We start from the raw sequence: 230,686 nt of genomic DNA on the forward strand, positions 1-230,686 counted from the left end.
TAGAGTAAGGCACCGTGTAACGTTGTTGGCTACCGTCTTTTTCATCTACCGTCACCTCAAGGTCGCCGCTGGAAGAGGTAGGATTAAGATCGGTAATCGCAAACGCGCCCGGCGACACATAGCTTTGGTAGATAACATACCCGTTCTGTCGTATCGTCAGCTTTGCCGCCGTCCGGGCGATCCCTCTGACCGTGGGGGCGTAGCCTTGCAGGCTATCGGGATACATATTGTCAGAAGAGTACAGCCGCGCTCCGCGAAAGCCGACGCTATCGAAAACATCGTTCCCGGTATTGCTGTCCCCCATGACCAGTTCGCTTTTTAGCGGAATGATGGCGCGCTGTACCCAGGTGCCAATGTTGTTCCAGCGTTGCGAATGATAGCCGTCCCCCTTCGAATAGTTCCAGGCTCCGTTATTACGCAGCCGCCAGGGGCCATAGTTCAAACCACTCAACAGACTCAAAAAATAGCTATCGCTGTCTGTTCCGCGGCTACCGGTAAAACTGTAATTAATGAGTGCGGCGGGTATCCCTTCATCCCACTCTTCCGGCGGGATATAGCCACGCGCGCTGTTGAGCAATGACGCCTGCGGCAAGCTAATATTTAAGCGCATCGACGCGAAATCGAACGCGACCTCCGCGCCCGGGATTTTCTCAGGAAGGTGAATACACGTGGTATCGACGCCTTTATCTGAGACAGGGAACGCCGCGGTATTCACGCCCAGCCGTTTAATCCACTCCGGTGTAAAACAAGGCATCAGGCCGCCGGATTTATCGCCGGCGCCCACGGCGCCCGCCTCAAAACGGATATCCTGCGTCGCTACGAATTCGTCGTTACGCCAGATATCCACCCGGTAAATACCGGGAGGCTGATGATTACCTTTTTCAAAGCGAGATAAATCCGCCACAGACGCGGTATCCGCCGACAAAAACGCAGGGTTGAAATAACTTTCGCCGCGGCTCGTCAGCGGACACAGCGCCGCCAACACCGACAGCGCCACGCCGCTTAACGGTGATACATAGCCGGGAAATCGCCCTGCAAACCAGGTTGTCTTCTTCATCGTGTTCTCGTGTGGCTTCACGCTCTCTGCTTAACCGAGACTGGCCGTTGTCGCCGACGTCAATGCGCCGTAATCATTGACGGTCTGAAATGTCACGCTGCCCTGCGCGCCAGTCGGTAAGGGAATTTGCATGTCGCTTTTTGGCGCGATCATCACGTTATCAATCTTTTTCGCGCCCACGCTGATATTGACCAGCGTGAGGTAATAAGCAGATGGGTTGGTTATCTTGAGATGGTTGCCGACACGGGAAAATTTCAGCAAGGTCGGCGCATCTTCCGGCGTCTGCGGCAAATTCGCCGGACGCACGAACAGTTTGATGCGCGACAGAATCGCCAGTTGCAGAACGTTTTTTCCTTCAATATGACTTTTATCGACCGACGGGATGGCTTTCACGTTCATCCAGAACAACGACTCCCGATCCCCGGGTAGCGGTTGCCCGGCGTAGATAATACGCAGCGTGTTTTCGCTTTTGGGTTCGCTGACGAATAAAGGCGGCGTAACGATAAACGTTTTTTCTTTCTGCCCGGCGCTATTTTCGATCCATGAATTGACGAGGTAACGTTCTTGAGTATCGCTATTACTGATTGCCAGAGAAGTCTGTTTCGCCGCCGAGGGATAAATAACGCGCGTGGCGCCTAATGCAATCCCCCCCGCCGCCTGTACGTTCAGCGAAGTAAATAACGTGAGAAGAACAATAAAGCCTAATTTTATACTATTCAGCATGGTAAAAAATACCTTTTGCATTGAGTCACGTCGGCAAGAAAATTCATGGGTAAACCAGCGTAAACCACACTTCTGAATGAATTCGTCCCGGCGTCATATTTTCTGAAATTGCCCGATAGCGGGCAGTAAAATGCAAAGTCATTTCTGACGTTAAAATGGGCGTATAATGAAGCGGTAACGTGTTAGGTATGATTTGCCGCTGCTGGTCATCAAATAATGCCAGGCCGATTCCGGCATTACCGATACCCTCGCCGCTGGCCAGAAAAACATGGGGATCTTCCGCAGGCGTAACGCCGGCAAACGCAATGCCGACATGACGCCAGACCTCCGCGCTACAGGAGATTAACCGTAACGAAAATGGAACGCTGACGGGAGCGAAGCTGCCAGGACCGGTAAACGCATTCGTGCGGTACTGTCCCATCAGTACGCGCAAATCCTGGCTTTCAGTGGCGACAGCGCAGCCGCCATTGACCAGTTGTCCGCGCAGGTGAATACGCCCACTCTCTACCATTACCGGCTGCGCAATGACGGGCGACATCAAAATAAGCCCCACTAGCGCCGCGCCTTTCCTTATCATCTGCTATGTTCTCTTTTATCCCCGATAGCCTCTTCCGTTGAGGCGCCTCCCTTCCCTGGCGTTCCCAGACGGGATTATTCGTATTTCATGATAAAGGTGGCGTCGGCATTAGCCTGGCCTGGCGTCGTGGCGGTGGCGGTTGCCTTATAGCGTGCGGTAAAACGCAGCGTATTGGTGCCTTCAACCAGCGCCTGCTTCGCCGAGAAGGTCGCGCCGTCCGGTTTCAACGGTGAGGAGGTGTTATCAAGAATCTCAATCCCGACGCCGGTTGCGGTAGTGCTATTGTCCGCAGAGGAGACAGCCAGCAAATTAGGGTTGGTGTTATCTGCCTGACCAGAGAAAGCCACGGCAGCGGTAGCCGCCACTTTCGGATCGCAGTCATTCAGGACGATGGAGAAAGGCACCTGCGCGGTCGTATCATCAATCGCCGTAAAGCTGGCGGTACGGTATTGACCCAGCGTCACCGTTTGATCGGCGGATTTAGTGCTAACGGCACAGGCTGCATTAACCAGTTTACCTTCGAAATGAATAGTACCGCCACTCACGCTCACCGGAGTAGGATCAGCCGCAACCGCTGCGCCAGCGACAAACATCAGACTCGCAATAGTAGAGGTCATTAATTTATGTTTCATGGATTTCCCTTGAATTACACACACCCGGTTTCGGCATCCTGTCGGCTCCGTTTGAATTATTATCGACATAGCATGTCAGAAAAGTTATCTCTTCATCCTGTAAAGATAGATATCGCGGATTAATTAGTTTTCTGTTTCTCCCCTGAGTATCAGACGCAGTAATTAATCTTTGCGAATATGACATTTCGTCACGGTAATAAATTAAACATTTCGCTAAATAAAAAATAGCCGCAAACTCTTTTAATGACCTAAGCTAATTCTTATTGGGATATAAGAAGGGTCTAATCTTATTTTGTATAAAATGTCGCATTATGCCGCCCGATGCTATTAACGGCGAGGGATTACGGTAACCATAACCAGGGTGATGAATTGTTTCTTTTTGGTTAATCATGGCTCGCTTACTGGTCACGTCTCAGTATCGTCAACAGACGGGGGAGACGTCGCGTTTGCATCGGAAACACAAACGTTAACTGACAGCGAGGCCCGCTTCTGACAAAATAGCGTCATCCCCTTTGACTTGAAGTAACAGATGGAATCTTCTCTCTGATGGCAGCAAAGATTATTGACGGTAAAACGATTGCGCAGCAGGTGCGATCTGAGGTTGCTCAAAAAGTTCAGGCACGCGTCGCAGCAGGTCTTCGCGCTCCCGGCCTGGCTGTGGTGCTGGTCGGCAGCAATCCGGCCTCACAGATTTATGTCGCAAGCAAACGTAAAGCGTGCGACGAAGTGGGATTCGTCTCCCGCTCCTATGACCTGCCAGAAACCACCAGCGAAGCCGAACTGCTGGCGCTTATCGATACTCTGAATGCAGATAACACGATCGACGGTATTCTGGTGCAGTTGCCTTTACCGGCAGGCATCGACAACGTTAAAGTGCTGGAGCGTATCGCGCCAGATAAAGACGTAGACGGTTTTCATCCTTATAATGTCGGTCGTCTGTGCCAGCGTGCGCCGCGCCTGCGTCCCTGTACGCCCCGCGGTATTGTGACCCTGCTTGAGCGTTACAACATTGATACCTACGGCCTGAATGCGGTGGTCATTGGCGCGTCCAATATCGTTGGACGCCCAATGAGCATGGAGCTGCTGCTGGCTGGCTGTACGACTACCGTTACGCACCGCTTTACCAAAGATCTGCGTCACCATGTCGAGCATGCTGATTTGCTCATTGTCGCCGTAGGTAAACCGGGCTTTATTCCCGGCGAATGGATTAAAGAAGGCGCAATTGTGATTGATGTCGGTATTAACCGTCTGGAAAATGGCAAGGTCGTTGGCGACGTCGTGTTTGACGAAGCCGCGGCGCGCGCGTCATACATCACGCCAGTTCCGGGCGGCGTCGGCCCGATGACGGTCGCTACGCTTATCGAAAACACGCTGCAGGCGTGCATTGAATATCACGATCCACAAGGAAAATAACATGGCGACATTCTCTTTAGGCAAGCACCCGCACGTCGAGCTGTGCGATCTGCTCAAGCTGGAAGGCTGGAGCGAAAGCGGCGCACAGGCGAAAATCGCCATTGCCGACGGGTTGGTGAAGGTTGATGGCGCGGTTGAAACGCGTAAACGCTGCAAAATTGTCGCCGGGCAAACCGTTAGCTTTGAAGGCCAAAGTGTGAACGTCGTGGCCTGATACAGAGTGCCGGATAGCGACGCAAAGCGTCTTATCCGGCCTGATTACGCTGTCTTTTCAGATAATCATCCACTTAATCCTCTGCGTTCCAACTGCTAGCATGGCTATTTCCCTGTGAACCATCGCTATGCCTACCGTTATCACCCACGCCGCCGTTCCCCTGTGTTTTGGCGCAGGCTTAGGCCTGAAAGTTATCCCTCCTCGCCTGCTGTTTGCCGGTGTTGTGCTGGCGATGCTCCCCGATGCCGACGTGCTGGCCTTTAAATTTGGCATCGCCTACGGCAACGTTTTCGGCCATCGCGGATTTACCCACTCTTTACTTTTCGCATTCGTCCTCCCCCTGTTGTGCGTACTCGCGGGACGACGATGGTTTCGAGCGGGGCAGGTGCGCTGCTGGCTGTTTTTAACCGTTTCATTGTTGTCGCACAGCCTGCTGGATTCGATAACCACGGGTGGTAAAGGCGTCGGCTGGCTGTGGCCGTGGTCAGATGAACGTTTCTTTGCCCCATGGCAGGTGATTAAAGTCGCGCCGTTCGCGCTTTCAAGCTACATCACGCCGTATGGACATCAGGTCATTCTCTCAGAATTGCTGTGGGTGTGGTTGCCGGGAAGTATTTTAGTGTTATTTCTATGGGTACTTAAAACGCATATTAAAAGGAATCAATATGAATAAAATGACATTCGCCGCCGCGGTCGTCTGTTTCTCATTTTCCCACGCCAGCTATAGCGAAGAAATGTCTGCCACTGGCTGGTATGCGGCATCGTCTGCGGTTGTCAGCGTGGGCAGTTCCGCACTGGTTAGCGGAATTATACTCTCCCCCGTACTGCTGCCGCTCAACCTGATCATTGGATCTGTTGTCGAAAATAAAAAGCAAAAAACCGCGCTGATAACCACTAAGTCTCCCGATAACAAAGACATTAAAATGCAAGTTCCGCTAAATGTCGTCAAAGAAGGCAACCTCAAAGCAGGTGATAAAGTCACTCTGGAAAAAACGCAGGAAGGCACCGGCGCTTATTTGAAAAAAGAGGGCAAAGTCCTTGCCCATATGGTAAATCAGGACGACGCAGGACTTTCCAGCAACCAGACGGTACCGGCCAAATGAAGCGATTCGCGTTTGCCCTGTGGCTCAGCGCAATCTCGCTCAACGCTTATGCAGACAGTGCTAACTGTCACCAAAAAGCAAACACGCCGGAGAGCATCGCAGCGACAATGGATCAGGCGTTACAACTCAAACAGCAGCTTAACAGTCAACCCGATCCGGTCGTCATTCTGGTTCGCCAGGGGCAAGATATGTCGAGCCGACATTTAATCTGGTCACATGCTGGCTATGCCATGCGCCAGCCAAACGGAGACTGGCGGGTTTACCATAATCTGAATACTTGCGGAACCGCTGAATCAGCGCTCTATATACAAGGTCTGTATGAGTTTCTGGCTGATGACCTGGTGAATCAGAGCATTGCCGTTTTGCGCCCGCGTTCAGATATCGCGACGGCATTACAAACGCTCTTACATAGCGCTATCAAACTCAATCTCTTCCACAGTCCCCGCTATAACCTGATTGCGTGGCCTTTTTCCGGCCCTTATCAGAATTCGAATGGCTGGCTTCTCGAAGTGTTTGCGCGAGCAAACGATGCGCAGGTTTGGTCACGTAATGATGCCCGCCGCTGGCTGCAGCTTCAGGGTTATCAACCCTCTATCGTTAGTGCTGGCACTTTTGAACGATTAGGCGCAAAACTGTTCACCCCTAACGTTTTCACCGACGATCAGCCAGCAGAATTGCTGCGAAAAGGAGATGTGGGGCTAAACAGCGGCGACAGCGTCATCCGCTTTATTGCCCGTTACAGTCGGGCAATATCCGGATGTGAACATCAGAATCTGGGGGAGTCGGTGTGCGTTTATCTTTCGCCCGGCGCGAAAAAATAAAAAACAGGCCGTTCTATGCCAAATAGAGCGGCCTGTAAAAGCGCTTACTTACGTCGCCAGGTGGTGCCCTGCGGGCCATCTTCCAGAATAATGCCCATTTCAGTGAGACGATCGCGCGCCGCGTCCGCCGCCGCCCAGTCTTTCGCTTTACGGGCATCCAGACGCTGTTGAATCAAGGCTTCAATTTCCGCAACTTCACCGTCATCCGCCTGCGCACCGCTTTGCAGGAAAACATCCGGCTCCTGCTCCAGCAGTCCCAGCACGCCGGAAATCTTCCGCAGATGAGACGCCATCGCATTCGCGGCGGTCATATCTTCGCCCTTCAGACGGTTGACTTCACGCGCCATATCAAACAGGACGGAGTAGGCTTCCGGCGTATTGAAATCGTCATTCATCGCCTCGACGAAACGCGCTTCAAACGCCTCGCCGCCCGCCGGGGCCGCTGATTTATCCGTTCCACGCAATGCAGTGTATAGCCGCTCCAGCGAGGCGCGCGCCTGCTTGAGGTTCTCTTCGCTGTAGTTCAGTTGGCTACGGTAATGCCCGGACATCAGGAAGTAGCGCACGGTTTCCGCATCGTAGTATTTCAGCACGTCGCGCACGGTAAAGAAGTTGCCCAGCGATTTGGACATCTTCTCGCGATCCACCATCACCATACCGGAGTGCATCCAGTAGTTGACGTATTCGCCGTCGTGGGCGCAGGTAGACTGGGCAATCTCGTTTTCATGGTGCGGGAACATCAGATCGGAACCGCCGCCGTGAATATCAAAATGGTTGCCCAACTGCTTACAGTTCATTGCCGAACATTCAATGTGCCAGCCCGGACGCCCTTCGCCCCACGGCGACGGCCAGCTCGGCTCGCCCTCTTTCGACATTTTCCACAGCACGAAGTCCATCGGGTTACGCTTCACGTCAACGACATCCACGCGCGCGCCCGCCTGAAGCTGCTCAAGATCCTGACGGGAAAGCTGCCCATAAGTCGGATCGGTCGGTACATCGAACATCACATCGCCGTTATCCGCCACATAGGCGTGCCCTTTCTCGATTAAGGTGCGGGTGAGCTCGATAATTTCCTGAATATGGTGCGTCGCACGCGGCTCGCTGTCCGGACGCAGAATATTCAGCGCGTCAAAGTCCTGATGCATTTCCGCAATCATTCTGTCGACCAGCGCGACAAAACTTTCGCCGTTTTCATTGGCGCGTTTAATAATTTTATCGTCGATATCGGTAATGTTACGCACATACTTCAGCTTATAACCGAGAAAACGCAAATAGCGCGCGACAACGTCAAAAGCGACAAACGTGCGTCCGTGGCCAATGTGGCAGAGATCGTAAACGGTGATACCACACACGTACATGCCGACTTCCCCGGCATGAATGGGTTTGAATTCCTCTTTTTGGCGCGTCAGTGTATTAAAAATTTTTAACATCGAAGATTCCGTATAGACGTGTGTGGGTAATAATCTCCGTATGATACATATTATTCGTAATCGAAGCAGCACACTTTGCAAGGTGATCGCAGCTTACGGTTATGCTATAACAAGCCCCTATATGTGCCCCATTGCGGGCTAAAGCACCACTCTCTTGGAACAGGATGCAAAAATGGTTACTTTCCACACTAATCACGGCGATATCGTAATCAAAACCTTTGATGATAAAGCGCCTGAAACAGTTAAAAACTTCCTGGACTACTGCCGCGAAGGTTTTTACAACAACACCATTTTCCACCGTGTGATTAACGGTTTTATGATTCAGGGCGGCGGCTTTGAGCCGGGCATGAAACAGAAAGCCACCAAAGAGGCGATCAAAAACGAAGCCAACAATGGTCTGAAAAATACCCGTGGTACGCTGGCGATGGCGCGTACTCAGGCACCACACTCGGCTACCGCGCAATTCTTCATCAACGTGGCAGACAACGACTTCCTGAACTTCTCCGGCGAAAGTCTGCAGGGCTGGGGCTACTGCGTCTTTGCGGAAGTCGTAGAAGGTATGGACGTAGTAGATAAAATCAAAGGCGTCGCCACTGGGCGTAGCGGTATGCACCAGGACGTACCAAAAGAAGACGTCATCATTGAAAACGTGACCGTCAGCGAGTAATCGTGGCGACACTGTTTATTGCAGACTTGCATCTGCAAACGGAAGAACCGGCGATCGTCGCCGGTTTTCTGCGTTTTTTAGCCGTAGAAGCCCGTCAGGCCGACGCGCTGTATATTCTTGGCGATCTCTTCGAAGCCTGGATTGGCGACGACGACCCCAACCCGCTACATCGTGAAATGGCCGTTGCCATTAAATCGCTGGTTGATTCCGGCGTCCCCTGCTTCTTTATTCACGGTAACCGTGATTTCCTGATTGGCAAGCGATTTGCCCGCGAAAGCGGCATGATTCTACTGCCGCAGGAAAAGGTGCTCGACCTGTATGGCCGCAACGTGTTGATTATGCACGGCGATACGCTTTGTACCGATGATGCCGGATATCAGGCGTTTCGCGCCAAAGTCCATAATCCGTGGGTTCAACGACTATTCCTTACCCTGCCGCTGTTTATCCGCCGCCGTATCGCCGCCAGAATGCGCGCCGGCAGTAAAGCCGCCAACAGCAGCAAATCGCTGGATATTATGGACGTCAATGCGCAGACCGTCGTCGCCGAAATGGAAAAACACCGCGTACAGTGGCTGATTCACGGTCACACCCACCGCCCGGCAGTGCATGAACTTTCCGCCAACGACCAGCCCGCATTCCGCGTGGTGTTAGGCGCATGGCATCATGAAGGTTCAATGGTAAAAGTCACGCCGGACAACGTGGAGTTAATCGCCTTCCCCCTGTAAATGTTCGTCGAATCGTCCGTTACGGCGCACACGCAACCGTTTTCCTTGCCTGATTATCATGCTATTCTCTGACACCTCAAAAGCAGCGTGTCCCGCACCACAGGAGTTTTAAGACGCATGTCTTCCCGCAATAATCCGGCGCGTGTCGCCATCGTGATGGGGTCCAAAAGCGACTGGGCTACCATGCAATTCACCGCCGAAATTTTTGAAATTCTGGATGTCCCGCACCATGTAGAAGTGGTTTCCGCTCATCGCACCCCCGATAAGCTGTTCAGCTTCGCCGAAACGGCGGAAGAGAACGGATATCAAGTGATTATTGCCGGCGCGGGCGGCGCGGCGCACCTGCCGGGAATGATTGCGGCAAAAACGCTGGTCCCGGTACTCGGCGTGCCGGTACAAAGCGCTGCGCTAAGCGGCGTGGATAGCCTTTACTCCATTGTGCAGATGCCGCGCGGCATTCCGGTGGGTACACTGGCGATCGGTAAAGCCGGTGCCGCTAACGCCGCCCTGCTCGCCGCGCAGATTCTGGCGCAACACGACGCGGAACTGCATCAGCGCATCGCTGACTGGCGCAAAGCGCAAACCGATGAAGTTCTGGAAAACCCCGATCCGCGGGGGACGCTATGAAGCAAGTTTGCGTTCTCGGCAACGGACAACTGGGCCGAATGCTGCGCCAGGCGGGCGAACCGCTGGGTATCGCCGTCTGGCCGGTTGGTCTGGATGCAGAGCCTACTGCTGTTCCGGTACAGCAGAGCGTCATTACCGCAGAGATTGAGCGCTGGCCGGAAACCGCGCTTACCCGCGAGCTGGCACGCCACCCGGCATTCGTCAATCGCGATGTATTTCCGATCATCGCCGACCGTCTGACACAAAAACAGCTTTTCGATAAACTGGGACTCGCGACCGCGCCGTGGCAGCTGCTGACCAGCGCCGACGAGTGGTCCGGCATCTTTGACCGTCTGGGCGAACTGGCGATTATTAAGCGTCGCGTTGGCGGCTACGACGGTCGCGGGCAGTGGCGTCTACGCGCGGACGAAACCGGGCAACTGCCGGATGACTGCTATGGCGAATGTATTGTTGAGCGCGGCATCCATTTTTCCGGCGAAGTGTCGTTAGTCGGCGCGCGCGCTCATGACGGCAGTACCGTGTTTTACCCGCTGACGCACAATTTGCATCAGGACGGCATCTTGCGGACCAGCGTCGCGTTCCCACAGGCGAACGCCGAACAGCAGGAGCAGGCGGAATTAATGCTGTCAGCAATTATGCAGGCGCTGAACTACGTCGGCGTAATGGCGATGGAATGTTTTATCACGCCGGAAGGCCTGTTAATCAATGAACTGGCGCCGCGCGTGCATAACAGCGGACACTGGACGCAAAATGGCGCCAGCATCAGTCAGTTTGAATTGCATTTGCGCGCGATTACCGGCCTGCCGTTGCCCGCGCCAGTGATTAACGCCCCGTCGGTGATGATCAATCTGATCGGCAGCGAGCTGAATTACGACTGGCTGAAGCTGCCGCTGGTACATCTGCACTGGTATGATAAAGCGGTACGCCCGGGGCGAAAAGTCGGCCATCTGAATCTGACCGACAGCGATACGTCACGTCTTAGCGCCACCCTGGAAGCGCTCTCTCCGCTCCTGCCGGGCGAATACGCCAGCGGCATTATCTGGGCGCAAAGTAAGCTTAAATAACACATAAAATGCCGGGAGAATGATCTTCCCCTTTCCCGGCTCCTCCCTCAGCGCGTAAAATCTCGCTATTGCTGTTTTGTTTTTCGGGATTACACATGAACGATGGAACGGACTATCGCGCGCTCCTCCTTGCCGATACGCCTTTAATTGATGTACGCGCGCCGATTGAGTTTGAACAGGGCGCCATGCCGGGCGCCATCAACCTGCCATTGATGATGGACGACGAGCGAGCCGCCGTCGGCACCTGCTACAAACGTCAGGGCGCGGATGCGGCGTTAGCGTTGGGGCATCGGCTGGTTTGCGGCGACATTCGCCAGCAGCGGCTTGAGGCCTGGAAAGCCGCGTATCAACGTTTCCCCAATGGGTATCTGTGCTGCGCGCGCGGCGGTCAGCGGTCCCATATCGTACAACGTTGGCTGCAAGAAACAGGGATTGACTGCCCGCTTATTGAAGGCGGCTATAAAGCGCTGCGTCAGACAGCAATTCAGGCGACCTGGCAACTGGCGCAAAAACCGATACTTTTAATTGGCGGCTGTACGGGCAGCGGCAAAACGCAACTGGTGCGACAACAGCCCAACGGCGTGGATCTGGAAGGTCTCGCGCGTCATCGCGGCTCCTCTTTTGGCCGCACGCTGAAACCCCAGCTCAGCCAGGCCAGTTTTGAAAACAAACTTGCCGTTGAATTGCTGAAAATTAACGCGCGTCAGACGCTAAAAAGGTGGGTACTGGAAGATGAAGGGCGAACGATCGGCGCCAACCATCTGCCTGAGTGTTTACGCGAAAGAATGGTGCAGGCCCCTATTGCGGTAGTGGAAGATCCGTTTTCGCTTCGTCTGGAACGACTGCGTGAAGAGTATTTCATCCGTATGCATCACGACTTCACCCACGCCTACGGCGATGAAGCCGGTTGGCAGGCGTATAGTGAATATCTTCATCATGGACTGTTCGCTATTCGCCGCCGTCTGGGGTTGCAACGCTTTGCCGAACTGACGGACACGCTGGATAGGGCGCTGGCGGAGCAATTATCCAGCGGCAGCACCGGCGGCCATATGGCATGGCTGGTTCCGCTACTTAACGAATATTACGACCCAATGTATCGCTATCAACTGGAGAAAAAAGCCGCGAATATCGTTTTTCGCGGCACATGGCAAGACGTTGCCAACTGGCTAAAAGCGCAATAGCTTATTTTTATTGCCGGCTGACGCTACATTGAGCCGGCTTAGTGTCTGTCGCGCTTGTCGGCACGTTTTGCCAGCCAGTCGCCCAGCATCTGAACGACCTGAACCAGCACAATCAGCGCCACTACGGTAACAACCATCACTTCGGTTTCGTAACGGTAGTAGCCATAGCGAATCGCCAGGTCGCCTACCCCGCCGCCGCCGACAATCCCGGCCATCGCCGAGTAGCCGATTAAGCTTACCAATGTAATCGTCAGGCCGCGCAGCAGCCCTGCGCTGGCTTCCGGCAACAGTACGGTACAGATAATACGCATCGGACTAGCGCCGAATGCCAGCGCCGCCTCAATAATCCCTTTATCAACTTCACGGAGCGCGCTATCTACCAGGCGTGCATAAAACGCGATTGCGGCCACCGACAGCGGGACGGAGGCTGCAATCGGGCCAATCGTATTACCCAGCAAAAGCTGCGTTAGCGGCAGTAACAGCACCAGTAAAATAACAAATGGCACCGAGCGGATAATATTCACCAGAACCGAGGCGACGAGATAAATAAAACGGTTCTGCCAGAACAGATGACGATCGGTGACAAAAATCAGAAAACCGAGCGGTAGACCGCCAAGAATCGCCAGCACCGTTGAAATACTCAACATCTGGAAAGTTTCATTGAACGCCAGCGTTAAATCCGGCAATAAATCATCCACGGATCACCTCCACCTGTGCGGTACGTTGACGGATATGCTCCACGGCGGCGGCCACCGCCGTTGGATTATGCGGCGCGGTTAATTGCACCACCAGAATGCCCAACGCGCGTTCGCCGATATATTCAATCTTGCCATGCAGGATATTGACCGCGACGCCAAACGTGATCGCCACCTCCGACAGTACCGGCTGCTCCGCCGAATCGCCGATAAACAAAATTTTCAGCAACTGCCCGGGCAGGTGTTCCCGTAAACGTTCCGGCAGGGTCAAATTAAGGGTATGAGACACCAGTTGCTGTGTGAAAGCGTGTTGCGGGTGGGCAAACACATCAAACACCTCGCCCGATTCCACAACCTTACCGCCCGACATCACCGCCACGCGATCGCAAATAGATTTGATCACGTTCATTTCATGGGTGATCAGCACAATAGTAATCCCGAGCTGTGCGTTGATCTGTCTGAGCAGGGCCAGAATCGTGGCGGAAGTTTCCAGATCCAGAGCGGAAGTCGGTTCGTCACATAGCAACACATCCGGATGGTTAGCGATGGCGCGGGCTATCCCCACCCGCTGTTTTTGCCCGCCGCTGAGCTGTACCGGAAAACGGTTCGCTTTATCGGCAAGGCCCACCAGCGTTAAAATTTCCGCCACCCGCGGCGCGATTTTGCTGCGTTCCCAGCCAGCCGCTTTCAGGCTAAACGCAACGTTTTGCGCCACTGTCCGGGTATGCATTAAGTTAAAATGCTGGAAAATCATACCAATACGCTGCCGCGCCTGGCGTAACGCTTTTCCGTCCAGCGCCGAGATTTCCACGCCGTTGACGTTGACGCGCCCCTGGCTGGGACGCGTTAAGGCGTTCAGGGTACGCAGCAGAGTGCTTTTTCCTGCGCCGCTGGTACCAACAATGCCAAAAATCTCGCCCGCGGCGATATGCAGGCTCACATCATCCACCGCGCGCGTGGGGGTACCGCGACCGGCGGTAAAATCGACGCAGACTTTTTCTATTTCAATCATATTCACCTCAGAAATTGGGGATGGCCACCGCTGCGATCAGGGTGTCGCGGTCATCCATTCCGGTTTCTGGAAGGCGCTATAAATATTCTTTGGATCGTCGATGACCGCGCGATAAGCCGGCGATTTCACCGCCTCGACAATATCTTTGGCAAACGGCTTATCGGCATCTTCACTGCGTACCGCAATGATATTTTTCAGATTCTCATCCAGGTGTTCCTGCTTAATCGCGCTGGAGAGATCGAGTCCTGCCGCCACCGCAAAGTTCCCGTTAACCAGCGCGCCGGTCACGCCATCCAGCGTGCGCGGTAGCTGTGCGGCTTCCAGCGGTTTGAAAACCAGTCCTTTTGGATTGCTGGCGATATCTCGTTCAGAGGCTTTGGTCGGATCGATATTGTCCTTAATCGTGATCAGCCCCAACGATTGCAGGAAGCGAAGGCCGCGCGCCAGGTTGGTCGGATCGTTGGAGAGGGTAATAATGTCCCCTTTTTTAAGCGCATCCAGACTGTTGATTTTACGTGAATAGAAGCCCATCCCGGCGGTCGGTACCACAATAAGTTTGCTGAGCTTCAACCCTTTGTCAGCGGTGAATTTGTCAAAATAGAGGGTATGTTGAAAGAGGTTGGCGTCAATGCTGCCGTTAGCTAACGCCATATTGGGCTGGACATAGTCGCTAAACTCGCGCACCACGACCTTATACCCTTTTTCTTTTAATGTCGGCGCAATCGCCTGCTTCACCATGTCGCCATACGGCCCTGGCGCGACGCCAAATACGATCGTTTGCGGGGAACTATCGGCATGGGCAAACTGTAATCCGCAGGCCAGTAATAGCGTGCTGGCCGCAATGCGTAAACTCTGACGCAATCCCATAATTTCTCCATTTTAAATAGTGTGATGCTGTGCCGGATGCCGTTCATGCGGCATCGTCTGTTTTGGCCCAAACGAAAGGCTATTTCTTAACATGACACAGATCACAGCCTGCTGTCCTTGAAATTATTTCATGATGTTTCCTGGTGTGTCGTTAAATGTACGAGGCAGGCGCTCAGGCGTGTGTCAGGCGGGAATGGCGTAAAGGGAAATGCCGGATAAGAGGTCTTAACGCCAACATCCGGCAGAGGAAAACGCTTTAGAAATCGTAACGCAGACGCACCAGGTTCATATCGCCCAGATTGTCAGTGCTGGAGGTGAAAACATGTTCATAATCAACGCGGAAACCATAATCTAGTTGGAAGGTGATCCCCACGCCGTTATCGGTGCGCAGATAGTCGCGGCCATTCACATATTCAATGCGGTCGCCCATAAAGTACGGTTGAATAGCTTTCACGGCATACTGACCAATCGGGAAAGCGTAACCGACAAAATATTCCAGACCCCACGCATCGCCGGCAAAGTAATCATTCACAGACACTTTTTTGGTCGTCATAAAGTTCTGATACCAACCGCCGCCTGCGGCGATAGTCCAGTTTTCCGGCGTCCAGCTTAACGCGGTACCGACAATATTTTGATCGTAAGTTTTATTGCCGTTGCCGCGCATCTCCGCACGGGTATAGTTCCATGCCGTCCCCCAGGTCAGATCGTCGGTGAGATGGTAATCCGCGCCTAAAGAACCGCCGCCTTTACGTTTGTAATTCAGGCCGTTATTGGCATTATAATCGTCGCTGAACAGATAAGACGCGTAGAGATCGACATTACCAATGCTTTTCTTATACTTCAATGATTTACGCGTGCGATAAGAACCATCGTAGTCGCCGTTAATCCCGTTGCCCGGCGCCTGACCTATCATGTCGTAATCCCAGATATCGGTTTTTGCGCCCACCACATCGTAATAAATGCTGTTCTGTTGACCGAAGGTCAGCGTTCCCCACGTCGCGCTCTTGAAGCCGGTATACAGCATACGGCGAGTGGTATCAGTCGCGCCCTTCGCATAATGGTTATCCCAGTCAAATACCGCAGGGATATTGACGCCCAGCTCGTAATAGCTAATCCAACTGATATCATCAAACAGATAGTAATCCGCGGCGAAGCGGAAACGCGTCCCGCCATCAAAACCATTACGTTTATAACCGTTCGCGCCGTCATTGCCGGTCATATTCTGGAACTGCGGACGAATACTCCCGCCAACGGTGAAATTGAGTCGGCTGAGTGGATTACCCGCCTGGGGATCTTGTTTTAAAACGGTGATTTCCGCCTGAGTAGCGAAAGGCATGAAAGCCACTGCCGCGCCGATCGATGCCGCCAACGCTGTTATTTTAATTGTCATTATATTTTCCTTGATAGATAGCCAATCCAAATCATTTAGCAGGCAAATAATAACTGTTATAAAACCTTACGTGTTGTGTATTTTTTAATGATTTGTGCTACTAAAAATCAAGGAGTTATCAATTTGTGCGACTAAAAAAGTACGCGCCGTTTTAAAAACCGGCGCGAAATTATTCACATCATGAATCATCCGCTAAACTGGCGGAATAGCGCTTTGCCTTTCAGCAAACGAACGCCAAGCCAGCCGCCGCATACGGAAAGCAGCAGCGCGCCGCAAAACGGCAGTACGCCCCATAAACGCCAGTCCGGCTCCCAGGGGAAATCAAAAACGTTGATTTGTAAGATCGCCAGCGCCGTTTCCGCGCCAATCGCGGCGACCAGCCCGGCAACTAATCCCAGCATGGCGAATTCGCACCAGAGTGTGGTACGCAACAGTTTCTTTCCGGCTCCTAACGTGCGCCACACCACCAGCTCCTGATGACGCTGACGCATCCCGACCTGCACCTGAGCCAGTAATAGCAACATGCCGCAGAGGGTGACTAGCACAACCATCACCTCCAGCGCCCGGCTGACCTGCTCCAGCACCTGTCCCACCTGTTTCAGGATCGCCCCGATATCTAACAGGCTGACGGTAGGAAACTCGCGGTTAAGCTGCGTTAACATGCCGTTGCCATTCTCCCAGCGAAAACTGGTCAACCAGCTTTGTGGTTGCCCGTCCAGCGCCCCGGAAGGAAAAATGAAGAAAAAGTTGGGACGCAGGCTTTCCCAGTCCACTTGACGCAGGCTGGTGACTTTAGCGCTAAATGCCTGGGTATCGCCCATAAAGGTTACGCTATCGCCGAGTTTGACGTTCAACCGCTTCGCCAGCCCCTCTTCCATAGAGACTTCGCCCGGTTTTGGCGGCCAGTGACCGGCGACCAGCGGATTATGCGCCGGGCGCGTATCCTGCCAGGTCAAATTCAGTTCACGGTTGAGCGACTCATCCTGCTGACCTTCCGTCGGATTACCATTTATCCTGGTTAACCGCGCCCGCACAATCGGATAAAACGTCTGCGGAATCACCTGATGTTCCGCCAAAAAGGCTTTCAGCGGCGCGACCTGCTCTGAAGCAATATTGATAAGGAAATAGTTCGGGCTTTCCGGCGGGAGCTGCTGTTGCCAGCGATCAAGGAGGTCGCCGCGCAGCACCAGCAAGAGCGCCAGCAGCATAAACGAAAGCGAAAACGCCGAAAGCTGACTCAACGTTGACCACGGCTGACGCAGAAGTCGGCTGACGGCCAGACGCAGCGGTAGCGACGTCAACGTCATGCCGCGCAGCACGTTAAGCAGCATCCAGCCCACCAGACCGCACAGCAGCGCCAGTATCACTGCACCCGCCAGAACCGCCCACAACAGCATACTTCCGCCCATCAATCCGGCGAGCAGCGCCACCACGACGGCGCAGGCGACAGGCAAATAAATTTTTAACGGCCAGACGCGAGCGACAACATCGCGGCGCAGCACCCGTAGCGGCTGGGTCGCCAGCAACAATCGATAAGGTCGTAAACCGACCAGCAGAGAGATGACCGTCATCGCACCCAGCGCCCACAGCCAGGGCCACAGGCTGGCGGGCGGCAAATCGGCGGGCAATACCGGTTTTAGCAGCACCAGCAATATGTTTTCAAACAGTAACCCAATCGCGCCTCCCGTGACGGCGGAAAGCCCCAGCACCATCAACCACTGTCCGATGATAAGTTTACGCAACTGGGCCCGGCCCGCGCCCAACGTTTTTAAAATCGCTACCAGATCGTAGCGGCTACGGCAGTAATGGCTCATCGCCACCGCGACGGCAGCTACCGCCAGCAGTAGCGTTAATAACGCCGAAAGCAGCAAAAACTGCTGCGAACGTTCGAGCGATTTCCCCAATGCCCCGTCATCCTGCTCCAGTCCGTACCAGCGATGTTCCGGTTTAAGCTGCGGTAACAGCCAGCTTTCATAGCCAGCAAGCTGTTGCGGCGTTCCGCCGAATTTATACCTCCACATCACGCGACTCCCCGGCTGTATCGCACCGGTTTTTGCCACATCGGCCATATTCATCATCAGACGCGGCGCCATCTGAAAAGGGTTAAACCCGGAATCCGGCTCCTGCACCACTTCACCGGCAATACGCAAGGTCACGTCGCCGACATCAATGGTATCGCCCGTTTTCAAATTAAGCAGCGCCATCAGACGCGGCGCCAGCAGTACGCTACCCGGCTGCGGTTTCACTCCGTCAGGACGGGTTTGCAATTCGCCGTACATCGGATAAACGCTATCTACCGCCTTCACGCTGGCCAGTTGCGGCGTATCGCCGGCAAACGTCATGGTCGCAAAGGTTAACTGCTCGCCCACGTTAAGACCGCGTTTACGCGCCTCTTCAAGCCAGGCTTTCGGTACCTCCCGCGAACTTTGCAGCGTCCGATCGCCTGCCATAAACTCGCGGCTTTGCTGACTTAACCCTTTTTCCATCCGGTCGCTGATACTGCCGAGCGCCAGTACGCAGGCCACCGCCAGGCTCAACGCCAGCCAGACAATAATCAGCGACGGCGAGCGCCATTCGCGCCAGAACCAGCGAGCTATCATGCCTCCTCCTGTAACTGACCGTTGACCAACCGCAGCCGCCGGTCGCAGCGCGCCGCCAGCGCCGGGTCGTGCGTCACCAGAATCAGCGTGGTGCCGTGTTCGCGGTTAAGCGAAAATAGCAGGTCGGCGATTTTATCTCCGGTCTGACGGTCAAGGTTGCCCGTCGGCTCATCGGCAAACAGCACATCAGGACGCCCGTTAAACGCGCGCGCCAGCGCTACGCGCTGCTGTTCGCCGCCAGAAAGCTGTGCCGGAAGGTGGTCAAGCCGTTTTCCCAGTCCCAGTTGTTCGAGCAGCGCTTTCGCCCCCGCCTTACTCTGACCGCTGTTTTCACCGCGTAGCAGGGCCGGTAGCTCAACGTTTTCCAGCGCGTTAAGCGTAGGAATAAGCATGAAGGATTGAAAAACAAAACCGACATGCTGAGCGCGAAGCTGCGCCCGCGCCTCTTCGTCCATCTGGTGAAGCGGTTTCCCGACCAGACTGACCTCTCCGCTACTGCCGTCATCCAGTCCGGCGAGAATCGCCAGCAGCGTAGATTTTCCCGATCCTGATTCGCCAATCAGCGCAATGGTTTCGCCGCGTTTGACAACCAGTTCAACTCCGGTAAGGATGGAAAGCTCATGCTCACCCTGACCGACGGACTTCCTGAGACGATGAACTTCAACACTGTTTTCCGCTGGCATTTGCCCTTCCTGTTTTTGATCCTGTTAACTTTCCGTGCCGCCGCCGCAGACACCTTATTAATTCTGGGCGATAGCCTCAGCGCCGGTTACCGTATGGCCGCCAGCGCGGCATGGCCGTCGCTCCTTAATGATAAATGGCAAAACAAAACGTCGGTCGTTAATGCCAGTATAAGCGGAGATACCTCGCAGCAGGGACTGGCGCGTTTGCCGGCACTGTTGCAACAGCATCACCCGCGCTGGGTAGTGGTGGAGCTTGGCGGCAACGATGGCCTACGCGGTTTTGCGCCTGCGCAAACCGAACAGACGCTACGTAAAATCATTCAGACGGTGAAAGCCGCCGATGCCCAACCGTTACTGATGCAAATTCATCTGCCCGCTAACTACGGTCGCCGTTATAATGAATCCTTTAGCGCCATTTATCCTAAGCTCGCCAAAGAGTTCGATATTCCTCTGTTACCGTTTTTTATGGAAGAGGTATATCTGAAACCGCAGTGGATGCAGGATGACGGCATTCATCCCAACCGCGACGCCCAGCCGTTTATTGCCGACTGGATGGCGAAGCAGTTGACCCCTTTTCTCTCCTGAATAATTCGAGTTGCATGAAGGCGGCACGTAAGAGAATGTCCAGGAGCATAGATACCTATGTGACTGGAGTAAACGAACGCACAGGCAACTTGAAGTATGACGGATATAGTTAACCACGACTCTTAAATCAACGGAGATCCTGACAGGTAAAGTTATGCAAAAATCGGTCTTAATAACAGGATGTTCCAGCGGAATCGGTCTGGACAGCGCGCTTGAACTTAAACGCCAGGGCTTTCAAATCCTGGCGGGCTGCCGCAAACCTGATGATGTCGCCCGGATGAACAGTATGGGATTTACCGGCGTGTTGATCGATCTCGACTCCCCTGAAAGCGTGGATCGTGCCGCCGATGAAGTGATCGCCCTGACCGATAATCGTCTGTATGGGATCTTTAACAATGCCGGCTACGGCGTGTATGGCCCCCTTTCCACCATCAGCCGTGAGCAGATGGAGCAACAGTTTTCCAGTAATTTCTTCGGCGCGCATCAGCTTACTATGCGCTTACTTCCCGCCATGTTGCCGCATGGCGAAGGACGCATTGTGATGACCTCATCGGTGATGGGGCTGATTTCCACCCCAGGGCGCGGCGCTTACGCCGCCAGCAAATATGCGCTCGAAGCCTGGTCTGACGCGCTACGTATGGAGCTACGGCACACAGGCATTAAAGTGAGTCTGATAGAACCGGGACCAATTCGTACCCGTTTTACGGATAACGTTAACCAGACGCAGCGTGATAAACCGGTAGAAAATCCCGGCATCGCCGCACGTTTCACCCGCGATCCTGACGCGGTAGTAGCGAAAGTGCGTCATGCTTTTGCAAGCGATAAACCCAGGCTGCGCTATCCCGTTACGCTGGTCACCTGGGCAGTGATGGCGCTGAAACGCCTATTGCCGGGCCGGATGCTGGATAAAATTTTACAAAGCTGAGTTGAAGCGCGCCCGTCAGCCCCCATGTAAACGTGACACAGACAAAAGAGAGCGACGCCATGTCCGTACAGAACATTGTCAATATTAATGAATCCAACCTGCAGCAGACCTTAGAGCAGTCCATGACCACGCCGGTACTGTTCTATTTCTGGTCTGAACGCAGCCAACACTGTCTGCAATTAACGCCAGTGCTGGAAAGTCTGGCTGCCCAGTACCACGGTCAGTTTATTCTGGCAAAGCTGGACTGCGACGCCGAACAGATGATCGCCGCTCAGTTTGGTCTGCGCGCCATCCCGACAGTCTATCTGTTCCAGAATGGCCAACCGGTCGATGGTTTCCAGGGACCGCAGCCGGAAGAGGCGATCCGCGCTCTGCTGGATAAAGTACTGCCGCGTGAAGAAGAGCTAAAAGCGCAACAAGCGATGCAGTTAATGCAGGAGGGCAACTATGTTGACGCGCTGCCGTTGCTCAAAGACGCCTGGCAGCTCTCTTCGCAGAACAGTGAGATTGGCCTGTTACTGGCGGAAGCGCAAATTGCGCTGAACCGCTCTGAAGAGGCCGAAGCGGTGTTAAAAACTATCCCGCTACAGGATCAGGATACCCGTTATCAGGGGCTGGTTGCGCAGATCGAACTGCTTAAACAGGCGGCGGATACGCCGGAAATTCAGCAACTTCAGCAGCAAGTCGCGGAGAATCCGCAGGATGCGGCTTTGGCAACGCAACTGGCGTTGCAGTTGCACCAGGTCGGACGTAATGAAGAAGCGCTGGAATTGCTGTTCAGCCATCTGAGAAAAGATCTTGCCGCCGCCGAGGGACAAACGCGCAAAACCTTCCAGGAGATCCTTGCCGCGCTCGGCACCGGCGACGCGCTGGCGTCGAAATACCGCCGCCAGTTGTACGCGCTACTGTATTAATCCTCTCTTGCCTGATGGCGCGCTTATCTGGCCTACCTGTCGTCCTCAGGCCGGATAAGGCGCTTGCGCCATCATCCGGCCACTATCATGATTTCTTGAGCGGCATCACTACCAACTGATGACGCGAATTATAGAACTTCCGGTAGGTTAAATAGCAGGCAATGATGGTAGACAGGCTGGCTGTCGACAACAGCATAAACGTTACCATAATTTGATATTTAATCGCTTTTACCGGATCGATCCCGGCAAAAATCAGCCCGGACATCATCCCCGGCAGGCTCACCAGCCCAACGGTCTTTGCCGAGTCGATCGTCGGGATAAGCGATGCGCGGATACTATCGCGGATAAGCCCGGCGGAGGCCATTTTCGGCGTTGCGCCCAAACTTAACTTTTCCTGGATTTGCTGCTGCTCGCTGTGAAAACGCAGCCCCAGTTGGTTGTAGCACAGTCCTACCGCCACCATCGCATTGCCGGCGACCATGCCAGCGATGGGAATCACCTGCATCGGCGCAAATTCAATCGAACCGGTAAGCATCAGTACCGTCAGCGTTAGTCCGGCGCCGACGGTGATGGCGATAAACGAGGAGAGAAATGCCTTATCGATATATTTACTGCGCTTTTGCGCGTTCCATGCGGCGTTAAAACAGATGAACAGCACCATCAGTAGCGTCAGGGCGGCATGATTAACGCCAAAGATGTATTTCAGTACATAGCCGACAATAATGAGCTGTATCACCGCCCGGCATACGCTCCACAGAATATCTTTTTCCAGCGCCAGCTTTTCCTTGTGACTGATGAGCATCGCGACCACCACCAGCAGCATCGATAACGCCAGCGAGGTATTGGTAATATTATGCTCGTTCATAACGCGCCTCCTGCATCTCTCCGGCAGATGGCGTTAACGTTATCACCTTATCCGCGTGTTGAATTTCATCTTTATCATGCGTTACCCACAAGACAGCGACCTGCTTATCGCGAACATAGCGATGAATAATATCATTCACATTCCGTTTGTTATGTTCATCCAGCGCGCTGGTTATTTCGTCGAGTAACAGTATTTTCGGCAGAAACTGTAGATTACGAATTAGAGCAATACGCTGTTTTTCCCCGCCGGAAAGTGCGGCAATCGGTTTTTGCAGAATCGTCTCCGGCAGTTCAAAACGCGCCAGATCGTCTGCGAAGGCTGTCGGCTGCGGGCGCTGATGGCGAATTTGCCAGGGAAAAATCAGGTTATCGTAAACCGTATCGCCAAATAGCGCTGGCGTCTGAGCGCAATAAGAAACCTGCTGGCGATAGGCTTCCGGACTCAGAGTAGTAATATCCTGCCCCTCAAAAAGAATCACGCCGATATCAGGGCTTATTAACGAGGCCACCATTTTCAACAACGTACTTTTTCCGCAGCCAGAAGGACCGGTAATTAACTTAAATTCGCCGCGTTGCAGCGTAAAACTGATGTTATTCACTATTTTTGTCGTCGCAGTCCGGTAACCGACCTGCTTTAACTCAAGCAACATGCTACGTTCTGTCATTTATTGCGCATCCGTTGTTCATATTTTTATAGCGATAGTGTATCCCTGTAATTAATAAGGGGGGAACATGCTTTACTGAATCAGGTATAATTCGCTTAATTCGTCAGCAAAATCGGTTTATGGACAACGCAACAGGAGGTTTAGCTATGCTCATTCTTATCCCTATTCTCATTTTCGTCGCGCTGGTGATCGTCGGCGCGGGCGTCAAAATCGTTCCGCAGGGATACCAGTGGACGGTGGAGCGCTTTGGACGTTACACCAAAACCCTGCAGCCGGGATTAAGCCTTGTTGTACCGTTTATGGACAGAATTGGCCGCAAGATCAATATGATGGAGCAAGTGCTGGATATTCCGTCGCAGGAGGTGATCTCAAAAGATAACGCCAACGTCACTATCGATGCGGTCTGTTTTATTCAGGTTATCGATGCGCCGCGCGCCGCTTATGAAGTCAGTAACCTGGAACTGGCGATCATTAACCTGACCATGACCAATATCCGTACGGTGCTCGGTTCGATGGAGCTGGATGAAATGCTCTCCCAGCGCGACAGCATCAACACGCGGCTGCTGCATATTGTCGATGAAGCCACCAACCCGTGGGGAATTAAAGTTACCCGTATCGAAATTCGCGATGTCCGCCCTCCGGCGGAATTGATCTCCTCGATGAACGCCCAGATGAAAGCGGAACGTACCAAACGCGCCTATATCCTTGAGGCCGAAGGGGTACGTCAGGCGGAAATCCTGAAAGCCGAGGGGGAAAAACAGTCGCAGATTCTGAAAGCCGAAGGCGAACGTCAGTCCGCTTTCCTGCAGGCGGAAGCGCGCGAACGTTCCGCCGAAGCGGAAGCCCGCGCTACGCAGATGGTGTCTGAAGCCATCGCCGCCGGGGATATTCAGGCGATAAACTACTTCGTGGCGCAGAAATACACCGAAGCGTTACAGCAAATCGGCTCGGCGAATAACAGCAAAGTGGTCATGATGCCGCTGGATGCCAGCAGTCTGATGGGCGCTATCGCCGGGATCAGCGAGCTGGTTAAGGACAGCGCCAGCGAACGGAAAAAAGCATGATAGCGATGATTCTGGTACATCCGCATATCTTCTGGCTTAGCCTCGGCGGCCTGTTGTTGGCTGCGGAAATGCTCGGCGGTAACGGCTATTTGCTGTGGAGCGGCGTGGCGGCAGTGATTACCGGCTTAACCGTCTGGCTCTTACCGCTCGGCTGGGAATGGCAGGGCGTGCTGTTTGCGGCCTTAACGTTGCTGGCGGCCTGGCTTTGGTGGCGCTGGCTGGCGCGTCGCGTGCGGGAACAGAAGCCGACCGACAGCCGCCTTAACCAACGCGGACAACAACTGGTAGGCCGCCGGTTTATGCTTGATGCCGCGTTAGTGAACGGACGGGGTCATATGCGTGTCGGCGACAGCTCGTGGCCGGTATGCGCTGACGAAGACCTGCGCGCAGGTACGCATGTCGAAGTGATCGCCGTGGAAGGCATCACCTTACGCATTCGCGCCGTTTAATCAACGTGGCTTTTGCGCCTTGTGATGACAGCAGCCGGAAAGATTATCAATAATCGGGCAGTCGGCGCTGTCATCGCCGGGACAACTCTCCGCCAGCGCCAGCAATTGATCGCGCATTGATTGCAGCTCGCTGATATGGCGCTCGATCTCCGCGACCTTTTCCAGCGTCCGCTTTTTCACATCTGCGCTATGGCGTCGCGGATCGTTAAACAGATTGACCAGTTCGCCACACTCTTCCAGATTAAACCCCACCTGCCTCGCCTGTCGCAGCAACGTCAGCTCGTTTAAATGCTTCTGCGTGTAGGTGCGATAACCATTTTCGCTACGTAATGGCGGCGTCACCAGACCTTTCTCTTCATAAAACCGAATGGCTTTGCTGGTTAAACCGGTTTTTTTCGCCACATCGCTAATATTCATATTTCCCCCTTGACCTTAACCTTGCTGGAAGGTTTAACCTTTATCACAGTGAGTCACTACGATTACTAAGGTCAATGAATTGATGACCAATCATAAAGGAGTTTTTACTATGTCTCAAACTATCGACCTGACCCTGGACGGTTTGTCCTGCGGTCATTGCGTTAAACGCGTGAAAGAAAGTCTTGAACAACGTCCGGATGTTGAGCTGGCGGACGTCACCGTAACCGAAGCGCACGTTACCGGTACCGCCAGTGCGGACGCGTTAATTGAAACCATCAAACAAGCCGGGTATGGCGCGACGTTAAGCCACCCAAAGGCTAAACCGCTGACGGAGTCATCAATCCCGTCGGAAGCACTGGCAGCGGTTCCTCATGAGCTTCCGGTAGCGACGGCCGATGAAGAAAGCCAACAGTTGCTGTTAAGCGGCATGAGCTGCGCCAGTTGTGTCACCCGCGTACAACATGCGCTACAAAGCGTACCGGGCGTCACGCAGGCACGGGTAAACCTGGCGGAACGCACTGCGCTGGTGATGGGCAGCGCGTCCGCCGCTGATTTAGTGCAGGCGGTGGAAAAAGCCGGCTACGGCGCAGAGGCGATTGAAGATGACATCAAACGCCGCGAGCGCCAGCAGGAAACCGCCATCGCCACCATGAAACGTTTTCGCTGGCAGGCCATCGTCGCTCTGGCGGTCGGTATACCGGTCATGGTCTGGGGGATGATCGGCGATAACATGATGGTGACCGGCGACAACCGCAGCCTGTGGCTGGCTATTGGCCTGATCACGCTTGCGGTGATGGTCTTTGCGGGCGGTCATTTTTACCGTAACGCGTGGAAAAGCCTGCTGAACGGCACGGCGACGATGGATACGCTGGTGGCGCTCGGCACCGGGGTCGCCTGGCTCTACTCCATGAGCGTCAACCTGTGGCCGCAGTGGTTCCCGATGGAAGCGCGGCACCTTTATTACGAAGCCAGCGCGATGATTATCGGTCTGATTAATCTCGGACACATGCTGGAAGCGCGCGCCCGTCAGCGTTCCTCAAAAGCGCTGGAAAAATTACTCGATCTCACCCCGCCCACCGCACGCGTCGTGACAGAAGACGGCGAAAAAAGCGTCCCGTTGGCGGACGTTCAGCCAGGGATGCTGTTGCGGCTCACTACCGGCGATCGCGTGCCGGTGGATGGCGAAATTACCCAGGGCGAAGCGTGGCTTGATGAAGCCATGCTGACCGGCGAACCCATTCCACAGCAAAAAGGCGAAGGCGATAGCGTTCATGCCGGCACCGTCGTCCAGGACGGCAGCGTCCTGTTCCGCGCCAGCGCGGTGGGCAGTCATACCACGCTGTCACGCATTATTCGCATGGTACGCCAGGCGCAAAGCAGTAAACCGGAAATTGGCCAACTGGCCGATAAAATCTCCGCGGTGTTCGTTCCCGTCGTCGTGGCCATTGCGCTGTTCAGCGCCGCTATCTGGTATTTCTTCGGACCGGCGCCGCAAATTGTTTATACGCTGGTCATCGCCACCACCGTACTGATTATCGCCTGCCCTTGCGCATTAGGCCTGGCGACGCCAATGTCGATTATTTCCGGCGTAGGCCGCGCTGCCGAATTCGGCGTGCTGGTACGCGACGCCGATGCCCTGCAACGCGCCAGTACGTTGGATACCCTCGTTTTTGATAAAACCGGGACGCTGACGGAAGGCAAGCCGCAAGTGGTGGCGGTAAAAACCTTTAACGGCGTTGAGGAAGCTCAGGCATTACGTCTGGCAGCCGCGCTCGAACAAGGCTCCAGCCACCCGCTGGCCCATGCGATTCTGGAAAAAGCCGGCGACGATAAACTGCCTCAGGTGAACGGTTTCAGAACGCTGCGCGGACTGGGCGTCAGCGGTGAAGCGGAAGGTCATCAACTGCTTCTGGGGAACCAGGCGTTGCTGAACGAACAGCACGTCGCCACGGATGATATGACGGCGGAAATCACCGCGCAGGCCTCGCAAGGCTCTACTCCGGTCCTGCTGGCGATTGACGGTAAAGCGGCGGCGTTACTGGCGGTACGCGATCCATTGCGCAGCGATAGTATTGCCGCGCTTGAACGCCTGCACAACGCCGGATACCGTCTGGTGATGCTCACCGGGGATAACCCAACGACGGCTAACGCGATTGCCAAAGAAGCGGGTATTGATGAAGTGATTGCGGGCGTTCTGCCGGATGGCAAAGCCGATGCGATTAAACGTCTGCAAAGCCAGGGTCGTCAGGTTGCGATGGTCGGCGATGGTATCAACGATGCGCCCGCGCTGGCGCAGGCGGACGTCGGTATCGCGATGGGCGGCGGCAGTGATGTGGCGATTGAAACCGCGGCGATTACGCTGATGCGCCATAGTCTGATGGGCGTGGCGGATGCGCTGGCCATTTCGCGCGCGACGTTGCGCAATATGAAGCAAAACCTGCTTGGCGCATTTATCTACAACAGCATTGGTATCCCGGTGGCCGCCGGTATTCTGTGGCCGTTTACCGGTACCTTGTTAAACCCGGTAGTAGCGGGTGCGGCAATGGCGCTGTCTTCCATTACCGTCGTGAGCAATGCCAACCGGCTATTGCGCTTTAAACCGAAAGCGTAAAAAGTCCTATCAGGCAGCATTAGCTGCCTGATATATTATTAAGCCATCAGTAATTTACCGTATCAATATATAAAAATTTAACCGCACATCCTGTAGAAAAATAAAAAACAACATTTTATAATGTTTTTTTGAATCATAAGGATGTGTTATTTATGTTTAGAAAAGCAGTTACTCTTCTTTTCCTGCTTTCTCCCGCAGTTAGTTATGCAGGATTATTTGATTCCAGTCCAGAGTTAAAATGCGGCAACGATAATGCAGTCACGGCGGCAAAAGAGTGGATCTATAATGAAGCATTAGGTCGTTTACAGCAAGACTATATTAAAGCGCCTTCCACGCTTTTCTTCGATATCCCCCAGACTCAGTACGAGCAGCAACTCCGGGCTATTCCTGTTCAATTCAGTGATGTAATAACGCAAAATCCTCAATCAGAAAATGCCAACCTACGAATTTGCTCGGCTACCGTCGCCATGGGTATTCCTCAGTCATTGTTTAAAGTAATTAAATACTTACCAGATACTCTATTCTATATTTCACAAGGGAATGGACAGGTAATAAACAATACGGTGACCTGGAAAGAGGTTAACTACAATATCCAGCTTGCTGACAACAACAAAGATATTGTCGTCACCCCGGTGAAAAAAACCGATAAATTGGCGTGGTCTATTTATGTAATGGCAAGAATGACGGTATCTGGTGATAATCTCATAAAGAAAAAAAATAGCTCACTGATTGAAATCGCAGCAAAGAAATTTGAGAGTAGAGATCGCGAGCTTAATCAGGTCTGGAATTCACTACCCGCCTCTGCCCGAACGGCATTAAAACAAGAGCAGCGAGTCTGGGTGACAAAAAAAGAGCAGCAGTGCGGCAAACTTAGCGATGCAAAATCCGAGGCCATACCTGCTGAAAAGCGCATCAGTATTTATAAATGCCAGCTTGAAATGACCATCGCCAGAACGGCCTATCTCGACGGCAGCGAATAACCCGACCGATCGTTGACGTCCCGTCAGGGCGCATTGCGCTCTTTTCTCCAACGCGCTAGCATGAGCTTTTTCAAAGGGAGCGCGTATGGAGCTATTAAATCAACTTAAACGTTTATGGCGCGCGCTGCGTGGTACCCCAAATAGTTGGCCTGCTATCGATCTCTCCCTGCCCGGCGGTCGTCATCTGCATCTGGTTGGCAGTATTCATATGGGGACGCGCGATATGGCTCCTCTTCCAGCAAAGCTGGTGAAAAAGCTACGCCAGGCCGACGCGCTGGTCGTTGAAGCGGATATTTCTGGTAACGAAACGCCATTCAGCAATCTCCCCAAATACCCGCCGTTGGTCGAACGTCTCAGCGCCGGGCAGCTAAGCGCACTGGAAAAACGGGTCAGCGAGTTGGGTATGCCGCTGATCCATTTTGATAATCAACCTTTATGGCAGATAGCTATGGTGCTACAGGCCACGCAGGCGCAACGGCTGGGATTGCGCCCGGACTATGGCATTGATTATCAGCTATTACAGGCTGCCCGCGAAATGTCGCTGCCGGTGCAAGAGCTGGAAGGGGCGAAACACCAGCTCGAACTACTCTGCGATCTGCCCGATGGCGGGATGGCGCTGCTCGACGACACGCTGACGCACTGGCACACCAACGCACGGCTTTTGCAGGTGATGATCGGCTGGTGGCTTGAACAGCCGCCGACCAGCGTCGGCGCTTCGCTCCCCAGAACGTTTAGCCAACCGCTGTATGATGTACTGATGGTAAAACGCAATGAAGCCTGGCGCGACGCGCTGCTGGCACTGCCGCCGGGACGCTACGTGGTAGCCGTAGGGGCGCTACATCTGTACGGCGAAGGCAACCTACCGCAAATATTGAAATAAAAAAATGGCCAATATCGCTATTGGCCCGTCAAAGAGGAATTTCATCGTTATTATTATCCCGACGCTTTCGCTTCGGATCTTCAGATTGTCGCTCAAAGTTGCCGCAACTGCCAAGACCTAATGCACAAGATTATACTATTTTTTAGTCCGCTTTCGGGCGTATGCTGATGGCAAATCACGTCTGTAGTAAGAAGGAACGTTATGACACCCGCAGTTAAGTTACTCGAAAAAAACAAGATTCCGTTTAACATTCACACCTACGATCACGATCCGAATGAAACTAACTTTGGCGATGAAGTGGTGCGTAAGCTCGGGCTAAACGCCGATCAGGTGTATAAAACGCTTTTGGTTGCCGTGAATGGCGATATGAAGCAACTGGCCGTCGCCGTAACGCCTGTAGCCGGGCAGCTGGATTTGAAAAAAGTCGCCAAAGCTCTGGGCGCGAAAAAGGTCGATATGGCCGACCCGATGGTGGCGCAACGCACCACGGGATATCTGGTCGGCGGGATCAGTCCGCTGGGACAGAAGAAACGGCTGCCCACGCTGATTGACGCGCCTGCCCGCACGTTTGCCACTATTTATGTTTCCGGTGGTAAACGCGGGCTGGATATTGAACTGGCGGCTGACGATTTGGCCGCCATACTGGGTGCTAAATTCGCTGATATCGCGCGTCGGGATTAAGCCTGCGTAAAATACATTGCCGGATAGCGGCGCAAACGCCTTATCCGGCCTACAGCAGACATAATCCGTAGGCCTTAAGGCTGCGCGCCATCAGGCAGAAATGGCTATCCGTACCGCTACAGCCAGCTCACCTCACCCTTTGGCGTAAACGCCGCCGCATCCAGCGGTGAATTCTGCTGAATAAACTCTTTCAGCACTTCCGCGTCAATAAACCCGGTATTCACGTATCCCGGTTTGTTATCGATGCGCGGATAACCATCGCCGCCCGTGGCGTTGAAACTCAGCGTCGCCATGCGATAGGTTTTGGCCGGATCAACAGGCTCGCCTTTGATTTTCAGATCGGTGAGCTTGCCCTCTTTGGCGACAAAGCTCACATTGGCGAACTGTGGATAGGCGCCGGAGTCCGGCTTCATCTGCGCTACGGCGGTGAGATAATCAACCACCTCTTTGCCACTCATATCGGCATACACCACAATGTTGCCGAACGGCTGTACCTTGAGCACGCTTTTATAGGTAATATCTCCCGCCTCAATCGAGTCGCGAATACCGCCGCCGCTCATCACGCCAAAATCGGCGCCGGTGCGCGCGATCTGCGCAGCCAGAATCACCCGTCCCATATTGGTCTGGACAAATCTGACCTTACTGCGATCGCCTTCAAGAAGGCCATTCACGCTACCAATTTTCACCTCCAGTTGCGCTTTACCTTTATTCTGGAACGGCGTTAATAACGAGAGCATTTGCGGATTTTCGGCGATTTCCGGCGTGTAAAGTACACGCTCGCTTTTCCCGTTATCCCAGGTCACTTTTTTCTTGAGATTTACCGGAATAAGCTGGTAGTTAACCATTTTCATCTCGCCGTTACGGAATTCGAAATCCGCGCGGCCCACATATTTACCCCACTCATGCGCCTGCACGATCCAGATACCATTTTGCTTATCCGGCGCGCAGGGCGTTCCCGGTACGTAATTCACCTGTTTTTTATTTTCCGACGCCATGCATACCGGGTCTTGTGAGTGACCGCCCACAATCATCGCCAACGAACCGGCAGGCAGGCTACGCGCCATCTCAACGTCGCCCGGCGCGTTCGAACCGTGATCGCCGTTGTCATAATGTCCCATATGCGTGGTCGCGATAATCACGTCCGGTTTTTCATTCATATTAAGTTCCTGAATCACCACGTTTGCTTCTTCAGCAGGTTTACGAAACTCAATATCGGTGAAATATTCCGGGTTGCCTATTTTCGCCGTGTCATCGGTGGTTAAGCCAATTACCGCGATTTTTATATCCTGGCGTGTAAAAATAGCCCACGGCTTAAACAGACGCTCGCCGGTACTTTTTTGATAAATATTGGCGGAAAGAAAGGGAAACTTCGCCCACTTTTCCTGCTGGCGCAATACGGTGAGCGGGTTATCAAACTCATGATTACCGACGGCCATAGCGTCGTAGCCAATCAGATTCATCCCGCGGAAATCGGGCTCCGCATCCTGGAGATCGGATTCCGGCACCCCGGTATTAATGTCGCCGCCGGATAACAACAGGACGCTTCCCCCCTCTTGCGCCACCTCTTTACGGATACTGTCCACCAGCGTTTTTTGCGCCGCCAGACCATATTCGCCATATTCGCTGCGCCAGAAGTGACCGTGGTGATCGTTGGTATGCAGGATAGTAATTTTATAGGTTTTATCTTTTTCGTAAGCCTGTGCAGGCTGAGTCGTCAGCGCGAACGCCGCCAGTAACGCCAGCGCCACACCCCGTTTCAAAAATTTCATCTTTCTCTCCCTGACTCAATATCAACCGCAGAAATTACCTTTCCTTGCAATAATAGACAAATATGTTTTCAGAATTGAGACTTCCTTCAAACACATTTCACAGGTATGTTAGGCAAGTAATAATTACACATCCTACTATCTCCAACATCGCATAAAATTTAAGTGACTTTCTATGGCCATGAGTGAACCAACCCAGCCGTTAGCCGGCGCGCCCGCAGCGGCCGCTAAAGCACGTACTTCGTTTGGTATTTTGGGCGCGATCAGTCTTTCCCATCTGCTGAACGATATGATCCAGTCGCTAATCTTAGCCATTTATCCCCTGTTGCAGGCGGAGTTCTCGCTGACCTTCGTCCAGATAGGTTTGATCACCCTGACGTTCCAGCTCGCCTCATCGCTGCTGCAACCGGTCGTCGGCTACTGGACGGATAAGTATCCCATGCCGTGGTCGCTGCCTGTCGGCATGTGTTTTACCCTGAGCGGGTTGGTACTGCTGGCAATGGCGGGAAGTTTTGGCGGCGTATTGCTCGCTGCGGCGCTGGTGGGTACCGGCTCGTCCGTTTTTCACCCGGAATCGTCCCGCGTGGCGCGCATGGCCTCCGGCGGACGTCATGGTCTGGCGCAGTCTATCTTCCAGGTCGGCGGAAACTTCGGCAGTTCATTGGGCCCGCTGCTGGCCGCCGTGATTATCGCGCCCTATGGCAAAGGGAATGTCGCCTGGTTTGTGCTGGCCGCACTGCTGGCGATCGTGGTGCTGGCGCAGATCAGCCGCTGGTATGCAGCCCAGCACCGGATAGCGAAAGGCAAGCCAAAAGCGATAATCGCTAACCCGCTGCCGCGCAATAAAGTCGTGCTGGCGGTCAGCGTGTTATTGCTACTCATTTTCTCGAAATATTTTTATATGGCGAGCATCAGTAGCTATTACACCTTTTATCTGATGCAAAAATTCGGATTATCAATACAAAACGCGCAGCTCCATCTGTTTGCCTTCCTGTTTGCGGTGGCTGCCGGGACGGTAATCGGCGGGCCGGTGGGCGATAAAATCGGCAGAAAATATGTGATATGGGGCTCTATTCTCGGCGTCGCGCCGTTTACCCTTGTTTTACCCTACGCCACGCTGTACTGGACGGGGATTTTAACGGTGATTATCGGCTTTATTCTCGCGTCGGCGTTTTCCGCCATTCTGGTGTATGCCCAGGAGCTGCTGCCAGGACGCATCGGTATGGTTTCCGGCCTGTTTTTCGGGTTTGCCTTCGGAATGGGAGGCCTGGGCGCAGCGGTGTTGGGGCTGATTGCCGACCATACCAGTATCTATTTAGTTTATAAAATCTGTGCTTTCCTGCCGCTTCTGGGGATACTGACCATATTCTTACCTGATAATCGACATAAAGCGTGATTTTATGGCGGTTAAAGGTACGCTTTAACCGCCTGTACATCCTGATGCCATCTTGCTTTGTCCATCCCATACTTATCACTTTTACGTTCCGTGCTCTTTTTGCCTTCAGATCGTATCTTTTTATAAAACACAACCATTTTTTATAAACATCCTGATTGAAATTGTCATAAACTATTACCCGGAGTTTTGGAGTCCAGCAACCAAAGGAGACGGAATGCATCACGCTACCCCGCTTATCACCACCATTGTCGGCGGCCTTGTGCTCGCTTTTATTCTCGGCATGATTGCCAACAAATTGCGTATTTCTCCACTGGTGGGATATCTGTTAGCGGGCGTTCTGGCGGGACCTTTTACCCCTGGTTTTGTTGCGGATACCAAACTGGCGCCGGAGCTGGCGGAGCTCGGCGTGATTCTATTGATGTTCGGCGTCGGGCTGCATTTTTCGCTGAAGGATTTGATGGCGGTAAAGTCTATCGCCATTCCCGGCGCTGTCGCTCAGATAGCGGTGGCGACGCTGCTGGGTATGGCGCTTTCCGCCGTGCTGGGATGGTCATTAATGACCGGCATCGTTTTTGGGCTCTGTCTGTCTACCGCCAGTACCGTCGTCCTGCTGCGCGCGCTTGAGGAGCGACAACTCCTTGATAGCCAGCGCGGACAAATCGCCATCGGCTGGCTGATTGTCGAAGATCTGGTGATGGTGCTGACGCTGGTCTTGCTGCCCGCCGTTGCCGGCATGGTGGAAAAAGGCGATGTCGGCATAGCCTCGCTGACGGTCGATATGGGGATAACCATTGGTAAAGTGGTAGCGTTTATCGCCATCATGATGCTGGTCGGACGCCGCCTGGTGCCGTGGATTATGGCCCGCAGCGCCGCCACCGGTTCGCGCGAATTATTTACCCTTTCCGTACTGGCGCTGGCGTTAGGCATTGCGTTTGGCGCGGTAGAACTGTTTGACGTCTCTTTTGCGCTGGGTGCGTTCTTCGCTGGAATGGTGCTTAATGAGTCGGAACTGAGTCACCGGGCGGCGCACGATACTTTGCCGCTGCGCGACGCCTTTGCCGTCCTGTTTTTTGTTTCCGTCGGCATGTTGTTCGATCCGTTAGTCTTGATTCAACAGCCGCTGGCGGTGCTGGCGACGCTTGCTATTATCGTCTTTGGCAAATCGATCGCTGCATTTTTCCTGGTGCGTATGTTCGGCCACTCGCCGCGAACCGCGCTGACCATTGCCGCCAGCCTGGCGCAAATCGGCGAGTTCGCCTTTATTCTCGCCGGACTCGGCATGGCGCTCAACCTGCTGCCGCAAGCGGGACAGAACCTGGTGCTGGCAGGCGCTATTTTGTCGATTATGCTTAATCCCGTACTGTTTACCCTGCTGGAGAAGTATCTGGCGAAAACCGAAACGCTGGAAGAGCAAACTCTGGAAGAGGCTATCGAAGAAGAGAAGCAAATTCCGGTGGATATCTGTAATCATGCCCTGCTGGTGGGTTTTGGCCGCGTAGGCAGTCTGCTGGGAGAAAAATTACTGGCGGCGGGGATTCCGCTGGTGGTTATCGAAACGTCCCGTACCCGCGTGGATGAGCTGCGCGAACGCGGGATTCGCGCCGTGCTGGGCAACGCCGCTAACGAAGAAATCATGAATCTGGCGCATCTGGACTGCGCCCGCTGGCTGTTGTTGACCATCCCCAACGGTTACGAAGCCGGCGAGATTGTCGCCTCAGCGCGGGAAAAAAGTCCTGATATCGAGATAATCGCCCGCGCGCACTATGATGATGAAGTGAAATATATTACCGAGCGGGGAGCCAATCAGGTAGTGATGGGCGAGCGAGAAATTGCCCGGGCGATGTTGGAACTGCTTGAAACGCCGCCCGCAGGTGAAGTCGTCGCCAGTTAAGGGTTTGCCGGACGGCCCGATGCGCGCAGCGCTATCGGGCAAGCCAGATTAGCGATCCCAGTACGACTCTTCCAGGCTGTCCTCACGCTCCGGCAGCCCGCGTGTCAGACGCGGAGAATGCTGGTTCAGTACCTGATAACTGACACGGTTAGCATATTTACACACCTGCGCCAGCGACGAATAGGTCAGCCAGGTGAATTTGTGCTTACTGGAGTTCGGTACGTTGCTACGATGGTAACTGTTCGCCGTAATATCGTGCAGCAGCGCCGCCAGCGCGCCATCGCCCGCGCCGTTGGTGTTCATGATTTTTTCCGGCCCGCCCATATACGGCGCAATATGCGAATAAACGCGCAGCGGATTAGTACAATCTTTATGGCGCATTGCCCGGCTAAATTCATACTGGTTAAATTCAGCAATAGCCCCCGGCAGCAGAGGATGCTGGGTTTTACGTTTTGCTTCCTCTTCGGTGAAGCCTGCCATATATAACCCTATCGGCCCGGCGGTGCATAACACCAGGTCGACCCAGTCCAGCGCCTTATCCGCCGCCAGCAGCGGGTCGTTTTCGCCGGTCAGCGCTTCCGCTTCTTCTTCATTCATTGCCAGAATCGAGACATTCTCTTTGAGAAACGCCTGCCACCACTGCGGATTATCGGCGATCACAAATTTGGTGCCCAGCGTCATGACAACCGGCACGTTATGCTTTTTCGCGTATTCGATCGCTTTCATCGTCGCGTCAGGCATCGGTTCGCCAGGCTTACAGCGCACCAGATATGAGGTCAACACCAGCGCGGAAGCGCCAGCGATCACCGCTTCCGGAATACTTTCCGCCCGTAGCTGATTCATATGGCCGGGGCTGATAGCGAAGGTACGCTCGCCGGATTCGCCAATCAGCGTGAAACAGCGGCCAATCGGGCCATCTACCGCTTGCAGATAATTCAGGTCGGTACGGCTGGAAGTATTACACAGGTAGCGATAAGCGTAGCTGCCAATCTCAATATTGCTGCACATCACGCCCAGTAACACCGAACGGTCATCCGCCAGTACCGAGTAATTATGCATCGTATTGCCTATGGTGCCGCCAGCAAACTGATGGGTGATCAGATTTTCCCGCGTCAGTTCCTGATACAGCTTCTCCGCCACCTCGTCTTCTATCACCAGAGAATGCCCGGCGCTTAATCCATAGCGTGTAATAAAATCGTCATCCACTTTCGCCTCAATATCCACCAACGTCTGGTCGATACCGACGACCCAGGAGGCGTTGGTTTCCTGTTCTGGCTGAATTTGTTGCAACAACGGGTCACGCGCATTGACGGGAAAATAGTGTTTGGATTTACGTTTACCGGGAAATTTCATGATTGTGCTTACGGATGAATAACGGAGCGCTGCATGGTAGCACATTCCCCCCGCTGCGCGCGACGGACGATGGCGTTTCAATATCGGACGACGAGATCGCAGTTTCTCCGGCCGCGTTTTTTACAATGGTTCACTTTCACAAGGAGCGTTTTATGAAGCCGGAAAATAAAATTCCCGTACTCACCCGACTGTCAGACGAAATGACAGCCGTCGTAAACTTCCAGCAACCAGGCCTTCCCCCCTGGCCTGCCGATGGCGATATTGAGACTCAGCGTCAGTATTATCTTCTTGAGCGCCGTTTCTGGAATGCCGACGCACCGTCCATGACCACCCGCACCTGCGCCGTCCCTACGCCTTATGGCGATGTAACAACCCGGCTCTACTCGCCGCAGCCGACCAGTCAGGCCACCTTATACTATCTGCACGGCGGCGGATTTATCCTCGGTAATCTGGATACGCATGACCGGATAATGCGTCTGCTGGCGCGTTATACCGGCTGCACCGTGATCGGTATTGATTATTCGCTGTCGCCGCAAGCGCGTTATCCGCAGGCCATCGAAGAAACCGTCGCGGTATGCAGCTACTTCTCTCAACATGCCGATGAATACTCGCTCAACGTGGAGAAAATCGGTTTCGCCGGGGATTCCGCAGGCGCCATGCTGGCGCTTGCCAGCGCGCTCTGGCTACGTGATAAGCACATTCGCTGCGGTAACGTTATCGCGATTCTGTTGTGGTATGGGCTGTATGGGTTGCAGGATTCGGTAAGCCGCCGTCTGTTCGGCGGCGCGTGGGACGGCCTGACGCGTGAAGATCTGGACATGTACGAAAAGGCCTATCTGCGTAACGAAGACGATCGGGAATCGCCCTGGTATTGTCTGTTTAATAACGATCTCACGCGCGATGTGCCGCCCTGCTTTATTGCCAGCGCGGAGTTTGATCCGCTCATTGATGACAGCCGCTTGCTGCACCAGACATTACAGGCGCACCAGCAGCCCTGCGAATACAAAATGTATCCCGGCACGCTGCACGCCTTTCTGCACTATTCGCGAATGATGACAATCGCCGACGATGCCTTGCAGGACGGCGCGCGATTCTTTATGGCGAGGATGAAGACGCCGCGTTAACGGTACGGCGCCGTGAGTTTCAGCATCATATCAATATGTTCCGGCGTCGCGTTCAGCGCCGAAATGTACGCATATTTTTTACCGCCCGCTTCAAGGAAAATCTCGCGGTTCTGTTCCGCTATCTCTTCCAGCGTCTCCAGACAATCCGCGGCAAATCCCGGACACATGACCTGAATATGGCCAGTCCCCTTTTCACCCAACATTTTTAGCGTTTCATCGGTGTACGGCGTCAGCCACGGTTCACGGCCAAAGCGCGACTGGAACGTCATCATTACCTTTTCCGGCGGCAGTCCCAATGCGGAAACCAGTTCACGCGTGGTATCGCGACAGCGCTGCGGGTAGTCATCGCCTTCATCCGCATAACGTTGTGGAATGCCGTGATAGGAGAGCAGAAGCACATCCGGCTCGCCGTGTCTGGCGAACGACTCACGCGCGCTTTTCGCCAGCGCATCGATATAAGCGCCGTCATCCGCGTAATCGCGAATAAATGAGATACCGGGAATACGACGTTTATGCGCCAGTATTCGCCCCAGTTCGTCCCAGACTGCGCCCACCGTTGAGCAAGAGTATTGCGGGTACAACGGCAGCACGACGATATGGTCGACGTCGCTTGCTAACAGTTCATCGACAGCGCTTTCCAGCGAGGGCGAACCGTAGCTCATCCCCAGCGCGACGGGCGTGTCTGGCAACCGCGCGGCCAGCGCCTGTTGCTGTTCGCGGCTATATACCATGAGCGGCGAACCGCCATCCATCCAGATAGATTGATAGAGTTTCGCGACGCGCGGCGAACGCAGCGGTAAAATAACGCCACGCAGCAACGGCCACCACAGCAGACGAGGAGTATCCACCACGCGTCTGTCGCTTAAAAATTGTTTCAGGTAGCGCTTTACCGCTTCGGGAGTTGGGGCATCTGGCGTGCCAAGGTTAGCCAGCAGGATACCGGTTTTCGTCTGACGCATTGCCGCCTCTTATCTATTCAAATTGTTGATAATTGTAGCGGAAAAGTGATAAAGAAGAACTAATTGCTGCGAGAGGTAAGACGAGAATTTGCCGAATGGCGCTAACGATGCCAGTAGGCCGGATAAGGCGTTCAGGCCTGCGGGATAATGGCAGGCCTGATAAGCGGTTCACTACGCGAAAAAATTAACCGAGGATTTTTTCCAGCGCTGCGCGCACGTCGGCAACGGCCTGCGTACCGTCAACTTTAGCGTATTTGGTGTTGCCCGCTTCCGCTTCTTTCTGGTAGTAGCCAATCAGCGGCGCGGTCATCTGATGATATTCCACCAGACGTTTGCGAACGGTCTCTTCCTGATCGTCTTTACGGGTGGTCAGATCTTCGCCGGTGACGTCATCTTTGCCTTCCACTTTCGGCGGATTAAACTTTACGTGGTAAACGCGGCCAGAGGCGGCGTGTACGCGGCGACCCACAATACGGTCAACGATCAGTTCGTCCGGTACGTCGAATTCCAGCACGTAATCCACGACAATACCCGCTTCTTTCATCGCGTCAGCCTGCGGGATCGTGCGCGGGAAACCGTCCAGCAGAAAACCGTTACGGCAGTCTTCCTGGGCGATACGCTCTTTAACCAGCGCAATCACCAGTTCATCGGTCACCAGTTTACCGGCGTCCATGATATCTTTCGCCTGTTTGCCCAACTCGGAGCCTGATTTCACTGCGGCGCGCAGCATATCGCCAGTGGAGATTTGCGGAATACCATATTTCTCCATGATGAACTGAGCCTGAGTTCCTTTACCCGCGCCCGGAGCGCCAAGCAGAATAATACGCATTACGAAAATCCCCTCAAAGGTTGTCGATATTTTTTAAAAAGCGCTAAACGATACCACCATCACGCATTTCGCTCAAGGAAGCCGCCTGATGCTGAAACGGTTAACGAAGAGAAATCGAGAAAAGAGAAGGTATTATAAAAAATGCCGGATGGCGCTGGCGCTTATCCGGTCTACAAACAGTACTCGCCCGTAGGCCGGATAAGATGCTTCGCGTCGCTATCCGGCAGTCACAAAACAGTACTCGTCCGTAGGCCGGATAAGACGCTTCGCGTCGCCATCCGGCAGTCACAACACAGTACCCGTCCGTAGGCCGGATAAGATGCTTCGCGTCGCTATCCGGCAATCAGATGAGCGTTATCAGGACACCAGCAACTGGTTCATACGGCGGATAAACTGGTTCGGATCTTCCAGCGTACCGCGTTCAGCGAACAGCGCCTGATCCAGCAGCAGCTCGACCCACTCTTTAAACTGCGCTTCATCCTCGGTATCGGCAGTGCGTTTGACCAGCACATGATCCGGGTTGAGCTCAAAGATGTATTTCACTTCCGGCACGGACTGACCGGCCGCAGCGAACAGTTTCGCCATCTGGGTGCTCATTTCATCCGCATCGGTGGTGACAATCGCCGGCGTGTCGGTTAAACGATGCGTCAGACGCACCTCTTTCACGCGATCGCCCAGCAGGGTTTTGACACGCTCCACGAACGGCTCAAGCGCCTTTTCCGCTTCTTTCGCGTTTTCGTCGACTTCATCCGCCAGTTTTTCGATGGACTCATCGGCTTTAGCGACCGACTGGAATGCTTTACCGTCAAACTCGGTCAGGTAGTTCATCATCCACTCGTCGATGCGATCGGAGAGCAGCAGCACTTCGATGCCTTTCTTACGCAGCAGTTCCAGGTGCGGGCTGTTTTTCGCCGCCGCATAGCTGTCTGCGGTGATGTAGTAAATTTTTTCCTGCCCTTCTTTCATCCGGGAGACGTAATCTTCCAGCGACACGGTCTGGGCGGAAGAGTCGGTATGGGTGGAGGCAAAGCGCAACAGTTTGGCGATCGCTTCCTGGTTGGCGTGATCTTCCGCCGGGCCTTCTTTCAGCACCAGACCGAACTGTTTCCAGAAGGTTTGATATTTTTCCGCGTCGTCTTTCGCCAGTTTTTCCAGCATTTGCAGAACGCGTTTGGTCAGGGCGCTGCGCAGATTACGCGTTACCGTGCTGTCCTGCAGGATTTCACGGGAGACGTTCAACGGCAGGTCGTTAGAATCAATCAGGCCGCGCACGAAGCGCAGATAGTTCGGCATGAACTGCTCGGCATCGTCCATAATGAACACGCGCTGTACGTACAGCTTCAGACCATGTTTGTGATCGCGGTTCCACAGATCCCACGGCGCCTGCGACGGGATATACAGCAGGCTGGTGTACTCCTGCTTCCCTTCCACGCGGTTGTGGCTCCAGGTCAGCGGATCGGTGAAATCATGCGCGATGTGCTTGTAAAACTCGTTGTACTCGTCGTCTTTAATTTCCGACTTGTTGCGGGTCCACAACGCCTGGGCCTTGTTAATTTTCTCCCAGGAAATCACGGTTTCGCCGTCTTTTTCTTCCCGTTTTTCAATCTCTACCGGCAATGCGATGTGATCGGAATATTTGCTGATAATCGAGCGTACGCGCCAGTCATCGAGGAATTCATCTTCGCCTTCACGCAGGTGTAAGGTGATTTCCGTACCACGGTCATTTTTGGTGATATCGGCAACGGTGTATTCGCCTTCGCCTGCCGATTCCCAGAATACGCCATTTTCCGGCTTGTCGCCTGCCGCACGGGTACGTACGGTCACTTTATCGGCCACAATAAACGCGGAATAGAAGCCTACGCCAAACTGACCGATGAGCTGGCTATCTTTCGCCTGATCGGACCCCATTGATTCGAGGAAAGATTTGGTGCCGGACTTGGCAATGGTGCCTAAGTGGTCAATCACCTCATCACGATTCATCCCCACGCCGTTATCGGCAATGGTCAACGTACGCTTATCTTTATCGAAAGAGACGCGCACACGCAGCTCGCCATCTCCTTCATACAGGTCCGGGTTTGACAGAGCGCGGAAACGCAGCTTGTCCGCCGCATCTGAGGCGTTAGAGATGAGTTCACGCAGGAAGATTTCTTTATTGGAATAAAGAGAATGGATCATCAGGTGCAGAAGCTGTTTAACTTCTGACTGAAAACCACGCGTTTCTTGTCCTTTCATGTGGATAGACCTCAACAATGCCATTTTTAATGGTAAAAATACGTTGAGGGTGAGATGGGGACAAGCGGGTGTGATTTCAAGCGGAGGCCGCGAATGCCGCCTCCGTTTGTTCAGAAAATAATCTTATGGCGTCCCGCCAGCGAGTGGGACAGCGTCGTACCGTCGACCATCTCCAGTTCGCCGCCAACCGGCACGCCGTGGGCGATACGACTGGCTTCGACGCCGGCCTCCGCGCACAGCTCGGCAATATAGTTCGCGGTAGCCTCCCCTTCAACCGTCGGGTTGGTCGCGAGGATCAGCTCGCTGATTTTTTCTGACGCCAGCCGCTGTTCCAGACGATCGAGACCGATATCATCCGGCCCGATGCCGTCCAGCGGCGACAGGTGGCCCATCAGCACGAAATACCGCCCGGAAAATTGCCCGGTCTGCTCAATGGCGTAGATATCCGCAGGACTCTCCACCACGCAAATCTGGCCGTTTTCCTGACGCCGCGGGTTCGAACAGATATTACAAACATCCTGCTCGGTAAAGGTGCGGCAGTCGGCGCAGTGGCCGATTTCCGACATCGCCCGGGTCAGCGCCTGCGCCAGGCGCATTCCGCCGCTGCGATCGCGCTGCAACAGGGTAAACGCCATCCGCTGCGCCGACTTAGGGCCGACGCCCGGAAGGCAGCGCAACGCTTCCATAAGCTGAGTTAACAGCGGACTGGTTTGCATCAGAATGGCATCTTAAAGCCTGGCGGCAGTTGCATACCGGAAGAGACGGAGGCCATCTTCTCTTTTTGCGTCTCTTCAATGCGGCGCGCCGCATCGTTGAAGGCCGCAGCGACCAGATCTTCCAGCATCTCTTTGTCATCTTCCAGCAGGCTTGGGTCTATTTCCACGCGGCGGCAGTTATGCGCGCCGTTGATGGTAACCTTCACCAGACCCGCGCCGGATTCGCCGGTCACTTCCAGCTGCGCAATCTCTTCCTGCATTTTCTGCATTTTTTCCTGCATCTGCTGGGCCTGTTTCATCAGATTGCCCAGACCGCCTTTTCCAAACATAAGCTCTCTCTCTTGATGGTTCACAATCGCAAGCCAGGCTTACGATCAAATGGGGCGGATACTCTCTTCATCCAGCTCGGCGTCGAAGAATCGACGCAGCGTCTGAATGTTATTATCCGCGATAATTGACTCACGCGCTTGCGCGAGTTTCTCTTCATAAATAGCCTGACGCCATTCCAGCGGCGTACGCACCGCGGGATTATCATCTTCAACGATGGTCAGTTCAACCGTCGTTCCCGTCAGATCGCTGAGCGCTTGCGCCAGCTTTTGCTGCGCGCCGCTGGAATTGAGGTGCCGCTGCGTCGAGCGCAGATGCAGACAAACCGCGTTGCCGTTCTGCTCCTTCCAGGCATTAAGCGCCACCTGCTCCACCAGCTTAGGCAAAGAAAGCTGGCTTACCTGCGCCGCCCACGGATCGCGCTCAATCGCTTCCGCCGCCAGTTTAGCCGCCAGCTCCGGCGTTTTTTCATGCTCCAGAGCTTTCTTAAGCGCTTTTGGCGTAGCCACCACTTCTTTGGTTTGTACTACCGGCGTGGTGGCCTTCCAGCGATAAGCCTCTTTCTTTACTGGCGCCGTTTCCAGCGCAGACGGCGCCGGGCGCGCCTGTACGCGCTCCGAAACCGAGGCCAGCCGCTCCAGCGCAGAGTTATTCACCGGCCGCGCGCGGGATGCGGCTGCCGGTTCACTCTTTTTTGTTTTGGTTACTCCCTGCGCGCGCTGTAGCTGATTGCGCGCCGCCAGCACCTGACTGGTAGACGCTGGCAGCGGCGCTGGCGATGTCTGCGGCGCGGGCGCCGACGGCTGCTGCACCTGCGGCGGCGTCATTACCGCCGTTGAGGCCACGGGCGCAAAAGACTGCCGCGGCGTTTCAGGCTCCGGCAAGGGCATACGCGGGTGAAACGCCAGCGCACGCAGTAACGTCATTTCAACGCCCATCCGCCGGTCCGGCGCCCAGGGCAATTCTTTGCGACCAATCAACAACGTCTGATAGTAGAGCTGAAGATCGCCGGGAGGCACCGTCCGGGCAAGTTCGCGCATCCGTTGCTCGATAGCCGCCATATCGCTGCCTAACGCGGCAGGCGAAAGTTGCACCATCGCAATACGGTGCAGCAGGCTAAGCATTTCGACCAGCAGCGCTTCCCATTCAATACCGCGCGCCGCCGCCTCGTTGATAAGCGACATGACGCGTTCGCCGTTAGCGTCAACCACCGCCTCGACTAATGACAAAGCCTGGTCGTCGTCCAGCGTACCGAGCATGGCGCTTACCGCCTGCGTCGAAACCTGCCCGTCGCCGCTGGCGATCGCCTGGTCAGTCAGACTTAATGCATCGCGCAGGCTGCCGTCAGCCGCACGTGATAACAACTGCAACGCGCGGGGTTCGTGAGCGATATGTTCCTCATTGAGAATATGCTCAAGCTGATGGCGAATCTGTTCAACATCCAGAGCTTTGAGATGAAACTGTAGGCAGCGCGACAAAATGGTCACCGGCAGCTTCTGCGGATCGGTGGTCGCCAGTAAAAATTTCACATGCGCTGGCGGCTCTTCAAGCGTTTTAAGTAACGCATTAAAGCTGTGGCGCGACAGCATGTGGACTTCATCGATCAGATAGACTTTAAAGCGACCGCGCGCAGGCGCGTACTGGACGTTATCCAGCAGGTCGCGGGTGTCTTCGACTTTGGTACGCGATGCGGCGTCAATCTCAATGAGATCGACAAAACGCCCCTGCTCAATTTCCCGACAATTATCGCAAACGCCGCACGGCGTCGCGGTAATACCGGTTTCGCAGTTCAGCCCCTTCGCCAGCAGTCGGGCGATAGAGGTTTTACCGACGCCGCGCGTGCCGGAAAAAAGATATGCGTGATGAATGCGCCCTAACGACAAGCCGTTCGCCAGTGCGGTCAGCACATGTTCCTGGCCGACGACGTCAGCAAAGGTTTGTGGGCGCCATTTTCTGGCTAAGACCTGATAACTCATTGGCAGGCTCTGAAACGCTGGAAGGTGGATTCATAGAAGGGTAATGCTAACACAACCTCGCCGATACAGCGAGGTTGTCTCTCTGGCTAAAATAGCAGTGCGGATAGCCTGAATCAATGCCCTGGAAACGGCACCAGGCTATAACAGGTAATCCCCTGCTTTTCCAGACGCTGCTCGCCGCCCAGATCGAACAAATTGATGATGAACGCCGCATCGGTGACTTTCCCGCCCAGACGACGGATCAGCTTCACGGTCGCCTCAATGGTGCCGCCAGTCGCCAGCAGATCATCCACGACCAGCACGTTGTCGCCAGGTTTAATCGCGTCGACATGGATTTCCAGCTGATCGGTGCCGTACTCTAATTCATAGGTCTCGGCAATAGTTTCACGCGGTAATTTGCGCGGTTTACGTACCGGAACAAAACCAACGCCCAGCCCAAGCGCAACCGGCGCGCCAAACAGGAAGCCACGCGCTTCGGTGCCGACCACTTTGGTGATACCCGCATTTTTATAACGCTCAACCAACAGTTCAATACTGAGCGCGTAGGCTTTCGGGTCTTCCAGTAAGCTGGTGACATCACGGAAAAGAATGCCCGGTTTCGGGTAATCCTGAATGCTTTTGATGCTGTTTTTGAGAAACTCAAGCTGCTGTGCAGTCGCGGTCATGGATATATGCCTGCTAAGTACGGTGTTACTCACGGCGCAATACTTTTCAGTCAGGGGTAACGCTCGGTTACTCTTTGACCGCCTGCGCCTGTGCTCGAAAACGGTCGAATTTACTGGCTGTGAACGACAATTGCAACAGCGATTCGTGTGCTTCAGCGCTTTTGTTGCTTTTCATCAATCACCGGTATCCGCCACATAAAAATCAGCAGGCAGGCCAAAATAACCAACAGCAGCACCCGCACCCACATCATATTCACCAGCCACAGCGATATACCAAAGGTCAGCAATATCAACGCGATCGCTCGCGGTTTCGCTCCCGGCGGCATGGCCCGATAGCGCTGCCAGTGGCGCAGATAACCGCCAAACCATGAGCGGTATAACAACCAGGCATGGAAACGCGGCGACGAGCGGGCGAAACACCAGGCCGCCAGTAAAATGAACGGCGTAGTCGGCAACAGGGGCAAAACCACGCCCAATGTCCCTAATACTACCGCCAGCCAGCCAATGATGATTAAAATAGTACGTTGCATAATGCGAATCGTTATCAAACAGAAGGCTACTGTAGCACAGCCTGTCTTATTTTCATCGGGGTGTTGAATTGAAAACCGCTATGCTGTTACAGACGCTGGAAGAGAGGCTGGCGACGCTACGCCAACGCTGCGCGCCGCTGGCGCAACATGCGACGTTAAGTGCGCGCTTTGACCGACACCTTTTCCGTACCCGCAGTACTCTGTTGCAGGGATATCTGGAAGAGGCAGACGCCAATCTCGCCGCGTTGCGTCAGGCGGTAAAACATGAGCAACTGCCGCAAGTCGCCTGGCTGGCGGAACATCTGGCTTCGCAACTGGAGGCGATATCGCGTGAAACCGCCGCCTGGTCGCTGCGCCAGTGGGACGCCGCCGCGCCAGGGCTTGGCCGTTGGCAGCGCAGACGAATACAGCATCAGGAGTTTGAACGTCGACTACTGGCGATGACACAGGAGCGCAAAATTCGTCTGGCGCAGGCGACCGGCCTTGTCGAACAACAAACGCTGCAAAAGGAAGTCGAGATCTATGAAGGACGGCTGGCGCGCTGCCGACATGCGCTGGAGAAAATAGAAAACGTACTGGCGCGTTTAACCCGTTAACCCTGGAGAAAGTATGTCGCTTGAAAATGCCCCTGATGAAGTCAAACTGGCCGTGGATTTAATTGTGCTGCTTGAAGAGAATCGCTTACCGGCACGAACGGTGCTACGCGCGCTGGAAATAGTTATGCGAGATTATGAAAACAAGTTAAAAAGTACGGAAGACGACTCGCAAACAGAGTAATTGCCCCCTGGTTTGTCCTCGTTGTCGCTGACAAAGTGGTCGCTACAGTCAGGCAACAAGGGACGGGTCATGGAACGTCTACCCACCACGCCGCACGATGCGGTATTTCGACAGATGCTGATGCAAAAAGAGGTCGCCCGCGACTTTCTGGCTATCCACTTGCCAGAAGACTTTCTTGCAATCTGCGATCTGGATTCACTGAAGCTGGAGTCAGGGAGTTTTGTTGAAGACAATTTACGCAGCCGCTATTCAGATATTCTCTACTCTCTGCATACCCAACACGGCCCCGGGTATGTTTACGCGCTCATTGAACATCAGAGCAAATCAGACCGGCTGATGGCTTTTCGCCTGATGCGGTACGCCATTGCCGCCATGCAGCGTCATCTGGATGCCGGTCATGATACCTTGCCGCTGGTGGTGCCAATCCTCTTTTATCACGGTTCGGAAAGCCCGTGGCCCTATAGCCTTAACTGGCATAATATGTTTGTGAAACCGGATATGGCGAAGGCCTTATACAGCCGCGATTTTGCGCTGGTCGACCTGACGATAATGCCGGATAATCAGCTTTTGCAGCATCGGCGGATAGCGATGTTAGAGCTCCTGCAAAAACATATTCGTCAACGCGATTTAAGCGAACTGCTCGACCCCCTTATCACGCTTTTAACGCAGGATCATTTGACGGACACGCAGCTCAGTGTGCTGATCAACTATATGTTGAAAGCAGGAAACGCCGCAGAACCCGGGGCGCTAATTCGTCAACTGGCGCAGGGCGCGCCGCAGTATAAGGAACAACTGATGACAATAGCGGAATGGCTGGAAGAAAAAGGCCGAACGGAAGGGTTGCAAAAAGGCCTTGAGCAAGGGTTAGCACAAGGCCGTGAGGCCGAAGCGCGCGCTATTGCCCGCAAAATGCTTGCCAACGGGCTGGAACCCGGGCTCATCGCCAGCGTCACCGGCATTACGCCGGAAGAGCTTTCTACGCTTTCTCATTAGCGGCGCCGCGCGCACTCATAAAGCGCGCAGCCCACCGCCTTTTAGCTTGCCGTAGGCGCCAGATCGCCGCCGTTGAGATCGCGCTTCACTTCAGTGACTTCGTCGCCCTTCGCGTTATGCAGATGCACCTCAAGCTGGTTAAAGGCGATATTGATATCATTTTCACGGCACAGTCGATCGATCGCGCGGTTCAGTTCATCCACCGTATGGCTACGATCGCGCAATTCACGCACGTATAAACGCAGTTCATGATCCAGAGTGCTGGCGCCAAAGGTGGTGAAGAATACGGCAGGTTCCGGATCGTGCATCACCTTCGGATGCTCCATCGCCGCCTGTAGCAGGACTCTTTTCACTTTCTCCAGATCCGAGCCATAAGCCACGCCAAGCCGGATCACCAGACGGGTCGTGGTATCGGAGAGGGACCAGTTAATCAGCCGCTCCGTCACGAACGCTTTGTTCGGAATGATCACTTCTTTACGATCAAAATCGGTAATAGTGGTAGCGCGAATACGAATCTTACTGACCGTGCCGGAGTAGGTGCCGATCGTTACCGTATCGCCAATGCGTACCGGACGTTCGAAGAGGATGATTAAACCCGAGACAAAGTTACCGAAGATCTCCTGTAGCCCAAAACCGAGACCTACCGACAACGCCGCCGCCAGCCACTGGAGTTTATCCCACGAGACGCCGAGCGATCCGAATACTGTCATCGCGCCAACAGCGATAATGACGTAGTTAAGGATCGTGGTGATCGCATACGAAGCCCCCTGGCGCATATTGAGGCGTGAAAGCACCAGCACTTCCAGCAGGCCGGGTAAGTTGCGGATGAGCGCCCAGGCCACCATCGCGGCAATAATGGCGAATAGCAAGCTACCCATCGTCACGCTTTTCACCACCGCAGCGCCAGCTTCGGAGCCGTTGTAGTGCCACAGCGTGATGCTATCAAGATAGCTGAATACGGTGATCAAATCGGACCAAATCGCCCAGAACATAACGCCGAACAGGGCAAGCATTAGCAGCATCGTGATACGTAATGTTTGCTGGTTAATTTGCTCCAGCGCGATGGCGGGTTCCTCCTGTGGCTCCGCGCCTTCCGCTCCCTCTTTTACCAGGTTCTGACGACGAGCCAGCGCGCGTCGCCAGGCAATCCGGCGTGCCGCTACGCTTAACCCGCGCAGCACCGTTTGATAAAGCAGGTTCCAGATAATGACCAGATAGACGGTTTCAATCCAGCGCCCCGCCAGGCGCAGGGTGGTATAGAAATAGCCGGTCGCCGTTAATACCATTAACGCCACCGGAATGATGGAAAGAATCGTCACGGTCACCAGTCGAATGCCGTGAGATTCTTTATCGCGCCAGCTTTCCCGGCACAGTGGCCACACCAGCAATGTTATGACCAGCAGATTGAGGAAAATAACCGCCTGCCCCAGCACGTCATCCATCAGATTCAGCGGCGACAACTCCGCCACCACAGACCAAAAGTGCAGCGGCAGCAATGCGAGGCTAATGCGTACAATCTGGCGACGCCAGTGGCTGGTCAACTGCGCCGGCATACCAAAATGGCGTATCGCCACGCCCTCTTTTTCCAGCACCTTCCAGCACAGTCCAAAGACCAGCCAGAACATCGCGAGCTTTTTACTAAAGGCCCAGAGCAGATCGCTGATATTTAGCTGCATGGTCAGCAAGATCAGTCCAAGCGCGAGGATAATCAGGCACACCGGCAGCGCGCGGATCAGATCGATCAGAATAGCTTTTGGCGTATTGAGCTGACTATCGTTACGCAGCGATCCCACGGCGGCGGCCAGCTTCTGTTGATACGCTTTTAACCATTTCAGACGCCAGCGGATTAAACCGGCGATGAGCAAGAGCGGCAACCCGGCCAAAAAAGCAATAAATACCGCGGGCCAGGCTTTTTGCCAATTCACCGTGATTTTCATGGCGCTGAATTGCTCTTTTAACGTTTGGGGGAACGCTTTAAGCCAGTCCCAGTCCATAGGGCGGTTACTGTTCACCCAAAAAATCTGCTGCGTCAGAATGGCTTTCAGATTTTTCGAGACGCTCATCAACTGCTGCTGGTTAACTTGCAGGTTAATCGCCATCATCAGCTGGTTACCCAACTGTTTATTTAGCTGATCCAATAGCTCACGGCGCATCTCCACCACCTGAAGCAACGCATCATGAACTTCATCATTCACCTCGCTGGTATGCCCCTCCTCCAGCTTGTCGACAAAGGCATCGCTTTGGAATAAGGCATCACGCTGCTGGTTGATTTCAAACTGCTCCAGACGCAAATCCGCAATGCGGTTGGTCATATCTTCGAGTTCGTCGGCGGAGGGCAGGGTTTGCTGCTGTTGATAAAGAATACGCGACAGCAACAGGCTGCCTTTTAAGACGGCAATCTGTTCTTTGATATTTCTTTCCGACTGCAGCGCGCGATCGAGCCAGTTTTTTACTTTAATGTTTTGCTGCATCAACATATTGCCGTTTTCGGTCGCGACAATCAGACGCTGGCTGAGTTGATGGTTAATATCCAGTTCCTGTTTTACCAGTGGGTTCGCCTGGATACGCGCCGTTTCGTCCGGCGAAATGGCCTCCTGGGCCGTTTTTTCCGTTAGCGTAAGTCGTTTACTGTTGACCGCCTCCTGTAAAAGTTGAAGCTGATGTTCAAGGCGATTACTGTTGGCCGTCACGTAATCCCGCTGTTTTTGCAGGGTGTCCTGCAAAACGGTATTCCCTTCAAGACTCTTACGTTGCTGGTCGATCTGCGCATTAAGCAGCGCCTGTTTTGCCTGTAATAACACCTGTTGGCTGGGGCGAAGCGCGGCTTCCCCGACGTTATTGCCGTCCAGACGGTTACGGATTTGCTGTATTTGCTGCGAGGCGGTATACATGGCGTTTTGCACGCGCTCAGGCTGGGTCTGTAGCGAAACAAGCTGGCTGTTATAAGCGGCAAGATCGTTTTGCGAATTTTGCAAATCATCCAGTACCTGCGCCACACGCAGCTCAAGCTGACGTAACGAAAGCGCACTCAGCGTTTTTCGCATTTCATCATCATTATCGACATCGCTCAGCGCATTCAACGCAGCCGTCGCCTGGCGCATTTTTTCAGGCGCCTGCGCCACCTTCTGCCGTAGCTGTACGGTCTCCTCTTTCACCCGCTCGATTTTCTCCAGCGTAGCTAACGTATCAATAAGGTCTTGCTGGACGAGCTTATCCTGGGCGGAGAGATCTTTTTGCTTATTCAGCGTATCCAGCTGGTTTTGCACATCCGCTTTTGACGGCAGGTCGCCATTCGTTTGCCCCCGGGCAAATGCCAGAGACTGACAGGACAGCAGGATAATAAGGACGCTAATTGTAATAAAAACAAAATGCTGTGAACGTTTATAAAGCTGCAACATAGTCATGAGAATGAAGTGTCTGAACCGGCAAGCAGACCGGAAATAATTGAGTCGCAAGAATATCACGCCTGTAACAAACAGAATAGCGACACAGAAAATGTCCAGGAGTTTTCCTGGAATATTATCAGGGGGAGCCGGTGACCGTCGACGCGCGCAGCGTCGGACACAATTGATACATCTCCAGCAGGATCGTGACGTAGGCGCGAGCTTCTTTTTTTAAATCAAACGATTGCGGAGCAAATAACCAGTTTTCCATGAGCCCTGAAATAAAGCTGCGCATCAGTACCGCCGCACGACGGGTCAGCAGATTTTCAGGCAGCATTTTAGCATTAATACAATGTTTTAACGTTTGTTCAATCCGATCGTAACTTTCCAGACAAAGGCTACGTTGCGCCTGTTGAACCACAACCATTTCTCCGACAAACTCACATTTATGGAATATAATCTCCATCAATAAGCGGCGTCGTTCTTCTGTTACAGTAGCTTCAAGAATATGAACTAAAATTTCTCTTAATACAGATAGTGGATCGTCGGGGAATTTTGCCTGATACTCAATCTCAAGCTCACCAATATTGGATTCTGATAGCTCCCAGATCTCACTGAATAAATCCGACTTATTTTTGAAATGCCAATAGATTGCGCCGCGCGTCACGCCAGCAGCGTTCGCAATCTCCGCCAGCGAGGTTGCCGATACGCCTTGCTGCGAGAACAAACGCAGGGCCACATCCAGGATGTGTTGTCGTGTCTCCAGCGCTTGTTGTTTGGTTTTTCGTGCCATATGTCGGTGAATTTACAGGCGTTAGATTTACATACATTTATGGATGTATGTACCATAGCACGACGATAATATAAACGCAGCAATGGGTTTAAGGACCTTTGACCATTGACCAATTTGAAATCGGACACTCGAGGTTTACATATGAACAAAAACAGAGGGTTAACGCCTCTGGCGGTCGTTCTGATGCTCTCAGGCAGCTTAGCGCTAACAGGATGTGACGACAAACAGGACCAGCAAGGCGGCCAGCAGATGCCAGAAGTTGGAGTTGTCACACTAAAAACGGAACCACTGCAAATCACAACTGAACTTCCGGGTCGTACCGTTGCTTACCGTATCGCCGAAGTTCGCCCGCAGGTAAGCGGCATTATCCTGAAGCGTAATTTCGTTGAGGGAAGTGATATCGAAGCGGGAGTCTCTCTCTATCAGATTGATCCTGCGACCTACCAGGCGACTTACGACAGCGCTAAGGGCGATCTGGCAAAAGCGCAGGCCGCCGCGAATATCGCTGAACTGACGGTGAAGCGTTATCAAAAGCTGCTGGGTACGCAGTACATCAGTAAGCAGGAATACGATCAGGCGCTGGCTGACGCGCAACAAGCGACTGCCGCCGTTGTCGCAGCAAAAGCCGCCGTTGAAACCGCACGTATCAACCTGGCGTATACCAAAGTCACCTCACCGATTAGCGGTCGTATTGGTAAGTCATCCGTAACGGAAGGCGCGCTGGTACAGAACGGTCAGGCGTCGGCGCTGGCGACAGTGCAGCAGCTGGACCCTATTTATGTCGATGTGACCCAGTCCAGCAATGATTTCCTGCGCCTGAAGCAGGAGCTGGCAAATGGTTCGCTGAAGCAGGAAAACGGCAAAGCGAAGGTCGATCTGGTGACCAGCGACGGTATCAAATTCCCGCAATCCGGTACGCTTGAGTTCTCCGACGTGACCGTTGACCAAACCACCGGATCTATTACTTTGCGCGCCATCTTCCCTAACCCGGATCACACCTTATTGCCAGGAATGTTCGTTCGCGCACGTCTGCAGGAAGGGACAAAACCGACGGCATTACTGGTTCCACAACAGGGCGTTACCCGTACTCCACGCGGCGATGCCACGGTGCTGGTGGTTGGCGCTGATAACAAAGTGGAAACCCGCCAAATCGTCGCAAGCCAGGCGATCGGCGATAAGTGGCTGGTGACTGACGGGTTGAAAGCGGGCGACCGCGTAGTCGTCAGCGGGCTGCAAAAAGTACGTCCTGGCGCACAGGTTAAAGTGCAGGAAATTACCGCGGATAACAAACAGCAAGCCGCAAGCGGTGATCAACCTGCTCAGCCCAGGTCTTAACTTAAACAGGAGCCGTTAAGACATGCCTAATTTCTTTATCGATCGCCCTATATTTGCGTGGGTGATCGCCATCATCATCATGTTGGCAGGGGGGCTCGCGATCCTCAAATTGCCGGTAGCGCAATATCCGACGATTGCGCCACCAGCAGTGACGATCTCCGCAACCTACCCTGGCGCTGATGCGAAAACGGTACAGGATACCGTCACGCAGGTTATCGAACAGAATATGAACGGTATCGATAACCTGATGTATATGTCCTCCAACAGTGACTCCACGGGGACCGTGCAGATCACGCTGACCTTTGAATCCGGCACCGATGCGGATATCGCGCAGGTTCAGGTTCAGAACAAGTTGCAACTGGCAATGCCGTTACTTCCCCAGGAAGTACAGCAACAGGGCGTAAGCGTTGAGAAGTCCTCAAGTAGCTTCCTGATGGTAGTGGGCGTCATTAACACCGACGGCACCATGACCCAGGAGGATATTTCGGATTACGTTGCCGCCAATATGAAAGATCCGATCAGCCGTACCTCTGGGGTGGGCGACGTCCAGCTGTTTGGTTCGCAATATGCGATGCGTATCTGGATGAATCCGACAGAGCTGACCAAATACCAACTGACGCCGGTCGACGTGATTAACGCGATCAAAGCGCAGAACGCCCAGGTCGCAGCAGGTCAGCTCGGTGGTACGCCGCCGGTAAAAGGCCAGCAGCTTAACGCATCGATTATTGCCCAAACGCGTCTGACCTCAACGGATGAGTTTGGCAAAATCCTGCTGAAGGTGAATCAGGATGGCTCCCAGGTTCGTCTGCGGGATGTAGCGAAAATTGAGCTTGGCGGCGAAAACTACGACGTCATCGCGAAATTTAACGGTCAGCCAGCGTCAGGTCTTGGCATCAAACTGGCTACCGGCGCCAACGCGCTGGATACCGCTACCGCTATTCGCGCCGAACTGAAAAAAATGGAACCGTTCTTCCCGCCAGGGATGAAAATCGTCTACCCGTATGACACCACGCCGTTCGTGAAGATCTCTATTCATGAAGTGGTAAAAACGCTGGTCGAAGCGATTATCCTCGTGTTCCTGGTGATGTACCTGTTCCTGCAGAACTTCCGCGCGACGTTGATTCCGACTATTGCGGTTCCGGTGGTGTTGTTGGGAACCTTTGCCGTGCTTGCGGCATTCGGTTTCTCGATAAACACGCTGACGATGTTCGGGATGGTGCTCGCCATCGGCTTGCTGGTGGATGACGCCATCGTGGTGGTCGAGAACGTCGAACGTGTTATGACGGAAGAAGGCCTTCCGCCGAAGGAAGCGACGCGCAAATCCATGGGCCAGATTCAGGGCGCATTGGTGGGTATCGCGATGGTACTGTCGGCGGTATTTATTCCGATGGCCTTCTTTGGCGGCTCAACCGGGGCAATTTATCGTCAGTTCTCTATCACCATCGTATCGGCGATGGCGCTGTCGGTGCTGGTCGCGCTGATCCTGACGCCCGCGCTGTGCGCGACGATGCTCAAACCCGTCGCCAAAGGCGATCATGGCGAAGGGAAAAAAGGCTTTTTCGGCTGGTTTAACCGCCTGTTCGATAAGAGCACGCATCACTACACCGATAGCGTAGGTAATATTCTGCGCAGCACCGGGCGTTATCTGCTGCTCTATCTCATTATCGTCGTCGGTATGGCTTATCTGTTCGTTCGTCTGCCAAGCTCTTTCTTGCCGGATGAAGACCAGGGCGTATTCCTGACAATGGTCCAGCTCCCCGCCGGCGCGACGCAAGAGCGCACGCAAAAAGTGCTGGATGAGGTCACGGATTACTATCTGAACAAAGAGAAAGCCAACGTTGAATCGGTATTCGCCGTCAACGGCTTCGGTTTTGCAGGGCGCGGTCAGAATACCGGTATTGCATTCGTGTCGTTGAAAGACTGGGCCGATCGTCCAGGCGAAAAAAACAAGGTTGAAGCGATTACCCAGCGGGCAACCGCAGCGTTTTCACAAATTAAAGATGCGATGGTCTTCGCCTTTAACCTGCCGGCGATTGTTGAACTGGGCACCGCAACCGGGTTTGACTTCGAGTTGATTGACCAGGCGGGACTTGGTCATGAAAAACTCACCCAGGCACGTAATCAGTTGTTCGGCGAGGTGGCGAAATATCCTGATCTGCTGGTCGGCGTTCGACCTAACGGTCTGGAAGATACGCCGCAGTTTAAAATCGATATCGACCAGGAAAAAGCTCAGGCGCTGGGCGTGTCTATTAGCGACATTAATACCACGCTGGGCGCAGCATGGGGCGGCAGCTATGTAAACGACTTTATCGATCGCGGTCGTGTGAAGAAAGTTTACGTGATGTCCGAAGCGAAATACCGCATGTTGCCGGATGATATTAACGACTGGTACGTTCGTGGTAGCGATGGTCAGATGGTGCCATTCTCCGCATTCTCCTCTTCCCGCTGGGAATATGGTTCGCCGCGTCTGGAACGCTATAACGGTCTGCCTTCGATGGAAATTCTGGGTCAGGCGGCGCCAGGCAAGAGTACCGGTGAAGCGATGGCGATGATGGAAGAACTGGCCAGCAAGCTGCCGTCAGGCATTGGGTATGACTGGACCGGGATGTCCTACCAGGAACGGTTGTCCGGCAACCAGGCCCCTGCCCTGTATGCTATCTCGCTGATCGTCGTCTTCCTGTGTCTGGCGGCATTGTATGAGAGCTGGTCTATCCCGTTCTCCGTAATGCTGGTTGTTCCGCTTGGGGTTATCGGCGCGCTGCTGGCCGCCACCTTCCGCGGACTGACTAACGACGTTTACTTCCAGGTGGGCCTGCTCACAACCATTGGGTTGTCGGCGAAGAACGCGATACTTATCGTCGAATTCGCCAAAGACTTAATGGATAAAGAAGGGAAAGGTCTGGTAGAAGCGACGCTGGAGGCCGTCCGGATGCGTTTGCGCCCGATTCTGATGACCTCGTTAGCGTTCATGCTGGGGGTTATGCCGCTGGTTATCAGTTCCGGCGCGGGTTCCGGCGCGCAGAATGCGGTAGGTACTGGCGTACTGGGCGGGATGGTAACGGCAACCGTACTGGCTATTTTCTTCGTACCGGTCTTCTTTGTGGTGGTACGCCGCCGCTTTAGCCGTAAAAGCGAAGATATTGAGCATAGTCATTCGACAGAACATCGCTGATTTGCTCACTGTTGATAAGGCCGCGCAAGCGGCCTTTTTTACGCAAAAATCATAAAATACGCTTATTGTTAGATTGATTATTTTTTGCCATATTAATAAAAGGTATAATCCTTACTGCGTTAAAGGCTTTTCTTAGGAAAGTTGGCCATTTCTTAATTCAGCCATTAATTAAGAAATATTAAGAATATTCCTGGCTATTTTCTCCTGTCAGAGTCTATTGTTTTAGCCTGAAAAGCTAAAAAACGTTAACCCAATGATTACATAAACAATAAAACTGGTTCCTTTTTAGGCGACCGACGATCACTGTTAAAATTCGAAAAAGTATGGCAACACGCGGCTTTCACGCAATTGTAATTTTTCGTAATATGACGATGAAAAGTTTTTTAGAGTAGATTATAGTTAAATCATAAGGTGACGTGGGAAGTACCAGGTTAGTTAGTTGTATCCATCCCGAAGGTGTTCGGTTAGTTTAAGCCACTAAAAAGGGGATGCATTATGGACGAATACTCACCCAAAAGACATGATATAGCACAGCTTAAATTTCTTTGCGAAACCCTGTATCATGACTGTCTTGCAAACCTTGAAGAAAGCAACCATGGCTGGGTTAATGACCCGACCTCAGCAGTCAACCTGCAGCTCAATGAGCTGATAGAGCATATTGCAACTTTCGCTCTTAATTATAAAATTAAGTACAATGAAGACAATAAATTGATTGCGCAGATAGATGAATACCTGGACGACACCTTTATGTTGTTCAGCAGCTATGGTATTAATACGCAGGATTTGCAAAAATGGCGTAAATCGGGCAACCGCCTGTTCCGTTGTTTCGTCAACGCCACCAGGGCTAATCCTGTTAGTTTGTCTTGTTAAAAATTATTACAATCATAGGTAGAATTTATGTCTGATAAACCATTAACTAAAACTGATTATTTGATGCGTTTACGGCGCTGTCAGACAATTGACACTCTGGAGCGCGTCATTGAGAAAAATAAATATGAATTGTCCGACAATGAGCTGGCTGTATTTTACTCAGCTGCGGATCACCGTCTTGCAGAATTGACGATGAACAAACTCTACGACAAGATCCCCTCTTCAGTATGGAAATTCATTCGTTAATCACGCTACATTACTTTTTAGAGAACACGCAGGTGTTATCTGCCTCCTCGTTCTGGCTAATAACACAACGGGCTATTATAGAACAGTGATATAGATCACATACCAATAGCAGGGAACGTTCCCTCTAATACTTTATTATTGCTTCTATTGCGATAATATCCACCAAGGGGAGCGCGCGATGAGTGACGAAAAACAAAAAATGATCGCTGGGGCACTGTATTGCCCGACCGATGAAACTTTATGCCAGGATCGACTGCGGGCGCGTCAACTCATCCATCAATACAATTATACTACGCCTGATGAAATAAATAAGCGTCAGGCGATTTTACGCGACCTGTTGGGTCGATGCGAAGACGCCTATATTGAACCTTCCTTTCGTTGCGACTACGGCTATAATATTTTTCTTGGTCACTCCTTTTACGCTAACTTCGACTGCGTCATGCTTGATGTTTGCCCAATTCATATTGGCGATAATTGTATGCTCGCGCCAGGGGTACATATCTATACCGCCACGCACCCGCTGGACGCCGTCGAACGCAACAGCGGCAGAGAATTCGGTAAACCCGTCACTATCGGAAATAACGTCTGGATAGGCGGACGAGCCGTCGTTAATCCTGGCGTAACCATCGGCGATAACGTCGTCGTCGCTTCAGGCGCTGTGGTGACAAAAAACGTACCGCCAGACGTCGTGGTAGGCGGAAATCCGGCGCGAATCATTAAAAAATTGTAGTCAAAATGATAACTGTTATGCTAATTCGTGGTTAATCTGTTACTTTTTTCACGTTACACCTCCCTTTAAAATGGGCTGTTACTACCCCTATGTCGCAGAAATCATGAAGGCAAAAGATGACAGAGATACAGCGCCTGCTTAGCGAAACTATTGATGACTTAAACGTCCGTGAAAAACGCGATAACAGGCCGCGTTTTAGTATCAGTTTTATCCGCAAGCATCCTGGGTTATTTATCGCGATGTATGCGGCCTGGTTTGCGACGCTGGCGGTCATGCTGCAATCAGAAACGCTGGTGGGGTCAGTGTGGCTGTTAGTGGTGTTATTTATCGCATTTAATGGCTTCTTCTTTTTCGACATCGCCCCGCGTTATCACTATAACGACATCGATGTGCTGGACCTCCGGGTCTGTTACAACGGCGAATGGTACAACACCCGCTTTGTTCCCCCCACGCTCATTGAGACGATTCTTCAGTCTCCACAGGTGGATAATGAACATAAAGTCCAGCTGCAAAAAATGGTTGCCCGTAAGGGCGAACTTTCCTTCTACGATATTTTTACGCTGGCCCGCGCAGAAGCCAGCCGGTAATAAAAAAGTGCGCACCCTCCCTGGTACGCACTGCTTTCCCTGAACTGTTGGTTTTTTAACGTCTTTTTTTACGCCCCTGAACCGCCTTAAAACGCGGATTTGTTTTACAAATCACGTATAAGCGTCCTTTGCGTTTGACTATCTGGCAATCCGGATGCCGTTGTTTTGCATTGCGAAGTGAGTTTAACACCTGCATTTCATTTACCCCTTTTAGCGCCGATAAAATGACCAAAACGTTTCTGGAAGCGTGCGGCGCTACTTTCGCTATCAAACGTTTTCTGTCTACCGGTATAAAAAGGATGCGATTTTGATGACACATCAATAGTGACATACGGATATGTCACGCCGTCCAGTTCGATTTCACGTTCAGTTTTGATAGTTGATCCCACTTTCACATATTCATTTGCGCTGGTGTCGTGAAATACGACGGTGCGGTATACAGGATGAATATCAGGTTTCATTGCGCCCTCTCAATTATGTTATAACATAACAATAAAATACGCTATCAACGCTCCTTTTTCAACCGGTAAACATTCACGATCTCTTCCTGGCGGCAAAAGCAATGTGGCGTAACGCGTTAGTCTGGCCCCTATATCTGTAAAATCGATAAAATAGCTTTATCATTCGAGGGCGCGATTTACGATCGGATATACTTTCTCTACGCTGTGTTTATAAGGACATCACTGTGACAACACGACATCTGGTCAGCCTGGTAACGGGAGTGCTTATCCTGTCTGTCCTTTTCCCGATAGGATTGAGTCTGTGGCTGGCGCACCGTCAAGTTGAAAAAAGGTTTAACGAAGAGCTGGATATCTTCTCGTCCCGGGTGGCGCTACGTACAGAAAGGGTCAGTGACCAGGCAAAAGCCGCGTTAACGCATATTGCCTCCTTTAAAGGCGAGCCCTGCAGCAGCGCCCATTTACTCGCCATGCGCCGCGTGTCTTATAGCTTTCGGTATGTCCAGGAAGTTCTGTATCTTAAAAATTCGATTCCCGTTTGCTCCTCACTTGAAAAAGAGAGCCATATTCCCGCTTTCCCTCCGCCCATGAAAATCACTCGCGACGGTTATCGCGCCTGGTTTACGGCGCAAAACGATCTGGGTATAAAACGCTATATGGCGGCACTCGGGAGCGACAGCTATATCGTGATGATCGACCCGGCGTCCTTTATCGATGTGATTCCGTTTGGCGCATGGCCGATTGACGTCGCTATTATTGGCCGGGAACGCAATACTGTGGTTGCCAGCAGCGGTAACCTTGACCTCGCTATTCTTCCGCTCATTCACCATGAGACGCCCCTGCGGCTGGAAAACCGAGGCATTCAGTATGCTATTCACCCCTTTCCGGAAATGGGCATTACTATCGTAAGCTGGGCACCGACCGCTCCGCTGGAAAGGAGCTGGTATCGACAGGCATTTATCTGGCTACCGGCGGGCATCGTAACGGGTCTGCTGGCTGCGGCCTTTATTCTGCGTATTTTGCGTCGGCTACAGTCGCCCCGCCACCGTCTCCAGGATGCGATAGACAATCGCGAAATTAACGTACACTATCAGCCTATTGTCTCCCTGAGCAGCGGAAAAATTGTCGGTGCCGAAGCTTTAGCTCGCTGGCAACAGGCGGACGGCACCTTCCTTTCGCCGGAAATTTTTATCGCGCTGGCTGAACAAACCGGGCTCACGGAGCCGCTAACCCGGCTAATCATCGAAACCGTTTTTGAAGACATGGGGAGTTGGTTAAAGTCCCATCCCGAACAACATATTTCAATCAATCTTGAGGCATCCGATCTGGCGTCAGAAACGCTGCCGGCGCTGTTAAGCACGCTGCTGAACCGTAGCCAAATTTCTCCGTCGCAAATCGCGCTTGAATTAACAGAACGCGAGTTCGCCGATCCGAAAACCAGCGCGCCAATTGTCGCCAGATACCGTAACGCGGGACATTCAATTTATATTGATGACTTTGGCACCGGCTATTCCAGCCTCAGCTACTTACAAAATCTGGATGTAGATGTCCTTAAAATTGATAAATCTTTTGTCGATGCGCTGGAATATAAAAACGTCACGCCGCATATTATTGAAATGGCGAAAACGCTCAAACTTAAGATGGTCGCAGAAGGCATCGAAACGACCAGGCAAGAACAGTGGCTACGCCAGCATGGCGTACATTATGGTCAGGGCTGGTTATACAGTAAGCCCCTACCCGCTACGGCATTTATTCTTTGGGCGGAACAGCGGCTATAACGTCGCACAGCAGAAAAAAACAGTGTGGAGAGGCACAAATGGGTGGGGGCCCTGCCAGCTACATCCCGGCACACGCGTCATCTGCCTTGGCTGCTTCCTTCCGGACCTGACCTGGTAAACAGAGTAGCGTTGCGGGAGAACCAACAGAGCCCCCATTGAGAGCGTTGTGAACCAACGCGCAGGCGCATTATCACTGCTATATCGTGCAATTGCAACCCATCAGGCATCGGATGCTGGTTTCTTGCGCATCCGGGCTTTCCTCCCCCCTTATTCCAGATTATCCTGAAGCATTAACGCAGGATTCTATTATGGATATTCAGGACACTTTTCCTCAACGCGTCTGGCAAATCGTCGCCTCGATCCCGGAAGGATTTGTCACGACCTACGGTGATGTCGCCCGGCTTGCCGGTTCCCCTCGGGCGGCGCGTCAGGTCGGCGGAGTGTTAAAACGTCTGCCGGAAGGCAGCACTTTACCATGGCATCGGGTGGTGAACCGCCACGGCGCAATATCACTTACCGGGCCGGATCTACAGCGGCAACGTCAGGCATTACTGGCGGAAGGCGTGGTGGTGTCGGGAAGCGGACAAATCGATTTACAACGCTATCGCTGGGTGTATTAACCCTCTCCGTAACGGAGAGGGTTGGCGCAGGATTAATACTGGGTAGGCGCAGGAACGGCAGAAGACGGATTGACCTGGGTCGGCGAAGTCGATGGAACCGTCGTCGTCGCACCACCGCTGGCCTGCACAGGCACCGCCGTTTGCTGTACCGGTACCAGCGTAAGATCCGCTTTAGTACCGCCATTATTAATCACCGGTTTCACGCTATCGGTAATAAATACCAGCTTATTATCAACGGTGATGGCCGCGCTCAGGAGAATACGCGCGTTAGGTTGAATATCTGATGGGTTAAACGGCAACACAAAACTGAAAGGCGCCTGTTTACCTTCGGTACGTACCACTTTTTGCGACAGCACCTTAGACGGCGCATCAGCCAGCGAAGCATCTGAAAGCGTCACGGTCAGCACCGCATCTGGCGGCAGAGCGACCTTCTGGCGGATCCAGACGGTACCGGAAACATTGGGCTGCTGAATAGTAGACTGGTTAGCTGTAATCGACATGTTAGGGTTTGGCGCAGGCGTCTGGATATCAGCGCTTTTATCAGCGCAGGCCGCCAGAGATATCGCAACCGCTAAACCACTTACGATGTGCACGAGTTTCATTCAATTCTCCTTATCATCAATGCACCAGCAGGCCTTTCCCCCCGCCGGAAGAGTGGTTAACAGAAACATAACGTGATTAAGTGTGGCACATGTCACTCATTTTTGCCTGGAATTGGTCTGTTATTCAGACTTTTGTACCCATCGGACCACTTGCAAAATTGCGTTATACTCTGCCCTACCTCGCTTCGGCATCGTTGTCACCTGGAGAGTATGTATGAGTCAGACACTGAATAATTTGCTGACATTATTGAATCTGGAAAAAATTGAAGAAGGACTCTTTCGGGGCCAAAGTGAAGACTTAGGGCTGCGCCAGGTATTTGGTGGTCAGGTGGTGGGCCAGGCACTCTATGCCGCCAAAGAAACTGTGCCGGAAGCACGACTGGTGCATTCATTCCACAGCTATTTTCTGCGGCCGGGCGATAGCCAAAAACCCATTATCTATGACGTAGAAGTGCTGCGCGATGGGAATAGCTTCAGCGCCCGCCGCGTTGCCGCTATTCAGAACGGGAAACCCATCTTTTACATGACCGCCTCATTCCAGGCGCCGGAACCGGGTTTCGAACATCAAAAAACCATGCCGACGGCAGTCGGGCCGGAAGGACTACCGTCAGAAACGGAAATCGCGCAATCGCTGGCGCATTTACTGCCGCCGATTCTGAAAGAAAAGTTTCTCTGCGATCGCCCGCTGGAAATTCGTCCCGTCGAATTTCACAATCCGTTGAAAGGTCACGTCGCCGCGCCTGTGCGTCAGGTATGGATTCGCGCCAATGGCACCGTTCCGGATGACATTCGCGTCCATCAATATTTACTGGGATACGCCTCGGATCTGAATTTCCTTCCCGTCGCGCTTCAGCCTCACGGCATCGGTTTTCTGGAAAAGGGCATTCAGATCGCCACTATCGATCACTCTATGTGGTTCCATCGCCCGTTCAATTTTAATGAATGGCTACTTTATAGCGTAGAGAGCACTTCCGCCTCCAGCGCCCGGGGCTTTGTTCGCGGCGAGTTTTATACTCAGGATGGCGCGCTGGTCGCTTCAACCGTGCAGGAAGGGGTAATGCGTAATCACAATTAAAAAAACATGCCGCTATGTGGCGTTAATGGCCTGATGACGCTGCGCTTATCCGGCCTACGGTAAACTGGATAAGCGCAGCGCCATCAGGCATGTTGCGCAATCACGCGTTATACGCATTCTCGCCGTGACTGTTCACATCCAGCCCCTCGCGCTCCTGCTCTTCCGGTACACGCAGTCCAACAAGGATATCCGCCAGTTTGTAACCAACAAACGCGACAACGCCGGACCAGACGACCGTAATAGCAATACTTTCCAGCTGTACCATCACCTGATGTCCCATCGTAACGCCGTCGACAAAGCCAACGCCGCCCAGCGAACTGGCGGCAAAAACGCCGGTCAGGATACAGCCGACTATTCCGCAAACGCCGTGAACGCCAAATACGTCGCACGGATCATCTACCCGTAACAGACGTTTAAGCATGGTGACTCCCCACAATCCCGCCAGACCCGCAATAACGCCGATAACCAGCGCGCCGCCAACGCCAACATAGCCACAGGCTGGCGTCACGCCGACCAGACCGGCAATCGCGCCGGAACACGCCCCTAGCAGGGAAGGCTTACCGCGTAGCGTCCACTCGCCGATAATCCACCCCAGAATCGCGGCGGCGGTCGCCACCACGGTGTTCACAAAGGCCAGCGCTGCTATCTCGTTTGCGCTCCCCGCAGAACCCGCGTTAAATCCAAACCAGCCGATATACAGAATCGCAGTACCGGTAAAGACCATCGGCAGGTTATGGGGTTTAAATGCTTCTTTCCCAAAGCCGACGCGTTTGCCAATTAAATAAGCCCCTACCAGCCCGGCGATAGCGGCGTTAATATGCACCACCGTACCACCGGCAAAATCCAGCGCGCCGTGAGCAGCCAGCAGGCCGCCGCCCCACACCATGTGCGCAATCGGGATATAAGAGAGCGTGAACCACACCACGACAAAAATCAGTACCGCCGAAAAACGAATACGCTCCGCCAGCGCGCCGACAATCAGCCCGACGGTAATGCAGGCGAAAGATCCCTGAAACGCGACATGAATATACTGATAAATCGTCCCCGTTACCGCCGTCAACGCGATATTCTTCAACATCGCCCCATCGGCATTACCGAAGAAATGATTCCCTTCGCCAAAAGCCAGCGAATAGCCGTACACCACCCATAAAATACAGACCAGCGCAAAGGTGACGGTCACTTGCGTTAACATTGACAACACGTTCTTAGCGCGAATTAATCCGCCGTAAAACAGCGCGATACCCGGTATCGTCATGAACAGCACCAGCGCGGTGCAAATCATCATAAAAGCACTATCCGCTTTATCGGCAACCGCCGGCGCGGCTATCGTTAGCCCAGGCAGCAGCGCCAGTGAAGCCAGTGTGGTTTTTATCATCGCTATCTTCATTTTTTCATTTCCTGTTGCTGTGTGGCGGGTCTTACAGCGCTGCTTCGTCAGCTTCGCCGGTACGAATCCGAATAACGCGCATGAGCTCCGCGACGAAAATTTTGCCGTCGCCAATTTTTCCGGTGTAAGCCGCTTTACTGATGATATCGATCACCTCTTCCAGTTGGTCGTCGGCGATAGCAACATCAATTTTGACCTTCGGCAGGAAATTTACGCTGTACTCCGCGCCGCGATACAGTTCGGCGTGTCCTTTCTGACGGCCAAACCCTTTCACTTCGGTGACGGTCAGTCCCTGAATGCCAATGGAAGAAAGCGCCTCCCGCACATCCTCCAGCTTGAACGGTTTGATAATCACGGTAACCAGCTTCATAGAACCCTCCAGTCAGAATTAGGTAACGGCTGCCGCCGCGCATGGACTCTTCAGAATGGATATTGCAAAGGATGTGCCAGAAGCTGGCGAGCGAGGAAAAGCGCGGCTAGCGGCGCGTCTTTATATTGACGCGCCCCAACATTGAAGCAGGGAAAGAAAAACGCACCACGACGGTGCATGATGGGCGAGGCTTTGCCCTGTGGCGCCAAACCTTATGCCGCAGGGCCGGGTTCTTCGTGTACGCTGGCGGCTAACTCCTCGCCAACTAACTGTAATTGATACATTTGCCAGTAGCGCCCTTGCGCCGCCAGCAATTGTTGATGCGTCCCGCGCTCCACCGCCTGGCCGCGATGGAGAACCAGAATGGTATCCGCCTCCACGATTGTCGATAGCCGATGGGCAATAACCACCAACGTGGTGCGCTCGCGAATCGCCGCCAGCGCCTGCTGTATCGCCTGTTCAGTGCCGGAATCGATGCTGGCCGTCGCCTCATCAAGAATTAATATTTGCGGGGCGTCAACCAGCACGCGCGCCAGCGCCAATAGCTGTTTTTGCCCGACGGACAGCGTATTTCCCTGCTCGCCGAGATGCGTATGCAGCCCGTCGCTCAGGCCGCGCGCCAGGTCTGCCAGTTGTACTGTTTCCAGCGCCTGCCACACCTGCGCCTCGGAGACATCGCGCCCCAGCGTCACATTAGCCAGAAAGGTATCCGCCATCACTACCGGGTCCTGTTGAACCATCGCCACGCCCTGGCGTAAAACGCGATGATTAAGAGAGGCGATTTCTCGCCCATCCAGCCGAATTTTGCCTTGCGTCAGAGGGTAGTACCCCATTAATAAGCTGGCGAGCGTGCTCTTCCCGCTGCCGGTGTGCCCCACCAGCGCCACAAAGCTACGGGACGGTACTGATAGCGTAATGTCCTGTAAAACAAGATTATCGTCGCGGTAAGCAAACGACAGATGATCAATATCAATCGCCCCGCTTTGTAACGGCCTGTCGTCGCTGCCATAGCGCTGGCGCGGGCGATCCATCAGTTCAAAAACACGCTCTCCCGCCACAACCGCCTGCTGTAGCATGGATTGCTGGGTGGTCAGTTCAATGAGCGGCTCGTTCAGACGTGACAAATAGCTAATGAACGCATACAGCACCCCGACCTCAATCGTGCCGGCAGACGTAAAGCTGAAAAGCATCAACAAACCACACAAAATGAGCGCAGAAAAGAGGCTAAGCAGCGGACGCAATAAAAAGCCGTCTAAGCGTAGCGTCTGCATCCGCGCCATGTAGTGCGAGCGGCTGGCCTCGCCCATGCGTTCGCCGAAGCGCGCCTGCTGGCGAAACTGCTGAATTACGCTCATCCCGTTGATGATTTCGTTAAAGCCGTCGTTAATATCCGCCAGATATGCCCGCACGCGGCGTACAATCGGCGTGCTGTAGCGCTGATAAATGATCATCACGGTCAATACCGCCGGAAAAATCAAAATCGCCACCAGCGCCATCCGCCAGTCAAGGCTGAACATGGCGACCAGCATGGCGCCGATCAACGCCGCGCTACGTAATACCGTCGCGACGACCGTGACGTACAGATCGCGGATGACTTCCGTATCGTTGGTCACGCGTGAAATTAATTGTCCGACAGGCTGCGTGTCGAAGGCGCTTAGCGGCTGACGCAAGGCGGCATCCATGACGTCCGTGCGCAAGGACTGAACCACGCCAACGGCCGCCCGGTTAAATAATAAAGACTGGGCGTAATGCAGACCCGCCGCCAGAAATTGTAGCCCCACATAGGCGGCCGCCAGCCCCGCGACCTTGCCCAACGGTAAATGGTGGCGGGCCACCATGTTATCAATGAAATAGCTGATCAGCAGCGGACCGCTAACTTCCGCCGCCGCCGCAATCCACAGCATCATCACCGCGACAGAGAGCGTTTTTCGCCATGGCGAGCCATACGCCAGTAACCGTTTCAGCGTCGGCCATAGCTGTCCAAAACTACGCATTCGCCGCCTCCTCGCCGCGTTCCGGCGCGTCATCCAGCGCGGCCTCCAGTTGCTGATAGCGATACATATCGCGATACCAGCCAATCTGCTGCGCCAGTTGATCGTGATCGCCGCGCTGAACAACATGACCATGTTGCATAACGATAATTTCATTGGCGTCGGTCAGCGCGGATAAACGATGCGCGCTGATGATGACCGTACGCCCTTCGCCCCACTGGCGCAAATTATGCAAAATCTGATGCTCCGTGCGACCATCTACTGCTGAGAGCGCATCATCAAGAAGCAGAATTTCCGCATTCAACAGCAGCGCTCTGGCAATCGAGATACGCTGTTTTTGCCCTCCCGATAACATGACGCCACGTTCACCTACCTGCGTGTCGTAGCCCTGAGGCAAACGGAGAATATCCTCATGTACGCTGGCTAAACGCGCCACCTGTTCAATCTCTTCCTGGGTCGCCTCCGGGCGTCCGAGCGCAATATTATTGGCAATAGAGTCCGAGAACAAAAACGGCGTCTGGCTGACGACCGCCAGTCGGCTACGCCAGCTATCCAGTTGCAGATGCGTCAACGGCATGTCATGGAATCGGATTTCTCCCTGCGTCACATCAAAATGGCGCTGGATAAGCGACAAGATTGTGCTTTTCCCCGCGCCGGTCGGACCGCATATCCCCAGCATCTGACCCGGTTTAAGGCGAAAGTTCACATTCTCCAGCGCCGGATGCGTCGTTTGCGGATAGCAAAACTCACGAATGGCCGCCGTCAGTTCGCCGCGCCCCGCCGGGACCGGCTCTTCACCATCCTTAACTACCGGCGCTTCCGCCAGCATGGCGCGGATGCGGCTGTAAGCGGCGCTACCCCGCTCCACGATATTAAACATCCAGGCCAGCGCCAGCATCGGCCAAATCATCAACCCCAGATACATCATAAAGCTGGTGAGTTCGCCCAGCGTCAGGCTGCCGTTAACCACCATCCAGCTTCCGCCGCTAATCGCGAGCAGGTTCGCCATGCCAATGGCGATGTAAATGGTTGGATCAAAACGCGCGTCAATACGCGCCACGCGCATATTTTTCTTGCCGGTATCTTCGGCATCCGCCGCAAACAGCGAAGACTGGCGATCCTCCAGACCAAACGCTTTGATCATGCGGATGCTGGTCAGACTCTCCTGCGTGCGGTCGTTCAGGCTGGAGAAGGCGGCCTGCGCCAGTTTGAAATAGTCATGCAGCCGATCGCCGTAACGTTTGATCATCAGCGCCATAATCGGCATCGGCAACAGCGCTAATAGCGTTAGCTGCCAGCTAATTTGCGTCGACATGACAATCAGTACCGCGCAGCCCATTACCAGCGAGTCAACCAGCGTCAGAACGCCCTCGCCCGCCGCAAATACGACGCGATCCACATCATTCGTCGCACGCGCGATAAGATCGCCCGTCCGATGGCGCTGATAAAATTCAGGATGCTGACGGCTCAGCTGGCGATAATAATCTTCACGCAGTTCGACGGCTAATTGATAAGAAGCGCCAAATAGCAGCACGCGCCAGACATAGCGCAACAAATAGACCACTACGGCGATCAGGGCAATGGTGCCAATCCACATCGCTATTCGGCCTGGAGTAAAATGCTGTGCGGTTACGCCATCCACGACAATCCCCACCACTTTGGGCGGGATCAGCTGAAGCATCGCAATAAGCATAAGCAGGGCCACCGCGCCAAGATAGCGACGCCATTCCCGGCGAAAGTACCAGCTTAATTGAGCAAATAATCGCACGCGTTATTTCCTGATATGATTTCCGGCAATACCGGGAGAATTATTCAATGGGCAGAGATGTGGTGTACTTAATCTGTTCCATCGCAAAACTGGAGGTGACGTCTGACAGTCCTGGGACGCTATTGACCAGACGTTTATAGAAGTCGTCATACCGCTTCATGTCGGCCACCTGAACTCGCATCAGATAGTCGTATTCCCCCGCCATCCGCCAGAAGCCAAGCACTTCCGGCATCTCAGAGACGACGGTCACGAACCGACAGTACCATTCACTGCTGTGGTGCTGCGTTTTTATCAACACAAAAGCGGTTAACCCCAGCCCCAGTTTTTCCGGGTCCAGCAGCGCGACCCTGCCAAGCAGGATACCGTCATCTTCCAGGCGTTTAAGCCGCTTCCAGCAAGGCGTTGTCGTCAGATTAACGGCATCCGCCAGCGCCTGCAAAGAGAGGGTACAGTCCTGCTGCAATAAGCAAAGCAGTTTACGGTCAATTTTATCTAACATACCCACTCCATAGAGAATATTTTTCTCCTTACATTGTAATTTAAAGGCCAAATAGCAACAATTTTTTCCGTACTTTTCGCTACTCTTGGCACAAAATGATAAATGGATATTAATGATGAGTAGCAATTGGGTTAAAAATGCCATTAATGAAATTAACGCTGACCACCAGCGCTCGGCGGATACGCATCTTATTCGTTTGCCCCTGTCGGCATTTCCGGGTATCCAGCTTTACCTGAAAGACGAAAGCACGCATCCCACCGGTAGCCTTAAGCATCGTCTGGCGCGCTCGCTGTTCCTTTATGGGCTGTGCAATGGCTGGATTAAAGAAGGCACTCCGATTATTGAAGCGTCATCAGGCTCAACGGCGATTTCCGAAGCCTGGTTCGCGCGTTTACTGGGACTGCCGTTCATCGCCGTCATGCCCGCCTGTACCGCAAAACGTAAAATCGAACAGATTCAATTTTACGGCGGCCACTGTCATTTTGTGGAGAGCGCCTGCGAAATTTATGCCGCCTCCGAGCGGCTGGCGCATGAACTGAACGGTCACTATATGGACCAGTTTACCTACGCAGAACGAGCTACCGACTGGCGGGGCAACAATAATATTGCCGACAGTATTTTCCGCCAGATGCGCAACGAACCCCATCCGGTACCGCGATTTATCGTCATGAGCGCCGGAACGGGCGGAACCTCTGCGACGATTGGGCGCTATATTCGCTGCCAGGGCTATGATACTCAGCTCATGGTGGTGGATCCGGAAAATTCCGTCTTTTTACCTTACTGGCAGGATCGCGACGCTTCATTACGCAGCCCGGTGGGCAGTAAAATTGAAGGAATTGGTCGTCCGCGAGTAGAGCCTTCTTTTATTCCGGATGTCGTAGATGAGATGCTGCGCGTGCCGGACGCCGCCAGCGTTGCCACCGCACACTGGCTGGAAACGCAGCTGGGCCGTAAAGTCGGCGCCTCTACCGGCACGAATATGTGGGGAGCACTGCAGCTTGCGGCCCGGATGCGCGAGGCTGGAGAAACCGGCGCTATCGTGACGTTATTGTGCGATAGCGGCGATCGCTATCTGGATACCTATTACCATCCGTCCTGGGTTAGCGACCATATCGGCGATTTGGCGCCGTGGTCAGCGGCCATCGCAAAATTACTTACCGGCGACTAGAAACAAAAAAAAGCCAGACTGAATGTCTGGCTTGCTGGGAGAGATCTCTCATTCGGGGGAATAAGGTAGATGCGGATTGTCCAGCCAATGCGTCAAAAAGTGTGATACCGCTTGATTACCACAATGTCCGATAACCGAAAGGTGTGGCAGCGCGGCGATAAGCTGCGGCATGGCATTGCCCATAATGAGCCCCCGCCCGACGCTGCCCAGCATTTCCCGATCGTTCATCGCGTCGCCAAACGCCATGCAATCTGCCAGTGAAAGCCCTAAATGATTGCTCAATACCGCCAGCGCCGATCCTTTATTGCACCCCAGCGGTAGCACTTCCAGGCAGTCGACGGCAGAGAAACAGAGGTGCGCGCGTTCTTCCAGCGCCTCATTGAGCTGAATGCGCAAACGGATCAGATCGTCATGATCGCCGCAAAAACAGATCTTCGTCACCTGATGGGCCGGAATGCTTTTTATATCGATAACCTGATAACGAAAGCCGCTGTAGACGTGCGCCTGGAGTAGCGCGGGGATCTCCTGGCCTGTAAACCAGCCGTTGTCATTAAACACATGCATACTGGCTCGGGTATCCCAGGCATGATGCATCACCGTATCGGCAACCTGAGGATCGAGATCCTGACGATGCAGCACGTCGCCTTCCAGCGAGTGAATTCGCGTCCCGTTACCGGTAATAAGATAAGCATCCAGTGAAAGCGTCCCCAGAATATGCCGCATCTCCAGCACATGACGACCCGTAGCGAATGTCAGAGTGATATCGCGTTCGCGCAGACGCGCCAGCGTGGCGATCGTTTCTCTACCCAAATGGTGATCGGGCATTAATAACGTGCCATCCATATCAAATGCTGCCAGACGGGCCATCTCTTTCTCCACACTGTGACGCGGTTAACTTGTTGTTCAGTATTACCTGAGATATACGGAAGTAATAGTGAACAGATAAAAGGAAGTGTTCCGGGTTTTATGAGGCTACTGAATCGGCTTAATCAATATCAACGCCTCTGGCAGCCTTCCGCCGGGGAAACGCAACATGTCACCGTTAGCGAACTGGCCGAACGCTGTTTTTGTAGCGAGCGCCATCTGCGAACGCTGCTGCGTCAGGCCCAGCAGGCTGGTTGGCTAAGATGGGAGGCGCAGTCCGGGCGCGGGAAACGTGGACGGCTCCAGTTTCTGGTCACGCCGGAATCGCTCCGCACCGCCATGATGGAACAGGCGCTGGAAAAAGGGCAGCAGCTCAACGTACTGGAACTGGCGCAGCTGGCGCCTGGCGAGTTACGGGCGATGCTCCAGCCTTTTATGGGCGGCCAATGGCAAAACGATACGCCGACATTGCGTATTCCCTACTATCGTCCGCTTGATCCGCTGCAGCCGGGTTTCCTGCCAGGACGCGCGGAACAGCATCTCACAGGGCAAGTTTTTTCCGGGTTAACGCGCTTCGACCGCGATAGCCAATATCCTTGCGGGGATCTGGCGCATCACTGGAAGGTTTCCGCCGACGGTTTACGCTGGGATTTTTATATTCGCTCCACGCTGCACTGGCATAATGGCGATGCGGTGGATACCGCGCAGCTACACGAACGCCTGGAAAGGCTGCTTACCCTACCCGCGCTAAGCAAATTGTTTATTAGCGTCGCACGGATCGAAGTAACGCATCCTCAGTGCCTGACCTTTCTCCTTCACCGACCTGATTACTGGCTGGCGCATCGTCTGGCGAGCTATTGTAGCGGTCTGGCGCATCCTGACCTGCCGCTTATCGGCACCGGTCCTTTTCGCCTGGCGTTGTTCACGCCGGAACTGGTGCGTCTGGAAAGTCATGACCATTATCACCTCAGCCATCCGCTGCTGAAAGCGATTGAATTCTGGATCACCCCGCAACTGTTTGCCCAAGATCTGGGCACCAGTTGCCGCCATCCGGTGCAGATTGCCATCGGCAAACCGGAAGAGCTGGCGACGCTGAGTCAGGTAAGTAGTGGTATTAGTCTGGGTTTTTGCTATTTAACCCTCAAAAAGGGCTCACGGCTCAACGTACAGCAGGCGCGGCGTCTGATACATATTATCCATCATACTTCGCTGCTGAAAACCTTGCCGGTAGATGAGAACTTGATTATGCCAAGTCAGGGGCTGCTACCCGGCTGGACAATCCCGCAATGGCAGGACGTTGATGAAACGCCATTGCCGAAAAAACTTACCCTGGCGTACCACCTTCCCGTAGAGCTGCATACGATGGCGGAACAGCTTCGACATTACCTGGCGACGCTCGGCTGTGAGTTAACATTGATTTTTCATAATGCCAAAAACTGGGATAACTGCCCTGCGTTGGCGCAAGCGGATCTGATGATGGGCGACAGGCTGATCGGCGAAGCGCCGGAATATACGCTGGAGCAGTGGCTACGTTGCGATCAGATCTGGTCACATGTCCTGGACGCGCCTGCGTTTTCCCATCTGCAGGCTACGCTTGACGCTCTGCAAATTCAGCCCAATGAAAAAGATCGCCGCGCCGCGCTACAACAAGTTTTTGCCAACCTGATGGATGACGCCACACTTACGCCGCTGTTTAATTATCACTATCGCATCAGCGCCCCACCGGGCGTTAACGGCGTTCGACTCACCCCTCGCGGCTGGTTTGAATTTAGCGAAGCCTGGCTTCCGCCGCCTTAGCCGTGAAGAAGCTGGTCGGGATTATCCGTACGCGTTACCATATTGGCTTTCGTCATTGATCAGGATAACTATGAAACGCGCCGTTGTTGTATTTAGTGGAGGTCAGGACTCCACCACTTGTCTGGCGCAAGCGCGGCATCAGTATGATGAAGTGCATTGTGTCACGTTTGATTATGGTCAGCGCCACCGCGCAGAGATTGATGTCGCGCGCGCGCTGGCGTTAAAACTTGGCGCACGCGCGCATAAAGTGCTGGATGTCATTTTGCTGAACGAACTGGCGGTCAGCAGCCTGACGCGGGATAGCATTCCGGTGCCGGACTATGAACCGAACGCTGACGGTATCCCCAATACTTTCGTACCGGGACGCAATATTCTCTTTCTGACGCTGGCGGCGATTTACGCTTATCAGGTCAAAGCCGAGGCGGTGATCACCGGCGTTTGCGAGACCGATTTTTCCGGCTATCCAGACTGTCGCGATGAGTTCGTCAAAGCGCTGAATCACGCGGTGAATCTGGGCATGGCGAAAGATATCCGTTTCGAAACGCCCTTAATGTGGATTGATAAAGCTGAGACCTGGGCGCTGGCCGATTATTGGGGCCAACTGGATTTGGTTCGCGAAGACACGCTGACCTGCTATAACGGCATTAGAGGCGATGGCTGTGGTCATTGCGCGGCCTGTAATCTGCGCGCTAACGGCCTGAATCATTATCTGTCGAATAAAGCGGCGGTGATGGCGGCAATGAAGCAAAAAACCGGGTTAAGGTGATTGTTTTGCCGGATGGCGGCGCACGTGCCTTATCCGGCCTGGCGATATTCACCATGGTCAATATCGCCAGGCCGGACAAGTTCAACGCCATCAGACAGCGAGGCGTTATTGCACCATCTGTTCCAGCTTTTCACGCAATTCGCCTTCCAGCGGCAGCGCTTTTTGCGTTTTTAAATCAATACAAACAAACGTGATGAGCGCATCAGCCACCACCTGACCTTCTGGTTCCAGCGTAATCGTCTGGCTTAATACGCCGCTTTTACCGTTAAGCTGTTGTACCTGGCTGGTCACGGTCAGTAGATCGCTCAATACCGCCGGGCGACGGTAATTTATGTTGATGTTTACCACCACAAAAGCAATATTGCGGGCCGTCATCCACTGAAAGCTGTCGCTGTTTTCCAGCCCATCCCAACGGGCCTCTTCCAGAAACTCCAGATAGCGGGCATTATTAACATGTTGATAAACATCAAGATGATATCCACGGACTTTGATTTGTGTTTGCATAGCGCAATAACCTTACGTTGTTGTTATAAGTAAACGACAAGTACAGAGGTCATAACTGGTATGACCTCTACAGTCTGGCAAATTTTTGCCACTGTGCAAGTGATTACAATGTTAAAACTGCCAGATTACGCTCCACCAGCGCGCTTCCCATTCCCGGCACCTGCTTTAAATCATCCACCGTTTTAAAAGGACCATACTCCTCCCGATAGCTCACAATAGCCTGCGCTTTTTTCAGCCCAACGCCGTTCATCACCCGCGCCAGATCCTCCGCAGACGCGGTATTAATGCTCACCCTGGTACCTTCATCATCGCTGGCTTTAGCAGGTAATGCCGCTTTGGCGGAGGATGAAGAAGGCGTATCCGCTTTTGTTTCCACCGCTGCATTTTTTGCGACAGGCGTCGCCGCCAGTGCGCTATGGGCCATGCCCGCGCAGGTTAAAGAAAGTGTAATAAGCAGTGCTTTAATTCCGTGTTTCATACTGTTTTCTCCTTGTTTGTTAACAGTGCAGCCACGATAGCGGGACGGAGAAAAACGAACAAACGGCAATTTTCAGAAATGGAAAAGGCCGCGAAAGCGGCCTTTGTGGGATACAACATTTTGCAATTTTTTGCGAAGCGCCTCGACGATTACTGCTGTTCCAGAGCATCGCCGATTTTGATTTTCGCCTCTTTACGCAGATTGCTCATCAGCGCCTCAAAGACAATTTGCGCATTGTTCTGCGTGATGCCCTGCACCATCGCTTTTTTCTGCGCTTCCGGCATGGCGCCCGCTTTCACCTCGTCAAACGCCAGCAGAACGACGTTACCCTGCATATCGTTCGCCACGCCATAAACTGGCTTATCTTTCGTCGGAAGGCTTAACGCAAAGGCCGCCTGACTCACCGGATCCTGACTGGTACGACTTAACGTTTTAGGCTCGCCAAAACTCAGACCCGCCGCTTTCATTGCTTCCGCGCCTTTGCCCGCTTTCAGCTCGACCAGCAGTTTTTCCGCATCCAGCTTCGCCTGTTGTTCCGCTTTGTTATGCTTCACCAGGGCAGTGACCTGTTCTTTCACTTCTGCCAACGGTTTCACGGCTTCAGGTTTATGTTCACTCACGCGCACGACAAAAGCCCGGTCGCCATCTACGGTGATAATGTCTGAATTCGGCCCCGGCGTACCATTTTCGCCCACCAGACCGCCATTAAAGATAGCATCGGCTACCGGTTTGAAGTTCAGCTCTTCCGGTAAGGTGTCACGGCTAAACCAGCCGGTTTCAACGGCTTTTACGCCAGCGACCTGTTCAGCGCCTGCTAACGACTCATTGTCGTTGCTTGCCGCATCGCTCACCTTCTGCTGCAACGCATAGTAAGCATCCAGCGCTTTTTCTTGTTTCACTTTCGCGGCAATGTCGTCGCGAACCTCGCTTAACGGTTTCACTTTGGCAGGCTGAATATCATCCAGACGCGCCACCAGAAAACCGACAGACGACTTAATCACGCCAGATATCTGGCCTTTTTCTTTTAATCCGGCGTTTTTCAGTTCCGGCACCGTGGCAGACTCTTCCAGCCAGCCCATATCGCCACCATTACGCGCAGAGATGATATCGGTAGATTTCTCTTTCGCCAGCGTGGCGAAATCTTCGCCCTTGTTCAGCGCATCCAGTACCGCTTTCGCATCATCTTCCGTTTTGGTCTGAATAATGCTGTAACGAATGCGCTCCGGCTGAGTAAACTGATCTACATGCTGGTCATAATAGGCCTGAATATCCGCATCGCTGACCGGTGCCTGCATCGTCGCGGCATCCAGTTTGATATAGCTTACGCGGAACTGTTCCGGCGTCATAAAGCGGGCTTTATTCTGATCGTAGTAGCTGGACACTTCCTGATCGGTCACCTGCTGCTTCGCCGCCAGCGCGTTGACATCAATAACGGCTTCACGCACCACGCGCTGTTGAGAGACTAATGCCGCCAGTTCGTCGGTTTCCCCTTTCAGCATAAAATCAGTACCGGCCACGCCGTTGATCAGTTGCTGAGTGGTAAGCTGGTTACGCAGCGCCTGAGCATACTGATCGGCCGTCATTCCCATCTGATTCACAATCGCGTTATAGCGGTTGTTGTCAAACTTACCGTCCACCTGAAAAGCGGGAGTGGCGAAAATCGCCTGCTTTACCTGCTCATCGCTGATGCCCAGTTTCAGTTCGCGGGAATATTGATCCAACAGCGCTTCATCTATCAGACGATTCAGCACCTGCTGGCGCAGGCTTTTCATATAACCTTCGTTGGCCGCCAGTTCAGAATACCTGTCGCCCAACTGCTGCTGCATACGGTTACGTTCGTTATTAAACGCATTCTCAAACTGTGCCCGGCTGATTTCCTGGCCATTCACTTTTGCGGCGTAGTTATTGCTTCCGCCAATCAGGTAACCACTAACGCCGGTCAAAATGAACGATACGATAATGAGAACGAAAATAATCTTGAGCACGAGACTGTTTGCAGCCGTGCGTAAGCTGTCCATCATGGTGTAACCACACTCCGCTGTAGGTGACTTTACACTTTATCTTTCAGGCGGCTTCTCTGCTGGCTACCGAGTGATTCGCTCAGTTGCCGCGTCGACGCAACCTGAATGATTTGCGTATATAGACTTCACGCGCATCGCATTTTCTGAACGCGGCGCGCAAAAGCCTATTGTGACAAGAAACGAGGGCAATTGTCAGCCCGCAACGCGCAGAAAGTCCCGAATCGTCAATAAAAAAGGCACATCAGTTGATGCGCCCTTGTACTTTGTCACATCCCCCGAGGGGATCACGCTTAGTTTACCGCGTCTTTCAGCGCTTTACCTGCACGGAAACTCGGCACTTTGGCTGCGGCGATGGTGATCTCTTTACCTGTTTGCGGGTTGCGACCAGTACGGGCAGCACGCTCTTTAACAGCAAAAGTACCAAAGCCTACCAGTGCAACGTCATCCCCTTCTTTCAGAGATTCGGTAACAGAAGCAATAATCGCGTCTAACGCACGTCCAGCCGCAGCCTTAGAGATATCAGCCCCTGCAGCAATTTTTTCGATCAGTTGAGATTTATTCACTCTTCTCTTCCTCTTTATAATTTATATCGCACCTGAATCCTTCGAAGTACGACCGCGCAGCAGTTATATCAGGCCTGCCACGCCCTTACAACACCCGTTAATGGTGGCAGACCCAATCAACCATCTAAATTAGCTATACAAAAAAAGGCTGGCAAGTCCGAAATAGCCTGCCAGCCCTGTTTTTATTAGCGCTATTTGCGCGAGGTCACTATTTTGCGGTTACAACCTGCATTCCAGACGGTTCGTTTTGCAGAGCAAGCGTCAGAACTTCCTCAATACGCTTAACCGGGTGAATATCCAGATCGGCAATCACGTTGTCCGGAATTTCCTCCAGGTCACGTTTATTTTCGAATGGAATTAAGACCGTTTTAATCCCGCCGCGATGCGCCGCCAACAGTTTTTCTTTCAGGCCGCCGATCGGCAACACCTGACCGCGCAGCGTGATCTCACCGGTCATTGCCACATCTGCGCGCACCGGATTACCGGTCAGGCAGGAAACCAGCGCGGTACACATCGCGATACCGGCACTTGGACCGTCTTTCGGCGTTGCGCCTTCCGGCACGTGAACGTGGATATCGCGTTTTTCGTAAAAGTCCGGATTAATACCCAGTTTTTCCGCGCGCGCGCGCACCACGGTCAGCGCCGCCTGAATGGATTCCTGCATCACTTCACCGAGCGAACCGGTGTAGGTCAGCTTGCCTTTGCCCGGTACGCAGGCGGTTTCGATGGTCAACAGATCGCCGCCCACTTCCGTCCACGCCAACCCCGTCACCTGACCTACGCGGTTTTCGCTATCCGCGCGGCCATAATCAAAGCGCTGCACACCGAGGTAGTCGTGCAGATTATCGCCGTTAATTTCGATATGTTTTAACGACTTATCGAGCAACAGTTGTTTAACCGCTTTGCGGCACAGTTTGGAGATTTCACGCTCCAGACTACGCACGCCCGCTTCACGCGTGTAATAGCGAATAATACCGATAATCGCGCTATCGTCGACCGTCAGTTCGCCTTTCTTCAGCGCGTTACGCTCGATCTGCTTCGGCAGCAGGTGACGTTTAGCAATATTCAGCTTCTCGTCTTCGGTATAACCGGACAGACGGATCACTTCCATACGATCCAGCAGCGGCGCCGGAATGTTCATGGAGTTGGAGGTGGCGACGAACATCACATCGCTGAGATCGTAATCCACTTCCAGGTAATGATCGCTGAACGCCACGTTCTGCTCTGGATCCAGCACTTCCAGCAGTGCGGAAGCCGGATCGCCGCGCATGTCCGAGGACATTTTGTCGATCTCATCGAGCAGGAACAGTGGGTTTTTAACCCCCACTTTGGCCATTTTTTGGATCAGTTTGCCCGGCATAGAGCCAATGTAAGTCCGGCGATGACCGCGGATTTCCGCTTCATCACGCACGCCGCCCAGCGCCATACGGATGTATTTACGCCCTGTTGCTTTAGCGATGGACTGGCCCAACGAGGTTTTACCTACCCCCGGCGGCCCCACCAGACACAGGATCGGCCCCTTGATTTTATTTACACGGCTTTGAACCGCGAGATACTCAAGGATGCGGTCTTTCACGCGCTCCAGACCATAATGGTCAGTATCGAGGATTTCCTGCGCCTGACGCAGGTCTTTTTTGACCTTGCTACGCGCATTCCACGGCACCTGCACCATCCAGTCGATGTAGCCGCGCACCACGGTCGCTTCCGCCGACATCGGAGACATCATTTTCAGCTTCTGCAGTTCCGCTTCCGCTTTCTCTTTCGCCTCTTTCGGCATTTTCGCCGCGTCGATCTTACGCTTCAGCGCTTCGTTTTCGTCCGGCGCGTCGTCCATCTCGCCAAGTTCTTTCTGAATCGCTTTCATTTGCTCGTTCAGATAGTACTCGCGCTGGGATTTCTCCATCTGCTTTTTCACGCGGTTGCGAATGCGTTTCTCAACCTGCAGCAGATCGATTTCAGATTCCATCATCGCCATCAGATATTCCAGACGTTCGTTAACGTCGGACATCTCCAGTACGGACTGTTTATCCGCCAGTTTCAGCGGCATATGCGCGGCGATGGTGTCAGCCAGACGTGCAGGGTCGTCAATGCTATTGAGTGACGTCAGCACTTCCGGCGGAATTTTTTTGTTCAGCTTGATGTAGCCTTCGAACTGGCTGATAGCGGTACGCACCAGCACTTCTTGTTCTCGCTCATCAATGGCTGGCGAATCAAGGTACTCCGCCTTCGCGGAGAAATGTTCGCCGTTGTCAGACAGCGCGGAAATACGCGCGCGCTGTAACCCCTCGACCAGCACTTTTACGGTGCCGTCAGGCAGTTTCAACATCTGCAAAATAGAGGCCACGGTCCCGACGGTGAAAAGATCGTTTACACCCGGCTCATCCGTTGATGCTTCCTTCTGGGCGACCAGCATGATTTTTTTATCATGGTCCATAGCCGCTTCCAGACAACGGATAGATTTTTCCCGCCCTACAAATAAGGGTATGACCATGTGCGGATAAACCACCACATCGCGCAAGGGCAATACGGGGATTTCAATGCGTTCAGAACGCTCAGGATTCATAGAGCTCTCTCTTAGTTTAGTGTCCGCCAGGTAATCAGATAGTATAGCTGTGCTCCATACCACCTATAACATGTACGTCAGTATATGGGGATGTTTCCCACACATTCAACGGCGTGTTTACAGGAAAAACGAAAGGGGAGATAAAATCCCCCCTTTTTTGGCTAACTGATTGTATGAATGTTTAATTATTCGCCAGAAGCCTGCGCTTCCGGTTTGCCGTAAATCAGCAACGGCTTACTCTGACCGGCAATAACGGACTCGTCGATCACCACTTTTTCGACGTCTTCCATAGATGGCAAATCGTACATGGTATCCAGCAGCGCCGCTTCGACGATAGAACGCAGGCCACGGGCGCCGGTTTTACGCGCCATTGCTTTCCTGGCGATAGCGTCCAGCGCTTCGTCACGGAATTCCAGATCGACGCCTTCCAGGTTAAACAGCGCCTGATACTGCTTGGTCAGCGCATTTTTCGGCTCTTTCAGGATTTGAATCAGCGCTTCTTCGCTGAGTTCGTTCAGCGTCGCCACCACTGGCAGACGACCGATAAACTCAGGAATCAGACCAAATTTGATCAAATCTTCCGGTTCAACCTGCGACAACAGCTCGCCTTCGCTGGCTTTGTCGGACTTCGCTTTCACCGTCGCGCCAAAACCAATGCCGGAGCCGGTTTCAACACGGTTAGCGATCACTTTATCCAGACCGGCAAACGCGCCGCCGCAGATAAACAGAATCTTAGAGGTATCTACCTGTAAGAATTCCTGCTGCGGATGTTTGCGACCGCCCTGCGGTGGAACCGCGGCGACGGTGCCTTCGATCAGTTTCAGCAACGCCTGCTGTACGCCTTCGCCGGAAACGTCGCGGGTAATGGACGGATTGTCTGATTTACGCGAAATCTTATCGATTTCATCAATGTAGACAATCCCACGCTGCGCTTTTTGCACGTCGTAGTCGCATTTCTGCAACAGTTTCTGAATGATATTCTCGACGTCTTCACCCACGTAACCCGCTTCGGTCAGCGTGGTCGCATCCGCCATAGTGAACGGCACATCCAGCAAGCGCGCCAGCGTTTCCGCCAGCAGCGTTTTACCGGAACCGGTCGGTCCAATCAGCAGAATGTTGCTTTTGCCTAACTCGACGCCATTGCTGGTATCGCCGTTACGCAGACGCTTGTAGTGGTTATAGACCGCCACCGCCAGCACTTTTTTCGCCTGCTCCTGGCCGATAACGTAATCGTCCAGGTGAGTACGAATTTCATGCGGCGTCGGCAGCGCACTACGTTCACGGTGCGGAGCAACTTCTTTAATTTCTTCGCGAATAATGTCGTTACATAAATCGACGCATTCGTCGCAGATATACACGGATGGACCGGCAATCAGCTTGCGCACTTCATGCTGGCTTTTGCCGCAAAAAGAGCAGTACAACAATTTGCCCGAGCCATCTTTGCGTTTATCTGTCATGAGTCAAAACCTCTTCTTTGTTCTTTGTGCCGCACACGACGACGCAAATGCCATTCTCAGGCGCAAGCCGCTAATCAGCGTTGTGCCGCCCTTCATTAGTATATACACAAAATCATTCGAGCTACATCAAGGCGGCAACTCAGCGACTCCCCACGCGCTTACATAAGTAAGTCACCGGGAGGCGCGCTGGCAGCCAACACCGAGGTAGCGTGAAGGATGAAGTGTATAGCGGCACACTTGCGTCCAGGGCATCAATTACGATGGGTCAAAATTGAGTCAACCAAACCGTACTCTACCGCTTCAGGCGCGGAGAGGAAGCGATCGCGCTCAGTATCACGTTCAATCTGCTCAAGAGATTGACCCGTATGATGCGCCATAAGTTCATTCATGCGCCCTTTTACTTTCAAAATTTCGCGGGCGTGAATTTCAATATCCGTCGCCTGGCCCTGGTAGCCGCCCAGCGGCTGGTGGATCATGACGCGAGAGTTCGGCAAGCAGAAACGTTTGCCTTTCGCCCCGGCAGTCAGCAAAAACGCCCCCATAGAGGCCGCCTGTCCCATACAAATGGTGCTGACGTCTGGCTTAATAAACTGCATGGTGTCATAGATGGACATCCCCGCAGTAATTACGCCGCCAGGAGAATTAATGTACAGATAGATATCTTTTTCCGGGTTTTCCGCTTCCAGGAACAGCATCTGCGCCACGATCAAGTTAGCCATATGGTCTTCGACCTGGCCGGTCAGAAATATGACGCGTTCCTTAAGTAGACGAGAATAGATATCAAAAGAGCGCTCACCGCGTGAGGTCTGTTCAATGACCATCGGCACCAGCGCCATATGAGGGGCCAAATTATCTCGTTCTCCGCTGTATGACATTTCCGTCTCCTGGATAAAAATTGAAAAAACCTGCTGTACTGATTGTAACCTGATGGACGGATTATCAGCCAGTCCCTCTGTAATGGGTACGGCATCGCCATAATTCAAGCATAACAATCTTTTGCTCTAACGCTAACACTGAAACGCGGTTTTCGCACCCTTACCATGCAAAATGCGTGACAAAAAAAACCCGTCACTGAAAGGTGACGGGTTTTTGTGCAAATTTCGTGCTTTTAACGCGAAAAATTACGCTTGCTGGTTCATCAGCTCATTGAAGGAAGTGGCTTTTTCAGACACTTTCGCTTTTGCCAGAACCGCTTCAACAGCCTGTTCTTCCAGAGCGACGTTACGCATATTGTCCATCAGCTCTTTATTTTTGCTGTAGAACTCAATCACTTCTTTCGGATCTTCGTAAGCAGACGCCATCTCTTCGATCAGGCCTTTAACGCGTTCTTCGTCCGCTTTCAGCTCGTTGGTACGAATGACTTCGCCGAGCAGCAGACCGACAACTACACGACGCTTAGCCTGTTCTTCGAACAGTTCGCGCGGCAGCTCCAGAGCCTGTTTCTCGTTACCACCAAAACGCTGCGCAGCCTGACGACGCAGAACGTCGATTTCGCTGTCGATCAGCGCAGCCGGTACGTCGATGTCGTTAGCTTTTACCAGACCTTCGATCGCCTGAGACTTAACGCGGTTACGTACCGCGCCTTTCAGCTCGCGTTCCATGTTTTTACGTACTTCAGCGCGCAGACCGGCTACGGAACCATCTTCAACGCCGAAACGTTTGATGAATTCTTCGGTCAGTTCCGGCAGTTCACGTTCTTCAACTTTCTTCAGGTTGATAACGAACTTAGCCGCTTTACCTTTCAGGTTTTCAGCGTGGTACTCTTCCGGGAAGGTCACATCGATAGTGAACTCTTCGCCAGCTTTGTGGCCTTTAACGCCGTCTTCAAAGCCCGGAATCATACGACCCTGGCCCATCGCCAGAACGAAATCGGTCGCTTTGCCGCCTTCGAACTCTTCGCCGTCTACAGAGCCGGTGAAGTCGATGGTCACGCGGTCTTCCGCATCAGCAGCGCCGTCTTTTTCTTTCCAGGTCGCCTGCTGCTTACGCAGGGTGTCCAGCATCACATCAACGTCAGCGTCGGTGACTTCAACAACCGGTTTTTCAACTTCGATGGACTCGAGGCCAGTCAGCTCAACTTCCGGATAGACTTCAAACTCGACGGAGTAAGTGAAGTCTTCACCCACTTTGTATTCGCCCGGAACATAGTTCGGCGCGCCTGCCGGGTTAATTTTTTCTTTGATGATCGCGTCAACGAAGTTGCGGCTCATCAGATCGCCCAGCACGTCCTGGCGAACAGAAGCGCCATAACGCTGAGCGACGATATTCATCGGTACTTTGCCTTTACGGAAGCCGTCAATACGTACTTTTTTCGCTACGTTGACCAGCTCGCTTTTTACAGCGGTCTCGATGCTGTCAGCAGCGATTGTAATCGTTACACGGCGGCCAAGGCCCTGAGTGGTTTCAACTGAAACTTGCATCTTGTTACCTCAAAAAATCACAGTGCTCGGTCAACTCTACTCCGCAAGCACGTGCTATTTGCTTCGCGGAACCGGGATGTTCTCATAATCAATCACATTCCCTGTCGTCAGAATCATCCCGAAGACGTTCATATATAAGACGGCGCATTATAGCGGCATCACTTTTGTGAGTCGAGAACGGTGATTGTGCGATGCTGCGGCGGTTTTCACAATTCTCGGCTAATTTTTGTCTGAATACTGTACGACACGCTCAAAATTCAGACAAAACAAAACGGCCCGCAGGCCGTTTTCACATAATTCTGTAGCAACATACTGGAAAAGCGGAGGTAGTTGCAAATCCGTTTTGCTACGCGATGCTTCCCGCGCCGCGACAAGGAGGCGACGCGAAGATAGTATCCTGCAACCCTTCCCACTCTTTGAGGGTATAAGTATGCAGTGCCAGCGCATGTACGGTTGTGGAAAGTTCCGCCGTTAACGTACCGTAAATCATCCGATGACGATTAAGAAAACGTTCGCCTGTAAAGCGATCGCTCACCAGCACGACCTTAAAATGGCTTTCCGATCCTGCTGGAACATTGTGACGATAGCTTTCATCCACAACTTCGAGAAACACGGGGTCGAACGCTGTCCTTAATTTTTCTTCTATTTGCTCACGTATCATCATGAAAATCTCCTCCGACAACGCTGTGATGTCACCCATCCCTTTAAATACTAGCCGCTTTTACCGTTTCCATTACAGCATGACAACAAAAATTTAGCTTTCGTCTGATTATTTCAGCCAAACGTATGAAGTTTACTGCCTTAATCATTCTTTTAGCGCTCAAAATCCCCGCTCGCGCCGTTATCAATACCAAATCGGACATTACGACGAATTTACCTGCGTTGACCACTTCCCCTCGCCGTTAGCGGTGTTATGATGGCGGGAATTTTTACCTATCACGTTTTAAGCGTCATTGAGAGCCTGAATATGTTAAAAAAACTTCTCTTTCCGTTAGTCGCTCTGTTTATGCTGGCAGGATGCGCCACACCGCCGACGACCATTGACGTCGCGCCGAAGATCACCTTGCCACAGCAGGATCCGAGCCTGATGGGCGTCACCGTTAGCATTACCGGCGCGGACCAGCGCCAGGATCAAGCGTTAGCGAAAGTCACGCGTAACAACCAGCTGGTAACGTTAACCGCCTCCCGCGATTTACGCTTCCTGTTACAAGAAGTCCTGGAAAAACAGATGACGGCGCGGGGCTATATGATCGGGCCTAACGGCGCGGTTAATCTGCAGATAATTGTTAACCAACTGTATGCTGATGTTTCTCAGGGCAGCGTGCGCTACAACATCGCGACCAAAGCGGATATCGCGATTATTGCGACCGCGGCAAATGGCAACAAGATGACCAAAAACTATCGCGCCAACTACTCTATTGAAGGGGCATTCCAGGCCTCTAACCAGAATATTGCCGACGCGGTGAACAGTGTTCTGACCGATACTATCGCTGATATGTCTCAGGACACCAGTATTCACGATTTTATCAAGCAAAACGCCCGTTAATAGCAACAACAAGACCCGGCAGAAGCCGGGTCTGTAGATGCCTATGTCAAGTCAATATTTACGTATTTTCCAGCAACCGCGTTCAGCCATTCTGCTGATATTGGGTTTTGCCTCCGGCCTCCCGCTGGCGCTCACCTCCGGTACGCTACAGGCGTGGATGACCGTCGAGAATATCGATCTTAAAACGATTGGCTTCTTCTCGCTGGTTGGTCAGGCCTATGTGTTTAAGTTTCTCTGGTCCCCGCTGATGGACCGCTACACGCCGCCTTTTTTAGGTCGTCGTCGCGGTTGGTTACTCGCCACCCAACTGTTGTTACTGGCGGCGATTGCGGCGATGGGCTTTCTTGAACCCGGCACGCAGCTACGCTGGATGGCGGCGCTGGCGGTGGTGATTGCTTTTTGCTCCGCCTCGCAGGATATCGTGTTCGACGCCTGGAAAACCGATATTTTACCCGCAGAAGAACGCGGCGCTGGCGCGGCAATCAGCGTGCTTGGCTACCGGTTGGGGATGCTGGTTTCCGGCGGACTGGCGCTATGGCTGGCCGATCGCTGGCTCGGCTGGCAGGGCATGTACTGGCTGATGGCGGCATTGCTGATCCCCTGCATTATCGCCACCTTACTGGCGCCGGAACCGACCGATACCATCCCGTCCCCGAAATCGCTGGAACAGGCCGTCGTCGCGCCGCTACGCGATTTCTTTGGCCGTAATAACGCCTGGCTGATTTTACTGCTCATTGTGCTTTATAAACTGGGTGACGCCTTCGCCATGAGCCTGACCACCACCTTTTTGATTCGCGGCGTCGGCTTTGACGCCGGCGAAGTCGGCGTGGTCAATAAAACGCTGGGCCTGCTGGCAACGATCGTCGGTGCGTTATACGGCGGCATATTAATGCAGCGTCTTTCGCTGTTTCGCGCGCTGCTGATTTTCGGCATTTTGCAAGGCGCGTCCAACGCCGGTTACTGGTTGCTCTCCATTACCGATAAAAACATGTTCAGCATGGGCGCGGCGGTCTTTTTCGAAAATCTGTGCGGCGGGATGGGGACTGCCGCCTTTGTCGCCTTATTAATGACGCTATGTAATAAGTCGTTTTCCGCAACACAGTTTGCCCTACTGTCGGCCCTCTCCGCAGTAGGCCGCGTTTATGTTGGTCCCGTAGCGGGCTGGTTCGTTGAAGCGCACGGCTGGCCGACATTCTACCTCTTCTCGGTTGTCGCCGCCGTTCCCGGGCTGTTACTGTTGCTGGTCTGTCGGCAAACGCTGGAATATAGCTGGCAGAGCGAGCGTTTCATTCCCCGCACGCAATACCGTGGCGCCTACAATTTCGCGCTTTCAATCCTGCTCGCGGGCGTCGCTTTGCTGGCGGTATGGGTACTCCTGCTGACCATGAACGCGGTGGATTACACCAACTTCTCATTCCTGCCCGGATTGCTTGAGACCGCGGTAGTGGTTGCCGTGTGCGGCATTGTCTTTGGCGGGTTGCTGGACTACCTGGCGCTACGAAAAACACGCCTGCTCTAAAACATTATTTGCCGTTGTAATAACGACCCGGAATTATAACGGCTAAATAACCATCAATTGATAAAAAATATATTTGTCTTTTTGTGCGCAACAGAATTTTGGAAATTATTGGTAATTTCTACGCTACCTATTTTCTTTACACGATTCAGCCGATTAAATTTAAATTTCCGCCGTTGATTGTCCTTTTATTGATAATAAATTGTTAAGTAATTGTTTTATTTTTACATTGGTTATACCAATTATCCCTCAACATCCCACTTACAGACCTCATCCGTTATAACGCAAAGTTTCAACAGTGTCTTAAAGTTATTTCGACATACTTGGCAACATATGTGACATACGCGGCAGAACTTGGTAACACAGAACCAATCATGTTTACAGTAATGTAACCTTACCGTAAAATGCCCCTACACTTTAAACGCCACCAGGTCCCGTGGAATTGAGGTCGTTAAATGAGACTCAGGAAATACAATAAAAGTTTGGGATGGTTGTCATTAATTGCAGGCACTGCATTACTCAGTGGCTGTAATTCTGCGCTGCTGGATCCCAAAGGACAGATTGGACTGGAGCAACGTTCGCTGATACTGACGGCATTTGGCCTGATGTTGATCGTCGTTATTCCCGCCATCTTGATGGCTGTTGGTTTCGCCTGGAAGTATCGTGCGAGTAATAAGGATGCGAAGTATAGCCCGAACTGGTCACACTCCAATAAAGTGGAAGCCGTGGTCTGGACGGTGCCTATCTTGATCATCATTTTCCTTGCCGTACTGACCTGGAAAACCACGCACGCGCTTGAACCAAGCAAGCCGCTGGCGCATGACGAAAAACCGATCACCATCGAAGTGGTTTCCATGGACTGGAAATGGTTCTTCATCTATCCGGAGCAGGGTATCGCCACCGTCAACGAGATCGCCTTCCCGGCGAACACGCCGGTTTATTTCAAAGTGACCTCCAACTCCGTGATGAACTCCTTCTTTATCCCGCGTCTGGGTAGCCAGATTTATGCCATGGCCGGTATGCAAACACGTTTGCATCTGATCGCCAACGAACCCGGAACCTACGATGGCATCTCCGCCAGCTATAGCGGCCCGGGCTTCTCTGGTATGAAGTTTAAAGCTATCGCCACCAAAGACCGCGCAGAATTCGACCAATGGGTCGCAAAAGCGAAGCAGTCTCCGAACACCATGAATGATATGGCGGCGTTCGAGAAAGTGGCTATGCCAAGCGAGTACAACAAGGTGGAATATTTCTCCAGCGTGAAACCAGATTTGTTCAAGGACGTTATTAACAAATTCATGGACCACGGTAAGAGCATGGACATGACCCAACCTGAAGGTGAGCACAGCTCGCATGAAGGAATGGAAGGTATGGACATGAGCCACGCGGAATCCGCCAACTCCAAGGGTTGAGGAAGATAAGATGTTCGGAAAATTATCACTGGATGCAGTACCGTTCCATGAACCTATCGTCATGGTAACGATCGCTGCAATTATCGTCGGGGGACTGGCGATACTGGCAGCGATTACTTACTTCGGTAAGTGGACCTACCTATGGAAAGAGTGGTTAACGTCGGTTGACCATAAACGCCTCGGCATCATGTATATCATCGTCGCGATTGTGATGCTGTTACGTGGTTTCGCCGATGCCATCATGATGCGTAGCCAGCAGGCGCTTGCCTCCGCAGGCGAAGCGGGTTTTCTACCGCCGCACCACTACGATCAGATCTTTACCGCTCACGGCGTAATCATGATCTTCTTCGTGGCGATGCCCTTCGTTATCGGTCTGATGAACCTGGTGGTTCCGCTGCAGATCGGCGCGCGCGACGTTGCGTTCCCTTTCCTGAACAACCTGAGCTTCTGGTTCACCGTTGTCGGCGTTATCCTGGTTAACCTCTCGCTGGGCGTGGGTGAATTCGCGCAGACAGGGTGGCTGGCTTATCCGCCGCTATCGGGAATAGAGTACAGTCCCAGCGTCGGGGTCGATTACTGGATATGGGCGTTGCAACTCTCGGGTATTGGTACGACGTTAACCGGTATCAACTTCTTCGTGACGATCCTGAAGATGCGTGCGCCGGGTATGACAATGTTCAAGATGCCGGTCTTTACCTGGGCCTCTTTGTGCGCCAACGTACTGATCATCGCCTCTTTCCCGATTCTGACGGTTACCGTCGCGTTGCTGACCCTGGATCGCTATCTGGGCACCCATTTCTTTACCAACGATATGGGCGGCAACATGATGATGTACATCAACCTGATTTGGGCCTGGGGCCATCCGGAAGTGTACATTCTGATTCTGCCGGTCTTCGGGGTATTCTCCGAAATCGCAGCGACCTTCTCGCGTAAACGTCTGTTCGGCTATACCTCGCTGGTTTGGGCGACCGTCTGTATTACCGTACTGTCGTTTATCGTTTGGCTGCACCACTTCTTCACGATGGGCGCGGGCGCGAACGTTAACGCCTTCTTCGGTATCACCACCATGATTATCGCCATCCCGACCGGGGTGAAGATCTTCAACTGGTTGTTCACCATGTATCAGGGCCGTATTGTCTTCCATTCCGCAATGATGTGGACCATCGGCTTTATCGTGACCTTCTCGGTCGGCGGTATGACCGGCGTTCTGCTGGCGGTACCGGGCGCGGACTTCGTCCTGCACAACAGTCTGTTCCTGATTGCGCACTTCCATAACGTGATCATCGGCGGCGTGGTGTTTGGCTGCTTCGCGGGTATGACCTACTGGTGGCCGAAGGCGTTTGGCTTCAAGCTGAACGAAACCTGGGGTAAACGCGCCTTCTGGTTCTGGATTATCGGTTTCTTTGTAGCCTTTATGCCGCTGTACGTACTGGGCTTCATGGGCATGACCCGTCGCCTCAGCCAGCAAATTGATCCGCAGTTCCATACGATGCTGATGGTTGCCGCCGCCGGCGCCGCGCTGATTGCGCTGGGTATCCTGTGCCAACTGACTCAGATCTTCGTTTCTATTCGCGACCGCGATCAGAACCGCGATCTGACCGGCGACCCATGGGGTGGCCGTACGCTGGAGTGGTCAACCTCTTCTCCGCCGCCGTTCTATAACTTTGCCGTTGTGCCGCACGTTCACGAACGTGACGCCTTCTGGGAAATGAAAGAAAAAGGCGAAGCGTACCAACAGCCTGGACAGTATGAAGAGATTCATATGCCGAAAAATAGCGGTGCCGGTATTGTTATCGCCGCCTTCGCGACGGTATTTGGCTTCGCCATGATCTGGCATATCTGGTGGCTGGCGATAGTGGGTTTCGCAGGCATGATCATCAGCTGGATTGTAAAAAGCTTTGATGAAGATGTGGATTACTACGTGCCGGTCCCGGAAGTCGAAAAACTGGAAAACCAGCATTTCGATGAGATTACTAAGGCAGGGCTGAAAAATGGCAACTGATACTTTAACGCACGCGACTGCCCACGCGCACGAACACGGGCACCATGACGCAGGCCAGAACAAAATCTTCGGATTTTGGGTCTACCTGATGAGCGACTGCATTCTGTTCTCTATTCTGTTTGCTACCTATGCCGTTCTGGTGAACGGCACCGCTGGCGGCCCGACAGGTAAGGACATTTTCGAACTGCCGTTCGTTCTGGTTGAAACCTTCCTGCTGTTATTTAGCTCCATTACCTACGGCATGGCGGCGATCGCCATGCACAAGAACAACAAGAGCCAGGTTATCTCCTGGCTGGCGTTGACCTTCTTGTTCGGTGCCGGATTTATCGGGATGGAACTCTATGAATTCCATCACCTGATTGTTAACGGTATGGGCCCGGATCGCAGCGGCTTCCTGTCTGCGTTCTTCGCGCTGGTCGGCACGCACGGTCTGCACGTCACTTCCGGTTTGATCTGGATGGCAGTGCTGATGGTGCAAGTTGCCCGTCGCGGTCTGACCAGCACTAACCGTACCCGCATCATGTGCCTGAGCCTGTTCTGGCACTTCCTGGATGTGATTTGGATTTGCGTATTCACTGTTGTTTATCTGATGGGGGCGATGTAATGAGTCATTCTACCGAGAGCGGCGGCGCATCCCACGGCAGCGTAAAAACGTACATGACCGGCTTTATCCTGTCGGTCATCCTGACGGTTATTCCATTCTGGATGGTGATGACCGGCGCTGCCTCTCCGGCCGTTATTCTGGGATCTATCCTGGCAATGGCAGTGGTGCAGATTTTGGTGCATCTGGTGTGTTTCCTGCACATGAACACCAAATCTGATGAAGGCTGGAACATGACGGCCTTCATCTTTACCGTGCTGATCATCGCCATCCTGGTTGTGGGCTCCATCTGGATTATGTGGAACCTCAACTACAACATGATGATGCACTAAGAGCGGCGAGTATGATGTTTAAGCAATACCTGCAAGTAACGAAACCAGGCATCATCTTTGGCAACCTGATCTCGGTGATCGGGGGATTTCTGCTGGCCTCAAAGGGCAGCATTGACTATCCCCTGTTCATTTATACGCTGGTCGGGGTGTCACTGGTTGTGGCGTCGGGTTGTGTATTTAACAACTACATCGACAGGGATATCGACAGGAAGATGGAAAGGACCAAGAATCGGGTGCTGGTCAAAGGCCTGATTTCTCCTGGCGTCTCGCTGGTATACGCCACCCTGCTGGGTATTGCTGGCTTTATGCTGCTGTGGTTTGGCGCTAATCCTCTGGCCTGCTGGCTGGGGGTGATGGGCTTTGTGGTCTACGTTGGCGTGTACAGCTTGTACATGAAGCGTCACTCCGTCTACGGAACGCTGATTGGTTCTCTCTCCGGCGCAGCGCCGCCGGTGATTGGCTACTGCGCCGTAACGGGCGACTTTGACAGCGGCGCGGCGATCCTGTTGGCTATTTTCAGCCTCTGGCAGATGCCGCACTCTTACGCCATCGCCATTTTCCGCTTTAAGGACTATCAGGCGGCCAATATCCCGGTTCTGCCGGTGGTAAAAGGAATCTCAGTCGCTAAAAACCACATCACGCTGTACATCATTGCGTTTGCCGTTGCAACGCTAATGCTAACGTTGGGCGGTTATGCCGGTTACAAATACCTGGTGGTCGCCGCGGCGGTCAGCGTTTGGTGGCTCGGCATGGCGCTACGCGGTTACAAAGTGGAAGATGATAAGGTCTGGGCGCGCAAGCTGTTCGGCTTCTCTATCATTGCGATTACCGCGCTGAGTATCATGATGTCCGTTGATTTTATGGTGCCGAATTCGCAGAATCTGCTGACTTACGTCTGGTAAGTTCATCGTCACCTCTTCTATGCCGGATGGCGGCTTATGCCTTATCCGGCCTACAAAAGCACGTTACCTGTAGGCCGGATAAGCGACGTGAGTATCGCCATCCGGCATTTTTCGTCTCTCGTGGCCTACCCTCACCACCACAACATTTGTTAATAAAGCGCATATTTACCCAACCAACCTGGCGCTTTACACTAGGTGCGAATTTCATACAGAGGTGGCAATGAACGATTATAAAATGACGCCAGGGGAGCTGCGTGCCACATGGGGTTTAGGGACCGTCTTTTCGTTGCGTATGCTGGGCATGTTTATGGTTCTACCGGTACTGACCACATACGGTATGGCGCTACAGGGCGCCAGCGAAGCATTAATCGGCATTGCGATCGGCATTTACGGGCTGGCGCAGGCTATCTTTCAAATTCCCTTTGGGCTGCTGTCCGACCGCATTGGCCGTAAACCACTGATTGTCGGCGGACTGGCGGTATTTGTCGCGGGCAGCGTCATTGCCGCGCTCTCCCACTCAATCTGGGGCATTATTCTGGGGCGAGCGCTACAGGGGTCCGGCGCTATTGCCGCCGCCGTCATGGCGCTCCTGTCTGACCTGACCCGAGAGCAAAACCGCACCAAAGCGATGGCGTTTATCGGCGTCAGCTTTGGTATCACCTTCGCGATTGCGATGGTATTAGGGCCAATTGTTACCCATAGTCTGGGATTGAACGCGTTGTTCTGGATGATCGCCGCCCTCGCCACCCTGGGCATTCTTCTGACGATCTGGGTGGTTCCCAACAGTACCAACCATGTGCTGAATCGCGAATCCGGGATGGTCAAAGGCAGCTTCAGTAAAGTGCTGGCGGAGCCGAGGCTGCTCAAGCTTAATTTCGGCATTATGTGTCTGCATATTTTATTGATGTCCACCTTTGTCGCCCTGCCCGGCCAGCTTGCCGATGCCGGTTTTCCTGCCGCCGAACACTGGAAGGTGTATCTGGCAACCATGGTGATCGCCTTTGCCGCCGTCGTGCCTTTTATTATCTATGCTGAAGTCAAACGGCGGATGAAGCAGGTATTCCTGTTCTGCGTGGGGCTCATTATCGTCGCAGAAATCGTGTTATGGGGAGCGGGCCAGCATTTCTGGGAGCTGGTGATTGGCGTACAACTCTTTTTCCTCGCCTTTAATCTGATGGAGGCGCTGCTGCCTTCGCTGATTAGCAAAGAGTCGCCCGCGGGGTATAAAGGAACGGCGATGGGCGTCTATTCTACCAGTCAGTTTCTTGGCGTGGCGCTTGGCGGCTCGCTGGGCGGCTGGATAGACGGCACGTTTGATGGGCAAACCGTTTTTCTTGCCGGGGCCGTACTGGCGATGGTATGGCTGGCGGTGGCAAGTACTATGAAAGAGCCGCCCTATGTCAGCAGCCTGCGTGTGGAAATTCCAGCGGATATCGTTGCTGACGACAGGCTAAAACAGCGACTGTTGGCAATGAAAGGCGTAAGCGAAGCGCTGATCGTGGCGGAAGAGCATTCCGCTTACGTCAAAATCGACAGCAAAGTGACCAATCGCTTTGAAGTTGAACAGCTTATCAGCAAAGGATGAATGCAGCATTGCCGGATGGCGACGAAGCTCTATCCGGCATAACAACTTAATCGCGGAAGTTTTTGAACTGGAACGGCTGGCCCAAATCGCCGCCGCGAACCAGCGCCATTACCGATTGCAGATCGTCACGTGATTTGCCCGTCACGCGAATCTCTTCCCCCTGAATTTGCGCCTGCACCTTCAGTTTGCTGTCTTTAATCAGCTTGACGATTTTCTTCTGCACGGCGCTTTCAATGCCCTGCTTCAGCTTCGCTTCCACATACCAGGTTTTACCGCTATGCACGAACTCGTCCGGTACATCCAGCGAAGCGCCTTCAATACCGCGTTTAAGCAGCTTGGCGCGCAGAATATCGAGCAACTGATTGACCTGGAAATCGGACTCGCTCAGCACCTTGATGGTTTTATTGGCATCGTTCAGTTCAATAGTCGCCTCTACGCCACGAAAGTCAAAACGAGACTCAACCTCGCGAACCGCGTTATCCACGCCGTTACGCGCTTCCTGCAGATCAACTTCAGAAACAATATCGAAAGATGGCATCTTTTCTTCTCCCTTCATTTTCGTTGCGTTGCATAATACCTGCAACGAGGCTTAACGAGAAGCTTAGCTGATGACGCTATAATTAGCGCCATAACACCTGGCGCTGTTGCAGGTGAGGAGGAACAATGAAAATTACTGTACTGGGATGCGGAGCCTTAGGACAACTTTGGCTTTCGGCACTGTGCAAACACGGACATGACGTACAGGGCTGGCTACGGGTGCCACAACCTTATTGCAGCGTAAATTTGATCGATACCGATGGTTCCTTTTTCAACGAATCACTGACGGCAAACGATCCGGATTTTTTGGCGAAGAGCGAACTGTTATTAGTCACGCTGAAAGCGTGGCAGGTTTCCGACGCAGTACGAACTCTGGCGTCAACCTTACCGGTGACGTCGCCTATCCTGCTCATTCATAATGGAATGGGAACCATAGAAGAACTGCAAAATATCCAGCAGCCGATGTTGATGGGGACTATCACCCATGCTGCGCGCCGCGACGGTAATATCATTATTCATGTCGCTAACGGTACTACGCATATTGGCCCGGCGCGCGAGCAAGACGGCGATTACAGTTATCTCGCCGATATCCTGCAGGGGGTACTGCCCGATGTCGCCTGGCATAACAATATCCGCGCAGAGATGTGGCGCAAACTGGCGGTCAACTGTGTTATCAACCCGCTCACCGCGCTTTGGAACTGCCCGAACGGCGAGCTGCGCCATCATACTGATGAAATCAACGCGATTTGCGAAGAGGTCGCCGCCGTGATTGAACGTGAAGGCTACCACACATCGGCAGACGATTTACGCTATTATGTTGAGCAAGTGATTGACAGTACGGCAGAAAACATCTCATCCATGTTGCAGGACGTGCGCGCCATGCGCCATACCGAAATTGACTACATCACCGGTTATTTACTCAAGCGCGCCCGCGTGCACGGTCTCGCCGTTCCGGAAAATAGCCGCCTGTTTGAAATGGTAAAGCGAAAGGAGAGTGAGTATGAGCGCTCAGGCACTGGTATGCCTCGCCCCTGGTAGTGAAGAGACCGAAGCGGTCACCACTATCGATCTGCTGGTTCGCGGCGGAATCCACGTCACTACCGCCAGCGTCGCCAGCGATGGCAACCTGACGATTGTCTGCTCGCGCGGTGTAAAGCTGCTGGCGGATGCGCCGCTGGTTGAAGTTGCCGACGGCGATTATGACATCATCGTGTTGCCCGGCGGAATTAAAGGCGCCGAGTGCTTTCGCGACAGCCCGCTGCTGGTCGAAACCGTAAAACAGTTTCACCGCTCCGGGCGCATTGTCGCAGCCATTTGCGCCGCAGCCGCCACAGTGCTCGTGCCGCACGATATCTTCCCTATCGGCAATATGACCGGTTTTCCGGCGCTGAAAGATAAGATCCCCGCTGAACAGTGGCAGGATAAGCGTGTGGTGTGGGATGCGCGGGTAAAATTATTAACCAGCCAGGGACCGGGTACCGCTATCGATTTTGGCTTGAAAATCATCGACCTGTTGGCTGGTCGTGAAAAAGCGCATGAAGTGGCTTCGCAACTGGTGATGGCGGCGGGGATTTATAACTACTACGAATAAGAATGATTGCCGGATGGCGGCGTAAACACCTTATCCGGCCTACAAAACGGTACAGTCTGTAGGCCGAATAAGCGGCAGCGCCATCCGGCAGTTATTTTACGGGCGTTCGCCCTGCGCCAGACGCGCATTAATATGCGCAATCACCCCAGGTAAATCCGCCAGTGAATCCACCACGTAATGCGCCCCGGCGGCGTACAGCTTGCTGGCCGCGTGCTCGCGGCGGACCGCAACGTCCTCTTTCGACATTGTTTGATAGGCGTCCCATGTTGCGCCGAATTCGTTACCCGATACCGCCAGCCCCACCGTCCACATACCCGCGTTAAGCCCCTCGCTAATGCCCGGCGCGGCATCATCTACCTTCACACAGTGCGCGACCGCATCAATGCCCAGCGCAATCACGTTTTGCAGCGCCATCCACGGCCCCGGGCGACCACCCGCGACCAGGTCGTCCGTTGCCACCCAATGATCCGGACGATAACCATGCTCAGCGGCGGCGGGGACCAGGCGCTCCATCACCGCTCGTGGGTAACCGGAGCAGGAGCCTATCTTAATGCCCTCGGCTCTTAGCGCCGCGATCGTGTCGATAACTCCGGCAATAGGAGAAGAAAAATCGACAACTTTAGCAATCTGTAACGGCATGAAGGCGGCATAGATGGCATCAATATCTGCTGCACTCATGGAGCGGCCAAACTTTGCCTGCCAGCGCGCGTCAACAGCAGGTAATTTTCCCAGCGCTTCAATGTGTTGCCATTTACCCAGCCCCATTGGCACGCGTGCTTCGGCGAGGGTGATCTCCACATCAAATGCCTGACGGAACGCCTCGACGAAAATTTGCGTCGGCGCGAAGGAGCCAAAATCGACGGTGGTGCCCGCCCAGTCGAGAATAACAGCGTGAATACGGTTCATCATGGTTCCTTATTTCGTCCAGTACATGGCGGTACGAATGGCGGTCAGCAGGGCTGTGATATCGGCGGCATATACTTCACCAATGTTGCCGATGCGAAAGCAGTCGCTTTGCGACACTTTGCCTGGATAGATAACAAAGCCCTGCTCTTTGAGGCGGCGATAAAATTCGCTAAAGCGATACTGCGGGTCTTCCGGTGAATAAAAGGCGGTGATAATGGGCGAATGAAGTTCGTCATCCAGCAGCGTGTTAAAGCCCAGCGCCCGCATTCCGGCCACCAGGCTGCGCTGATTTTGCTGATAGCGTTGATGACGTGCCGCCACGCCACCTTCTTCCGCCAGCTCTTTCAACGCCTGGGCAAACGCCAGGACGGTATGAGTGGGCGAAGTAAAACGCCATTTGCCGTGGTTATCCTCCATGCAGCGCCACTGGGCGTAGAGATCTAACGACAGCGAGCGGGAACGCCCTTTGCACGCGGCCAGTTTTTGCTCGCGGGCAATCACGAAAGCAAAACCCGGCACGCCCTGAATGCATTTATTGGCGGAGCTGATCAGATAATCGATGTGTAATGCTGCAATATCCATGGGGATGCCGCCGAAGCTGCTCATGGCGTCAACGATGTAGGTTTTGCCATAGCGATGCGCCAGAGCGCCCACCTCATCAATGGGGTTGAGCATCCCGGTGGTCGTTTCGCTATGCACCATGGCGATATGGCTGATCGTCGGGTCGGCGTTGAGGATCGCGTCGATCGCCTGCACGTCCGGGCGCGCAACTTCGCCGCAGTCGTAAGCGTGATGGGCGATACCCATAAGGCCGGCCATCTCGACCATTCGTGCGCCGTATGCACCGTTGCTGACGATCAGCACCTTATCCTGCGGCCCCAATGCGCTGCCCAGTACGGCTTCCACAGCATAGCTGCCGCTGCCTTGCAGCAGTACGGAGGTGTAGCCTTCGGAGGCCGTTGCCAGTGCGGTCAACTGCTGGCGGATCTGTTCTACCACGCCGATATTGTAATCATCATCCCAGGTACAGCTATCGAACAACATCGCTTCTTTCACGGTGCGAGAGGTGGTGAGCGGGCCAGGAGTCAGCAGCAGATAGTTACGCGAAGTCATGTTATTTACCTTTGGTCTATACCAGATTGCATTTATCATGACGATCTTTGCCGCGACGGGTCAAAGAGAAAATCGCGCTGCAACAAAAAATTCATCTCTGCTTGTATAATGGCGGCAGGTAAAACGGAAGCGAGTAAGCATGAAATCTATCCCGGGCGATATCCCGCAGTACCTGTTGATCAAGGCGCAGCTTCAGGCGCGTATTCAGAGCGGTGCGTTGAAAAGCGGTGATAAACTGCCGTCTGAACGCGAACTGTGCGCGATCTTCAACACCACGCGCATTACTATTCGCGAAAGCCTGGCGCAGCTGGAGTCCAGTGGGCTTATCTGGCGCGCCGATCGTCGCGGTTGGTTCGTTACGCCGGAACGCCTGTGGCTGGATCCGACCCAGAACACCAACTTCCATAAGCTTTGCCGCGAGCAGGGGCGGGAGCCAAAAACCGCGCTACTGAGCGGCGTGTTAACCACAGTGCCTGTCGAGGTCATGGAGCCCCTCCAGCTCCAGCCGTTTGATCAAATCTATCTGCTGACCCGTCTGCGTTACGCCGATGGCCGCGCCGTGTGCTACTGCGAAAACCATTGTTTGCCCGCCCGCGTGCCTGAGCTGCTGCAGTACGATCTCAACGGCAGCCTGACCGAGGTATACGAGTCGCACTACAACCTCGTCTATACCAGCATGCATCTGTCATTCTACCCCACCGCCATGCCTGCGCAGGCCGCACAGGCGCTGGGAGTTATGGAAGGGCGCCCGGCGCTGTTGCTGCGCCGTCTGAACTACGATCAACACGGGCGAGTGCTGGATCTGGATATCGAATACTGGCGTCACGACAGCCTGCGCATTGAGGTAGATACCCACTAGCGGATGCGCCGGATGTTGGCTGCGAGCCTTATCCGGCCTGTCAATCGTATCGTCTCACGGCTATCCGGATAAGCGCAGCATCATCCAGCGTGGACTGATTTATTTCTTTTTCATCGTTTTGTCACATAAGCCGTTTAGCGTAAAAAGCAAACCTGGTATAGGCCAGAAAATGCAATGTACGCTATGAGGCTATTACGATGAAACTTTCCCGACTTGCTCTGCTGTCTGTCTTCGCTCTCGCCAGCGCCCCGTCATGGGCGGAATCAGTGGTCACGGTGTACTCCATCGACGGGCTGCACGATGGCGATAACAGCTGGTACCAGGTGCAGTTTGACGCATTCACTAAAGCGACCGGCATTACCGTACGCTATGTTGAAGGCGGTGGTGGCGTGGTAGTGGAACGTCTGGCAAAAGAGCGTACGAATCCGCAAGCCGACGTGCTGGTAACCGCGCCGCCATTCATTCAGCGCGCCGCCGCCGAAAAGCTGCTGGCGAACTTTAACACCGACGCCGCATCGGCTATCCCCGATGCCAACAACCTTTATTCGCCGCTGGTAAAGAACTATCTGAGCTTTATCTACAACAGCAAACTGCTGAAAACTGCCCCGGCGAGCTGGCAGGATCTGCTTGACGGTAAATTCAAAAATAAACTCCAGTATTCCACGCCAGGTCAGGCCGCTGACGGCACGGCGGTAATGCTGCAGGCTTTCCACAGCTTCGGCAGTAAAGATGCCGGTTTTGCGTATCTCGGCAAGCTGCAGGCCAATAACGTCGGGCCATCTGCCTCTACCGGCAAGCTAACCGCGCTGGTTAATAAAGGTGAAATCTACGTCGCTAACGGCGACCTGCAAATGAACCTCGCGCAGATGGAACGTAACCCGAACGTGAAAATCTTCTGGCCGGCCAACGACAAAGGCGAGCGCAGCGCGCTGGCCATCCCTTATGTCATTGGCCTGGTCCAGGGGGCACCGCAGAGTGAAAACGGTAAAAAGCTGATTAACTTCCTGCTGAGTAAAGAAGCGCAGACTCGCGTCAGCGAACTCTCCTGGGGAATGCCGGTACGCAGCGACGTGACGCCGAGCGACGAACATTACAAGGCCGCCACTGCCGCGTTAGAAGGCGTGCAGAGCTGGCAGCCAAATTGGGATGACGTAGCCGTTTCGCTGTCGGCAGATATTAGCCGTTGGCACAAAGTGACCGAAAGCGAGTAAGCCTGATGCTGATGAAAACGACCGCCGTTCACGCCCCTGCATCGCAGGGGACATCGGGGATAGTCCTCGACTCACTGCGCGTTGCGTATCACGGCAACGTGGTGCTTAAACCGCTCTCTTTGACGATTGAACCTGGCGAAGTGCTGGCGCTGATTGGCCCATCAGGATCTGGAAAAACGACGGTGCTGCGTGCGGTTGCGGGCTTTGTGCAACCTGCAGGCGGCCGTATTCTGATTGGCGATACGGACGTCACCCATCTGCCACCCTATAAACGCGGGTTGGCGATGGTGGTGCAGAACTACGCCTTGTTCCCGCATCTGAAAGTGGAAGACAACGTCGCTTTTGGCCTGCGTGCGCAGAAGCAGCCAAAGGCGCTAATTAATGAGCGTGTAACGCAGGCGCTGAAAACGGTTGGCATGAGTGATTACGCCACCCGTTATCCGCATCAACTTTCCGGCGGCCAGCAGCAACGCGTGGCCATCGCCCGCGCGATTGCCGTGCGCCCGCGCGTGCTGTTGCTGGATGAACCACTGTCAGCGCTGGACGCACAGATTCGTCATAATATGGTGGAAGAAATCGCCCGTCTTCACCGTGAGCTGCCGGAACTCACTATTCTCTACGTCACCCACGATCAAACGGAAGCGCTCACCCTGGCCGATAAAATCGGCATTATGAAGGATGGCTCGCTGATTGCTCACGGCGAAACCCGCGCGCTATATCAGCATCCGCCCAATCGTTTTGCCGCCGAATTCTTAGGTCGCGCCAATATTCTCTCCGCCATTGCGCTGGGGATAACGGAGATTCCGGGGTTGGTGGACGTCAGCTGCGGCGGTGCGGTGATTCGCGCGTTCAGCCGGGGCAGCCACCACGGTTACAACAAACTGCTGTGCATTCGTCCTCAGCACCTCAGCCTGACGCCGCGTTCGGCCTACAGCAACCGCTTCAACGCCACACTGCAATCGGTGCACTGGCAGGGCGATTTAACCCATCTGTTGTGTGACGTTGCTGGCGAAACGGTGCGGATGGTGTTGACGCATGTCAATCCGCTGCCGCGCGTGGGCGACAAGCTGGCGCTGTGGTTCGAACCGGATGATGCGGTCCTGATTGAGGTATAACCATGTCACTCATTTTACCTCTGGAAAAACCGGCGCTTAACCTACGCCCGCTGCTGTGGCTGCTGCTCCCGTTGCTGGTGCTGGCGACACTGTTTTTCTGGCCTCTGTCGCTCATCGTTGAACAGGCGCTACGCGGTGCCAATGGCGAGATCGGGCTCGAGACCTTCCGCCAGGTGGTCGACTCGAAACGCTTTGTCGGCGCGTTGCTGAACACGTTGCAAATCGCCTTTTTCGCCACCGCCGGTTGCCTGCTGCTGGGCAGCGTGATGTCGCTGATTCTGGTGTTTATTCCTTTCCCCGGAAGCGAGTTGATTGGTCGGGTCGTCGATACTTTTATTGCGCTGCCGACCTTCCTGATTACGCTGGCGTTCACCTTTATTTATGGGTCAGCGGGTCTGCTCAACGGTACGCTGATGAGCCTGTTTGCCTTTGAGCTACCGCCGGTGGATTTTCTCTACTCGATGCAGGGCGTCATTCTGGCGGAGATCACGGTGTTCACTCCGCTGGTGATGCGGCCACTGATGGCCGCGCTGCGGCAAATTGATAAAAGCCAGCTAGAGGCAGCCAGCATTCTGGGGGCGCACCCATTACGGGTGATTGGGCAGGTGATTTTCCCGGCGGCGCTACCGGCGCTGATGGCTGGTGGCAGCCTGTGCCTGCTGTTGACCACTAACGAGTTTGGCATCGTACTGTTTATTGGCGCGAAGGGAGTTAACACCCTGCCGATGATGGTTTACAGCAAAGCGATTCTGGAGTCCGACTATACGGTCGCCTGCATGATTGCGTTGATTAACATTGTCTTGTCGCTGGGGCTGTTCTCCCTCTATCGCCTGGCGGCATCGCGTACCAGCGTAAGGAGCTAGCCATGCTAATTTGGTCACCTAAAGGACGCGCAGCGGCGGGCGTTGTGGCTAGCGTACTGTTTATCGTGTTCTTTTTCCTGCCGCTGGCAGTGATTCTGATGTCCAGCCTTAGCCAGCAGTGGAACGGTATTCTGCCGAGTGGCTTCACACTGAACCACTTTGTTAACGCTCTGCACGGTGCGGCATGGGACGCCCTACTTGCCAGCCTCACGATTGGCTTTTGCGCCAGCCTGTTTGCGCTGCTTTGCGGCGTTTGGGCGGCGCTGGCGCTGCGTCAATATGGGGTGAAAACGCAGAAATGGTTAAGTATGGTGTTCTATCTGCCGAGTGCGATTCCGTCAGTATCCGTGGGCCTGGGCATTCTGGTTGCTTTCAGCCAGGGGCCATTGCAAATGAACGGCACCCTATGGATTGTGCTGACAGCGCACTTTGTGCTGATTTCCGCCTTTACCTTCAGTAACGTGTCGACCGGACTGGCGCGAATTTCCGCCGATATTGAAAACGTCGCGTCGAGTCTGGGGGCATCGCCCTGGTATCGTCTGCGTCACGTGACGTTGCCGTTATTGATGCCGTGGATGATGTCAGCGCTGGCGCTGAGTTTATCGCTCTCCATGGGGGAGTTGGGCGCGACGATGATGATTTATCCGCCGGGCTGGACGACGCTACCGGTGGCTATCTTTAGCCTGACCGACCGTGGAAATATCGCCGACGGCGCGGCGCTGACCATTGTGCTGGTGGCCATTACGCTGCTGCTGATGATGAAGCTGGAGCGCATTGCAAAACGGTTGGGGCACAAATAAAACGGTAGGCCGGGTAGGACATAGCCGCCACCCGGCAAAGGAATTACGGACGATACACCTTCACATTGGCAAACCCCTGCTCGCGCAGATAGAGCGCCTGCAGGCGACTCATTACGCCGCGTTCGCACCATAGCAGCCAGGTTTTGCTCTGATCGAGGTCGCCAAATTTAGTGCTCAGCTTGTAGAAAGGCAGCGAAACGACGTCGACGCCTTCCACTTTCAGCGGCTTGTCATCCTGCTCATCGACAGAACGGATATCCAGAATCACATCGTTGGCGCCAAAACCGCTCACGGTTTCTACTTCCACCACCTCCTGCTGGGTCTGCTGGGCGATTTCACGAATATCGACGTTGTTCGCTTCTTCTACCACCTTATCGAGAATACTGAAGTCGAAATTTTCTTCTTCGGCTTCAATTTTCGCTTTAATGGCTTTCACCGTCGGACTTTTGGAAATCACGCCACAGTATTCCGGCATCGTACGGGCAAAATCTTCCGTACCAATCTGGCGCGCCAGGTTGATAATGTGCTCTTTATCGTAAGAGATCAGCGGGCGCAAGATCAGCGTGTCAGACACGTTATCGATCAAGCGCAAGTTGGTTAGCGTCTGGCTGGACACCTGGCCCAGCGCTTCGCCGGTCACCAGCGCCTGTACGCCGTAACGTTCCGCCACTTTCGACGCCGCGCGTACCATCATACGTTTGAGCACCACGCCCATCTGGCCGTCGTCAACTTTCTCCAGAATCTCGCCGACCACCGGTTCGAAGTTAATCGCTACAAAACGCACGCGATGGGAGCTGCCAAAGCGGTTCCACAGGTAATGCGCCACCTGGCGAACGCCGATTTCATGCGCCGCGCCGCCGAGGTTAAAGAAGCAGTAGTGTACGCGGCAGCCGCGACGCATCAGCATATAGCTGGAGACGCCGGAGTCAAAACCGCCGGAGATCAGCGACAGCACATCTTCCTGGGTGCCAATCGGGAAACCGCCAATACCTTCATAACGCCCTTTGATCAACAGCAGGCGATCATCTTCCACTTCCAGATGCACCGTCACATCCGGGTTAGTGAGCTTCACGCGCGCCGATTCAATATGCTGATTTAATCCGCCGCCGACATAGCGCTCCACCTCAATGGAGCTAAACTCATGCTTACCGCGACGTTTTACGCGCACGCAGAAGGTTTTGCCTTCAAGCTGCTCGCGATACTGCGCCAACGCTTTCTCGAAAATGTCGTGCATATCGGTGAACGGCACATCTTCGACTTCAAGAATATGGTGAATCCCCGGAATGCGGGTCAGCGCGTCGCGAATCGCCAGACGCTGGTTTTCATCTTTGGCGCGAACTTCAATGTTATCCCAGTGACGGACAACCGCGAGGGTCTCATCGTAGTGCTTTAAAACGTTACGGATGTTCCCGGTTAAAATTTTTATAAAGCGCAAACGCACAGATTGGCTTTTGATAGTGATTTCCGGGAACAATTTAATGATAAACTTCATGGCGGCAATGGTTCTTTAGCAAGCTATCTAAGGCTTGTCGTGGAGAAATAGTACAGCAGCCCATACCTACGGCTGCATCCAGGCGCGGAAGTATATCACTATCACGGACATCTTGCGCATTTCCCCTTACCATTGCGCGTTATTTGCTTATCAGTGTGAGTCCGTTACCATAGACTTGTGCTGCCATTACAGAGAGTCAAACAGTCATCATGCCGAAGAAAAATGAGGCGCCCGCCAGCTTTGAAACTGCGCTGAGCGAGCTGGAACATATTGTTACCCGCCTGGAAAGCGGCGATTTGCCGCTGGAAGACGCGCTGAATGAATTCGAGCGCGGCGTACAACTGGCGCGTCAGGGGCAGGCAAAACTGCAGCAGGCGGAACAGCGCGTGCAAATTTTGCTGTCTGATAATGAAGAGGCTTCACCTGAGCCTTTTATCGCGGATAATGAGTAAATGGACTTTACGCAGCAGCTACAGGCTTGCGTAACGCAAGCGAATCAGGCGCTGAGCCGTTTTATCGCGCCACTGCCCTTTCAGAACACTCCCGTGGTCGAAGCCATGCAGTATGGCGCATTATTAGGCGGTAAACGCCTGCGGCCATTTCTGGTTTACGCCACCGGTCAAATGTTTGGCGTCAGTACGGCAACGCTGGATGCGCCAGCTGCGGCGGTCGAATGCATTCATGCCTATTCGCTGATCCATGACGACCTGCCAGCAATGGACGATGACGATTTGCGTCGCGGCCTGCCGACTTGCCATATTAAATTTGGCGAAGCCAACGCAATCCTGGCGGGAGACGCGTTGCAAACGCTGGCGTTTGCCATTATCAGCGACGCGCCGATGCCGGAAGTCGCCGATCGCGATCGTATCGCGATGATCGCCGAACTGGCGAACGCCAGCGGCATCGCCGGTATGTGCGGCGGTCAGGCATTGGATCTGGCGGCAGAAGGCCAGCGGATCACTCTGGACGCGCTGGAACGCATTCATCGCCATAAGACCGGCGCGCTCATTCGCGCCGCCGTTAGACTTGGCGCGTTGAGCGCGGGCGATAAAGGACGGAATACTCTGCCGATACTTGACCGCTATGCAGAGAGTATCGGCCTTGCCTTCCAGGTTCAGGATGACATTCTGGATGTGGTGGGCGATACTGCAACGTTAGGTAAACGTCAGGGCGCAGACCAGCAGCTTGGCAAAAGTACCTACCCTGCACTTCTGGGTCTTGAGCAAGCCCGGAATAAAGCCCGGGACCTGATAGAGGACGCCCGTCAGTCGTTACATCAGCTGGCCGCGCAATCACTGGACACCTCGGCACTGGAAGCGCTAGCGAACTACATAATCCAGCGTGATAAATAAACCCCATATCCAATGAGCTTGCGATGAGTTTTGATATAGCCAAATACCCTACCCTGGCATTGGTCGACTCCACCCAGGAGTTACGACTGTTACCGAAAGAGAGTCTGCCGAAACTCTGCGACGAGCTACGCCGCTACTTACTCGACAGCGTAAGCCGTTCCAGCGGGCACTTCGCTTCCGGGCTGGGCACGGTAGAACTTACCGTGGCGCTGCATTATGTCTACAACACCCCGTTTGACCAGCTAATCTGGGATGTTGGGCACCAGGCTTATCCACATAAAATCCTTACCGGTCGTCGCGACAAAATCGGCACCATTCGCCAGAAAGGCGGTCTGCACCCGTTCCCGTGGCGCGGAGAAAGCGAATACGATGTGCTGAGCGTTGGGCATTCCTCCACCTCCATCAGCGCCGGTATCGGTATTGCCGTAGCGGCGGAGAAAGAAGGCAAAGATCGCCGCACCGTCTGTGTGATTGGCGACGGTGCCATCACCGCCGGTATGGCGTTTGAAGCAATGAATCACGCAGGCGATATCCGGCCCGACATGCTGGTCATTCTGAACGACAATGAGATGTCGATTTCGGAAAACGTCGGCGCGCTCAACAACCATCTGGCGCAGCTACTTTCCGGTAAGCTTTACTCTTCTCTGCGCGAAGGCGGAAAAAAGGTCTTCTCCGGCGTACCGCCAATTAAAGAACTGCTCAAGCGTACCGAAGAACATATTAAAGGCATGGTTGTGCCGGGCACACTGTTCGAAGAGCTGGGCTTTAACTACATCGGGCCGGTCGATGGTCACGATGTCATGGGGCTTATCAGCACATTGAAGAACATGCGCGACCTGAAAGGCCCGCAGTTCCTGCATATCATGACCAAGAAAGGCCGCGGCTATGAGCCCGCGGAAAAAGATCCGATCACTTTCCATGCGGTGCCTAAATTTGATCCTTCCAGCGGATGTTTGCCGAAAAGCAGCGGCGGTCTGCCAGGTTATTCAAAAATCTTCGGTGACTGGCTGTGTGAAACCGCCGCCAAAGACAGCAAGCTGATGGCGATCACCCCGGCAATGCGCGAAGGTTCCGGCATGGTGGAATTTTCACGTAAATTCCCGGATCGCTATTTTGACGTCGCCATCGCCGAGCAGCATGCCGTCACCTTCGCCGCAGGCCTGGCGATTGGCGGCTATAAGCCCGTCGTGGCGATCTACTCTACTTTCCTGCAACGCGCCTACGATCAGGTCATCCATGACGTCGCTATCCAGAAACTGCCGGTCATGTTCGCCATCGATCGCGCCGGTATCGTTGGCGCGGATGGACAAACACACCAGGGCGCGTTCGATCTCTCCTATCTGCGCTGCATCCCGGATATGGTGATCATGACGCCAAGCGACGAAAACGAATGTCGCCAGATGTTATTTACCGGGTATCACTATAACGACGGCCCGACGGCAGTACGTTATCCACGCGGTAATGCGCAGGGCGTGGCGCTAACCCCGCTGGAAAAACTGCCTATTGGTAAAGGCCTTGTGAAGCGTCATGGCGAAAAACTGGCGATTCTGAACTTTGGCACCTTAATGCCTGAGGCGGCGAAAGTCGCCGAAGCGCTGAACGCCACGCTGGTCGACATGCGCTTTGTTAAGCCGCTGGACGACACGTTAATTCTGGAGATGGCCGCGCAGCATGACGCGCTGGTGACGCTGGAAGAAAACGCCATTATGGGCGGCGCTGGCAGCGGCGTAAACGAAGTGCTAATGGCCCATCGTAAACCTGTACCTGTGCTGAATATCGGCCTTCCGGATTTCTTTATCCCGCAAGGAACGCAGGAAGAAGCCCGCGCGGAACTGGGGCTCGACGCCGCAGGCATTGAAGCCAAAATCAAGGCCTGGCTGGCATAATCCCCTCTTTGCTCCTGCTATGCTTGAAGAGTGACGGGTATAACAGGAGCGGAGTCATGCAATACAACACGTTAGGAAATACAGATCTTCGGGTATCCCGCCTTTGTCTGGGCTGCATGACATTCGGCGAGCCGAGTCGCGGCAATCACGCCTGGACGCTTCCCGAAGAGAGCAGCCGTCCCATCATCAAGCGCGCCCTTGAGGGCGGCATTAACTTTTTTGATACCGCCAACAGCTACTCCGACGGCAGCAGCGAAGAGATTGTCGGTCGCGCGCTGCGTGATTTCGCCCGGCGCGACGAGGTGGTGGTAGCGACGAAAGTCTTCCATCGCGTCGGCGATCTGCCGGAAGGATTGTCCCGCGCGCAAATCCTGCGCTCTATTGACGATAGCCTCGCCCGTCTGGGAATGGAGTATGTCGATATCCTGCAAATCCACCGCTGGGATTACACCACACCAATAGAAGAAACTCTGGAAGCGCTAAACGACGTGGTGAAGGCGGGTAAAGCCCGCTATATCGGCGCTTCCTCAATGCACGCCTCACAATTTGCCCAGGCGCTGGCGCTACAAAAACAACACGGCTGGGCGCCGTTTGTCACCATGCAGGATCACTATAACCTGATCTACCGCGAGGAAGAGCGAGAGATGCTACCGCTGTGCTGGCAGGAAGGCGTTGCCGTGATTCCGTGGAGTCCGCTGGCGCGCGGACGCTTAACTCGCCCTTGGGGAGAAACCACGGCCCGGCTGGTCTCGGATGACGTGGGTAAAAATTTATACGCTGAAAGCGATAAAAATGATGCGCAAATAGCGGAACGGCTGGCTGGCGTCAGCGAGGCGCTTGGCGCAACGCGAGCGCAGGTCGCGCTGGCCTGGCTACTCAGCAAACGAGGCGTCGCCGCGCCGATTATCGGCACTTCGCGTGAAGAGCAGTTAGATGAGTTGCTGAATGCCGTTGATTTAACGCTCAAACCGGAGCAGATTGCCGAACTCGAAACGCCGTACAAACAGCATCCGGTGGTGGGATTTAAATAATGTGCCATTGCCCGATGGCGCGGCGCTTATCGGGCCTGCGAAATCGACATATTGTTCGGGGGTAGGCCGGATAAGGCATTTACGCCGCCATCCGGCAAACCCTTTAAATAATACCGAGCGGCCAGTGATGACCGATAAAATACAGTATGCCGGCGGATATCACCCCGGCGACGATATCATCGATCATAATCCCCATGCCGCCGTGCACGTTGCGATCAAACCAACGGATCGGCCAGGGTTTCCACATATCCAGAATGCGGAAAATAACGAACCCGGCAGCCACCCACTGCCAGTCCGTCGTCGGCAACGCCATCAGCGTTATCCACATACCGATAAATTCATCCCAGACAATACTGCCGTGGTCGTGTACGCCCATATCTTTCGCCGTCTGATGGCAAAGATAAACGCCAATGCAGATCCCAAACATCACGACCAGCGAATAAAGCTGCCACGGCAGAAACGTCATCAAATACCAGAAGGGGATCGCCGCCAGCGAGCCCATCGTGCCCGGCACCACGGGGCTCAGCCCGCTGCCAAAGCCGGTAGCGAGCAGGTGCCACGGATTGCGCAAATTCAGGCGGCTTTTCGCAACATCTTTATGGCGTGGCAAAATGGTCATATCCTTTCCAGTCAAAGGTGACAGGCATTCCGTCACGTACAAAATTCAGCCCTTCAATATCTGCGCTCATTTGACCTACGCAGGTAAAGGGAACACCCAGTTGACCAATGGCGACATCCAGCGCGCCACGGTTCAGTTCCGGCACCGTAAAGCACAGCTCATAGTCTTCGCCGCCGGAAAGCGCCCAACGCAGCGCCTGCCCGTCATCAACATGGCGCATCATCGCATCGGATTTTGGCAGCGCATCAACATCTACTCTTGCCCCACAGCCGCTGGCCTTGACGATATGCCCCAGATCGGAAATCAAACCATCGGAAAGATCGATAGCCGCGCTGGCGATATCACGCAGCGCCTGGCCGTGTAAAATACGCGGCGTCGGGCGTAAATGCCGTTGAATTAAATAGTGAGCGTCTGTCTCCTCCGACACCTGTAGCCGGTTTTGCAAAACCGCCAGCCCGGCAGCGCTGTCGCCCGGCGTACCGGTGATATAAATCCAGTCGCCCGGCTTCGCGCCAGATCGCTTGAGTGCGCGCCCTGCCGGGATATAACCGTGGATACCCAGCGTCATCGACAGCGGTCCACGCGTGGTGTCCCCGCCAATCAGCTGCATATCGTAGTAATTCAATAGCGCAAACAGACTGTCGCTAAAAGCCTCCAGCCACGGCTCATCCACTTCCGGCAACGTTAACGCCAGCGTTAACCAGGCCGGGTCGGCCCCCATCGCGGCCAGATCGCTTAAATTCACCGCCAACGCTTTATAAGCCAGATCGGCAGGATCGATATCAGGGAGGAAGTGGTTGCCCGCCACCAGCGTATCGGTACTGATCGCCAGGGTCTGCTTTTCAGGAATATTCAGGAGCGCACAATCGTCGCCAATACCGGTTTCAACATCAAGACGAGAGCTTCTTACACGGTCAAAATAACGGGCAATCAGGGAAAACTCGCCACATGCCATACGTTATGCCTCAGCAGAAAAAAAGAAAAGGCCGGAGACGGCGGGTATCCATCGCCCGCTATCTTTCCGGCCTGTGAATCACTTTTTGTTGGGACGAATCACCGGAGCTGCTTTATCCAGTACGCCGTTGACGAATTTGTGGCTGTCTTCAGCGCCAAAGGTTTTCGCCAGTTCAATCGCTTCGTTGATGGCCACTTTATAAGGCACATCGCTGCGTTTTGACAGCTCAAACAACGCAATACGCAGCACGGCTTTTTCAACCTGTCCCAGCTCTTCAAGCAGGCGGGACAGATACGGTTTCATTAAACCATCCAGGTACGCGCTGTTAGTCGCCACCCCGGATAGCAGTTCACGGAAATAGAGAACGTCGACGTCTTTTACGTCCTGTTCCGCCAGGAACTGGTATTCAACATCAGCGATGTCGTTCTGGGACAACTGCCAGGAGTAAAGCGCCTGGACGGCACACTCACGGGCGCGGCGACGAGCAGCAGGTTTCACGGAATTCCCCTTACAAAAAATCAGGCCTTAATGGCTTTCAATACATTAATCATTTCAAGCGCGGTCAGCGCAGCTTCTGCGCCTTTATTACCGGCTTTTGTACCAGCACGTTCGATGGCTTGTTCAATACTCTCGGTGGTCAGAACACCAAAGGCTACCGGCACGCCACTGTCCTGGGCAACGCTTGCCAGGCCATTGCTGGCGCCGCCTGCCACATATTCAAAGTGCGCAGTCCCCCCGCGAATCACGGTTCCCAGCGCAACCACGGCGTCATATTTACCGCTTTTCGCCAGCGCATCGGTCGCCAGCGGCAGTTCATAGGCGCCAGGCACCCACACTACGGTAATATTATCATCTTTTACCTGACCAATACGCGTCAGGGCATCAACCGCGCCATCCAGCAGGCTGTCGTTGATAAACTGATTGAAACGCGCAATAGTGATGGCGACGCGAGCGTCAGGGGCTGCAACGTTAGCTTTAATAATGTTCATATTCTCTCTTCCAGGGTTCATTTGGCCCCGCAGGGGGGCGGATTTTATCATAATAATTTGAGCGCTGCTCCCCTTTCGACGGGAGAACTCATACGCTCACCATATGCAGGCAAACATCCGGGCCGACATGTCGTATTTCGCTGAAGGTAAATTGCGGCGCGTCGGCGAGCTTCTCAAGCCCTGGCAATTCGCATAATCCCCGCGCCTGGGTTCCCAACAATTTAGGCGCGACATAGACAATCAGTTCATCCACCAGCCCGGCTTGCAGCAACGCGCCCGCCAGTCCCGGTCCGGCTTCAACCCATATGCTATTAATCTGCTGCCTGCCTAACTGCATCATCAGCACAACCAGATCCAAATGTCCGTTGTGCGCTGGTACGCTGATAGTACGAACCGAATCGGGCCACGTGCGGCTATCTTCCTGGGTACGCGCAATCCACGTTTCGCCAGGCTGCTGCACAATACGATGCGCAGGCGTTACCCGGTTTTGGCTGTCGATAACAATTCGCACCGGCTGGCGCAGATTTTCCTGCGGGTAAGACGCCTGCGTAGAGGCGTCTAACTCCGCCCAACGCACCGTCAAGGCCGGATCGTCAGCCAATACCGTCGCGCTACTGGTTAAGATAGCGTGGCTTTGCGCACGCAAGCGCTGAACGTCGCGCCGGGCCTGCGGCGAGGTGATCCACTGGCTTTCGCCGCTGGCCATCGCCGTCCGTCCATCCACGGAGGCGCCCAGTTTAAGCTGAAGATAAGGGAATCCGGTACGCATCCGCTTGAGGAAGCCTTTATTGAGCGCCTCCGCTTCACTCATCATTAACCCGTGGCTGACCGCAATACCCGCCTGTTGCAAGCGATACAGCCCGCGCCCGGCGACCTGTGGATTTGGGTCCTGCATCGCGGCGACCACGCGCGCGACGCCGGCCGCAATCAGCGCATCGCAACATGGCGGCGTTCGCCCATGATGGCTACAGGGTTCAAGCGTGACATAGGCGGTTGCGCCTTTGGCTTTTGCGCCCGCCATCCGCAGAGCATGGACCTCGGCGTGCGGCTCTCCGGCGCGATGGTGATAACCTTCGCCGACGATGTCGCCATTGTTAACAATGACACAGCCGACATTAGGGTTCGGGTGAGTGGTGAAACGTCCACGCTGCGCCAGTTTGAGCGCTCGCGCCATGTAAAACTCATCCTGCATGGCTTAGTCCTGTAGGCGAGCGATTTCTTCGCCAAAGTCTTTGATATCTTCGAAACTGCGATAGACGGAGGCAAAGCGAATATACGCGACTTTATCGAGTTTTTTCAGCTGCTCCATGACCAGGTTGCCAATCATCTTGCTGGGAACTTCACGCTCCCCAGTGGCACGTAATTGTGACTTAATATGGTTCAATGCCATTTCAACATCATCTGCGCTGACGGGTCTTTTTTCCAGCGCTCTCAACATGCCGCTACGCAGCTTATCCTCATTAAAGGGTTCGCGCACATCGTTGCTTTTTATCACGCGCGGCATGACCAGTTCAGCCACTTCAAAGGTCGTAAAGCGTTCATTACACACCAGACACTGCCGACGGCGGCGCACGGACGAGCCCTCGCCTACAAGACGAGAGTCAATGACTTTGGTATCTACGGCGAAACAAAATGGGCAATGCATACGGCGTCCTGACCAGATGATTTAGAAAACGCTATTTTACCCTGAACTGGCGCGACAACAAAGGCGGAGCGCTTTTGAGATAAAGGATCGGTGCCTTTGTGTGTATAGCGCACTACCATTACGCTATCGGACCACGAAGGAAATGATCGACATGACAAGACGTTACCTAAGAATTCTCCTGGTGGGAAGTCTCTTGAGCCTGACCGCCTGCGCGCCGCAGAGCGAAGTTCGCCAGATGCATCAAAGCATTAGCACCCTGAATAAAGAGATGACCCAACTGAATCAGGAAACGGTAAAAATTACCCAACAAAATAAGCTGAATGCGGAGTCAACCCGCGGCGTCTATTTGTTGCCTGGCGCCAATACGCCTGCCCGGCTGGAGAGTCAGATCGGTACGCTACGTATGACATTGCTGGAGATTACGCCTGTCGCAGACGGCGCTCACGCAACGTTACGCATTCAGGGCGAGTCCCGCGATCCGCTGCCGGCATTCAGCGCTACCGTAGAGTACGGGCAAATTCAGGGCACTACGGAGAACTATCAGGAGGTGAATGCACAGAGCCTTCTGGTAAATGCCCCTGCCAGTTTGCTGGCGCCCAGTGATGTCAATATTTCGTTACCGTTGAAGGGGATCACACCGGCGCAGTTAGGCTTCATTCGCATCCATGATATTCAGCCTGTTAATCAATAAACGTTCTGGCGGAGCGTTTTGTGCGTTCCGCAACATCCCCCGCGCGACTTTTGTTGCCCTACTGACATTTCCGTCATTTATGACATGGATTGGTAATATTCATGAAAGATAGTACTGTCGCCGCGCCTAAAGTGCGCAAACGTGAACGCAATCGATTACGTAAATGATAGATATGTGAAACAAGACATATTTTTGTGAGCAATGATTTTTATAATAGGCTCCGCAGAAACACGAAATATTTAGAAACGCAAATTGCGTTCTTTTCACTCCCGTAAGGGATTTCAAACAGTGGCATACATATGAAAAAAACTTTACTCGCAGTCAGCGCAGCGCTGGCGCTCACCTCATCTTTTACTGCTAACGCAGCAGAAAATGATCAGCCGCAGTATTTGTCCGACTGGTGGCACCAGAGCGTAAACGTGGTAGGCAGCTACCATACCCGTTTCTCGCCGAAATTGAACAACGACGTCTATCTGGAATATGAAGCATTTGCCAAAAAAGACTGGTTTGATTTCTACGGCTATATCGATATTCCCAAAACCTTTGATTGGGGTAACGGCAACGATAAAGGTATCTGGTCCGACGGTTCTCCGCTGTTCATGGAAATCGAACCGCGTTTCTCGATTGATAAGCTGACCGGCGCAGACCTGAGCTTCGGCCCGTTTAAAGAGTGGTATTTCGCCAACAACTACATCTACGATATGGGCGATAACAAAGCCAGCCGCCAGAGCACGTGGTATATGGGTCTGGGGACCGATATCAACACCGGCCTGCCGATGGGCCTGTCGCTGAACGTGTATGCGAAATATCAGTGGCAAAACTACGGCGCGTCCAATGAAAACGAATGGGACGGCTACCGTTTCAAAGTAAAATACTTCGTCCCCATCACCGATCTGTGGGGCGGTAAACTGAGCTATATCGGCTTTACCAACTTTGACTGGGGATCTGATTTAGGCGACGATCCGAACCGTACCAGCAACTCCATCGCTTCCAGCCATATCCTGGCGCTGAACTACGATCACTGGCACTACTCGGTCGTTGCACGTTACTTCCATAACGGCGGACAGTGGCAGAATGGCGCAAAACTGAACTGGGGCGACGGCGATTTCAGCGCGAAATCTACCGGCTGGGGCGGCTACCTGGTCGTGGGTTACAACTTCTAAACCTGCAAAAAAGGCCAGAGGTCGCCCTCTGGCCCGTTTCGGGCGCATGCTGCCATCCGGCGGCGAGTCGCGCCCACTTCACATTACTTCCGGCGATGCCACCAGCCTAAAAACAGACCTGTCGCAATCCCGACCAGCGTTGGTGCCGCCAGATCGTGCCAGATAGTAATGCTCAACTCTGTGAGCGTCATATTGCCGCCTTTGTTGCAATGGCAACGGTTCGCGGCTATCCTCAACTTGTCTAGGGTCAAGTTAGCCCCCGTAATGTTGCCGGTGAATACCGAACAATGTGCGGGGGTTTTCTCTTTCCAGCGACAAGGCCACCGGGGATCAAGCCCCCGCAACATTGCGCCTCACCGGGTTGCCCCGGCTTACCGCTGATTCTACTCTGCTCGCTAGTATCGGCATGAATTAAAAACAAAAAAATCCCAACCTTGCGATCGGGATTCCAGTGACAATGTATGCGTTACAGGACGTTTGGGGCTGGCGACAAACTCCGGGGCTGAAAAAATGTCGGATTGCATCCGACCTACGAAAACCAATAATTCATTTATATTGCGGATTCCGTTGGGTGGAGCGAAGCGTAACCTAACATTCAACAGCACCAACAGCTTTGTCAGCAGTCTGCTTATTTCTTTTTATTCATCATCGCTTTCAGATCGGCAAACGGGTTATAAGTCGCCTCGCCGACATCTTTTTGCGCATCTTCCCCGGCAATGACCGTCGAACCATACTGATCGGCTTCGGTATATTTGGAATGCTCGTGATCGTGGCAGTAGAGGCACAATAGCTCCCAGTTGCTGCCGTCTTCCGGATTATTGGTGTGGTCATGATCGATATGATGCACCGTCAGCTCACGCAGATTTGAATACACAAACTCACGGGAACAACGTCCGCACACCCACGGAAACAGCTTCAGCGCTTTTTCACGATAGCCGCTTTCCAGGCGCGCGTAGTTTTTTGGGATGATAGCCATGATAGTTCCTCATGCAATCGAGTTTATTCTGGATAATAAAAAGCCGCAGCACCCTGCGATGTTGCGGCTTTTTTCAGTCATGTTAACGCCAGCTTACGGCAGAATGGACGGCTGATCCGCCCCTTCTTTTTCGACTTTCTGCTGCAGCATATGCTCGCGCTTCATACCGAGTTTCAGCGCCAGCGCCGATGCGACATAGATAGAAGATGCCGTACCAATAGAGACACCGATCAGCATCGTCAGCGAGAAGCCTTCCAGTACCGGACCGCCGAAGAGGTACAGCATCAGAATTACCACTAACGTCGTACCGGAGGTAATCAACGTGCGGTGTAGCGTCTGGGTCAGCGACACGTTAAAGATTTCGTAAGGCGTCCCGCGACGGATTTTGCGGAAGTTTTCACGAATACGGTCAGAGACCACGATACTGTCGTTCAGCGAGTAACCGATCACCGACATCAACGATGCCACAATGGTCAGGTCAATCTCGATATGGAAAAGCGACAATATCCCCAGCGTAATGATCACGTCGTGCGCCAGCGCGATGACCACCCCTGCCGCCAGTCGCCACTCAAAGCGGAAACCGACATAAACGAGGATAGAGATCAACGCCACCAGCAGCGCCATAGCGCCGGTTTGCGCCAGATCGGCGCCCACGCTTGGCCCCACGAATTCAATACGCTTCACGGCCGCGTTCTGGTTGGTGGCTTCATTAATGATCGTCACCACTTTGCTACCCAGCACCTGACCACCGGTTTCACCTTCGGTTGGCGGCATACGCACCATAATGTCGTGACTGCTGCCAAAGTTCTGCAACTGCGGCTCTTCATAGCCCGCTTTTTGCAGCGCTTCGCGCATCACGTCCATTTCAGCCGGTTTTTCCAGCGTGATTTCAATTACCGTGCCACCGGTGAAATCCAGCCCCCAGTTAAACCCGCGTACGCCCATAATGACAATGGCCGCGATCAGCAACAGCCCGGAGATGCCGAATGCCCAGAAGTCCCAGCGCATAAAGTCATAGACTTTACGGCCGTGGTTTAGTTGTTCAACAGTGTATTCCTGTGCCACATCGCACTCCTCAGATTGACAGCTTAGTGACGCGCTTGCCGCCATATAGCAGGTTTACGATAGCACGCGTACCGATAATCGCGGTAAACATCGACGTCGCCACACCGATACCGGTCGTAATCGCGAACCCTTTAATTGCCCCGGTACCGACAGCATACAGAATGATGACTTTAATCAGCGTCGTGATGTTCGCATCGAAGATGGAACTGAACGCGCCGGCATAGCCTTCGTTTATCGCCTGCTGTACCGTGCGGCCATTACTCAACTCTTCTTTGATACGTTCGTTAATCAGAACGTTGGCGTCGACCGCCACCGCAAGGGTTAACACGATACCCGCAATCCCCGGCATACTGAGCGTTGCCCCCGGCAACAGCGACATGATACCGACAATCAACACCAGGTTAGCCACTAACGCGCTGGTCGCAATCAGACCAAACTTCTTATAGAAGAAGATCATGAACAGGATGGAGACCACCAGACCGGCCAGACAGGCTTCCAGGCCCTGCTTGATGTTCTGCATACCCAAAGTCGGGCCAATGGTGCGCTCTTCAACGATCTGAATCGGCGCGATCAGGGCGCCCGCACGCAGCAACAACGAGAGCTGACGCGCTTCGTTCGGGTTGCTGATACCGGTAATACGGAAGCTGTTACCCAGCCGAGACTGGATGTTGGCAATGTTAATCACCTCTTCCTGTTTCACCAGTACGGCGCGACCGTTAGCGTCTTTCTTACCGCTGTCTTTATACTCCACAAACAGGGTCGCCATCGGTTTGCCGATATTGTCCTTAGTGAAGTTAGACATGATATTGCCGCCTGCGCTATCCAGCGAGATGTTAACCTGCGGTTGGTTATATTCATCCTGGCTGGACGTCGAGTCGGTGATATGGTCGCCGGTGAGGATCACGCGTTTGTACAATACCACCGGCTGACCTTCGCGGGTCTGTTTCACTTCGGAATCACCCGGTACGCGCCCGGCAGCAGCAGCGGCCTGGTCAACGTTGGTATTCACCAGACGGAATTCCAGCGTCGCGGTCGCGCCGAGAATTTCTTTCGCACGAGCGGTATCCTGGATACCCGGCAGCTCAACCACAATACGGTCTGCGCCCTGACGCTGTACGACAGGCTCCGCGACGCCCAGTTGGTTAACACGGTTACGCAGAATATTAATGTTCTGCTGAACGGCGTATTCACGCGCTTCGCTCAGGCGCGCATCGGTCATTACCGCGCGAAGTTGATTGCCGCTCTGGCTGGAAATCACCAGGTCACGATGACGCGGCGTCAGATAGGCGATCGCCTCATCACGCGCTTTGCTGTCACGGAACGTGATGCTCAGCCCATAATTATTTTCTTTACGAACGGTGGTATAAGGAATGCCTTTTTCACGCAGATCGCTGCGCAGGCTATCGATATTTTGTTCCTGGAGTTTACCTAACGCGGTATCCATATCCACTTCCATCAGGAAGTGAACGCCGCCGCGCAGATCAAGACCGAGCTTCATCGGATCGGCGTGAATAGCCGCCAACCAGCGCGGCGTAGCCGGCGCAAGGTTAAGCGCCACGACATATTTATCCCCCAGCACGCTCATCAGCGCTTCACGGGCGCGTAGCTGGGTATCGGTGGTGTCGAAGCGCGCAAGAATAGCGCCCTCTTCCAGTGCCACAGACTTAGCGGGAATTTTTTCTTCTTGTAACGTTTTCTGGACCTGGATCAGCGTTTGCTCACTGGCGGCGACGCCGCGCACGCCAGTGATTTGAACAGCCGGATCCTCACCATACAGGTTGGGAAGTGCGTAAAGCAGGCCGACGATAATCACGACGACCAGCATGATGTACTTCCACAAAGGATAACGGTTTAACACGGCAGTTCCCTTTGGGAAAACGAAATATTACAGCGCCTTCATGGTGCCTTTCGGCAGAACGGCAGCTACGAAGTCACGTTTGATAACCACTTCCGTGGTGTCATTCAGCGCGATGGCAATGTAGCCGGCTTCCGCTACTTTGGTCACTCGACCGACCAGACCGCCATTCGTCAGAACTTCATCACCTTTCGCAATGGAGTCCATCAGCTTTTTGTGCTCTTTGGTGCGCTTCTGCTGCGGGCGCAGGATCATGAAATAGAAAATCAGACCAAACACCACCAGCATTAAAATCAGAGACATCGGGCTGCCCTGCGCCGGAGCACCTGTTGCCGCTACCGCATCAGAAATAAAAAAGCTCATTCAAATTCCCTCATTATTAAAATTAATCAACGTTCAAAGGTGGAACGGGTCGCCCCTGACGTTGGTAAAACTCGGTTACGAAGCTCTCTAATTTACCCTCTTCAATAGCCTTGCGTAAACCCGCCATCAAACGCTGGTAGTAACGCAAGTTATGAATGGTATTGAGACGCGCACCTAATATTTCGTTGCAACGGTCGAGATGATGCAAGTAAGCGCGTGAATAATTGCGACAGGTGTAGCAATCGCACTCGGCGTCAAGCGGGCTGGTGTCGCTTTTATGCTTTGCATTACGAATCTTCACCACGCCGTCGGTCACAAACAGATGACCATTACGGGCATTTCGCGTTGGCATGACACAGTCAAACATATCAATACCGCGACGCACCCCTTCCACCAGATCTTCCGGTTTACCCACGCCCATCAGGTAACGCGGTTTGTCAGCCGGGATCTGCGGGCAAACGTGCTCCAGAATGCGGTGCATATCTGCTTTCGGCTCACCGACAGCCAAACCGCCGACAGCGTAGCCATCAAAGCCAATCTCTACCAGACCTTTCACCGAGATATCGCGTAAATCTTCGTAAACGCTGCCCTGAATGATGCCAAAAAGCGCATTCTTATTGCCAAGGCTATCAAAACGGTCGCGGCTACGCTTTGCCCAACGCAATGACATCTCCATCGAGCGTTTAGCATAGTCCCAGTCTGCCGGGTACGGCGTACATTCATCAAAGATCATCACGATATCGGAACCGAGATCGTACTGGATCTCCATCGACTTTTCCGGATCGAGGAAAATCGGATCGCCGTTGATCGGGTTACGGAAGTGCACACCTTGCTCGGTAATCTTACGAATATCGCCGAGGCTGAAAACCTGGAAGCCGCCGGAATCGGTGAGAATCGGCCCTTTCCACTGCATAAAATCGTGCAGATCGCCATGCAGCTTCATGATTTCCTGACCCGGGCGCAGCCACAGGTGGAAAGTGTTGCCGAGAATAATCTGCGCGCCGGTCGCTTCCACTTCTTCCGGCGTCATGCCTTTCACGGTACCGTAAGTACCCACAGGCATAAAAGCAGGCGTTTCCACTACGCCACGATCAAACACCAGACGACCGCGACGCGCGCGACCATCGGTGGTATCTAACTCAAATTTCATTATCACTCCTGCGTCAGAAAAACAGTCCGACGTTTAACGACTCGCTACGGAATGATTCCATAGCTAATAAATTCCCGAAGGCGTCATCGGCGCAGCCAGTTTGGGGTCGGCCAGCGCACAGCCACCGGAGCGTACACGCAGTACGTGAGGATGGCGAGCACTGCCCGGCGTCAAAATGGCATTCTTACGGACGCTCAAAAATAGCCTGCGGATTGTACGTGATAAACATCGCGTCCCCGTAGCTAAAAAAGCGATATTTTTGTTCTACCGCAGTCTTATAGGCATTCATGGTGTGTTGATAACCGGCAAATGCGGAAACCAGCATAATCAACGTCGATTCCGGCAGATGGAAGTTGGTGATCAGCGCATCAATCACTTTGTATTGATAACCTGGATAAATAAAGATTTGCGTATCGCCGAAGAACGGCTCTATCAAATCGCTTTTTGCCGCCTGCGCCGCGCTTTCCAGCGAGCGTACCGAGGTGGTGCCGACGGCGATAACCCGGTTGCCGCGCGCTTTCGCCGCCAGCACCGCGTCGACCACCTCTTGCGGCACCTCAGCATATTCGGAGTGCATGATATGATCTTCAATGGTATCGACACGCACCGGCTGGAAAGTGCCCGCGCCTACGTGTAGCGTAACAAACGCCATTTCGATACCTTTCTCACGAAGCGCCGCCAGCAGCGGCTCATCAAAGTGCAGCCCGGCGGTCGGCGCGGCGACGGCGCCCGGTTTTTCACTGTAGACCGTCTGGTACAGTTCGCGGTCGGCGTCCTCGTCCGGACGGTCGATATACGGCGGCAACGGCATATGGCCGATGGCGTTAAGAATATCCAGCACCGGACGCGGGTCATTAAACTCAACTTCAAACAGAGCGCCGTGACGCGCGGTCATGGTCGCGTGAATACTTTCGTCGTCGCCCAGCAGCAGTTCCGTACCCGGTTTTGGCGCTTTAGAAGCGCGAATATGCGCCAGGATGCGTTTATCATCGAGCATACGTTCGACCAGCACTTCTATCTTGCCGCCGCTGGCTTTACGGCCAAAGAGCCGCGCCGGGATCACGCGGGTATTATTGAAGACCAACAAATCGCCAGGGTTGAGCTTATCGAGCAGATCGGTGAAAGTACCGTGCGTCAGCGCGCCCGTCGGCCCCTCTAATGACAGCAAACGGCAGCGACTGCGTTCCGGCTGTGGGTAGTGGGCAATCAGGGATTCGGGTAGTTCAAAGGAAAAATCGGTAACGCGCATGACTCTGACTCAGACTAAAATAAGAGGCGGGTAGTCTAGTGCCGGGGCGTTCCCGCTGCAACCGTTACCCGCTTTTTGGACAGAGAATCAATAATGAATTTTCTTGCTCACCTGCATCTGGCGCACCTTGCCGACAGCTCGCTTTCCGGTAATCTGCTGGCCGATTTTGTCCGCGGTAACCCGGCAACACATTATCCTCCTGACGTCGTAGAGGGTATTTATATGCATCGGCGTATTGACGTCATGACCGACAACCTGCCGGAAGTTCGTGAGGCGCGAGAGTGGTTCCGCCATGAAACGCGGCGCGTGGCGCCCATTACGCTGGACGTCATGTGGGATCATTTTTTATCGCGCCACTGGACGCAAATCTCTCCTGATTTTCCACTTCAGGCGTTTGTCGGCTACGCCCATGCGCAGGTCGCGACGATTCTGCCCGACTCCCCGCCGCGCTTTGTCAACCTGAATGATTATCTTTGGTCAGAAAAATGGTTAGAGCGGTATCGCGATATGGATTTCATTCAAAACGTGCTGAATGGCATGGCGAATCGCCGTCCCCGGCTGGATGCCTTGCGTGATTCCTGGTACGATCTGGACGCGCACTACGACGCGTTAGAAGAGCGCTTCTGGCATTTTTATCCGCGTATGATGGCACAGGCCGCCCGCAAAGCGCTGTGACGGCCTGATAGCGAGGGCGTGCGTCAGAACCGCCATTGGCAGAAAGATCGTTCGCTGTCATAAAGGGGTCATCATTACGATTTATAATGACCCGATCGATAGGCAAAAGCTGTCTCATTGATTGTCAAGACCGCATTGTTTTGTCGCTTCGCCCTCCCTATACTGCCCGCGTTGCGTTCTAAAACCCTTAATATTGCAGGAGAATTATTATGGTACTGGTTACTCGTCAGGCCCCGGATTTCACCGCTGCGGCGGTACTGGGTAGCGGTGAGATTGTTGATAAATTCAACTTCAAACAGCACACCAATGGTAAAACGACCGTTCTGTTCTTCTGGCCGATGGACTTCACTTTTGTTTGCCCGTCTGAGCTGATCGCCTTTGATAAACGTTATGAAGAATTCCAGAAGCGCGGCGTTGAAGTAGTCGGCGTTTCTTTCGACTCTGAGTTTGTCCACAACGCATGGCGTAACACCCCTGTCGATAAAGGCGGCATTGGCCCGGTGAAATACGCAATGGTCGCCGACGTGAAGCGTGAAATTCAGAAAGCTTACGGTATCGAACATCCGGACGAAGGCGTTGCGCTGCGCGGCTCTTTCCTGATTGACGCAAACGGTATTGTTCGCCACCAGGTCGTAAACGATCTGCCGCTGGGTCGTAACATCGACGAAATGCTGCGTATGGTCGACGCGCTGCAGTTCCACGAAGAGCACGGCGATGTCTGCCCGGCGCAGTGGGAAAAAGGCAAAGAAGGCATGAACGCCTCTCCGGACGGCGTGGCTAAATACCTGGCTGAGAACATTTCCAGCCTGTAAGTCAGTGCATTGATAAAAGGCTCGCGAATGCGAGCCTTTTTTATGCGTGCGGTGTTACGAACCACCTCGCCTCAACGATTCATCCATACCGTCGCGGAAATCGCGGGTAAACTAAGTCTTCCCTCGCGGATGTCACCGCTCCCCGTTTTACATTGCCATCCGGCCACGTTCAGCAACGGCAACGCTTCCAGCACCACTTCACAGGCCTCACCCCGATTAATCGCCACCAGCGCCCGCTGCTGCTGATAAACTCGCACGAATACCACTACGTCACCTTCGGCATACAGCGCCTGGCATCCACCACGACGCAGCGCCAGACTGCGCTGACGCAGTTTCGCCATACGCTGGTACAGCGCCAGCAAGTTGCCGTCCTGCTTGCGTTCATCCCACGGGAACGGTTTGCGGCACATGGGGTCATTTGCACCGTCCACGCCGACTTCATCGCCGTAATAAATACATGGCACGCCGGGCCAGGTAAACAGCCAGACCACCGCCAGCGGCAGGCGCGCCGCGTCTTTACCGAGCAAGGTTTTAAAGCGCGCAGTATCATGGCTGTCGAGTTGATTAAACATGCGCAGTTGTTGCTGATGTGACAGCCCGGCGCGGTAGTTATCCATCCACGCGATACAGGTCCGGGCATCAATATGCTGTGGTTCGTAAGCGATATCAGTATTGGCGAGAAATCCCCACAGCGGGAAGGTGAAGCCGCGATAATTCATGGCGGCATCTTCCGCATCGGCCTGTAACCACTGCCGCGCATCGCCGAAATGTTCCCCCACAATATAGGCTTCAGGCTGCGCCTCTTTTGCCGCCCGGGTAATGCCGGCAACGTGCTGCAAATTATGGCGCGCCCCGCCCGCCTCGCCCAGCATATGTACGACATCCAGCCGCCAGCCGTCCATATTCCACGGAGCCTTTAGCCAGTGACGAACGATACTGTCCTCACCGCGATAGATCTCATCCACCAGCGTTTCTGATTGATAATCGAGTTTCGGCAGGCTCGGATAACCCAGCCAGTCCAGCGCCACGCCTTGTGGTGAAAAGGAGTACCAGTCGCGCCACGGCGAGTCCGGGTGATGGCACGCGCCGCCAGTGCTGCGGTTATGCCTGTCAAACCACGCATGCGAGTCGCCGCTATGATTAAACACGCCATCCAGCACCAGCCTCATGCCCTGCGCCTGGGTTTCACGCCGCAGGCGTAGCAGCGCCCGATCGCCGCCAAATTGCGGATCGACATGGCGATAATCTTCCGTGTCGTACTTATGGACGCTCGGCGCGGTAAATACCGGATTCAGATATAGCGCTGTGACGCCCAGTTTTTTCAGATACGGCAGCTTCTCACAAATGCCATTCAGACAGCCGCCGTAAAAGGTGGAACCGCCCGCCTGGGGGGTGAGCGGTTCATCCCACCCTTTACGCACGATGTCGTGACCGGCAGCATGGTGGTAATACACCCGGTCCTGATCGGCTTCACGCGTCGCGCTGCGGGCAAAACGATCCGGGAAGATCTGATAAAAAATTTGATCGGCGATCCACTGCGGCCCGCTATCCGGCACATCAACGGCAAATTGCTCCAAACGCGCAGGCGGAAAACAGCTAACTCCCTGTGGCGTAAACCAAAGCTGGCGATCATGCCAAAGCAATTTAAAGCTGTAACGGCGACGGGGTTGCCCTAACGCGATATTGAGCGTCGCTCGCCACGCCGTCACGCCCGGCTGCGGCTGGCGGCGCTGTTTGCGCATCGCCAGTGAGATTTCTTCATTATCGAATTCTGAGCGCAACGTCACGCGAGACGGCGGATTTTCTCCGCTCAGCCACAGCGTAATGGTTAATTTGTCGTTATGTTGCTTCACAAATGGGGCAACCGGTAAGTGCCAGGCATTCAACATCTCGTATCCCCTCTACTGAAAATGGGGCCACCTTGCCATAGAGATTTAAAGGATAACTCATCATCCAGGGGTTTATTAGGGGAGGAGACTCCAGGAGGAGAAGCGGCTCCGCTTATCCGGCCTACCGTTGCCTGCAGACCGGATAAGGCAGAGAAAAACGACTACGCCTGCGCCAATTGACGGTCGCGACGGCGTTTAAACATCCAGCCAATCAACAGCAGAACTATCCAGGCGAAGCCCACATACAGTGAGATGCGGGTATCCGGATGGTAGCCGATAAGCGCAATAATGAAGACCAGGAAAATCAGACCCGCTATCGTCGTGACGACACCGCCCGGCACCTTAAACTTCAGCGCTTTTACCTCTTCCGGCGGTAAACGACGACGGAAGGCGATTTGCGACAGCAGGATCATAATCCATACCCATACCGTCGCAAACGTCGCCAGCGAAGCAATCACCAGGAAAACGTTTTCCGGCATGATGTAGTTCAGGTAAACCGCGAACAGCAGCGCAATCGTCATCACCAGCACAGTGACCCACGGAATACCACGGCGTGACGTTTTAGCAAAGATTTTCGGCGCGCTCCCCTGCTCCGCCATACCATGCAGCATACGGCCTACGCCAAACACATCGGAGTTGATAGCGGAAAGCGAGGCGGTCAATACCACAAAGTTCAGAATGCTGGCGGCAAAGGTAATCCCCATATGCTGGAACGTCAGCACAAATGGGCTGCCGTTTGTGCCGACCTGATTCCACGGATAGATAGACATAATGACGAACAGCGTGCCGACATAAAATACCAGGATACGCATCGGTACTGAGTTAATGGCGCGCGGAATGGATTTCTCCGGGTCTTTCGCTTCCCCGGCGGTGATACCGATAATCTCAATCCCGCCGTAAGCGAACATCACCATTTGCAGCGACATGATCATTCCCAGCCAGCCATTGCTGAAGAAGCCGCCGTTGCTCCACAGGTTATGAATGCCGGTCGGCTGCCCGCCGTTGCCAATTCCCCACACAATAATGCCGATACCCGCGACAATCATGATAATAATGGTGGCGACTTTGAAGAAGGAGAACCAAAACTCCAGCTCGCCGAACACCTTGACGCTCATCAGGTTGATGGCGCAAATGATCAGCACCACGCTAAGCACCCAAATCCAGTGCGGCACGGCGGGGAACCAGACTCCCATATAAATGCCGAACGCGGTCACGTCGGCAATGGCGACGATCAGGATCTCAAAACAGTAGGTCCAGCCGGTAATATAGCCTGCAAGCGGGCCGAGGTTTTCCTGCGCATAGCGCGAAAATGAGCTGGCGGCAGGGTTGTGAACGGACATTTCCCCCAATGCGCGCATAATGATATATGCCGCGACCCCGCCAATAATATAGGCCAACAGCACGCTCGGCCCCGCCATTTTGATGGCGTCCGCCGAGCCGTAAAACAGGCCGGTGCCGATTGCCGAACCTAATGCCATAAAGCGAATGTGCCGGGTGCTCAGCCCACGCTTTAGCTTATTATTGCTTTCCATCAATTTCTGACCTATCAACACAATAAAAAACCACGGGGCGTTAAGCCCCGTGGTGTACACATATGTCAGCGATTTTAGTGAGCGCTGGAGGTCACCTGCCGACCCGCCGCGCGATCCCAGATAATCGCCAGGATCACCATCACCACCGTTGGCATCAACCACGCCAGTCCCTGTTCCGCCAGCGGCAAACGCTGACTCCAGGCTGGCAGCATATCGCCAAAGGCAGATGCTTTGATGCCGTCAAGGATACCAAAAAGCAGACTGATAAACATGGCCGGCGCGATGATGCGGGTGGAATTATGCCACCATGAGCGGGTAAAACTTAATACAACCAGTGCGATACACGGCGGATAGATAGCCGTCAGCACCGGAATGGAGATTTGAATCAGATGGCTCAGTCCAAGGTTTGACACCACCATAGAGAAGCCGCCGAGAATAAAGACCAGCGTGCGGTAAGACAGCGGAATATACTGCGCGAAAAACTCAGCGCAGGCGCAGGTCAGCCCCACCGCCGTCACCAGACACGCGATAAAGATCAGCGCCGCCAGCAGGAAGCTTCCCGCGCCGCCAAAGGTATGCTGAACGTAGGCATGAAGAATCGCCGCGCCGTTCGCTGACTGATCGACCAGCGTCGCGCTGTCAGAACCTAAGCGGAACAAGGCAAGGTAAAGCAGCGTCAGCCCCACGCCCGCCATCAGGCCGGCCCAGACCGTGTAACGCGTCAACAGGCGCGCTTCGGTCACGCCGCGAGAACGCGCCGCGTTCACAATAACGATACCAAACACCATCGCGCCCAGCGTATCCATCGTCAGATAGCCGTTCACAAATCCGTTAGAAAAGGCCGCATTCTGATAAGCGTCCAGGGCGTTGCTGATTGGGCCGGCAGGCCAAACGATAGCCGCGACGGACAGGATGACCAGCGCAATAATTTTCAACGGCGCCAGGAAATTCCCTACCGTATCCAGCAGTTTACCCGGATAGAGGGAAACCAGAATAACGATAGCGAAATAGACCACGCTGTAAATCAGCAACGGCATTGCAGAATCGCCGGTCAACGGAGCGATACCGACCTCAAACGACACCGTCGCGGTACGCGGCGTCGCAAATAACGGCCCGACGGCCAGATAGCAAACGGTCGCCAGCAGGAGTCCCGCCACTTTACCAATCGGCGTACTGAGGCTGTCTACCCCGCCGCCGACTTTCGCCAGCGCCACAACAGTAAGAACCGGTAGCCCCACGGCGGTAATCAGAAAGCCAATAGCGGCTGTCCAGACGTGTTCACCCGCCTGCAAACCGACCATAGGAGGAAAGATAATATTGCCTGCGCCAACGAACAGCGCAAATGTCATAAAGCCCAGGGCGATGATATCGCGCGATTTTAACTGATGGGTCATAAAGTCTTACTGCCTGTGGATGGTGATGTTGTAAACATTAAAATTTTTGCCTTTCCCGGAGGATTATAAAGCGGCGTTTTTTATCAATTTCAGCGGGAAAAGCTCCCGGACCGATGCGGCGAAGAATTGTTTTTCGATTTACCGCGCAAATGCAGTCGTAATGACAGCACCTGAAGCGCAATTTAAACGCTTATAACGTTTTAAAGCAAGGTGGGATCTAAAAACCAGATGAATATAGCGATATGAAATTTACAACCAGAATAAAACACCATTCTCATGAAAAAGTTATGGCTAATCATGCGAACAAAAAATCACCAAACGTTGAATGTTTCAACGAGCCCGTCTTAACTGCAAAGAAAATAAGCCAGCATCCGCTGGCTTATGGAAAGTTATACTTACGAAAGGCAATTAATCGCTATTTTTGGCAATTAAACGTTCCGGCAGCACAAAGCTAAATCGCGTTCCTTTGCCAGGCGAACTGTCGATTTCAAGGCGGCTTTCATGGTGATTCAACGCATGTTTCACAATCGCCAATCCCAGGCCGCTGCCGCCCGTTTGCCGCGAACGCGCTTTATCGACGCGGTAGAAGCGTTCGGTCAGACGAGGAATATGCTCGGCAGCAATCCCCGGACCGTTATCTTGAATGCAAAATTCAGCGCCATGCGCGGCACGTCGCCAGCTCACCGTAATATGCGTTCCCGCCGGCGTATGGTTTACTGCGTTATACACCAGGTTTGAGATCGCGCTACGTAGCTGCTCTTCATTGCCCAGAACGCTAAGACTATCGTCGACCTCAAACGTAAAGGTATGTTTCTGCTGGCTGAGCGTCTGCGCTTCACGCTCCACGACCCGCAGCATCATCGGTACATCCACTTTTTCATTTAATAACAGCGCCGGGGCCGCCTCAATTTTAGACAGCGTAAGCAGTTGTTTTACCAGCCCTTCCATACGATACGTTTGCTCGCGCATCGTATGCAGCGCTTTCTCTCGCGTCGCCCCCTCCAGCGCCTGTTCCTGCATCATTTCCAGATAGCCTTGCAATACCGTCAAGGGCGTACGCAACTCATGGCTAACGTTGGCGAAAAAGTTACGTCTGGCGCCTTCAAGCTGATGCATTTGCGTCACATCGCGCGCCACCATCAGGAGTTGTTTATCGGTATAAGGCATGACGCGGATCTCCAGATGCCGCCCGGTATTGAGCACCAAATGAAGCGGACGGGTGAAATCACGCGTTTTTAAATACTGGGTAAACTCCGGATAACGCAGTAGATTGAGAATATTCTGCCCGTTGTCATCCGGCCAGCGTAGCCCCAGTATCTGTTGCGCCAAACCGTTACACCAAAAAATACCGCCCTCTTCTGTGGTCAGAACCACGGCATCAGGCAGCGACTCCGCGCCGCTGCGAAAACGTTTAATCAGGTTCCCCAGCTCGCGGCGACGCTTCTTATTTCGCAACTGCATCTGGTGTAAACCGTATAACAGCGGTTCCCAACTTCCCCGTCCCGGCGGCGGCGTCATACTTCTGTCGACCCAAAGCCACCAGGAGAGGCGTAATAAATTCCAGAAATGCCAGACAAGCAGTCCCGTCACCGCCGCCAGTAAAAACCACGGCAGATAACCAAAAAAAGCGCTAAGGATAAGCGCGGGGATGCAACAGAGCACCAGCTCCAGCACCAGCCTTTTCCATGACAGCCGTTCCAGCACGCGTCATACTCCCTCAAGAATGGAAAGCCTTCTCCGCCAGAAACCTGTGTTCTACTGGCGGAAAAGGCATTAAAAGCGGGTCGAAAAACGATACCCTGTCCCGCGTACCGTTTGCACCATCCGGTCGTGGCCGCTGTGCTCCAGCGCCTTACGCAAACGGCGAATATGCACATCGACCGTCCGGTCTTCAACGTACACATTGGTGCCCCAGACATGATTGAGTAGCTGCTCGCGGCTGTAAACCCGTTCCGGGTGCGTCATAAAGAAATGGAGTAATTTAAATTCGGTCGGCCCCATATCCAGCGGGCTGTCGCCGGTCATCACGCGGTGAGAGCCAGGATCAAGGCTCAGTCCCTGCATCTCGATCACCTCTTCGACCGCCATCGGCGAGATGCGCCGCATAACGGCTTTAATGCGCGCCACCAACTCCTTGGGGGAAAACGGCTTGGTAATGTAATCGTCAGCGCCGGTTTCCAGCCCGCGCACGCGATCTTCTTCCTCACCTCTCGCGGTCAGCATAACCACCGGAATATCCCGGGTCAGGGCTTCACGTTTGAGATGTTTAATAAACTGTAACCCTGACCCACCGGGCAACATCCAGTCAAGAAGGATGAGATCCGGCCAGGGTTCATTAAGTTTATTCACCGCACTGTCATAATCTTCGGCTTCTACGGGCTGAAAGCCATTTTGTTCGAGCACGAAGCACACCATTTCACGGATCGGCGCCTCATCTTCTACGACCAGAATACGTCTCGCCATAATTTGCCCTGTTAGTCGTTAGTTATCAATGCCGCGCCATTATGCGTCAGATTTATGACAGATTTATGAAAAAAAAAGGCGGCATTGACAGCATGTTGATGATTTATGACACCGGTGAAACCTTGCATTACCGTGTACCGGCGGTAAATTGCGCCCAAAAATGGAGGGGATGACGTGTATAATCCCGTTCACGCTTTTTTTGCATGGAACAATTATGCGCATCCTCCACACCTCTGACTGGCATCTGGGACAAAATTTCTACAGTAAAAGCCGCGCCGCGGAGCATCAGGCTTTTCTGGACTGGCTGCTGGAGACCGCGCAGGCCCATCAGGTGGATGCCATTATTGTCGCTGGCGATATTTTTGATACCGGTTCGCCGCCAAGCTATGCCCGAGAACTTTATAACCGTTTCGTCGTTAATTTACAGCAAACGGGCTGTCATCTGGTGGTGCTGGCCGGTAATCATGATTCCGTCGCCACGCTAAACGAGTCGCGCGACATTCTGGCGTTTCTCAATACAACCGTGATCGCCAGCGCGGGCTATGCGCCGCAGCTACTTCATCGTCGCGACGGTTCTCCAGGCGCCGTACTGTGCCCCATTCCCTTTTTGCGCCCGCGCGACATTCTTACCAGTCAGGCGGGATTATCCGGCAGCGAGAAACAGCAGCAACTTCTTCATGCGATTGCCGATTATTATCAACAGCAATATCGGGAAGCGTGCCAGCTACGCGGCGAACGAAAGCTGCCGGTTATCGCGACGGGGCATTTAACCACCGTCGGCGCCAGCAAAAGCGATGCGGTTCGCGACATTTATATCGGTACGCTGGATGCCTTTCCGGCGCAGCATTTCCCCCCAGCGGATTATATCGCATTGGGACACATTCACCGCGCGCAATGTGTCGGCGGCACAGAGCATATCCGCTATTGCGGCTCACCCATCGCCCTCAGCTTTGATGAGTGCGGCAAAAGCAAATGCGTGCATCTGGTGACCTTCGAGCAGGGGAAATGGCAAAGTACCGAAAGTCTGGCTGTCCCCGTGACTCAACCGCTGGCGGTTTTAAAAGGCGACCTGGCGTCAATTACCGAACAGCTTGAGCAGTGGCGCGGCGTGGAGCAATCACCCCCCGTCTGGCTGGATATTGAAATCACCACCGATGATTATCTGCACGATATCCAACGCAGAATACAGACGCTAACGGAGTCGCTACCCGTAGAGGTATTACTGGTGCGCCGTAGCCGCGAACAGCGCGAGCGCTCGCTGGCGAACGAGCGGCGGGAAACATTAAGCGAGCTTAGCGTGGAGGAGGTTTTTGCGCGGCGTCTGGCGCTGGAAGCGTTAGATCCCCCGCAGCGCGAGCGCCTGAATCAGCTCTTTTCCAGCACGCTCTACGCGTTGAATGAGGAGCATGAGGCATGAAAATTCTCAGTTTGCGTCTGAAAAACCTGAACTCGCTGAAAGGTGAATGGAAGGTCGACTTTACCGCCGAACCGTTTGCCAGTAACGGGTTATTCGCCATTACCGGCCCGACCGGCGCGGGAAAAACCACCTTGCTTGACGCCATCTGTCTGGCGCTGTACCACGAAACGCCGCGCCTGAATACGGTATCGCAGTCGCAAAACGATTTGATGACGCGCGATACGGCGGAATGTCTGGCCGAAGTGGAGTTTGAGGTAAAAGGCGAGGCCTGGCGCGCGTTCTGGAGCCAGAACCGAGCCCGAAATCAGCCTGACGGCAATCTCCAGGCCCCACGCGTGGAGCTGGCGCGGTGTTCAGACGGAAAGATCTTTGCCGATAAGGTAAAGGATAAACTGGAGATGATCGCCACGTTGACCGGGCTGGACTACGGGCGCTTCACCCGTTCGATGTTGTTATCACAGGGGCAGTTCGCCGCCTTTCTTAACGCCAAAGCGAAAGAGCGCGCAGAGCTTCTGGAGGAGCTCACCGGCACTGAGATTTACGGGCAGATCTCCGCACAGGTATTTGAAAAACATAAATCAGCCCGTCTCGAACTGGAAAAGTTACAAGCGCAGGCCAGCGGCGTCGCCCTATTGGCGGACGAACAGTTACAGCAACTGGAAGCCAGTTTGCAGGCGCTTACTGACGAAGAGAAACGCCTGCTGGCCGACCAGCAGGGACAGCAGCAGCACCTTCACTGGCTGACCCGAAAAAACGAGCTCCACACTGAATTACACGCCCGACAGCAGGCGCTGTACGCGGCACAAGAGGCGCGAGAAAAAGCGCAGCCGCAGCTCGCGGCGTTGACTCTGGCGCAACCCGCTCGCCAGTTGCGTCCGCATTGGGAGCGCATTCAGGAACAAACCCGCGCCGTTGAGCGTGTTCGCCAGCACAGTGATGAAGTGAATGCTCGCTTACAAAGCGCGTATCGCCTGCGCCAGCGTATCCGCGCCTGCGCGCATCGACAATTCACGCAACTGAACGCCACAGGGCAGCGGTTGAAGACATGGCTGGCGGAACACGACGGCATCCGCGTCTGGCGCAGCGAACTGGCGGGTTGGCGAGCATTGTTAACACAACAATCCCACGACCGGGCGCAACTGAGCCAATGGCAACAGCAGTTGCTGAGCGATACGCGTCAGCGTGATGCGCTACCGCCGCTCACGCTCGACCTCACGCCACAGGCGCTGGCGGAAGCCAGAGCATTGCATACCCGGCAGCGTCCGCTACGGCATCGTCTCGCCGCGCTTCAGGGGCAAATTATCCCGAAACAAAAGCGTCAGGCGCAGCTACAGGCAGCTATCGCGCGTCATCATCAGGAGCAGACGCAATACACCCAACGTCTGACGGATAAGCGACTGAGTTATAAGACTAAAGCGCAGGAGCTTGCGGACGTTCGCACTATTTGCGAGCAGGAGGCGCGCATCAAAGATCTGGAAAGCCAGCGGGCGCACTTACAGTCCGGCCAGCCGTGTCCGCTTTGCGGCTCGACGACACACCCCGCCATCGCCGCCTATCAGGCGCTGGAGCTGAGCGCGAATCAAACCCGCCGCGACGCGCTGGAAAAAGAGGTCAAAGCACTGGCGGAAGAAGGCGCGGCGCTGCGAGGACAGTTAGATGCCTTAACGCAACAATTACAGCGGGATGAAAGCGAGGCGCAGTCGTTGTTGCAGGAGGAGCAAGCGCTTACTGAGGAATGGCAAACGCTGTGCGCTACGCTGGGCGTTCAGCTCCAGCCGCAAGAAGACCTCGCGGGCTGGTTGACCGCCGCGGAAGAGCATGAGCAACAGTTGGATCAGCTCAGCCAGCGTCATGCTCTACAAACGCAAATCGCGGCGCATACTGAACAAGTAGCGCGCTTTACCGCGCAGATTGCGCAGCGTCAGGCCTCGCTGACGGCTGATTTGGCGCAGTATACGCTTTCCCTTCCTGCGCCAGAAAACGAGGCTTCGTGGCTGAATGAGCGCGCCGACGAAGCGAAAATATGGCAACAGCGTCAGACAGAGTTCGCGGATTTGCAAACGCAGATCGACAGGCTTGCCCCGTTGCTGGAGACGCTACCGCAAACGGATACCGCGGATTCCGACGACGACGTGCCGCTGGATAACTGGCGGCAGGCGCATGATGAGTGCGTGTCATTACAAAGCCAGTTGCAAACCCTGCAGGAACAGACGACGCAGGAACAGCAGCGCGCCGCCGAGGCGATAGCGCACTTTGATGCGGCGTTAAAAAATAGCCCGTTTGACAGCCAGGCAACGTTCCTGGCGGCGTTGTTGGATGAAGAGACCGTGACCCGTCTGGAAAAACAACAACAAACGCTGGAAAGTCAGCTACAACAAGCGAAGGCGTTAAGCGCGCAGTCCGCGCAGGCGCTGGCTGACCATCAGCAACAGCCGCCCGCCGGTCTGGACCCAACGTGTACGGCAGAGCAGCTCGCGCAGCGGCTGGCGCAGTTGGCGCAACAACTGCGCGAGAACACGACACGCCAGGGGGAAATCCGCCAGCAAATTAAACAGGATGCAGATAATCGGCAGCGCCAACGCGCGCTGATGGCGGAAATGAAGCAAGCCTCTCAGCAAGTGGAAGACTGGGGCTATCTCAATGCGCTGATCGGCTCTAAAGAAGGTGATAAGTTCCGCAAATTCGCCCAGGGACTGACGCTGGATAATCTGGTCTGGCTGGCGAATCATCAGCTCACCCGCCTGCATGGCCGTTATTTATTGCAGCGCAAAGCCAGCGACGCGCTGGAACTGGAGGTTGTCGATACCTGGCAGGCCGACGCCGTGCGCGATACGCGAACGTTATCAGGCGGCGAAAGTTTCCTGGTCAGCCTGGCGCTGGCGCTGGCGTTATCAGATTTGGTCAGCCATAAAACGCGCATTGATTCTTTGTTCCTCGACGAAGGCTTCGGCACGCTTGATAGCGAAACGCTGGACGCCGCGCTGGATGCGCTCGACGCGCTGAATGCCAGCGGGAAGACCATCGGTGTGATTAGCCACGTGGAAGCCATGAAAGAACGTATCCCCGTGCAGATAAAAGTGAAAAAAATCAATGGGCTTGGTTATAGCAAACTGGACAAAGCGTTTGCCGTGGAGTAACACGAGTGTCATCCTGCGCACAGCATACCGTCATGACATAGCATAATAATGAATACACAAAGACGGATAAGGAATGGTATTACCTCGCGCTTATCCGCAAGCTATACGTTGATTGGCTGTGACAATTCACAGCCACAGCGCGCAACATGCGCCTTTATTTTCGGCAGGTGGTATGAAAAAAGTTATTTTTTCTTTGGCGCTGGGTACGTTCGGACTGGGGATGGCCGAGTTTGGCATTATGGGCGTGCTGACGGAGCTGGCACGCGATGTCGGGATAACGATTCCCGCCGCCGGGCATATGATCTCGTTTTACGCCTTCGGCGTCGTGCTGGGCGCGCCTGTTATGGCGCTCTTTTCCAGCCGCTTTTCGCTTAAACATATACTGCTGTTTCTGGTCACGCTGTGCGTGATGGGCAATGCCATATTTACCTTTTCCTCGTCATATCTGATGCTCGCCGTCGGCAGACTGGTTTCCGGCTTTCCGCATGGCGCCTTTTTTGGCGTCGGCGCCATTGTCCTGTCAAAGATTATCCGCCCCGGGAAAGTCACCGCCGCCGTCGCGGGTATGGTTTCAGGGATGACGGTGGCGAATCTGGTGGGCATTCCGGTCGGCACTTACCTGAGCCAGGAATTTAGCTGGCGCTACACCTTTTTATTGATCGCGGTTTTCAACATCGCCGTGCTCACCGCGATTTTCTTCTGGGTGCCGGATATTCGCGACAAAGCCCAAGGCAGCCTGCGCGAGCAGTTCCACTTCTTGCGTAGCCCCGCGCCGTGGCTCATTTTCGCCGCCACGATGTTCGGCAATGCGGGCGTTTTTGCCTGGTTCAGCTATATCAAGCCATTTATGATGTACATCTCCGGTTTTTCGGAGACGAGCATGACGTTTATTATGATGCTGGTCGGGCTGGGGATGGTGTTAGGCAATCTGTTAAGCGGCAAACTCTCCGGCAGATATACTCCACTGCGCATCGCGGTAGTGACTGACCTCATTATCGTGCTCTCTCTCATGGCGCTCTTTTTCTTCAGCGGATACAAAACAGCATCGCTGACTTTCGCGTTTATCTGCTGCGCTGGTCTGTTTGCGCTCTCTGCGCCGCTGCAAATCCTGCTGCTGCAAAACGCCAAAGGCGGCGAACTGCTGGGCGCGGCGGGAGGGCAAATCGCCTTTAATCTCGGTAGCGCGATTGGCGCCTGGTGCGGCGGGCTGATGCTGACGCTAGGTTTTGCGTACCACTATGTGGCGCTTCCCGCCGCCCTGCTCTCGTTTTCCGCCATGTCGTCGTTGCTGGTATACGGACGTCTAAAACACAAGCAGCCATCGGTCACGCCGGTTGCCGGATGACGCCATCCGGCTAGAAACGTTACGCCAGCGGCCACAGCCAGGCCGCGCCGCGCACGCCGCTTGAATCGCCATGCAGCGCCTTACGTACCGGCGTCTCGCACTCGCCGCCAAAAACAAACGATTTCATCAGCGACGGAACCGTCTTGTACAGGCGCTCAACATTGCTCATACCGCCGCCCAGCACAATGACATCCGGATCCAGAATATTCACGACATGAGATAATGCTTTCGCCAGCCGCAGCTCATAACGGCTTAACGCCAGTTCCGCCACGGCGTCCTGCGCGTCGACCAGACGAATAATCTCATCGCCTTTTAGCGCTTTACCGCTCAAACGCTGGTAATCCGTGGCAAATCCCGTACCGGAAATAAAGGTTTCGATACAGCCTTGTTTACCGCAATAACAGGGAATTTCTTCGCGGTAACGCAACTCATCGTCATCCATCCACGGCAACGGATTGTGGCCCCATTCACCTGCCGTACCGTTGCTGCCGATGTGCGCCCGGCCATTTAGCGCTACGCCCGCACCACACCCGGTACCGATAATCACCGCAAATACCGTTTGCGCCCCCGCCGCCGCGCCATCCACCGCCTCTGATACCGCCAGGCAATTGGCATCGTTGGCTAACCGCACTTCACGCTTCAGACGACGGCTCACATCGCTATCGAACGGCTGGCCGTTAAGCCACGTAGAGTTAGCGTTTTTTACCACGCCGGTGTAAGGCGAGAGAGAACCGGGAATGCCAATGCCGACGCTACCGGTCTGGCCGGTCGCCTGTTCCGCCATGTCGACCAGCGTAGCGATGGTTTCTATCGTTTGCTGATAATCCTCCCGCGGCGTAGGCAGACGATGGCGAAACCGCTGCTCTCCTGCATCATCAAGCGCAATGACTTCCGTTTTTGTGCCGCCTAAATCGATACCAATACGCACATACCGCTCCTCATTTTTTGGGAATATCAACAGGGTAGAATTCACCGTTCTGATTGGCAATGCAAGCCTGCCGACAATTCGTTACTATACCGCCTGGATTTAACGACAAGGCCGTGGAAATTATCATGCTGTGGTTCAAAAATTTAATGGTTTACCGTCTTAGCCGCGATATTACATTACGCGCCGAAGAGATGGAGAAACAGCTCACCTCAATGACGTTTACCCCATGCGGTAGCCAGGATATGGCCAAAATGGGCTGGGTTCCGCCGATGGGCTCTCACAGCGATGCGTTAACGCACACCGCCAATGGCCAAATTATTATTTGCGCGCGCAAAGAAGAGAAAATCCTGCCATCGCCAGTGATCAAACAGGCACTGGAGGCGAAAATCCAGAAACTGGAAGCCGATCAGGGACGCAAGCTGAAGAAGACGGAAAAAGATTCCCTGAAGGATGAAGTGTTGCATTCGTTGCTGCCGCGCGCGTTTAGCCGCTTCAGTCAGACAATGATGTGGATTGATACCGTTAACGGCCTGATTATGGTTGACTGCGCCAGCGCGAAAAAAGCGGAAGATACTTTGGCGCTACTGCGTAAAAGTCTTGGCTCGCTGCCGGTCGTCCCGCTGGCGCTGGAAAATCCGATTGAGCTGACGCTCACCGAGTGGGTGCGCTCCGGTACGGTCGCTCAGGGTTTCCAGTTGCTGGACGAAGCCGAATTGAAAGCGATGCTGGAAGATGGCGGCGTGATCCGCGCGAAAAAGCAGGATCTGGTCAGCGACGAGATCGCCGTTCATATTGAAGCGGGTAAAGTGGTCACGAAGCTGGCGCTCGACTGGCAGCAGCGTATTCAATTCGTCATGTGCGACGACGGCTCCATTAAGCGTCTGAAATTCTGCGACGAGCTGCGCGATCAGAACGAAGATATCGACCGGGAAGATTTTGCCCAACGTTTTGACGCGGACTTTATCCTGATGACCGGCGAGCTGGCGGCGCTGATTCAAAGCCTGGTGGAAGGATTAGGCGGCGAAGCGCAGCGCTAACCAGAGGGTCCCTCTCCGCCGGAGAGGGGACTCACCGTTACAAATAGCGGCACAGATACGAGGTGGGCTCAGCGACCTGTAGATGAAACTCGCTGTGGCCAGGCACGTTAAACACCTCACCGGCTGTATACACTTTCCATTCGACAGTTCCCGGCAACAGTACCTTCAACGCGCCGCTCACAACCGTCATCTCTTCGGGTTCGGCGGTGCCAAAGGTATACTCCCCTTCCGCCATCACACCAACGCTGGCCCGGCCGGTGCTACTGCTGGTAAATCCAATAGACTTCACTTTCCCGGAAAAGTATTCATTGCTTTGTAGCATAATCAGGCCCCGTCTCATTATTAAATTAACACCCAATATAGAGTCCTGACGTTCGGCCTGTCACGTAAAATTAGACAAGCAGTTCTGAAGCTAACCGCGCAATCAAAACATTAGAGAGTAAAACCGGCACATCCAGCGCCTGCTGTAAAATATCCCGATGACGCTGATGAAAACCCAGACAATCCAGCATAATGACGTCCGCGCCTTGATCCAGTAGCGCCTGTCCGGCATCAATTAACTGTTGCTCAGAACCGTGAACCGGATTCGCCAGCGAATACACCGGCGGCATTTGCAATACCTGCCATTTTTTCTCCTGGGCCGCCAGAAGTTCTGCAACAGGCACAATCACGCCCACCTGATGCCCATCCACAATAGAGGCGACAAGCGGTGGAATAATACGCAGCGGTTCAAGCAAAATAGAATTACGAGCTGCCATACTTTTAATCGCCGCGGTGCTCATCAGTATAATGACGTCATAACCCTGGTTATCCAGCACCTCGACAACGCTCTGTAAATCTCGCTCCACTTTCTGGCGGGAAACATGGGCTATCTGGTTATCATTCAGCAACGTCAAAAGCGGATCGTCGCCAGGCTCTACAGCGTAATCCGCCATAACGTCTTCCCGGCTCATTTTTCCCAGCAGGCTATGATGGGTGATGTGTTGTTCGTCGATGTATTCCGTCAGAAGCGGTAACACTTCGCTCATTGGCACAACGCCGATTGTGAGGATTGCCAACGACGCACTCATTTTTATTCCACCTTATTACTTCGTCGTAATTCCCGGGCAAATATTCACACGCTCACCGCGCTACCTGCCCTACAAATCTCAGAAAGCGTAGCAGCAGATGAGCAACGTATTGTGTAAAGATTCCAAATAATTCCAATATTGTATTGTTATCGCTTAATTTACGGTTTTAGTTGCCAGTATAAATGTTTCAAGAATGTGATGGAGATACAATTTAGGGGTACCCGGAATCCCTTCCGAGTGGTTCATGCGTCTATGATTTATCCGGATCTTCGTAACGTTTTTTCGCATCCATCGCTTCTTCTGCGGTCGGATGCTCGCTGATGAGCGAATCAGGTTTCGGATGGTCAGCCCGTAGCTGATACCACGTCACCGTCTGGCCCGGCGTGCCTTTTTCAATGGTGACGATATAAGCTTCCCGCGGATAAGGTGGTCTGGTTGGCATAGCGTTTCCTTTATTCTGGGTGAGCGTTAAGTATAGACATCTCCCTGTAACCGTTGCGTCGACGGCGGCAACGCCGCAATAATTTCAGAAACGACCTGGGCCGGCGTTTTCGTCGCGTCAATAATGTAATGCGCCGTTTCGCGATACAACGCGTCACGCTGCTCAAGCACTTCCCGAACCTCTTCGCTCAACGGCTTGCCGGTGAGGGTCGGGCGCAGATCCGCTTCAGGTTCAGCCTCAAGCCGGTTAACCAGCGTGGATACCGGCGCGCACAGATAAATCACTACGCCAACACGGTGCATATAACGTCGGTTATACTCCGTGAGAATAATACCTCCTCCCGTCGCCACGACAGTCGAAGGCGCGCTTACCGCCTCCAGGGCCGCGGTTTCCCGGGCGCGGAACCCTCCCCAGCCTTCTTTTTCAACGATATCAGCGACGCTCATCTGCACGTGCGATTGCAGCCAGCGGTCGGTATCTGCAAACCGGAAACCGGTTGCCTGCGCCAGCGCCATACCGATGGTGGTTTTCCCACAGCCCCGCGGGCCAACAAGATAAAGAGGTTGCATCATAGCAGGCGTTCCCCCAGGAACTGCGCATACGCAGGATTTGATATCAGCAATGTTATAATCATATCATCTAACTAGTACAACGCATAAATGTAAATAATAATTTACACAAAGGTACTAAAGTCACAATATTAGTACTATAGCAAGAATCAGAAATGAATAAACTGTAAATTTTTCATTACACGATTTATTTTTTACGCTGGCTTTCCAGCCACCACTTATCCAGCTCGGCGGCAAAATGCTGACGATCGCGCGGCGAGAGAGTGTTTGGTCTCCCCGTTTGTACGCCGCTGGCGCGTAGCGTGTCCATAAAGTCACGCATCGTCAGACGTTCGCGAATCGTGGCGTCGCTATAGCGTTCTCCCCGGGGATTAAGAGCCGCAGCGCCTTTTTCCAGCACTTCAGCCGCCAGCGGAATATCTGCGGTAATCACCAGATCGCCCGCTTCGCATTGACGCACAATTTCATTGTCCGCCACGTCAAACCCGGCGGCCACGCGGAGCGTGCGGATAAAACGCGAAGGCGGCACGCGCAAGGCCTGATTGGCAACCAGAATAAGCGGCAACTGCATCCGCTCGGCGGCGCGGTACAAAATTTCTTTAATGACATTCGGACACGCATCCGCATCCACCCAGATGGTCATAATGTCTCCCGTACGGTATACAATCTTTTATTGTCTCGCGCTTTTGTCTTTCATCAAAGTGCTGTTTCTCCTTCTGCCCGTTTTCAATCCGCGTTAAGCTAACCATTCCCCATAACACACAAACATAGGGAGTGACGAGATGGAGAAGAAAATCGGTTTTATTGGCTGCGGTAATATGGGCAAGGCTATTCTTGGCGGACTGATTGCCAGCGGTCAGGTACTTCCCGGTCAGATCTGGGTCTACACCCCCTCCCCCGATAAAGTTGCCGCCCTGCATGACCAGTACGGCATTAATGCGGCGCAAAGCGCGCAGGAGGTCGCTCAGGTCGCGGATATCGTTTTCGGCGCGGTAAAACCGGGCATTATGGTGAAAGTGCTCAGTGAAATCTCCTCCAGCCTGAACAAAGACTCGCTGGTGGTCTCTATCGCCGCAGGCGTAACGCTTGATCAGCTTGCGCGCGCGCTGGGACACGACCGTAAAATCATTCGCGCTATGCCGAATACGCCGTCGCTGGTCAACGCAGGAATGACCTCCGTCACGCCAAACGCGCTGGTCACACCGGAAGATACGGCTGATGTCCTGAATATTTTCCGCTGCTTTGGAGAGGCGGAAGTAATTGCTGAGCCGATGATCCATCCGGTGGTTGGCGTGAGCGGATCTTCGCCGGCCTATGTGTTTATGTTTATCGAGGCGATGGCGGACGCAGCCGTTCTGGGCGGTATGCCTCGCGCTCAGGCTTATAAATTCGCCGCGCAGGCCGTTATGGGATCGGCGAAAATGGTACTCGAAACCGGAAAGCATCCCGGCGAACTGAAAGATATGGTGTGCTCGCCTGGCGGAACGACGATTGAAGCCGTACGCGTTCTGGAAGAACGTGGCTTCCGCGCTGCGGTAATAGAAGCGATGACGAAGTGTATGGAAAAATCAGAGGCGCTCAGTAAATCCTGAAGCCCGGCTGGACGTCATGCCGCCACTTCGGTGCGGTTACGTCCGGCATTCTTTGCTTTGTAAAGCGCCATATCCGCAGACTTTAGCCATTCCCGATAATGACCGATTTGTGGCGTTAACGGCGCCACGCCCACGCTGATACGTAACATGACCTGCGGCGCGCCCGGCAAGCGTAAGGTATTTAGCCGTTCATGCACTCGCGACATGGCGGTAATCGCGCTGTCTGCCGGCGTTCCGCACATAATCACCGCAAATTCGTCGCCGCCAAAGCGCCCGATAATATCACTCCCGCGTAGCGTTATCTGTAATTGACGCGTCAGGGCGATAATAGCCTCATCCCCAACATCATGTCCCCAGGTGTCGTTAATGCTCTTAAAATGATCGATGTCGATAATCAACAATGTCGCCTCCCGATGGTGGCGTCGACTGTGATCGAATTCATTACGTAATAAAATTTCCCAGTGGCGTCGGTTATAGACGCCGGTCATGCCATCCCGCGAGCTCATCGCCTGCAAGCGTCGCTTATGTTCCGCTAATTTAATGGCCGTTTGGTAACTTACCCAGGCGAACAGAAGCGGATACAACATAATGACGGGCAAAGAGAGCGTAACTTCCAGCGACGAGCTTCGCATAGCGACGGGTAGCCCGGTAAGCTGCAACGTCACCAGACATGACGCCAGCAAAAGCCCCATTCCGGCAGTGAATAGCTGCCGCCCGCCAGCCCCCATCAGATTCATGCTCATCATCATAAACAGCGCGGCGGCAGGCAACATATTGACGCCCATCAACGCGATCCACATGCCGGAGAGGATCGCATCCACTTTCAGGTTGTAAATTTCCTGACGTAGCGGATCAAGGGCTTTCGCCGACCACTGCCACGCCAGATGCGGCCAGACAAAAGACCAGCCGACCAGCAACAGCCACCAGCCGCCAAAGACAGGTTGCGTCACTAACACGGCGGCCACCGGTAAAAACATCCCCCCTAACCCCACCGCGCGCGGTAGCCTGATGCGCCGGGCGAAGCGCAACCCGGAGCGCTGACGATCATCAGGAGGGTCAGGCGGCGCTACCGCCTGTTCAACTGCTTTTCGGTAAAAATTTTCATCATTCATTATTTTTGGGAACATTTAGAAACAATTTTCCCAAATTATAGAAACAGAGCGCATGGAGGGAGTATGAAATTTCGGGTGAGTGTTTTTCAGGGCTCACCCGATAGCACTACGCCGCTTTTTTCAGGCAGGCGCTCATAAACTTGCTACGGTCATCGCCTTTCAGGGATTGTTCCGTCGCCTGAACATTGCATTCACGCATTTTCTGCTGTTGCGGCGTCAGGCTTTTCTCGCCAGGGGCTGACTGACTGTTTTTCAGGCAGTCGCTAAGGTAGGTTTTACGCGCATCGCCTTTCAACGCTTGCGCTGTCGCCTGCTGATTACAGGTTGTCATGCGCTGCTGTTGCGGCGTTAACGGTTTCTCGGTTGCGCCGACGGCGGTTAAAAAGACCAGGCCAAAAAGTAAAGTCACCAGTAATGTTATTTTCATAGCACCATCCTTTTGTCAGTGTACACATTACACGTTGTCCCTTTGGGAAATATCCCAGGGACTTTATATAAGTCTGGCTGTTACTGGCAAAAATACCACCCGGTTGTAAAAGTATTACTTACCGTGAGCAATAGATGTTTTATTGATTGACAAACCGTAGGCTAATGTGCAATTCGATTATCCACAGTCACACTGGCAGGATGCAGAAGAACAGCGCATAGCGTTACACTGTTATTACCATAGCCGCTTCGTTTTTATTTTCTTCTGGTTAATACAGAGCAAAATAAAAACGAAGCGGCCAGGGCTATTTTATAAAAGTAACGTTATAACAACTGTGTTGTTTTAAATACGATTAGTGCCGGGGGTGTCTCAGCAACTTTTTTACATATTGGCGCAGCAATTCCGTATCGTGATCAGGAACGCTGGCATCCGGCTTTACGCCTTCAAGTGCCCCCTCTACCTGACGTATCAACATCTCCTGCTCGTTTTGCGCCATGTTACGTAACATTGCTGTGACGATAATCTCTAACGCTTCTACCTGAGCAACCAGTTCTTTCGACTCTTCTTCTTTTTGGGCTAGCTTAAGCAACAACTCTGCTATGAGATTTTTCATGACCATATTTCCTTATTAGTTCCAGGGTGACGTTATCACTATGAAGAACCACTGCCTAGAGGCTGAAAGTACTATTTTTATGATACAGGAAGAACTTTACACAAATAATTATCACTGTCGCCGCAGCGAAACGTTTCTCAGACCGAAAACGAGACGATAATAAACCATCAAAAAACAATAATCACGCTATATCATAATTTAAGGTTATGCCATCTATAGAAAAACTTCACGGATAAAGAATATATCTTTTAATTTAAACCATATCGTAACGGCAGAAGCGCCGTTACGATGCACCGCTATTGGCCTTTCGCTTTTTGCGCGTTACGCCGACGACGTAACGCCAGGGTCAGTTGCCCAATATTGATCAACACGATCGCCGCCGTAGCGATAAAAACCCAGCGGAAACCGGCCATCGCCGATACCGTCGCGCCCATCAACGGCCCAACCACGTTGCCCAGGTACATAAATGACTGGTTGTAACCAAAAATACGTCCGGTAATTTGATCGCTGGAGTATTTCACCAATAACGTTTGTACGGCGGGTAACATCGCGCCATCGGCAAAGCCTAACAAGAAACGCAACAGTCCCAACTGGAACGGCGTGGTGACCCAGGACATCGCGAAGAAAAGCAGCACTGCGCAGATAAGCGTGGCCATCAGAATTCTTTCCGTGCCGATTCTGTCGCCAAGTTTTCCCAGGCGAGGCGCGGAGATAAGCGCGGAGATACCGGGCACCGAGGCAATTAACCCGCTAAGAAAGGCGATGTTATTACTGTCCGGCATCATTGATTTGATAAACAGCGCCAGGATTGGACTGATGGAACCATTACAGAGTTGAATGACCATCGTGGTAAAAAACAAACTGATCACCAGCGCAGGATAAGGTAACGACGCAAAAACGGCTTTACCGCTCAGGCGTTCGCTTTTCCTGATGACCGGACGTACGCCTTCTTTAATTAAAAATAGCGTGACCAGAAAGCTCACCACCAACAGCATGGCGGTAATCAGAAATACCGCCCGCAGCCCGATATGATCCGCGACAAAGCCGCCCATTAACGGCCCGCCGATAACGCCGCTGATCTGCGCGGTAGAAAGCGTACTGAGCGCCCAGCCGCTACGTTCGCGCGGTACCTGAGAGGCTACCAGCGCCATGGCATTGGGGATATAGCCTGACGTTAACCCCATGATTCCGCGCAGCAGGAAAAGTTGCCAGACATGGGTCGCAAATGCCTGCAGTAGAATAGCTATCGCCATCCCGAGCGACGCGCGCAATAGCATCAGTTTACGCCCTTTACGATCGGCGAGACTGCCCCACATCGGCGACACAATGGCGGAAATAAGAAACGTGATGCTAAACGTTAACCCGGACCACATTGATAACGCTTCATGGGAAGAGACGCCAAGCTGGGAAATATAAAGGGGTAAAAATGGCAGGATTTGGCTGATTGCCAGCCCGGTAAAAAAACATCCAAACCAAACGGAAATTAGATTAACTTTCCAGGATTCCATAAGACTCGTAACGGTAAGTAGCTGAAAATACGCGTTAGCTTAGCAAGCTCTCATTTTCCTGGTGGTTCCAGAGGTGCGATACGTCACACTTTGCTATTTTGTCTCCCCGTTCATCATTTTTGTGAAACATATCACATTATATAGCCGCGCAAGGCAGACGTTTATGCTTTAACGACACACGCCGTAGCCTCGCATTCCAAGATGAAAATGGTTAGCATGAGCAGCGTTATAGTCAGGCCCGAGCCCATTGCCATAATAATGGCAACTGGCGTTTAACATAGCGCGTAACCAGAGCCCCGTCTCCTCACGCCCCCAGCCGCGCAGAACAGTGATTTTTCGGCCATCCGATAGCTGAAACCCGCTGACATCCAGCGCTTCTGCGCTGGCATGTTCACTGCGACGCGCATCCGGGCGGTGATAAATATTACGGCAGGCATAGCTGCCCAGATGTTCGATGCGGGTCAGGCGGCGCTTCATCCACGTTTCTGTTAAAGGTTTTGCCTGCTGTTCGACAAACAGCGCGGAGCGCAGCGCCAACGGGCAGGAGGCTAAAAAACTGCTGCTCAGTTTGACCTGGCCAAAATCTCTGACGCGCACAACATGGGACAAGGGACATTCACCAGTGCTATCCGCAACAGGTTGTGATGAAATTAATCCCTGTTGATTGGCCGCCGTCAAAAGCTCCCGGCACTGCGACAGCGTAAGGCGCTGTAGTTTGAAGGTAGTGATCCAGCCTTGCGGATCGGCAAGTTGTAGCGGAGCAAAAGGATTATAATAAGAGGGAAGATAACGATATCCCAGTCCGCCAATGCCGCCCAACAGCACAATAATCAGAAAACCCTTACCTCTCACGCGGCCTCCGTTCTCACATCCCATAAACATTATGGCAGAAGCCCGCGAAACCCGCGTTTTGTCGTGGTAATGTATACGCTTTGCATTCGATGGAATGGGTTTTTAAGATGGCGAAATTGCGGGTAGGAATAGTATTTGGCGGTAAGTCGGCGGAACATGAAGTGTCTTTGCAATCAGCGAAAAATATCGTTGATGCGATCGATAAAACCCGCTTCGACGTGGTGCTGTTAGGGATAGATAAGGCAGGACAATGGCATGTTAACGATGCGGAAAATTATTTGCAGAATGCAGACGATCCGGCACATATCGCGCTACGTCCTTCGGCAATCAGTCTGGCCCAGGTGCCTGGCAAACACCAACACCAGTTGATTAACGCCCAGAACGGGCAGCCGCTACCGACGGTAGATGTTATTTTTCCTATCGTCCACGGTACGCTGGGCGAAGACGGCTCATTGCAGGGGATGCTGCGCGTCGCAAACTTACCGTTTGTCGGTTCAGACGTGCTGAGCTCCGCAGCCTGCATGGATAAAGACGTCGCCAAACGACTGCTACGCGATGCAGGACTGAATATCGCCCCGTTTATTACACTCACCCGAACGAATCGTCACGCGTTTAGTTTTGCCGAGGTTGAATCCCGTCTGGGACTGCCGCTGTTCGTTAAGCCCGCCAATCAGGGCTCTTCGGTCGGCGTCAGTAAAGTCGCTAACGAAGCGCAATATCAGCAGGCGGTCGCGCTGGCTTTCGAATTCGATCATAAAGTGGTGGTAGAGCAAGGGATCAAGGGGCGCGAAATCGAATGCGCCGTATTAGGTAACGATAACCCACAGGCCAGTACCTGTGGCGAAATCGTACTGAATAGCGAATTTTACGCCTACGATACTAAGTATATTGATGATAACGGCGCACAAGTTGTCGTGCCTGCGCAGCTCCCTTCCGAGGTGAATGACAAGATCCGCGCGATCGCGATCCAGGCTTATCAGACGCTGGGGTGCGCGGGTATGGCGCGTGTCGATGTCTTCTTAACGGCAGACAATGAGGTCGTGATTAACGAGATCAATACGCTGCCAGGTTTTACCAATATCAGTATGTATCCAAAACTCTGGCAGGCGAGCGGATTGGGCTATACCGATTTGATCAGCCGCCTGATTGAGCTGGCGCTGGAACGCCATACGGCGAATAACGCCTTAAAAACCACGATGTAATAGCGCACGCCCGATAGCGCAACGTTTATCGGGCGTCTTTTACCTCATCATCTTCGCGCCGGCGAATGATGAACCCCGCCAGCCAGAAGCTGATAATCCACGTTACCAGCCCAACGCCATAGGTTTGCCATCCTTTCGCCTCAAAACCCAGCAATCCTACGACGCCATTCAAAATAAAGATAAGGCCAATAGAGAAGGCATAGTAGTGCCAGTCACGACGAATTTTTACAGGCAAACGCATAACGACTCCGACGTATTAACAGCAACAAAAATGTATTTTTGCATACTTCTGGCGGGCGAGTCTGTGGGGGATACGGAATTTCTTAAATGTTAATTGATTTTGATAAAAGTGATCGTTTTGTGACAACTAACAAAAATTTACGCGATGGATACATTCCGTATGTGAAATTACCATGATTCTGATATTGACAAACACAATGACCTGTCAGACTTCACAGTAAGCCGATGGCATAACGCCAGATCGTAGCCGATCATCCTGGAGGTCTTTATGGCTGATTTCACTCTCTCAAAATCGCTGTTCAGCGGGAAGCATCGAGAAACCTCCTCTACGCCCGGAAATATTGCTTACGCCATATTTGTACTGTTTTGCTTCTGGGCCGGAGCGCAACTCTTAAACCTGCTGGTTCATGCGCCGGGCATCTATGAGCATCTGATGCAGGTACAGGATACAGGTCGACCGCGGGTAGAGATTGGGCTGGGCGTCGGGACGATTTTTGGCCTGGTGCCCTTCCTCACGGGCTGCCTCATTTTCGCCGTTATCGCCGCGTTTTTACGCTGGCGTCACCGTCACCAATAAACCTTAGCGCGCTGGAGAAAATATCCCAGCGCGAAATTTATCGCCCCATACACCGCGCCCGCCGCTCATCAACTCGTTTAGCAAACCAGGCGGTCGTCAGCTTACGCGTGATCTTCGGACTTTCCAGTTGAATACCGGGCAACATTTCCCGCGCAAGCGTCTTACCCGTTTTGGCCTCGGCCAGTTTATAGACTTTCTTGTAGAGCGCCGTTTTTTCAAACGCCAGGCTATCGCCTTTCTCCAGTTGGCTGCGAATTTCACGCTCACTCATTCCCAACTGCCCTGCCAGTTTGCGCACCGCTAACTCTGTTTTGCCCGGTTCCTTGCTGTTATAACGAATCAGATCGCCATCCAGCGCCAGTTTTACCCCACTGGCTTTACTGACGGCATTCTGGAACGCAGCGTTACGGCTGGCGTACCATCCCGCGTTGAAGTCGGCGAAGCGGAAAACAGGCGCGCTGTAGTTCGCCGGGTAATTCAGCAAATGGTAGGTTCCAAACCACAATCCGCCACGGCGCGTAAAGACCTCCTGACGTACCGTACCCGTCATCTTCCACGGATAGCCTTTCGCGTGCTGTTCGGCAAAGGCAATGCTGACCTGCATCGGGCCGCCCGTATGCACCGGGTTATATGAGCCAAATAGCGTCTGCCCCATAGGGACCATATTGATAAAGTCGTCAAAAATAGCGCTAAGCTGTTTTTCGGTTTTTACCGTGTCCAGGCGTTCGCTATAGCTCTTGCCGTTGGGGGAGTTAATTTTCAGCGCGGTGTGCACCAGAAACAGCGGAATGTGTAGTCGTTCAGCGCGGCGATCAATCTCCTGCCAGGCGATTTTACTTAGTCCCGGCACGACAGGATCCGCCTGATAACCGGACTCCTGCTGGGCGACAGCCAGCACCGAACAGATATTTTCTACCGTCGGCGCCAGCCCCTGACTCTTAAACGTTGTCGCGATGTCTTTCGCCCAGGCCTCTCTGTCTTTGACACTGGCCGGCATTTTCTGACGTACTACGCTTGCCACGTCGACAGGCTTCTCGCCCTTGCTCACCGGCTGCCCGGATTGACTACTACAGCCAGCCAATATGGCGACCGCCAGAAAAGGCAGAGGATAAAGACGGGACGCCGCCGACATAACGTTTCCTTCTGTTAGCTAAAAGAGTGGGTCACTTCCTGAACTGGCTGACCATCCAACTGACGTTCAAAGCTACGTAAACGTTTATAAATAGACATCAGCTCCACCAGCGTCGTCCAGGAGTTAATCAAATACTGGAACGAACCGCGCACCTGACCAAACACGTTGGTGATTTGCGTCATCAGCCCCAGCGTAATCGTACCGGCAACAATGGAAGGAAACAGCAGGAACAAACCGAAAACGTTATCGACCTGCAAATAGAGAATGCGCGCGATGTTGAAATACATATAGTGAAAGTAGAGACGGAAGTAGTTATGACGCACCGCGCTAAACAGTTCACGGACGGTTGGCGGCGTGGCGCGGCTGGCGTCATCTTCACCGTAGACCAGCTCCTTACGATAAGCGGCTTCCACTCGCTGATTTTTAAATTCCAGCCCCGGCAATTTGATCCCGACGACTGCCAGCAGGCCCGTCCCCATTAATGACCAGACTATGGCGGCAATGACCAGGCCGTAAGGGATATGCCCTACGATGGGTAAATCCGGCACATGCGCTGACAGGGTGACCAACACCGGCAGAAAGGCGATGAGCGTCATGATGGCATTGATAAAACTCACGCCCATATTCTCCAGTGTAGAGGCAAAACGCATGGTGTCCTCCTGCACACGCTGGGCGGCCCCTTCGATATGGCGCAGGTACTGCCAGTGCGCCATATAGTGCTCATTCATTGCGGTACGCCAGCGAAATACATAGTGGCTGACAAAGAAGTTGTTCAGCACACCGATCACCACGGCGATAAGCGCAATACCGAGAAACACCCCCACTTCATGATAAAATTGACCAAGAGTGACCTTGTGCGGCGAGCTGAGCGCCGTTTGAATCAAATCATAGAACGGCGCGTACCAGGCGTTAACCGCAACGCCAACCTCCACCAAAAACCAGGTGACAAAAATAATGAGCGAGGTGCCAAGTATCGACCAATACTGCCAGCGGTGCGGGCTATAGATGAACCAGAACGTTGCAAATAAACCCACGCAAATCAGGTAATAAGCATAAAAAATCAGATAGTCCAGCGACCAGAAGCGCGCTGCGCTGATAGGCACTTCATCGGATGCCCCTACAAGTCGCGCCACCCAATCTCCTCCTCCCGCCTGCCAGAAAATGACGGCGATCAGCGCCCAAACAAACGCCGACATGAAAAACGGCCCTGGCTTTGGGAAAAAAGATTTAAACATCATGCTCTCCTGCTAACTTCTTCTCTTTATTACGGCTGCTGTAACGGCGGCAATATCACGCCATGCCCACGCAAATGAAAGGGCTAAACCAGGCATTGTGACCTACGTTGTGACGCTTAGTTCGCACTTCTGCTCAACAGAATTGTTTCGACGAGTTTCATTCTAAGCAGGCAGGCTGGCGCTATCAGGTTATCACAAGCGCTCTATCACAAAAGTAAACATTCTTCATCACGAAAACCCGCCGTTACGTTTTTTCACCCACTTTTTTCTCTTTGACGTTTTGCAATGTGCCGCCGGGTAGTATAAATACGCATAACCACCGTTATTTCACTTATGGACATCACCGTTGAAACGTAGTCTGCTTTTTACTGCCATGCTGTTTGCGGCATCACTTACTTCTGTCCAGGCGGCTCAGCCGATTGCCGATCCGGTTTTTGCCTCTGATATCGTTGATCGTTATGCCGAGCATATCTTTTATGGTAGCGGCGCCACGGGCATGGCGCTGGTGGTGATCGACGGCAATCAACGCGTGTTTCGTAGTTTCGGTGACACCAGACCGGGCAATAATGTTCGTCCACAGCTTGATTCGGTCATTCGTATCGCTTCTCTCACCAAGCTAATGACCAGTGAAATGTTGGTAAAATTGCTCGATCAGGGAACGGTAAAATTAAACGACCCTCTCAGCAAATATGCGCCTCCCGGCGCGCATGTCCCGACGTATCAAGGCACGCCGATTACGTTAGTCAACTTAGCGACCCACACCAGCGCGCTTCCGCGAGAACAGCCCGGCGGCGCGGCGCATCGTCCGGTATTTGTCTGGCCAACCCGCGAACAACGCTGGAACTGGCTCTCCACAGCAACGTTAAAAGTCGCGCCAGGCTCGCAGGCGGCCTATTCCAATCTGGCGTTCGACCTGTTAGCCGACGCGCTGGCGACCGCCTCCGGCAAACCTTATACGCAACTGTTTGAAGAAAAGATTACCCGCCCGCTGGGAATGAAAGACACCACGTTTACCCCCTCTCCCGATCAGTGTAAGCGTCTGATGGTGGCAGAAAAAGGCGCAAGCCCCTGTAATAATACGCTGGCTGCCATTGGCAGCGGCGGGGTCTATTCTACGCCAGGAGATATGATGCGCTGGATGCAACAGTATCTGTCGTCAGATTTCTATCACCGTAGCCATCAGGCCGATCGTATGCAAACGTTGATTTATCAGCGCACACAGTTAAAGAAAATCATCGGGATGGACGTACCAGGTAAAGCCGACGCGCTCGGTCTGGGCTGGGTCTATATGGCGCCAAAAGACGGACGTCCTGGCATTATCCAGAAAACAGGAGGCGGCGGCGGTTTTATTACCTATATGGCGATGATCCCACAATATAATATTGGCGCTTTTGTGGTCGTAACCCGTTCCCCCCTCACTCGTTTTACCAATATGAGCGACGGGATTAACGATTTGGTTACTGAGTTAAGCGGCAATAAACCGATTGCTATTCCTGCATCCTGAGTCGTCGCGCCTCGCGCTATATCAGACGAGGCGCAACATTTTTGTTAATATTCGGAGGGCAAACGGTTAATACTGATCAGTTTGCCTTTATTCATTTCAATGTAATTACCCTTACGCAGGGCCGCGAGAACTTCCGCCACCACCGATCGCGATACGCGCGTTCGTTGATGAATATAATTCATAACACCAATACGTGAGCGAAGTTCTTCATCCCACTCAATCATTGTCATTAACGTCGCACGAATCTGGTCGTAAGAATTATTACCAATGAGCTGCTTGTCACGAAGTTCCAGTACCTGGCTTTTCCATACTATCCAACAGAAGGCTTCACGCCACAGTTGGTTCTGCTCAATGATGGCGAGAGTTTGTGATGATGAGAGGCGATAACCGATGCAACCGCTCTCCGCAATTAATTTATATTGTGCCTCTTTTTTCGCCACACCATCGGCTAAGCCGAAAATAAAGGGGGCCTGCACAATACCAATAAGAACTTTATCACCCCGAACTAACGAAACAACCCCCTCTAAAATAACAAAGGTATGGGTATTACTTTCATCAGGTGAACAGATAATCTCTTTATCGTTAACAAACTCGAAACGCGTACCATGCTTAGAAAGGCATTTATCGAGTCTGTTGAATTCCTGTAGTGGCTTGCTTAAAGATAACATATGCATTCCTTGCAATAATGCCCGTCAAGTCCTTGACGGGCATTTTTCAGTTTAAATTACCTTTATTTCTCCTGAGAGAAAATGATTACCAGGTATATTTAACACCAACGTTTGCAGACCAGTCTTGATCAACATCACCGCCGCCGAGGTAGTTAGCATCGGTGTAGGCGCTGAAGTTCTTCGTGAAGCTGAACTGAGTACCCAGACCAACACGTACCGCAGAACCTTCTACGCCGTTGTCGATAGAGTCGCCGTTTACGTCAGCATCGTTGTTGGAGTCGTCGTAAACGTAAGCCAGTTTGAAGTACGGCGTCAGCGCCTGATCTTCGCTGTAAGTGAAGGTATAACCTGCATCTACACCGATTTCATAACGCATGCTGTCGTAGGACTGACCGTCAACTTTCATGTCGTTGCTCAGCTGGTAGTCGTCGCCAGACTGGAACAGACCGGATACGCTGCCGTAAGGCGTTACGTAGCCTGCATCACCCAGCTTCAGATCATAACCCAGTTTCAAGCCAAAGCCCCAGGCGTCAGAAGAGGTGTTGCCGTCAACGTAAGTACCGTCGCTCATGTTAGCAGACAAATCGTTGTTGAAGTGAGAGTAGCTCAAGTTACCATCAACAAAGATGTTGTTTGCGAAACGAGCGGAAGAGTAGATGTAGGCAGACTGGCTGTCCTGATCCACCTGACCGGTACGATCGCTCAGATCGCCTTTCGCGAAGCCTGCTGCCGCACCAACGATCCACTTAGCGTTGTTACCATCAACTTTGGTATCAACACCGACCATGATGCCATTAACATCCTGATCGTAGTTAATGGTGCCGTTGTCGCCGTTGAAGTTACCGCCGAAGTAGCTTACCCATGCGCCGCCGTTATCCGCCAGGCCATGACGAGCGTTGGTCAGACGAGTACCAACGGTGTCTTGTTCCAGGTTCCAGATATTGGTGTTCGCAGAAGGAATGCTCAGCGCCATGTTAGCGTAGTCGGTCAGTTCCATCTGTTCCAGCACGACAGTGTTGCCTTCCTGCTTAGCCTGATAGGTGTAAGCACCCAGGTCAGCTTTGTTTGCAGCAGAGAAGGTAGCGGTGCTGTTCTTATCGTTAACATAGATCAGCTCATTACCTTTATAATCCGCAACAGAACCCGTGCCTGTAGCATTGTCGATACGTACTTTATAGTTACCGGTTGCAGCTGCAACATTGTCACCAACGTTATCAACTTCATCCTGACCTGCTTCCGTCTGGTCGGTATCGTAAGTATCGCCGTTACCGTTAATGGTCAAATGACCATCAGAGTTCATCGCAATCACGCCATAACCGTAATTAGACTTAGTCGTGTCGTTAGTACGATCGTTAGTCAGGTCAGCATCCAGTACGAAACGGTTACTTTCGATGTTGAAAACACCTGCGTTCACATAACCGTTAGCATCGGTGTAGCTGGTCAGGTTCAGAGTATCAACCTGCAGCGCATTAGAAGCGCTATTACCAACATCCAGTACACCATTATTGGTTACGTTGATAGTGTTTGCGTACAGGGCAGCATCATTTACGCTCCAGCCAGCAGAAACATCATCAGCAATCGTAACGGTACTGTTATCGATAGACAGGGTATCAGTTGCAACATGACCATCTTCATTGATGTTCAGAGCAGAACCACCAGTCAGGCCGATAGTGTCAGAAACCAGAGTAGAATCAGCAACATTGACAACAGAACCACTATTGATACTCAGCGTATCAATCAGAGAAGTTTTAGTAGTGTCCCACTGTGATCCGGTATTCAGGGTCACGTTAAACAGGCCGCTCTGATAAACTTCGTTACCAACGATATGGTTATACTCACTGTAGTCAGTATAAATGTTATCAACACCTACAGTTGATAATGGCCACAGACTATTAGCTGCGATATCGATCAGATTTGCAGTTGCCTCGGTACCTACAGCATAAGAATCGTAAACTCCATCCGGAGATGTGGCATCAAGAATACCGTCGCCGTCAGTATCTACAGTATATTCAAAAACACCGTCTCCATCGGCATCAGTACCAGTGTCTGTCATATGTACAGACATTGCTGCACCAACCCATTTGCTACCATTATTCAGGGTAACATCCATACGGTCAGTGCCATCCCAACCGTTCGTGTCGCGGTCAGCATCAGTATCACGATAGCTATCCGCTCCATTCGGGAAGAAGTTCTCATCGAAATTGCTGGAGAATACAACATCGCCCATCAGCGTGGAGTTGCTGAGGTTGACCGTCGTCTGCATTGCATTATCAGCGTATGGGTTTGCAATTGCCGCAATCGCAATGTCATCAGCAGTATAAGAACCGCTGTAATCGCTAGCGTTATTAGTATTACCAAACCAGCCGGAAGTACCTTCATCAGACCATGAGCCAGAGGTTACGGTAGAATCAGCAACATTGATTGTGTTATTAAATACTTCACCGCTGTTTACGCCAGTGCTAACGGTGTTATCGTCGATATCTTCCCATTCGTAGCCCTGAGTCAGGGTAATACCAGCAACATGAGAATTATTTACAATAGACAGATCAACTTCCTGATCCAGTGTAATCGCGGTACCCATGTCATAAACATCAACAACATGCGTATCCGCAGTACCATCGGTATAGGTACCGTTATAGGTATAATGCTCGTAGTTGTCATCAATGGTAGAGTTATCAACGGTCAGCGCCAGGCGATCATATACATACCCGGTGTCACGATTTACGCAATCGGTAGTCATACACTCGGAGGTAATCATACCATGAATAGTACTGTTTTTAATTGTCAGGCTATTCGCATTAGTATTGGTAGTAACGCCATCATCCAGATAGTAGGTAGAAATAACGCCATTAACTCGCGCGTTATTGATTACAGGATAAATGTCACCGTTATAGTAACTATCAGTTGCGTAGTTGTTCCAACCTACATAGCCATCATAATAAACGCCATCAGCGTAGGTCGCATCGTTGTAGTGATGAAACGTATTGTAAGTGGTACCAGAAATATCATTAGTAGTAGCATTCGCCTGAGAAGTGATTGCCAGAGTGCAAGCCAATGCTAATTGTGAGACTACAAGTTTCTTTTTCCAGGAGTGCATTTGTCATCCCTCCTCAGGGACGTAATATAGTTGATCCATCAATTATCAATGCATAAAAACATATAGATGTTTAGCAAGGAGGATTATGCGGCGTCATTGCTAAAAGGTTCAATTATTCTTTATCCTCAGTCCGGATTCGGACATGAATTAAAAAGACGTAATAAAAGGAAAATGGATAATTAAAAATCATTCTTTTTCATGAGGTTACAAGAAAATAAAAAAATAAAATAAATATGAATAATGTTAAAACCCACATTTACTTAAATGACGATGAAATAAAACTAAAAACAACGTAAAACTAATTCTTATTTAAAATGATATAGTACCTGAGGTATTAATCTCCGGTATATAAAAGAAGCGCCATGTTCTGCCGCCGCTGGGGCTGCGCCTGCTACGTTAAGGACCGTTTTCGTAAAACATCTGCCTGCAGATTCAGGTATACTGGGCCTTCGATTCCACAAACATCAGGCAGACCATGACAGACCTTATCCATCGCCCTCGCCGCCTGCGCAAATCCGCTGCGCTGCGCGCTATGTTTGAAGAGACAACACTTAGCCTGAACGACCTGGTGTTGCCGATCTTTGTTGAAGAAGAACTCGACGATTACAAAGCTATTGATGCCATGCCCGGCGTAATGCGTATCCCGGAAAAGCAGCTGGCGCGAGAGATTGAACGTATCGCAAATGCTGGTATTCGTTCCGTTATGACCTTCGGCATTTCCCACCATACTGATGACACCGGCAGCGATACCTGGAAAGAAGACGGCCTGGTGGCAAGAATGTCCCGCATCTGTAAGCAAACCGTGCCGGAGATGATCGTCATGTCCGACACCTGCTTCTGCGAATACACCTCGCACGGCCACTGCGGCGTGTTGTGCGAACACGGTGTGGATAACGATGCGACGCTGGCCAACCTCGGCAAGCAGGCCGTTATCGCGGCGGCGGCTGGAGCAGATTTTATTGCGCCCTCCGCGGCCATGGATGGACAAGTCCAGGCTATCCGCCAGGCGCTGGATGCCGCCGGTTTTACCGATACGGCAATAATGTCCTACTCCACCAAGTTCGCCTCTTCTTTCTACGGCCCCTTCCGTGAAGCAGCGGGTACCGCGTTAAAAGGCGACCGCAAGACGTATCAAATGAATCCGATGAACCGCCGTGAAGCGATTCGCGAATCACTGCTCGACGAAGCCCAGGGCGCGGATTGCTTAATGGTGAAACCGGCCGGCGCGTATCTGGACGTGCTGCGTGAAATCCGCGAACGCACAGAGTTGCCGCTTGGCGCTTACCAGGTGAGCGGTGAATACGCCATGATTAAATTTGCTGCTATGGCTGGCGCCATTGATGAAGAAAAGGTCGTGCTGGAAAGTCTGGGCTCGATTAAACGCGCCGGCGCCGATTTGATTTTCAGTTACTTCGCGCTGGATCTGGCTGAGAAAAATATTCTGCGTTAATTCTGTTACAGGGCGGCGCGCTGCCGCCCTTTCCCAACTTTACACCCCACTATTCAGTCGCTGACGCTAACCCGTTGCCGGACGCGGCTTATCGGCTTACGGCTATTCCTCGATCGCCTGGCGAATTTGCTGCAACGACGCAGGATCGTCAATGGTTGTCAGATCGCCCGGATCGCGGCCTTCGCAGATCGCCTGGATCGTGCGGCGAAGCATCTTTCCGGAACGCGTTTTGGGGAGCTGCGAAACAAACCAGACATGCGCCGGACGACCAAAGTGACCGATCTGGTTGTCCACCAGCGCCATAATCGCTTTTTCCTCGTCGCGCGCCGCCTCGCGATCCGCCAGCGTATCGCTCTGCTTCGGAATGACAAACGCCACCGCTACCTGCCCTTTCAGAGCGTCCTTTATCCCCACCACCGCCACTTCCGCTACGTTCGGGTAACCGGAGATACTTTCTTCTATTTCTCGCGTCCCCAGCCGATGGCCCGCAATATTAATCACATCATCGGTACGGCCCAGAATAAAGTAATACCCCTCGGCATCGCGGATTCCCCAGTCGAAGGTGGCATAAACCTGACGGTTAAACAGCGACCAGTAAGTCTTCACAAAACGCGCATCGTCGCCCCAAATAGTCTGAATACAGCCCGGCGGCAGCGGCCCTTCAATCACCAGCATGCCTTTTTCATTTATGCCGCAGGGGTCGCCGGTGACTTCATTGAGTAGCTGGACGTTATAACCGTACATCGGCACGCCGGGACTTCCCAGACGCGACGGCCTGTCGTCCAGCGCGCGGGCCAGCGCCATGATCGGCCAGCCGGACTCCGTCTGCCAATAATTGTCGATAACCGGCACCCCCAGCGTCTCCGTCACCCAACTGGCCGTCGGCTCGTCCAGCGGCTCACCGGCCAGATAAAGCGCCTCCAGCGAGGAGAGATCGTGGTTGCGGATTTGCGCCGTCGGGAATTTTTTCAGCACGCGAATCGCGGTCGGGGCGGAAAACATCCGGTTAACCTGGTATTTCTCGACAATTTTCCACCAGACCCCGCAGTCCGGGTACGTCGGCAGTCCTTCGTAAACAATAGTCGCCATGCCTGCCAGCAGCGGCGCGTAAACGATATAGGAGTGGCCGACGACCCAGCCGATATCCGATGCGCAAAAGAATACGCCGCCCGCCTTGCCGCCAAAAATGGTGTCCATCGAGGTTGCCAGCGCCACCGCATAGCCGCCAACGTCGCGCTGGACGCCTTTCGGTTTGCCGGTAGTGCCGGAGGTGTAAAGAATGCACGAGGTTTCATTGGATTCCAGCCACGCCACCGGCACGCTCGCGCCGAGATGCTGCTGGCGCAACGTGGCAAAATCCAGATCGCGCCCATCCACCCACGCCATTTTCGCCAGCCCTCTGTCCACCAGCAGAACGTGTTTCGGCTGATGCTGCGCCTGCGCAATAGCGTCATCGAGCAGCTTTTTATATGGCAGGATTTTACCGCCCCGCGCTCCGGCATCCGCCGACACAATCAGCGCCGGTCTGGCATCGTCAATGCGCGCCGCCACGCTGTGCGAGGCAAAACCGCCAAAGACCACCGAATGGATCGCACCAATGCGCGCGCAGGCCAGCAGGGTTATCTGCGCTTCGGCAATCATCGGCATATAGACCAATACGCGATCGCCACGCTGCACGCCCAGCGACAGCAACATGGCGGCCACAGCGTTGACTTCATCATGCAACTGGCTGAAGGTAAATGTACGCTCTTCATCGGTCTCTGATGAGACGGCAATCAGCGCCAGCGCCTCCGGCTGTTTATCCAGCCAGCGGTCAACGGCGTTATGACATAAGTTAGTGGTGCCGCCGCAAAACCAGCGGGCAAACGGTGGACGGCTATGATCCAGCGTCTGCGTAAACGGCTGTCGCCAGTCGATACGCCGGGCCTGCTCGGCCCAGAACGCCTCCGGTTCGTTAATGGAACGCTGATAAAATTCGCTAAAAGACATCACGCTCTCCTGTTGAACTTACGCCTTACTGCTGGCTGGCTCAGATGACATATAAATCGAGGTATTCGTTAACCGGCATCTGCTCCAGGCGGGCTCTGTCCAGGGAGACATCCAGAATGCGTTGCTGCTGGCGAGTCGGGAACTGACGCGCCAGGTTTATTTTAAATTTTTCGATAAGCTTCGGAATACCGTCGGCGCGGCGACGCGCATGACCAATCGGATACTCCACGACAACCTCGCCAAAGCGTGAGCCATCAGTAAACTCCACGGTGATCGCATTGCCGATAGCACGTTTTTCCGGGTCGTGATAGTCGGCGGTAAAAGCCGGGTCCTCATAACACACGATTTTCTCGCGCAGGGCGTCAATACGCTTGTCCTGCGCCACCTCGTCTTCATAATCCGCCGCGGTTAACCGTCCGAACAGCAACGGCACGGCGACCATATACTGGATACAGTGATCGCGGTCCGCCGGGTTATTGAGCGGGCCTTTTTTATCGATAATGCGGAGACAGGCTTCGTGGGTGCGGATGGTCACTTTCTCGATATCCGCTGCCGTTTTACCCGCGGCCTGCATCTGCTCATACAGCGTCATCGCCGCTTCGACGGCGGTTTGCGAGTGGAATTCTGCCGGGAAAGAAATTTTGAATAGCACGTTTTCCATCACGTAGGAGCCGTAAGGACGCTGGAAACGGAACGTTTCACCTTTGAATGAAACGTCGTAGAAGCCCCAGGTTTTGGCGGTGAGCGCCGAGGGATAGCCCATCTCTCCGGTTTTCGCCATCAGCGCCAGACGTACCGCGCGCGAAGTCGCATCGCCCGCCGCCCAGGATTTGCGCGTACCGGTATTCGGCGCATGACGATAAGTGCGCAGCGACTGGCCGTCGACCCACGCCAACGATACCGCGTTGAGGATCTCATCGCGCGTCAGCCCCAGCATTTCAGCGACCACCGCGGTCGAGGCCACTTTGACCAGCAGCACATGATCAAGCCCGACACGGTTGAAGGCGTTTTCCAGCGCGATGCAGCCCTGAATTTCATGGGCTTTGATCATCCCGCTCAATACCTGTTTCATGGTCAGCGGCGCTTTGCCGGCGGCGACGGCGTTGCGTGACAGCCAATCCGCAATCGCCAGAATACCGCCGAGGTTATCAGAAGGATGGCCCCACTCGGCGGCAAGCCAGGTATCGTTAAAATCGAGCCAGCGGATCATCGCGCCAATGTTAAAAGCTGCCTGTACCGGATCGAGCTGGAACTGGGTGCCCGGCACGCGTGCGCCGTTGGGCACCGCCGTGCCTGGCACGATCGGCCCAAGCAATTTTTTACAGGCCGGGTATTCCAGCGCTTCCAGACCACAGCCGAGCGTGTCGAGCAGGCAATAATGCGCGGTGTCGTACGCCACCTTTGAGGTGATGTCGTAGTTCATCACGTAATCCACGATATCGACGATTTCGCGGTCAAATTCCGGGCGGATGTTCAGTTCTTGGGTAGACATAGGGTACGTTTCCTGCGTTTTATTTTTAATAAGAGTGAGTTAGCAACGATCGTCTATCGAGACAAACGGACGATCTTCCGGCCCGGTATAGTTGGCAGAGGGGCGAATAATCTTGTTGTCCTGACGCTGTTCAATAATGTGCGCCGCCCAGCCGGTAACGCGGGCGATGACAAACAGCGGGGTGAACATTTCGGTAGGGACGCCCATCATGTTGTAGGAGACCGCCGAAAACCAGTCGAGATTCGGGAACATCTTTTTGGTCTCCCACATCACCGTTTCCAGACGGTCGGCGATGTGGTACATCTTCAGCGAGCCGCCTTCTTCTGAAAGCTGTTTCGCCACCCGTTTGATCACCAGATGGCGCGGGTCGGCGATGGTGTAAACCGGATGTCCAAAACCAATCACCACCTCTTTGTTTTCCACGCGTTTACGGATATCCGCCTCTGCCTCGTCCGGCGTTTCATAACGCTGTTGAATTTCCAGCGACACCTCATTCGCCCCGCCGTGTTTCGGGCCCCGCAGCGCGCCAATCGCGCCGATAATCGCGGAGTAGACATCCGAGCCGGTCCCGGCAATCACCCGGCTGGTAAACGTCGAGGCGTTGAACTCATGCTCGGCATACAGCACCAGCGAAATATGCATCGCCTTTTCCCAGCTTTGGGTTGGCTTTTCACCATGCAGCAGATGCAGGAAATGGCCGCCGATGGAATCATCGTCGGTTTCCGGCTGAATACGTTCGCCGTTGTGGCTGTAGTGATACCAGTAAAGAAGGATAGAGCTGAGCGAGGCCAACAGCTTATCGGCAATATCGCGCGCGCCGGAGACGGTATGTCCCTCTTTTTCCGGCAGGGTGCAGCCCAGCGCGGAAACGCCGGTACGCATCACGTCCATCGGGTGCGAGGCCGCCGGTAACGCTTCCAGAACGGTACGGACATTGGCGGGTAATCCGCGCAGCGCTTTTAACTTGCTTTTATAAGCGTTCAGCTCGTCGCGGGTCGGTAATTTTCCGTGGATCAGTAAATGCGCGACTTCTTCAAATTCGCAGTGCTCCGCCAGATCGAGAATGTCGTAACCGCGATAGTGCAGATCGTTACCGCTTTTTCCCACGGTACACAGAGCGGTATTTCCGGCTGGTACGCCAGACAAGGCGACGGATTTTTTGGGCTTAATGACATGGTTATTATTTTGCAGGATCGTGGTATCGCTCATAGTGTCCTCGTCATTTTTTTAATGTGTAGGGTATTGAGGCGTGTAAGCCGGATAAACGTAGTGCCATCCGGCATTGCCTGATGGCGGCTTCGCCTTATCAGGCCTACAGGCTACGATTTTTTATTCCTGTACAGCGCGTCCAGCTTCTCTTCGAACTGGTAGTAATTGATGCTTTCGTACAGCTCGTTGCGGGTCTGCATGATGTCGATCACGTTCTTTTGCGTCCCTTCCTGGCGCAGCACGGTATAGACTTTTTCTGCGGCGCGGTTCATGGCGCGAAACGCCGACAGCGGATAGAGCGCCATCGCCACGTTTGCGCTGCGCAACTCGTCGGTCGTAAACAGCGGCGTCGCGCCAAACTCAGTGATGTTGGCGAGGATCGGCACCTGCGCCACGTCGGCGAACTGGCGGTACATCGACAGTTCGGTGATCGCCTCCGGGAACAGCATGTCAGCCCCCGCGTCCACGTAAGCCTGCGCGCGATCGAGAGCCGCCTCCAGCCCTTCCACCGCCAGCGCATCGGTACGCGCCATGATCACAAAGTTCGGATCGGTGCGCGCATCCACTGCCGCCCGAATTCTGTCTACCATCTCCTCTTTCGAGACGATCGCTTTGTTTGGACGGTGTCCACAGCGCTTAGCGCCAACCTGGTCTTCAATATGCAGCGCGGCGGCGCCCGCTTTGGCTATGGACTTTACCGTCCGCGCGACATTAAAGGCGGAGGAGCCAAAGCCAATATCCGCATCCACCAACAGCGGCAGCGGGCAAACATCCGTGATGCGCCGGATATCGGTTAACACATCATCCAGCGTAGAAATCCCCAGATCCGGCAGTCCAAGCGAGCCTGCCGCTACGCCGCCGCCAGAAAGATAGATAGCCTGATACCCGGCCCGTTGGGCCAACAGAGCATGGTTAGCATTGATCGCGCCGACAATTTGTAATGGATTCTCTTTAGCGAGCGCGGCGCGAAATGCCTGCCCCGGCGAATGTAAAGACATATCTCGTCCTCATGTTAGTAAATTGTTACTCAAGATGTATTCACCAAAGCAAAGGCTATGCCAGGCAAAGAGGCAGCGAGAAAATTAAATACAATGAGATTTAAAAACAGGTGATTACAGTCATTTCTGTTATGAATAAGCGCGATTAAGGGAAAAGAAAAACGTGTCAGCTAACGTTTCATGAAACGAATCGTTCCGTTTCATTGCAACATTTATGAAACACGTTTAAAACAAAAAATCGCCCCTTAAAGATGAACCTACTGCGATGACGACTGCCCACAGCGCTCCGCGCGATAATAGCGATAAACCGGTGATCTGGACGGTCTCCGTAACGCGTCTGTTCGAACTGTTTCGGGATATCAGCCTGGAATTCGATCATCTGGCGACCATCACGCCTATTCAACTCGGCTTTGAAAAGGCGGTGACCTACATTCGCAAAAAACTGGCGACCGAGCGCTGCGACGCGATTATCGCGGCGGGTTCGAATGGAGCCTATTTAAAAAGTCGCCTGTCAATACCGGTGATCCTCATCAAGCCCAGCGGATTCGATGTATTACAGGCACTGGCGAAAGCGGGAAAGCTCACCTCGTCTATCGGTATCGTGACCTATCAGGAGACCATTCCGGCTTTACTTGCCTTTCAGAAAACGTTTCACCTCCGTCTTGAACAGCGAAGCTATGTCACCGAAGAGGACGCGCGCGGGCAAATTAACGAACTTAAGGCCAACGGTATTGAGGCCGTCGTCGGCGCGGGATTAATTACCGATCTGGCGGAAGAAGCGGGTATGACCGCCATCTTTATTTATTCTGCGGCGACCGTTCGTCAGGCTTTCCATGATGCGCTGGATATGACCCGTCTGACACGGAGACAGCGCGTGGATTACCCATCCGGCAAGGGATTACAAACCCGGTATGAACTGGGCGATATACGCGGCCAGTCGCCGCAAATGGAGCAGCTCCGCCAGACGATTACACTCTATGCCCGCTCCCGTGCGGCAGTGCTGATTCAGGGGGAAACAGGGACCGGAAAAGAGCTGGCGGCGCAGGCGATTCACCAGACGTTTTTTCACCGCCAGCCTCACCGTCAGAATAAGCCATCCCCTCCCTTTGTCGCCGTCAATTGCGGCGCGATTACCGAGTCGTTGCTGGAAGCGGAACTGTTTGGTTATGAAGAGGGCGCGTTTACCGGTTCACGACGAGGAGGCCGGGCGGGGCTGTTTGAAATCGCACACGGCGGCACGCTGTTTCTGGATGAAATCGGCGAAATGCCCTTGCCGTTACAAACCCGACTTTTGCGCGTACTGGAGGAAAAAGCCGTCACTCGCGTCGGCGGACACCAGCCGATCCCGGTGGATGTCCGGGTGATCAGCGCCACGCATTGCGATCTGGATCGGGAGATAATGCAAGGACGTTTTCGCCCCGATCTCTTTTACCGCCTGAGTATTCTGCGCCTGACGCTTCCTCCTTTGCGCGAGCGGCAGGCTGATATTTTGCCGCTGGCGGAAAACTTTTTAAAACAGTCGCTGGCGGCGATGGAAATTCCGTTTACCGAATCGATACGTCATGGATTGATACAGTGTCAGCCACTTTTGCTGGCCTGGCGCTGGCCCGGTAATATTCGCGAACTGCGTAATATGATGGAGCGCCTGGCGCTTTTTTTAAGCGTCGATCCCGCGCCAACGCTGGACAGGCAATTTATGCGGCAGTTATTACCTGAGCTTATGGTGAACACAGCAGAGCTGACGCCTTCAACCGTGGATGCGCACACGTTACAGGATGTACTGGCGCGCTTTAAGGGCGATAAGACCGCGGCAGCGCGTTATCTGGGGATTAGCCGCACCACTCTGTGGCGTCGTTTAAAAGCAGGAGCCAAAGACCAGTCGGGTAATTAAGACAAATGACCGCGTCCTGAATGCCTGATGGCGCTACGTTTACTGCAGGCCGTCATCCGGCAAAACGGATGACGGTTGTCAGGAATAAAAATACCCGCCGGAAACCCAGGCGGGTATTTTTATGATGCAACGCTTTTATTTCTTTTTATAAATATCAGCCGTACCATGAATTTTATTTTCTGTCTGCCCGGACGTTAGCACCACCACATCCGCCCCTTTTTCATCCGCCTTTTTGATTAAATCTTCTCTGGCATCCAGCGGCGACATTTCCCCGGTGGTGGAAATCGTGCCAATTTTCGTGTATTCGGAGGCGACTTTATCAAAGTCTGTTTTTTTCATGATTTCTGCGGCATAAACGTTTGTCACGACAAACGCTAATGCGCCAAGCATAACCTTGTAGCCAGTTTTCATAGCAAAACCCTCGTTTTATTATTACGCCATCATCGCTTTATCAGAACAAAAAGGCCGTTCGGACTGATTAAATAAGTAGTGTAGATTGCTGGAAAAATCCAGTCAGCCCCCGCTCTGTCGGCGTAACAACGCGGATTAAAACGCCCCTGCTTTGTGATCTCTCTCGCAATCATCTGGTTTGACTATTAATAAGATGAAGGTTATTTCTTGAGGCTAAGAGAAGAGTTGCCTATGGAGCCGTTTCATGCCGTTGTGCTTACCGTCAGTCTGTTTGTGTTAACCTTTTTTAATCCCGGCGCGAATTTGTTTGTGGTGGTGCAAACCAGCCTCGCATCAGGACGCCGGGCGGGAGTAATCACCGGCCTGGGCGTCGCTACAGGAGACGCCTTTTATTCCGGGCTGGGGCTTTTCGGTCTGGCGACGCTCATTACGCAATGCGAAGCGGTATTTTCTCTTATCAAAATTGTCGGCGGCGCCTATTTATTATGGTTCGCCTGGAACAGTATTCGCGACCAGGCGACGCCGCAAATGAGCACGCTCCAGACGCCGATTGCCGCCCCGTGGACGATTTTCTTTCGCCGGGGATTAATGACCGATTTATCCAATCCGCAAACCGTACTGTTTTTTATCAGTATTTTTTCCGTAACGCTTAGCGCAGAAACGCCCACATGGGCAAGGTTAATGGCCTGGGCCGGAATTGTGCTGTCATCCGTTATCTGGCGTATTTTTCTCAGCCAGGCCTTTTCGCTCCCCGCAGTCCGCCGCGCTTATGGGCGAATACAGCGCATTGCCAGCCGTGTTATCGGCGCCATTATCGGGATGTTTGCGCTCAGACTTCTCTATGAAGGCGTGACGCACCGCTAATGTTTGTCCGGTAGCCTTTGCTACCGGACGATAAGCGTTATCAAAACGCCCATGAAACGCTGCCTACAATGCTACGCTCGGCGCCAAAATAACAATAAGAGAGCGAATTACAGGCAGCGACATAGCGTTTGTCTGTCAGGTTATTTACGTTGAGCTGGGCGCTCAAGCCATTTAACCCAATGCTGGATAAATCATACCCAACCACCATATCGACCAGTGTATAGGACGGCAAGGTGTGGGTATTCAGGCGATCGCTGGTCACGCCGTTGACGTACCGAATGCCGGAGCCCAAAGTCAGCCCCTCTAACAGACCGCTTTTCACATCGTAGCTTAGCCAGGCGCTGGCCTGGTTCCGTGGAGCATAAACCGCGCGCTTACCCTGCTCTTGCGGGCTACTTTTCTTATAACGGATATCAGTATAGGTATACGCCGCCTGCAAACGGACGTTATCCGACAAATGGCTAATGGCCTCCAGTTCAACCCCTTTAGACTCAATTTCACCAATCGAGCGGTACGGATCGGTAGGTTCTTCTTTGGTCGCGATATTGGTCTGGTTAATACGATACACGGCGGCGCTAAACTGGCTGTTCCCCCCCAGCGGTTCGTATTTTACCCCCGCCTCCCACTGCTTGCCTTTCATCGGTTCCAGCACATTGCCGTTTTCGTCGGCGAAGCTGGTCGGCGTAAACGCGGTAGAATAACTGAGATAGGGGGCGACGCCATTGTCGAACAGATAAAGCAACGCGGCACGGGTGCTGACGTTGTTTTTATCGAGATCGCTGCGTGAATCATGAAGTTTGTCGATGTTAGACACGCTGACCCGATCGTAACGACCGCCCAACGTAAAGCGCCAGCGATCCCATGACATCTGATCCTGTAAATAGTATCCGGTCTGCCGCAGCTTATGTTTTTCACGGCTATACAACGTAATGTAATCCGGCTGAGCGCCATAAACAGGGTTGAAAGCGTCAATCGGCGGAAACGCGCCATAATAGCCAGTAGTATGATTACTGCGATCCTGATAATCGATCCCCACCAGCAGACGATGATTAATCGCCCCGGTATCCACGCTGCCGTCGAGCTGATTATCCAGCGCGATAGCCGACATTTTCTCCCCGGAGCCGGAATAGCCGCGATTCAGCGCCGTTTCATTCAACCAACCTGCGGCATAGACCTGATTCAACGTCACTTTGGTATGCAAATAACGCAATTTTTGCCGTACCGACCAGCCGTTATCGAACAGATGCTCAATGTTATAACCCACCATATTTTCACGGCGATCGTATTTGTCGTAGTCATCTTCACCTTCAAAGAAAGTGTTAGAAATTTTTCCGCCGTTATAAGGTACAACCGTGCCTTGATAAGGAAGTCCGGAGTGGCTACCGCCTTGCGGATCACGGTGCAGATAGGCCATAAGATCAAGACGCGTCCGATCGGTAATTCGCCAGGTCAGGCTCGGCATCAGCGCATAGCGTTCCTCTTTCAAGGGGGTAAACTGCGAATCGGCGTAACGTGTCATGCCGCTAAGACGCGCCGCCACACGTTCATTGTCATCCAGTGGGCCGGTCACATCAAAAGCCGCCCCGCGCTGGTTGTGATTGCCGGCAAACAGCTTCACCTCTCCCCCGGCATCAAACGCCGGTTTTCGCGACGTCAGCGCGACAATGCCGCCTGGCGATGAACGTCCATACAGAACGGACGCCGGGCCGCGTACCACCTCGATATCTTCCAGAAACCAGGGGTCAATCACCAACGAACTGTGCGAATTGGTGTCGCCCATCATTTTTAACCCGTCGAGATAGACGTTATCCAGACTACCGTCCGAAAAACCACGCAATACGATGTAATCAAAGCGGTTAGACGCGCCTATCTGATTACTGTATACGCCTGGGGTGTAGCTGACCGCCTGACGCACGCTGGTTGCGCCCTGCTCTTCAAACTGCTGGCGGGTAATAATGGATACCGACTGCGGCGTTTCAATATCTGGCGTCGCCAGCTTGGTCGCGCCACTCTGAACGGGCGAGGTGACAATGACGGTATCATTTTTTGTGGTTTCCTGGGCAAAAAGAGGAAAAGTCGCGCCGCCGATAGCTCCGCCTATCAATAGCGCCATACGCGTTGTCGCAAACATGAACATCTCCAAAGGCATCTTTATTGTAAATAAGAATTATTACCTTTTAGAGATGACGGACCACTATGCGTAACGCCAGATTGCCTATGCGCAATGATAAAAAATCACCCAAAGCGGCAGAAAACCGGGTTAGCGGCGGATATTACCGCTCTGGCGGAGCGCGTTACGCACAGTGTCGTGACGCCGTCAGAGACGCGTCACGCAGCTCGCCGGGCGAGCAGCCATAACGCCGACGAAATGCCGTCGCAAAGTTTGTGGCATGTTGATAGCCTGACATCCAGGCGGCCTGCTGCACGCTGTATCCCTCCATCAGATAACGACGCGCGCGCGCCAGGCGGCAATCGCGCAGATAATCAAACACGGTACACCCATAGGCATGGCGAAACTTGCACCGCAGGCTACTTGGACTCATTGCCGCCCGACGCGCCAGTTCGTTCAGCGTGTAGGCTTTTTCCGGCGTCTGCTCCAGTAAACGCCGAATGAGCTCCAGCCGCTGGTATTCACCGGTGACGGGAAGCGCGCGTTTTTGCGTTGCGGGCTGACATAGATTTAGCGCATAGCCCAGCAATTGCAGCATGATGCCTTCCAGCATTAACTGGCGTGACGCCGCATGAGGTCCGGGCTGCTGCGCATAACGTAACCCCGAAAGCAGAAACTCCGGCACCTGCCAGACCCTCGCCGAGGCTGCACTATTTTCCCACTCGTCTGCCAGCGAGACAGGCAAACGCTCCCGCCATCCGCCGTCCGGGTACATTCCCAGCGATAAGGTGCGCAATTTACTGTCTGCGCCGTGATGGGCGCGTATCGTCTGCTGCTCACTCAGTTGCGAGCAAAACGCCATCCCCGCGCTCAACAAAAAGGTCTGCTCATTGACAGCCAGCGCAACGTTACCTTCCAGCACCACCAGCATATACAGCGGACTGCTATGGCGAGAGGTGGTTTCATAAGGTTGTAACACGTGAACATCCGAGCGTGTAATGCAAATCCCGCCAGGAAGCGCTATCTCTTCGATATCGCCATGAAGTACGGGACTACTCTGCGTATACTGCGGTAACGCAGGGAAGCGGTAATCAATGCCATAACGCTCGCCAAACGCGATGAAGTCGCTGACGGAAAAGATCTTTTTCATCGCCGGGGCGGCGGAAGAGTGACAGGAGATCGGAGACATTATCAATACCGTTTATCTGCGTTATACCAGAGCGTTAGCCACTGTGTAACCATATCACTGCGGCCCGGGAACGACAATAAAGATGAGAATAATTATCAACCGCTATTGAGGGGAGAGATAAGACGAGCAAAGGTGATCGATAAACGCCGATCTGTCGATAAAAACGCGCTTTCGCCAGCGACGAAAGCGCGTCCGGGGGTATCAGTCAGGAGCGAAATCCTGCGGAGGTCATGAGCAGTCTGAACAACATTCCGACGCCCGCCAGCAGAAGCACGCTGGCGCACCATATCGCGACCATCCATACGACTCGCCGCGACCATTTTTTCACTTTAACCATCAGTGATATCCCTCACCATGTCGCACTTTTCCACGGAAGACGTAGTAGCTCCAGAAGGTATAAGCCAGAATAATCGGGATGATTATCAGCGCCCCAACCAGCATGAAGCTTTGACTTTGCGGCGGCGCGGCGGCGGCATACAGCGAAATATCCGGTGGAATAATATTCGGCCAAATACTGATGCCTAACCCGCTGAACCCCAGAAAAATCAGCCCTAGCGTGAGAATAAATGGACGCGCATGGGATTCTGGTTTTTTCACGCTGCGCCATAGCCAGACGCTAAAAGCCAACACCAGCACAGGCACCGGCAGGAAGTAGTATAAATTGGGCAACGTGAACCAGCGCTCGGCGATGTCGTCGTGGGTGAGCGGCGTCCACACGCTGACGCCTCCCATCACCAGCAACAAGACGATCAACAACGGGCGCGACAGCGCGCACATCCGGCTATGCAGCGGATCTTCGCTTTTCATAATCAGCCAGGTAGCGCCCAGCAGCGCGTAGGTGACAACCAAACCGACGCCGCAGAACAGATTAAACGGCGTCAGCCAGTCAAGCTGAGAACCGCTAAAGGTTCGCCCTTCCACCTGAAAACCGCTCACCACCGCCCCCACCACAACCCCTTGGGCAAAGGTCGCCAGGATTGACCCGACGATAAAGGATTTATCCCAGAAAGCGCGATGCGACTCGGTGGCTTTAAAACGGAATTCAAACGCGACGCCGCGAAAGATAAGACCAAGCAGCATAACCACCAGCGGGATAGTCAGCGCGTCGGTGATGACGGCATAAGCCAACGGGAACGCGCCAAAAAGCCCGGCCCCGCCCAGCACCAGCCAGGTTTCGTTCCCGTCCCATACCGGCGCGACTGAGTTCACCATAACATCGCGATCGTGTTTATCACGAATAAACGGAAACAGGATACCGACGCCCAGATCGAAACCATCCATCACGATATACATCAGCGTGGCGAACACGATAATAGCAAACCAGATAACCGGAAGATCGATGGTCATTCGCGTTTCTCCTGCTCAAGCGATTCTCCCACGGCAGAGATAGGACGCGCGGGTCTGCCATCGGTTTCAGCGGTCGGTGTCTCCGCCGGCTGCGGCCCTTTCTGGATAAGGCGAATCATATAAATATAGCCAACCCCAAAGACCAGGGAATAGACCACAAAGAAGGCCAGCAAACTGATGCTCATCTGCAAGGTGCTGTGCGCGGAAACCGCATCACGCGTTCGCAGCAGGCCATAGACCACCCACGGCTGACGGCCTACTTCAGTCGTCACCCATCCGGCAAGGATGGCGATAAGCCCGGACGGCCCCATCCACAGCGCAAAGTGCATAAAGGGCCGCGAATGATACAGTCGGCGTCGGTAGCGTAGCCACAGGCTGGCCAGCCCCAGGAAGATCATCAGTACGCCCATGCCCACCATCAGACGGAAAGACCAGAACACCACGGTAGAGTTGGGGCGATCCTCTTTGGGATAATCTTTTAGCGCAGGCACCTGTTTGTCCAGGCTATGCGTCAGGATCAGACTGCCCAACGCCGGGATCTCAAGCGCATAGCGGGTCCGTTCCGCCTCCATATCCGGCCAGCCTACCAGCGTAAGCGGCGTTGGCTCGCCGGGCGTATTTTCCCAGTGCCCCTCAATCGCGGCGATTTTGACCGGCTGATGCTTCAGGGTATTAAGGCCGTGCATATCGCCAATCAATGCCTGAACGGGCGCCACCACGACCGCCATCCATAACGCCATCGAGAACATACGGCGGATAGCCGGCGTATCGTTACCTTTCAGTAAATGCCAGGCAGCGGACGCGCCGACAAACATCGCGCTACTTAAAAACGCCGCAACGGACATATGCAACAGGCGATACGGGAACGACGGGTTGAAAATCACCGCGAACCAGTCCACCGGGACCACCTGACCGTTGTGAATTTCAAATCCCTGCGGGGTATGCATCCAGCTGTTAGACGCCAGAATCCAGAACGTCGACATTAACGTGCCCAACGCCACCATACAGGTAGACAAGAAATGCAGGCCCGGCCCGACTTTGTTCCAGCCAAAAAGCATCACGCCTAAGAATCCCGCTTCCAGGAAGAATGCGGTGAGCACTTCATAGGTTAATAAAGGCCCGGTGATACTGCCGGCGAACTGGGAGAAACCGCTCCAGTTCGTTCCGAACTGGTAAGCCATGACCAGACCGGAGACCACGCCCATCCCGAAGTTGACGGCAAAAATTTTGAGCCAGAACTGATAGAGCGAGCGCCAGACAGGATTACGCGTTTTTAGCCATAAACCCTCCAGTACCACCAGGTAACTGGCTAAGCCAATCGTAATCGCGGGGAAAATAATATGAAAAGAGACGGTAAAGGCAAACTGGAGTCTCGCTAAAAAGAATGCATCAAACTCCATATTCCCTCCCGTTTATATATAGTCACTTCGTGTAAAATATTCACTGTTCGCAACCAGGTTGAAACGAAACGGTTATTTTCCCCAAACGTAAAAACGTCGGGGAATATCCAGATAAATTACGATTTTTTTTGCGGCTGGCTGTCAGGCTTATCGCCCGACTCTGGCGCTTCGGAGGGGTCGTCTTTTTCGACAGCGAAACGGTAGTATCTATTTAGCATAACATGTCTCCCTTAGTTACATTCAATTGGCAATATCTACCTGGCCGTTATAAAAATAACGGCAAAACAAAAAACAGCGTCCTCAAGACTATTTGCAATTTCAGCAAAATACGCTTAGCTGAAAGTTAAGAATAGACGTAAAACGATAACCTTCAAGTCAACGCGGTTTACGGGACGGGGGATTAGCACAGGGAGAATGACCGCAACGCTCGCTGCGCGGCGGCCATTTTATATGGTCTATCAAAAAGATAACCGTTAAGGTCCATTCAAACCCGTTAGTTTACCTTCCCCTCAATCAAGCCATTGATCGTAGAAAATACCGCTGGCGCGCTGGTCGCTTCCGCAAACTCGACATTGATATTTTGCCGACGCAGCATATCGAAGAATTTACGTTGCGCATCAAGAATAACCTGATCGCCTACGCGCATATTTTCTGCTTTAGTTTCAACCAGTAAATAAACGCTGTCGGCGTCCTGACGCTCAATACGGTACACAAAATCCGGCGTAGTAGAGCCCCCCGTATATTTGGGGATCTGAATGGCCCGCTTAGGCAGTTTGCCAAACACAGAAACCTGTTGCGGATAATCGTATTTTAATAGCGGCAATTCTGGATCGACGCTGTCATAACGCAACGGCGGTATTTGATAGAGAGAACGGGGATCGTCTATCGCATTCTCATCCACATTTTTCCCCACAATTTCAGCGCTAATCTCCTCTCTGAACTGCCGTGCCGTGGAATCAAATACCGACGTTGAAGCCTGAAAATCGAGAGGCAGATAATCGTGGCGCTGCGCAAAATGCGCATTAATCCGTGTCTGTAACGCGCGGGTCATATTGTCCAACGAGATCTCGCTTAAATAGCGTGAATCTCCGTGTAAAACATCACGCAGCATCGCCATTAACACCGGGTGCAGGACGTTAACCGGCAGACTGGTGCGTAACGCCAGTTGCTTAAGAAAATGGCCATATTTCATGCCCGCCATAAATTCGCTGGCGGCTAATTCGCCTTCCCGCTGCGCCACTTCAAAACGGCCATTATCTTCATTCGATACCAGCCGTTGTTGCACCTGGCTTGGCTTCTGGCGTATATACAGCGCCGGATCGCGCAGCACCTCGGCGGCAATCTGTTCCAAAGAAGCGCCGCTACGCTCGAATTGCAGCATATAACGGCGGGAAAACTGCTCCCAGATACTGCTAAGTTGTTCCCAATTCTCTTTGCGTAACCTGACTCGCAGTCGGGAGGCGGGCTTATTGTCACGAATGCGATCCGCTCGCACCCGCGCCTGCGTCAGCTCAGGATAGAACTCCAGTAGCCACGCAAAACCACTTTTAGTTTCCCCGTTAAGCGTTACGCTGGGTTTAAACTCATTACTCCGGTTGATCAGTTTTTTATCATCCAGATCTTCCAGCAAACGAAGCTCCGTAAACGCAGGATCGACTTTTTGTCGCTCGGTGACGATGAGTGTGATCATCGCCTCATCCAGTTTCTGCTCGTTAAGCTGAACTTTGCTGTCGCGATTAATCTCATCAACCAGCATACTGGCAAACGCTTTTTCATCATAACCAATCAGAAACGACAGCCGGGACGGCCACTCTTCCTGATGAACGCGATGGCCGTTTTCATCTACCGGTAGCCGCAGGCCGCGCCCCACTTCCTGAATTTTGCTCGACTCGCTACCGGAAGAACGTAATTTAGCAATGACAAAAACATTCGGGTTATCCCAGCCTTCGCGAAGCGTCCATTTTGAAAACAGAAAGCGGCGCGTTTCCCAGTTGCCGTGATGGTCTGAAAAACTGAGCAACTTCTCTTTATTTTTCAGAATATCATCTACCTCAGCCTGGATCGCCTCATCGCCGCTTCCGCGGTCTTCGCCAAAGTAACCAGCGTGGACGTTTTGGTTATCCGAGTGCAGGCTGGCGAGCGTGGCCTGCAGAAACGACAGATACTCCACTTCTCGCGGCAGGGTCTTGCGCTGATAATCGTCAATCAGTTGCGTCAGTTTCTTTTTCAGCAAACGCTCAAAAGTGACTTTCAACCAGCCTTCGTCATCACGATAGCTTTTAATACTATCAATAAAGAAAAGGCTTAAGGTCTTAATACGCGGGGCATTATTTTCTGGCTCATTGCTGCGTAAGAAATTTGCCTGCTCGGTATCAAAATGCTTATCAATGGCGTCCTGAATAATCAGTTCCTGGTAGCTCGCGCCAAAGGTTCCTGGCACCAGCGCCATCCCTGCCTCCAACTCCAGATCGTTCGACAACATTTTACTGCCGGCATATTCGATACTGCCTTCAAATCCTGCATCGACATCGGCGAGATTTTCGCCCACGCCAACCTCGGCAATTTTGCTCCCCCGTCGGAGGATTAATTTCTTTGCCGTGACGCTGTCAACGATATAACGATTGTTGGCCTGTTCTTCGGGGAGATTCGGGTAATAAATATCAATACCTTTCACCAAACCATCGTTAAAACTGTCCACCGCGTTGAGATCAAACTGCGGTTGCCGGCGATAGTAATCTTTACGTACACATTTATTTTTACCCTTACCTTCGACAATATCCGGGAAGGTAGCGCCAAAGCGGACGATCATTTGCGGCTGAATGGCCTGAATCGCTCGATAAAATTTGTTATCTCGCGCAAAACGATGCGGTTCATCAATAATGACCACCGGTCGCGTCATTTGCAGCCCTTTAACAGGCGACGTCAGCCCACCCAGGAGCGTTTGATCGTAATCGTCTCGCGTCATACTGGCGGAATTGAGCATTTGCGCATTGATCAGCAAAACCTGAATCGTATGGCTATCACGACGGCTGGCATCGGTAAAACTTAATAGCTGGGCCGGAAAATTTTTACGCCCCGACTTTACTTTAAAATCACCGGCGTTAATGGTGCAAAGTTCCATCCGCGTATTTTCGTAGAACTGTGAAAAATGCTGTCTGGCGTAATCGCTGGTAATAAAGTTCCGCGCGCCTTCTTTAATGGCTGGCGTCGGCACCACCAGCACAAATTTGAAGAGCCCGTAGTTCTGATGCAGTTCATACATCAACCGGGTATAGACATAGGTTTTGCCCGTCCCGGTCTCCATTTTAACGTCAATATTGGCCTTATCGTCGTAACGTTCCTTAATCAGCGGATTAGCATAGTGATTATGATCGGCCTGCGCGTGATCGATACCGGTGAAACTCGCCAGAATCGCCGCTAACGCCTGTTCCTGATGGGGAAGTTCTTCCAGTAAAATATTCATCATCATCCCCTCTTAATAACGCTTCACCAGGTTCACTTTTTGATCAAGCTGTTTTAAGCCGATTTCCAGTTCACGAATGGATTCAAGGTCGAAAGAGTAGCCGTAAATGACAATGGTCTGAACCGGAAGCTGGTGCGTACCAATGTGGTTGAGAAGATCGCGGGTCTGCTCGGTTCCCCATCGTTCATCAATCAGATACAGGCGCGTATTATCAACATACCTGGCGCAATAGCCGGAAAAATCAATGGTCTGTACGTCAATATCCATTTTGTAACCATCGGCGACCAGCCATGTCGTTAATAAGGTCTCTTCGCCGCTTGCGCCGCCCGGCACGCCCAATCCTCTGGCGGAAAAAGGATTGATCATGTCGGTAAATCCTGACTCGGTGAAAGCGGCCAGTTGACCGCTGGTATTGATAAAATGGCCGGTAGCAATATCGAAGCTATCCAGATCGTCCAGCGTCTGCTGTGTCGGAGTGGCAAAACGATAATGTTTAAAACCGAGGTCGCTATTGGTGGTGGGATTGTTGGCGCGGATCTTCGCCGCAACGCGTGTAATTCGCTCGCGACTGATTTCATCAATAGTGTTATAACCTGCTTTTTTCGCGATAGTGTTATTGCTTAATGCCTGATCGATAGTACACAGAATAAACGTGCGCTGCCCCCCATCTTCTTCATTCAGCGCCATTACCGCATGGGCCGTAGTGCCGGAACCGGCAAAAAAGTCCAGAACGACGCCGTCTTTATCGATGGCGAGCTTGATAATTTTCTTCAATAATGCGGTCGGTTTCGGCGTATCAAAAACGTTGTCGCCGAAGAGATCCAGAATCTCCTTTTTCCCCTCTTTATTCGACGCGACGTTATCCCAGTAATTGGTCGTTGGCTGCCCTTTACTGTGGTGCGCGTACATGACTCGCTGGGGAATACCGCCGTTATCTTTGCCAAAATAGACCAGATTATCGGCCACCAGTTTTTGGTAACTGGCTTCAGGATAAGCCCATAGTCTTTCGTGTACCGTACCGTTCGGCGTGGTAATTTTATAGGTATAGCCGCCGCCGCTCAGCCCTTTTGACACCGTTAACGGCACCGGTCGCCATTTCCCTTCTGGAAACTGTTCGGTCGGTTCTTTATAGGATTTCTGAATATACTCTTTAGAAAGCGGTTCTAAACGTAAAGCGCCCTGGCCGGTTTTGGCGTAAACAAGAATGTATTCTCCCTGGATGGAAACGTTATCAGAGTCGTTAGAAATCTCTTTTTTGCGCTTCCACATCACATTGGTGACAAATCCGCCTTCGCCAAAAATCTCATCCATCATTAATTTAAGATTGGCGTACTCATTATCGTCGATAGAGATAAAAATAAATCCGGTATCTTTCAGGAGCTTCCTGGCCAGGAAAAGACGCGGATACATGAAAGATAACCACGCGGAGTGCGTCGATTTACCCTGAATGGATTTTAAACGTGCCAGTTCAGTATCATTAAGACCAAACATATCCTGCAACGCCCGATCGCTATATTCAAAATGATCGGGATAGACAAACCCGTCCGATCCGGTGTTATAAGGGGGATCGATATAGATCATATCGACGGTATCGGCGTAATTATTTTGCAGATGGCGTAACACATCCAGATTATCTCCGGTCAGAAAAAGATTATGGCTGTTTTTATTTTCTGCCAGAGTATTGTGTTCCACGTCAGGAACGATAACGGTAACGGATTTTTCACCCGCCTGTTTTTTTGCGTAATCTTTGCCAATAAAATCAATCTGATAACCGTTAGTCAGCTCATCAATATTACGCGCTTTCAACGCGCGCTCAAATTTGGCGAGATCAAATCCGCCTTTCGCGATCAGTTCGCCCTGCTCGTTATAGCGATCGGCGGTAAAAAATTCCGGTAATGCACGTTGTAACTCAGACAGAAAGGCGCTATTCGGGGCAACAGACTCGTTGTGTTTTTGGTTATCTTTCAACATGATATCTTCGCTCCGTTGACAATTTTAAGGTCCAACAATCAATTTCTTATAAAGAAAAAAGTAAGCGATGATTGTAATGGTCACGAAAGGCAGATGCCATCATTAACCTTTGTTGTTCGTTGAAAGGGCGTGAAAACTACGGGGGGAAGGCGTGCTCCCGGCGACAGTATGCGCCAGGAGCGTAGTGTTTACGTGCGATGACCGACGGCCGACTCCGGGAGTGCGTCGCTATCTGTACCGGAGATGACGACTCCCCGGGTCTCGCGACCAAATGCCACAAATACACAGATTAAAATAGCCACCGCGCCAGCCACGATCGCCATTGCCAACCCGTAATTGCCACCATGCGTTTCCGCGATGCGGGCCTGTAACGTCGCATTAACCGACGCCAGTAAATTACCCAGTTGGTAAACAAACCCTGGCAGCACGGCGCGCGCATTCGCCGGAACCAGCTCGTTCAGCCAGGTCGGCACGACACCCCAGGCACCCTGCACCATAAACTGCATCAGGAACGCGCCCAGGCCAATCGTGAATGATCCGCTGGAAAATGCCCATAGCGGGAGTACCGGAAGCGCAAGAAAGGCGGCGATCATGATCGCTTTTTTACGCCCAATACGTTCCGATAGCGTACCGTAGAAAATACCGCCGAGCATCGCGGCAATGTTATAAAAAATCGCAATGATACTGATCAGATGCGGATCAAAACCATGCTGCATCTTCAGGAAGGTAGGATAGAGATCCTGCGTGCCGTGACTGAAAAAGTTAAAGAACGCCATGACCAGCACCAGATACAGACACAACTTCCACTGTTTGCGCAGAACAGGAAGCAGCGCGGTATTCTCTTTACGCGCTCTGGCCGCCAGCCAGACGGGGGATTCCGGCACTTTAAACCAGATATAAGGCAGCAAGACAACAGGCAGGGCGCCAATCAGGAACATGCCGCGCCAGCCTACCATACTGTAGAAGAGGCCAAAAATAACCGAGGCGAACAGATAGCCGCAGGGATAGCCCGCCTGAAAAATGCCCGACATCAGGCCACGCGAACGATCGGGAATGGTTTCCATCGCCAGTGATGACGCGACGCCCCATATCCCGCCCATCGCCACGCCGTACATGACCCGAAAAATCAGAAATGCCATGAAGGTGGGCGACCAGGCGGAAAGCAGTTCAAACACCGTGAAGAACAGAATATTGAGCATCAGTATCGGTCGACGTCCGTACTTTTCCGCCATTCGGCCAAATAGCAGCGCGCCAATGGGACGTACCGCCAGGGTCAGCATAATCGCAATGGAAACGTCCGATACGGAAGCGTGAAACCATTCGGCGAGATCGCTAAGTACAAAGACAAGGATAAAGAAATCAAACGCATCCAGCATCCAACTGGTAAAGCTGGCAAACGCCACATGTCGTTGTGTCGTCGTCCAGTTCAGGGGGGTGTACATAGGTAGTGTCCTGCATCAAAAAATAACATCAAGCTTTGAAGCGGCGAAACGCTGGAGCGCTCCCGTCGTCAAAGCGACGTAACAAGGTAGCGTTGCGCTACTTATTTGTTATCTTTTTGTATATAGCAGGTAAAATGTTAGCAAAAATAGACAAATCATTACATATTATTAACAAAGCTTACTGGCACATGATTTGTCACAGTTTTTATGGGGATTATCTCATGCAAAGGAAAGCGAAGCGTGGCTAGCGTATCGCGACCGGCCTGTCGCCAGACCGATCGCCATTGACGATTACCTTTCGCGCGGCGGGAAACCGGCCTTTTGCAGGGCGGCGGCAATCTGCTCCGCGGATAGCGACGTTTCAACGTCAACCAGACGCGTCGCCGGGTCGGTTCTCACCGTCGCATTAGCATCGAGAGTCAGAATCGTCTTTTTTACCGTACTGGCGCAGCCGCCGCAGGTCATGTCATCAATATGGAACTGCATGGTGAACTCCTTTTGTGTGGGAACTGTTGCCAGTCTGGGCCTTGCCAGTGTTGGAAGGTCAAGCGTAATCTCAGGACTTACAGACGCTTTGCCAGTCCGTGGCGACGAGGACGGCGCAATACCGCTCCGGTACGCACCTCCGGCTCGCTATCGTCAGGTTGTCCAAGCGTATGCAGAATGGGGCAATCTGGCAGCGCGTCGCCGGCGCAGCAGTGAATCAGCGCTTTGAGGGTTTGCGCCATGTGCTGCATGTTCTGGATACGTCTGTCCAGTTCATCAATGTGCGTCTGCGCCAGGCGTTTGACGTCAGCGCTTTGCCGCGACTGGTTATTCCAAAGATTCAGTAAGTCGCTGATTTCAGCAACTGAAAAGCCGAGATCGCGCGCGCGGCGTATAAAATGCAATTGATTAACATCAGCCTGGGTATAGGCCCGATAGCCGGAATCCGTCCGACTTGCCGCGGGAATCAGACCAATCTGTTCATAGTAGCGAATCATTTTGGCCGAGACTTTCGATGCTTTAGCTGCTTTACCGATGTTCATGACGCTCCTCCTCATGTCGTGGATGTATCGGATGGGGTTGCCATCGGCGCCCGGAAACGGCGCAGCCGCAAAGCGTTGCCCAGCACGAACACGCTCGACATCGCCATCGCCCCTGCGGCGAATACCGGGGACAATAATATGCCCCAGACCGGAAATAGCGCGCCTGCCGCGACAGGAATCAGCGCCGTATTGTAAGCAAAGGCCCAGAACAGATTCTGGTGGATATTGCGGATGGTCGCTTTAGACAGCGCGATAGCATTCGGCACGCCTTGCAGGTTGCCGGACATTAGTACGACGTCGGCGGATTCCACCGCCACATCGGTGCCGGTGCCAATCGCCAGCCCCACGTCGGACTCCGCCAGCGCTGGCGCATCGTTGATGCCATCGCCGACAAACGCCACCTGCCCATACGCCGCTTTCAGGCGCCGTATCGCCTCGACTTTCCCTTCCGGCAATACCTCGGCGACCACGTCATCAATTCCTAACTGTCTGGCGATAGCCTGTGCCGTGCGGGCATTATCGCCAGTGATCATGGCGACCTTAATGCCGAGCTGATGTAAAGCGTTAATTGCGGCGGGCGTACTGGGTTTGATCGGATCGGCCACGGCGATAATCGCCGCCAGTTGACCGTCAATAGCCGCATAGAGCGGCGATTTCCCTTCCTGTCCTAACCGTTCGGCGGTGGTGGCGAAGCCGCTAATATCCACGCCAATTTCGCGCATATAGCGATCGGCCCCCACGTCAACACGCGTACCGTCAACGGTAGCGTATACGCCCATCCCGGTCACCGATTCGAAGCCGCTCATGCCTGGTAGCGCGATCCCTTCCTCTTCTGCCGACACGACAATCGCACGGGCAATCGGATGCTCTGAACGCGATTCTACCGCCGCGACTTTCGCCAGCACCTCACGGCGTTCAAAGCCGCTGGCCACGTCGAGATCGGTCAGTACCGGGCGGCCTTCGGTAAGCGTCCCGGTTTTGTCTACGGCCACCACCTTAGCGTCTTTGAGTAGCTGTAACGCCTCCCCCTTACGGAACAGCACGCCCATTTCCGCCCCACGACCGGTTCCCACCATAATGGAGGTCGGCGTCGCCAGGCCCATCGCGCAAGGACAGGCGATAATCAGCACCGCAACGCCATTGATTAGAGCGAAAGTCAGCGCTGGCGACGGCCCAAACGCCAGCCATACCACAAAGGTCAGCGCAGCAATAAGCATTACCATTGGGACAAACCACAGCGTCACTTTATCCACGACGGCCTGAATCGGCAGTTTTGAACCCTGCGCCTGTTCCACCAGACGAATGATTTGCGCCAGCATGGTCTGTCCGCCGACGGCGGTCGCCCGCAGCGTGAGCGCGCCTTTTTGGTTTACGGTACCGCCCACCACCGCGCTTCCTGCGGATTTCTCTACCGGTATCGGTTCGCCGGTAATCATCGACTCGTCAACGAAGCTGCGGCCTTCGGTCACTTCGCCGTCAACCGGTATCCGCTCGCCTGGCCGAACCTCCACACAGTCGCCCAGCACAACCTCGTCGACAGGGATATCCACGATGCGGCCCTCGCGTAACACATGCGCGACCCGCGCCTGTAGCCCCACCAGACGTTTAATCGCTTCGGAAGTCCGCCCCTTCGCCCTTGCCTCCAGAAAGCGCCCCAGCAGAATAAGCGCGACAATCACTGCGGCGGCCTCGTAATAGACGTTTACCGTCCCTTCAGGCAACAGGTCGGGCGTAAAGGTCGCCACCAGCGAGTAGCCGAATGCCGCTGAGGTTCCCACGGCGACCAGCGAGTTCATGTCCGGCGCCAGACGCGCCAGCGCCGGGAACCCTTTAAGGTAAAAACGGCGACCGGGGATCGTCAGCACCAACAGGGTCAGTGCAAATTGCCAGTACCAGCTTTGTTGCAGGCCAATCGTTTTTATCACCCACTCGTGCATACCAGGAATAAGGTGCGAACCCATTTCAAGCACAAAAACGGGGAGCGCCAGCACGCTGGCGAGAATCAGATCGCGCTTCAGCCTGACGCGCTCGGCCTCTTTTTTCTCTTCAGAGTCGTCTTCGCCCTGCCCCGCCGTCTCTACCGGTCGCGCCTCATACCCCGTTTTTTCAATCGCCGCGATCACCGCCTCCGCCGACGCCGTCCCGCGGACGGTGGCGCGCTCCGTCGCCAGATTCACCGTAGCGTCCGTTACGCCAGGCACAGCCTTAATACCTTTTTCAACGCGAGCGACACACGACGCGCAGGTCATACCTTCAATAAGTAAGCTTATCGTGTCGTGACGATTTTCTGACTGACTCATGACGACTTCCCCATCCTGACTATTCGGTATCAGAAAGCCTAAAGCTTGCCATTGTGGGAAGGTCAAGCGTATTCAGGCTGCACGGTTCGGCGAGAATGTGAGATGGCTCATAAAAGAGGATGATGCGAGACATTTACGCCACGATGCCGCCCCACGCCCCGTAAAAACCCGTCAGGAACGCTTGACCTTTCCTTCGTTGTAACGCCTAGCCTTTGCCAAAAATTCTGCGGCAGCGTTGCGGAATGGCCGACACGCTGCGGTAAAGAGGGAAACGACATGCGTAGAACATTCAAAATTATGTTGATAGCCGGCGTCATCGCCGCCATCGGGGGCGTGATTTACATGGCCGGCGAAGCACTATGGGATAAAGGCAACGCCGTCGGCCCACCGGCCAGCGCGCCGCCTCCACCGTCGGTACCGGTTGCTAAAGCCCTTAGCCGCACACTCGCGCCTACGGCGGAATTCACCGGTTTTCTGGCCGCGCCGGAGACCGTGGAGCTGCGTTCGCGCGTGGGAGGAACCCTTGACGCCGTCAGCGTTCCGGAAGGACGTCTGGTAAGCCGCGGACAACTGCTGTTCCAGATCGATCCGCGCCCGTTCGAGGTCGCCCTCGACACCGCCGTCGCGCAATTACGTCAGGCTGAAGTACTGGCCCGCCAGGCGCAGGCGGATTTCGATCGCATTCAACGACTGGTCGCCAGCGGCGCCGTATCACGTAAAAACGCTGACGATGTCACCGCCACGCGTAATGCGCGACAGGCGCAGATGCAATCGGCCAAAGCCGCCGTCGCCGCAGCGCGCCTTGAACTCTCCTGGACCCGTATTACCGCGCCCATTGCCGGACGCGTTGACCGCATACTGGTGACCCGGGGCAATCTGGTCAGCGGCGGCGTAGCGGGTAACGCCACGCTTCTGACGACTATCGTGTCTCACAATCCCATGTATGTGTATTTCGATATTGACGAAGCCACCTGGCTGAAGGCGTTACGGCATACCCGCTCCGACAAAAATCCACCGGTAGTCAACATGGGGTTAACCACCGATAACGGGCTGCCTTATCAGGGCGTACTCGACTTTATGGGCAATCAGATGAACCGCAGCACCGGCACTATCCGGGCGCGCGCCGTGATTCCTGACCCCGACGGAATGCTTTCTCCCGGCCTGTTTGCCCGAATCAGTTTGCCCATCGGCGAGCCGCGGGAAACCGTGCTGATTGACGATCTGGCGGTGAGCGCCGATCAGGGCAAAAACTATGTGCTGATCGTCGGCAAGGAGAATCAGGTGGAGTATCGTCCGGTTGAGTTGGGACAAATGGTCGATGGACTCCGCGTCGTTACACAGGGAGTACAGCCGGGAGAAAAAATCATCCTCAAGGGGCTGGTGCGTCCTGGCATGACCGTTGCGCCGCGTCTGGTGCCGATGCGGCAGAATATGCCCGACAAACAGACCGCGACATTGACTAAAGCGGACGGCGACAGCGCGTCGAAGGCGGTGCGCCAATGAAATTCACCCACTTTTTCATCGCACGGCCCATCTTCGCCATCGTCCTGTCGCTGTTAATGCTGCTGGCTGGCGCTATCGCCTTTTTAAAACTGCCGCTGAGTGAATATCCGGCCGTTACGCCGCCCACGGTACAGGTTAGCGCCAGCTACCCCGGCGCTAACCCGCAAGTGATTGCCGATACGGTAGCCGCGCCGCTGGAACAGGTAATCAACGGCGTTGACGGCATGTTGTATATGAATACCCAGATGGCCATTGATGGTCGCATGGTTATCTCTATCGCCTTCGAACAGGGAACCGATCCTGATATGGCGCAAATTCAGGTGCAAAACCGGGTATCCCGCGCGCTGCCCCGCCTGCCCGAAGAAGTCCAGCGAATTGGCGTTGTAACGGAGAAAACGTCCCCCGATATGTTGATGGTGGTCCATCTTGTCTCGCCGCAAAAACGCTATGACTCGCTTTACCTGTCTAACTTCGCCATCCGGCAGGTTCGCGACGAACTGGCCCGTTTACCCGGCGTCGGCGATGTTCTCGTCTGGGGCGCGGGCGAGTACGCCATGCGCGTCTGGCTGGACCCGGCGAAAATCGCCAACCGCGGTCTTACCGCCAGTGATATCGTTACGGCGTTGCGGGAACAAAACGTACAGGTCGCCGCCGGTTCCGTCGGGCAACAGCCGGAGGCCTCCGCCGCTTTTCAGATGACGGTAAACACGCTGGGCCGCCTGACCAGCGAAGAACAGTTCGGCGAGATTGTGGTAAAAATCGGCGCTGACGGCGAGGTGACGCGACTGCGTGATGTCGCCCGCGTCACGCTGGGCGCAGATGCCTATACGCTGCGCAGTTTACTGAATGGCGAAGCGGCGCCAGCGTTACAGATTATTCAAAGTCCGGGCGCCAATGCGATTGACGTGTCTAACGCGATTCGCGGCAAAATGGATGAGTTGCAGCAAAACTTCCCGCAGGATATCGAATACCGGATTGCCTATGATCCTACGGTCTTCGTGCGCGCATCGCTACAATCGGTGGCGATTACGTTGCTGGAAGCCCTCGTGCTGGTCGTCCTTGTCGTGGTGCTGTTCCTGCAAACCTGGCGGGCGTCCATTATTCCTCTGGTGGCGGTTCCCGTTTCGCTGGTCGGCACCTTTGCCTTGATGCACCTGTTTGGCTTTTCGCTGAATACGCTTTCGCTGTTTGGTTTGGTCCTGTCGATAGGTATCGTTGTCGATGACGCCATCGTTGTGGTCGAAAACGTGGAACGGCATATCTCGCAGGGCAAAAGTCCCGGAGAGGCGGCAAAGAAGGCCATGGATGAAGTCACTGGTCCCATTCTTTCTATTACCTCGGTGCTAACGGCGGTCTTTATCCCTTCCGCATTCCTGGCGGGCCTGCAGGGTGAGTTTTATCGTCAGTTCGCGTTGACCATCGCTATTTCGACCATCCTTTCGGCCATTAACTCACTGACGCTCTCCCCTGCGCTGGCCGCCATTTTGTTAAGACCGCACCACGATACTGCGAAGGCTGACTGGCTAACGCGGTTGATGGGCACGGTCACTGGCGGTTTTTTCCATCGCTTTAACCGTTTCTTCGACAGCGCGTCGAACCGCTATGTTAGCGCCGTCCGTCGGGCCGTGCGCAGCAGCGTCATTGTGATGGTGCTCTATGCTGGCTTTGTGGGGCTGACCTGGCTTGGCTTCCATCAGGTGCCGAACGGGTTTGTGCCTGCGCAGGATAAATACTATCTCGTCGGCATCGCCCAGCTCCCAAGCGGCGCATCGTTGGATCGCACAGAGGCGGTCGTGAAACAGATGTCCGCTATCGCGCTGGCGGAACCCGGCGTTGAAAGCGTCGTCGTCTTCCCCGGCCTGTCGGTTAACGGCCCGGTAAATGTGCCAAATTCGGCGCTGATGTTCGCCATGCTGAAACCCTTTGACGAGCGTGAAGATCCTTCGCTTTCCGCTAACGCTATCGCCGGAAAGCTAATGCACAAATTTAGCCACATTCCCGACGGATTTATTGGCATCTTCCCGCCGCCGCCGGTTCCAGGGCTTGGCGCGACGGGCGGCTTTAAATTGCAGATTGAAGATCGTGCGGAACTGGGATTTGAAGCGATGACAAAGGTGCAAAGCGAGATTATGTCTAAGGCGATGCAGACGCCCGAACTGGCCAATATGCTGGCCAGTTTCCAGACGAACGCCCCGCAATTACAGGTGGATATCGACCGGGTGAAGGCGAAATCAATGGGGGTATCGCTCACCGACATCTTTGAAACGTTGCAAATTAACCTCGGATCGCTTTACGTCAACGATTTCAACCGATTTGGCCGCACCTGGCGGGTGATGGCGCAGGCCGATGCGCCATTCCGTATGCAACAAGAGGATATCGGCCTGCTTAAAGTCCGCAATGCGAAGGGCGAGATGATCCCGCTTAGCGCTTTCGTCACGATTATGCGCCAGTCGGGGCCGGACAGAATCATCCATTACAACGGCTTCCCCTCGGTAGATATTAGCGGTGGACCGGCTCCGGGCTTTTCCTCCGGACAGGCGACGGACGCGATTGAAAAGATCGTGCGTGAAACGTTGCCGGAAGGGATGGTCTTCGAATGGACCGATCTGGTTTATCAGGAAAAACAGGCCGGCAACTCCGCGCTTGCTATCTTTGCGCTGGCGGTGCTGTTGGCCTTCCTGATCCTGGCGGCGCAGTACAACAGTTGGTCGCTGCCCTTCGCCGTCCTGCTTATTGCGCCTATGTCATTACTCTCAGCCATTGTCGGCGTGTGGGTATCTGGCGGAGATAACAATATCTTTACGCAGATTGGTTTCGTGGTGCTGGTCGGCCTGGCGGCCAAGAACGCCATTTTGATTGTCGAGTTTGCCCGCGCCAAAGAACACGACGGCGCAGACCCGCTGACCGCCGTGCTGGAAGCGTCACGCCTGCGTCTGCGTCCTATCCTGATGACCTCATTCGCCTTTATCGCAGGCGTAGTACCGCTGGTACTCGCGACGGGTGCCGGCGCGGAAATGCGACATGCGATGGGCATCGCCGTGTTTGCCGGAATGTTGGGCGTCACGCTCTTCGGCCTGTTATTGACGCCTGTATTTTACGTGGTGGTTCGCAGGATGGCATTAAAGCGTGAGAACCGCGTTGATTCGCATGATCAGCAAGCATAATGATGGGAATGGCATAATGAAGATCACTTTTACAGGCTATCGGCAGACCGCCACGCTGGCGACGCTTGCTTTCGTCACCACGCTTGCTGGCTGTACGATGGCGCCGAAACACGAACGCCCCGCATCGCCGACTGCGATGGTCTATCCCTACGCAACGTCAACCGTTTCTGGCGCGCCGGATGCCGCTGACATTGGCTGGCGTGATTTCTTCCACGATCCGCTTCTACAGGAACTGATCGCGATCGCGTTACGAAATAATCGGGATTTACGCAAGGCAGGGCTCAATGTTGAAGCCGCCCGGGCGTTATACCGTATTCAGCGCGCGGAGATGCTGCCGACGCTCGGCATCGCCACCGCCATGGACGCCGGTCGCACTCCCGCCGATCTCAGCGTCACGGACGAGCCTGAGATTAACCGACGCTACGAGATGGCTGGGGCGACGACGGCCTGGGAACTGGATCTCTGGGGGCGAGTGCGAAGCCTTAGCGACCAGGCATTAGCCGCCTATATGGCGCTTGATGAGACGTACATTGCGGCGCGAATGAGCCTGGTTTCCGAAGTCGCCAGCGCCTGGCTGACGCTACGGGCTGACCGGGAGCTGCTGCGCTTAACCGAAGATACGCTGGCCGCGCAAAAAAGTTCATACACATTGACAACCCAGCTTGCCCGGACAGGCAACGCCACACAGCTCGATCTGCGTATGGCGGAGATCGCGCTGCGTTCTGCGGAAATCAATCGCGCGGCGTATACGCGACAGTTGGCGCGGGATCGTAACGCGCTGGAATTGCTGTTGGGCCAGCCGCTCACGCCTGAACTGTCGCGTCGACTAAACGAGGCGGTCACGCTTACGGAAGGCGCGATCCCGACCACTCTGCCAGGCGGATTACCGTCAGATCTGCTGGTACGCCGCCCGGATATTCGCGCCGCCGAGTACAGGCTGCGCGGCGCAAACGCCCGAATAGGCGCAGCGCGCGCCGCCTTCTTCCCGACAATCAGCCTGACAGGCACGGCGGGAACGGCCAGCGCGTCTCTTAGCGGGCTCTTTGAACCGGGATCGGGAAGCTGGCGTTTTCTACCGCAAATCACCTTGCCTCTCTTTCACGGCGGCGCATTACGCGCTGACCTGGACAGGGCGCATGTCCAAAAACAGATTGAAATCGCCAGGTATGAAAACGTTATTCAGCAAGCCTTTCGCGACGTGGCGGATGGTCTGGCGGGACAGCGTACGCTGAATGACCAGGTGCAATCAGAACAACGCGCGGTTGAAGCCAGTCAAATCGCCTATGAGCTGGCCGGACTCCGTTTTCAGGAAGGCGTCGATGACTACCTTACGCTGCTTGATACCCATCGTATGCTTTATGGCGCGCAACAGCGCCTGGTACGCACACGGCTCATGCAACAGCTAAATATCATTAATCTGTATAAAGCATTAGGCGGCGGTTGGCGGGAATACAGCGAGAAAAAGCAAGGTTAGCCCAAATAGCGCGCGCGTCGCCAGTGCGGCGCGCGCGCTAAACAGGCATATATTGCCTGCAAAATAAGGTTAACGAGGGCAACGATAAACGTTCCCGCTTAACGTGACATTGGTTTGTTTGCTTGAGCCCGAACCGTGCCATGAACTTCCTGTCTGGCCTGCACGCTGGGTTAACAGGACTACCGTATTGCCGCCCATTTTATAAGCTTTGTTTTTCAGATCGTTACGGGCACCCGTTTCCAGGTTACTGTTGGAAGTCCAGCCACCGGTAAAGAAATTCCCCTGGCTGCCCATGATATCTCCTAAGTAGCTGCATTCCTTACCTGGCTCGCTGGTCATCACCCGTACCTGTTCAGCGCCATAATTCAACGAATTAGCACTACATGCGGTTAAAGCCAAGCCGACGAAACATACTAAGATCTTTTTCATACTAATACCTGGTCTATTAATCATTAAATAATAACGCGTTCTTGCTTCTGAACGCCGTCAAGGAACTATATTTAAGATGTAACGAATGTCTTTCATTTGCTGAAGAAAAGTCTCTGTCATGATGCTATCATGTATGCTTGAGGCTATTTCTTGTTCAGTTTTTTCAATATGCTCTCTGAGCCTTATTTTTGTTTTTTCGTCAAGCGCCGAGATAAGTATCTTAATGGCAAGCAGCAAAGTAGGATTGATGCTTTCACACTCTCTCATCGTTAACTTTTTCATCTTGTTTGCTTCAAGCCTGATCGGCGTTTTTGTCTACACGGCAAATTTTAGATGCGAAGATATGGCGACTTCTTTGGTAAATAAATAGCAAATGGAAAAAGCGTTTGAAGCCATATTTACGACAGATACGCAATCTATGAATGTACAAAGTCTTACGACTCATGCCATAGCTACTGGCGATCTGACTCATCGACTTTTTATATAAAAAGTGCCATAACAACTCCTCCTCCTTTTTTGTCAACGGCGCAAGTTCACCGACCGCTACATCGTTTGCACAAGCGTATTTAATGAAATGTTCAATAAAAACAGGCTTTGCCAAATCGGGATCGATATCAGGATCTCTATCGCAGCCATGTGGATAAAGTTTTCCAATATCTCTGCGCGTGAGCCAGATTCGACGAGCATGTGGATAATGCTGCATGAGCGCCTTAAAACCTTTCCAGACCCCCTGAATCAAAACTCGTCCATCAATAATAATTATGATATCTTCGCTAGCTGATATCTGACACGAATTATATTCTCCATTGAGTGGGAACATAAAGCACTTCCCATCCTCAAAGAGTGAAGCGATGCCTAAATAAGTATAATAATCATCCGTTAAAACTATACCTATCGTTTTTAACGGAAGTTGTTCCGATAGTGAATTTATCATAATTTCATCAATAGAATAACGCTACGGTGAGTGTTTTATCTTCCTCTTAAGATTACCTGAGCGATCATAACCATCCCTATTCTGTAGCAGCGCCATATTATTTTTAATTCCTTGCCATAAACGTAACGCTTATACTTTTAATATCAGAAGCGATAACCTACGCTGACACCAAATGTATTGGTATCCACAGCGAAGAAACGACTGGCTTCCCATGATGCATCGATAGATATACTCTTAACTGGATTAAATATTACGCCAGCGCCGTAGGCAAAGGAGTCTTCTTTTGAGTGTTTATTAAATTTCATCGTCGCTATACCCGCATTGCCGTACAGGCTCACATAGTCATTAAAACGATATGTTGGTCCAAACATCAAAGAACCATAGTCCACAGAATCGGAACCATTTTTATGCAACTTCCCCTCTTTCCAGGTGTAGTTCTCCATTTCATTGCGCGTCGCGGTGAATGAGCCTAACATCCCCCAGGTCTCATTGAACTCGTAACGATATTTAAAATTAAAGCCTCGCAGATCTTTGCTATCGCTATTTTTCAATGAACTGAGATGAGTTTGTGCATAACCAAACGATACGGTGTGCTGATCGTTAGCCAAAGCTAAAGGTGACGCTAATAATAAACCTAAAAAAACAAGGAACGAAGACCGTCTTTTCATTAAAACCACTCCATTTTTGATATATAATTAAGGCGGTACCGGAACTTATGGCACACAAATAGCATTTAGATTAAGAGCACCTAATGCGCTTATTACCAGTCATGCCAACTGCGGAGGTAATATAACCTGATATATTCGATAATGGATATGAAATCAGTCTTACAGAGTTCTTACTTTTTTATTAATAGCGGATTCATAGTTGCTTCAGACCCGCTCCTGGCATCTTATCCGTCAGGCGGGCTGCGAGAGGTTATCAGCGAGTATCAGTTACCTCCATGAAGAGTAAAAAATTCATAACTAATTGTTTTATATGTATTTTAATTGATTATTGAGTTAACCTTTACCTTTGCGGAGGGCAATTTCGCAACTCGCTTTCTGACGCATTCAGACAACATTCAGATCTACTGCGCGGTACAAACGTTATAAAGCTGCCGATTAAGAGAATAGAAAAAGGTTTTCTCACCCACTTTAGATATTCGAATCTCATTAGCCGCTTCCGGATGCAAAACCCGTAAATGTGATAACAGATCGCCAGCCGTGTCCGTGGCAAAGACTTTTACCTGGGATACTTCGAACGTATAAACACCAGGCGCTGTTCGATGTAAATTTTTCATATACACGTCCCGGTATAATATTTTTACACCGTTATCTTTTGTTTTTATTTCATATTGAAGCGTAATTCTCTTCATCTTAAAATCAAGAACAAGACTGCCATCGGCATGGATATCTTTAGGCTGTATCGTCGTTACCGTTCTTGTCGTACATAAAAATTCATTAGTATTAATAGAACTATGGTTACTGTTTCGTACCCAAACTACCATCAGTACGACTGAAACAGCCAACATACCAAGCGTCGCCACGCTTAATAACGTTCTTTTATGGAAATGCATTTCGGCTCCGCTATATCAAGTTGGTTAAGACACTGGACAAAAATATTTGTATTAGGAACGCGAATGTAATAAATGATTTTTCCGTTTTGTTTATGTATTTCATTACTCATCTCGGAGTACGCTTCAACGATATCCGTCAGATGGGTTTTATCATGCCCTACACTATAAAAAGTGTATCCATCATACGAACCCTGGAGGGTAAAGTAATCAATATTTTCACCCTTAACTTTATACATCATAAAAAACATCAGAAGCGCGGCCAGGCAAAAGTAGAGCCAATCTTTTTTATTCACAGCGCCCGGTATTGGGGTAATAATAGTGTCATCGTGTCGCACTTCAACCGTCGATAATTCTGTTTCAGCAACAGCAGGCAACGGCATATTTTGCGCCTCATCACTCAACGGTTCAATGGAAACTGAGAGTAAAACACCCACGCGGGGACGAGTCACAACAGACGCCCCCTTAAGACCAATTTTATCAAATGATCCTCGTAGCTGGTTAATCAGTTTGTAATAACTGGCATCAGAGACCACGACACCTTTGCGCCCCCAGACATAGTTAATTAAATCATCTTTTTTAAAAAGGCCTTCATGAAAAGCGATAAGCAAACTGCGTTCCGATTCAGATATCGTTATCGACTCTCCGGCGCAGGAAAGCGTCATTCGTTCACAATCAAGAATAACTCTTTTGTCAATCAGATAATTGTTCTGACTCATAAAAATATCCGCCCCAGTGCTATCACGTTTCTTCACGGCATAAACATATTACCAGGATATATCGCGCTATTGAATTTTTTTCCGTAGCGAGCTCCTGTATTATTCAGCCACCAGGCCGCTCGCGGATCCGTTTTCCCCCTTGAGTAAACCATTTTGCCTCTGGGCCGACTTGCCAAGCCAGCTCATAAAGTCATTAGCCCCCATCGGCCTGGCATAAAGAAATCCCTGAACGAATCCTACCCCGTGGCTTAAGATGTAACGCAATTGGTGCTGGGTACTGACCCCTTCGGCAACCACATTGAGCCCCAGTCGCTGACTCAGCGTAATGATAGTATCCAGGACAGGAACATCATTGCTGCTGGTATCAATGGTATCGATAAACGTTCTGTCTATTTTAAGGTAGTCTACAGGTAATTGCTGGAGATAGGAGAGTGAGCAATAGCCGGTCCCAAAATCATCAATCGCTATTAACACGCCTTTTTCACGGAGCGTTGAAAGTTTTTCTGCGACCTGTGAAGGTTCTACAATCAGGCTACGCTCGGTGAGCTCCAACATAAGCGTTATCGTTCCCAAACGAGTCCTGAGCACCTCTATATCTTGTATAAAACCGTCATCCATAAGATGCGCAGGCGATATATTTACGCTGATATAGAAATCATCCGGTACAGTCCAGTTTATCACGTCATGAGCAATCAGTTCGAACAGATGACGAGAGAGTGGAATAATCATGCCTTCATTTTCTGCGGCGGTAATAAAAATATCCGGGGTTATAAAACGGCCATCCGGTTGCGGCCAGCGCATTAGCGCCTCCACGCCACCGCAACTACCGTATTTAACATTAAAAACAGGTTGATAATGTACCGTAAACTCATTGTGTGTTATTCCCCTGGCAATCTCCCGGGCCAGAGATAAACGTTTTAAATACCAGCGCCTGTAGAACAACATCATCCCTACAGAAAGACACAATGACAGCGGAACAAAAATAAAAAGGTTTTGTAACCAGTATGCCGATAACGTTGAGAAAGGGGTTCGTACCATCAGCTGGATAGTGTGATCGGTTGAGGTGAACCGCTGCGTTAAAAACGCCTTACCGCGCAACGTCGCAGCGCTGGTAATCGCCTCCCCTGCGCCGAATGTCAGGCTAAAGGCTGATGCTCTCTCTGCAGCCAATATCTCCATGAGCTCCTGGACATACTGCGAATCCACAATGACGAAAGCCGCTTTATTCGCTGCTACTTTTTTCACATAAACCACAACAAGGCGATTGGGTCCTTCGGCCATACTACCGATAGATCGCAACCACCGTTCCGGATAAGAAGCAGGTAAAGAAAGCCCTGCCAGCCGGGAAAAATGATAGCGTTCGGTTCCTGTGACAAAGGAGCAAGTGATATCACCATTTTCCAGAAACCCAATGTCACGGACATAAGGAGTGAAGGCCCGCGTTCTGGACAGTTCTTTCAGCGTGTCAGTGCAGGAACTCTCAGCCAGTCTGGCGGCTTTTCCGGCGACTTGCCAGGAGGCGGCAGATATATCCGCGCTAAACCGCAGCAGCGTATTGGCGCTGACGGCGATATCTCGTTTTAGCTGGAAGATACCCGCGAGTAACCCCACCAATATCATTACGATCAGTGGAACGGCAATAAACAACATCAGAAATAGCTTTCTTACTTTCAAATCATTGCCCTCTTACCGGCCTTCCTTTTGCCACTGTACGCTTTTATAGGATAACTAAAGTAACATTAATATAGAAAAGCAATATTGAGAGATAGGTTATACGTTCTTAATGATAGCAAGATAGCACTCCCTGTGCCGAAAATAGACAAGAAAATATCAATACCCAACAGGTGCAGGATACTATCGTTAAAATAAGCGATAGCAGATATCTAAAATACAGACGCATTCAATATGTTAGCCTGATACCAGGTTCGCTGCCTGATGAGGCGTAACCATCATGGAACGAATTCCCATCAATACAGGGATTATTGGCTACAACTCAACGTTACTACTGGTGGTACACACATTATACAAATGCCGATTAAGCGAAAACATGTAGGTATTTTTCCCAATTTTTACCATCTTTAACTCATTAATCGTACCAGGCTGTAACAGTCTCAACCAGGAAAACAAATCGCCAGCAGTATCAGACTCAAAAGTCTTAACTGAATTAACTTTAAAAGTAAATGTTTTCATACCCGTTCTGCGCAGTTTGCTGATGCAGATGTCACGAAAAAAAAGCCGTTTTTCTTTCGTATCGGTAGTAACATCGTAGTGTAGGGTAATCCTGCCGGATTTAAGATCCAGCACAAGTCCACCATCCATGTACAATTTTCGTGGCGCAATATACGCTTCTGATTTTGTCGTGCATATAAGATTATTGGTTCTATAAGAGTCACGATTTACCCACTCAAGCGCTATTACCGATCCGATTGCGACAATGGCGATAAATATTACAAATATAATCAGTAACGTTCTTTTACTGTAATACATTTTGGCACCGCCATTTCAACAGGATTTAAGCATTGCAGAAAAATATTCATGTTAGGCTCCCTGATATAATAAAGATGGCGTCCATTTTGCCGGTAAATTTTAATTTTTAGAGAGTTAAAAGCAAAAACTACTTCACTTAATGTGACCTTATCCTCTTTTGTTTTATAGATTGCATAATCGTTATATTCGCCAAGATATGTAAAAAAACTATCAGAGCTGTTACGAACAGGCGCTTTATATATAGTAAATACACCATAGAGCAATGCCAGAAGAATGGCTCCTGTTAATACCACAAATACGCTGTGACGTTTAATTTTGTAAAATATGTTCTCCCGAGCCGGGGTGCCCTTAACGTTTTCATCACTCACCTTTAGGGAGGTGATTTTTTTTATAGGTTCAATGGCAACAGACAGCGACACCCCCACCCGAGGGCGAGTTACGATATCAGATGGCTGTAGACCGATGCTACTAAAATCATTTCTCATTTGATTAATGAGTTTATAGTAACTTGATTCTGAGACGCAGCCTCCACGATTTTCCCAAACAAAATGAATAATATCTTCTTTTTTGTAAAGACCATGCCAAAAAGCAAGAAGCAGATGGGTCTCAGCTTCTGATATCCTGATTATCTCATTACCATGCGATAAGGTCATCTTCGTACTATCAAATACAACACGCTTATCAAGTAAAAATATGCTTTCATTCATGACAATCCTAAAGGTAACTGCATCCATCATTCAGACGACATATTATCATGCTCAAAAAAGAATTCAGCCCCCTAATTAACCTGAGTTTAACTTATAAGTCTCACTTATAGTAAACAATAATTGACACAAGTATTACCTGCACATTACAAATCAAACAGTTATAGGTAAATCTGAACACTTTTCTTTACCTTAACGCAAACTCAGGAAACTTCTGAAAGGCCAAAAGTAAGAAAAAAGTAAGACTAATTATACTGTTTCAGAAGCACATTTCAGAAAATTTACCTTAATCTCACCATCGTATTATCCATCGGGAGGTTTAACTGATGCGGATTTTACATAGCAAAAATGTGCAGGTTTGTATTGCAACATAGTCTATCTATTCAGACGCGGAGAGAATTGTTATCGGATTACACTCAATCAAATGATAACACTATCAGTTGTACTAATGAGATGTATGGACGAAAGCGCTTATCGCTCTATTTCATGATAAGAGAAATAAGTCTGTTTGTTTTATATCGCATTATCAATAGTCAGGAGGGTATAGCTCACATCCAAAAATAGAGTTAATGATCGTTATTTTTACCACTCCTCCATAAGCACGAAACATTCGGGCGAATTGCACTCGTCCTGAAAAAGTAAAGATTAATACAGGAACATTATCATATGTCTATGAAAAAGTATTTAGCAATGATCACAGGCTCACTTCTTGTCTCCAGCAGCGCGATGGCTGTTTCTGATAACACCATCACCTTTCAAGGGGAAGTCTCTGATGAAACATGCTCTGTCGTGATTAATGGTAATCAGGCTAAACCCGTCGTGTTATTACCAACAGTAAGTACTAAAGATTTATCAGAACAAGGGAAAACTGCGGGGCCAATAACGTTTGATATTGGGCTGTCCGGGTGTACCGGCTCTAAGGACAAAACAACAAAAATTTCCACTGTCTTTGTCGGTAATCAGGTCACCAGTAACGGTAACCTGGGTAATACTGGCAGCGCGAAAAATGTTGAAGTCCAATTACTCGACACTTCAGGGGAGCCAATCAATCTGACCGGCGGCTTTACTGGCGACGGCGACCTACAGCTGGAACCAAATGCTTCTGAAGCGAGCGCGACTTATACCGCGCGGTATTACTCTACCGGGAAAGCAGAGGCTGGGACAGTCGCTGCCACCCTACAATACGCCGTTTCGTATAAATAATTGTCGCTACGGTCTGGCGTTGAAACGCCAGACCATTTTCAATCGCCAGGGAGTTGTTGAGATGAAAATGGATACCCGACATTCCGCATTATATTACTTAATAGTTTTTCTATTGCTGGCCCTACCCGCCACAGCATCGTGGGCGAGCGTTACTATTTTGGGTAGCCGAATAATTTACCCATCAACAGCCTCCTCCGTAGATGTGCAGTTAAAAAATAATGATGCAATACCTTATATCGTACAAACCTGGTTTGACGATGGCGATATGAATACCAGCCCGGAAAATAGCAGCGCGATGCCGTTCATTGCCACGCCGCCGGTATTTCGTATTCAACCCAAAGCAGGCCAGGTTGTACGCGTAATTTATAACAACACGAAAAAATTGCCGCAGGATCGTGAGTCAGTATTCTGGTTTAACGTATTACAGGTACCACCAACGAATATTGGCAGCGACAGCGGGCAAAATAAAATGTTGGTAATGCTGCGCTCAAGAATAAAACTTTTCTATCGTCCTGACGGGCTAGGTAAACCTGATAATCTGGCGAAAAAATTACAGATTAAAACGGTAAATAAGGGTTCCGGAAAAAGCGGTATTGTTATTGTTAATCCGCAGCCCTGGTTTGCCTCTTTAAGTAACCTGAATGTAAAAGTGAACGGCGCTTCGTATAATCTGGATGCTGACATGATTGCCCCTTTCTCCAGTCAAACCTGGTGGCTGCCGGGCAAGCGGTCACTCAAATCCTTCTCCGGTACAGTCACCGTTACTTTGGTTAACGACCTGGGCGCAAGGATAAGCGAGAGCTACGATGTCCCCCACCATTAATTTGAACCGCAAAAGCCTTGCGCTATTGATCGCCATAGTTTGCTCAGGCTCCGCGCAGGGTGAAGAGTATTATTTTGATCCTGCGCTACTTCAGGGGGCCACTTACGGACAAAATATTGCCCGTTTTAATGAACAGCAAACGCCTTCCGGAGACTATCTTGCCGACGTTTACGTTAATGGCACGCTGGTAACCTCGAGCACTAATATTCGATTTAATGCTGTAAAAGAGGGACAACAGACTGAACCCTGTCTGCCCTTATCGGTGATGAAAGCGGCACAGATAAAATCACTCCCCGCGACCGACGCTGCGACCGAGTGTCGCCCGCTCAGGGAGTGGGTACCTCATGCCGGCTGGCAATTTGATAGCGCCACGCTTCGCCTGTTGCTGACGATTCCAATGACCGAACTTACGCACAAACCGCGCGGTTATATCTCCCCTTCAGAGTGGGATAGCGGCGCGCTGGCGCTGTTTTTACGCCATAACACAAACTGGACCCGCACCGAAAATACCGACAGCCATTATCGCTACCAATACTTATGGAGCGGTTTAAACATGGGCGTTAACCTTGGACTTTGGCAGGTCCGTCATCAAAGTAATCTGCGCCATGCCAATAGCAACCAGAGCGGAAGCGCCTGGCGCTATAATAGCGTTCGAACCTGGGTGCAAAGACCTGTCGCGTCTATTAACAGTATTCTGTCGCTGGGCGATAGCTATACAGACTCCAGCTTATTCGGCAGTCTGTCTTTTAACGGAGCTAAACTAGTCACCGACGAGCGGATGCGCCCGCAGGGCAAACGCGGTTATGCGCCGGAAGTTCGGGGCGTAGCGGCCAGTAGCGCGCACGTGGTAGTAAAACAACTGGGGAAAGTGATTTATGAAACCAACGTTCCGCCGGGCCCATTTTATATTGACGATCTGTACAACACCCGTTATCAAGGCGATCTGGAGGTAGAGGTTATCGAGGCCAGCGGTAAAACCTCACGTTTCACCGTGCCTTATTCTTCCGTGCCGGATTCGGTTCGCCCCGGTAACTGGCACTATTCGCTGGCCTTCGGCAGGGTTCGTCAGTACTACGATATTGAAAATCGGTTCTTTGAGGGAACGTTCCAGCACGGCGTTAATAACACCATTACCCTCAACCTCGGTTCACGAATTGCGCAGCGTTACCAGGCATGGCTGGCGGGCGGTGTCTGGGCCACCGGTATGGGCGCGTTCGGCCTTAACGCCACCTGGTCGAATGCGCGCGCAGAGCATAACGATCGCCAGCAAGGCTGGCGCGCGGAACTCAGTTACAGCAAAACGTTTACCACCGGCACTAACCTGGTACTGGCGGCTTATCGTTATTCAACCAACGGCTTTCGCGATCTTCAGGACGTGCTCGGCGTACGCCGGGAAGCAAAAACGGGGATTGATTACTACTCCGACACGCTGCATCAGCGCAATCGCCTGTCCGCGACGGTAAGCCAGCCGTTAGGATGGCTTGGCACGCTTAACCTCAGCGCCAGCACCGCAGACTACTACAATAACCAATCGCGTATAACACAGCTACAAATGGGGTATAGCAACCAGTGGCGGAATATAAGCTACGGGGTGAATATCGCACGACAGCGCACCACCTGGGATTACGATCGCTTTTATCACGGCGTTAACGAACCACTGGACGTGAGTAGCCGACAAAAATATACCGAAACCACAATGTCGTTTAATGTCTCTATACCGCTGGATTGGGGCGAAAACAGAACGTCTGTCGCCATGAATTATAACCAGTCCAGTCAAAGTCGTTCCTCAACCGTATCCATGACCGGCAGTAGTGGTGAAAACAGCGACCTGTCATGGTCGGTTTATGGCGGCTACGAGCGTTATCGCAATAGCAATAGCGATAGCAGCGCGCCAACGACGTTTGGCGGTAATCTACAACAAAACACCCGGTTTGGCGCACTTCGCGCCAACTATGACCAGGGCGATAACTATCGTCAGGAAGGACTGGGCGCGTCCGGCACCCTGGTACTTCACTCTGGCGGTCTGACGGCTGGCCCCTATACCAGCGATACCTTTGCGCTTATTCATGCCGATGGCGCGCAGGGCGCGATCGTACAAAATGGCCAGGGCGCTGTGGTTGATCGCTTTGGTTACGCCATTCTGCCTTCGTTATCTCCTTACCGCGTCAATAACGTTACGCTCGACACCCGTAAGATGCGCAGCGATGCCGAACTGACGGGAGGAAGTCAGCAGATTGTGCCCTATGCCGGCGCCATCGCGCGTGTCAATTTCGCCACTATCAGCGGCAAAGCGGTGCTGATCTCCGTGAAGATGCCGGATGGCGGCATACCGCCAATGGGCGCTGATGTTTTCAACGGTGAAGGCACAAACATCGGCATGGTCGGCCAGAGTGGGCAGATTTATGCCCGTATCGCCCATCCGTCGGGTTCTCTACTGGTGCGCTGGGGAACAGGGGCAAACCAGCGTTGCCGGGTTGCCTACCAACTCGATCTTCACACCAAGGAACCGTTTCTCTATCTGAACAAAATCTGCGAGAAGGAATAGCACAATGCTTTTTAGTTTCCGAACGCTATTGTTTATCACCAGCCTGTTCGTCAGCGCCGGAACATGGTCGTCATGTATCAAAGTCACCGATAAGAGCGCGCTCTCTGACGCGGCGATAAAAGCGGGCTACACGGCGCAAAACTGGATCGGCGCAACTGACACGAATACCGGTAATATCGGTTTGCCAACGGTGATTAGCATCAGTAATAGTGAAACATTTCAACCCTCCGGCACATTATTGGCCAGTGGGATCGGTAACTTCCTGACGGCCGCCACCGGCACGCCCTATTCCAGTAAACAGGTACTTTACCGCTGCGATACCGCCGATGCCGGGAAGCTCTATGAGATGTATTCGACAAATGGCGATAGCGCTTTTGCGGGGGCATTTTTTACTCCCGAAGTAGAAGGCGCCTATTATGATGTGGAGCGTAATGTTGCTGTCCGTATGACAAACCTCAGTACCGGCGAATATTACAGCCGTTTCTGGAAAGAACGCCAACTTACCGCAGACAGTTGGTTTCAGGATGACAAATATATTTATATTCCTGCCAGCGCGTTTAGCAACGTGTTATATGAGATGTTTAAAATTGACTCAAGAAAATATTTTGCCTACCAGAATCCAATGGACCGAGATACCTGGACGCAGCCTCGGGGTTATATCGCCTTTAAAGGCCCAGGCTTGATTACCGAGCGGATCCAAGCGGGACTGGATCATGCCAGCGATTATTATGGCTGGCCCGGCTATTGGCCCGGAGCATGGAGTACATATAATAGTGTCACCTATGTTCGCGGCGCGTTATGTAAAATCACAGATTATCCTGCGATCGTGAAAATTCCCCCTGTCGCCGTCGGCATATTAGCCGCCGGAGGCAATAGCCAGGCGCCTTTCCACGTCAGCCTGGAATGTGAGTCCGGCGCTGTGTCCAGTGCCCTCCCGTCCACCAGCGCCGCTAATGTCGCAATGGGGTTTGTCGTTAATCAACCCACCGCCGTGGCGGCGGCGCGTCGCCTGGGGCTAACCACATCCGCAGGCGGTCTGTCGTGGCTACTGGACACCCATTATGGCGAACCTGGCGTAGCTTCCGGAGTAGGTATCCGCATCTATAACGATGCCGGTACGCCAATTAACCTGTTACCCGATCGGATCAAGACAGGCACTGGCAACGCCCGAGGCTGGTATGGCTATAAAGATTTAACCACACGAGTATCATCCGGTTCAGTAGAAACCTACAGCGGTGATTTTACTGCCTCGCTTGAGGCGATCGGCGGACAAACAGTAACGGCAGGAAGCGTGAATGCGCAATTACAGGCAGTGGTTAGTTTTCAGTAAAGTCATATTAACGCTACTTGGGTTGACGGGATGGTATGGCCCGGCACAAGCCGCCGTTAATATTGACAGAACCCGAATTATTTTTGCTTCAGATGATGTCGCTCAATCGTTGACATTATCCAACGATAATACAACGCCGATGCTGTTACAGGTATGGACCGACGCCGGAAACATTGACGCCTCTCCGGATAACAGCAAAACGCCGCTGGTGGCGCTGCCGCCAGTATTTAAAATGCAGCCAGGGGAACTGAGAACGCTTCGCCTGCTCCTGAGTTCCCGCCAGCAGCTTGCAACGGACCGGGAGAGTCTCTTCTGGCTAAACATTTATCAGATACCGCCACTCCCCCATGACATTAAAAACAACCCGCGAAAACTGGTATTACCGCTTCGTTTGCGGCTAAAAATTTTAATTCGCCCGACCGGATTAAAAGCGCCAACGGAAGCGGAGGAGAAAAAATTACGCTTTATTGCTAAAGAAAATACTATACGGATAGTTAACCCCACCTCGTGGTATATGAGTTTAACACTAACGACGGATGACAAGAAAAGTATCGGCGATATCATGGTTGCGCCGAAAACAGCACTTGATGTGCCGCTAACACGCTCGCCAACGCCGGGAGCATCGATAAATTATGCAGTAATCAATGACTCCGGGAACTGGCGACAATATACCGCCATACTGGAAAAATATATTAGTAAGAGTGATTTTATTCCTGAGTTTTGATGGGAAATATTCAGGGATACGGTCGTATCCCTGAGACAAGCCAGAATTCAGCATGTACCATTGTCAAAAATAGCATTAAGCTGATATTTTTCTTTTTGCACGGCATCTTTGTTCTGTTGAGTTCCCTTCTCCTCAACAGACATATCCCATACGTTTTCATTATCTGACTCAATTAATGTGTAGAACGTATTATTATTACGCATCATATAACCGCGAAAATTATTTTCGATGCCCGTTGTCACAGGCTTAGTAGCCCCTGAGAATAACGAAAGGCATACCATGCAGAACGAATGCTTTCCGGACTGACGTCCTCATAGACATCTATACCATGCAAAACAAGTACACGAGAAAGAAAATGAGAAGATTGTTATGAAAGAAAAGTTTGTAACTACTTGATTGAGATGGTGCCGATAATAGGAGTCGAACCTACGACCTTCGCATTACGAATGCGCTGCTCTACCAACTGAGCTATATCGGCCCTGAGAAGGGTGTGTTCACGCGGGTGAATCACGGGATAGAAGGTTAAAACTAACCGGGCGGTGCGTCAATAGCCTTGCTACTCAACCGGCTATTTTTGCACCGCTCGACATTAATTACGCACGAATCGTACCATCGCCAAAGCCGATCCACTTATAGGTGGTAAGCGCTTCAAGCCCCATCGGACCGCGGGCATGTAATTTCTGCGTGCTGACCGCCACTTCTGCGCCAAGCCCAAACTGCCCGCCATCGGTAAAACGGGTAGAGGCGTTGACATAAACCGCAGCGGAATCCACTTCGTTCACGAAACGCGCAGCATTATGCATATCACACGTCAAAATCGCATCGGAGTGCTGAGTACCATGTTCGCGAATGTGGGCGATAGCGCCATCCATATTTTCGACCACCACAACGTTCAGATCCAGAGACAGAAACTCGTTATCCAGCTCTTCCGGTTTCAGCGGCACCAGTTTGGCAGGACCATGCAGTGCCTGTATGACGGTTTCATCCCCATGCAGCGTCACGCCACTCTCCGCCATCTGCTTGCTCAGCGCAGGCAAAAAACGTTCTGCGATGTCCTGATGCACCAGCAAGGTTTCCACCGTGTTACAAGTGCTCGGGCGCTGGGTTTTGGCGTTGACGATAATCTTCAGCGCCGGGGCGATGTCTGCGCTGCTATCGACAAAAATATGGCACACGCCAATCCCGCCGGTAATCACTGGGATTGTGGATTGCTCGCGGCACAGTTTATGCAAGCCTGCGCCGCCGCGCGGGATCAGCATATCGATGTACTTATCCATACGCAGCATTTCATTGACCAGCGAACGATCCGGATTATCAATTGCCTGAACCGCTGCCTCCGGTAAACCGCAAGCTTTCAGTGCCTTCTGAATGACACGAACGGTTGCGGCATTCGTGCGATGCGTCTCTTTCCCACCGCGTAGAATCACCGCATTACCGGTTTTCAGACACAAAGAAGCCACATCAACGGTAACATTCGGACGCGCCTCATAGATAACGCCAACCACGCCCAACGGCACGCGGCGGCGCTCCAGACGTAGCCCGCTGTCCAGCAGACCGCCGTCGATCACCTGCCCGACCGGGTCGGCGAGATTACAGACCTGGCGCACATCGTCAGCAATCGCTTTCAGACGCGCAGGGGTCAGCGCCAGGCGGTCCAGCATCGCTTCGCTCAGGCCGTTGGCTCGCGCCTGCTCAACATCTTGTACGTTCGCGCTGAGGATACTTTCCATTTGCGCTTCCAGTTCATCGGCTATTTTTTCCAGCACGCGATTTTTTTCGCCGCTGGAGAGCAGCGCCAGCTTATACGACGCCGCTTTAGCAGCAATGCCCATTTGTTCCAGCATATGCCTGTTCCTTATCGAGTAATCATGTCATCACGATGAACAGCGACCGGGCCATATTCATAGCCCAGAATCGCATCGATTTGTTGAGAGTGGTGGCCGGCTATCCGCCGCAGAGCATCACTGTTATAACGGCTGACGCCATGAGCGATATCACGCCCTTGCAGGTTACAAATTCTGATGACCTCCCCCCGCGAGAAATTGCCCGTCACGCTTTTGATGCCTTTTGGCAGAAGTGAACTGCCACGTTCCAGCATTGCCGCGGTCGCACCTTCATCAACCGTAATTTCGCCTGCCGGCGGCGCCCCGAAGATCCAACGTTTGCGGTTCTCCAGCGGCGAGGCTTGCGCATGAAAACGGGTGCCGACGGAAATCCCCTCCATCACATCGCCGATCACGCCCGGTTTACTGCCTGAGGCAATAATCGTATCAATACCCGCGCGACAGGCCACGTCTGCCGCCTGAAGCTTAGTGCTCATACCACCGGTCCCCAGTCCGGAAACGCTGTCTCCCGCGATAGAGCGCAGCGCATCGTCAACGCCATACACATCTTTGATAAGCTCCGCCTGCGGATTGCTACGCGGATCGGCGGTAAATAATCCTTGCTGATCGGTCAGCAGCAGCAGTTTATCCGCGCCTGCCAGGATCGCAGCCAGCGCGGAGAGGTTATCGTTATCGCCCACTTTAATTTCCGCTGTCGCAACGGCATCATTTTCATTGATAACCGGCACAATATGGTTATCCAGTAATGCACGCAGCGTATCGCGGGCGTTCAGAAAGCGCTCTCTGTCTTCCATATCCGCACGCGTCAACAGCATCTGCCCGATATGGATACCGTAAATTGAAAACAACTGCTCCCACAGTTGAATCAGGCGGCTTTGCCCTACCGCCGCCAGAAGCTGTTTAGAGGCGATCGTTGCCGGCAGTTCCGGGTAGCCGAGATGTTCACGTCCGGCGGCAATCGCGCCAGAGGTAACAATAACAATACGATGTCCCGCGGCGTGTAGCTGCGCACACTGGCGGACAAGTTCTACGATATGGGCACGGTTCAGGCGGCGCGATCCGCCTGTTAGCACGCTGGTGCCGAGTTTTACGACCAGCGTCTGGCTGTCACTCATGATTCTCTGCCGTTCAAAATAAGAAATAAAGACCAAATGAACGTTTTAGCAGGACTGGCTCCGGTTGCCAACAACCTGTACGCGTAGCGTGAAATTTTGTTGCGCAGGATCAGCAAGCGTAGCGGCAGAATTTGACCATTTTATTACCGCAACAATTAAACATATTTTTTTAAAAAAATTCTCACTTTGTCATAAATCTTTCATTACCGAACGTTAAAAACCTTCCTGTTTTTTACCGGGTCTCCCGACAAATCATAGCGCGTAATTAAAACAGGAATGGAAATGAATAAGAGCACTCTGGCAATAGTGGTGAGTATCATCGCATCAGCATCTGTTCACGCCGCCGAGGTTTACAATAAAAACGGTAATAAGCTTGATGTGTATGGAAAAGTTAAAGCCATGCACTATATGAGCGATTATGACAGCAAAGATGGCGATCAAAGCTACGTTCGTTTTGGTTTTAAAGGCGAAACGCAAATTAACGATCAATTGACCGGCTACGGGCGCTGGGAAGCTGAATTTGCCGGTAATAAAGCCGAAAGTGATTCGTCCCAGCAAAAAACCCGCCTGGCCTTTGCTGGCCTGAAATTAAAAGATATCGGTTCTTTTGACTATGGACGTAACCTGGGCGCGCTGTACGATGTTGAGGCCTGGACGGATATGTTTCCCGAATTCGGCGGCGACTCTTCCGCCCAGACCGATAATTTTATGACTAAACGCGCCAGCGGGCTGGCGACTTACCGCAATACCGATTTCTTCGGCATCGTTGATGGACTGGATCTTACCTTACAGTATCAGGGGAAAAACGAAAATCGCGATGTGAAAAAGCAAAACGGCGACGGCTTCGGCACATCCGTGAGCTATGATTTCGGCGGCAGCGATTTTGCCGTCAGCGGCGCTTATACTCTCTCCGATCGCACCAGGGAGCAAAATCTGCAGCGCCGCGGTACGGGCGATAAAGCCGAAGCCTGGGCTACGGGTGTAAAGTATGACGCTAATGATATTTATATTGCGACTTTCTATTCAGAAACCCGCAACATGACGCCAGTTTCCGGCGGATTTGCCAATAAAACCCAAAATTTCGAAGCGGTTATCCAGTATCAGTTTGATTTTGGTCTGCGTCCGTCATTAGGCTATGTGCTGTCAAAAGGCAAAGATATTGAGGGCGTCGGCAGTGAGGATTTGGTGAATTACATTGACGTTGGCGCAACCTATTACTTCAACAAAAATATGTCCGCGTTTGTAGATTACAAAATCAATCAGCTTGATAGCGATAACACGTTAGGCATTAATGACGATGATATTGTGGCAATAGGGTTGACCTACCAGTTCTGATAAGTCGCATTGTGCCTGATGGCGCTACGCCATCAGGCATGGCAGCAGGGTTATGCCGACAGTTTTACCGGCTCGTCGTTGAAATCGTCAGACGGCTCCAGCGCCAGCTCCATAGAAATCAGCAGGTCGCGTAGCTTTTCATGAAACTCGCGTAGCGTGTATTCCAGTCGCTCCACCACTTCGGTTTCGTTAATCGGCACTGCGGTCCAGTTGCCCTCTTTATCAAACAAACCAAACTGATAACGATAAGTGAAGCGTTTCTCTTGTGCTTCCAGCTCCATCCACCAGCCCCAAAATTCACGCTTCTCTGGCGCGGGCTTCACGTTGACGCAAACTGCCAGGCAATCGAAAAAAAAACGATTGTCTTCGCACTGCCCTTCCCGGATATAGGGGCCAAGCGCGGTAAATTTCTTGATCAATCTACTTTTCGGGTGTCCACTCGGTAACGTCATTGCGATCTCCTTTAATGAAGCAACTGTTTTACCAAATCAATAGAATTTATCAATCTATTAACACAATCTATGATTAATCCAGTCGGTAATTTCTTGCAGCGCGTGGTCAAAATTGCGGTACACCGGGTTAAAAGGGATCTCTATCAGCTTACCGTCTGAAGATGATGTTGTAATTAAGCGAGACTCTTCTTCCGGGCTGAAAGGATCGTTTTTCCAGAAGCCGGAAAGCATTGGCGTAGGACAACGTCTGCCCAGTAGCCCCTGTACTTTCAACGAATAGCGATTGAGCTCCACACGTAGCGCCTCATCCGAAGCATCATGCATACCCAGACGGCTGGCCAGCACATCCAGATACATCTCCGGCACCGTGCTCTGTCGTTGCGGATCGCTAAGTAGCGCATGGACCACCGGCCCCAGGCAAGCCACCGCTTTCAAACGCGGCGCTTCCAGATAGGCCAGACGCACCGCAACATTGGCGCCAAAACGGAAACCAAACGCCGCAACACGGGTATGATCTACCCAGGGGACATTAGGAAGCGCTTTTAACACATGCTGGTGGAGCAAGCTGGAATCCTGGGTTAATTTCCACTTTGATGAAAATCCAACCGAAGGCATATCAAGCGTTAACATCGCGATACCGCGCGGCGCGAAATAGCGTTCATACAGGGTGTAATAGTCGGTTTGCATGGCGTCCAGGCCGCCGCACATGAGCACCGTCGGAAACGGACCATCCCCTTTCGGCATATGTAAAAACGCGGTGACAGGCGAACCGCCAGGAACGGCAAATTCCATTTCACGTAACGAGCCGGGCAACCGCTGCGCGGCCTCTTCATAGGCGCGATTCGCCAGCGCCTGCGCCTGCTCCGCCAGCTCATCGCCCTTCAAATGCGGGTAGGCGGCAATGTTATAGAGCGTTGAGGCATGAAGCCAGTAGCGTCCGCTGCGCATGGCGTCCTGTTCCTGACAGGCTTTCTGCTGCCAGTCCATCGCCTGCTTTGCCCACTCATAAATCCAGTTGCCGCCGCGGTAACCGATGACCGTATCGTATAAATCATCATCCGTTCGCTCTGCGTCGCTCATCACAATGCGCGCCTGCACATCAAGGATTTCTCGTGGGTCAACGCCGCGCCAAATCCACATCAGGCGGTTTATCATGCGATACCAGTGCGGAACGTTCTTACCGTCCAGCGCGGATTGCATGGGCGGCTGCGACCCACGATTGAACCGACGGACAAGGGTAGACGTTTCAGTATGTTTAAAGCGGGGTTTGAACAGGGTTTCGCTGAGGTTAGCCTGTGTCATTCGTGCAGCCTCCTTGGATACTCATAGAGGCTTATTGTAACCAATAAAACAGCGCCCGGCATTGCCGGGCGCTCTGAAAAGCTGCTGATTAACGACCTGAAATCGGCGGTACAAATACCACACCCATATCCCAGGGCTGCTCAATCCAGGTGTTCTGAGGAATATCAATAACATAATCATCAACCAGCGGACGGCCCGCCGGTTTAGCGAAAATCGTGACGAAATGCGCTTTAGGGTACATTTCGCGAATCGCGACGGCGGTACCGCCGGTATCGACCAGATCGTCGATGACGATAAAGCCTTCGCCGTCGCCTTCTGCACGTTTCAGCACTTTCAGTTCGCGCTGGTTATCGTGATCGTAGCTGGAGATGCATACGGTATCGACATGACGAATGCCCAATTCACGCGCCAGTAGTGCGCCCGGTACAAGGCCGCCACGACTTACGGCAATAATGCCTTTCCATTGTTCTGAAGGCATGAGGCGGCTCGCCAGTTTGCGTGCGTGAATCTGCAACATGTCCCAGGTGACGACGTATTTTTCGCTCATGTGAAGTGTCCCAGCCTGTTTATCTACGGCTTAAAAAGTGTTCGAGGGGGAAATAGTTGCGCGAGATTATAGAGACCTGACGCGCTAAAAACCAGTGTTTAGCGGAATCCACGCCTCTTTTTGTATGCTTTATACTACCCGCAGGCGGAGAAAGTGGTATTCTCAGTCGCATCTCGTAAGAGTTATCAATTCCGCTAACCCTGTGGCCTGTAAGAACGTTTTTCAGACCACCGCCAAGGAGACTTATCGTGTCTGAACTGTCTCAGTTATCACCACAACCTTTGTGGGATATTTTTGCCAAAATCTGTTCTATTCCTCACCCGTCCTATCACGAAGAGCAACTCGCGGAACATATTGTGAGTTGGGCCAAAGAGAAAGGCCTTTACGTGGATCGCGACCAGGTCGGTAATATTCTGATCCGTAAGCCCGCCACTGCAGGTATGGAAAATCGCAAGCCGGTCGTTTTACAGGCGCATCTGGATATGGTGCCGCAAAAAAATAGCGACACCGTTCACGACTTCACTACAGATCCTATCCAGCCTTATATTGATGGCGAATGGGTTAAAGCGCGCGGTACTACGCTCGGCGCCGACAATGGTATTGGAATGGCTTCTGCGTTAGCGGTACTGGCTGATGATAATGTCGTCCATGGCCCGCTGGAAGTGCTGCTGACCATGACCGAAGAAGCCGGCATGGATGGCGCGTTCGGCCTCCAGTCCGGCTGGTTGCAGGCCGACATCCTGATCAACACCGACTCTGAAGAAGAAGGTGAGATCTATATGGGCTGCGCAGGCGGCATCGATTTTACCTCTAATCTGCCGTTGACCCGTGAAGCTGTACCCGCAGGATTTGCGTGCTTTAAGCTAACCCTGAAAGGTCTGAAAGGCGGCCACTCCGGTGGTGAAATTCACCTCGGCCTTGGCAATGCCAACAAATTGCTGGCGCGTTTTCTGGCCGGGCACGCAGAAGAACTGGATCTGCGTCTGATCGATTTCAACGGCGGCACGCTGCGTAACGCGATTCCGCGCGAAGCGTTCGCTACCCTCGCCGTTTCCGCAAACAACGTAGGCGCTCTGAAAACATTAGTGAACGCTTACCAGGATATTCTGAAAAACGAACTGGCGGAAAAAGAGAAAAACCTGACGCTGCAACTCAATGAGGTTGCTAGTGATAAAGCCGCATTGACCGCGCCGTCACGCGATACCTTTGTGCGCCTGCTGAACGCAACGCCGAACGGCGTGATCCGCAATTCAGACGTAGCGAAAGGCGTAGTGGAAACATCGCTAAACGTTGGCGTGGTCACAATGTCTGATGCGAATGTCGAAATTCACTGCCTGATTCGCTCTCTTATCGACAGCGGTAAAGATTATGTGGTGAGTATGCTGGATTCGCTGGGCAAGCTGGCTGGCGCGAAAACCGAAGCAAAAGGCAGCTATCCTGGCTGGCAGCCCGATGCGAACTCGCCGGTCATGCACCTGGTGCGGGAAACCTATCAGCGTCTGTTCAACAAGACACCGAACATCCAGATTATCCACGCCGGCCTGGAATGCGGTCTGTTTAAGAAACCCTATCCGGATATGGACATGGTTTCTATTGGGCCTACCATTACCGGACCTCACTCTCCGGATGAGCAGGTACATATCGAAAGCGTCGGCCACTACTGGACTCTGCTGACCGAATTGCTGAAAGCGATTCCTGCGAAGTAAGAAAGCGCTAAAATGCCCGTCCCATTTCTGGACGGGCTAGCAATATGGAATATCGGGTATCCATTGCCAGATAACCTCTCCTGAATACGCTGAAATAGCGCTGCGGCTACACGCGAATAGCCAGACAGCCCGATAACAGCGCCGGTAACACCGAATTATTGTGGCGTAAACGCCATTCCTTTAAATATCCGCAGCGGATTGCCGCGCTCAATCTGATGATGGAACAGACGCCTTTCAGACTTCAACGCCGCACACTCATTTTGCCGTTGCTGTTCCAGCCGCCAGGCAATCAGCAGCCGGGCCAGACGCTTATTCGCATGTTGACTGCGCTCCGACTGAACCTTCACGCTAATCCCGCTCACCAGGTGCGTGGCCCGCACTGCCGAGTCGGTTTTATTAACGTGCTGCCCACCCGGGCCGGAAGAGCGCAGAGTCTCGAAACGAATCTCATCAGACTGTATGTGTTCGTCGGCGGAAAAGCGCCCAATGCCGACGTACCAGTTTTTTCGCCCATGGTGCGGGCGATACGGGCTGGTACAAATCCACAGTAACGTGCCGCACCAACGTTCACTGAAAGCCATAGCTTTTTCGCCGTCCAGCGAGACCAGCGCGGAACGCAGCGTGTCTGGTAATCGTCCCGGCTCTGTTTCAAGCCGTGTCAACGATACCTTTTCTCTGGCGGCTTCTTTCGTCAGACAATCCAGCGCTTTTTTTACCGCCAGACAACACTCGTCCGGTCCCTGTGCGGAAGAAAGTTGCAGTAAGATCATGCGCTTTTCTCCCCTGAGGTTTTCAGCGTCAGCACCGGACGCAGGCAGGCAACTGGCGTAATCAGTCCGGCGTCTGCCAGACAATCCACCACGCTATCGATGGATTTATACGCCTGCGGCGCTTCCTCATAAATGAGCTGGCGATCGCGGCAAATCACCCGGCTACCCATCCCGGTACGGCAGAGCTGTCGCGGGGTAAATTTTGCCGATAACCGGTCTTTACACTCAGTACGCATCCATTTGCGTCCCGCGCCATGCGCCAGGGAGAAGAGGCTCTCCTCGCTGACGACGGGTTTCACCAGCCAGCTATAATCGCCGCGCGAGCCGGGGATAATCACCAGTCCCTGCCCATCTGGCGTAGCGCCTTTACGATGCAGCCACCCCGCCTCACCCGCGACAGTACAGGGTTCAACGAAGTTATGCGCCACATCCAGCCGCGGTTCGCCCTCAGCCCTGAGCTGTTGCAGTATCCGGCGGGCAATCAGCGCGCGATTACTGCGGGCAAATGCCAGCGCATCGTCATGTTCTGCAAGGTAGCGGCGCGCATCGTCGCTATCTTCCGGCAAACCGTTATGCGAAAACGCCTCCACATGACGACGCAGGATAGCTTGCCCCAGACCGCGTGAACCACTGTGTACCAACAGTAATAACTGCGCTTTTTGCAACCCCGACAAAGCGAACGAATCAGCATCGACGATGCGATCGACCTGCTGCAGCTCGGCAAAATGATTGCCGCCGCCAATGGAACCCAGCGCAGAGCGCCACGAATGATGCTGCATTGCGGCGGGGACATTCTCCTCCAGCCACTGCGCGTCCGCCACGTCAGTCAGCGACGCCAGCCGCTTCTCCAGTTTATCGGCGTTACATTTACGCCCTAAAATATCCGTTTGCCATAACGCCATGCCGCAGCCGATATCGTTGCCGACCAGCGCCGGATAAAAGCGTCCACGCGAGAAAAAGGCTGCGCCAATAGGGTAGCCGCGCCCCGGATGCAGATCTGGCATCCCGATAACGCGTCTCATACCGGTTAACTTAGCCGTCGTATATAATTGTTGGATCGCGGAATCTTCGATCCACAGGTTATCTGATGCGATAGAAAATACCACATCTGATAAAGGACGAATATAATTGCCCATATACCATTCCATATATGAATTAAAAAATCAGGAAATGGCAGACTAATCCAGAGCAATAAGAGAAAATTAATCCTGGAAATGTCTGCAAAGTGCGTTCAGAGAATAAAGTGTCATGATGAACCTCCTTTGCAGTTATTGAGAATGAGAAAACGCGGGTATAGTAATACTGAAATTTAGATGGCGCAATCGTAATAGTGATAAAATCTTAATGGCCTGACTTATAACCCTAACACCAACTGTCGTTCCAATTGAGGGTCGAGCAGCGTTACGTGTAGCCCCACCAGCCGTACGCCGCGCTCGCCGCGACGCTCGTTCCAGGTTTTACGGGCGGTGGTAATTAAGTCTTCTTTATTTAATTGCGGCCAGACATGTTCCTGAGTGGTTTGCTGAAAATCATTAAATTTTAATTTAACGCCCTGTCGGGCAATCAGTAAATCGGGCTTCACTATAGCCAGACGACGCTCCAGCTCCGGATATAAATGCTCAATAATAGCCTCGCAGTCCGACCATTCATGAATATCCTCCGCCAGAGTACGCTCAACGCCTACCGATTTACGCAGCCTTTCGCTGTTAACATCACGCTCGTCAATACCCTGACTACGCTCCCATAATACCCGGCCAAATTTACCAAAGCGTTTGAGAAGCATCGCCAGATCGCACTGTTGAATATCCCCGCAGGTTCTTAACCCCATATTTTCCAGTTTGGCGGCGGAAACTTTCCCCACGCCTGGAATTTTGGCTAACGGCAACGTTTTAAGAAAGTCGGGTACATCGGCTGGCGTAATAACATATTGCCCGTTCGGTTTATTGAGATCGGAGGCGATCTTCGCCAGAAATTTCACTGGCGCAACGCCGGCAGAAGCGGTGAGTTGCAGTTCATTGAAAATAGTCTGACGAATCTCCCTGGCGATCAGAGTCGCCGAACCATAACAGTGCGGGCTGTCAGTCACATCCAGCCAGGCTTCATCCAGCGAGAGCGGTTCAATCAGTGAAGTGTAGCGGGAAAAGATGTCACGTACATGCCGCGAAGCCTCTTTATAGGCGTCAAAGCGGCCAGGCAGTAAGGTGAGATGAGGGCACAGCTTTAGCGCCATGGCAGTCGGCATCGCGCTGCGTACGCCAAACTGGCGCGCAGGATAGTTGGCGGTACTGATAACGCCTCTTCGCTCACGACTCCCGCCAATGGCAATAGGGATATCGCGTAACGCCGGATTATCACGCATCTCTACCGCGGCAAAAAAACAGTCCATATCAACATGTATGATTTTGCGCATCGCTCGCCCCCACAATACTGTTTAAGTGTACAGTATGTTTTATTGCGCGCAAAGAGACATTCGCGTTAAAAATGCGACATATTCGAAGGTATGACGACGAAAGCGGCGGGAAAATTGTAAACGTACACACGGGGACTTGCGAAAAACTGCCGTGGTGCTAATGTGAGCGCTCCAAATCCAGATTACTCCGATTTGGGGACTCTTTTGCCGTTCTGGCGTGTGTAACCGTTTTATCAAGGAACAAGCAGTATGCGTAAAATCGCATTTTTTCTTGCGATGCTTCTGATGCCGTGCGTCTCATTTGCCGGTTTGCTGAGCAGCAGCAGCCCCGTCACGCCGGTCAGTAAAGAGTATAAGCAGCAGTTAATGGGCTCACCGGTCTATATTCAGATTTTTAAAGAAGAGCGCACTCTTGATCTCTACGTCAAAATGGGTGAGCAATACCAGTTGCTTGATAGCTACAAAATTTGCAACTATTCCGGCGGGTTAGGCCCGAAACGCCGTCAGGGCGATTTTAAAAGTCCGGAAGGGTTTTACAGCGTTCAGCGTAATCAACTCAAGCCAGACAGCCGTTTTTATAAGGCCATCAACATTGGTTTTCCCAATGCCTACGATCGCGCGCATGGCTATGATGGTAAATATCTGATGATTCACGGTGCCTGTGTTTCCGTCGGCTGCTATGCCATGACCGACAGCGGCATTGATGAGATTTTCCAGTTTGTCACCGCCGCGCTGGTCTTTGGTCAGCCGAGCGTGCAGGTGAGTATTTATCCGTTCCGGATGACCGACGCCAATATGCAGCGTCATAAATATTCTTATTACAAAGATTTCTGGGCGCAGCTAAAACCCGGCTACGATTATTTTGAACAGACGCATAAGCCGCCAACTGTTTCTATCGTTGATGGACGTTACGTCGTGAGCAAACCGTTGAGTCACGAAGTTGTTCAGCCACAGCTGGCCTCAAATTATACGCTCTCCGAGGCAAAATAACGCCCATTCGCCTGGCATAATCTTTTGCCAGGTTTCATTCCCCGTTAGCGGCTGGGTAGCAATCACGGTAACCACGTCATTTGGCGTGGTCTGTGAACTGAAATCAATTTCCATATCCTGATCCACCAGCGTGGCTACGCCAAACGGCGCCCGGCGAGTGATCCAGTGCAAATGGGTTGAGCAAAACGCCATCACATATCGCCCATCTGACAGCAGCATGTTAAAAACGCCTTTTTCACGTAATACCGTCGCCAGTGTCGCAATATATTTAAATACCGCTGTCATGTTGCCCGGCGTGCGGGGATAACGCTGCGTTAATTTATGCAATAGCCAGCAAAACGCTTTTTCGCTGTCGGTTTCCCCCACCGGACGAAAATTACCGGTTTCCAGCGACTTATAACCGTTGAGCTGACCGTTATGAGCATAAGTCCAGTTGCGTCCCCATAATTCCCGGGTAAAAGGGTGTGTATTTTCCAGCGCCACTTCACCGCGATTAGCCTGACGGATATGGGCGATAACCGAGCAGGACTTGATCGGGTAATTCTGTACCAGTTTCGCAATCGGCGAATGGTAGCTCGGTTGCGGATCTTTAAACGTGCGACAGCCCTTTCCTTCGTAAAAGGTAATTCCCCAGCCGTCTTTATGCGGCCCGGTTCCGCCGCCACGCTGCACCAGTCCGGTGAAGCTAAAGCAGATATCCGTCGGCACATTGGCGCTCATCCCAAGCAGTTCGCACATACATCACCTCCACAAACGCCTTAAGCGGGAAGGCGTAATTTTTACAGCCAATCAAAACTCAAAATATCAAAGAAAACAATATGCTATACCCTAAATAATTCGAGTTGCAGGAAGGCGGTAAGGGAGGAAATCCCCAGGAACATAGATAACTATGTGACTGGGGTTTCTGAGCGCAACCAACGCACCTGCAGCTTGAAGTATGACGGGTATAGTTATTTAACCATCTCTTTTTCGATCAACTGAATCAAAATATGAATTACTTTGATATGAATTTCCTGAATACGATCGGCATAACCGAAGTGCGGTACGCGAATTTCAATATCCGCCGTTCCCGCCATTTTGCCGCCGTCTTTGCCGGTCAACGTAATCACTTTCATGCCTTTTTCACGGGCCGCGGCAATCGCTTTAATCACGTTACCAGAGTTACCCGACGTCGAGATCCCTAACAGGACATCGCCTTCGCGCCCTACCGCCTCAACGTAACGAGAGAAAATATAGTCATAGCCAAAATCATTACTGACGCAGGATATATGGCTAACATCAGAAATCGCAATTGCCGGGTAGCCCGGACGATTTTCACGATAACGACCTGTCAGCTCTTCAGCAAAGTGCATCGCATCGCAATGGGAGCCGCCGTTACCGCAGGAAAGTACCTTACCACCCGCTTTAAAACTGTCAGCCAACAGGACCGCCGCGCGCTGAATGGCGTGAATATTGGCGTCATCTTTTAAAAAATTAGCCAGCGTTTCCGCCGCTTCGTTCAGTTCGTTACGAATAAGATCCTGGTACATGAGGATATCCTTCAGCATGAATGTAAATGACAGTATGCAGTGTACCGGATAGCAGTACAGGCGAGAAGCATAAGCCGAATTAACGCCTCACGCTTTTGATTTTTCGTGCCCCCAAAAACGGCAACAATGTGAGCTTTGTTGTAATTATTTTGTAAACACATTGCTAAAAAATTTTACATCTACTACAACCTAATCATCACAAGTGGTCAGACCTCCTACAAGCAAGGGAGCTTTTCGTTATGATGATTTTGAGTATTATCGCTACGGTTGTTCTGCTCGGCGCATTGTTCTATCACCGCGTGAGTTTATTTCTCAGCAGCCTGATTCTGCTCGCCTGGACCGCCGCACTTGGCGTCGCTGGCCTGTGGTCCATCTGGCTGTTGGTTCCTCTGGCCATTATCCTCGTGCCGTTTAACCTCACACCGATGCGAAAATCAATGATTTCCGCACCGGTGTTCCGCGGCTTCCGTAAGGTCATGCCGCCGATGTCGCGCACTGAGAAAGAAGCGATTGATGCCGGTACAACCTGGTGGGAAGGCGATCTGTTCCAGGGCAAGCCTGACTGGAAAAAACTGCACAACTATCCGCAACCGCAACTCACTGCCGAAGAGCAAGCGTTTCTCGACGGTCCGGTAGAAGAAGCGTGCCGGATGGCGAACGATTTTCAGATTACCCATGAACTGGCGGATCTGCCGCCGGAACTGTGGGCTTACCTGAAAGAGCATCGTTTTTTTGCGATGATCATTAAAAAAGAGTATGGCGGGCTGGAGTTCTCCGCTTATGCGCAGTCCCGTGTACTGCAAAAACTGTCCGGCGTCTCCGGGATTCTGGCTATCACCGTCGGCGTTCCAAACTCACTCGGCCCTGGCGAGTTATTGCAGCACTATGGTACGGAAGAGCAGAAGAATCACTATCTGCCGCGACTGGCGCGCGGCCAGGAGATCCCCTGCTTTGCGCTGACCAGCCCGGAAGCAGGTTCTGATGCAGGCGCCATTCCGGATACCGGCGTGGTTTGCATGGGCGAATGGCAGGGCCAGCAGGTGCTGGGTATGCGCCTGACCTGGAACAAGCGTTACATTACGCTGGCGCCGATAGCTACCGTGTTGGGTCTGGCGTTTAAGCTTTCCGATCCGGATAGACTGTTAGGCGGAGAAGAAGAGCTGGGTATTACCTGCGCCCTGATCCCCACCTCAACGCCGGGTGTGGAAATTGGTCGTCGCCACTTCCCGCTTAACGTTCCGTTCCAGAATGGTCCAACCCGCGGTAACGATATTTTCGTGCCTATTGATTATATTATCGGCGGCCCCAAAATGGCCGGACAGGGCTGGCGTATGCTGGTGGAATGTTTGTCGGTAGGACGCGGTATTACCCTGCCGTCCAACTCCACTGGCGGGGTGAAATCCGTCGCGCTGGCAACCGGCGCCTATGCTCACATTCGTCGTCAGTTCAAAATTTCTATCGGCAAGATGGAAGGTATTGAGGAACCGCTGGCGCGTATTGCAGGTAACGCTTATGTGATGGATGCCGCCGCATCGTTAATCACCTACGGCATTATGCTGGGCGAAAAACCGGCGGTACTGTCGGCTATCGTGAAGTACCACTGCACCCACCGCGGCCAGCAGTCAATTATCGACGCGATGGATATCACAGGGGGTAAAGGCATTATGCTGGGCGAGAGCAACTTCCTGGCGCGTGCTTACCAGGGCGCGCCTATCGCGATCACCGTGGAAGGCGCGAATATCCTGACCCGTAGCATGATGATCTTTGGTCAGGGCGCCATTCGCTGCCATCCTTATGTACTGGAAGAGATGGCCGCAGCGCAGAATAATGATGTGAATGCCTTTGATAAGCTGTTGTTTAAACATATTGGTCATGTCGGCAGCAATACCGTTCGCAGTTTCTGGCTTGGCCTGACCCGCGGATTAACGAGCCATACGCCAACCGGCGACGCCACGAAGCGTTATTACCAGCATCTGAACCGACTGAGCGCAAACCTGGCGCTGCTGTCTGACGTGTCAATGGCGGTACTGGGCGGCAGCCTGAAACGCCGCGAGCGTATCTCCGCGCGTCTGGGCGATGTGTTGAGTCAGCTTTATCTGGCCTCAGCCGTACTGAAGCGTTACGACGACGAAGGTCGCCACGAAGCCGACCTGCCGCTGGTGCACTGGGGCGTACAGGATGCGCTGTATCGTGCTGAACAAGCGATGGACGATCTGCTGCAGAACTTCCCGAACCGCGTCGTGGCCGGATTGCTCACCGCGATGATCTTCCCGACTGGCCGTCATTATCTGGCGCCGTCTGATAAGCTGGATCACGCCGTGGCGAAGATCCTGCAGGTGCCGAACGCCACACGTTCACGCATTGGGCGCGGCCAGTATCTGACACCCGCCGAACATAATCCGGTCGGTTTACTGGAAGAAGCGCTGCGTGATGTCATCGCTGCCGACCCTATCCACCAGCGCATCTGCAAAGAACTGGGTAAAAATCTGCCGTTTACTCGTCTGGATGAACTGGCGCGCAATGCGCTGGCGAAAGGGCTTATAGATAAAGATGAAGCCGCCATCCTGGCGAAAGCGGAAGAGAGCCGCCTGCGCAGTATCAACGTTGATGATTTTGAACCTGAAGCGCTGGCGACCAAACCGGTAAAGCTGCCGGAGAAAGTGCGTAAAGTCGAAGCCGCATAATCAGTCTCGCATCTTTCCTGCCCCGCTTTCGCGGGGCTTTTTCTTGCCGCTTTTTTATTATTGCTCATGCTACAGTGTAAAGACGCTGTTCAATGAGGAGCTCCGATCGTGTCTGGTTTGAAAATTACTCTGTTGCAACAACCTTTAGTCTGGATGGACGGCCCGGCAAACCTGCGTCATTTTGACAGACAGCTAGAGCTCGTATCTGGCCGGGATGTGATTGTTCTGCCTGAAATGTTTACCACCGGCTTCGCGATGGAGGCCGCTAATAACTCACTTTCGCAAGATAGCGTGATTACGTGGATGCAGGCCAAAGCCCGACAAACTGACGCTCTGATTGCCGGCAGCGCGGCGCTACAAACTGAGCGCGGCGCCGTAAATCGCTTCTTACTGGTTGAACCAGAAGGTAAGGTTCATCTCTATGATAAGCGCCATCTGTTTCGTATGGCGGATGAACATCAACATTATGCCGCAGGCGATAAACGCATCATCGTGCAGTGGCGCGGTTGGCGCATTCTACCGCTGATCTGTTACGATCTGCGCTTTCCGATATGGTCGCGCAACCGCAATGATTACGATCTGGCGTTGTATGTAGCGAACTGGCCCGCGCCGCGCTCGCTACACTGGCAAACATTACTGACAGCGCGCGCTATTGAAAATCAGGCTTATGTCGCAGGCTGCAACCGGGTTGGCACCGATGGCAACGGGTTACATTATCGCGGCGATAGCCGGATCATTAATCCCCAGGGTGATATTATCGCCACCGCCGAACCACACCAGGCGACACGTATCGATGCCGATCTTTCTCTCGTCGCCTTGCAGGACTATCGCGAAAAATTTCCAGCCTGGCGCGATGCCGATCCATTCACCTTGTAAGCAACCTGCCGCTCACCGCGGCGGGATTGTTTCACTCCGTAACTCTCCGTAAAACAAATTCGCGTGGCGTAATGTGGCAGGCAACGTATTCTGACTAAGAGCCTATCCCACCAGGCGTTATTGGCGCAGCCAGTTTGGACACGGACAGCGCGCAAAAACCGGAGCGTACACGTAGTACGTGAGGATTTTGAGCACTGCCCAGGTCCAAAATGGCAAGTAAAATAGCCCTAATGGGATAGGCTCTAAGATAATTGCTCGCCATTCGTGGGTAATAAAAACGGTTAATCACTCCCTTATCAGGATATCTTCATGAAAAACTTTGTACGCACAACTTTACTGGCAGCGACTCTGGCGGGCGTTTCTTTTGGCGCTTTCGCCACCGCTGTTCCCAATCCTCCCCTGCCCGCCCAGGATCCTATTGTCCAGCATCTGAAGCTGACAAACGATCAGATTACCCGGATCAAAAAACTTCACCAACAACTGGAAAGCGACGTCAGTCAGATTTCTATGAAGGGGATTAAAGACGGTGCGCTGATAGAGGTGATTAAATCCGGTAAATGGGATGACGCCGCCGTAAAACAGCAGCTTGCAGCCTTCAGTAACATAGAACAACAGGCTCGCTATTATCGGGTTAAATATTATTTTGATTTAAGCAAAGTCTTAACACCAGAACAGCGTCAACAGGTACAACAAGATCTCGCCCAGGCACTTGAGTAAATATTTTTGCCCGTTATTCCTGGATAACGGGCTTTATCCAGGTCGGGTACAAATTCATCTTCATCTTTTTCTTACAGCATCGCTCTATCTCACACTACCCGTTACATAACGTAGAAGTGAAACCGTACGTGGGGCAATTTGGCGAGGAGATAGATTTCCATACCGACGATTATCGTATTGTTATTTAAAATCTTCATCTCATTTTTTACCCGCTTACAGAAAACCCAGCGTTACAATAGACCGTTTTTTGGGCTTCGTTTATGTAATCGTTATATCACACCCTATACCGTGAAACTTGTCTTTTAGCCCAATATTAAGGCAGGTTCTGAAATGAAAAACTTTTTCGCAGTCTGCATCATTCCCCTTGTGGTAGCCTGGTCCGCTATTGCATCAGCAAAAGAAGGGATCTATATCACCGGGAAAGCGGGGACATCCGTAGTCAATGTCTATGGAATCAACTCAACCTTCAGCCAGGATGAGATAGTCAATGGTCATGCAACGTTACCTGACCGTACCAAAGGCGTTTTTGGCGGCGGGGTTGCTATCGGTTATGACTTTTATGACCCATTCCAGCTTCCAGTACGTTTAGAACTGGATACCACTTTCAGAGGTGAGACGGATGCTAAAGGCGGGCAGGATATTATTGCATTTGGTCAGCCAGTACACATAAATGTAAAAAATCAGGTCCGAATGACCACTTACATGGTTAATGGCTATTATGATTTTCACAATAGTACGGCGTTTACACCCTATATCAGCGCAGGCGTTGGCCTCGCTCATGTGAAGCTAAGTAATAACACCATTCCTGTTGGTTTTGGTATTAATGAAACTCTGTCTGCTTCAAAAAATAACTTTGCCTGGGGCGCAGGTATCGGTGCAAAATATGCTGTAACAGATAATATTATGATTGACGCCAGTTATAAATACATTAATGCAGGCAAAGTAAGCATTTCAAAAAATCACTATGCTGGTGATGAACATACCGCTTATGATGCAGACACAAAGGCTGCCTCCAATGACTTCATGCTCGGCATTACTTACGCCTTTTAAACACTATTGGTAAAATAGCTGGTCCTGTGGGTTCCCGAAGGCGCAATGGAGGATATCAGTAATGAATACTCCTGCGCCTTCAGAAAATCGTTGAACAGGTGCAACCTGGCGCCATTTTTCAGTACACTGCAACGTTTCTGGTATGGGCTTAACTTCCGGCTACCCAAAAACAGTCCCGTCCTGTTGTATGATCTCTAAATGTGAATGGCACGATTATGCGAGATACTTACAAGTGTCTGGTATGAAGATATACTGCGAACGCCGATGTAAACGGCGCGCGTAACATTTTAGAGCGGGACACGCCGTGCTTGCCTGTGGAAGGAGCGTGCAGTCAGGCAGCCCGTTGGAGCAGGAACCCACGCCCTTCAGGACGTGGAGGATGTCAATGCACAAGAATTGGGGAATCTTTAGCAGAATTTATTATCTCTACAGTAGCATCTCTCTTGTTCCCGTCATAAATAACCCAATGCCTCCAGAGCTGAAACCGCCTTCAGCATGAGCACTGGCTGCAAATAACACCAAATAAAATAATAATATAACAACTACCGAGACAAAAAACACCTCTCTAAAGTATTTAGAATTCATACAGTCAGCTCATTTAAATTTAACGTCACATGCAACCATGCATGCGTAAAACAAGAACCACACTCATATTAATAATGATTAGTAATGTGAGTGTGCGTATAACGAGATACAGATGTATATTCCTTAATGTAACGGAACATCATCAATGCAAATAGCAACCATCGATATATTAAACTAAAATAATACATCTAGTGCATATATAAACCATTCGTATGGTGGCTGTAATAAAATTGTTGATAAACGGTCATCCCCTAAACTTCCAGCCTCCCCACCGCACGAACAATGATGTTCTTTATATTTAATCGTAATAAAAAACAAAACAATAATTAAACAAAAAATAAATAAGATATTTTTGATTCAAATTTTCACTCCTTCTGTTATATATACCAAGTTTCATTTTTTTTATGATCCCGAAAGAAAAAACCGTCATATGACGATGGCCATTGCATTCCATACATGTAATCAACTTCGTTCTGGTACACGGCCCTCTGTTCTACATCATTTATATCCCCGACAAGAATCTTTTGGAACTTATGATAATGATAAACACTACTAATAAAATTAGGATCACGAGGCACTACGCAAGCCTGAAAAAAGAACCCAAGGTTTTTAATTTCACTGGAATAAGAATGTTTACCACAAAAATCAAACCAAACTTCCATACCATAATCTCTGCGACTCCTGATGTACTCGCTCAGAAATTTGTGGTTGTTATTAAAGTCAACAGAAACAGCAAATAACCCGACGCTATTTAATTTACTGATCCTTTCCATATGTATGAGCACAAATTCCCAGGGAATCCTGAGTATATATTTATTTAACCCATATTTATGGTTGAATAAATTAAATGACTTTTGTAACTCTTCAAAAAACATCAATGACTCAATTATGTGGTTTTCGCCTTCTTTCCAGAAGGGTTCAACGAAATAAATATCAGTAACATCATCTGTTTTAATGCGGTTTTTTGTTACATGCACGGGGTGATATTTAACCATGTGATATTCCGCTGTGTTATTCTGTGCCGCTTAATTTCACCACTGCTGATTAAAATCCTTGTTCAACAGCCGCAATCTGCCGTTGTTGTTCCGTAAGAAGGATAATAATGTATTAAATCAGTAAGTACACATCACACTTTCACACTGGCAGTTCGTTTGTTTCCTTTATTTGCTCAAGAACAAAGCTCGATGCAGATCCACTAATTGAAGAATTAGTTAATATTACTTTCTCATAAAAACTATAGTAATCGTTCATATCTGTAAATACTGTATGCATTAAATAATTAAATGATCCAGAAATTCGATAAAAGGCAATAACCTCAGGCATTGACTTTATTTTCTCAGAAATACTAGCGTATTGCTCCTCAGATATGTTAATCATAATAAAGACATTAAGTGAAAGACCTAGTTTTTCTTTATCCAATAAAGCGAACTGACCAATGATAACCCCCCTGTCTTTAAGTTTTTTTAAACGTTTGAAACATGGTGTGGGCGTAAGTCCCACTTTATATGCAAGTTGCCATAAAGTTTGCGCACAATCTTTTTGGATTTCTTTCAATAATTCTTTATCTTTATCATCTAAATACTCAGTCATAGGAAAGCAGAACCTCACGCATTGATTTTCATAAGTGAATAGATTTTCTTTATTAAATAAAACAAGTATATAAAGAGAACTCTGATTTAAAAAACCATATAAGAAAGATATCAATAAAATAAATAATTACTGTCAGGGGGTTTGTGTTCCCATCAGCATTGTCACTGTCAGCGTTCCCTGATACTCACCAGAACGCTTCTCCCTGATGTTAAAGGGTTGTGTTGTCAGGGTAAGGGGCACTGGCACACAACGTACCGCCTGCCGTTGCCCGGGAAGTAGCACCGGACGCGTTGCTGCTTTATCCACGTTATCCAGACTGAACTCCACGCCACGGGTGACAGGAATACTTCGTCCCCCATAATTCATACTGACCGCATAATCAATCGTATCAGCAGAATCGCTCTTTATAACCTGAAATCCCGTACCTGACTTATTGCTTCCTTCTATCTTCATCTGTAATGAACGGGCTTTCACACCTCCGTCATACAGACACATATCCAGATTAGCCCTGCCCGACATTTGTGAGGCATTCAGCCGGTGAAGATTCAGGTCAACACGAGGGGTTGCAGTACCAAACTGCGGAAAGTAAATAGCCGCATTTTCTGCAAAGTGGTCTGTTACATTCAGCGTGATATCTGTAGTTGATGTGCCTAAAGGATCGTCTCCGCCCCATTGTAAATAATCCAGGACTAACGTTGCTTTCCATGTTCCGCTTGTAGGTATCTTCGCAAGCTCTTCTGAAGGTATCCTAAGTTTCAGCGACCTACCCCATTGACATGCAGCAGCGTTCATGTGCACGACACCAGTATAACAGGCATTACGAACACTGCCGAGCAGTATGAGCGTGATTTCAGCATGGCTGATTTGTTCTCTGAAACGCAGACGAATTTTTGAATAAGCTTCAAAAGAATACCACCATACCAAATGTGTTTCTTCACACGCCCCCTCATTTTCATTCCTGTTTGAACGACATACCCATCCCCCCAACACATTTGCTACACTCCATTCTTGGGACCAGACAGGAGTGATGACCGGTACATTGTTCTTGTCGTAATTCAGGTCGACGGTAATCGCATCGGCGACTTGTGGCAGTGTAGCGCCAGCCATCAGCAGGATGGCAATTATCCTTGCTGGATAAACATATTTTCGGATGAAATTAATAATTGCTGACCAATGGGCTGTCATACTTGTCCACTTCATTTTATTCTTCATACTATCGCCTTTATCTTTATGTCAGGCTTCCTGAACGGAATGGCGCAGCAAACCTGCCACGTTCAGCAAACGGATGACCCGCGGCGATATTTGCAACGCCTGTGGCAGGGCATCCACGTCACTTAATTCACACCGCACATCACCCACTACCTGCATAACATCCCGACGTTTATGTACTGACATCGGACAACGCAGGATCCTGTTTTTAGACAGCAGCCACAGGCTGGATTCTTTATGCTCGCTCTGCAGGCTAAATCGCCCGGAAGGTCCCAGCGACAAAAATGGATGGTTCAGTGGCTGTGCGTCCAGCAGCGGTCTGCCATCCTTGTCCAGTACGCGGCCAACGTACAGTCGGCTCATACTGGCGCTGATGTTGTGAACCAGCAGATGCCCGGGTGTCAGGAAGTAACGCCTGCTTCCCCCTCCCGCTTTTACGTCTGCCATACCCTGTGAACTAACCCCTGCATCCTCAATGGTCACCTCCGTGGCGTTATAGCCTTCCATCAGCAACAGCGACTGCTGACCAAAACCGAGACTGAACGGCTGGCTGCTGCCACGAACGCTGACTACTTTCCCGCTACTGCCCTCGTCCCCCTCTGACTCCACGTTCACCGCCATGCCAGAGGCCGGTTCACCGTCCTGACCACCTCCCCAGAACAGTCCATTACGGGATAACGCCAGAGACGAGCTGTAGCCAGCGGTGAGTGAACTGGCGCTGCCCGCATTACGTTGATGGGAGTTACTGATAGTGGCGCTCAGTTCACCCATACGGCCGCTCATGCGTCCGCCGAGACTCCCGCTCCAGCTGTCGTCGTTATAACCGGAGAAACCCACCGACAGTTCACGATACAGATCCTGCTGCCAGGATCTCACATGGTTCACATTCCAGGACGTCTGTGTTTTTTGATTCCGGCTACTGTGAATATCGGTCCCGGCTGAGGTATACCCATTACTGCCAGTCATTGTCGGTGGTTGAGAGGCATATGACACACTGACACTCATAAACAAGCCATCATCATTCACTCCGTCATTTCGGGTTCGCCATACTCCCCCATGGGTATTAATATTCATGCCAGCCATATTAAGGTTGTACGTTGCACTAGCCTGAGCAGATTCGCGGTGAGAGGCAGGGATGTATGCCTGTCGCCAGAACACATTTTCTTTGTCACTGTTATCATCATATCCCCGGTAAACCGGCCGACCTTCTGTCCTGCTGGTACTGTATCCCAGCAGGGCATACCAGTTCCCCACCGGAACCGACAGGGAGGCGTTCATCGAAGTCTGGCAGGTCATACTGGCATGCACTGACTGTGGATGACGACCACTACAGGCATCACTTTCCGTATGGTTACGCCACAGACTCGCGGAAAATCCGTCGTTGTATGTCACCTGCTCAGTGTTACCGCTCGTGCTGTCTGTCCCATGCAGTATCCCGGCAGAAAGGTCCAGCGTGCCATCCAGCACTGCATGCTGTGAATTCAGTCGGGTTTCACTGTACCAGGCCTCATGTGCCAGAGAGATACCTTCGGTCAGACTGATATTTTTCCGCAGCCCAGTTCGGAATCCGGCAGCCATGACAGTCTCACCGTCATAATGGCTGGCTTTATCCCCGGTATCTTCCTGCCCGCCCTGAATAAACCACTGGGTCTGTGCACTGAAGCTATTACCCCCCTTACTGAAGGGCTGGCTCTCCGTTCGTCGCAGAATTCCATCCTCATATATCCGCAACGCCAGAGGATAGCTTCCCGGTGGAAGAGAGTGAGTATCCAGGGTATGCATTCCCGGGGTCAGGAACTGACTCCCCAGCAACTCGCTGCCACGATAAATATCAATACGGGCATTTCGGGTAACCTGAACCATAACCGGAGTGGCATTCTGGTCCACCTCATGGTTAACATAAGCTTGGGTGGTCCCGGTTCGTAATCCATCAAACCGGCTCAGGGGAAGCAGACTGAACCCAAAATCCCCCCCCGTGGCGCTGGACAGATTCCGCTGATCCATCCGACCAGCCTGGAGATAATACTGATTGCCGAGATCCTGACGGACAAACAGATTGTCAAACCAGGTCTGACTGTTATTGTAATGTTCTGACTGATTCCAGATAGCCGCCCAGTTGCCTCCCAGATAACGACCGTCACCAAGCCCCAGGGCACCGCTACCATTCAGTGTCATATTACGACTGTGGAGATCATCACTCAGATACAGCGTCTGGCGGTGAATAAATGCGCTGACACCCTCCGGGGTCGGAGTCAGCCAGCGTTTATCACGTCGTTCTTCATCCGGCAACCAGTCCCGGTTAAGAAACAAAGATAACTGACCGTTGTTCTCATCAAAAATAACCGCAACATCCTCTTTATCTGTTGCCACGTAACCACACTCGCTGCTGTCTTTTGCTTCTGAGACACCACAGACCAGATTGCTGTTACGTAGCAACGGACGGCTGAGTGCAGCCAGCGCTTTTTGCCGTTCTGCGGCCGGCAACGCGGCAAGCCCACTGCTTTCAAGTACCATCAATGGGGACATAAACTGCACGGTGTCCGGTTTAACCACCACCGGAAATAATCCCAGTGAATGCCCTGGTAGCAACACTTCAATTTGCTCAGTCTGTCCTTCCAGCAGAGATTCAAATCCAGGAGGGGGAATAAGAGTTGCCTGGCTGGTAAAACTGCACAATCCCAGTAAATAATACATCCAGAAATAACGACTCACGTAAAGAGACCTGAATTGCAATGAATAATAAGATCAATACCGGATCCGGTTCAGGTACGAACGGTGACACCCCAAAACCGGATCAGATGAAGAGCTAATAACCGGTTATTAGCCGGCAGTGACGGCCTGTGAAATCACCAGACTGACCAATCCGCTGTATTCACCGGCAGGCAGGTTTTGTAAGGCTGCTCCAGCCTTCTGACCAATATCCAGGTTCAGCGGAGCTGAAGCATCGCCAGTTTTTCCGTCCGGGAACAGGGTTTTAGCTTCCAGTACAGAATTGGTGGTGGTCAGTGACCGTCCTCCCAGAGTCACTTCCATATCAATGGTTTTGGTGGGATCCAGGACGTTGATAAGTTGTGGAGCATTCAACAGTTTTACATTAACCGACTTGGTCTGATCGTTGCTGTAAAGGCGGGTCTGGAGTGATTTATGGACCAGGCCCTTACCCGGCATGAAATCCAGCTTCATAGTCGACGGGAGGGATGAACCATCGGCCTGCAGCAGTTCAAGTGTACTGTCAATATTGGCAGTGACGGTAATATCCTTCTGAACCGCAGAAACAGAAAAAGAATAAACGGTGGCCAATGCCACAGCTGCGGCAATAAAAGATGTTTTCATGTTCATAAAAAATAACCTTGCTTTGTTGTTTATTACAGTGATATATGTACACTCGGTATACATCCGCTCCCCCTGAGAATAAATGTAGGGTATAGCGTACGCTCCGTGTGTTTTTACTTTCCGGCTGCTGTTAAATCAGCAGAGATTACCGGTGAATTTGCACCCGTACGATATTCCACACGAAATGCATTACTTTTTATTCCGGCCGGAATATCAGCACTCCCGCCGGGATAAATACTTTTGTCTATATTCTGCCAGTGGCATGTGGTGTCGCAGTTGCCGGCCCGAATAAGAGAAAGCCGGGTATTTCCCGTATTCAGCAGGTGGTGACCGTTCGTTACCAGCGCAGGCCTGGGGTCTGACGGAGAAACACGCAGCAACACCCCCCAGACAAGATTCACACTTACGGATGAATTTTGCTTTCCGCCTGCCTGTGGATCATCTTCCAGTTCAGGAACAGCCTCGAAGTATACCCGCCAGGCTTCCTCTCTTTCCGGTGCCTGAGTACTGATAACACGTATTGTTTTTTTTGTTCCCGGGGAAAGGGCAAATTTCTCCGGGGAGACAACAAGTCCTGTCTCTATATCATTCCCTGCTGGTACCTCCTTCTCCTGTGGCATACCAGGATGTTCAATACGCATGATTCTTGTTCGAATATATTGCACATGATCTGATTTAGAATAGACGAACAGCGAGGTGGCCTCTTCGCGGCTACTATTAATTTCTGCCGCCATAGGATAAACGAGCATATTCGCCCTGGCATGACCACATGCAAACATAACGACACAGAGAAACACCCCGGGAAGAGTATCTTTAAAATTCATACCAGATTTTACCGTATAAAAGTCATCTAAATTTTAGTATTAGCATAGACAGAAAGTTATCAGCATAAAGAAGCAAATTACGATTCAGTGTTAATACATTTTGTGTGGAGGGCATCATACGGAATAAAATTTTTCGCTCAATACCTCTGTTTTTTTCAGGAAAGGAAAAATTAGTAAATAAAAGTCCACGGATTTCATTCACCAAAAGCGAACGACAGATCTGTAAGAATCGCTGAACAATTAATAACGCCGCAGTAAAAATTTTGGAAATTCTTCATAAGAAAGTTGTTACTGTGTACCTGACTTACTCAGATAAATGGAACTGCATTTCCCCCTCCTTCAAAGCAACAAATACGTAACATAACAACGTAGGAGACAGAGAATCTAAAGAAAGCCCTCCAGGAGGGAGATACAATTCAGACTACAAAACCAAATAAACCTTAAACAAAGCCACAAATAGACTGATCATCATGAGGTTTTACAAAACCAGGTAAAAAAAAGTAAGCAAAGTAATTAATTTAGAAAACTAAAGTTACAGTTAGATCAGGTTTACTTGCTCAATATCTGTTAAAAATATGATATCAGCAAACAAAAATTTATATACATCATATGGTTACACTTGATGTTTACACCTCTCCAGCAAAGTGTAATCAATATAATACACTATTTTTAGATGAAATATTGGTTAAATATTCCATAAACAACAATATAAAACAGAACAATTCACCATGAAAATACAATTCACCTTTTAAAACATAATGTTATAAAAAACACCATTCAAATTGATGCCAGTCCCTTACCTGTCAATGTTGTTTACGGTTCCTTTCCCCCTTTTGTGCGAGTAAGCAACATGAATATACAAGTCTTAACGACCAATGCCTCTGTCAGCCCAAAATAAGTCGACATTCCTGTGCATGGCGCTGCAGCAGGAATAGAACGGCAGACATCAGCGCGGAATGGAATCCCGGCTGAAACAGGCTCGTCTGCCATGAGTCAAAACGCTGGAGCAGTTCGACTTCAGCTTCCAGCCAGGCATCGATCATAAGGTCGTCCGGGAGTTGGCCGGTCTGGCGTTCGTGGAGCGCTGCGTGAATGTGATCCTGCTGGGGCCCCCGGAGTGGAGAAAACCCACCTGGCCGCTGCCCCCGGTGTGAAAGCGGCAGATGTGGGCCATCGGGTGTTGTTCATGCCGCAGGACAGGTTGGTAGACGCTGATGAAAGCGAAGCTGGAAAACCGCCTGAAGCGCCAGCTACAACAACTGAGCTATGCGCGGGGGCTGATCCTGGACGAAGTAGGTTACCTGCCAATGACCAGTGAGGAAGCCAGTCTGTTCTTCCGACTGCTGAACCGACGGTATGAAAAAGCGAGCATTATCCTGACGTCAAACAAAGGCTTCGCAGACTGGGGAGAGATGTTCGGTGATAACGTGCTGGCAACAGCGATCCTGGCTCGGCTACTGCATCACTCAACCACACTGAATATCAAAGGAGAAAGTTACCAACTGAAGGAAAAA

General features: G+C 52.6%; 210 protein-coding genes, 1 tRNA gene, 1 other RNA gene, 6 pseudogenes and 1 other annotated feature (2 of these 219 cut by a window edge). Of the genes and pseudogenes, 88 read left to right on the top strand and 130 right to left on the bottom strand.

Going from position 1 to position 230,686, the window contains the following annotated elements; all coding sequences use genetic code 11:
* The 4 genes from J4614_RS11370 to fimA form a co-directional block, all read right to left on the bottom strand.
* Positions 1 to 1,057 carry the beginning of a fimbrial biogenesis usher protein gene (locus J4614_RS11370; protein ID WP_000754219.1) on the bottom strand. 1,556 nt of this gene lie to the left of the window's left edge, so 1,057 of the gene's 2,613 nt are visible here — the first part of the coding sequence; its start codon is at positions 1,055 to 1,057; the stop codon falls past the left edge of the window.
* A gap of 30 nt (positions 1,058 to 1,087) precedes the next feature.
* The gene (gene fimC, locus J4614_RS11375) at positions 1,088 to 1,780 is read right to left on the bottom strand and encodes a type 1 fimbria chaperone FimC (RefSeq protein ID WP_001519112.1); all 693 of its coding nucleotides are present in this window, start codon (positions 1,778 to 1,780) and stop codon (positions 1,088 to 1,090) included.
* Between the two features lie 43 nt (positions 1,781 to 1,823).
* Positions 1,824 to 2,357 carry a type 1 fimbrial protein subunit FimI gene (gene fimI / locus J4614_RS11380; protein WP_000619610.1) on the bottom strand — a complete coding sequence of 178 codons (534 nt, stop codon included), beginning with the start codon at positions 2,355 to 2,357 and terminating at the stop codon, positions 1,824 to 1,826.
* A 74-nt stretch (positions 2,358 to 2,431) separates the two neighbouring features.
* Entirely contained in the window at positions 2,432 to 2,989 is a 558-nt protein-coding gene (gene fimA, locus J4614_RS11385) for a type 1 fimbrial protein subunit FimA (protein WP_000681026.1), read from the bottom strand.
* Between the two features lie 546 nt (positions 2,990 to 3,535).
* Between fimA and folD the strand changes: the two genes are divergently transcribed.
* From folD to J4614_RS11410, 5 genes are all read left to right on the top strand, one after another.
* Entirely contained in the window at positions 3,536 to 4,402 is an 867-nt protein-coding gene (gene folD / locus J4614_RS11390) for a bifunctional methylenetetrahydrofolate dehydrogenase/methenyltetrahydrofolate cyclohydrolase FolD (RefSeq protein ID WP_000729165.1), read from the top strand.
* Between the two features lies 1 nt (position 4,403).
* The gene (gene ybcJ / locus J4614_RS11395) at positions 4,404 to 4,616 is read left to right on the top strand and encodes a ribosome-associated protein YbcJ (protein WP_000190278.1); all 213 of its coding nucleotides are present in this window, start codon (positions 4,404 to 4,406) and stop codon (positions 4,614 to 4,616) included.
* Positions 4,617 to 4,743: 127 nt separating this feature from the next.
* Positions 4,744 to 5,289 carry a metal-dependent hydrolase gene (locus J4614_RS11400; RefSeq protein WP_001143505.1) on the top strand — a complete coding sequence of 182 codons (546 nt, stop codon included), beginning with the start codon at positions 4,744 to 4,746 and terminating at the stop codon, positions 5,287 to 5,289.
* Positions 5,282 to 5,719: an STM0539 family protein gene (locus J4614_RS11405; RefSeq protein ID WP_001038577.1), complete on the top strand. Its 438-nt coding sequence runs from the start codon at positions 5,282 to 5,284 to the stop codon at positions 5,717 to 5,719. The genes J4614_RS11400 and J4614_RS11405 overlap by 8 nt, the downstream gene beginning before the upstream one ends.
* Positions 5,716 to 6,540 carry a DUF2145 domain-containing protein gene (locus J4614_RS11410; protein WP_000818110.1) on the top strand — a complete coding sequence of 275 codons (825 nt, stop codon included), beginning with the start codon at positions 5,716 to 5,718 and terminating at the stop codon, positions 6,538 to 6,540. Before J4614_RS11405 ends, J4614_RS11410 begins: the two co-directional genes overlap by 4 nt.
* A gap of 44 nt (positions 6,541 to 6,584) precedes the next feature.
* Here the strand turns inward: J4614_RS11410 and cysS are convergent, their stop codons facing one another.
* Positions 6,585 to 7,970: a cysteine--tRNA ligase gene (gene cysS / locus J4614_RS11415; protein ID WP_000912377.1), complete on the bottom strand. Its 1,386-nt coding sequence runs from the start codon at positions 7,968 to 7,970 to the stop codon at positions 6,585 to 6,587.
* Positions 7,971 to 8,142: 172 nt separating this feature from the next.
* Here cysS and ppiB point away from each other — a divergent pair, with 172 nt between their 5' ends.
* The 5 genes from ppiB (at position 8,143) to mnmH (ending at position 12,234) form a co-directional block, all read left to right on the top strand.
* Positions 8,143 to 8,637, top strand: a complete 495-nt coding sequence (ppiB, locus tag J4614_RS11420) for a peptidylprolyl isomerase B (protein WP_000255991.1) — start codon at positions 8,143 to 8,145, stop codon at positions 8,635 to 8,637.
* Positions 8,638 to 8,639: 2 nt separating this feature from the next.
* Positions 8,640 to 9,362 (top strand): UDP-2,3-diacylglucosamine diphosphatase, encoded by a 723-nt coding sequence (lpxH, locus tag J4614_RS11425; RefSeq protein ID WP_000212284.1) that lies wholly within the window; start codon positions 8,640 to 8,642, stop codon positions 9,360 to 9,362.
* Positions 9,363 to 9,479: 117 nt separating this feature from the next.
* Positions 9,480 to 9,989: a 5-(carboxyamino)imidazole ribonucleotide mutase gene (gene purE / locus J4614_RS11430; RefSeq protein ID WP_000098742.1), complete on the top strand. Its 510-nt coding sequence runs from the start codon at positions 9,480 to 9,482 to the stop codon at positions 9,987 to 9,989.
* Positions 9,986 to 11,053, top strand: coding sequence for a 5-(carboxyamino)imidazole ribonucleotide synthase (gene purK / locus J4614_RS11435; protein ID WP_000815600.1), 1,068 nt, complete (start codon positions 9,986 to 9,988; stop codon positions 11,051 to 11,053). Before purE ends, purK begins: the two co-directional genes overlap by 4 nt.
* Before the next feature lie 95 nt (positions 11,054 to 11,148).
* Positions 11,149 to 12,234, top strand: a complete 1,086-nt coding sequence (mnmH, locus tag J4614_RS11440; RefSeq protein WP_000997744.1) for a tRNA 2-selenouridine(34) synthase MnmH — start codon at positions 11,149 to 11,151, stop codon at positions 12,232 to 12,234.
* Between the two features lie 38 nt (positions 12,235 to 12,272).
* Here the strand turns inward: mnmH and J4614_RS11445 are convergent, their stop codons facing one another.
* The 6 genes from J4614_RS11445 to ybbA form a co-directional block, all read right to left on the bottom strand.
* Positions 12,273 to 12,932, bottom strand: a complete 660-nt coding sequence (locus tag J4614_RS11445; RefSeq protein WP_000342247.1) for a methionine ABC transporter permease — start codon at positions 12,930 to 12,932, stop codon at positions 12,273 to 12,275.
* Complete coding sequence (gene sfbB / locus J4614_RS11450) at positions 12,925 to 13,941, bottom strand: virulence-associated ABC transporter ATP-binding protein SfbB (protein WP_000569662.1); 1,017 nt, start codon at positions 13,939 to 13,941, stop codon at positions 12,925 to 12,927. The genes J4614_RS11445 and sfbB overlap by 8 nt, the downstream gene beginning before the upstream one ends.
* 36 nt (positions 13,942 to 13,977) lie before the next feature.
* Positions 13,978 to 14,808, bottom strand: a complete 831-nt coding sequence (locus J4614_RS11455) for a MetQ/NlpA family ABC transporter substrate-binding protein (RefSeq protein ID WP_000524317.1) — start codon at positions 14,806 to 14,808, stop codon at positions 13,978 to 13,980.
* A 256-nt stretch (positions 14,809 to 15,064) separates the two neighbouring features.
* On the bottom strand, positions 15,065 to 16,198 hold the full coding sequence (locus J4614_RS11460; protein WP_000152866.1) for a porin: 1,134 nt from the start codon (positions 16,196 to 16,198) through the stop codon (positions 15,065 to 15,067).
* Between the two features lie 185 nt (positions 16,199 to 16,383).
* Entirely contained in the window at positions 16,384 to 18,798 is a 2,415-nt protein-coding gene (ybbP, locus tag J4614_RS11465) for a putative ABC transporter permease subunit YbbP (RefSeq protein ID WP_000561766.1), read from the bottom strand.
* On the bottom strand, positions 18,795 to 19,481 hold the full coding sequence (ybbA, locus tag J4614_RS11470; protein WP_001110598.1) for a putative ABC transporter ATP-binding protein YbbA: 687 nt from the start codon (positions 19,479 to 19,481) through the stop codon (positions 18,795 to 18,797). The genes ybbP and ybbA overlap by 4 nt, the downstream gene beginning before the upstream one ends.
* Here ybbA and tesA point away from each other — a divergent pair.
* The 3 genes from tesA to cnoX all read left to right on the top strand — a co-directional run bounded on the left by tesA (position 19,452) and on the right by cnoX (position 21,905).
* Positions 19,452 to 20,066, top strand: a complete 615-nt coding sequence (gene tesA, locus J4614_RS11475; protein ID WP_001010574.1) for a multifunctional acyl-CoA thioesterase I/protease I/lysophospholipase L1 — start codon at positions 19,452 to 19,454, stop codon at positions 20,064 to 20,066. The two genes, ybbA and tesA, sit on opposite strands and share 30 nt — an antisense overlap.
* A 154-nt stretch (positions 20,067 to 20,220) precedes the next feature.
* Positions 20,221 to 20,991 carry an SDR family oxidoreductase gene (locus J4614_RS11480; RefSeq protein ID WP_001172804.1) on the top strand — a complete coding sequence of 257 codons (771 nt, stop codon included), beginning with the start codon at positions 20,221 to 20,223 and terminating at the stop codon, positions 20,989 to 20,991.
* Between the two features lie 59 nt (positions 20,992 to 21,050).
* Positions 21,051 to 21,905: a chaperedoxin gene (cnoX, locus tag J4614_RS11485; RefSeq protein ID WP_000116066.1), complete on the top strand. Its 855-nt coding sequence runs from the start codon at positions 21,051 to 21,053 to the stop codon at positions 21,903 to 21,905.
* Positions 21,906 to 21,990: 85 nt separating this feature from the next.
* Here the strand turns inward: cnoX and fetB are convergent, their stop codons facing one another.
* Both fetB and fetA read right to left on the bottom strand, forming a co-directional pair.
* The gene (gene fetB / locus J4614_RS11490) at positions 21,991 to 22,770 is read right to left on the bottom strand and encodes an iron export ABC transporter permease subunit FetB (protein WP_001002123.1); all 780 of its coding nucleotides are present in this window, start codon (positions 22,768 to 22,770) and stop codon (positions 21,991 to 21,993) included.
* Positions 22,757 to 23,434 carry an iron ABC transporter ATP-binding protein FetA gene (fetA, locus tag J4614_RS11495; RefSeq protein ID WP_000140192.1) on the bottom strand — a complete coding sequence of 226 codons (678 nt, stop codon included), beginning with the start codon at positions 23,432 to 23,434 and terminating at the stop codon, positions 22,757 to 22,759. Before fetA ends, fetB begins: the two co-directional genes overlap by 14 nt.
* 146 nt (positions 23,435 to 23,580) lie before the next feature.
* Between fetA and J4614_RS11500 the strand changes: the two genes are divergently transcribed.
* Both J4614_RS11500 and J4614_RS11505 read left to right on the top strand, forming a co-directional pair.
* Positions 23,581 to 24,498 carry an SPFH domain-containing protein gene (locus J4614_RS11500; protein ID WP_000906146.1) on the top strand — a complete coding sequence of 306 codons (918 nt, stop codon included), beginning with the start codon at positions 23,581 to 23,583 and terminating at the stop codon, positions 24,496 to 24,498.
* On the top strand, positions 24,495 to 24,947 hold the full coding sequence (locus tag J4614_RS11505) for an NfeD family protein (protein ID WP_000561177.1): 453 nt from the start codon (positions 24,495 to 24,497) through the stop codon (positions 24,945 to 24,947). The genes J4614_RS11500 and J4614_RS11505 overlap by 4 nt, the downstream gene beginning before the upstream one ends.
* Here the strand turns inward: J4614_RS11505 and cueR are convergent, their stop codons facing one another.
* Positions 24,948 to 25,364, bottom strand: a complete 417-nt coding sequence (gene cueR / locus J4614_RS11510; protein ID WP_001026760.1) for a Cu(I)-responsive transcriptional regulator — start codon at positions 25,362 to 25,364, stop codon at positions 24,948 to 24,950.
* A gap of 109 nt (positions 25,365 to 25,473) precedes the next feature.
* Here cueR and copA point away from each other — a divergent pair, with 109 nt between their 5' ends.
* From copA to ybaK, 4 genes are all read left to right on the top strand, one after another.
* Positions 25,474 to 27,975: a copper-exporting P-type ATPase CopA gene (gene copA / locus J4614_RS11515; RefSeq protein WP_000083913.1), complete on the top strand. Its 2,502-nt coding sequence runs from the start codon at positions 25,474 to 25,476 to the stop codon at positions 27,973 to 27,975.
* Between the two features lie 152 nt (positions 27,976 to 28,127).
* Positions 28,128 to 28,955, top strand: a complete 828-nt coding sequence (locus J4614_RS11520) for a lysozyme inhibitor LprI family protein (RefSeq protein ID WP_000488532.1) — start codon at positions 28,128 to 28,130, stop codon at positions 28,953 to 28,955.
* Positions 28,956 to 29,040: 85 nt separating this feature from the next.
* Positions 29,041 to 29,835: a TraB/GumN family protein gene (locus tag J4614_RS11525; RefSeq protein WP_000421865.1), complete on the top strand. Its 795-nt coding sequence runs from the start codon at positions 29,041 to 29,043 to the stop codon at positions 29,833 to 29,835.
* A gap of 201 nt (positions 29,836 to 30,036) precedes the next feature.
* Entirely contained in the window at positions 30,037 to 30,516 is a 480-nt protein-coding gene (ybaK, locus tag J4614_RS11530; protein ID WP_000186618.1) for a Cys-tRNA(Pro)/Cys-tRNA(Cys) deacylase YbaK, read from the top strand.
* 116 nt (positions 30,517 to 30,632) lie between these two features.
* Here ybaK and ushA read toward each other — a convergent pair whose 3' ends face one another.
* Entirely contained in the window at positions 30,633 to 32,285 is a 1,653-nt protein-coding gene (gene ushA, locus J4614_RS11535) for a bifunctional UDP-sugar hydrolase/5'-nucleotidase UshA (RefSeq protein ID WP_000670402.1), read from the bottom strand.
* 172 nt (positions 32,286 to 32,457) lie between these two features.
* Here ushA and J4614_RS11540 point away from each other — a divergent pair, with 172 nt between their 5' ends.
* Positions 32,458 to 33,678 (top strand): MFS transporter, encoded by a 1,221-nt coding sequence (locus J4614_RS11540; RefSeq protein WP_001251593.1) that lies wholly within the window; start codon positions 32,458 to 32,460, stop codon positions 33,676 to 33,678.
* A 214-nt stretch (positions 33,679 to 33,892) separates the two neighbouring features.
* The gene (gene ybaL, locus J4614_RS11545; RefSeq protein ID WP_000546209.1) at positions 33,893 to 35,569 is read left to right on the top strand and encodes a YbaL family putative K(+) efflux transporter; all 1,677 of its coding nucleotides are present in this window, start codon (positions 33,893 to 33,895) and stop codon (positions 35,567 to 35,569) included.
* Positions 35,570 to 35,617: 48 nt separating this feature from the next.
* Here the strand turns inward: ybaL and gsk are convergent, their stop codons facing one another.
* Complete coding sequence (gene gsk / locus J4614_RS11550) at positions 35,618 to 36,922, bottom strand: inosine/guanosine kinase (RefSeq protein WP_000671593.1); 1,305 nt, start codon at positions 36,920 to 36,922, stop codon at positions 35,618 to 35,620.
* 152 nt (positions 36,923 to 37,074) lie between these two features.
* Here gsk and aes point away from each other — a divergent pair, with 152 nt between their 5' ends.
* The gene (gene aes / locus J4614_RS11555) at positions 37,075 to 38,046 is read left to right on the top strand and encodes an acetyl esterase (protein WP_001529070.1); all 972 of its coding nucleotides are present in this window, start codon (positions 37,075 to 37,077) and stop codon (positions 38,044 to 38,046) included.
* Here aes and hemH read toward each other — a convergent pair.
* The 8 genes from hemH to J4614_RS11595 all read right to left on the bottom strand — a co-directional run bounded on the left by hemH (position 38,043) and on the right by J4614_RS11595 (position 46,280).
* The gene (gene hemH, locus J4614_RS11560; protein WP_001529006.1) at positions 38,043 to 39,005 is read right to left on the bottom strand and encodes a ferrochelatase; all 963 of its coding nucleotides are present in this window, start codon (positions 39,003 to 39,005) and stop codon (positions 38,043 to 38,045) included. The genes aes and hemH overlap by 4 nt on opposite strands.
* A gap of 184 nt (positions 39,006 to 39,189) precedes the next feature.
* Positions 39,190 to 39,834 (bottom strand): adenylate kinase, encoded by a 645-nt coding sequence (adk, locus tag J4614_RS11565; protein ID WP_001220237.1) that lies wholly within the window; start codon positions 39,832 to 39,834, stop codon positions 39,190 to 39,192.
* Positions 39,835 to 40,191: 357 nt separating this feature from the next.
* The gene (gene htpG / locus J4614_RS11570; RefSeq protein WP_001523272.1) at positions 40,192 to 42,066 is read right to left on the bottom strand and encodes a molecular chaperone HtpG; all 1,875 of its coding nucleotides are present in this window, start codon (positions 42,064 to 42,066) and stop codon (positions 40,192 to 40,194) included.
* Positions 42,067 to 42,176: 110 nt separating this feature from the next.
* Positions 42,177 to 42,782, bottom strand: a complete 606-nt coding sequence (gene recR, locus J4614_RS11575; protein ID WP_001195023.1) for a recombination mediator RecR — start codon at positions 42,780 to 42,782, stop codon at positions 42,177 to 42,179.
* On the bottom strand, positions 42,782 to 43,111 hold the full coding sequence (locus tag J4614_RS11580; RefSeq protein ID WP_000467098.1) for a YbaB/EbfC family nucleoid-associated protein: 330 nt from the start codon (positions 43,109 to 43,111) through the stop codon (positions 42,782 to 42,784). The genes recR and J4614_RS11580 overlap by 1 nt, the downstream gene beginning before the upstream one ends.
* Before the next feature lie 45 nt (positions 43,112 to 43,156).
* Positions 43,157 to 45,085 (bottom strand): DNA polymerase III subunit gamma/tau, encoded by a 1,929-nt coding sequence (dnaX, locus tag J4614_RS11585; protein WP_001529011.1) that lies wholly within the window; start codon positions 45,083 to 45,085, stop codon positions 43,157 to 43,159.
* Positions 43,760 to 43,824, bottom strand: a sequence feature (DnaX frameshifting element). Its footprint overlaps the gene before it by 65 nt.
* A gap of 113 nt (positions 45,086 to 45,198) precedes the next feature.
* Positions 45,199 to 45,750 carry an adenine phosphoribosyltransferase gene (apt, locus tag J4614_RS11590; protein ID WP_000127350.1) on the bottom strand — a complete coding sequence of 184 codons (552 nt, stop codon included), beginning with the start codon at positions 45,748 to 45,750 and terminating at the stop codon, positions 45,199 to 45,201.
* 152 nt (positions 45,751 to 45,902) lie between these two features.
* A complete protein-coding gene (locus J4614_RS11595) occupies positions 45,903 to 46,280 on the bottom strand; it encodes a DUF454 family protein (RefSeq protein ID WP_001189860.1) in 378 nt (125 codons plus the stop codon).
* A 68-nt stretch (positions 46,281 to 46,348) separates the two neighbouring features.
* Between J4614_RS11595 and priC the strand changes: the two genes are divergently transcribed.
* From priC to J4614_RS11610, 3 genes are all read left to right on the top strand, one after another.
* A complete protein-coding gene (gene priC, locus J4614_RS11600; protein ID WP_001575715.1) occupies positions 46,349 to 46,876 on the top strand; it encodes a primosomal replication protein N'' in 528 nt (175 codons plus the stop codon).
* Positions 46,877 to 46,889: 13 nt separating this feature from the next.
* Positions 46,890 to 47,057 (top strand): pleiotropic regulatory protein RsmS, encoded by a 168-nt coding sequence (gene rsmS / locus J4614_RS11605; protein WP_000051161.1) that lies wholly within the window; start codon positions 46,890 to 46,892, stop codon positions 47,055 to 47,057.
* 69 nt (positions 47,058 to 47,126) lie between these two features.
* Positions 47,127 to 48,050 carry an Rpn family recombination-promoting nuclease/putative transposase gene (locus tag J4614_RS11610; RefSeq protein WP_208293178.1) on the top strand — a complete coding sequence of 308 codons (924 nt, stop codon included), beginning with the start codon at positions 47,127 to 47,129 and terminating at the stop codon, positions 48,048 to 48,050.
* 41 nt (positions 48,051 to 48,091) lie between these two features.
* Here the strand turns inward: J4614_RS11610 and mscK are convergent, their stop codons facing one another.
* On the bottom strand, positions 48,092 to 51,454 hold the full coding sequence (gene mscK, locus J4614_RS11615; RefSeq protein WP_000178238.1) for a mechanosensitive channel MscK: 3,363 nt from the start codon (positions 51,452 to 51,454) through the stop codon (positions 48,092 to 48,094).
* A gap of 118 nt (positions 51,455 to 51,572) precedes the next feature.
* Positions 51,573 to 52,226, bottom strand: coding sequence for a multidrug efflux transporter transcriptional repressor AcrR (gene acrR / locus J4614_RS11620; RefSeq protein WP_000101760.1), 654 nt, complete (start codon positions 52,224 to 52,226; stop codon positions 51,573 to 51,575).
* A gap of 141 nt (positions 52,227 to 52,367) precedes the next feature.
* On the opposite strand from acrR, the gene acrA reads away from it, so the two are divergent.
* From acrA to J4614_RS11650, 6 genes are all read left to right on the top strand, one after another.
* The gene (gene acrA, locus J4614_RS11625) at positions 52,368 to 53,561 is read left to right on the top strand and encodes a multidrug efflux RND transporter periplasmic adaptor subunit AcrA (RefSeq protein WP_001039202.1); all 1,194 of its coding nucleotides are present in this window, start codon (positions 52,368 to 52,370) and stop codon (positions 53,559 to 53,561) included.
* Between the two features lie 22 nt (positions 53,562 to 53,583).
* Positions 53,584 to 56,733, top strand: a complete 3,150-nt coding sequence (gene acrB / locus J4614_RS11630; protein WP_001132508.1) for an efflux RND transporter permease AcrB — start codon at positions 53,584 to 53,586, stop codon at positions 56,731 to 56,733.
* Positions 56,734 to 57,228: 495 nt separating this feature from the next.
* A complete protein-coding gene (gene tomB, locus J4614_RS11635) occupies positions 57,229 to 57,603 on the top strand; it encodes an Hha toxicity modulator TomB (protein ID WP_000344807.1) in 375 nt (124 codons plus the stop codon).
* Between the two features lie 27 nt (positions 57,604 to 57,630).
* Positions 57,631 to 57,849: an HHA domain-containing protein gene (locus J4614_RS11640; protein ID WP_001280991.1), complete on the top strand. Its 219-nt coding sequence runs from the start codon at positions 57,631 to 57,633 to the stop codon at positions 57,847 to 57,849.
* A gap of 178 nt (positions 57,850 to 58,027) precedes the next feature.
* Complete coding sequence (gene maa, locus J4614_RS11645) at positions 58,028 to 58,579, top strand: maltose O-acetyltransferase (RefSeq protein WP_001278791.1); 552 nt, start codon at positions 58,028 to 58,030, stop codon at positions 58,577 to 58,579.
* A gap of 116 nt (positions 58,580 to 58,695) precedes the next feature.
* On the top strand, positions 58,696 to 59,166 hold the full coding sequence (locus J4614_RS11650) for a YlaC family protein (protein ID WP_000136183.1): 471 nt from the start codon (positions 58,696 to 58,698) through the stop codon (positions 59,164 to 59,166).
* A 55-nt stretch (positions 59,167 to 59,221) separates the two neighbouring features.
* Here J4614_RS11650 and ykgO read toward each other — a convergent pair whose 3' ends face one another.
* Both ykgO and J4614_RS11660 read right to left on the bottom strand, forming a co-directional pair.
* The gene (ykgO, locus tag J4614_RS11655; protein WP_001197749.1) at positions 59,222 to 59,362 is read right to left on the bottom strand and encodes a type B 50S ribosomal protein L36; all 141 of its coding nucleotides are present in this window, start codon (positions 59,360 to 59,362) and stop codon (positions 59,222 to 59,224) included.
* 1 nt (position 59,363) lies between these two features.
* On the bottom strand, positions 59,364 to 59,627 hold the full coding sequence (locus tag J4614_RS11660; RefSeq protein ID WP_000801416.1) for a type B 50S ribosomal protein L31: 264 nt from the start codon (positions 59,625 to 59,627) through the stop codon (positions 59,364 to 59,366).
* Between the two features lie 224 nt (positions 59,628 to 59,851).
* Here J4614_RS11660 and J4614_RS11665 point away from each other — a divergent pair, with 224 nt between their 5' ends.
* Entirely contained in the window at positions 59,852 to 61,402 is a 1,551-nt protein-coding gene (locus J4614_RS11665) for an EAL domain-containing protein (protein WP_000213135.1), read from the top strand.
* A 49-nt stretch (positions 61,403 to 61,451) separates the two neighbouring features.
* Here the strand turns inward: J4614_RS11665 and ffs are convergent.
* Positions 61,452 to 61,548, bottom strand: an RNA gene (gene ffs / locus J4614_RS11670) — signal recognition particle sRNA small type.
* Positions 61,549 to 61,632: 84 nt separating this feature from the next.
* Here ffs and J4614_RS11675 point away from each other — a divergent pair.
* On the top strand, positions 61,633 to 62,022 hold the full coding sequence (locus tag J4614_RS11675) for an MGMT family protein (protein WP_000961285.1): 390 nt from the start codon (positions 61,633 to 61,635) through the stop codon (positions 62,020 to 62,022).
* Positions 62,023 to 62,054: 32 nt separating this feature from the next.
* Here the strand turns inward: J4614_RS11675 and J4614_RS11680 are convergent, their stop codons facing one another.
* A complete protein-coding gene (locus J4614_RS11680) occupies positions 62,055 to 62,624 on the bottom strand; it encodes a YbaY family lipoprotein (RefSeq protein ID WP_023232733.1) in 570 nt (189 codons plus the stop codon).
* Between the two features lie 214 nt (positions 62,625 to 62,838).
* Between J4614_RS11680 and tesB the strand changes: the two genes are divergently transcribed.
* Positions 62,839 to 63,699 carry an acyl-CoA thioesterase II gene (gene tesB, locus J4614_RS11685; RefSeq protein ID WP_000084176.1) on the top strand — a complete coding sequence of 287 codons (861 nt, stop codon included), beginning with the start codon at positions 62,839 to 62,841 and terminating at the stop codon, positions 63,697 to 63,699.
* A gap of 100 nt (positions 63,700 to 63,799) precedes the next feature.
* Here tesB and amtB read toward each other — a convergent pair whose 3' ends face one another.
* The 5 genes from amtB to decR form a co-directional block, all read right to left on the bottom strand.
* Positions 63,800 to 65,086, bottom strand: coding sequence for an ammonium transporter AmtB (gene amtB, locus J4614_RS11690; RefSeq protein WP_000684912.1), 1,287 nt, complete (start codon positions 65,084 to 65,086; stop codon positions 63,800 to 63,802).
* Positions 65,087 to 65,117: 31 nt separating this feature from the next.
* Complete coding sequence (glnK, locus tag J4614_RS11695) at positions 65,118 to 65,456, bottom strand: P-II family nitrogen regulator (protein ID WP_000780341.1); 339 nt, start codon at positions 65,454 to 65,456, stop codon at positions 65,118 to 65,120.
* 212 nt (positions 65,457 to 65,668) lie between these two features.
* The gene (locus tag J4614_RS11700) at positions 65,669 to 67,450 is read right to left on the bottom strand and encodes a SmdB family multidrug efflux ABC transporter permease/ATP-binding protein (protein ID WP_023232731.1); all 1,782 of its coding nucleotides are present in this window, start codon (positions 67,448 to 67,450) and stop codon (positions 65,669 to 65,671) included.
* On the bottom strand, positions 67,443 to 69,215 hold the full coding sequence (locus tag J4614_RS11705) for a SmdA family multidrug ABC transporter permease/ATP-binding protein (protein ID WP_001235559.1): 1,773 nt from the start codon (positions 69,213 to 69,215) through the stop codon (positions 67,443 to 67,445). The genes J4614_RS11700 and J4614_RS11705 overlap by 8 nt, the downstream gene beginning before the upstream one ends.
* Before the next feature lie 40 nt (positions 69,216 to 69,255).
* The gene (decR, locus tag J4614_RS11710) at positions 69,256 to 69,714 is read right to left on the bottom strand and encodes a DNA-binding transcriptional regulator DecR (RefSeq protein ID WP_000884593.1); all 459 of its coding nucleotides are present in this window, start codon (positions 69,712 to 69,714) and stop codon (positions 69,256 to 69,258) included.
* 112 nt (positions 69,715 to 69,826) lie between these two features.
* On the opposite strand from decR, the gene cdsH reads away from it, so the two are divergent.
* On the top strand, positions 69,827 to 70,882 hold the full coding sequence (cdsH, locus tag J4614_RS11715) for a cysteine desulfhydrase (protein ID WP_076018279.1): 1,056 nt from the start codon (positions 69,827 to 69,829) through the stop codon (positions 70,880 to 70,882).
* Between the two features lie 48 nt (positions 70,883 to 70,930).
* On the opposite strand, the gene cof is transcribed toward cdsH, so the two are convergent.
* Positions 70,931 to 71,749 carry an HMP-PP phosphatase gene (gene cof, locus J4614_RS11720; RefSeq protein ID WP_000113030.1) on the bottom strand — a complete coding sequence of 273 codons (819 nt, stop codon included), beginning with the start codon at positions 71,747 to 71,749 and terminating at the stop codon, positions 70,931 to 70,933.
* 99 nt (positions 71,750 to 71,848) lie between these two features.
* On the opposite strand from cof, the gene J4614_RS11725 reads away from it, so the two are divergent.
* Both J4614_RS11725 and queC read left to right on the top strand, forming a co-directional pair.
* A complete protein-coding gene (locus J4614_RS11725; protein ID WP_001238183.1) occupies positions 71,849 to 73,543 on the top strand; it encodes an SgrR family transcriptional regulator in 1,695 nt (564 codons plus the stop codon).
* Positions 73,544 to 73,613: 70 nt separating this feature from the next.
* Positions 73,614 to 74,309 carry a 7-cyano-7-deazaguanine synthase QueC gene (queC, locus tag J4614_RS11730; RefSeq protein ID WP_208293179.1) on the top strand — a complete coding sequence of 232 codons (696 nt, stop codon included), beginning with the start codon at positions 73,614 to 73,616 and terminating at the stop codon, positions 74,307 to 74,309.
* Between the two features lie 105 nt (positions 74,310 to 74,414).
* Here the strand turns inward: queC and fadM are convergent, their stop codons facing one another.
* The 9 genes from fadM to bolA form a co-directional block, all read right to left on the bottom strand.
* A complete protein-coding gene (fadM, locus tag J4614_RS11735) occupies positions 74,415 to 74,813 on the bottom strand; it encodes a long-chain acyl-CoA thioesterase FadM (RefSeq protein ID WP_001194543.1) in 399 nt (132 codons plus the stop codon).
* A gap of 103 nt (positions 74,814 to 74,916) precedes the next feature.
* A complete protein-coding gene (locus tag J4614_RS11740; RefSeq protein WP_000680322.1) occupies positions 74,917 to 75,291 on the bottom strand; it encodes a helix-hairpin-helix domain-containing protein in 375 nt (124 codons plus the stop codon).
* A gap of 149 nt (positions 75,292 to 75,440) precedes the next feature.
* Complete coding sequence (ppiD, locus tag J4614_RS11745) at positions 75,441 to 77,312, bottom strand: peptidylprolyl isomerase (RefSeq protein ID WP_023197727.1); 1,872 nt, start codon at positions 77,310 to 77,312, stop codon at positions 75,441 to 75,443.
* A gap of 290 nt (positions 77,313 to 77,602) precedes the next feature.
* The gene (gene hupB, locus J4614_RS11750; RefSeq protein ID WP_254888479.1) at positions 77,603 to 77,893 is read right to left on the bottom strand and encodes a nucleoid-associated protein HU-beta; all 291 of its coding nucleotides are present in this window, start codon (positions 77,891 to 77,893) and stop codon (positions 77,603 to 77,605) included.
* A 190-nt stretch (positions 77,894 to 78,083) separates the two neighbouring features.
* The gene (lon, locus tag J4614_RS11755) at positions 78,084 to 80,438 is read right to left on the bottom strand and encodes an endopeptidase La (protein WP_001067723.1); all 2,355 of its coding nucleotides are present in this window, start codon (positions 80,436 to 80,438) and stop codon (positions 78,084 to 78,086) included.
* A 185-nt stretch (positions 80,439 to 80,623) separates the two neighbouring features.
* The gene (clpX, locus tag J4614_RS11760) at positions 80,624 to 81,895 is read right to left on the bottom strand and encodes an ATP-dependent protease ATP-binding subunit ClpX (protein WP_000130314.1); all 1,272 of its coding nucleotides are present in this window, start codon (positions 81,893 to 81,895) and stop codon (positions 80,624 to 80,626) included.
* 251 nt (positions 81,896 to 82,146) lie between these two features.
* On the bottom strand, positions 82,147 to 82,770 hold the full coding sequence (clpP, locus tag J4614_RS11765; RefSeq protein WP_000122257.1) for an ATP-dependent Clp endopeptidase proteolytic subunit ClpP: 624 nt from the start codon (positions 82,768 to 82,770) through the stop codon (positions 82,147 to 82,149).
* 246 nt (positions 82,771 to 83,016) lie between these two features.
* Complete coding sequence (gene tig, locus J4614_RS11770; protein WP_001198403.1) at positions 83,017 to 84,315, bottom strand: trigger factor; 1,299 nt, start codon at positions 84,313 to 84,315, stop codon at positions 83,017 to 83,019.
* 346 nt (positions 84,316 to 84,661) lie between these two features.
* The gene (bolA, locus tag J4614_RS11775; RefSeq protein ID WP_000973433.1) at positions 84,662 to 84,979 is read right to left on the bottom strand and encodes a transcriptional regulator BolA; all 318 of its coding nucleotides are present in this window, start codon (positions 84,977 to 84,979) and stop codon (positions 84,662 to 84,664) included.
* Positions 84,980 to 85,282: 303 nt separating this feature from the next.
* Here bolA and J4614_RS11780 point away from each other — a divergent pair, with 303 nt between their 5' ends.
* The 8 genes from J4614_RS11780 (at position 85,283) to J4614_RS11815 (ending at position 94,211) form a co-directional block, all read left to right on the top strand.
* Complete coding sequence (locus tag J4614_RS11780; protein WP_001539323.1) at positions 85,283 to 85,861, top strand: lipoprotein; 579 nt, start codon at positions 85,283 to 85,285, stop codon at positions 85,859 to 85,861.
* 43 nt (positions 85,862 to 85,904) lie between these two features.
* On the top strand, positions 85,905 to 87,380 hold the full coding sequence (ampG, locus tag J4614_RS11785; protein WP_000098464.1) for a muropeptide MFS transporter AmpG: 1,476 nt from the start codon (positions 85,905 to 85,907) through the stop codon (positions 87,378 to 87,380).
* 452 nt (positions 87,381 to 87,832) lie between these two features.
* Positions 87,833 to 88,789: a cytochrome o ubiquinol oxidase subunit II gene (cyoA, locus tag J4614_RS11790; protein ID WP_001239448.1), complete on the top strand. Its 957-nt coding sequence runs from the start codon at positions 87,833 to 87,835 to the stop codon at positions 88,787 to 88,789.
* Positions 88,790 to 88,799: 10 nt separating this feature from the next.
* Positions 88,800 to 90,791, top strand: a complete 1,992-nt coding sequence (cyoB, locus tag J4614_RS11795; protein WP_000467162.1) for a cytochrome o ubiquinol oxidase subunit I — start codon at positions 88,800 to 88,802, stop codon at positions 90,789 to 90,791.
* A complete protein-coding gene (locus J4614_RS11800) occupies positions 90,781 to 91,395 on the top strand; it encodes a cytochrome o ubiquinol oxidase subunit III (protein WP_000179833.1) in 615 nt (204 codons plus the stop codon). Before cyoB ends, J4614_RS11800 begins: the two co-directional genes overlap by 11 nt.
* On the top strand, positions 91,395 to 91,724 hold the full coding sequence (locus tag J4614_RS11805; RefSeq protein ID WP_000019878.1) for a cytochrome o ubiquinol oxidase subunit IV: 330 nt from the start codon (positions 91,395 to 91,397) through the stop codon (positions 91,722 to 91,724). The genes J4614_RS11800 and J4614_RS11805 overlap by 1 nt, the downstream gene beginning before the upstream one ends.
* Before the next feature lie 11 nt (positions 91,725 to 91,735).
* On the top strand, positions 91,736 to 92,626 hold the full coding sequence (gene cyoE / locus J4614_RS11810) for a heme o synthase (RefSeq protein WP_000971352.1): 891 nt from the start codon (positions 91,736 to 91,738) through the stop codon (positions 92,624 to 92,626).
* A gap of 220 nt (positions 92,627 to 92,846) precedes the next feature.
* The gene (locus tag J4614_RS11815; protein WP_001000935.1) at positions 92,847 to 94,211 is read left to right on the top strand and encodes an MFS transporter; all 1,365 of its coding nucleotides are present in this window, start codon (positions 92,847 to 92,849) and stop codon (positions 94,209 to 94,211) included.
* A 46-nt stretch (positions 94,212 to 94,257) separates the two neighbouring features.
* On the opposite strand, the gene J4614_RS11820 is transcribed toward J4614_RS11815, so the two are convergent.
* Complete coding sequence (locus tag J4614_RS11820) at positions 94,258 to 94,749, bottom strand: YajQ family cyclic di-GMP-binding protein (RefSeq protein WP_001138913.1); 492 nt, start codon at positions 94,747 to 94,749, stop codon at positions 94,258 to 94,260.
* Between the two features lie 125 nt (positions 94,750 to 94,874).
* Here J4614_RS11820 and panE point away from each other — a divergent pair, with 125 nt between their 5' ends.
* Positions 94,875 to 95,786 carry a 2-dehydropantoate 2-reductase gene (gene panE / locus J4614_RS11825; RefSeq protein ID WP_000705816.1) on the top strand — a complete coding sequence of 304 codons (912 nt, stop codon included), beginning with the start codon at positions 94,875 to 94,877 and terminating at the stop codon, positions 95,784 to 95,786.
* Complete coding sequence (yajL, locus tag J4614_RS11830) at positions 95,749 to 96,339, top strand: protein deglycase YajL (RefSeq protein ID WP_001275807.1); 591 nt, start codon at positions 95,749 to 95,751, stop codon at positions 96,337 to 96,339. Before panE ends, yajL begins: the two co-directional genes overlap by 38 nt.
* A 96-nt stretch (positions 96,340 to 96,435) precedes the next feature.
* Here yajL and phnX read toward each other — a convergent pair whose 3' ends face one another.
* Positions 96,436 to 97,245 (bottom strand): phosphonoacetaldehyde hydrolase, encoded by an 810-nt coding sequence (gene phnX / locus J4614_RS11835; RefSeq protein WP_001550221.1) that lies wholly within the window; start codon positions 97,243 to 97,245, stop codon positions 96,436 to 96,438.
* A gap of 9 nt (positions 97,246 to 97,254) precedes the next feature.
* On the bottom strand, positions 97,255 to 98,358 hold the full coding sequence (gene phnW, locus J4614_RS11840; protein ID WP_000203956.1) for a 2-aminoethylphosphonate--pyruvate transaminase: 1,104 nt from the start codon (positions 98,356 to 98,358) through the stop codon (positions 97,255 to 97,257).
* Between the two features lie 139 nt (positions 98,359 to 98,497).
* Between phnW and phnR the strand changes: the two genes are divergently transcribed.
* From phnR to phnV, 5 genes are all read left to right on the top strand, one after another.
* A complete protein-coding gene (gene phnR, locus J4614_RS11845; RefSeq protein WP_000836268.1) occupies positions 98,498 to 99,217 on the top strand; it encodes a phosphonate utilization transcriptional regulator PhnR in 720 nt (239 codons plus the stop codon).
* A gap of 197 nt (positions 99,218 to 99,414) precedes the next feature.
* Positions 99,415 to 100,428: a 2-aminoethylphosphonate ABC transporter substrate-binding protein gene (phnS, locus tag J4614_RS11850; RefSeq protein WP_000778008.1), complete on the top strand. Its 1,014-nt coding sequence runs from the start codon at positions 99,415 to 99,417 to the stop codon at positions 100,426 to 100,428.
* 5 nt (positions 100,429 to 100,433) lie between these two features.
* Positions 100,434 to 101,543: a 2-aminoethylphosphonate ABC transport system ATP-binding subunit PhnT gene (gene phnT, locus J4614_RS11855; protein ID WP_000928796.1), complete on the top strand. Its 1,110-nt coding sequence runs from the start codon at positions 100,434 to 100,436 to the stop codon at positions 101,541 to 101,543.
* A gap of 2 nt (positions 101,544 to 101,545) precedes the next feature.
* Positions 101,546 to 102,406: a 2-aminoethylphosphonate ABC transporter permease subunit gene (gene phnU, locus J4614_RS11860; RefSeq protein WP_000052718.1), complete on the top strand. Its 861-nt coding sequence runs from the start codon at positions 101,546 to 101,548 to the stop codon at positions 102,404 to 102,406.
* 2 nt (positions 102,407 to 102,408) lie between these two features.
* Positions 102,409 to 103,206, top strand: a complete 798-nt coding sequence (phnV, locus tag J4614_RS11865; protein ID WP_000909790.1) for a 2-aminoethylphosphonate ABC transport system, membrane component PhnV — start codon at positions 102,409 to 102,411, stop codon at positions 103,204 to 103,206.
* Between the two features lie 43 nt (positions 103,207 to 103,249).
* On the opposite strand, the gene thiI is transcribed toward phnV, so the two are convergent.
* On the bottom strand, positions 103,250 to 104,698 hold the full coding sequence (thiI, locus tag J4614_RS11870) for a tRNA uracil 4-sulfurtransferase ThiI (protein WP_000668648.1): 1,449 nt from the start codon (positions 104,696 to 104,698) through the stop codon (positions 103,250 to 103,252).
* Between the two features lie 209 nt (positions 104,699 to 104,907).
* Between thiI and xseB the strand changes: the two genes are divergently transcribed.
* Genes xseB through J4614_RS11890 form a run of 4 tightly spaced genes read left to right on the top strand, consistent with a single transcriptional unit; the run spans position 104,908 to position 108,967 of the window.
* Positions 104,908 to 105,150 carry an exodeoxyribonuclease VII small subunit gene (xseB, locus tag J4614_RS11875; RefSeq protein ID WP_001124944.1) on the top strand — a complete coding sequence of 81 codons (243 nt, stop codon included), beginning with the start codon at positions 104,908 to 104,910 and terminating at the stop codon, positions 105,148 to 105,150.
* Positions 105,151 to 106,050, top strand: a complete 900-nt coding sequence (gene ispA, locus J4614_RS11880) for a (2E,6E)-farnesyl diphosphate synthase (protein WP_000348074.1) — start codon at positions 105,151 to 105,153, stop codon at positions 106,048 to 106,050.
* A gap of 23 nt (positions 106,051 to 106,073) precedes the next feature.
* The gene (gene dxs / locus J4614_RS11885; protein ID WP_000006777.1) at positions 106,074 to 107,936 is read left to right on the top strand and encodes a 1-deoxy-D-xylulose-5-phosphate synthase; all 1,863 of its coding nucleotides are present in this window, start codon (positions 106,074 to 106,076) and stop codon (positions 107,934 to 107,936) included.
* Between the two features lie 56 nt (positions 107,937 to 107,992).
* Positions 107,993 to 108,967 (top strand): aldo/keto reductase, encoded by a 975-nt coding sequence (locus J4614_RS11890; RefSeq protein ID WP_023258937.1) that lies wholly within the window; start codon positions 107,993 to 107,995, stop codon positions 108,965 to 108,967.
* Positions 108,968 to 109,070: 103 nt separating this feature from the next.
* Here the strand turns inward: J4614_RS11890 and pgpA are convergent, their stop codons facing one another.
* The 6 genes from pgpA to nrdR all read right to left on the bottom strand — a co-directional run bounded on the left by pgpA (position 109,071) and on the right by nrdR (position 113,175).
* A complete protein-coding gene (pgpA, locus tag J4614_RS11895; protein WP_000154063.1) occupies positions 109,071 to 109,586 on the bottom strand; it encodes a phosphatidylglycerophosphatase A in 516 nt (171 codons plus the stop codon).
* Entirely contained in the window at positions 109,564 to 110,541 is a 978-nt protein-coding gene (gene thiL, locus J4614_RS11900) for a thiamine-phosphate kinase (RefSeq protein WP_023212894.1), read from the bottom strand. Before thiL ends, pgpA begins: the two co-directional genes overlap by 23 nt.
* 78 nt (positions 110,542 to 110,619) lie before the next feature.
* Entirely contained in the window at positions 110,620 to 111,039 is a 420-nt protein-coding gene (nusB, locus tag J4614_RS11905; protein ID WP_000801129.1) for a transcription antitermination factor NusB, read from the bottom strand.
* 20 nt (positions 111,040 to 111,059) lie between these two features.
* A complete protein-coding gene (ribE, locus tag J4614_RS11910; RefSeq protein WP_001021370.1) occupies positions 111,060 to 111,530 on the bottom strand; it encodes a 6,7-dimethyl-8-ribityllumazine synthase in 471 nt (156 codons plus the stop codon).
* 88 nt (positions 111,531 to 111,618) lie between these two features.
* The gene (gene ribD, locus J4614_RS11915) at positions 111,619 to 112,722 is read right to left on the bottom strand and encodes a bifunctional diaminohydroxyphosphoribosylaminopyrimidine deaminase/5-amino-6-(5-phosphoribosylamino)uracil reductase RibD (RefSeq protein ID WP_023212893.1); all 1,104 of its coding nucleotides are present in this window, start codon (positions 112,720 to 112,722) and stop codon (positions 111,619 to 111,621) included.
* 3 nt (positions 112,723 to 112,725) lie between these two features.
* The gene (gene nrdR / locus J4614_RS11920) at positions 112,726 to 113,175 is read right to left on the bottom strand and encodes a transcriptional regulator NrdR (protein WP_000543533.1); all 450 of its coding nucleotides are present in this window, start codon (positions 113,173 to 113,175) and stop codon (positions 112,726 to 112,728) included.
* Between the two features lie 151 nt (positions 113,176 to 113,326).
* On the opposite strand from nrdR, the gene J4614_RS11925 reads away from it, so the two are divergent.
* Together J4614_RS11925 and J4614_RS11930 are read left to right on the top strand one after the other, a co-directional pair.
* Positions 113,327 to 113,866 (top strand): DUF3251 domain-containing protein, encoded by a 540-nt coding sequence (locus tag J4614_RS11925; protein ID WP_000198486.1) that lies wholly within the window; start codon positions 113,327 to 113,329, stop codon positions 113,864 to 113,866.
* A gap of 299 nt (positions 113,867 to 114,165) precedes the next feature.
* The gene (locus J4614_RS11930) at positions 114,166 to 115,029 is read left to right on the top strand and encodes a nucleoside-specific channel-forming protein Tsx (RefSeq protein WP_208293180.1); all 864 of its coding nucleotides are present in this window, start codon (positions 114,166 to 114,168) and stop codon (positions 115,027 to 115,029) included.
* A gap of 83 nt (positions 115,030 to 115,112) precedes the next feature.
* Here the strand turns inward: J4614_RS11930 and J4614_RS11935 are convergent, their stop codons facing one another.
* The 7 genes from J4614_RS11935 to queA form a co-directional block, all read right to left on the bottom strand.
* Positions 115,113 to 115,220 carry a type I toxin-antitoxin system toxin Ldr family protein gene (locus J4614_RS11935; RefSeq protein ID WP_000176312.1) on the bottom strand — a complete coding sequence of 36 codons (108 nt, stop codon included), beginning with the start codon at positions 115,218 to 115,220 and terminating at the stop codon, positions 115,113 to 115,115.
* A gap of 437 nt (positions 115,221 to 115,657) precedes the next feature.
* The gene (gene yajD / locus J4614_RS11940) at positions 115,658 to 116,005 is read right to left on the bottom strand and encodes an HNH nuclease YajD (RefSeq protein ID WP_000974818.1); all 348 of its coding nucleotides are present in this window, start codon (positions 116,003 to 116,005) and stop codon (positions 115,658 to 115,660) included.
* 93 nt (positions 116,006 to 116,098) lie between these two features.
* A complete protein-coding gene (gene secF, locus J4614_RS11945; protein ID WP_000046629.1) occupies positions 116,099 to 117,070 on the bottom strand; it encodes a protein translocase subunit SecF in 972 nt (323 codons plus the stop codon).
* A gap of 10 nt (positions 117,071 to 117,080) precedes the next feature.
* On the bottom strand, positions 117,081 to 118,928 hold the full coding sequence (gene secD / locus J4614_RS11950) for a protein translocase subunit SecD (protein WP_000934811.1): 1,848 nt from the start codon (positions 118,926 to 118,928) through the stop codon (positions 117,081 to 117,083).
* Positions 118,929 to 118,955: 27 nt separating this feature from the next.
* On the bottom strand, positions 118,956 to 119,288 hold the full coding sequence (yajC, locus tag J4614_RS11955) for a preprotein translocase subunit YajC (protein WP_000007628.1): 333 nt from the start codon (positions 119,286 to 119,288) through the stop codon (positions 118,956 to 118,958).
* Between the two features lie 22 nt (positions 119,289 to 119,310).
* Positions 119,311 to 120,438: a tRNA guanosine(34) transglycosylase Tgt gene (gene tgt, locus J4614_RS11960; RefSeq protein WP_000667305.1), complete on the bottom strand. Its 1,128-nt coding sequence runs from the start codon at positions 120,436 to 120,438 to the stop codon at positions 119,311 to 119,313.
* 184 nt (positions 120,439 to 120,622) lie between these two features.
* Positions 120,623 to 121,687, bottom strand: a complete 1,065-nt coding sequence (gene queA / locus J4614_RS11965) for a tRNA preQ1(34) S-adenosylmethionine ribosyltransferase-isomerase QueA (RefSeq protein WP_001266524.1) — start codon at positions 121,685 to 121,687, stop codon at positions 120,623 to 120,625.
* 93 nt (positions 121,688 to 121,780) lie between these two features.
* On the opposite strand from queA, the gene acpH reads away from it, so the two are divergent.
* Complete coding sequence (acpH, locus tag J4614_RS11970) at positions 121,781 to 122,362, top strand: ACP phosphodiesterase (protein WP_001009858.1); 582 nt, start codon at positions 121,781 to 121,783, stop codon at positions 122,360 to 122,362.
* Between the two features lie 209 nt (positions 122,363 to 122,571).
* Positions 122,572 to 123,174 carry a peroxiredoxin gene (locus J4614_RS11975; protein ID WP_000244731.1) on the top strand — a complete coding sequence of 201 codons (603 nt, stop codon included), beginning with the start codon at positions 122,572 to 122,574 and terminating at the stop codon, positions 123,172 to 123,174.
* 71 nt (positions 123,175 to 123,245) lie between these two features.
* On the opposite strand, the gene malZ is transcribed toward J4614_RS11975, so the two are convergent.
* The 5 genes from malZ to phoB form a co-directional block, all read right to left on the bottom strand.
* Complete coding sequence (gene malZ, locus J4614_RS11980) at positions 123,246 to 125,063, bottom strand: maltodextrin glucosidase (protein ID WP_208293181.1); 1,818 nt, start codon at positions 125,061 to 125,063, stop codon at positions 123,246 to 123,248.
* Positions 125,064 to 125,224: 161 nt separating this feature from the next.
* Positions 125,225 to 126,595, bottom strand: a complete 1,371-nt coding sequence (gene proY / locus J4614_RS11985; RefSeq protein ID WP_001727981.1) for a proline-specific permease ProY — start codon at positions 126,593 to 126,595, stop codon at positions 125,225 to 125,227.
* A gap of 74 nt (positions 126,596 to 126,669) precedes the next feature.
* On the bottom strand, positions 126,670 to 127,989 hold the full coding sequence (gene brnQ / locus J4614_RS11990; RefSeq protein ID WP_000149625.1) for a branched-chain amino acid transporter carrier protein BrnQ: 1,320 nt from the start codon (positions 127,987 to 127,989) through the stop codon (positions 126,670 to 126,672).
* 408 nt (positions 127,990 to 128,397) lie between these two features.
* A complete protein-coding gene (gene phoR, locus J4614_RS11995; RefSeq protein ID WP_000893642.1) occupies positions 128,398 to 129,693 on the bottom strand; it encodes a phosphate regulon sensor histidine kinase PhoR in 1,296 nt (431 codons plus the stop codon).
* 69 nt (positions 129,694 to 129,762) lie between these two features.
* Positions 129,763 to 130,452 carry a phosphate response regulator transcription factor PhoB gene (gene phoB, locus J4614_RS12000; RefSeq protein WP_000113918.1) on the bottom strand — a complete coding sequence of 230 codons (690 nt, stop codon included), beginning with the start codon at positions 130,450 to 130,452 and terminating at the stop codon, positions 129,763 to 129,765.
* A 214-nt stretch (positions 130,453 to 130,666) separates the two neighbouring features.
* Between phoB and sbcD the strand changes: the two genes are divergently transcribed.
* The 3 genes from sbcD to araJ all read left to right on the top strand — a co-directional run bounded on the left by sbcD (position 130,667) and on the right by araJ (position 136,351).
* On the top strand, positions 130,667 to 131,869 hold the full coding sequence (gene sbcD / locus J4614_RS12005; RefSeq protein ID WP_001221249.1) for an exonuclease subunit SbcD: 1,203 nt from the start codon (positions 130,667 to 130,669) through the stop codon (positions 131,867 to 131,869).
* A complete protein-coding gene (sbcC, locus tag J4614_RS12010) occupies positions 131,866 to 135,006 on the top strand; it encodes an exonuclease subunit SbcC (protein WP_023136985.1) in 3,141 nt (1,046 codons plus the stop codon). The genes sbcD and sbcC overlap by 4 nt, the downstream gene beginning before the upstream one ends.
* A gap of 172 nt (positions 135,007 to 135,178) precedes the next feature.
* The gene (gene araJ, locus J4614_RS12015; protein WP_000755629.1) at positions 135,179 to 136,351 is read left to right on the top strand and encodes an MFS transporter AraJ; all 1,173 of its coding nucleotides are present in this window, start codon (positions 135,179 to 135,181) and stop codon (positions 136,349 to 136,351) included.
* Positions 136,352 to 136,370: 19 nt separating this feature from the next.
* On the opposite strand, the gene mak is transcribed toward araJ, so the two are convergent.
* A complete protein-coding gene (gene mak, locus J4614_RS12020) occupies positions 136,371 to 137,279 on the bottom strand; it encodes a fructokinase (RefSeq protein WP_001219282.1) in 909 nt (302 codons plus the stop codon).
* A 125-nt stretch (positions 137,280 to 137,404) separates the two neighbouring features.
* Here mak and rdgC point away from each other — a divergent pair, with 125 nt between their 5' ends.
* Positions 137,405 to 138,316 (top strand): recombination-associated protein RdgC, encoded by a 912-nt coding sequence (rdgC, locus tag J4614_RS12025; RefSeq protein WP_000964307.1) that lies wholly within the window; start codon positions 137,405 to 137,407, stop codon positions 138,314 to 138,316.
* Between the two features lie 37 nt (positions 138,317 to 138,353).
* Here the strand turns inward: rdgC and ppnP are convergent, their stop codons facing one another.
* From ppnP to J4614_RS12050, 5 genes are all read right to left on the bottom strand, one after another.
* Positions 138,354 to 138,638, bottom strand: coding sequence for a pyrimidine/purine nucleoside phosphorylase (gene ppnP / locus J4614_RS12030; RefSeq protein ID WP_000941953.1), 285 nt, complete (start codon positions 138,636 to 138,638; stop codon positions 138,354 to 138,356).
* Between the two features lie 70 nt (positions 138,639 to 138,708).
* Positions 138,709 to 139,386 (bottom strand): AroM family protein, encoded by a 678-nt coding sequence (locus tag J4614_RS12035; protein WP_001276437.1) that lies wholly within the window; start codon positions 139,384 to 139,386, stop codon positions 138,709 to 138,711.
* Between the two features lie 250 nt (positions 139,387 to 139,636).
* Entirely contained in the window at positions 139,637 to 139,828 is a 192-nt protein-coding gene (gene yaiA, locus J4614_RS12040) for a protein YaiA (RefSeq protein ID WP_001143161.1), read from the bottom strand.
* Between the two features lie 26 nt (positions 139,829 to 139,854).
* On the bottom strand, positions 139,855 to 140,400 hold the full coding sequence (aroL, locus tag J4614_RS12045; RefSeq protein WP_000983570.1) for a shikimate kinase AroL: 546 nt from the start codon (positions 140,398 to 140,400) through the stop codon (positions 139,855 to 139,857).
* A gap of 184 nt (positions 140,401 to 140,584) precedes the next feature.
* On the bottom strand, positions 140,585 to 141,040 hold the full coding sequence (locus J4614_RS12050; protein ID WP_208293182.1) for a YaiI/YqxD family protein: 456 nt from the start codon (positions 141,038 to 141,040) through the stop codon (positions 140,585 to 140,587).
* 139 nt (positions 141,041 to 141,179) lie between these two features.
* Here J4614_RS12050 and proC point away from each other — a divergent pair, with 139 nt between their 5' ends.
* Positions 141,180 to 141,989, top strand: coding sequence for a pyrroline-5-carboxylate reductase (gene proC, locus J4614_RS12055; protein WP_000412193.1), 810 nt, complete (start codon positions 141,180 to 141,182; stop codon positions 141,987 to 141,989).
* 14 nt (positions 141,990 to 142,003) lie between these two features.
* Here proC and adrA read toward each other — a convergent pair whose 3' ends face one another.
* The 5 genes from adrA to J4614_RS12080 form a co-directional block, all read right to left on the bottom strand.
* Positions 142,004 to 143,116, bottom strand: coding sequence for a diguanylate cyclase AdrA (adrA, locus tag J4614_RS12060; RefSeq protein WP_000484091.1), 1,113 nt, complete (start codon positions 143,114 to 143,116; stop codon positions 142,004 to 142,006).
* 91 nt (positions 143,117 to 143,207) lie between these two features.
* Complete coding sequence (psiF, locus tag J4614_RS12065; RefSeq protein ID WP_000705165.1) at positions 143,208 to 143,528, bottom strand: phosphate starvation-inducible protein PsiF; 321 nt, start codon at positions 143,526 to 143,528, stop codon at positions 143,208 to 143,210.
* A gap of 352 nt (positions 143,529 to 143,880) precedes the next feature.
* Positions 143,881 to 144,141: an anti-adapter protein IraP gene (gene iraP, locus J4614_RS12070; protein WP_001518423.1), complete on the bottom strand. Its 261-nt coding sequence runs from the start codon at positions 144,139 to 144,141 to the stop codon at positions 143,881 to 143,883.
* 296 nt (positions 144,142 to 144,437) lie between these two features.
* Positions 144,438 to 145,649 (bottom strand): multidrug efflux MFS transporter, encoded by a 1,212-nt coding sequence (locus tag J4614_RS12075; protein ID WP_000446772.1) that lies wholly within the window; start codon positions 145,647 to 145,649, stop codon positions 144,438 to 144,440.
* Positions 145,650 to 145,817: 168 nt separating this feature from the next.
* Positions 145,818 to 146,531, bottom strand: a complete 714-nt coding sequence (locus tag J4614_RS12080; RefSeq protein WP_208293183.1) for an extensin family protein — start codon at positions 146,529 to 146,531, stop codon at positions 145,818 to 145,820.
* Positions 146,532 to 146,608: 77 nt separating this feature from the next.
* Between J4614_RS12080 and ddlA the strand changes: the two genes are divergently transcribed.
* Entirely contained in the window at positions 146,609 to 147,703 is a 1,095-nt protein-coding gene (ddlA, locus tag J4614_RS12085; RefSeq protein ID WP_023251918.1) for a D-alanine--D-alanine ligase, read from the top strand.
* 25 nt (positions 147,704 to 147,728) lie between these two features.
* Here the strand turns inward: ddlA and J4614_RS12090 are convergent, their stop codons facing one another.
* Complete coding sequence (locus J4614_RS12090; RefSeq protein WP_001239240.1) at positions 147,729 to 147,944, bottom strand: DUF2754 family protein; 216 nt, start codon at positions 147,942 to 147,944, stop codon at positions 147,729 to 147,731.
* A 267-nt stretch (positions 147,945 to 148,211) separates the two neighbouring features.
* Here J4614_RS12090 and J4614_RS12095 point away from each other — a divergent pair, with 267 nt between their 5' ends.
* On the top strand, positions 148,212 to 148,520 hold the full coding sequence (locus J4614_RS12095) for a YaiY family protein (RefSeq protein WP_000763139.1): 309 nt from the start codon (positions 148,212 to 148,214) through the stop codon (positions 148,518 to 148,520).
* A gap of 37 nt (positions 148,521 to 148,557) precedes the next feature.
* On the opposite strand, the gene yaiW is transcribed toward J4614_RS12095, so the two are convergent.
* Positions 148,558 to 149,652 (bottom strand): surface-exposed outer membrane lipoprotein YaiW, encoded by a 1,095-nt coding sequence (gene yaiW, locus J4614_RS12100; RefSeq protein ID WP_001271421.1) that lies wholly within the window; start codon positions 149,650 to 149,652, stop codon positions 148,558 to 148,560.
* A 14-nt stretch (positions 149,653 to 149,666) separates the two neighbouring features.
* The gene (gene sbmA / locus J4614_RS12105; RefSeq protein WP_000477023.1) at positions 149,667 to 150,887 is read right to left on the bottom strand and encodes a peptide antibiotic transporter SbmA; all 1,221 of its coding nucleotides are present in this window, start codon (positions 150,885 to 150,887) and stop codon (positions 149,667 to 149,669) included.
* 346 nt (positions 150,888 to 151,233) lie between these two features.
* Here sbmA and ampH point away from each other — a divergent pair, with 346 nt between their 5' ends.
* Positions 151,234 to 152,391 carry a D-alanyl-D-alanine-carboxypeptidase/endopeptidase AmpH gene (gene ampH, locus J4614_RS12110; RefSeq protein WP_000830775.1) on the top strand — a complete coding sequence of 386 codons (1,158 nt, stop codon included), beginning with the start codon at positions 151,234 to 151,236 and terminating at the stop codon, positions 152,389 to 152,391.
* A gap of 44 nt (positions 152,392 to 152,435) precedes the next feature.
* On the opposite strand, the gene iprA is transcribed toward ampH, so the two are convergent.
* Positions 152,436 to 153,059, bottom strand: a complete 624-nt coding sequence (gene iprA / locus J4614_RS12115; RefSeq protein ID WP_000950235.1) for a hydrogen peroxide resistance inhibitor IprA — start codon at positions 153,057 to 153,059, stop codon at positions 152,436 to 152,438.
* An 85-nt stretch (positions 153,060 to 153,144) separates the two neighbouring features.
* A complete protein-coding gene (gene ehaB / locus J4614_RS12120) occupies positions 153,145 to 156,156 on the bottom strand; it encodes an autotransporter adhesin EhaB (RefSeq protein WP_000556503.1) in 3,012 nt (1,003 codons plus the stop codon).
* A gap of 475 nt (positions 156,157 to 156,631) precedes the next feature.
* On the opposite strand from ehaB, the gene hemB reads away from it, so the two are divergent.
* Positions 156,632 to 157,606 (top strand): porphobilinogen synthase, encoded by a 975-nt coding sequence (gene hemB, locus J4614_RS12125; RefSeq protein ID WP_000130724.1) that lies wholly within the window; start codon positions 156,632 to 156,634, stop codon positions 157,604 to 157,606.
* A gap of 102 nt (positions 157,607 to 157,708) precedes the next feature.
* Here the strand turns inward: hemB and prpE are convergent, their stop codons facing one another.
* The 4 genes from prpE to prpB all read right to left on the bottom strand — a co-directional run bounded on the left by prpE (position 157,709) and on the right by prpB (position 163,294).
* A complete protein-coding gene (gene prpE / locus J4614_RS12130) occupies positions 157,709 to 159,595 on the bottom strand; it encodes a propionate--CoA ligase (RefSeq protein ID WP_001628414.1) in 1,887 nt (628 codons plus the stop codon).
* Between the two features lie 40 nt (positions 159,596 to 159,635).
* A complete protein-coding gene (locus J4614_RS12135; protein WP_000107074.1) occupies positions 159,636 to 161,087 on the bottom strand; it encodes a bifunctional 2-methylcitrate dehydratase/aconitate hydratase in 1,452 nt (483 codons plus the stop codon).
* A gap of 39 nt (positions 161,088 to 161,126) precedes the next feature.
* Positions 161,127 to 162,296 (bottom strand): 2-methylcitrate synthase, encoded by a 1,170-nt coding sequence (gene prpC, locus J4614_RS12140; RefSeq protein WP_001285877.1) that lies wholly within the window; start codon positions 162,294 to 162,296, stop codon positions 161,127 to 161,129.
* A 110-nt stretch (positions 162,297 to 162,406) separates the two neighbouring features.
* The gene (gene prpB / locus J4614_RS12145; RefSeq protein ID WP_000052223.1) at positions 162,407 to 163,294 is read right to left on the bottom strand and encodes a methylisocitrate lyase; all 888 of its coding nucleotides are present in this window, start codon (positions 163,292 to 163,294) and stop codon (positions 162,407 to 162,409) included.
* A 265-nt stretch (positions 163,295 to 163,559) separates the two neighbouring features.
* Here prpB and prpR point away from each other — a divergent pair, with 265 nt between their 5' ends.
* Positions 163,560 to 165,185 carry a propionate catabolism operon regulatory protein PrpR gene (gene prpR / locus J4614_RS12150; protein WP_079962416.1) on the top strand — a complete coding sequence of 542 codons (1,626 nt, stop codon included), beginning with the start codon at positions 163,560 to 163,562 and terminating at the stop codon, positions 165,183 to 165,185.
* Positions 165,186 to 165,320: 135 nt separating this feature from the next.
* On the opposite strand, the gene yahO is transcribed toward prpR, so the two are convergent.
* The gene (gene yahO / locus J4614_RS12155; RefSeq protein ID WP_000848026.1) at positions 165,321 to 165,596 is read right to left on the bottom strand and encodes a DUF1471 family periplasmic protein YahO; all 276 of its coding nucleotides are present in this window, start codon (positions 165,594 to 165,596) and stop codon (positions 165,321 to 165,323) included.
* 231 nt (positions 165,597 to 165,827) lie between these two features.
* Between yahO and J4614_RS12160 the strand changes: the two genes are divergently transcribed.
* Positions 165,828 to 166,460, top strand: a complete 633-nt coding sequence (locus tag J4614_RS12160) for a LysE family transporter (RefSeq protein ID WP_000433126.1) — start codon at positions 165,828 to 165,830, stop codon at positions 166,458 to 166,460.
* A gap of 40 nt (positions 166,461 to 166,500) precedes the next feature.
* Here J4614_RS12160 and foxA read toward each other — a convergent pair whose 3' ends face one another.
* From foxA to golT, 13 genes and pseudogenes are all read right to left on the bottom strand, one after another.
* Positions 166,501 to 168,609, bottom strand: coding sequence for a ferrioxamine B receptor FoxA (gene foxA / locus J4614_RS12165; RefSeq protein ID WP_208293184.1), 2,109 nt, complete (start codon positions 168,607 to 168,609; stop codon positions 166,501 to 166,503).
* A gap of 145 nt (positions 168,610 to 168,754) precedes the next feature.
* Positions 168,755 to 169,759, bottom strand: a complete 1,005-nt coding sequence (gene foxR, locus J4614_RS12170; protein ID WP_023207499.1) for a ferrioxamine uptake transcriptional regulator FoxR — start codon at positions 169,757 to 169,759, stop codon at positions 168,755 to 168,757.
* Between the two features lie 95 nt (positions 169,760 to 169,854).
* The gene (locus J4614_RS22135) at positions 169,855 to 170,046 is read right to left on the bottom strand and encodes a hypothetical protein (RefSeq protein ID WP_229023495.1); all 192 of its coding nucleotides are present in this window, start codon (positions 170,044 to 170,046) and stop codon (positions 169,855 to 169,857) included.
* Positions 170,025 to 170,096: pseudogene (locus J4614_RS22315) on the bottom strand (DUF2474 family protein); the annotation flags it as partial. The pseudogene J4614_RS22315 and the gene J4614_RS22135, both read right to left, overlap by 22 nt.
* Positions 170,096 to 171,106, bottom strand: coding sequence for a cytochrome d ubiquinol oxidase subunit II (gene cydB, locus J4614_RS12180; RefSeq protein ID WP_000151047.1), 1,011 nt, complete (start codon positions 171,104 to 171,106; stop codon positions 170,096 to 170,098). The gene cydB and the pseudogene J4614_RS22315, both read right to left, overlap by 1 nt.
* The gene (locus J4614_RS12185) at positions 171,103 to 172,506 is read right to left on the bottom strand and encodes a cytochrome ubiquinol oxidase subunit I (protein ID WP_000393711.1); all 1,404 of its coding nucleotides are present in this window, start codon (positions 172,504 to 172,506) and stop codon (positions 171,103 to 171,105) included. The genes cydB and J4614_RS12185 overlap by 4 nt, the downstream gene beginning before the upstream one ends.
* A 116-nt stretch (positions 172,507 to 172,622) precedes the next feature.
* Positions 172,623 to 172,724: a small effector SsaA gene (ssaA, locus tag J4614_RS12190; protein WP_000934834.1), complete on the bottom strand. Its 102-nt coding sequence runs from the start codon at positions 172,722 to 172,724 to the stop codon at positions 172,623 to 172,625.
* 275 nt (positions 172,725 to 172,999) lie between these two features.
* On the bottom strand, positions 173,000 to 175,972 hold the full coding sequence (locus tag J4614_RS12195; protein ID WP_077916001.1) for a type III restriction-modification system endonuclease: 2,973 nt from the start codon (positions 175,970 to 175,972) through the stop codon (positions 173,000 to 173,002).
* Positions 175,973 to 175,981: 9 nt separating this feature from the next.
* A complete protein-coding gene (locus tag J4614_RS12200) occupies positions 175,982 to 177,940 on the bottom strand; it encodes a site-specific DNA-methyltransferase (protein WP_208293185.1) in 1,959 nt (652 codons plus the stop codon).
* 188 nt (positions 177,941 to 178,128) lie between these two features.
* Positions 178,129 to 179,382, bottom strand: coding sequence for an MFS transporter (locus J4614_RS12205; protein ID WP_000288504.1), 1,254 nt, complete (start codon positions 179,380 to 179,382; stop codon positions 178,129 to 178,131).
* 291 nt (positions 179,383 to 179,673) lie between these two features.
* The gene (gene golB, locus J4614_RS12210) at positions 179,674 to 179,868 is read right to left on the bottom strand and encodes a gold resistance metallochaperone GolB (protein ID WP_001159470.1); all 195 of its coding nucleotides are present in this window, start codon (positions 179,866 to 179,868) and stop codon (positions 179,674 to 179,676) included.
* A 77-nt stretch (positions 179,869 to 179,945) separates the two neighbouring features.
* Positions 179,946 to 180,410 carry an Au(I) sensor transcriptional regulator GolS gene (gene golS, locus J4614_RS12215; RefSeq protein WP_208293186.1) on the bottom strand — a complete coding sequence of 155 codons (465 nt, stop codon included), beginning with the start codon at positions 180,408 to 180,410 and terminating at the stop codon, positions 179,946 to 179,948.
* Positions 180,411 to 180,421: 11 nt separating this feature from the next.
* Complete coding sequence (golT, locus tag J4614_RS12220) at positions 180,422 to 182,710, bottom strand: gold/copper-translocating P-type ATPase GolT (RefSeq protein WP_000083315.1); 2,289 nt, start codon at positions 182,708 to 182,710, stop codon at positions 180,422 to 180,424.
* A gap of 276 nt (positions 182,711 to 182,986) precedes the next feature.
* Between golT and mdsA the strand changes: the two genes are divergently transcribed.
* The 3 genes from mdsA to mdsC are packed head-to-tail and all read left to right on the top strand — an operon-like array spanning position 182,987 to position 188,851.
* Positions 182,987 to 184,213, top strand: coding sequence for a multidrug efflux RND transporter periplasmic adaptor subunit MdsA (mdsA, locus tag J4614_RS12225; RefSeq protein ID WP_023137185.1), 1,227 nt, complete (start codon positions 182,987 to 182,989; stop codon positions 184,211 to 184,213).
* A complete protein-coding gene (gene mdsB, locus J4614_RS12230; protein WP_000673156.1) occupies positions 184,210 to 187,377 on the top strand; it encodes a multidrug efflux RND transporter permease subunit MdsB in 3,168 nt (1,055 codons plus the stop codon). The genes mdsA and mdsB overlap by 4 nt, the downstream gene beginning before the upstream one ends.
* Positions 187,378 to 187,393: 16 nt before the next feature.
* Positions 187,394 to 188,851 (top strand): multidrug efflux transporter outer membrane subunit MdsC, encoded by a 1,458-nt coding sequence (gene mdsC / locus J4614_RS12235; RefSeq protein ID WP_001543180.1) that lies wholly within the window; start codon positions 187,394 to 187,396, stop codon positions 188,849 to 188,851.
* 69 nt (positions 188,852 to 188,920) lie between these two features.
* Here mdsC and J4614_RS12240 read toward each other — a convergent pair whose 3' ends face one another.
* The 9 genes and pseudogenes from J4614_RS12240 to J4614_RS12280 all read right to left on the bottom strand — a co-directional run bounded on the left by J4614_RS12240 (position 188,921) and on the right by J4614_RS12280 (position 195,682).
* Complete coding sequence (locus J4614_RS12240) at positions 188,921 to 189,280, bottom strand: DUF4156 domain-containing protein (RefSeq protein WP_208293187.1); 360 nt, start codon at positions 189,278 to 189,280, stop codon at positions 188,921 to 188,923.
* 57 nt (positions 189,281 to 189,337) lie between these two features.
* Positions 189,338 to 189,562, bottom strand: coding sequence for a membrane protein (locus tag J4614_RS12245; protein WP_000737124.1), 225 nt, complete (start codon positions 189,560 to 189,562; stop codon positions 189,338 to 189,340).
* 10 nt (positions 189,563 to 189,572) lie between these two features.
* Positions 189,573 to 190,214: a helix-turn-helix transcriptional regulator gene (locus J4614_RS12250; RefSeq protein ID WP_000610824.1), complete on the bottom strand. Its 642-nt coding sequence runs from the start codon at positions 190,212 to 190,214 to the stop codon at positions 189,573 to 189,575.
* A gap of 143 nt (positions 190,215 to 190,357) precedes the next feature.
* Complete coding sequence (locus tag J4614_RS12255) at positions 190,358 to 190,882, bottom strand: Ail/Lom family outer membrane beta-barrel protein (protein WP_000830237.1); 525 nt, start codon at positions 190,880 to 190,882, stop codon at positions 190,358 to 190,360.
* Positions 190,883 to 191,283: 401 nt separating this feature from the next.
* On the bottom strand, positions 191,284 to 191,772 hold the full coding sequence (locus J4614_RS12260) for a hypothetical protein (protein WP_000545418.1): 489 nt from the start codon (positions 191,770 to 191,772) through the stop codon (positions 191,284 to 191,286).
* Positions 191,745 to 192,488 (bottom strand): hypothetical protein, encoded by a 744-nt coding sequence (locus J4614_RS12265; RefSeq protein WP_001527382.1) that lies wholly within the window; start codon positions 192,486 to 192,488, stop codon positions 191,745 to 191,747. Before J4614_RS12265 ends, J4614_RS12260 begins: the two co-directional genes overlap by 28 nt.
* A gap of 99 nt (positions 192,489 to 192,587) precedes the next feature.
* Complete coding sequence (locus J4614_RS12270) at positions 192,588 to 194,162, bottom strand: EAL domain-containing protein (RefSeq protein ID WP_072105317.1); 1,575 nt, start codon at positions 194,160 to 194,162, stop codon at positions 192,588 to 192,590.
* 512 nt (positions 194,163 to 194,674) lie between these two features.
* Positions 194,675 to 194,975: pseudogene (locus J4614_RS12275) on the bottom strand (hypothetical protein).
* A complete protein-coding gene (locus J4614_RS12280) occupies positions 194,948 to 195,682 on the bottom strand; it encodes a hypothetical protein (RefSeq protein ID WP_208293188.1) in 735 nt (244 codons plus the stop codon). Before J4614_RS12280 ends, J4614_RS12275 begins: the two are co-directional and overlap by 28 nt.
* A 663-nt stretch (positions 195,683 to 196,345) precedes the next feature.
* Here J4614_RS12280 and J4614_RS12285 point away from each other — a divergent pair.
* The 5 genes from J4614_RS12285 to stbE all read left to right on the top strand — a co-directional run bounded on the left by J4614_RS12285 (position 196,346) and on the right by stbE (position 202,304).
* Entirely contained in the window at positions 196,346 to 196,882 is a 537-nt protein-coding gene (locus J4614_RS12285) for a fimbrial protein (RefSeq protein WP_000062033.1), read from the top strand.
* Between the two features lie 61 nt (positions 196,883 to 196,943).
* Positions 196,944 to 197,705, top strand: coding sequence for a fimbrial biogenesis chaperone StbB (gene stbB / locus J4614_RS12290; protein WP_000781492.1), 762 nt, complete (start codon positions 196,944 to 196,946; stop codon positions 197,703 to 197,705).
* Positions 197,689 to 200,250, top strand: a complete 2,562-nt coding sequence (locus J4614_RS12295; protein WP_208293189.1) for a fimbrial outer membrane usher protein — start codon at positions 197,689 to 197,691, stop codon at positions 200,248 to 200,250. The genes stbB and J4614_RS12295 overlap by 17 nt, the downstream gene beginning before the upstream one ends.
* Positions 200,251 to 200,254: 4 nt before the next feature.
* A complete protein-coding gene (stbD, locus tag J4614_RS12300) occupies positions 200,255 to 201,580 on the top strand; it encodes a fimbrial usher protein StbD (RefSeq protein ID WP_000899094.1) in 1,326 nt (441 codons plus the stop codon).
* On the top strand, positions 201,546 to 202,304 hold the full coding sequence (stbE, locus tag J4614_RS12305; RefSeq protein WP_001247025.1) for a fimbrial biogenesis chaperone StbE: 759 nt from the start codon (positions 201,546 to 201,548) through the stop codon (positions 202,302 to 202,304). The genes stbD and stbE overlap by 35 nt, the downstream gene beginning before the upstream one ends.
* Before the next feature lie 47 nt (positions 202,305 to 202,351).
* Here the strand turns inward: stbE and J4614_RS12310 are convergent.
* From J4614_RS12310 to proB, 4 genes and pseudogenes are all read right to left on the bottom strand, one after another.
* Positions 202,352 to 202,552 (bottom strand): annotated as a pseudogene (locus tag J4614_RS12310) (hypothetical protein); the annotation flags it as partial.
* A 154-nt stretch (positions 202,553 to 202,706) separates the two neighbouring features.
* Positions 202,707 to 202,782 (bottom strand) — tRNA-Thr (locus J4614_RS12315).
* 115 nt (positions 202,783 to 202,897) lie between these two features.
* Complete coding sequence (gene proA / locus J4614_RS12320; RefSeq protein ID WP_000893220.1) at positions 202,898 to 204,148, bottom strand: glutamate-5-semialdehyde dehydrogenase; 1,251 nt, start codon at positions 204,146 to 204,148, stop codon at positions 202,898 to 202,900.
* An 11-nt stretch (positions 204,149 to 204,159) separates the two neighbouring features.
* Positions 204,160 to 205,263: a glutamate 5-kinase gene (gene proB / locus J4614_RS12325; RefSeq protein ID WP_001285275.1), complete on the bottom strand. Its 1,104-nt coding sequence runs from the start codon at positions 205,261 to 205,263 to the stop codon at positions 204,160 to 204,162.
* Positions 205,264 to 205,545: 282 nt separating this feature from the next.
* Between proB and phoE the strand changes: the two genes are divergently transcribed.
* Entirely contained in the window at positions 205,546 to 206,598 is a 1,053-nt protein-coding gene (gene phoE, locus J4614_RS12330) for a phosphoporin PhoE (protein ID WP_001043672.1), read from the top strand.
* Positions 206,599 to 206,648: 50 nt separating this feature from the next.
* Here the strand turns inward: phoE and crl are convergent, their stop codons facing one another.
* The 3 genes from crl to gpt all read right to left on the bottom strand — a co-directional run bounded on the left by crl (position 206,649) and on the right by gpt (position 208,899).
* Positions 206,649 to 207,050 carry a sigma factor-binding protein Crl gene (gene crl / locus J4614_RS12335; RefSeq protein WP_000174693.1) on the bottom strand — a complete coding sequence of 134 codons (402 nt, stop codon included), beginning with the start codon at positions 207,048 to 207,050 and terminating at the stop codon, positions 206,649 to 206,651.
* A gap of 57 nt (positions 207,051 to 207,107) precedes the next feature.
* Positions 207,108 to 208,352 carry an esterase FrsA gene (gene frsA, locus J4614_RS12340; RefSeq protein ID WP_000189586.1) on the bottom strand — a complete coding sequence of 415 codons (1,245 nt, stop codon included), beginning with the start codon at positions 208,350 to 208,352 and terminating at the stop codon, positions 207,108 to 207,110.
* Positions 208,353 to 208,440: 88 nt separating this feature from the next.
* The gene (gene gpt / locus J4614_RS12345) at positions 208,441 to 208,899 is read right to left on the bottom strand and encodes a xanthine phosphoribosyltransferase (protein WP_001292018.1); all 459 of its coding nucleotides are present in this window, start codon (positions 208,897 to 208,899) and stop codon (positions 208,441 to 208,443) included.
* 248 nt (positions 208,900 to 209,147) lie between these two features.
* Between gpt and pepD the strand changes: the two genes are divergently transcribed.
* On the top strand, positions 209,148 to 210,605 hold the full coding sequence (pepD, locus tag J4614_RS12350) for a cytosol nonspecific dipeptidase (RefSeq protein ID WP_001292981.1): 1,458 nt from the start codon (positions 209,148 to 209,150) through the stop codon (positions 210,603 to 210,605).
* Positions 210,606 to 210,760: 155 nt separating this feature from the next.
* Here the strand turns inward: pepD and prfH are convergent, their stop codons facing one another.
* The 3 genes from prfH to dinB all read right to left on the bottom strand — a co-directional run bounded on the left by prfH (position 210,761) and on the right by dinB (position 213,785).
* On the bottom strand, positions 210,761 to 211,375 hold the full coding sequence (prfH, locus tag J4614_RS12355) for a peptide chain release factor H (RefSeq protein ID WP_000602087.1): 615 nt from the start codon (positions 211,373 to 211,375) through the stop codon (positions 210,761 to 210,763).
* Entirely contained in the window at positions 211,372 to 212,511 is a 1,140-nt protein-coding gene (locus J4614_RS12360) for an RNA ligase RtcB family protein (RefSeq protein ID WP_000528904.1), read from the bottom strand. The genes prfH and J4614_RS12360 overlap by 4 nt, the downstream gene beginning before the upstream one ends.
* A 218-nt stretch (positions 212,512 to 212,729) precedes the next feature.
* Positions 212,730 to 213,785: a DNA polymerase IV gene (gene dinB / locus J4614_RS12365; RefSeq protein WP_001226199.1), complete on the bottom strand. Its 1,056-nt coding sequence runs from the start codon at positions 213,783 to 213,785 to the stop codon at positions 212,730 to 212,732.
* A gap of 249 nt (positions 213,786 to 214,034) precedes the next feature.
* Between dinB and dpaA the strand changes: the two genes are divergently transcribed.
* Positions 214,035 to 214,775 (top strand): peptidoglycan meso-diaminopimelic acid protein amidase, encoded by a 741-nt coding sequence (gene dpaA / locus J4614_RS12370; RefSeq protein WP_001225658.1) that lies wholly within the window; start codon positions 214,035 to 214,037, stop codon positions 214,773 to 214,775.
* Here dpaA and J4614_RS12375 read toward each other — a convergent pair.
* Entirely contained in the window at positions 214,746 to 215,513 is a 768-nt protein-coding gene (locus tag J4614_RS12375; protein ID WP_000333387.1) for a class II glutamine amidotransferase, read from the bottom strand. The two genes, dpaA and J4614_RS12375, sit on opposite strands and share 30 nt — an antisense overlap.
* 212 nt (positions 215,514 to 215,725) lie before the next feature.
* Positions 215,726 to 216,304 (bottom strand): D-sedoheptulose 7-phosphate isomerase, encoded by a 579-nt coding sequence (gene lpcA / locus J4614_RS12380; protein WP_000284051.1) that lies wholly within the window; start codon positions 216,302 to 216,304, stop codon positions 215,726 to 215,728.
* A gap of 239 nt (positions 216,305 to 216,543) precedes the next feature.
* Here lpcA and fadE point away from each other — a divergent pair, with 239 nt between their 5' ends.
* From fadE to pagN, 4 genes are all read left to right on the top strand, one after another.
* Complete coding sequence (gene fadE, locus J4614_RS12385) at positions 216,544 to 218,988, top strand: acyl-CoA dehydrogenase FadE (protein WP_000973041.1); 2,445 nt, start codon at positions 216,544 to 216,546, stop codon at positions 218,986 to 218,988.
* A 108-nt stretch (positions 218,989 to 219,096) separates the two neighbouring features.
* Positions 219,097 to 219,864, top strand: coding sequence for an amidohydrolase (locus J4614_RS12390; protein ID WP_000015789.1), 768 nt, complete (start codon positions 219,097 to 219,099; stop codon positions 219,862 to 219,864).
* Between the two features lie 309 nt (positions 219,865 to 220,173).
* Positions 220,174 to 220,581, top strand: coding sequence for a Spy/CpxP family protein refolding chaperone (locus tag J4614_RS12395; RefSeq protein ID WP_001642720.1), 408 nt, complete (start codon positions 220,174 to 220,176; stop codon positions 220,579 to 220,581).
* 330 nt (positions 220,582 to 220,911) lie between these two features.
* Positions 220,912 to 221,631 carry an adhesin/invasin protein PagN gene (pagN, locus tag J4614_RS12400; protein ID WP_001642719.1) on the top strand — a complete coding sequence of 240 codons (720 nt, stop codon included), beginning with the start codon at positions 220,912 to 220,914 and terminating at the stop codon, positions 221,629 to 221,631.
* A gap of 3 nt (positions 221,632 to 221,634) precedes the next feature.
* Here the strand turns inward: pagN and J4614_RS12405 are convergent.
* Positions 221,635 to 221,823 (bottom strand): annotated as a pseudogene (locus J4614_RS12405) (hypothetical protein).
* A 35-nt stretch (positions 221,824 to 221,858) separates the two neighbouring features.
* Here J4614_RS12405 and J4614_RS12410 point away from each other — a divergent pair.
* Positions 221,859 to 221,992 (top strand): annotated as a pseudogene (locus J4614_RS12410) (RNA-guided endonuclease TnpB family protein); the annotation flags it as partial.
* 601 nt (positions 221,993 to 222,593) lie between these two features.
* Here the strand turns inward: J4614_RS12410 and tioA are convergent.
* From tioA to J4614_RS22140, 7 genes are all read right to left on the bottom strand, one after another.
* Positions 222,594 to 223,211 (bottom strand): protein TioA, encoded by a 618-nt coding sequence (tioA, locus tag J4614_RS12415; RefSeq protein ID WP_000241748.1) that lies wholly within the window; start codon positions 223,209 to 223,211, stop codon positions 222,594 to 222,596.
* A gap of 139 nt (positions 223,212 to 223,350) precedes the next feature.
* Entirely contained in the window at positions 223,351 to 223,806 is a 456-nt protein-coding gene (locus tag J4614_RS12420; protein ID WP_000141548.1) for an Lrp/AsnC family transcriptional regulator, read from the bottom strand.
* Between the two features lie 132 nt (positions 223,807 to 223,938).
* Positions 223,939 to 225,018 carry a fimbrial protein TcfD gene (gene tcfD / locus J4614_RS12425; protein WP_023136373.1) on the bottom strand — a complete coding sequence of 360 codons (1,080 nt, stop codon included), beginning with the start codon at positions 225,016 to 225,018 and terminating at the stop codon, positions 223,939 to 223,941.
* 21 nt (positions 225,019 to 225,039) lie between these two features.
* A complete protein-coding gene (gene tcfC, locus J4614_RS12430) occupies positions 225,040 to 227,727 on the bottom strand; it encodes a fimbrial outer membrane usher protein TcfC (protein ID WP_001632496.1) in 2,688 nt (895 codons plus the stop codon).
* A 108-nt stretch (positions 227,728 to 227,835) separates the two neighbouring features.
* Positions 227,836 to 228,411 carry a fimbrial protein TcfB gene (tcfB, locus tag J4614_RS12435; RefSeq protein ID WP_000287812.1) on the bottom strand — a complete coding sequence of 192 codons (576 nt, stop codon included), beginning with the start codon at positions 228,409 to 228,411 and terminating at the stop codon, positions 227,836 to 227,838.
* Between the two features lie 50 nt (positions 228,412 to 228,461).
* Complete coding sequence (gene tcfA / locus J4614_RS12440) at positions 228,462 to 229,172, bottom strand: fimbrial chaperone TcfA (RefSeq protein WP_023197140.1); 711 nt, start codon at positions 229,170 to 229,172, stop codon at positions 228,462 to 228,464.
* 884 nt (positions 229,173 to 230,056) lie between these two features.
* Positions 230,057 to 230,215, bottom strand: coding sequence for a hypothetical protein (locus tag J4614_RS22140; protein WP_000564358.1), 159 nt, complete (start codon positions 230,213 to 230,215; stop codon positions 230,057 to 230,059).
* On the opposite strand from J4614_RS22140, the pseudogene J4614_RS12445 reads away from it, so the two are divergent.
* A pseudogene (locus J4614_RS12445) lies at positions 230,207 to 230,686 on the top strand (ATP-binding protein); it runs 78 nt beyond the window's last position. The gene J4614_RS22140 and the pseudogene J4614_RS12445 overlap by 9 nt on opposite strands.

It is taken from the genome of Salmonella sp. 32031103-2018-00083-FB-01-SM-01 (assembly GCF_017571995.1).
GTDB classification, from domain to species: domain Bacteria; phylum Pseudomonadota; class Gammaproteobacteria; order Enterobacterales; family Enterobacteriaceae; genus Salmonella; species Salmonella enterica.

What these genes read in the sequence shown, in the direction of transcription:
- fimC (WP_001519112.1), bottom strand. Translation starts at nt 1,780, where the DNA reads ATGCTGAATAGTATAAAATTAGGCTTTATTGTTCTTCTCACGTTATTT.
- fimI (WP_000619610.1), bottom strand. Translation starts at nt 2,357, where the DNA reads ATGATAAGGAAAGGCGCGGCGCTAGTGGGGCTTATTTTGATGTCGCCC.
- fimA (WP_000681026.1), bottom strand. Translation starts at nt 2,989, where the DNA reads ATGAAACATAAATTAATGACCTCTACTATTGCGAGTCTGATGTTTGTC.
- folD (WP_000729165.1), top strand. Translation starts at nt 3,536, where the DNA reads ATGGCAGCAAAGATTATTGACGGTAAAACGATTGCGCAGCAGGTGCGA.
- ybcJ (WP_000190278.1), top strand. Translation starts at nt 4,404, where the DNA reads ATGGCGACATTCTCTTTAGGCAAGCACCCGCACGTCGAGCTGTGCGAT.
- J4614_RS11400 (WP_001143505.1), top strand. Translation starts at nt 4,744, where the DNA reads ATGCCTACCGTTATCACCCACGCCGCCGTTCCCCTGTGTTTTGGCGCA.
- J4614_RS11405 (WP_001038577.1), top strand. Translation starts at nt 5,282, where the DNA reads ATGAATAAAATGACATTCGCCGCCGCGGTCGTCTGTTTCTCATTTTCC.
- J4614_RS11410 (WP_000818110.1), top strand. Translation starts at nt 5,716, where the DNA reads ATGAAGCGATTCGCGTTTGCCCTGTGGCTCAGCGCAATCTCGCTCAAC.
- cysS (WP_000912377.1), bottom strand. Translation starts at nt 7,970, where the DNA reads ATGTTAAAAATTTTTAATACACTGACGCGCCAAAAAGAGGAATTCAAA.
- ppiB (WP_000255991.1), top strand. Translation starts at nt 8,143, where the DNA reads ATGGTTACTTTCCACACTAATCACGGCGATATCGTAATCAAAACCTTT.
- purE (WP_000098742.1), top strand. Translation starts at nt 9,480, where the DNA reads ATGTCTTCCCGCAATAATCCGGCGCGTGTCGCCATCGTGATGGGGTCC.
- purK (WP_000815600.1), top strand. Translation starts at nt 9,986, where the DNA reads ATGAAGCAAGTTTGCGTTCTCGGCAACGGACAACTGGGCCGAATGCTG.
- mnmH (WP_000997744.1), top strand. Translation starts at nt 11,149, where the DNA reads ATGAACGATGGAACGGACTATCGCGCGCTCCTCCTTGCCGATACGCCT.
- sfbB (WP_000569662.1), bottom strand. Translation starts at nt 13,941, where the DNA reads ATGATTGAAATAGAAAAAGTCTGCGTCGATTTTACCGCCGGTCGCGGT.
- J4614_RS11455 (WP_000524317.1), bottom strand. Translation starts at nt 14,808, where the DNA reads ATGGGATTGCGTCAGAGTTTACGCATTGCGGCCAGCACGCTATTACTG.
- J4614_RS11460 (WP_000152866.1), bottom strand. Translation starts at nt 16,198, where the DNA reads ATGACAATTAAAATAACAGCGTTGGCGGCATCGATCGGCGCGGCAGTG.
- ybbP (WP_000561766.1), bottom strand. Translation starts at nt 18,798, where the DNA reads ATGATAGCTCGCTGGTTCTGGCGCGAATGGCGCTCGCCGTCGCTGATT.
- tesA (WP_001010574.1), top strand. Translation starts at nt 19,452, where the DNA reads ATGAACTTCAACACTGTTTTCCGCTGGCATTTGCCCTTCCTGTTTTTG.
- ybbA (WP_001110598.1), bottom strand. Translation starts at nt 19,481, where the DNA reads ATGCCAGCGGAAAACAGTGTTGAAGTTCATCGTCTCAGGAAGTCCGTC.
- J4614_RS11480 (WP_001172804.1), top strand. Translation starts at nt 20,221, where the DNA reads ATGCAAAAATCGGTCTTAATAACAGGATGTTCCAGCGGAATCGGTCTG.
- cnoX (WP_000116066.1), top strand. Translation starts at nt 21,051, where the DNA reads ATGTCCGTACAGAACATTGTCAATATTAATGAATCCAACCTGCAGCAG.
- fetB (WP_001002123.1), bottom strand. Translation starts at nt 22,770, where the DNA reads ATGAACGAGCATAATATTACCAATACCTCGCTGGCGTTATCGATGCTG.
- fetA (WP_000140192.1), bottom strand. Translation starts at nt 23,434, where the DNA reads ATGACAGAACGTAGCATGTTGCTTGAGTTAAAGCAGGTCGGTTACCGG.
- J4614_RS11500 (WP_000906146.1), top strand. Translation starts at nt 23,581, where the DNA reads ATGCTCATTCTTATCCCTATTCTCATTTTCGTCGCGCTGGTGATCGTC.
- J4614_RS11505 (WP_000561177.1), top strand. Translation starts at nt 24,495, where the DNA reads ATGATAGCGATGATTCTGGTACATCCGCATATCTTCTGGCTTAGCCTC.
- cueR (WP_001026760.1), bottom strand. Translation starts at nt 25,364, where the DNA reads ATGAATATTAGCGATGTGGCGAAAAAAACCGGTTTAACCAGCAAAGCC.
- copA (WP_000083913.1), top strand. Translation starts at nt 25,474, where the DNA reads ATGTCTCAAACTATCGACCTGACCCTGGACGGTTTGTCCTGCGGTCAT.
- J4614_RS11520 (WP_000488532.1), top strand. Translation starts at nt 28,128, where the DNA reads ATGTTTAGAAAAGCAGTTACTCTTCTTTTCCTGCTTTCTCCCGCAGTT.
- J4614_RS11525 (WP_000421865.1), top strand. Translation starts at nt 29,041, where the DNA reads ATGGAGCTATTAAATCAACTTAAACGTTTATGGCGCGCGCTGCGTGGT.
- ybaK (WP_000186618.1), top strand. Translation starts at nt 30,037, where the DNA reads ATGACACCCGCAGTTAAGTTACTCGAAAAAAACAAGATTCCGTTTAAC.
- ushA (WP_000670402.1), bottom strand. Translation starts at nt 32,285, where the DNA reads ATGAAATTTTTGAAACGGGGTGTGGCGCTGGCGTTACTGGCGGCGTTC.
- J4614_RS11540 (WP_001251593.1), top strand. Translation starts at nt 32,458, where the DNA reads ATGGCCATGAGTGAACCAACCCAGCCGTTAGCCGGCGCGCCCGCAGCG.
- ybaL (WP_000546209.1), top strand. Translation starts at nt 33,893, where the DNA reads ATGCATCACGCTACCCCGCTTATCACCACCATTGTCGGCGGCCTTGTG.
- gsk (WP_000671593.1), bottom strand. Translation starts at nt 36,922, where the DNA reads ATGAAATTTCCCGGTAAACGTAAATCCAAACACTATTTTCCCGTCAAT.
- aes (WP_001529070.1), top strand. Translation starts at nt 37,075, where the DNA reads ATGAAGCCGGAAAATAAAATTCCCGTACTCACCCGACTGTCAGACGAA.
- hemH (WP_001529006.1), bottom strand. Translation starts at nt 39,005, where the DNA reads ATGCGTCAGACGAAAACCGGTATCCTGCTGGCTAACCTTGGCACGCCA.
- adk (WP_001220237.1), bottom strand. Translation starts at nt 39,834, where the DNA reads ATGCGTATTATTCTGCTTGGCGCTCCGGGCGCGGGTAAAGGAACTCAG.
- htpG (WP_001523272.1), bottom strand. Translation starts at nt 42,066, where the DNA reads ATGAAAGGACAAGAAACGCGTGGTTTTCAGTCAGAAGTTAAACAGCTT.
- recR (WP_001195023.1), bottom strand. Translation starts at nt 42,782, where the DNA reads ATGCAAACCAGTCCGCTGTTAACTCAGCTTATGGAAGCGTTGCGCTGC.
- J4614_RS11580 (WP_000467098.1), bottom strand. Translation starts at nt 43,111, where the DNA reads ATGTTTGGAAAAGGCGGTCTGGGCAATCTGATGAAACAGGCCCAGCAG.
- dnaX (WP_001529011.1), bottom strand. Translation starts at nt 45,085, where the DNA reads ATGAGTTATCAGGTCTTAGCCAGAAAATGGCGCCCACAAACCTTTGCT.
- apt (WP_000127350.1), bottom strand. Translation starts at nt 45,750, where the DNA reads ATGACCGCGACTGCACAGCAGCTTGAGTTTCTCAAAAACAGCATCAAA.
- J4614_RS11595 (WP_001189860.1), bottom strand. Translation starts at nt 46,280, where the DNA reads ATGCAACGTACTATTTTAATCATCATTGGCTGGCTGGCGGTAGTATTA.
- rsmS (WP_000051161.1), top strand. Translation starts at nt 46,890, where the DNA reads ATGTCGCTTGAAAATGCCCCTGATGAAGTCAAACTGGCCGTGGATTTA.
- J4614_RS11610 (WP_208293178.1), top strand. Translation starts at nt 47,127, where the DNA reads ATGGAACGTCTACCCACCACGCCGCACGATGCGGTATTTCGACAGATG.
- mscK (WP_000178238.1), bottom strand. Translation starts at nt 51,454, where the DNA reads ATGACTATGTTGCAGCTTTATAAACGTTCACAGCATTTTGTTTTTATT.
- acrR (WP_000101760.1), bottom strand. Translation starts at nt 52,226, where the DNA reads ATGGCACGAAAAACCAAACAACAAGCGCTGGAGACACGACAACACATC.
- acrA (WP_001039202.1), top strand. Translation starts at nt 52,368, where the DNA reads ATGAACAAAAACAGAGGGTTAACGCCTCTGGCGGTCGTTCTGATGCTC.
- acrB (WP_001132508.1), top strand. Translation starts at nt 53,584, where the DNA reads ATGCCTAATTTCTTTATCGATCGCCCTATATTTGCGTGGGTGATCGCC.
- tomB (WP_000344807.1), top strand. Translation starts at nt 57,229, where the DNA reads ATGGACGAATACTCACCCAAAAGACATGATATAGCACAGCTTAAATTT.
- J4614_RS11640 (WP_001280991.1), top strand. Translation starts at nt 57,631, where the DNA reads ATGTCTGATAAACCATTAACTAAAACTGATTATTTGATGCGTTTACGG.
- maa (WP_001278791.1), top strand. Translation starts at nt 58,028, where the DNA reads ATGAGTGACGAAAAACAAAAAATGATCGCTGGGGCACTGTATTGCCCG.
- J4614_RS11650 (WP_000136183.1), top strand. Translation starts at nt 58,696, where the DNA reads ATGACAGAGATACAGCGCCTGCTTAGCGAAACTATTGATGACTTAAAC.
- ykgO (WP_001197749.1), bottom strand. Translation starts at nt 59,362, where the DNA reads ATGCAGGTGTTAAACTCACTTCGCAATGCAAAACAACGGCATCCGGAT.
- J4614_RS11660 (WP_000801416.1), bottom strand. Translation starts at nt 59,627, where the DNA reads ATGAAACCTGATATTCATCCTGTATACCGCACCGTCGTATTTCACGAC.
- J4614_RS11675 (WP_000961285.1), top strand. Translation starts at nt 61,633, where the DNA reads ATGCTGGTTTCTTGCGCATCCGGGCTTTCCTCCCCCCTTATTCCAGAT.
- J4614_RS11680 (WP_023232733.1), bottom strand. Translation starts at nt 62,624, where the DNA reads ATGAAACTCGTGCACATCGTAAGTGGTTTAGCGGTTGCGATATCTCTG.
- tesB (WP_000084176.1), top strand. Translation starts at nt 62,839, where the DNA reads ATGAGTCAGACACTGAATAATTTGCTGACATTATTGAATCTGGAAAAA.
- amtB (WP_000684912.1), bottom strand. Translation starts at nt 65,086, where the DNA reads ATGAAGATAGCGATGATAAAAACCACACTGGCTTCACTGGCGCTGCTG.
- glnK (WP_000780341.1), bottom strand. Translation starts at nt 65,456, where the DNA reads ATGAAGCTGGTTACCGTGATTATCAAACCGTTCAAGCTGGAGGATGTG.
- J4614_RS11700 (WP_023232731.1), bottom strand. Translation starts at nt 67,450, where the DNA reads ATGCGTAGTTTTGGACAGCTATGGCCGACGCTGAAACGGTTACTGGCG.
- decR (WP_000884593.1), bottom strand. Translation starts at nt 69,714, where the DNA reads ATGTTAGATAAAATTGACCGTAAACTGCTTTGCTTATTGCAGCAGGAC.
- cdsH (WP_076018279.1), top strand. Translation starts at nt 69,827, where the DNA reads ATGATGAGTAGCAATTGGGTTAAAAATGCCATTAATGAAATTAACGCT.
- cof (WP_000113030.1), bottom strand. Translation starts at nt 71,749, where the DNA reads ATGGCCCGTCTGGCAGCATTTGATATGGATGGCACGTTATTAATGCCC.
- J4614_RS11725 (WP_001238183.1), top strand. Translation starts at nt 71,849, where the DNA reads ATGAGGCTACTGAATCGGCTTAATCAATATCAACGCCTCTGGCAGCCT.
- queC (WP_208293179.1), top strand. Translation starts at nt 73,614, where the DNA reads ATGAAACGCGCCGTTGTTGTATTTAGTGGAGGTCAGGACTCCACCACT.
- fadM (WP_001194543.1), bottom strand. Translation starts at nt 74,813, where the DNA reads ATGCAAACACAAATCAAAGTCCGTGGATATCATCTTGATGTTTATCAA.
- J4614_RS11740 (WP_000680322.1), bottom strand. Translation starts at nt 75,291, where the DNA reads ATGAAACACGGAATTAAAGCACTGCTTATTACACTTTCTTTAACCTGC.
- ppiD (WP_023197727.1), bottom strand. Translation starts at nt 77,312, where the DNA reads ATGATGGACAGCTTACGCACGGCTGCAAACAGTCTCGTGCTCAAGATT.
- lon (WP_001067723.1), bottom strand. Translation starts at nt 80,438, where the DNA reads ATGAATCCTGAGCGTTCTGAACGCATTGAAATCCCCGTATTGCCCTTG.
- clpX (WP_000130314.1), bottom strand. Translation starts at nt 81,895, where the DNA reads ATGACAGATAAACGCAAAGATGGCTCGGGCAAATTGTTGTACTGCTCT.
- clpP (WP_000122257.1), bottom strand. Translation starts at nt 82,770, where the DNA reads ATGTCATACAGCGGAGAACGAGATAATTTGGCCCCTCATATGGCGCTG.
- tig (WP_001198403.1), bottom strand. Translation starts at nt 84,315, where the DNA reads ATGCAAGTTTCAGTTGAAACCACTCAGGGCCTTGGCCGCCGTGTAACG.
- bolA (WP_000973433.1), bottom strand. Translation starts at nt 84,979, where the DNA reads ATGATGATACGTGAGCAAATAGAAGAAAAATTAAGGACAGCGTTCGAC.
- J4614_RS11780 (WP_001539323.1), top strand. Translation starts at nt 85,283, where the DNA reads ATGTTAAAAAAACTTCTCTTTCCGTTAGTCGCTCTGTTTATGCTGGCA.
- ampG (WP_000098464.1), top strand. Translation starts at nt 85,905, where the DNA reads ATGTCAAGTCAATATTTACGTATTTTCCAGCAACCGCGTTCAGCCATT.
- cyoA (WP_001239448.1), top strand. Translation starts at nt 87,833, where the DNA reads ATGAGACTCAGGAAATACAATAAAAGTTTGGGATGGTTGTCATTAATT.
- cyoB (WP_000467162.1), top strand. Translation starts at nt 88,800, where the DNA reads ATGTTCGGAAAATTATCACTGGATGCAGTACCGTTCCATGAACCTATC.
- J4614_RS11800 (WP_000179833.1), top strand. Translation starts at nt 90,781, where the DNA reads ATGGCAACTGATACTTTAACGCACGCGACTGCCCACGCGCACGAACAC.
- J4614_RS11805 (WP_000019878.1), top strand. Translation starts at nt 91,395, where the DNA reads ATGAGTCATTCTACCGAGAGCGGCGGCGCATCCCACGGCAGCGTAAAA.
- cyoE (WP_000971352.1), top strand. Translation starts at nt 91,736, where the DNA reads ATGATGTTTAAGCAATACCTGCAAGTAACGAAACCAGGCATCATCTTT.
- J4614_RS11815 (WP_001000935.1), top strand. Translation starts at nt 92,847, where the DNA reads ATGAACGATTATAAAATGACGCCAGGGGAGCTGCGTGCCACATGGGGT.
- J4614_RS11820 (WP_001138913.1), bottom strand. Translation starts at nt 94,749, where the DNA reads ATGCCATCTTTCGATATTGTTTCTGAAGTTGATCTGCAGGAAGCGCGT.
- panE (WP_000705816.1), top strand. Translation starts at nt 94,875, where the DNA reads ATGAAAATTACTGTACTGGGATGCGGAGCCTTAGGACAACTTTGGCTT.
- yajL (WP_001275807.1), top strand. Translation starts at nt 95,749, where the DNA reads ATGAGCGCTCAGGCACTGGTATGCCTCGCCCCTGGTAGTGAAGAGACC.
- phnX (WP_001550221.1), bottom strand. Translation starts at nt 97,245, where the DNA reads ATGAACCGTATTCACGCTGTTATTCTCGACTGGGCGGGCACCACCGTC.
- phnW (WP_000203956.1), bottom strand. Translation starts at nt 98,358, where the DNA reads ATGACTTCGCGTAACTATCTGCTGCTGACTCCTGGCCCGCTCACCACC.
- phnR (WP_000836268.1), top strand. Translation starts at nt 98,498, where the DNA reads ATGAAATCTATCCCGGGCGATATCCCGCAGTACCTGTTGATCAAGGCG.
- phnS (WP_000778008.1), top strand. Translation starts at nt 99,415, where the DNA reads ATGAAACTTTCCCGACTTGCTCTGCTGTCTGTCTTCGCTCTCGCCAGC.
- phnT (WP_000928796.1), top strand. Translation starts at nt 100,434, where the DNA reads ATGCTGATGAAAACGACCGCCGTTCACGCCCCTGCATCGCAGGGGACA.
- phnU (WP_000052718.1), top strand. Translation starts at nt 101,546, where the DNA reads ATGTCACTCATTTTACCTCTGGAAAAACCGGCGCTTAACCTACGCCCG.
- phnV (WP_000909790.1), top strand. Translation starts at nt 102,409, where the DNA reads ATGCTAATTTGGTCACCTAAAGGACGCGCAGCGGCGGGCGTTGTGGCT.
- thiI (WP_000668648.1), bottom strand. Translation starts at nt 104,698, where the DNA reads ATGAAGTTTATCATTAAATTGTTCCCGGAAATCACTATCAAAAGCCAA.
- xseB (WP_001124944.1), top strand. Translation starts at nt 104,908, where the DNA reads ATGCCGAAGAAAAATGAGGCGCCCGCCAGCTTTGAAACTGCGCTGAGC.
- ispA (WP_000348074.1), top strand. Translation starts at nt 105,151, where the DNA reads ATGGACTTTACGCAGCAGCTACAGGCTTGCGTAACGCAAGCGAATCAG.
- dxs (WP_000006777.1), top strand. Translation starts at nt 106,074, where the DNA reads ATGAGTTTTGATATAGCCAAATACCCTACCCTGGCATTGGTCGACTCC.
- J4614_RS11890 (WP_023258937.1), top strand. Translation starts at nt 107,993, where the DNA reads ATGCAATACAACACGTTAGGAAATACAGATCTTCGGGTATCCCGCCTT.
- pgpA (WP_000154063.1), bottom strand. Translation starts at nt 109,586, where the DNA reads ATGACCATTTTGCCACGCCATAAAGATGTTGCGAAAAGCCGCCTGAAT.
- thiL (WP_023212894.1), bottom strand. Translation starts at nt 110,541, where the DNA reads ATGGCATGTGGCGAGTTTTCCCTGATTGCCCGTTATTTTGACCGTGTA.
- ribE (WP_001021370.1), bottom strand. Translation starts at nt 111,530, where the DNA reads ATGAACATTATTAAAGCTAACGTTGCAGCCCCTGACGCTCGCGTCGCC.
- ribD (WP_023212893.1), bottom strand. Translation starts at nt 112,722, where the DNA reads ATGCAGGATGAGTTTTACATGGCGCGAGCGCTCAAACTGGCGCAGCGT.
- nrdR (WP_000543533.1), bottom strand. Translation starts at nt 113,175, where the DNA reads ATGCATTGCCCATTTTGTTTCGCCGTAGATACCAAAGTCATTGACTCT.
- J4614_RS11925 (WP_000198486.1), top strand. Translation starts at nt 113,327, where the DNA reads ATGACAAGACGTTACCTAAGAATTCTCCTGGTGGGAAGTCTCTTGAGC.
- J4614_RS11930 (WP_208293180.1), top strand. Translation starts at nt 114,166, where the DNA reads ATGAAAAAAACTTTACTCGCAGTCAGCGCAGCGCTGGCGCTCACCTCA.
- J4614_RS11935 (WP_000176312.1), bottom strand. Translation starts at nt 115,220, where the DNA reads ATGACGCTCACAGAGTTGAGCATTACTATCTGGCACGATCTGGCGGCA.
- yajD (WP_000974818.1), bottom strand. Translation starts at nt 116,005, where the DNA reads ATGGCTATCATCCCAAAAAACTACGCGCGCCTGGAAAGCGGCTATCGT.
- yajC (WP_000007628.1), bottom strand. Translation starts at nt 119,288, where the DNA reads ATGAGCTTTTTTATTTCTGATGCGGTAGCGGCAACAGGTGCTCCGGCG.
- tgt (WP_000667305.1), bottom strand. Translation starts at nt 120,438, where the DNA reads ATGAAATTTGAGTTAGATACCACCGATGGTCGCGCGCGTCGCGGTCGT.
- queA (WP_001266524.1), bottom strand. Translation starts at nt 121,687, where the DNA reads ATGCGCGTTACCGATTTTTCCTTTGAACTACCCGAATCCCTGATTGCC.
- acpH (WP_001009858.1), top strand. Translation starts at nt 121,781, where the DNA reads ATGAATTTTCTTGCTCACCTGCATCTGGCGCACCTTGCCGACAGCTCG.
- J4614_RS11975 (WP_000244731.1), top strand. Translation starts at nt 122,572, where the DNA reads ATGGTACTGGTTACTCGTCAGGCCCCGGATTTCACCGCTGCGGCGGTA.
- malZ (WP_208293181.1), bottom strand. Translation starts at nt 125,063, where the DNA reads ATGTTGAATGCCTGGCACTTACCGGTTGCCCCATTTGTGAAGCAACAT.
- proY (WP_001727981.1), bottom strand. Translation starts at nt 126,595, where the DNA reads ATGGAAAGCAATAATAAGCTAAAGCGTGGGCTGAGCACCCGGCACATT.
- brnQ (WP_000149625.1), bottom strand. Translation starts at nt 127,989, where the DNA reads ATGACCCATCAGTTAAAATCGCGCGATATCATCGCCCTGGGCTTTATG.
- phoB (WP_000113918.1), bottom strand. Translation starts at nt 130,452, where the DNA reads ATGGCGAGACGTATTCTGGTCGTAGAAGATGAGGCGCCGATCCGTGAA.
- sbcD (WP_001221249.1), top strand. Translation starts at nt 130,667, where the DNA reads ATGCGCATCCTCCACACCTCTGACTGGCATCTGGGACAAAATTTCTAC.
- sbcC (WP_023136985.1), top strand. Translation starts at nt 131,866, where the DNA reads ATGAAAATTCTCAGTTTGCGTCTGAAAAACCTGAACTCGCTGAAAGGT.
- araJ (WP_000755629.1), top strand. Translation starts at nt 135,179, where the DNA reads ATGAAAAAAGTTATTTTTTCTTTGGCGCTGGGTACGTTCGGACTGGGG.
- rdgC (WP_000964307.1), top strand. Translation starts at nt 137,405, where the DNA reads ATGCTGTGGTTCAAAAATTTAATGGTTTACCGTCTTAGCCGCGATATT.
- ppnP (WP_000941953.1), bottom strand. Translation starts at nt 138,638, where the DNA reads ATGCTACAAAGCAATGAATACTTTTCCGGGAAAGTGAAGTCTATTGGA.
- J4614_RS12035 (WP_001276437.1), bottom strand. Translation starts at nt 139,386, where the DNA reads ATGAGTGCGTCGTTGGCAATCCTCACAATCGGCGTTGTGCCAATGAGC.
- yaiA (WP_001143161.1), bottom strand. Translation starts at nt 139,828, where the DNA reads ATGCCAACCAGACCACCTTATCCGCGGGAAGCTTATATCGTCACCATT.
- aroL (WP_000983570.1), bottom strand. Translation starts at nt 140,400, where the DNA reads ATGATGCAACCTCTTTATCTTGTTGGCCCGCGGGGCTGTGGGAAAACC.
- J4614_RS12050 (WP_208293182.1), bottom strand. Translation starts at nt 141,040, where the DNA reads ATGACCATCTGGGTGGATGCGGATGCGTGTCCGAATGTCATTAAAGAA.
- proC (WP_000412193.1), top strand. Translation starts at nt 141,180, where the DNA reads ATGGAGAAGAAAATCGGTTTTATTGGCTGCGGTAATATGGGCAAGGCT.
- adrA (WP_000484091.1), bottom strand. Translation starts at nt 143,116, where the DNA reads ATGTTCCCAAAAATAATGAATGATGAAAATTTTTACCGAAAAGCAGTT.
- psiF (WP_000705165.1), bottom strand. Translation starts at nt 143,528, where the DNA reads ATGAAAATAACATTACTGGTGACTTTACTTTTTGGCCTGGTCTTTTTA.
- iraP (WP_001518423.1), bottom strand. Translation starts at nt 144,141, where the DNA reads ATGAAAAATCTCATAGCAGAGTTGTTGCTTAAGCTAGCCCAAAAAGAA.
- J4614_RS12075 (WP_000446772.1), bottom strand. Translation starts at nt 145,649, where the DNA reads ATGGAATCCTGGAAAGTTAATCTAATTTCCGTTTGGTTTGGATGTTTT.
- J4614_RS12080 (WP_208293183.1), bottom strand. Translation starts at nt 146,531, where the DNA reads ATGTTTATGGGATGTGAGAACGGAGGCCGCGTGAGAGGTAAGGGTTTT.
- ddlA (WP_023251918.1), top strand. Translation starts at nt 146,609, where the DNA reads ATGGCGAAATTGCGGGTAGGAATAGTATTTGGCGGTAAGTCGGCGGAA.
- J4614_RS12090 (WP_001239240.1), bottom strand. Translation starts at nt 147,944, where the DNA reads ATGCGTTTGCCTGTAAAAATTCGTCGTGACTGGCACTACTATGCCTTC.
- J4614_RS12095 (WP_000763139.1), top strand. Translation starts at nt 148,212, where the DNA reads ATGGCTGATTTCACTCTCTCAAAATCGCTGTTCAGCGGGAAGCATCGA.
- yaiW (WP_001271421.1), bottom strand. Translation starts at nt 149,652, where the DNA reads ATGTCGGCGGCGTCCCGTCTTTATCCTCTGCCTTTTCTGGCGGTCGCC.
- sbmA (WP_000477023.1), bottom strand. Translation starts at nt 150,887, where the DNA reads ATGTTTAAATCTTTTTTCCCAAAGCCAGGGCCGTTTTTCATGTCGGCG.
- iprA (WP_000950235.1), bottom strand. Translation starts at nt 153,059, where the DNA reads ATGTTATCTTTAAGCAAGCCACTACAGGAATTCAACAGACTCGATAAA.
- ehaB (WP_000556503.1), bottom strand. Translation starts at nt 156,156, where the DNA reads ATGCACTCCTGGAAAAAGAAACTTGTAGTCTCACAATTAGCATTGGCT.
- hemB (WP_000130724.1), top strand. Translation starts at nt 156,632, where the DNA reads ATGACAGACCTTATCCATCGCCCTCGCCGCCTGCGCAAATCCGCTGCG.
- prpE (WP_001628414.1), bottom strand. Translation starts at nt 159,595, where the DNA reads ATGTCTTTTAGCGAATTTTATCAGCGTTCCATTAACGAACCGGAGGCG.
- J4614_RS12135 (WP_000107074.1), bottom strand. Translation starts at nt 161,087, where the DNA reads ATGTCTACCCAAGAACTGAACATCCGCCCGGAATTTGACCGCGAAATC.
- prpC (WP_001285877.1), bottom strand. Translation starts at nt 162,296, where the DNA reads ATGAGCGATACCACGATCCTGCAAAATAATAACCATGTCATTAAGCCC.
- prpB (WP_000052223.1), bottom strand. Translation starts at nt 163,294, where the DNA reads ATGTCTTTACATTCGCCGGGGCAGGCATTTCGCGCCGCGCTCGCTAAA.
- prpR (WP_079962416.1), top strand. Translation starts at nt 163,560, where the DNA reads ATGACGACTGCCCACAGCGCTCCGCGCGATAATAGCGATAAACCGGTG.
- yahO (WP_000848026.1), bottom strand. Translation starts at nt 165,596, where the DNA reads ATGAAAACTGGCTACAAGGTTATGCTTGGCGCATTAGCGTTTGTCGTG.
- J4614_RS12160 (WP_000433126.1), top strand. Translation starts at nt 165,828, where the DNA reads ATGGAGCCGTTTCATGCCGTTGTGCTTACCGTCAGTCTGTTTGTGTTA.
- foxA (WP_208293184.1), bottom strand. Translation starts at nt 168,609, where the DNA reads ATGCCTTTGGAGATGTTCATGTTTGCGACAACGCGTATGGCGCTATTG.
- foxR (WP_023207499.1), bottom strand. Translation starts at nt 169,759, where the DNA reads ATGTCTCCGATCTCCTGTCACTCTTCCGCCGCCCCGGCGATGAAAAAG.
- J4614_RS22135 (WP_229023495.1), bottom strand. Translation starts at nt 170,046, where the DNA reads ATGGTGCGCCAGCGTGCTTCTGCTGGCGGGCGTCGGAATGTTGTTCAG.
- cydB (WP_000151047.1), bottom strand. Translation starts at nt 171,106, where the DNA reads ATGACCATCGATCTTCCGGTTATCTGGTTTGCTATTATCGTGTTCGCC.
- J4614_RS12185 (WP_000393711.1), bottom strand. Translation starts at nt 172,506, where the DNA reads ATGGAGTTTGATGCATTCTTTTTAGCGAGACTCCAGTTTGCCTTTACC.
- ssaA (WP_000934834.1), bottom strand. Translation starts at nt 172,724, where the DNA reads ATGCTAAATAGATACTACCGTTTCGCTGTCGAAAAAGACGACCCCTCC.
- J4614_RS12195 (WP_077916001.1), bottom strand. Translation starts at nt 175,972, where the DNA reads ATGATGAATATTTTACTGGAAGAACTTCCCCATCAGGAACAGGCGTTA.
- J4614_RS12200 (WP_208293185.1), bottom strand. Translation starts at nt 177,940, where the DNA reads ATGTTGAAAGATAACCAAAAACACAACGAGTCTGTTGCCCCGAATAGC.
- J4614_RS12205 (WP_000288504.1), bottom strand. Translation starts at nt 179,382, where the DNA reads ATGTACACCCCCCTGAACTGGACGACGACACAACGACATGTGGCGTTT.
- golB (WP_001159470.1), bottom strand. Translation starts at nt 179,868, where the DNA reads ATGCAGTTCCATATTGATGACATGACCTGCGGCGGCTGCGCCAGTACG.
- golS (WP_208293186.1), bottom strand. Translation starts at nt 180,410, where the DNA reads ATGAACATCGGTAAAGCAGCTAAAGCATCGAAAGTCTCGGCCAAAATG.
- golT (WP_000083315.1), bottom strand. Translation starts at nt 182,710, where the DNA reads ATGAGTCAGTCAGAAAATCGTCACGACACGATAAGCTTACTTATTGAA.
- mdsA (WP_023137185.1), top strand. Translation starts at nt 182,987, where the DNA reads ATGCGTAGAACATTCAAAATTATGTTGATAGCCGGCGTCATCGCCGCC.
- mdsB (WP_000673156.1), top strand. Translation starts at nt 184,210, where the DNA reads ATGAAATTCACCCACTTTTTCATCGCACGGCCCATCTTCGCCATCGTC.
- mdsC (WP_001543180.1), top strand. Translation starts at nt 187,394, where the DNA reads ATGAAGATCACTTTTACAGGCTATCGGCAGACCGCCACGCTGGCGACG.
- J4614_RS12240 (WP_208293187.1), bottom strand. Translation starts at nt 189,280, where the DNA reads ATGAAAAAGATCTTAGTATGTTTCGTCGGCTTGGCTTTAACCGCATGT.
- J4614_RS12245 (WP_000737124.1), bottom strand. Translation starts at nt 189,562, where the DNA reads ATGAAAAAGTTAACGATGAGAGAGTGTGAAAGCATCAATCCTACTTTG.
- J4614_RS12250 (WP_000610824.1), bottom strand. Translation starts at nt 190,214, where the DNA reads ATGATAAATTCACTATCGGAACAACTTCCGTTAAAAACGATAGGTATA.
- J4614_RS12255 (WP_000830237.1), bottom strand. Translation starts at nt 190,882, where the DNA reads ATGAAAAGACGGTCTTCGTTCCTTGTTTTTTTAGGTTTATTATTAGCG.
- J4614_RS12260 (WP_000545418.1), bottom strand. Translation starts at nt 191,772, where the DNA reads ATGCATTTCCATAAAAGAACGTTATTAAGCGTGGCGACGCTTGGTATG.
- J4614_RS12265 (WP_001527382.1), bottom strand. Translation starts at nt 192,488, where the DNA reads ATGAGTCAGAACAATTATCTGATTGACAAAAGAGTTATTCTTGATTGT.
- J4614_RS12280 (WP_208293188.1), bottom strand. Translation starts at nt 195,682, where the DNA reads ATGAATGAAAGCATATTTTTACTTGATAAGCGTGTTGTATTTGATAGT.
- J4614_RS12285 (WP_000062033.1), top strand. Translation starts at nt 196,346, where the DNA reads ATGTCTATGAAAAAGTATTTAGCAATGATCACAGGCTCACTTCTTGTC.
- stbB (WP_000781492.1), top strand. Translation starts at nt 196,944, where the DNA reads ATGAAAATGGATACCCGACATTCCGCATTATATTACTTAATAGTTTTT.
- J4614_RS12295 (WP_208293189.1), top strand. Translation starts at nt 197,689, where the DNA reads ATGTCCCCCACCATTAATTTGAACCGCAAAAGCCTTGCGCTATTGATC.
- stbD (WP_000899094.1), top strand. Translation starts at nt 200,255, where the DNA reads ATGCTTTTTAGTTTCCGAACGCTATTGTTTATCACCAGCCTGTTCGTC.
- stbE (WP_001247025.1), top strand. Translation starts at nt 201,546, where the DNA reads ATGCGCAATTACAGGCAGTGGTTAGTTTTCAGTAAAGTCATATTAACG.
- proA (WP_000893220.1), bottom strand. Translation starts at nt 204,148, where the DNA reads ATGCTGGAACAAATGGGCATTGCTGCTAAAGCGGCGTCGTATAAGCTG.
- proB (WP_001285275.1), bottom strand. Translation starts at nt 205,263, where the DNA reads ATGAGTGACAGCCAGACGCTGGTCGTAAAACTCGGCACCAGCGTGCTA.
- phoE (WP_001043672.1), top strand. Translation starts at nt 205,546, where the DNA reads ATGAATAAGAGCACTCTGGCAATAGTGGTGAGTATCATCGCATCAGCA.
- crl (WP_000174693.1), bottom strand. Translation starts at nt 207,050, where the DNA reads ATGACGTTACCGAGTGGACACCCGAAAAGTAGATTGATCAAGAAATTT.
- frsA (WP_000189586.1), bottom strand. Translation starts at nt 208,352, where the DNA reads ATGACACAGGCTAACCTCAGCGAAACCCTGTTCAAACCCCGCTTTAAA.
- gpt (WP_001292018.1), bottom strand. Translation starts at nt 208,899, where the DNA reads ATGAGCGAAAAATACGTCGTCACCTGGGACATGTTGCAGATTCACGCA.
- prfH (WP_000602087.1), bottom strand. Translation starts at nt 211,375, where the DNA reads ATGATCTTACTGCAACTTTCTTCCGCACAGGGACCGGACGAGTGTTGT.
- J4614_RS12360 (WP_000528904.1), bottom strand. Translation starts at nt 212,511, where the DNA reads ATGGGCAATTATATTCGTCCTTTATCAGATGTGGTATTTTCTATCGCA.
- dinB (WP_001226199.1), bottom strand. Translation starts at nt 213,785, where the DNA reads ATGCGCAAAATCATACATGTTGATATGGACTGTTTTTTTGCCGCGGTA.
- dpaA (WP_001225658.1), top strand. Translation starts at nt 214,035, where the DNA reads ATGCGTAAAATCGCATTTTTTCTTGCGATGCTTCTGATGCCGTGCGTC.
- J4614_RS12375 (WP_000333387.1), bottom strand. Translation starts at nt 215,513, where the DNA reads ATGTGCGAACTGCTTGGGATGAGCGCCAATGTGCCGACGGATATCTGC.
- lpcA (WP_000284051.1), bottom strand. Translation starts at nt 216,304, where the DNA reads ATGTACCAGGATCTTATTCGTAACGAACTGAACGAAGCGGCGGAAACG.
- fadE (WP_000973041.1), top strand. Translation starts at nt 216,544, where the DNA reads ATGATGATTTTGAGTATTATCGCTACGGTTGTTCTGCTCGGCGCATTG.
- J4614_RS12395 (WP_001642720.1), top strand. Translation starts at nt 220,174, where the DNA reads ATGAAAAACTTTGTACGCACAACTTTACTGGCAGCGACTCTGGCGGGC.
- pagN (WP_001642719.1), top strand. Translation starts at nt 220,912, where the DNA reads ATGAAAAACTTTTTCGCAGTCTGCATCATTCCCCTTGTGGTAGCCTGG.
- tioA (WP_000241748.1), bottom strand. Translation starts at nt 223,211, where the DNA reads ATGGTTAAATATCACCCCGTGCATGTAACAAAAAACCGCATTAAAACA.
- J4614_RS12420 (WP_000141548.1), bottom strand. Translation starts at nt 223,806, where the DNA reads ATGACTGAGTATTTAGATGATAAAGATAAAGAATTATTGAAAGAAATC.
- tcfD (WP_023136373.1), bottom strand. Translation starts at nt 225,018, where the DNA reads ATGAAGAATAAAATGAAGTGGACAAGTATGACAGCCCATTGGTCAGCA.
- tcfB (WP_000287812.1), bottom strand. Translation starts at nt 228,411, where the DNA reads ATGTATACCGAGTGTACATATATCACTGTAATAAACAACAAAGCAAGG.
- tcfA (WP_023197140.1), bottom strand. Translation starts at nt 229,172, where the DNA reads ATGAATTTTAAAGATACTCTTCCCGGGGTGTTTCTCTGTGTCGTTATG.
- J4614_RS22140 (WP_000564358.1), bottom strand. Translation starts at nt 230,215, where the DNA reads ATGATCGATGCCTGGCTGGAAGCTGAAGTCGAACTGCTCCAGCGTTTT.